General features: G+C 40.8%; 195 protein-coding genes, 1 tRNA gene, 1 pseudogene and 1 CRISPR repeat array (1 of these 198 cut by a window edge). Of the genes and pseudogenes, 106 read left to right on the forward strand and 91 right to left on the reverse strand.

The window, feature by feature from the left end:
• Positions 1–136 precede the first annotated feature (136 nt).
• Positions 137–2632 (reverse strand): sodium-translocating pyrophosphatase, encoded by a 2496-nt coding sequence (locus MSTHT_RS12355; protein WP_048168043.1) that lies wholly within the window; start codon positions 2630–2632, stop codon positions 137–139.
• Positions 2633–3517: 885 nt separating this feature from the next.
• Here MSTHT_RS12355 and MSTHT_RS12360 point away from each other — a divergent pair.
• On the forward strand, positions 3518–5551 hold the full coding sequence (locus MSTHT_RS12360; RefSeq protein WP_048168044.1) for a sodium-translocating pyrophosphatase: 2034 nt from the start codon (positions 3518–3520) through the stop codon (positions 5549–5551).
• Between the two features lie 287 nt (positions 5552–5838).
• Here MSTHT_RS12360 and MSTHT_RS12365 read toward each other — a convergent pair whose 3' ends face one another.
• The 3 genes from MSTHT_RS12365 to ftsZ all read right to left on the reverse strand — a co-directional run bounded on the left by MSTHT_RS12365 (position 5839) and on the right by ftsZ (position 9120).
• Positions 5839–6297, reverse strand: a complete 459-nt coding sequence (locus MSTHT_RS12365) for a hypothetical protein (protein WP_048168045.1) — start codon at positions 6295–6297, stop codon at positions 5839–5841.
• Positions 6298–6332: 35 nt separating this feature from the next.
• Positions 6333–7814 (reverse strand): dihydropteroate synthase-like protein, encoded by a 1482-nt coding sequence (locus tag MSTHT_RS12370; protein WP_048168046.1) that lies wholly within the window; start codon positions 7812–7814, stop codon positions 6333–6335.
• Positions 7815–7938: 124 nt separating this feature from the next.
• Positions 7939–9120 carry a cell division protein FtsZ gene (gene ftsZ / locus MSTHT_RS12375; RefSeq protein ID WP_048168583.1) on the reverse strand — a complete coding sequence of 394 codons (1182 nt, stop codon included), beginning with the start codon at positions 9118–9120 and terminating at the stop codon, positions 7939–7941.
• 1071 nt (positions 9121–10191) lie between these two features.
• On the opposite strand from ftsZ, the gene MSTHT_RS12380 reads away from it, so the two are divergent.
• A complete protein-coding gene (locus MSTHT_RS12380; RefSeq protein ID WP_048168047.1) occupies positions 10192–10854 on the forward strand; it encodes an HAD family hydrolase in 663 nt (220 codons plus the stop codon).
• Positions 10855–10922: 68 nt separating this feature from the next.
• Here MSTHT_RS12380 and MSTHT_RS12385 read toward each other — a convergent pair whose 3' ends face one another.
• The 12 genes from MSTHT_RS12385 to cdhA all read right to left on the reverse strand — a co-directional run bounded on the left by MSTHT_RS12385 (position 10923) and on the right by cdhA (position 26351).
• Complete coding sequence (locus tag MSTHT_RS12385; protein WP_048168048.1) at positions 10923–12836, reverse strand: beta-CASP ribonuclease aCPSF1; 1914 nt, start codon at positions 12834–12836, stop codon at positions 10923–10925.
• A gap of 113 nt (positions 12837–12949) precedes the next feature.
• On the reverse strand, positions 12950–13582 hold the full coding sequence (gene psmB / locus MSTHT_RS12390) for an archaeal proteasome endopeptidase complex subunit beta (protein WP_048168049.1): 633 nt from the start codon (positions 13580–13582) through the stop codon (positions 12950–12952).
• Positions 13583–13841: 259 nt separating this feature from the next.
• A complete protein-coding gene (locus MSTHT_RS12395; protein ID WP_048168584.1) occupies positions 13842–14354 on the reverse strand; it encodes an HDIG domain-containing metalloprotein in 513 nt (170 codons plus the stop codon).
• Between the two features lie 9 nt (positions 14355–14363).
• On the reverse strand, positions 14364–14858 hold the full coding sequence (locus tag MSTHT_RS12400) for a replication/maintenance protein RepL (protein ID WP_048168050.1): 495 nt from the start codon (positions 14856–14858) through the stop codon (positions 14364–14366).
• Between the two features lie 107 nt (positions 14859–14965).
• Entirely contained in the window at positions 14966–16171 is a 1206-nt protein-coding gene (locus MSTHT_RS12405; protein WP_048168051.1) for an ATP-grasp domain-containing protein, read from the reverse strand.
• A 20-nt stretch (positions 16172–16191) separates the two neighbouring features.
• A complete protein-coding gene (locus MSTHT_RS12410) occupies positions 16192–17256 on the reverse strand; it encodes a 60S ribosomal export protein NMD3 (RefSeq protein ID WP_048168052.1) in 1065 nt (354 codons plus the stop codon).
• A 903-nt stretch (positions 17257–18159) separates the two neighbouring features.
• Positions 18160–19569, reverse strand: a complete 1410-nt coding sequence (acsC, locus tag MSTHT_RS12415; RefSeq protein WP_048168053.1) for an acetyl-CoA decarbonylase/synthase complex subunit gamma — start codon at positions 19567–19569, stop codon at positions 18160–18162.
• Positions 19570–19572: 3 nt separating this feature from the next.
• The gene (gene cdhD / locus MSTHT_RS12420) at positions 19573–20886 is read right to left on the reverse strand and encodes a CO dehydrogenase/acetyl-CoA synthase subunit delta (protein WP_048168054.1); all 1314 of its coding nucleotides are present in this window, start codon (positions 20884–20886) and stop codon (positions 19573–19575) included.
• Positions 20887–21161: 275 nt separating this feature from the next.
• Complete coding sequence (locus MSTHT_RS12425) at positions 21162–21923, reverse strand: ATP-binding protein (protein WP_048168055.1); 762 nt, start codon at positions 21921–21923, stop codon at positions 21162–21164.
• 62 nt (positions 21924–21985) lie between these two features.
• Positions 21986–23404 carry a CO dehydrogenase/CO-methylating acetyl-CoA synthase complex subunit beta gene (gene cdhC, locus MSTHT_RS12430; RefSeq protein WP_048168056.1) on the reverse strand — a complete coding sequence of 473 codons (1419 nt, stop codon included), beginning with the start codon at positions 23402–23404 and terminating at the stop codon, positions 21986–21988.
• A 20-nt stretch (positions 23405–23424) separates the two neighbouring features.
• Positions 23425–23937, reverse strand: a complete 513-nt coding sequence (cdhB, locus tag MSTHT_RS12435) for a CO dehydrogenase/acetyl-CoA synthase complex subunit epsilon (RefSeq protein ID WP_048168057.1) — start codon at positions 23935–23937, stop codon at positions 23425–23427.
• Between the two features lie 2 nt (positions 23938–23939).
• Positions 23940–26351 (reverse strand): CO dehydrogenase/acetyl-CoA synthase complex subunit alpha, encoded by a 2412-nt coding sequence (cdhA, locus tag MSTHT_RS12440; RefSeq protein WP_048168058.1) that lies wholly within the window; start codon positions 26349–26351, stop codon positions 23940–23942.
• A 1502-nt stretch (positions 26352–27853) separates the two neighbouring features.
• Here cdhA and MSTHT_RS12445 point away from each other — a divergent pair.
• From MSTHT_RS12445 to MSTHT_RS12455, 3 genes are all read left to right on the forward strand, one after another.
• Positions 27854–28477 carry a rhomboid family intramembrane serine protease gene (locus MSTHT_RS12445; RefSeq protein ID WP_181952193.1) on the forward strand — a complete coding sequence of 208 codons (624 nt, stop codon included), beginning with the start codon at positions 27854–27856 and terminating at the stop codon, positions 28475–28477.
• On the forward strand, positions 28471–28893 hold the full coding sequence (locus MSTHT_RS12450; protein ID WP_048168059.1) for a hypothetical protein: 423 nt from the start codon (positions 28471–28473) through the stop codon (positions 28891–28893). The genes MSTHT_RS12445 and MSTHT_RS12450 overlap by 7 nt, the downstream gene beginning before the upstream one ends.
• A 436-nt stretch (positions 28894–29329) precedes the next feature.
• Entirely contained in the window at positions 29330–29929 is a 600-nt protein-coding gene (locus MSTHT_RS12455; protein WP_048168585.1) for a TIGR00288 family NYN domain-containing protein, read from the forward strand.
• 35 nt (positions 29930–29964) lie between these two features.
• Here MSTHT_RS12455 and MSTHT_RS12460 read toward each other — a convergent pair whose 3' ends face one another.
• The 6 genes from MSTHT_RS12460 to MSTHT_RS12485 form a co-directional block, all read right to left on the reverse strand.
• Positions 29965–30942, reverse strand: coding sequence for a methanogenesis marker 12 protein (locus MSTHT_RS12460; protein ID WP_048168060.1), 978 nt, complete (start codon positions 30940–30942; stop codon positions 29965–29967).
• 22 nt (positions 30943–30964) lie between these two features.
• Positions 30965–31318 carry a DUF2103 domain-containing protein gene (locus tag MSTHT_RS12465; RefSeq protein WP_048168061.1) on the reverse strand — a complete coding sequence of 118 codons (354 nt, stop codon included), beginning with the start codon at positions 31316–31318 and terminating at the stop codon, positions 30965–30967.
• A gap of 273 nt (positions 31319–31591) precedes the next feature.
• On the reverse strand, positions 31592–32029 hold the full coding sequence (locus MSTHT_RS12470) for an ACT domain-containing protein (protein ID WP_048168586.1): 438 nt from the start codon (positions 32027–32029) through the stop codon (positions 31592–31594).
• A gap of 303 nt (positions 32030–32332) precedes the next feature.
• Positions 32333–33637: a phenylacetate--CoA ligase family protein gene (locus MSTHT_RS12475; protein WP_048168062.1), complete on the reverse strand. Its 1305-nt coding sequence runs from the start codon at positions 33635–33637 to the stop codon at positions 32333–32335.
• Between the two features lie 691 nt (positions 33638–34328).
• Positions 34329–35336, reverse strand: a complete 1008-nt coding sequence (locus MSTHT_RS12480) for a DHH family phosphoesterase (protein ID WP_048168063.1) — start codon at positions 35334–35336, stop codon at positions 34329–34331.
• A gap of 130 nt (positions 35337–35466) precedes the next feature.
• A complete protein-coding gene (locus MSTHT_RS12485; protein WP_048168064.1) occupies positions 35467–35823 on the reverse strand; it encodes a prefoldin subunit beta in 357 nt (118 codons plus the stop codon).
• 586 nt (positions 35824–36409) lie between these two features.
• On the opposite strand from MSTHT_RS12485, the gene MSTHT_RS12490 reads away from it, so the two are divergent.
• The 8 genes from MSTHT_RS12490 (at position 36410) to MSTHT_RS12525 (ending at position 45290) form a co-directional block, all read left to right on the forward strand.
• Complete coding sequence (locus MSTHT_RS12490) at positions 36410–37483, forward strand: M42 family metallopeptidase (protein WP_048168065.1); 1074 nt, start codon at positions 36410–36412, stop codon at positions 37481–37483.
• Positions 37484–37855: 372 nt separating this feature from the next.
• The gene (locus tag MSTHT_RS12495) at positions 37856–39343 is read left to right on the forward strand and encodes a (R)-citramalate synthase (RefSeq protein ID WP_082086847.1); all 1488 of its coding nucleotides are present in this window, start codon (positions 37856–37858) and stop codon (positions 39341–39343) included.
• 278 nt (positions 39344–39621) lie between these two features.
• Positions 39622–41385: an acetolactate synthase large subunit gene (locus MSTHT_RS12500; RefSeq protein WP_048168067.1), complete on the forward strand. Its 1764-nt coding sequence runs from the start codon at positions 39622–39624 to the stop codon at positions 41383–41385.
• Complete coding sequence (ilvN, locus tag MSTHT_RS12505; protein ID WP_048168068.1) at positions 41385–41870, forward strand: acetolactate synthase small subunit; 486 nt, start codon at positions 41385–41387, stop codon at positions 41868–41870. Before MSTHT_RS12500 ends, ilvN begins: the two co-directional genes overlap by 1 nt.
• A gap of 280 nt (positions 41871–42150) precedes the next feature.
• Positions 42151–43158, forward strand: a complete 1008-nt coding sequence (gene ilvC, locus MSTHT_RS12510; protein WP_048168069.1) for a ketol-acid reductoisomerase — start codon at positions 42151–42153, stop codon at positions 43156–43158.
• Positions 43159–43250: 92 nt separating this feature from the next.
• Positions 43251–43793 (forward strand): nitroreductase family protein, encoded by a 543-nt coding sequence (locus tag MSTHT_RS12515; RefSeq protein ID WP_048168587.1) that lies wholly within the window; start codon positions 43251–43253, stop codon positions 43791–43793.
• A gap of 268 nt (positions 43794–44061) precedes the next feature.
• Positions 44062–44133, forward strand: a tRNA-Arg gene (locus MSTHT_RS12520).
• Between the two features lie 689 nt (positions 44134–44822).
• Positions 44823–45290, forward strand: coding sequence for a hypothetical protein (locus tag MSTHT_RS12525; RefSeq protein WP_149761641.1), 468 nt, complete (start codon positions 44823–44825; stop codon positions 45288–45290).
• Between the two features lie 428 nt (positions 45291–45718).
• On the opposite strand, the gene MSTHT_RS12530 is transcribed toward MSTHT_RS12525, so the two are convergent.
• The gene (locus tag MSTHT_RS12530) at positions 45719–46138 is read right to left on the reverse strand and encodes a hypothetical protein (RefSeq protein ID WP_048168070.1); all 420 of its coding nucleotides are present in this window, start codon (positions 46136–46138) and stop codon (positions 45719–45721) included.
• 296 nt (positions 46139–46434) lie between these two features.
• Between MSTHT_RS12530 and MSTHT_RS12535 the strand changes: the two genes are divergently transcribed.
• From MSTHT_RS12535 to MSTHT_RS12545, 3 genes are all read left to right on the forward strand, one after another.
• Positions 46435–46785 carry a hypothetical protein gene (locus MSTHT_RS12535; protein WP_048168071.1) on the forward strand — a complete coding sequence of 117 codons (351 nt, stop codon included), beginning with the start codon at positions 46435–46437 and terminating at the stop codon, positions 46783–46785.
• A 236-nt stretch (positions 46786–47021) separates the two neighbouring features.
• The gene (locus MSTHT_RS12540) at positions 47022–47681 is read left to right on the forward strand and encodes a hypothetical protein (RefSeq protein WP_048168072.1); all 660 of its coding nucleotides are present in this window, start codon (positions 47022–47024) and stop codon (positions 47679–47681) included.
• A 329-nt stretch (positions 47682–48010) separates the two neighbouring features.
• Positions 48011–48412: an NUDIX domain-containing protein gene (locus MSTHT_RS12545; protein ID WP_052721891.1), complete on the forward strand. Its 402-nt coding sequence runs from the start codon at positions 48011–48013 to the stop codon at positions 48410–48412.
• A 118-nt stretch (positions 48413–48530) separates the two neighbouring features.
• Here MSTHT_RS12545 and gltA read toward each other — a convergent pair whose 3' ends face one another.
• Together gltA and MSTHT_RS12555 are read right to left on the reverse strand one after the other, a co-directional pair.
• A complete protein-coding gene (gltA, locus tag MSTHT_RS12550; protein ID WP_048168073.1) occupies positions 48531–49940 on the reverse strand; it encodes an NADPH-dependent glutamate synthase in 1410 nt (469 codons plus the stop codon).
• A gap of 17 nt (positions 49941–49957) precedes the next feature.
• Complete coding sequence (locus tag MSTHT_RS12555) at positions 49958–50803, reverse strand: sulfide/dihydroorotate dehydrogenase-like FAD/NAD-binding protein (protein ID WP_048168074.1); 846 nt, start codon at positions 50801–50803, stop codon at positions 49958–49960.
• A 554-nt stretch (positions 50804–51357) separates the two neighbouring features.
• Here MSTHT_RS12555 and MSTHT_RS14630 point away from each other — a divergent pair.
• The 7 genes from MSTHT_RS14630 to MSTHT_RS12585 all read left to right on the forward strand — a co-directional run bounded on the left by MSTHT_RS14630 (position 51358) and on the right by MSTHT_RS12585 (position 60150).
• Complete coding sequence (locus MSTHT_RS14630; RefSeq protein ID WP_156149758.1) at positions 51358–51498, forward strand: hypothetical protein; 141 nt, start codon at positions 51358–51360, stop codon at positions 51496–51498.
• A gap of 647 nt (positions 51499–52145) precedes the next feature.
• Positions 52146–53522 carry a mannose-1-phosphate guanylyltransferase/mannose-6-phosphate isomerase gene (locus MSTHT_RS12560; RefSeq protein ID WP_048168075.1) on the forward strand — a complete coding sequence of 459 codons (1377 nt, stop codon included), beginning with the start codon at positions 52146–52148 and terminating at the stop codon, positions 53520–53522.
• Positions 53523–53860: 338 nt separating this feature from the next.
• Positions 53861–55312: a flippase gene (locus tag MSTHT_RS12565; RefSeq protein ID WP_231588097.1), complete on the forward strand. Its 1452-nt coding sequence runs from the start codon at positions 53861–53863 to the stop codon at positions 55310–55312.
• A gap of 336 nt (positions 55313–55648) precedes the next feature.
• On the forward strand, positions 55649–56449 hold the full coding sequence (locus tag MSTHT_RS12570; RefSeq protein WP_052721893.1) for a glycosyltransferase family 2 protein: 801 nt from the start codon (positions 55649–55651) through the stop codon (positions 56447–56449).
• Positions 56450–56521: 72 nt separating this feature from the next.
• Positions 56522–57673, forward strand: coding sequence for a glycosyltransferase family 4 protein (locus MSTHT_RS12575; RefSeq protein ID WP_048168077.1), 1152 nt, complete (start codon positions 56522–56524; stop codon positions 57671–57673).
• Positions 57674–57808: 135 nt separating this feature from the next.
• The gene (locus MSTHT_RS12580) at positions 57809–58711 is read left to right on the forward strand and encodes an IS5 family transposase (RefSeq protein WP_048168078.1); all 903 of its coding nucleotides are present in this window, start codon (positions 57809–57811) and stop codon (positions 58709–58711) included.
• A gap of 236 nt (positions 58712–58947) precedes the next feature.
• Positions 58948–60150 (forward strand): glycosyltransferase family 4 protein, encoded by a 1203-nt coding sequence (locus MSTHT_RS12585; RefSeq protein WP_052721894.1) that lies wholly within the window; start codon positions 58948–58950, stop codon positions 60148–60150.
• A gap of 23 nt (positions 60151–60173) precedes the next feature.
• Here MSTHT_RS12585 and MSTHT_RS13820 read toward each other — a convergent pair whose 3' ends face one another.
• The 3 genes from MSTHT_RS13820 to MSTHT_RS12600 form a co-directional block, all read right to left on the reverse strand.
• Positions 60174–61022, reverse strand: coding sequence for a glycosyltransferase family 2 protein (locus tag MSTHT_RS13820; protein ID WP_052721895.1), 849 nt, complete (start codon positions 61020–61022; stop codon positions 60174–60176).
• Between the two features lie 104 nt (positions 61023–61126).
• A complete protein-coding gene (locus tag MSTHT_RS12595; RefSeq protein WP_048168079.1) occupies positions 61127–62182 on the reverse strand; it encodes a glycosyltransferase family 4 protein in 1056 nt (351 codons plus the stop codon).
• Between the two features lie 132 nt (positions 62183–62314).
• On the reverse strand, positions 62315–63403 hold the full coding sequence (locus MSTHT_RS12600; protein WP_048168080.1) for a glycosyltransferase family 4 protein: 1089 nt from the start codon (positions 63401–63403) through the stop codon (positions 62315–62317).
• 80 nt (positions 63404–63483) lie between these two features.
• Here MSTHT_RS12600 and MSTHT_RS12605 point away from each other — a divergent pair, with 80 nt between their 5' ends.
• The 9 genes from MSTHT_RS12605 to MSTHT_RS12645 all read left to right on the forward strand — a co-directional run bounded on the left by MSTHT_RS12605 (position 63484) and on the right by MSTHT_RS12645 (position 75529).
• Positions 63484–64638 carry a glycosyltransferase family 4 protein gene (locus MSTHT_RS12605; protein WP_048168081.1) on the forward strand — a complete coding sequence of 385 codons (1155 nt, stop codon included), beginning with the start codon at positions 63484–63486 and terminating at the stop codon, positions 64636–64638.
• Positions 64639–64695: 57 nt separating this feature from the next.
• Positions 64696–67227 (forward strand): oligosaccharyl transferase, archaeosortase A system-associated, encoded by a 2532-nt coding sequence (locus MSTHT_RS12610; protein ID WP_048168082.1) that lies wholly within the window; start codon positions 64696–64698, stop codon positions 67225–67227.
• Between the two features lie 542 nt (positions 67228–67769).
• Positions 67770–70292: an oligosaccharyl transferase, archaeosortase A system-associated gene (locus MSTHT_RS12615; RefSeq protein ID WP_048168083.1), complete on the forward strand. Its 2523-nt coding sequence runs from the start codon at positions 67770–67772 to the stop codon at positions 70290–70292.
• A 169-nt stretch (positions 70293–70461) separates the two neighbouring features.
• The gene (gene hacB / locus MSTHT_RS12620; protein ID WP_269429857.1) at positions 70462–70962 is read left to right on the forward strand and encodes a homoaconitase small subunit; all 501 of its coding nucleotides are present in this window, start codon (positions 70462–70464) and stop codon (positions 70960–70962) included.
• 96 nt (positions 70963–71058) lie between these two features.
• Complete coding sequence (locus MSTHT_RS12625) at positions 71059–71937, forward strand: DUF7714 family protein (protein ID WP_048168085.1); 879 nt, start codon at positions 71059–71061, stop codon at positions 71935–71937.
• Between the two features lie 322 nt (positions 71938–72259).
• Positions 72260–72661, forward strand: coding sequence for a hypothetical protein (locus MSTHT_RS12630; RefSeq protein WP_048168086.1), 402 nt, complete (start codon positions 72260–72262; stop codon positions 72659–72661).
• Positions 72662–73131: 470 nt separating this feature from the next.
• Positions 73132–73686, forward strand: a complete 555-nt coding sequence (locus tag MSTHT_RS12635; protein WP_048168087.1) for a manganese efflux pump MntP — start codon at positions 73132–73134, stop codon at positions 73684–73686.
• Positions 73687–73754: 68 nt separating this feature from the next.
• Positions 73755–74747, forward strand: a complete 993-nt coding sequence (locus tag MSTHT_RS12640) for an isocitrate/isopropylmalate family dehydrogenase (RefSeq protein ID WP_048168088.1) — start codon at positions 73755–73757, stop codon at positions 74745–74747.
• Between the two features lie 146 nt (positions 74748–74893).
• A complete protein-coding gene (locus tag MSTHT_RS12645; protein WP_048168089.1) occupies positions 74894–75529 on the forward strand; it encodes a cyclase family protein in 636 nt (211 codons plus the stop codon).
• Positions 75530–75805: 276 nt separating this feature from the next.
• Here MSTHT_RS12645 and MSTHT_RS14635 read toward each other — a convergent pair whose 3' ends face one another.
• From MSTHT_RS14635 to MSTHT_RS12680, 8 genes are all read right to left on the reverse strand, one after another.
• A complete protein-coding gene (locus MSTHT_RS14635) occupies positions 75806–75949 on the reverse strand; it encodes a hypothetical protein (protein ID WP_156149759.1) in 144 nt (47 codons plus the stop codon).
• 376 nt (positions 75950–76325) lie between these two features.
• Entirely contained in the window at positions 76326–76466 is a 141-nt protein-coding gene (locus tag MSTHT_RS14640; protein WP_156149760.1) for a hypothetical protein, read from the reverse strand.
• 443 nt (positions 76467–76909) lie between these two features.
• On the reverse strand, positions 76910–77416 hold the full coding sequence (locus MSTHT_RS12655) for a ferritin family protein (protein WP_048168091.1): 507 nt from the start codon (positions 77414–77416) through the stop codon (positions 76910–76912).
• Positions 77417–77468: 52 nt separating this feature from the next.
• The gene (gene afpA / locus MSTHT_RS12660; RefSeq protein WP_048168092.1) at positions 77469–78116 is read right to left on the reverse strand and encodes an archaeoflavoprotein AfpA; all 648 of its coding nucleotides are present in this window, start codon (positions 78114–78116) and stop codon (positions 77469–77471) included.
• A gap of 96 nt (positions 78117–78212) precedes the next feature.
• The gene (locus MSTHT_RS12665) at positions 78213–78893 is read right to left on the reverse strand and encodes a flavodoxin family protein (protein WP_048168093.1); all 681 of its coding nucleotides are present in this window, start codon (positions 78891–78893) and stop codon (positions 78213–78215) included.
• Between the two features lie 268 nt (positions 78894–79161).
• A complete protein-coding gene (locus MSTHT_RS12670) occupies positions 79162–79383 on the reverse strand; it encodes a DUF2180 family protein (protein ID WP_048168094.1) in 222 nt (73 codons plus the stop codon).
• Between the two features lie 9 nt (positions 79384–79392).
• On the reverse strand, positions 79393–79623 hold the full coding sequence (locus MSTHT_RS12675; protein WP_048168095.1) for a DUF2180 family protein: 231 nt from the start codon (positions 79621–79623) through the stop codon (positions 79393–79395).
• 510 nt (positions 79624–80133) lie between these two features.
• Complete coding sequence (locus MSTHT_RS12680) at positions 80134–81039, reverse strand: right-handed parallel beta-helix repeat-containing protein (RefSeq protein WP_048168096.1); 906 nt, start codon at positions 81037–81039, stop codon at positions 80134–80136.
• 1491 nt (positions 81040–82530) lie between these two features.
• On the opposite strand from MSTHT_RS12680, the gene mer reads away from it, so the two are divergent.
• The 3 genes from mer to MSTHT_RS12700 all read left to right on the forward strand — a co-directional run bounded on the left by mer (position 82531) and on the right by MSTHT_RS12700 (position 85231).
• Positions 82531–83517 carry a 5,10-methylenetetrahydromethanopterin reductase gene (mer, locus tag MSTHT_RS12690; protein WP_048168098.1) on the forward strand — a complete coding sequence of 329 codons (987 nt, stop codon included), beginning with the start codon at positions 82531–82533 and terminating at the stop codon, positions 83515–83517.
• A 95-nt stretch (positions 83518–83612) separates the two neighbouring features.
• Positions 83613–84656: a F420H2 dehydrogenase subunit FpoF gene (gene fpoF / locus MSTHT_RS12695; RefSeq protein WP_048168099.1), complete on the forward strand. Its 1044-nt coding sequence runs from the start codon at positions 83613–83615 to the stop codon at positions 84654–84656.
• A 53-nt stretch (positions 84657–84709) separates the two neighbouring features.
• Positions 84710–85231 (forward strand): nicotinamide-nucleotide adenylyltransferase, encoded by a 522-nt coding sequence (locus tag MSTHT_RS12700; RefSeq protein ID WP_048168593.1) that lies wholly within the window; start codon positions 84710–84712, stop codon positions 85229–85231.
• A 1372-nt stretch (positions 85232–86603) separates the two neighbouring features.
• Here the strand turns inward: MSTHT_RS12700 and MSTHT_RS12710 are convergent.
• From MSTHT_RS12710 to MSTHT_RS12735, 6 genes are all read right to left on the reverse strand, one after another.
• A complete protein-coding gene (locus MSTHT_RS12710) occupies positions 86604–87152 on the reverse strand; it encodes an adenylate kinase family protein (RefSeq protein ID WP_048168101.1) in 549 nt (182 codons plus the stop codon).
• 274 nt (positions 87153–87426) lie between these two features.
• On the reverse strand, positions 87427–87657 hold the full coding sequence (locus MSTHT_RS12715; protein ID WP_048168102.1) for a cytochrome b5 domain-containing protein: 231 nt from the start codon (positions 87655–87657) through the stop codon (positions 87427–87429).
• 76 nt (positions 87658–87733) lie between these two features.
• Entirely contained in the window at positions 87734–89827 is a 2094-nt protein-coding gene (locus tag MSTHT_RS12720; RefSeq protein ID WP_048168594.1) for a thioredoxin domain-containing protein, read from the reverse strand.
• Positions 89802–90125: a rhodanese-like domain-containing protein gene (locus MSTHT_RS14845; protein WP_148704387.1), complete on the reverse strand. Its 324-nt coding sequence runs from the start codon at positions 90123–90125 to the stop codon at positions 89802–89804. Before MSTHT_RS14845 ends, MSTHT_RS12720 begins: the two co-directional genes overlap by 26 nt.
• 401 nt (positions 90126–90526) lie before the next feature.
• Positions 90527–91465 (reverse strand): polyprenyl diphosphate synthase, encoded by a 939-nt coding sequence (gene uppS / locus MSTHT_RS12725; RefSeq protein ID WP_048168103.1) that lies wholly within the window; start codon positions 91463–91465, stop codon positions 90527–90529.
• A gap of 1147 nt (positions 91466–92612) precedes the next feature.
• Positions 92613–92882: a DUF2551 domain-containing protein gene (locus MSTHT_RS12735; RefSeq protein ID WP_048168105.1), complete on the reverse strand. Its 270-nt coding sequence runs from the start codon at positions 92880–92882 to the stop codon at positions 92613–92615.
• Positions 92883–93382: 500 nt separating this feature from the next.
• Between MSTHT_RS12735 and MSTHT_RS12740 the strand changes: the two genes are divergently transcribed.
• The 9 genes and pseudogenes from MSTHT_RS12740 to MSTHT_RS12770 all read left to right on the forward strand — a co-directional run bounded on the left by MSTHT_RS12740 (position 93383) and on the right by MSTHT_RS12770 (position 100099).
• Positions 93383–94048, forward strand: coding sequence for a 4'-phosphopantetheinyl transferase family protein (locus tag MSTHT_RS12740; protein ID WP_231588098.1), 666 nt, complete (start codon positions 93383–93385; stop codon positions 94046–94048).
• A 241-nt stretch (positions 94049–94289) separates the two neighbouring features.
• Positions 94290–94535 carry an acyl carrier protein gene (locus MSTHT_RS12745; RefSeq protein ID WP_048168107.1) on the forward strand — a complete coding sequence of 82 codons (246 nt, stop codon included), beginning with the start codon at positions 94290–94292 and terminating at the stop codon, positions 94533–94535.
• A gap of 6 nt (positions 94536–94541) precedes the next feature.
• Positions 94542–95150 (forward strand): AMP-binding protein, encoded by a 609-nt coding sequence (locus tag MSTHT_RS15385; RefSeq protein ID WP_269429858.1) that lies wholly within the window; start codon positions 94542–94544, stop codon positions 95148–95150.
• Positions 95151–95157: 7 nt separating this feature from the next.
• A complete protein-coding gene (locus MSTHT_RS15390) occupies positions 95158–95895 on the forward strand; it encodes a class I adenylate-forming enzyme family protein (protein ID WP_269429868.1) in 738 nt (245 codons plus the stop codon).
• Positions 95810–96037: an AMP-binding enzyme gene (locus tag MSTHT_RS15540; protein ID WP_394297016.1), complete on the forward strand. Its 228-nt coding sequence runs from the start codon at positions 95810–95812 to the stop codon at positions 96035–96037. Before MSTHT_RS15390 ends, MSTHT_RS15540 begins: the two co-directional genes overlap by 86 nt.
• On the forward strand, positions 96003–97019 hold the full coding sequence (locus tag MSTHT_RS12755; RefSeq protein ID WP_048167051.1) for an adenine nucleotide alpha hydrolase family protein: 1017 nt from the start codon (positions 96003–96005) through the stop codon (positions 97017–97019). Before MSTHT_RS15540 ends, MSTHT_RS12755 begins: the two co-directional genes overlap by 35 nt.
• Positions 97020–97097: 78 nt before the next feature.
• A pseudogene (nadE, locus tag MSTHT_RS12760) lies at positions 97098–98090 on the forward strand (NAD(+) synthase).
• 179 nt (positions 98091–98269) lie between these two features.
• The gene (locus MSTHT_RS12765; RefSeq protein WP_048168108.1) at positions 98270–99403 is read left to right on the forward strand and encodes a DUF362 domain-containing protein; all 1134 of its coding nucleotides are present in this window, start codon (positions 98270–98272) and stop codon (positions 99401–99403) included.
• 162 nt (positions 99404–99565) lie between these two features.
• The gene (locus MSTHT_RS12770) at positions 99566–100099 is read left to right on the forward strand and encodes an acyltransferase (RefSeq protein WP_048168109.1); all 534 of its coding nucleotides are present in this window, start codon (positions 99566–99568) and stop codon (positions 100097–100099) included.
• A gap of 74 nt (positions 100100–100173) precedes the next feature.
• Here MSTHT_RS12770 and MSTHT_RS12775 read toward each other — a convergent pair whose 3' ends face one another.
• Positions 100174–100758 (reverse strand): metal-dependent hydrolase, encoded by a 585-nt coding sequence (locus tag MSTHT_RS12775; RefSeq protein WP_048168110.1) that lies wholly within the window; start codon positions 100756–100758, stop codon positions 100174–100176.
• 187 nt (positions 100759–100945) lie between these two features.
• On the reverse strand, positions 100946–102007 hold the full coding sequence (locus MSTHT_RS12780) for a radical SAM protein (RefSeq protein ID WP_048168111.1): 1062 nt from the start codon (positions 102005–102007) through the stop codon (positions 100946–100948).
• Between the two features lie 134 nt (positions 102008–102141).
• On the opposite strand from MSTHT_RS12780, the gene MSTHT_RS12785 reads away from it, so the two are divergent.
• Together MSTHT_RS12785 and MSTHT_RS12790 are read left to right on the forward strand one after the other, a co-directional pair.
• Complete coding sequence (locus MSTHT_RS12785) at positions 102142–102327, forward strand: DUF362 domain-containing protein (protein WP_048168112.1); 186 nt, start codon at positions 102142–102144, stop codon at positions 102325–102327.
• A gap of 9 nt (positions 102328–102336) precedes the next feature.
• Positions 102337–103119, forward strand: coding sequence for a cyclase family protein (locus MSTHT_RS12790; protein WP_082086848.1), 783 nt, complete (start codon positions 102337–102339; stop codon positions 103117–103119).
• 40 nt (positions 103120–103159) lie between these two features.
• On the opposite strand, the gene MSTHT_RS12795 is transcribed toward MSTHT_RS12790, so the two are convergent.
• Positions 103160–103345: an immunoglobulin domain-containing family protein gene (locus MSTHT_RS12795; RefSeq protein ID WP_048168113.1), complete on the reverse strand. Its 186-nt coding sequence runs from the start codon at positions 103343–103345 to the stop codon at positions 103160–103162.
• Positions 103346–103466: 121 nt separating this feature from the next.
• Here MSTHT_RS12795 and MSTHT_RS12800 point away from each other — a divergent pair, with 121 nt between their 5' ends.
• The gene (locus MSTHT_RS12800) at positions 103467–104393 is read left to right on the forward strand and encodes an IS5 family transposase (protein WP_048168114.1); all 927 of its coding nucleotides are present in this window, start codon (positions 103467–103469) and stop codon (positions 104391–104393) included.
• Here the strand turns inward: MSTHT_RS12800 and MSTHT_RS12805 are convergent.
• The gene (locus MSTHT_RS12805; RefSeq protein ID WP_197071751.1) at positions 104353–104775 is read right to left on the reverse strand and encodes a hypothetical protein; all 423 of its coding nucleotides are present in this window, start codon (positions 104773–104775) and stop codon (positions 104353–104355) included. The genes MSTHT_RS12800 and MSTHT_RS12805 overlap by 41 nt on opposite strands.
• Before the next feature lie 307 nt (positions 104776–105082).
• Between MSTHT_RS12805 and MSTHT_RS12810 the strand changes: the two genes are divergently transcribed.
• On the forward strand, positions 105083–105580 hold the full coding sequence (locus tag MSTHT_RS12810; protein WP_231588099.1) for a hypothetical protein: 498 nt from the start codon (positions 105083–105085) through the stop codon (positions 105578–105580).
• 157 nt (positions 105581–105737) lie between these two features.
• Here the strand turns inward: MSTHT_RS12810 and MSTHT_RS12815 are convergent, their stop codons facing one another.
• The 13 genes from MSTHT_RS12815 to MSTHT_RS12875 all read right to left on the reverse strand — a co-directional run bounded on the left by MSTHT_RS12815 (position 105738) and on the right by MSTHT_RS12875 (position 118538).
• Positions 105738–106313 (reverse strand): XTP/dITP diphosphatase, encoded by a 576-nt coding sequence (locus MSTHT_RS12815; protein ID WP_048168115.1) that lies wholly within the window; start codon positions 106311–106313, stop codon positions 105738–105740.
• Positions 106306–107943: a bifunctional N(6)-L-threonylcarbamoyladenine synthase/serine/threonine protein kinase gene (locus MSTHT_RS12820; protein WP_048168116.1), complete on the reverse strand. Its 1638-nt coding sequence runs from the start codon at positions 107941–107943 to the stop codon at positions 106306–106308. Before MSTHT_RS12820 ends, MSTHT_RS12815 begins: the two co-directional genes overlap by 8 nt.
• Before the next feature lie 122 nt (positions 107944–108065).
• Positions 108066–111101, reverse strand: coding sequence for a tetratricopeptide repeat protein (locus tag MSTHT_RS12825; RefSeq protein ID WP_048168117.1), 3036 nt, complete (start codon positions 111099–111101; stop codon positions 108066–108068).
• A 428-nt stretch (positions 111102–111529) separates the two neighbouring features.
• Entirely contained in the window at positions 111530–111679 is a 150-nt protein-coding gene (locus MSTHT_RS12830; RefSeq protein ID WP_048109017.1) for a 30S ribosomal protein S27ae, read from the reverse strand.
• Between the two features lie 15 nt (positions 111680–111694).
• Positions 111695–112000: a 30S ribosomal protein S24e gene (locus MSTHT_RS12835; RefSeq protein WP_048168118.1), complete on the reverse strand. Its 306-nt coding sequence runs from the start codon at positions 111998–112000 to the stop codon at positions 111695–111697.
• Positions 111981–112568 carry a GTP-dependent dephospho-CoA kinase family protein gene (locus MSTHT_RS12840; RefSeq protein WP_048168119.1) on the reverse strand — a complete coding sequence of 196 codons (588 nt, stop codon included), beginning with the start codon at positions 112566–112568 and terminating at the stop codon, positions 111981–111983. The genes MSTHT_RS12835 and MSTHT_RS12840 overlap by 20 nt, the downstream gene beginning before the upstream one ends.
• 1 nt (position 112569) lies before the next feature.
• A complete protein-coding gene (gene spt4 / locus MSTHT_RS12845; protein WP_048168120.1) occupies positions 112570–112755 on the reverse strand; it encodes a transcription elongation factor subunit Spt4 in 186 nt (61 codons plus the stop codon).
• Between the two features lie 18 nt (positions 112756–112773).
• Complete coding sequence (locus MSTHT_RS12850; protein WP_048168121.1) at positions 112774–113358, reverse strand: DNA-directed RNA polymerase; 585 nt, start codon at positions 113356–113358, stop codon at positions 112774–112776.
• Between the two features lie 58 nt (positions 113359–113416).
• On the reverse strand, positions 113417–113785 hold the full coding sequence (locus MSTHT_RS12855) for a PIN domain-containing protein (protein WP_048168122.1): 369 nt from the start codon (positions 113783–113785) through the stop codon (positions 113417–113419).
• On the reverse strand, positions 113782–115008 hold the full coding sequence (locus MSTHT_RS12860) for a translation initiation factor IF-2 subunit gamma (RefSeq protein WP_048168123.1): 1227 nt from the start codon (positions 115006–115008) through the stop codon (positions 113782–113784). Before MSTHT_RS12860 ends, MSTHT_RS12855 begins: the two co-directional genes overlap by 4 nt.
• A 342-nt stretch (positions 115009–115350) precedes the next feature.
• The gene (locus MSTHT_RS12865; RefSeq protein WP_048168124.1) at positions 115351–116514 is read right to left on the reverse strand and encodes a formate--phosphoribosylaminoimidazolecarboxamide ligase family protein; all 1164 of its coding nucleotides are present in this window, start codon (positions 116512–116514) and stop codon (positions 115351–115353) included.
• Between the two features lie 340 nt (positions 116515–116854).
• On the reverse strand, positions 116855–117589 hold the full coding sequence (locus tag MSTHT_RS12870; RefSeq protein ID WP_048168125.1) for a stage II sporulation protein M: 735 nt from the start codon (positions 117587–117589) through the stop codon (positions 116855–116857).
• A 91-nt stretch (positions 117590–117680) separates the two neighbouring features.
• A complete protein-coding gene (locus MSTHT_RS12875; RefSeq protein WP_048168126.1) occupies positions 117681–118538 on the reverse strand; it encodes a DUF63 family protein in 858 nt (285 codons plus the stop codon).
• Between the two features lie 710 nt (positions 118539–119248).
• Between MSTHT_RS12875 and MSTHT_RS12880 the strand changes: the two genes are divergently transcribed.
• From MSTHT_RS12880 to MSTHT_RS12890, 3 genes are all read left to right on the forward strand, one after another.
• Positions 119249–120313 carry an NAD(P)-dependent glycerol-1-phosphate dehydrogenase gene (locus MSTHT_RS12880; RefSeq protein ID WP_181952270.1) on the forward strand — a complete coding sequence of 355 codons (1065 nt, stop codon included), beginning with the start codon at positions 119249–119251 and terminating at the stop codon, positions 120311–120313.
• A gap of 333 nt (positions 120314–120646) precedes the next feature.
• Complete coding sequence (locus MSTHT_RS12885; RefSeq protein WP_048168599.1) at positions 120647–121096, forward strand: UPF0179 family protein; 450 nt, start codon at positions 120647–120649, stop codon at positions 121094–121096.
• A 74-nt stretch (positions 121097–121170) separates the two neighbouring features.
• Positions 121171–121806, forward strand: a complete 636-nt coding sequence (locus tag MSTHT_RS12890) for a DUF2150 family protein (RefSeq protein ID WP_048168127.1) — start codon at positions 121171–121173, stop codon at positions 121804–121806.
• A gap of 304 nt (positions 121807–122110) precedes the next feature.
• On the opposite strand, the gene MSTHT_RS12895 is transcribed toward MSTHT_RS12890, so the two are convergent.
• The 3 genes from MSTHT_RS12895 to MSTHT_RS12905 form a co-directional block, all read right to left on the reverse strand.
• Entirely contained in the window at positions 122111–123322 is a 1212-nt protein-coding gene (locus MSTHT_RS12895; protein ID WP_048168128.1) for a glycosyltransferase family 4 protein, read from the reverse strand.
• A gap of 399 nt (positions 123323–123721) precedes the next feature.
• Positions 123722–124726 carry a galactose-1-phosphate uridylyltransferase gene (locus MSTHT_RS12900; protein ID WP_048168129.1) on the reverse strand — a complete coding sequence of 335 codons (1005 nt, stop codon included), beginning with the start codon at positions 124724–124726 and terminating at the stop codon, positions 123722–123724.
• Between the two features lie 86 nt (positions 124727–124812).
• Positions 124813–126624, reverse strand: a complete 1812-nt coding sequence (locus tag MSTHT_RS12905) for a glycosyltransferase family 4 protein (RefSeq protein ID WP_148704382.1) — start codon at positions 126622–126624, stop codon at positions 124813–124815.
• A 413-nt stretch (positions 126625–127037) separates the two neighbouring features.
• Here MSTHT_RS12905 and MSTHT_RS12910 point away from each other — a divergent pair, with 413 nt between their 5' ends.
• Positions 127038–127865, forward strand: a complete 828-nt coding sequence (locus tag MSTHT_RS12910) for an ABC transporter ATP-binding protein (RefSeq protein WP_148704381.1) — start codon at positions 127038–127040, stop codon at positions 127863–127865.
• A gap of 238 nt (positions 127866–128103) precedes the next feature.
• Positions 128104–128460 (forward strand): hypothetical protein, encoded by a 357-nt coding sequence (locus MSTHT_RS12915; RefSeq protein WP_048168131.1) that lies wholly within the window; start codon positions 128104–128106, stop codon positions 128458–128460.
• Positions 128461–128534: 74 nt separating this feature from the next.
• On the opposite strand, the gene MSTHT_RS12920 is transcribed toward MSTHT_RS12915, so the two are convergent.
• Positions 128535–129029, reverse strand: coding sequence for a GNAT family N-acetyltransferase (locus MSTHT_RS12920; RefSeq protein WP_048168132.1), 495 nt, complete (start codon positions 129027–129029; stop codon positions 128535–128537).
• A gap of 147 nt (positions 129030–129176) precedes the next feature.
• On the opposite strand from MSTHT_RS12920, the gene MSTHT_RS12925 reads away from it, so the two are divergent.
• Positions 129177–129893 (forward strand): DNA alkylation repair protein, encoded by a 717-nt coding sequence (locus MSTHT_RS12925; protein ID WP_048168133.1) that lies wholly within the window; start codon positions 129177–129179, stop codon positions 129891–129893.
• Between the two features lie 231 nt (positions 129894–130124).
• Complete coding sequence (locus MSTHT_RS14850; RefSeq protein WP_187148757.1) at positions 130125–130361, forward strand: hypothetical protein; 237 nt, start codon at positions 130125–130127, stop codon at positions 130359–130361.
• Between the two features lie 308 nt (positions 130362–130669).
• Here the strand turns inward: MSTHT_RS14850 and MSTHT_RS12930 are convergent, their stop codons facing one another.
• Both MSTHT_RS12930 and MSTHT_RS12935 read right to left on the reverse strand, forming a co-directional pair.
• On the reverse strand, positions 130670–131344 hold the full coding sequence (locus tag MSTHT_RS12930) for a hypothetical protein (protein WP_048168134.1): 675 nt from the start codon (positions 131342–131344) through the stop codon (positions 130670–130672).
• Between the two features lie 450 nt (positions 131345–131794).
• Complete coding sequence (locus tag MSTHT_RS12935) at positions 131795–132193, reverse strand: cupin domain-containing protein (protein WP_048168135.1); 399 nt, start codon at positions 132191–132193, stop codon at positions 131795–131797.
• A gap of 655 nt (positions 132194–132848) precedes the next feature.
• Here MSTHT_RS12935 and MSTHT_RS12940 point away from each other — a divergent pair.
• From MSTHT_RS12940 to MSTHT_RS12950, 3 genes are all read left to right on the forward strand, one after another.
• Positions 132849–133205, forward strand: coding sequence for a hypothetical protein (locus MSTHT_RS12940; RefSeq protein WP_231588100.1), 357 nt, complete (start codon positions 132849–132851; stop codon positions 133203–133205).
• A gap of 1174 nt (positions 133206–134379) precedes the next feature.
• A complete protein-coding gene (locus MSTHT_RS12945) occupies positions 134380–134682 on the forward strand; it encodes a hypothetical protein (RefSeq protein WP_048168137.1) in 303 nt (100 codons plus the stop codon).
• Positions 134683–135118: 436 nt separating this feature from the next.
• Positions 135119–135457 carry a hypothetical protein gene (locus tag MSTHT_RS12950; protein ID WP_048168138.1) on the forward strand — a complete coding sequence of 113 codons (339 nt, stop codon included), beginning with the start codon at positions 135119–135121 and terminating at the stop codon, positions 135455–135457.
• Between the two features lie 273 nt (positions 135458–135730).
• Here the strand turns inward: MSTHT_RS12950 and MSTHT_RS14645 are convergent, their stop codons facing one another.
• Positions 135731–135904 carry a hypothetical protein gene (locus tag MSTHT_RS14645; RefSeq protein WP_156149761.1) on the reverse strand — a complete coding sequence of 58 codons (174 nt, stop codon included), beginning with the start codon at positions 135902–135904 and terminating at the stop codon, positions 135731–135733.
• 300 nt (positions 135905–136204) lie between these two features.
• A complete protein-coding gene (locus MSTHT_RS12955; protein WP_048168139.1) occupies positions 136205–136513 on the reverse strand; it encodes a hypothetical protein in 309 nt (102 codons plus the stop codon).
• A gap of 277 nt (positions 136514–136790) precedes the next feature.
• Between MSTHT_RS12955 and MSTHT_RS12960 the strand changes: the two genes are divergently transcribed.
• A complete protein-coding gene (locus tag MSTHT_RS12960; protein WP_048168140.1) occupies positions 136791–137078 on the forward strand; it encodes a hypothetical protein in 288 nt (95 codons plus the stop codon).
• A gap of 255 nt (positions 137079–137333) precedes the next feature.
• On the opposite strand, the gene MSTHT_RS12965 is transcribed toward MSTHT_RS12960, so the two are convergent.
• A complete protein-coding gene (locus MSTHT_RS12965) occupies positions 137334–137843 on the reverse strand; it encodes a DUF1772 domain-containing protein (RefSeq protein WP_048168141.1) in 510 nt (169 codons plus the stop codon).
• A gap of 392 nt (positions 137844–138235) precedes the next feature.
• On the opposite strand from MSTHT_RS12965, the gene MSTHT_RS12970 reads away from it, so the two are divergent.
• From MSTHT_RS12970 to MSTHT_RS13055, 18 genes are all read left to right on the forward strand, one after another.
• Entirely contained in the window at positions 138236–138466 is a 231-nt protein-coding gene (locus MSTHT_RS12970; RefSeq protein WP_048168142.1) for a ChaB family protein, read from the forward strand.
• A gap of 753 nt (positions 138467–139219) precedes the next feature.
• Positions 139220–140101 (forward strand): transglutaminase-like domain-containing protein, encoded by an 882-nt coding sequence (locus tag MSTHT_RS12975; protein WP_231588101.1) that lies wholly within the window; start codon positions 139220–139222, stop codon positions 140099–140101.
• Positions 140102–140336: 235 nt separating this feature from the next.
• Complete coding sequence (locus MSTHT_RS12980) at positions 140337–140816, forward strand: DUF2892 domain-containing protein (RefSeq protein ID WP_048168143.1); 480 nt, start codon at positions 140337–140339, stop codon at positions 140814–140816.
• Between the two features lie 279 nt (positions 140817–141095).
• Complete coding sequence (locus MSTHT_RS14160; protein ID WP_259274607.1) at positions 141096–141482, forward strand: DUF2267 domain-containing protein; 387 nt, start codon at positions 141096–141098, stop codon at positions 141480–141482.
• 216 nt (positions 141483–141698) lie between these two features.
• Complete coding sequence (gene cfbA / locus MSTHT_RS12990; RefSeq protein WP_259274606.1) at positions 141699–142112, forward strand: sirohydrochlorin nickelochelatase; 414 nt, start codon at positions 141699–141701, stop codon at positions 142110–142112.
• A gap of 26 nt (positions 142113–142138) precedes the next feature.
• Positions 142139–143593, forward strand: a complete 1455-nt coding sequence (cfbE, locus tag MSTHT_RS12995; protein WP_048168146.1) for a coenzyme F430 synthase — start codon at positions 142139–142141, stop codon at positions 143591–143593.
• Between the two features lie 213 nt (positions 143594–143806).
• Positions 143807–144919, forward strand: a complete 1113-nt coding sequence (gene cfbD / locus MSTHT_RS13000; RefSeq protein WP_048168147.1) for a Ni-sirohydrochlorin a,c-diamide reductive cyclase catalytic subunit — start codon at positions 143807–143809, stop codon at positions 144917–144919.
• Positions 144920–144956: 37 nt separating this feature from the next.
• Positions 144957–145754: a Ni-sirohydrochlorin a,c-diamide reductive cyclase ATP-dependent reductase subunit gene (gene cfbC, locus MSTHT_RS13005; protein WP_048168148.1), complete on the forward strand. Its 798-nt coding sequence runs from the start codon at positions 144957–144959 to the stop codon at positions 145752–145754.
• A 101-nt stretch (positions 145755–145855) separates the two neighbouring features.
• Positions 145856–147343 carry a Ni-sirohydrochlorin a,c-diamide synthase gene (gene cfbB / locus MSTHT_RS13010; RefSeq protein ID WP_048168149.1) on the forward strand — a complete coding sequence of 496 codons (1488 nt, stop codon included), beginning with the start codon at positions 145856–145858 and terminating at the stop codon, positions 147341–147343.
• Between the two features lie 378 nt (positions 147344–147721).
• The gene (gene endA / locus MSTHT_RS13015; protein ID WP_048168150.1) at positions 147722–148774 is read left to right on the forward strand and encodes a tRNA-intron lyase; all 1053 of its coding nucleotides are present in this window, start codon (positions 147722–147724) and stop codon (positions 148772–148774) included.
• Positions 148775–148918: 144 nt separating this feature from the next.
• On the forward strand, positions 148919–149314 hold the full coding sequence (locus MSTHT_RS13020) for a DUF2209 domain-containing protein (RefSeq protein WP_048168151.1): 396 nt from the start codon (positions 148919–148921) through the stop codon (positions 149312–149314).
• Complete coding sequence (gene hflX, locus MSTHT_RS13025) at positions 149311–150597, forward strand: GTPase HflX (protein ID WP_082086850.1); 1287 nt, start codon at positions 149311–149313, stop codon at positions 150595–150597. The genes MSTHT_RS13020 and hflX overlap by 4 nt, the downstream gene beginning before the upstream one ends.
• Before the next feature lie 667 nt (positions 150598–151264).
• Positions 151265–151939, forward strand: a complete 675-nt coding sequence (locus tag MSTHT_RS13030; protein WP_048168152.1) for a PHP domain-containing protein — start codon at positions 151265–151267, stop codon at positions 151937–151939.
• 537 nt (positions 151940–152476) lie between these two features.
• Complete coding sequence (locus tag MSTHT_RS13035; RefSeq protein ID WP_048168153.1) at positions 152477–156688, forward strand: DUF7286 family protein; 4212 nt, start codon at positions 152477–152479, stop codon at positions 156686–156688.
• Positions 156685–157296: a sarcinarray family MAST domain-containing protein gene (locus MSTHT_RS13040; protein WP_048168154.1), complete on the forward strand. Its 612-nt coding sequence runs from the start codon at positions 156685–156687 to the stop codon at positions 157294–157296. Before MSTHT_RS13035 ends, MSTHT_RS13040 begins: the two co-directional genes overlap by 4 nt.
• Before the next feature lie 193 nt (positions 157297–157489).
• Positions 157490–157855: a hypothetical protein gene (locus MSTHT_RS13045; protein WP_048168155.1), complete on the forward strand. Its 366-nt coding sequence runs from the start codon at positions 157490–157492 to the stop codon at positions 157853–157855.
• Positions 157856–158262: 407 nt separating this feature from the next.
• Positions 158263–160020: a metallophosphoesterase family protein gene (locus tag MSTHT_RS13050; RefSeq protein ID WP_048168156.1), complete on the forward strand. Its 1758-nt coding sequence runs from the start codon at positions 158263–158265 to the stop codon at positions 160018–160020.
• Positions 160017–163241: a DNA double-strand break repair ATPase Rad50 gene (locus tag MSTHT_RS13055; protein ID WP_048168157.1), complete on the forward strand. Its 3225-nt coding sequence runs from the start codon at positions 160017–160019 to the stop codon at positions 163239–163241. Before MSTHT_RS13050 ends, MSTHT_RS13055 begins: the two co-directional genes overlap by 4 nt.
• 125 nt (positions 163242–163366) lie before the next feature.
• Here the strand turns inward: MSTHT_RS13055 and MSTHT_RS13060 are convergent, their stop codons facing one another.
• The 6 genes from MSTHT_RS13060 to MSTHT_RS13085 all read right to left on the reverse strand — a co-directional run bounded on the left by MSTHT_RS13060 (position 163367) and on the right by MSTHT_RS13085 (position 169192).
• Positions 163367–164155, reverse strand: a complete 789-nt coding sequence (locus tag MSTHT_RS13060; RefSeq protein WP_048168158.1) for a C15orf41 family protein — start codon at positions 164153–164155, stop codon at positions 163367–163369.
• A 634-nt stretch (positions 164156–164789) separates the two neighbouring features.
• The gene (locus MSTHT_RS13065; RefSeq protein ID WP_048168159.1) at positions 164790–165503 is read right to left on the reverse strand and encodes a hypothetical protein; all 714 of its coding nucleotides are present in this window, start codon (positions 165501–165503) and stop codon (positions 164790–164792) included.
• A gap of 61 nt (positions 165504–165564) precedes the next feature.
• Positions 165565–166416: a ribose-phosphate diphosphokinase gene (locus MSTHT_RS13070; RefSeq protein WP_048168160.1), complete on the reverse strand. Its 852-nt coding sequence runs from the start codon at positions 166414–166416 to the stop codon at positions 165565–165567.
• 421 nt (positions 166417–166837) lie between these two features.
• Positions 166838–167305, reverse strand: coding sequence for a cyclic pyranopterin monophosphate synthase MoaC (gene moaC / locus MSTHT_RS13075; protein ID WP_048168161.1), 468 nt, complete (start codon positions 167303–167305; stop codon positions 166838–166840).
• A 28-nt stretch (positions 167306–167333) separates the two neighbouring features.
• Positions 167334–167519: a hypothetical protein gene (locus MSTHT_RS13080; RefSeq protein WP_048168162.1), complete on the reverse strand. Its 186-nt coding sequence runs from the start codon at positions 167517–167519 to the stop codon at positions 167334–167336.
• A 164-nt stretch (positions 167520–167683) separates the two neighbouring features.
• The gene (locus tag MSTHT_RS13085) at positions 167684–169192 is read right to left on the reverse strand and encodes a bifunctional ADP-dependent NAD(P)H-hydrate dehydratase/NAD(P)H-hydrate epimerase (RefSeq protein ID WP_048168163.1); all 1509 of its coding nucleotides are present in this window, start codon (positions 169190–169192) and stop codon (positions 167684–167686) included.
• Positions 169193–169691: 499 nt separating this feature from the next.
• On the opposite strand from MSTHT_RS13085, the gene MSTHT_RS13090 reads away from it, so the two are divergent.
• Positions 169692–171158, forward strand: coding sequence for a DHH family phosphoesterase (locus MSTHT_RS13090; RefSeq protein ID WP_048168164.1), 1467 nt, complete (start codon positions 169692–169694; stop codon positions 171156–171158).
• A gap of 472 nt (positions 171159–171630) precedes the next feature.
• Here MSTHT_RS13090 and MSTHT_RS13095 read toward each other — a convergent pair whose 3' ends face one another.
• On the reverse strand, positions 171631–174126 hold the full coding sequence (locus MSTHT_RS13095) for an oligosaccharyl transferase, archaeosortase A system-associated (RefSeq protein WP_048168165.1): 2496 nt from the start codon (positions 174124–174126) through the stop codon (positions 171631–171633).
• A gap of 741 nt (positions 174127–174867) precedes the next feature.
• Here MSTHT_RS13095 and MSTHT_RS13100 point away from each other — a divergent pair.
• From MSTHT_RS13100 to MSTHT_RS13125, 6 genes are read left to right on the forward strand one after another with little or no spacing between them, the layout of a single operon-like run.
• A complete protein-coding gene (locus MSTHT_RS13100) occupies positions 174868–175968 on the forward strand; it encodes a glycosyltransferase (RefSeq protein ID WP_048168166.1) in 1101 nt (366 codons plus the stop codon).
• Positions 175937–176716, forward strand: coding sequence for an ABC transporter permease (locus MSTHT_RS13105; RefSeq protein ID WP_048168167.1), 780 nt, complete (start codon positions 175937–175939; stop codon positions 176714–176716). The genes MSTHT_RS13100 and MSTHT_RS13105 overlap by 32 nt, the downstream gene beginning before the upstream one ends.
• Positions 176716–177966, forward strand: a complete 1251-nt coding sequence (locus tag MSTHT_RS13110) for an ABC transporter ATP-binding protein (RefSeq protein WP_048168168.1) — start codon at positions 176716–176718, stop codon at positions 177964–177966. Before MSTHT_RS13105 ends, MSTHT_RS13110 begins: the two co-directional genes overlap by 1 nt.
• A gap of 5 nt (positions 177967–177971) precedes the next feature.
• Positions 177972–179315: a class I SAM-dependent methyltransferase gene (locus tag MSTHT_RS13825; RefSeq protein WP_052721896.1), complete on the forward strand. Its 1344-nt coding sequence runs from the start codon at positions 177972–177974 to the stop codon at positions 179313–179315.
• An 8-nt stretch (positions 179316–179323) separates the two neighbouring features.
• Positions 179324–181648, forward strand: coding sequence for a glycosyltransferase family 4 protein (locus MSTHT_RS14650; protein WP_148704378.1), 2325 nt, complete (start codon positions 179324–179326; stop codon positions 181646–181648).
• Positions 181645–182685 carry a glycosyltransferase family 4 protein gene (locus tag MSTHT_RS13125; RefSeq protein ID WP_048168169.1) on the forward strand — a complete coding sequence of 347 codons (1041 nt, stop codon included), beginning with the start codon at positions 181645–181647 and terminating at the stop codon, positions 182683–182685. Before MSTHT_RS14650 ends, MSTHT_RS13125 begins: the two co-directional genes overlap by 4 nt.
• Before the next feature lie 56 nt (positions 182686–182741).
• Here the strand turns inward: MSTHT_RS13125 and MSTHT_RS13130 are convergent, their stop codons facing one another.
• The 6 genes from MSTHT_RS13130 to MSTHT_RS13155 all read right to left on the reverse strand — a co-directional run bounded on the left by MSTHT_RS13130 (position 182742) and on the right by MSTHT_RS13155 (position 190871).
• Positions 182742–184361, reverse strand: coding sequence for a hypothetical protein (locus tag MSTHT_RS13130; RefSeq protein WP_231588102.1), 1620 nt, complete (start codon positions 184359–184361; stop codon positions 182742–182744).
• Positions 184362–185148: 787 nt separating this feature from the next.
• Complete coding sequence (locus MSTHT_RS13135) at positions 185149–185757, reverse strand: class I SAM-dependent methyltransferase (RefSeq protein ID WP_231588103.1); 609 nt, start codon at positions 185755–185757, stop codon at positions 185149–185151.
• 313 nt (positions 185758–186070) lie between these two features.
• Positions 186071–186964: a lysylphosphatidylglycerol synthase transmembrane domain-containing protein gene (locus tag MSTHT_RS13140; protein ID WP_048168171.1), complete on the reverse strand. Its 894-nt coding sequence runs from the start codon at positions 186962–186964 to the stop codon at positions 186071–186073.
• A complete protein-coding gene (locus MSTHT_RS13145) occupies positions 186942–188036 on the reverse strand; it encodes a glycosyltransferase family 2 protein (protein ID WP_231588104.1) in 1095 nt (364 codons plus the stop codon). The genes MSTHT_RS13140 and MSTHT_RS13145 overlap by 23 nt, the downstream gene beginning before the upstream one ends.
• 520 nt (positions 188037–188556) lie before the next feature.
• Positions 188557–189732: a glycosyltransferase family 4 protein gene (locus MSTHT_RS13150; RefSeq protein ID WP_048168172.1), complete on the reverse strand. Its 1176-nt coding sequence runs from the start codon at positions 189730–189732 to the stop codon at positions 188557–188559.
• 8 nt (positions 189733–189740) lie between these two features.
• Complete coding sequence (locus tag MSTHT_RS13155; RefSeq protein ID WP_259274603.1) at positions 189741–190871, reverse strand: glycosyltransferase family 2 protein; 1131 nt, start codon at positions 190869–190871, stop codon at positions 189741–189743.
• Positions 190872–191206: 335 nt separating this feature from the next.
• On the opposite strand from MSTHT_RS13155, the gene wrbA reads away from it, so the two are divergent.
• Positions 191207–191836, forward strand: a complete 630-nt coding sequence (wrbA, locus tag MSTHT_RS13160; RefSeq protein WP_048168174.1) for an NAD(P)H:quinone oxidoreductase type IV — start codon at positions 191207–191209, stop codon at positions 191834–191836.
• A gap of 90 nt (positions 191837–191926) precedes the next feature.
• Here wrbA and MSTHT_RS14655 read toward each other — a convergent pair whose 3' ends face one another.
• Entirely contained in the window at positions 191927–192079 is a 153-nt protein-coding gene (locus MSTHT_RS14655; protein WP_181952271.1) for a hypothetical protein, read from the reverse strand.
• Positions 192080–192645: 566 nt separating this feature from the next.
• On the opposite strand from MSTHT_RS14655, the gene MSTHT_RS13165 reads away from it, so the two are divergent.
• Entirely contained in the window at positions 192646–194349 is a 1704-nt protein-coding gene (locus MSTHT_RS13165) for a glycoside hydrolase family 15 protein (RefSeq protein ID WP_231588105.1), read from the forward strand.
• A 273-nt stretch (positions 194350–194622) separates the two neighbouring features.
• Here the strand turns inward: MSTHT_RS13165 and csa3 are convergent, their stop codons facing one another.
• Positions 194623–194952 (reverse strand): CRISPR-associated CARF protein Csa3, encoded by a 330-nt coding sequence (gene csa3, locus MSTHT_RS15245; RefSeq protein WP_231588106.1) that lies wholly within the window; start codon positions 194950–194952, stop codon positions 194623–194625.
• Between the two features lie 8 nt (positions 194953–194960).
• Positions 194961–195224, reverse strand: coding sequence for a hypothetical protein (locus tag MSTHT_RS15250; protein ID WP_231588107.1), 264 nt, complete (start codon positions 195222–195224; stop codon positions 194961–194963).
• Positions 195225–195559: 335 nt separating this feature from the next.
• Between MSTHT_RS15250 and MSTHT_RS13175 the strand changes: the two genes are divergently transcribed.
• From MSTHT_RS13175 to MSTHT_RS13220, 9 genes are all read left to right on the forward strand, one after another.
• Entirely contained in the window at positions 195560–197245 is a 1686-nt protein-coding gene (locus MSTHT_RS13175) for a hypothetical protein (protein WP_048168175.1), read from the forward strand.
• 31 nt (positions 197246–197276) lie between these two features.
• Entirely contained in the window at positions 197277–198161 is an 885-nt protein-coding gene (gene cas7i, locus MSTHT_RS13180) for a type I-B CRISPR-associated protein Cas7/Cst2/DevR (protein WP_048168176.1), read from the forward strand.
• Between the two features lie 5 nt (positions 198162–198166).
• Positions 198167–198907, forward strand: coding sequence for a CRISPR-associated protein Cas5 (gene cas5 / locus MSTHT_RS13830; RefSeq protein ID WP_052721897.1), 741 nt, complete (start codon positions 198167–198169; stop codon positions 198905–198907).
• Entirely contained in the window at positions 198904–201138 is a 2235-nt protein-coding gene (locus MSTHT_RS13190; protein WP_048168177.1) for a CRISPR-associated helicase/endonuclease Cas3, read from the forward strand. Before cas5 ends, MSTHT_RS13190 begins: the two co-directional genes overlap by 4 nt.
• Positions 201135–201791, forward strand: coding sequence for a CRISPR-associated endonuclease Cas6 (locus MSTHT_RS13195; protein WP_048168178.1), 657 nt, complete (start codon positions 201135–201137; stop codon positions 201789–201791). Before MSTHT_RS13190 ends, MSTHT_RS13195 begins: the two co-directional genes overlap by 4 nt.
• Positions 201779–202750 carry a CRISPR-associated endonuclease Cas1 gene (gene cas1, locus MSTHT_RS13200; RefSeq protein ID WP_048168179.1) on the forward strand — a complete coding sequence of 324 codons (972 nt, stop codon included), beginning with the start codon at positions 201779–201781 and terminating at the stop codon, positions 202748–202750. The genes MSTHT_RS13195 and cas1 overlap by 13 nt, the downstream gene beginning before the upstream one ends.
• A 50-nt stretch (positions 202751–202800) precedes the next feature.
• Positions 202801–203118, forward strand: coding sequence for a CRISPR-associated endonuclease Cas2 (cas2, locus tag MSTHT_RS13205; protein ID WP_231588108.1), 318 nt, complete (start codon positions 202801–202803; stop codon positions 203116–203118).
• 38 nt (positions 203119–203156) lie between these two features.
• Entirely contained in the window at positions 203157–203846 is a 690-nt protein-coding gene (cas4, locus tag MSTHT_RS13210; RefSeq protein WP_226999614.1) for a CRISPR-associated protein Cas4, read from the forward strand.
• Between the two features lie 113 nt (positions 203847–203959).
• A CRISPR array of direct repeats spans positions 203960–207994; the repeat unit is 37 nt; unit sequence ATTCGAGAGCAAGATCCATTAAAACAAGGATTGAAAC.
• Positions 207995–209670: 1676 nt separating this feature from the next.
• Positions 209671–210213, forward strand: a complete 543-nt coding sequence (locus MSTHT_RS13220) for a hypothetical protein (protein ID WP_048168182.1) — start codon at positions 209671–209673, stop codon at positions 210211–210213.
• Between the two features lie 727 nt (positions 210214–210940).
• Here MSTHT_RS13220 and MSTHT_RS13225 read toward each other — a convergent pair.
• On the reverse strand, positions 210941–211165 hold the full coding sequence (locus MSTHT_RS13225; protein WP_048168183.1) for a hypothetical protein: 225 nt from the start codon (positions 211163–211165) through the stop codon (positions 210941–210943).
• 388 nt (positions 211166–211553) lie between these two features.
• Between MSTHT_RS13225 and MSTHT_RS13230 the strand changes: the two genes are divergently transcribed.
• The 3 genes from MSTHT_RS13230 to MSTHT_RS15255 all read left to right on the forward strand — a co-directional run bounded on the left by MSTHT_RS13230 (position 211554) and on the right by MSTHT_RS15255 (position 212945).
• Complete coding sequence (locus MSTHT_RS13230) at positions 211554–212006, forward strand: hypothetical protein (protein ID WP_156149763.1); 453 nt, start codon at positions 211554–211556, stop codon at positions 212004–212006.
• Between the two features lie 226 nt (positions 212007–212232).
• Complete coding sequence (locus MSTHT_RS13235) at positions 212233–212499, forward strand: hypothetical protein (RefSeq protein WP_048168185.1); 267 nt, start codon at positions 212233–212235, stop codon at positions 212497–212499.
• A gap of 125 nt (positions 212500–212624) precedes the next feature.
• On the forward strand, positions 212625–212945 hold the full coding sequence (locus MSTHT_RS15255) for a hypothetical protein (RefSeq protein WP_231588109.1): 321 nt from the start codon (positions 212625–212627) through the stop codon (positions 212943–212945).
• An 86-nt stretch (positions 212946–213031) separates the two neighbouring features.
• Here the strand turns inward: MSTHT_RS15255 and MSTHT_RS13245 are convergent, their stop codons facing one another.
• Positions 213032–213490, reverse strand: coding sequence for a GNAT family N-acetyltransferase (locus MSTHT_RS13245; protein WP_048168186.1), 459 nt, complete (start codon positions 213488–213490; stop codon positions 213032–213034).
• Positions 213491–213552: 62 nt separating this feature from the next.
• Positions 213553–214803: a M20 metallopeptidase family protein gene (locus tag MSTHT_RS13250; protein WP_048168187.1), complete on the reverse strand. Its 1251-nt coding sequence runs from the start codon at positions 214801–214803 to the stop codon at positions 213553–213555.
• Between the two features lie 447 nt (positions 214804–215250).
• Between MSTHT_RS13250 and MSTHT_RS13255 the strand changes: the two genes are divergently transcribed.
• Positions 215251–216192, forward strand: coding sequence for a nucleotidyltransferase domain-containing protein (locus MSTHT_RS13255; protein ID WP_048168188.1), 942 nt, complete (start codon positions 215251–215253; stop codon positions 216190–216192).
• 173 nt (positions 216193–216365) lie between these two features.
• On the opposite strand, the gene MSTHT_RS13260 is transcribed toward MSTHT_RS13255, so the two are convergent.
• Positions 216366–217700 carry a PGF-pre-PGF domain-containing protein gene (locus MSTHT_RS13260; RefSeq protein ID WP_048168189.1) on the reverse strand — a complete coding sequence of 445 codons (1335 nt, stop codon included), beginning with the start codon at positions 217698–217700 and terminating at the stop codon, positions 216366–216368.
• 287 nt (positions 217701–217987) lie between these two features.
• On the opposite strand from MSTHT_RS13260, the gene MSTHT_RS13265 reads away from it, so the two are divergent.
• Positions 217988–219508 (forward strand): DUF4139 domain-containing protein, encoded by a 1521-nt coding sequence (locus MSTHT_RS13265; RefSeq protein ID WP_048168190.1) that lies wholly within the window; start codon positions 217988–217990, stop codon positions 219506–219508.
• 118 nt (positions 219509–219626) lie between these two features.
• Here the strand turns inward: MSTHT_RS13265 and MSTHT_RS15395 are convergent, their stop codons facing one another.
• A complete protein-coding gene (locus tag MSTHT_RS15395) occupies positions 219627–219758 on the reverse strand; it encodes a hypothetical protein (RefSeq protein WP_269429859.1) in 132 nt (43 codons plus the stop codon).
• Positions 219759–219937: 179 nt separating this feature from the next.
• Between MSTHT_RS15395 and pheA the strand changes: the two genes are divergently transcribed.
• The 6 genes from pheA (at position 219938) to MSTHT_RS13295 (ending at position 228559) form a co-directional block, all read left to right on the forward strand.
• Positions 219938–220888 carry a prephenate dehydratase gene (gene pheA, locus MSTHT_RS13270; RefSeq protein ID WP_048168191.1) on the forward strand — a complete coding sequence of 317 codons (951 nt, stop codon included), beginning with the start codon at positions 219938–219940 and terminating at the stop codon, positions 220886–220888.
• 307 nt (positions 220889–221195) lie between these two features.
• Complete coding sequence (locus tag MSTHT_RS13275) at positions 221196–222068, forward strand: DUF7502 family protein (protein WP_449288748.1); 873 nt, start codon at positions 221196–221198, stop codon at positions 222066–222068.
• Positions 222069–222249: 181 nt separating this feature from the next.
• Positions 222250–223224, forward strand: coding sequence for an AAA family ATPase (locus tag MSTHT_RS13280; RefSeq protein WP_048168193.1), 975 nt, complete (start codon positions 222250–222252; stop codon positions 223222–223224).
• 120 nt (positions 223225–223344) lie between these two features.
• A complete protein-coding gene (locus MSTHT_RS13285; protein ID WP_048168194.1) occupies positions 223345–224226 on the forward strand; it encodes a DUF58 domain-containing protein in 882 nt (293 codons plus the stop codon).
• A gap of 2 nt (positions 224227–224228) precedes the next feature.
• Complete coding sequence (locus tag MSTHT_RS13290) at positions 224229–226109, forward strand: vWA domain-containing protein (protein ID WP_048168195.1); 1881 nt, start codon at positions 224229–224231, stop codon at positions 226107–226109.
• Complete coding sequence (locus MSTHT_RS13295) at positions 226106–228559, forward strand: vWA domain-containing protein (RefSeq protein ID WP_048168196.1); 2454 nt, start codon at positions 226106–226108, stop codon at positions 228557–228559. Before MSTHT_RS13290 ends, MSTHT_RS13295 begins: the two co-directional genes overlap by 4 nt.
• 200 nt (positions 228560–228759) lie before the next feature.
• Here MSTHT_RS13295 and MSTHT_RS13300 read toward each other — a convergent pair whose 3' ends face one another.
• Together MSTHT_RS13300 and MSTHT_RS13305 are read right to left on the reverse strand one after the other, a co-directional pair.
• Positions 228760–229356 carry a diacylglycerol/polyprenol kinase family protein gene (locus MSTHT_RS13300; RefSeq protein WP_048168197.1) on the reverse strand — a complete coding sequence of 199 codons (597 nt, stop codon included), beginning with the start codon at positions 229354–229356 and terminating at the stop codon, positions 228760–228762.
• A 168-nt stretch (positions 229357–229524) separates the two neighbouring features.
• Positions 229525–230686 carry the 3' portion of a nucleotidyltransferase family protein gene (locus tag MSTHT_RS13305; RefSeq protein WP_048168198.1) on the reverse strand. Its footprint extends 17 nt past the window's final position, so 1162 of the gene's 1179 nt are visible here — the last part of the coding sequence; its start codon lies off the right edge, out of view; the stop codon is at positions 229525–229527.

The raw sequence follows: 230686 nt of genomic DNA on the forward strand, positions 1-230686 counted from the left end.
ACGAGATTCTCAAACTTTTTTCACTTAAAAGAGACATTTGCTATCAGAAGCTTCCCGGGTGATACAATATTCTCAATCTGTATTTTTTTATGTAGAAAGCCTTACAACATCCGGTATTGTAAGGCTTTCTTCCGTATTATTCTTGATGATCAACAGCCGGTTCCTTCAATATTTCTCTGCTGGAACTCTCGCTCCGTAGAGGAATTCTCATTCCATAGAATGAGCGCCAGACAAAGATTAGCGCAACCACAAGGAACGCGCCGCCTACATAGAGAGCCATATTTCGGAATAACTCCGAGATAGCAATCTCCATTGCCAGCAGGCCAAACAGCGTAGTAAACTTGATAATCGGGTTCAGGGCTACTGACGAGGTATCTTTAAATGGATCACCTACAGTATCACCGACTACGGTTGCCGCATGCAAATCTGTGCCTTTTTCCTCAAGGTCTACTTCCACGACTTTTTTAGCATTATCCCAGCATCCACCAGCATTTGCCATGAATACGGCCTGGAACAGTCCGAACACAGCAATAGAGATCAGATATGAGACAAACAATGATACAGAGTCGTTCCCGGCTATGGGAGCAGAGAGGCAGGAAAACGCCAGAGTAAAGGAGAATATGGCAATGAATATATTGAACATACCCTGTTGTGCATACTGGGTGCAGATTTTTACCACTTCTTTTGATTTTTCCGTAGCTGCTTTCTGGCTGGCATTCTCATCAAGCTGTATATTACTCTTGATATATTCAACTGCCCTGTAAGCTCCGGTTGTAACGGCCTGGGATGATGCTCCGGTAAACCAGTAAATTACAGCACCGCCTGCTATTAATCCGAAGATGGTATAGGGATTGAGCAGGGTCAGGATTTCTTCAGGCTGTACTCCGAGCACGTCCCTAATAACGAGAATTAAAGAAAAGATCATGGTTGTGGCGCCAACTACGGCTGTGCCTATTAAGACCGGTTTGGCTGTGGCTTTAAACGTGTTTCCTGCTCCGTCGTTAGCTTCCAGATAGTGTTTTGCCCTATCGAAATCCGGCTTGAACCCGAATTCTCTCTGAATCTCCTCCTTTATTTTTGGAATGGTCTCTATGAGCGACAGTTCGTAAATGGATTGGGCGTTATCCGTTACCGGTCCGTAACTGTCAACTGCTATGTTAACGGGACCCATGCCCAGCATTCCGAAAGCCACCAGACCGAATGCAAATATTGAGGGATAGATCATTATCTCACTTAAGCCGTGCCCACTGGCATAATAGGCAACAAACATGAGTGCGAAGAATACCATGCCGATCCAGAATGAACTGAAATTACCTGCGACCAGTCCGGAGAGGATATTGAGAGATGGTCCACCTTCACGGGAAGCTTTGACGACCTCAGCTACGTGCCGGGAATTCGGGCTTGTGAATATCTTTGTAAACTCGGGAATTAAAGCTGCTCCCAGAGTCCCGCAGCTTATTATTATTGAAAGCACTAGCCAGAGATTCTGCAATTCGGCAGGTGTCTCGGCAGAACCCGGACCCAGCAAATAATAGCTTATGGCAAAGGTTACTGCAATGGAGAGAATGGAAGTGATCCATACCAGGCTTGTAAGGGGCTGTTCAAAATCAAAATCGTCTTTGTTGCCGAACCGTGCCTGGCTGAGAGCTCGATTGATGTAGAAAGAACATATGGATGTAAGTATCATAAGTATGCGCATGACAAAAATCCAGGTAAGCAGGATGCCTGTCAGATCGGGTTGTACAGCCAGGACAATGAAGGTAACAAGGGCTACACCGGTTACGCCATAGGTTTCAAATCCATCTGCGGTCGGACCTATGCTGTCACCTGCATTATCTCCTGTACAGTCGGCAATCACACCGGGATTGCGCGGGTCATCTTCTTTTATTCCAAAGACTATTTTCATCAGGTCGGAACCGATATCTGCGATCTTGGTGAATATTCCACCGGCAATACGTAAGGCGCTGGCTCCAAGGGATTCTCCTACTGCAAAACCTATAAAACTTGCTCCAGCCAGCTCCCTGGGAACAAACAGCAGTATAATCAGCATCATTATCAGTTCAACGCAGACAAGAAGCACGCCTATGCTCATTCCTGCATCAAGAGCAATGTTTAAGATCTTGAGGGGTTTCCCTTCCAGGGAAGCAAAAGCAGTTCTGCTGTTAGCGAGGGTATTCATACGGATTCCGTACCAGGCGACACTGTATGACCCAAGTATCCCGATTATGGTCCAGGCTAGGATGAGCAATACCCCGCTTGGAGGCATTCTCTGAAGGAAACCAAAATAAAAGGCTATGGACAAGCCGATGAAAATAAATAATATGCACAGTAGCTTACCCTGCTGAATAAGATAGGTTTTACAGGTTTCATAAATTGTATTAGCCACGTCCAGCATAGACTGGTGGGCTCTTATTCTTTTCACCTTTGTAAACTGATAAAACCCGAACAGCATACCTAATATACAGACTACGATACCCCAGAGCAGTAAATTATTCTGTCCCTGGCTCAAATTCGGAATTTTAAGATTCGCTTCACTGGCAGCTGCTATTGCTGGTGTTAGCGACAGTATGGTCAGGCTAAATAAGCCTTCAAGCGTCGCCTTGACCACCCTATCTTTCATTACAATCACCATTTTGCCGATCACTTCTCTAATACTATTTTTTAGAAGATATTTAGAATAATGACTAAAAAGCTTCTTTACAACGAAAACGTAAGCAATTATTTTTATAAGTTTATACAGTTTCGGGGATTCAAAATATTTTGAGCTAGATTTGAATAAATTAACTTTAAATTGTTAAAGCCCCATTTCAGCAAAAGCGTAAACATTCGTTTTATTAAGATTTTTTTACCCTTTTATCCGATACATAATCTCCATTTATTTTACGACAAACCCTCCTTTTTTATTATATATGTTTCCTGGCAAGAAACATAAACTAAGTACAAATTCATAGATCATTACTCAGGCAATATAATAAGCTGGAATTGTAATGATAAAAGGTTGTTAAGAAATTAACTCTGGAAATCTGATCTTTAATGTGGTTATTCTACTTTTTTTTCAGTTAAATCCCTCTAATTATAAAGATATCGGTAAAAATTCGATAGAAAAAGGAAATTCCAGTTGTAAAACGTGTTTTTTTAGCTATTTATATATAAATCAATAAGGTAATAAGTTTCCGGGTTCCTGGAAAGTGTTGTAGAAAAACGAAGTTTTTTATTCTGATTCTATAACAATAACTCTCTAAAGAGCATATTGGTAGAAAAAAGACTAAAGAAACGTTATTTATAAATTAGCTGCGTATTACTGTGAAAGTAGATTTATATATGATAACTATAACTACGTGTGTGCTCACATCGAAAAATGAGAGCCATTCAGAACTTGAAATGGGCGGTTTCTGTAGACTTCGATTAAAATATTAGTATGAATTTATAAAGACTAATCAACTATTATAAAAAAGTACTTCGAGTATCTGACATCAAAAATAATTTTTGTGATGTTTTCCGGAGGAAGGTTAAATTTATGGATGTGTTAATCTACCTTGCACCTATATGTGCCGTTATTGGTTTGATTTTTGCAGGAATATCCTATAAAAATGTCAAAAAAGAAGGCGAAGGTAACGATGTCATCAAAAAAATTGCTGCGGCAATTCATCATGGCGCCATGGTTTATCTTAACAGGCAATACCGTGCAATTGCTGTATTCGTCGTTTTATTTTCAATTCTAATTGCGTTAGTTCTTCCAAATGGGATTCTCACTGCAATATGCTTTGTCTTCGGCGCAGTGTTTTCTGCAGTAGCCGGGTATGTAGGGATGCTTACAGCTACTTTAGCTAACGGCAGAACAACAAATGCTGCTACAAGGGGCATTGGACCAGCATTCAAAGTTTCGTTTGCATCAGGCACAGTTATGGGAATGAGCGTTGTAGGTCTTGGTCTGCTCGGAATATCTACTTTATTTATAGTTTTTGCAACTTATTATGCAGATCTCGATTATACCACCATTATGAATATCGTTGCAGGCTTTTCACTCGGAGCTTCGTCCATTGCTCTATTTGCGCGCGTAGGCGGCGGAATATTTACCAAGGCTGCCGATGTCGGGGCTGACCTTGTAGGTAAGGTGGAAGCCGGAATTCCTGAAGACGATCCGAGAAATCCTGCTGTAATCGCAGACAATGTGGGCGACAACGTAGGAGACATTGCGGGCATGGGAGCTGATCTTTATGAGTCCTATGTCGGTTCGATCATAGCAACAATGCTCCTTGCAGCTTCAACCGCAGCAGCAACTTTTCCCGGCGTTCCAATTGAGAATGTAATCCTCGTTCCACTGCTGATTTCGGCTGCTGGAATTCTTGCATCAGTTGCAGGCACTTTTTTTGTACGCACTAGCAAGACCGAAGCGTCTGCAATTCATATGGCATTTAATATAGGACTGATTGCAGCAATCGTGCTTACCGTTATTGCCTCATATTTCGTGACATCTCAGCTTCTCGGAGATTACGGGCTAAAAGTCTTCTTTGCAAATGTTGCAGGGCTTGTTTCCGGGTTCCTTATCGGGCAGATTACTGAGTACTATACCTCGTATGAAAGAAAGCCTACCCGTGCCGTTGCAGATTCCTGCCTAACTGGTGCAGCTACAAATATTATAACAGGTTTTGCAAAAGGGATGGAATCGACCGTCTGGCCGGTTGTTATCATCAGCGCTACAATCTATGTTGCGTACATGCTTTCCGGCCTCTACGGTATAGCTGCTGCAGCCGTTGGAATGCTTGCCACTCTCGGGATTTCGCTGTCAGTTGATGCATACGGTCCTGTGGCTGATAACGCTGGCGGGATTGCTGAGATGTCTCACCAGAAAAAAGAGGTACGTGAGATTACCGATACACTTGATGCAGTAGGAAATACGACTGCAGCTATCGGCAAAGGCTTTGCTATAGGTTCAGCAGCTCTTACGGCACTTGCCCTCTTCTCATCGTACGGCATTGCAGTAAATCTCTCTGCTATCGATGTTATGAACCCTAACGTATTCATCGGGCTTACCATCGGTGCAATGCTGCCTTTCCTCTTCTCATCAATGACCATTCTGGCTGTAGGAAATGCGGCAGGAGAAGTCGTGATGGAAGTGAGGAGACAGTTTAGGGAGATTAAAGGCCTTATGGAAGGCAAAGCTGATCCTGACTACGGTAAATGTATTACAATCTCAACACACTCTGCCCTGAAAGAGATGATCGGGCCCGGCGTACTCGCAGTTATTTCACCCCTTGCTGTTGGACTTATACTCGGGCCTGGCGCACTTGGAGGATTGCTCGCAGGCTCTGTAGTCTCAGGCTTTATGCTTGCGATTACAATGTCTAACGCAGGCGGTGCGTGGGATAACGCAAAGAAATTTATTGAAACCGGACATTTCGGCGGAAAAGGTTCGGATGCTCATAAGGCAGGTGTAACAGGCGATACTGTTGGGGATCCTTTTAAGGATACAGCAGGTCCGTCAATCAATATTCTCATAAAACTCATGAGTATTGTGGCGGTTGTGTTTGCACCTCTGTTTATCGTCTGACACCCACTTTTCCTTTTTTTTCTATTTTTGATCTTTTTCTTTTTGATTTTCTCTTTCTTACTGGTTAAGTTAGTTCTTCAAAGTTAGCAGTGTTTAATCTATCAGATAAGTATTTAATCTACCTTATATTCAGCAGGAATACGCTTTCCTATTTGAAGGAAATTAATTAAAAACTTTTCGTTTTTAAGAAACCAGTAGCGAATGCTCAGGTCCGGTTAATTGAGAAAAACAGGAATAGTGAAATTAATAGAAATAAAAAAGCTAAAGCTTGAACAGGTCAGGAGGGTTCAGTTAACTCCCCTTACCTGCAGTAGCTGGAACTCAATTTCATCCGGGACTGTGGCGAGGAAAATAAAAGTATTGTATCCGAGTCTCTGAACTTCTTTAATCGCACTTGCCTGAGCTTCGGTTAACTCCCTCGAGTCGCTTACGATACAGAAAGATTTCCTGTTTCCTGTGTTGACAAGGAAATTAAAGGCAGTTCCATATGTATTCAGGAAGGTAACCAGATTTTTGAGTTCTTCCCAGGAATTGCACATGTGAATATTCTTGGAGCCCATGTTTTCCACATACCAGTCCCTGCTCACGTAAGAGTAGGAAGCATACTGCTCGTTCAGCTCATCGTAAGCTTTGAGGATTTTGTTAATATCTTTCCTCAGGTTTACCCATTTCCAGTTTTGCGTTGTGAAATATCGGGCTGCCACTATCTCAAAGATTGCCTGCTTATCATCATTCTCGAGTCTCATTTTTTCACGTCCCTATTTTTCCTACATTTCTTAGCTCAGAACACATCATCCTGTGCATAACTTCTATTAAACTGCAGGGCAAGTTCGGCTTTTTCCAGTTCCCTTCCAATATATGCGGCATGATCCAGGCGGGAGACCAGTTCAAGTTCAAGCAGGGTGTCCATAACTTCCCTGGCGCTTTTTCCCACTATTGAAGCTTTCTCGTGTTCGGCTACAATTAATCCGCCTCTTCCGCTTATGCTATCTGGTACTATACGGATGCGTATAGGGCCTGCAGGGTCTATACGCCAGCCTTTTGAAAGCCTAGCCCGGATCGCATTTTCAGGAAGCGGAAAATCAGGCCGTCGGCGTTTCTCTTTAATGCAGAGGAGGTCAATTCCCAGGTCTTTTGGAGAACTTTCCCTTATGCTGGAAAGCATCATCATCTCCGATGCCCTTTTCAATTCCCTTATAGAGCCCTGTGCTTTATCGCTGAACTCCGGGGTGAAAAGAATGCTTGCTCCGACTTCTGCTCCTATACCACAGAGCGTGGCATTGACTCCTATTGTATCCACATCCATAAGTTCAGTGACATTGCCGACTCCAAGAAACACGGGAATCTCAGGATACATCCGGTGAAATTTATAATAGCGTACAATTGATTCGGTTATGTTATGACCTACAGGATCAAGAACAGGATCGGCTATAATTTTCTCGATTCCAAGCCTGCGGGCAGTTTCCACATTCTTGATGAGGCTCTCAAGGCTCCTATCTTCATCCAGGATTATAACAGCTGCAATCCCTGCCCTGGCAACGATGGGTCCGGCTGTCTCAAGATTCGTACTGTTGAGGCTAAGGACAAGGTCTGCTCCTGCTTCTACTCCTTCTTTTATCAGTTCAGGGTCAAGGGTATCTATGCTTATTGGAGCTTCTGTAAAGGATTTTGCAATGGACACAGCTCTTTTAGCCTGCATTGGAGAGGTATTAAGTGTAGCCCCAAGATCGATTATGTCTGCTCCCCGGGCGATAAAAGCTTCGATTTTTGCCTGAAGCTCCGGAGCATCCATCTCCATAGCTCCTACAATCTCTCCCATCACCTTCATGCGAGCCTTCCCCCCGATTTTTACACCTCTAAGTGTAAGGGGCGAGAGGGCTTCTTCTTCGTTTTTCTTTATTAACTCAAGAGCCATCTCCTTTCGGACATCAGCAAGGAGTTCACAGGCAGGGACTTTTTCGGAAAACTCGATTTCTCCGACAAACTGGAGTACAAATCCAAGGTCATAGGCATGCTTTGGCCCAAGCCTGATTTTACACCCCAGTTCCTCAGAAGCTTTTGAAAAATCTCCTGCTACAAGCCCTGGAAGCAAGATAAGGTCATAATCTTTAGAAAGGCCAGCTTCCTGAAAGGCTTTAATCAGTTTTTTAGGGGTGATAAAGGCGGCAATATCAATATCAGCGACCAGAACGTCAGCTTTTTCGCCGACTGCTTTTCTGACGGTATTTTCCGCAAGCCGCCCAGTTGCAATCAAAACTTTCATGCTTTTAGATAGAAGCGCTAATAAAAAAGAGTATCTGTTTGAAACGCGTGGGTTAAAAATTATCAGGGAATGAAAAGCCCGAACTTTTCAGTTTTGAGAACCCGGGCTTTTATTTGAGCCTGACTTAATTTATAAAATCAATGATGGACTCATCATGCTTTTTTCTAAGAACTCCTGTGCCGTTCCTTAACCGGTCTCCAGGCGTCAGTTTTCCGAACCTTCTTTCTTGCATGATGTCGGCTTCGCTTCTAGTTTCAAGGATTCCGGCTCCCGCCTGAGGACCCAGGATCTGGGCTGACTGAACCCCTGTCATGATAGCCATTACCCTTACCTTACCTTCATAGTCCTCCCTGACCCTTGCGCCCCAGATGACATTGGCGCTTGGGGAGAGTTCGTAGGTAAGCATGGATGCGATTTCCTCAGCTTCCTTTAGGCTCAGGTCAGGTCCGCCAGTTACATGGACAAGGCTTCCGGTTGCGCCCTTGTAGTCAACATCAAGCAGGGGGTGGTTTAAAGCAGTCCGCACTACCTCAGTGCTTTTATCTTGGCTTTTTGACTCTCCTACAAGCATAACTGCAACGCCGCCACAGCTCATTATAGTTCTGATATCGGCGTAGTCAAGGTTTATCAGGGAGGGTACTGTGATTGTCTCTGTAATTCCCTTTACGGTCTCGGCAATCAGCTGATCCATTACGGAAAAAGCCTGGTCTATAGGAAGGTTTGGTACGTAATTGAGTAGCCTGTTATTGTCCAGAACAATTACGGTGTCAGCTGCCCTGCGGAGTTCCTCAAGACCTTCTTCGGCTTTGTAAATCCGGGCTCTCTCAACTCTGAAAGGACTGGATACCATTCCTACAACGATTGCTCCCTGTTCCTTTGCAACTTCGGCAACTACAGGGGCGACTCCTGTCCCGGTACCTCCGCCTAAACCTGCGGTGATGAATACAAGGTCAACGTCCTTTAAAACTTCTTCAAGGGTGCCCCTCGCAAGCTCCGCAGCTTTTTTTCCTGTCTCAGGGTAACCGCCTGCTCCCAGTCCTCGTGTAAGGGTTTTCCCAACGAGGATTTTCTTGTCAGCTCTTACATTATCAAGGTGCTGCTTATCGGTATTGATACAGACTGTTTCTGCGCCTTCTATTCCTATGTTATAGAGACGGTTTACTGTGTTATTCCCGGCACCTCCACATCCTACAATCATGATTCTTGGTTGCCCGAATTCTTCGAAGTCATCATCAGAAGATACATTCTTCCGATATTCCTTCTCTTTTTCGCTGAATTTCATTGCTTCCTGTACTATAGATTGCAATTCTATCCCCTCGACTGGATTTGTATCCAATGGTTACATTTGACTTCCCACCCTTTACACCAGGGGTCACATACCTTTCAATGCTCTGAGTGGAGTTATGAGATAACCTTTAAAACCTACTAAAGATTTTTTATACGTTATCTTTAATAAGTTGACACTCTAGTGAATTTAAATATTTCGGACATATTTAAACATCAATCTTAAATTGTTTATCAAGTTTAAATATATCACCCATAAATCTCATATATTCACTCTTTTACTTCTTTATAATTTAATTTTTAAAGATGAAGGGTGGGGGACCGCCAAAATGTTTATATATATCAACTTAATTTTTTATCGAAAGTTTTATTTCCTGCAGCAAAGCTCTCCTGATTATCCAAGTCAGGGCAATTTTTTAGCTCTTATCTTTATTCTTTTGATGCCACATTTTACTTCAGGCACTAAGACTGCAATCCTGTGATTTGTTTTTGATAAAACTTTCGATCTGGATTCTTACAATTTAATGAAACTGTTTATATTTATTACTTTTAAGTAGAATTCTCCTCTTAAAAACTGTTTCGGTATTATCCCGAGATTTCGGGGCTCTTGCTCGATTTTTGGATTAATGTTCTTTTAAATTAATATGAATGTCTCTACATTATAATTTGAATGCAATAAATAGCAGTGTGACTTTCTAATTTCATTTGTCTGAATTCATTCAAATTAATTTACCCAGTACGTTTGCCTTGAAGTCAAATATGTAACAAATATCACGCTAAAATTCTGAAAATGTATTATTTATAAAAATTACGCTAAATTAATGAGAGTTACAACGAGTCTATATAATCAGAACTAAAAAAACAGAACTAAAAAACAGAACTAAGAAAACAGAACTAAGAAAACAGAACTAAGCTATAATTCTACCCGGGTTTCCGAGAAAGCTTTAAGGCTTCAAAGCTATTTTTACCTTAATTGCCGGGATTTGAGTTACATTCCCGTGAATTCCAGTTAACTTAGTCTCCACGAATTTAGTTATCTTGAATTATGAACTTGAATTCAAAGTTATTCAGTTTTTAATCTGGAGTCAGAACAATGTTAAAAGCATTGATTTTCGATATGGATGGCGTTCTTGTGGATTCTATGCCCTTCCATGCCGCAGCCTGGAAAAAGGCTTTCTTTGAAATGGGTATGGAAATTCAGGATAGCGATATTTTTGCAATCGAAGGTTCAAATCCCAGAAACGGTCTTCCTCTGCTTATCCGAAAAGCCAGGAAAGAACCCGAAGCATTTGATTTCGAGGCTATTACCTCAATTTACAGGCAGGAATTCAAACGAGTCTTTGAGCCAAAAGCTTTCGAGGGAATGAAAGAATGCCTTGAAGTGCTTAAAAAGCGCTTCCTGCTTTCTGTAGTATCTGGCTCTGATCATGTTATTGTCCATAGTATAATTAACAGGCTTTTCCCCGGGATATTTGATATTGTAGTTACGGGAGACGACATTATAAACTCAAAACCCCATCCCGATCCCTTTCTTAAGGCTGTCGAGCTTCTGAATGTACGGCGGGAGGAATGTGTGGTAATAGAAAACGCCATCCTGGGTGTAGAAGCTGCGAAAAATGCTAGAATTTACTGCATAGGAGTTCCCACATATGTGGAGCCTTCACACCTTGATAAGGCAGACTTAGTAGTAGAAGATCATAGACAGTTAATGCAACATCTTCTAAGTCTTGAGCCTGCTAATGGGTTCAGGCAATAAAAATATTTATTTTTTCTTCAAAAAAAGAGCTGTGACCTCAGGGGTCACAGCAACGTTACTGCAAGGAGTTACAGCAACCTTACAGTTTCAAGATTTGTAAGAGCTCGGGTCTCAATTTTCAGTTTCTTGTAAATTGAGCTTGCCAGGTCAACACAGGCTTTCTCATCTCCATGCTCGGTAAAGACCCTTTCCGGACGGGGCTGCATCTTCTTGATATATTCCATAAGCTGTCTCCTATCGGAGTGACCTGAGAAACCGTCGACTACATGAACTTCCATGTTCAGCTTAATGATCTCAGTGCTGCCGTTTTTCCCTGCCATAGGGATTTCTTTCCAGCCTTTCTGGATCCTGCGTCCTATTGTCCCATCCGCCTGATACCCTACGAACACCAGAGAGTTGCGTGAGTCTTCGGCAAAGGCTTTGAAATAGTCCATAACTGGTCCTCCGTTCATCATACCTGATGTCGCGAGAATAACACAGGGGTGCGGATTCTCAATTATCTTCTGGCGCGCTTCGTGAGAGTCAACAGGCCTGAAGCACTCAGCCAGGAATGGATTCTGACCTTTCTGGAAGATTAGTTTCCTCAGGTCATTGTTCAAGTACTCGGGATGTGTAGCATGAATTGCGGTTGCTTCCCATATCATTCCGTCCAGATAGACCGGAATATCGGGAATCAGCCCTTTCCTTATAGACTCCTCAAGCACTATCATGACTTCCTGGCTTCGACCGACTGCAAAAGCCGGAATGAGGCAAATTCCTCCTCTTTCCACGGTATTTTTAACTACCATCTGGAGGTGTCTTTCAGCGTCTTTAAGTGAGGGCTGGAAAGCATTTGCGTTCCCATAAGTAGCTTCACTGACGACAGTTTCAACTCTTGGGAACTTATTGACAGCAGGATCAAAAAGCCGTGTTTTCTCATATTTGTAGTCTCCAGTAAAGACCACGTTATGGAGCCCGTCGCCTATATGGAAATGAGAAATTGCCGATCCCAGAATGTGACCTGCATTATGGAAAGTCAGTTTGATATCTGGAGCGATATCTGTTACTTCCTCATAATCCAGGGGAATTGTGTGTTTGAGGGTCTTTGCTACCATGCCTGATTCGTAGGGAATCTTCTTCCCTTCTTTTGCTGCCACATCAATGTAGTCGAGCTGGAGCAGAACCATCAGATCCCTTGTAGGCGGTGTACAGTACACAGGTCCATCATATCCGTACTTGAAAAGCAAGGGAACAAGCCCCTGATGATCCAGGTGAGCATGTGTAACTACCACCGCATCGATCTGATTTAAGGGAAAAACTTCAGGAACATACAGGTAAGGAGTCATGTTTTCGTCCGAACCTACATTGACACCACAATCGATCAAGACTCTGGACTCAGGAGTCGATAACAGGAAACAGCTCCTCCCTACTTCTTTGCACCCCCCAAGCGATGTAATCCTTATCCACTGGTCTTTTGAAGTACATTCTTTATGGATTTTTCTCCCCACTGCTCTTAGAATTTCTTTTCTTTCCTTCAGGTTGTTCCTCATAAACTCCCTTATATTTTTAACGGTACGGGATTTGATAGGGGGAGTCCGCGCAACCTTCGGAATCCAGCCGATTTGCTTTGTGATCTCACGGAGAGTGGCTCCATGTTTACCTATCACAAGGCCCGGCTTCTCAGCTTCAATGATTACTTCTCCAGAGTCAGGATCAAAATAGTAGCTTGTGATTACGGATTCTTTTGGGACAACTTCTTCGATTATAGAAATAGAGTCCTCAGGAGTAGCAAGTACCCTGGGATCGGGACGCATGGCAATCCGTGTCCTGAGCTCTTTTGCCAGGTTACGAATTATGTTCCCATCGTCTGCGAATTTGCGGGGCTCCTCAGTATATAATACAAGCTGAGGTCCCTCAAATTCCACGTCGGTAATTGTAACTCCTTCAGGTAGATTTTTCTCAATTTTCTGTTTGAGTTCTAATAACACGTCTTCAATAGGCATCAAGAATCTTCCTTTTTGTCAAAAAATGAAAAAATATGTAGGTGTTGAAAAAATAATAGTTTGAAAAAGATGTTAGTTTAGTGTCAAAATAAAAAAACCAACAATTTAAGTTATTAGGTTAATTTAGCTCTTATGGCTTTTACTTCCTCGGGGTCCAGCCTCCTGAACGCTTCTTTAGTAATGACCACTACATCGACATTTTCTCCGGACGCTGAGTCCCTTTTAGTTGCATTGTGGATTGCCCGAATAGCAAGCTCAAGGCCCTCTTTTACAGTCATGTCCTCCCTATACTGGTCTTCAAGTACTCCATATGCCATGGGAGAACCGGAACCTGTAGCTGAGATCCTTGTTTCTTCTATGCTCCCTCCAAGAGCGTCCAGAGAATAGATACTGGGTCCATTCTTGTCAACCCCTCCTATAAGGAGTTGAACCATCATGGGATAGTAGCGGTTGGCGTTTAAGAAGTTTGACATTAAGGTTGCAATACCCTTTATTGTCATTGATTCATTCCTGCGCATCTTGTAGAGCTGTGATTCTACATTTACGAGCCGGACAAGTTGCTGGGCATCCCCTACCGAACCTGCAATGGTCATTGCTACACGGTCATCTACCTGGTAAACCTTTTTTGCAGTTTTACTTGCGATGAAATTCCCCATTGTGGCTCTCTGTTCGCTTGCGAGCACGATACCATCGGTGCAAACTACTCCTACGGTAGTTGTGCCCTTTAAATATTTGTCATTATCCATAAACATACCCTCATAATAAGTTAAAAATGAGAAAATGTGGCTAAAAAAAATGCTTTAGTGAGGTGAGTATTTTTTAACTTAAATCGCAGGATTTAGCACTTCATTATCTCATTATTAATATCGTTATATATAAGTTTTCCTCCTCTTTTTTATTGAATGCGTCTAAATTTAAATTCGGAGGAAGATTTGGCAAAATAATTTCTTTTCTTTTTTCGTTACGGGATGTTCAGATCTCCAGATCCCCTGAAAAATCCTAAACTTAGCTGAAAAGTCCTTCTACCTCTTCAGCAAGTTTATTTACCCTTTGAATTACAATTTCAGGTACTTCTTGCTTGCGCATGAGCGCAATCCGCTCAGTTGTGGTTATTCTGCGCGTTCCCTTAACAAGGTTATCGGCATGGGCAACGATTTTTTCTTCCAGGCTTCGCGGGAAATAGTCATCTTCAGGAAGCCCTAATTTTCTTGCCTCTTCTTTTGAGATTCCTGCTCCTATATGTCTTTTTATTATTTCGGAAATCTCAGAATCTATTCCTATGTTCTTGGCTAGCCTGTACCCTTCTGCCGCATGATCGATTTTATGAGTTTTACATCTTCCAAAGTCATGCAATAGAGCCCCAATTTCTACCATTTCCAGGTTTACTTTATGTCCTGCTGCTATTGCCTTATTTGCCATCTCGACTGCAAGCGACGCAACTTCCTTACAGTGCTCGATAACGTTAGGAGCACATCCATTTTCTTCAAGTAGTTGTATTGCTTCGTCTCGCGTAATCAATATAATCACTCATACTGAACTAAGGGCATCTACGCGTTTCTTCAGGACCTTTATAAAGTGTGAATTGTCGTAGAAAACCAGGTCTTCTCCACACATAGGGCAGAGAAATTCGGTTTCCGTAGCTTCGTCAAAGAGGAGGCGAACACAGCCCTGAGGGCACGTATAGAAAACATTATTTTCTTCGAATTCAAGGCGAGTTTTCAGGTTTCGGAGCAATTTTTTCTTCTCCTTCATAAGCTGGTGCTCTATATCAGAAAAGTCCAGGTGCCAGAGGTATGTTAACCATCCGCTGTTTGAATCTCTCTCCCTGCGGCAGATTGCAAATTTATTCTCATGTAGTATGAAGAGCGTTCTCCTCACGGTGTTCAGCAGAATTCCGGTCTTTTCCGCTATTTCTTCATCTGTAACCTCTCCTTCGGGCATTTTTTCTATCATCTGCAGCCCTTCTTCCCCTACAAGGCTTATGAGATATCCTCTAATTACCTTGTCATTTAGATCGACCAATATATTCACCTCGTGAGTGCCAATATGAATTGGATATACCAGTATTAAAGTTTACATTACCCTTTTTATTCCGGAGACTTTCCTTAGCCTGAAAAAATTGAATTCCTTTAAGCCTGACTTACAACGTGCTTAGTAAATCCAGGTACTTTTCCTTCCGTCTGGTTTTTGATAAAAGCCTTTATTCTATCTGTCCCTCTTTTAAGCGACAGGACTGCTTCTTCTCTGGTAGAGGTGCACGCGAACAGGGAAGTAAGAGGTCCATCAGGCTCTACAACGGTTCCTTGGCATGGAATGTCAGCGCCTTTTTCCCTCAGAATGAGGTGCATGAGCTTTTCGTCTATAAAAAGCTCTCGATCTGAATAAATTACTCCTCTTGCAGCAAAACCTTTAGCTTTGGGTTTCTCAGGAAGATCTCCTCTGAAGCAGCCGACATGAGCCTCAAAAATGTTAATATTCATTGCTTTCTCGACAGTGTCAAGACTTCCCTGAAACCTCGGGTTTATCTCAAGTACTGAGGGTCCATTTTTCGAAACCAGGAAGTCCACACCGTTTGAGCCAAGGAGCCTGAATTCAAGCACCAATTCTTCAGCAAGGGCTTCCATTTCCTCAGCCTGATCGGTCTTGAATGGTGTTATGTTTCCACAATAAGCAAAAGGCAGCCTCGAAAGCCAGGGTACTCCTATTAACTGTTCGTTCACAGCTACCGAAAGAGCCTCGTTCTTTGTAGAGAGCAAGGAAACACTTGAAGGTATCCCTTCCAAAAATTCCTGAATAATAACCGTTTTTTCAGTAAGCTCGGAATTATGTTTGTGTAATTCTCCGAGACTACTTAAAAGCTCCTGTTTGTTTTGAGCAACCCGGTTGAAGATTCCTCCTCCGCCTGAAACGGGCTTGATCATGACCGGATATTCTATTGTATCCAGTTCCTCTGGAGAATAGCAGCGCGGGTGAGGGATTCCGAGGGCTTCAAGCCTTTTTGAAAGATACAGTTTGTCTGAAGCCTTCTGCATGGCATCCGGGCTGCTGGCAAGTACAGGGCATGGAATATCCTTATGGCCAAGCATCTCCAGTCCTGAACCCGGAACAATGGCATCAAATTCAATCCCGAATTCAGACATCTGGGCTTTTATCCGGGAAGTGTCGAGCTGGTGCAGTTCTTCTACGGTTCTGTACTCCAGAAGTGCAGATTTATATGCACATTCCTGCAGGTCAAGATCACGGAAAGCATCTATAGAGCAGACCGTATATCCAGCCCGCCTTGCGGAGCATACAACGTTCCTGGTGCTAAATCCGATCACAAGGATATTCTGCATATTTCCTCTTTCCGAACCTTTTATTTTGCCTGCGGAATCTCGGATTGTGTCAGTGCAAAGATCCCATATGAGGTTTTCAGGACAGGGATCTCGCTCCCTGCTTCGGCATTGAGAGACATCGGCTTCTTTATGGCAACGGTCTCATATGTTTCAGGATCAAGCACAAGAATGGCGCTGTCCTCGATTGAAACAAGCACTGTTAAAACCGCGTCCTTAATGTTACCGATTTTCTCTGCTCCTTTCAATTCTTCAGGGGTTGAGATAAATCGGGAGCCATTCTCAAGGGAAATCCCGTTAACTTTTTTTCCTGAGCTTTTGATCTGGATAATTTTTCCTCTGAACCTGATTACATCTCCTGGTCTGAATTCGGGAAGCCGCATTGAGAAAGTAATTCTGTAAAGATTTCTTCCATCTTTCATTCCCACAAGGGTAGGAGATTCGGAGAAGCTGCCCCCAAGTTCGGAGGTGATTAGCCTGCAGACCTGCCTGCTGGCATTCATGGAACCCATATACAGGTCAAGTCCCTCTTTTTGCTCCAGAGTCTCACTTATGAACGCCAGACGGTCACCCTTTTTTTTCATGCTCTCCATGGCTTCCCTGGCTATAGCCATGCAGCGGCTTTTCTCTCCTTCAGTAGGAAACCTGCCTGCCGCTCTGATCTGGATAATGGCTTCAAAGTATCTTCCGGATTCCCTGCTGCACATATCACAGGCTGTTCGCTGAATCCTTACCTCGGTCTCAGCTTCGGCATGCACAGGCTCTTCCCGGACTAAGGCATCGACTTCGGCTCTCACCCGGTAAATATAGGGTGTAATTTCTCTGGGCTCCATGTAGATCTCCACGTCTCCGGCTTCATTGTGGATGAAAAGGGCATTTTCTACAGCCTTCAGAACCACATCTTCAATGCTACCGATATTTTCCCAACGGCTTCTATGAAGGTGCGCTCCACAAGCTGGACATATCCTTGCATGGAGTACATGAGGCAATTCAATCAGTTTGAAAGTCTCAAAAAAACAGTCCCTGCAAACTGAGTCAAACAGCCTGTAACATTCTCTGCCGCATCTGGGGCATGTGATGAAATTCATCTTAAATCCTTACTTATAATCTTCTTGAAATTATTTATAATCTTCTTGAAATTATTTATAATCTTTCTGAAATTTACTTATATGCTTCTTGAAATAGTGATCCTTTCTTAAGTATTAATGGGCTTCTTGATAAATAATCTAAAATACTTATTTTTCGAGATCCTCAGGAAGAAAATCTCTGCAATATAATCTGAGCAATTCACCTGTTAAGCCTGCTCATTCTATTTAAAAATAGCTGGATTTGCGACTTTTACTTTTGAATATTCAGGCTTCCCTAATTCCCGGAAGCAAAACCAGCAAAATATATAGCAATATTAAAATGAATCAGTTATAGACAAATTTTAAAAAATATATAGTTTGAATCTCTATTAAATAGGTATTTTTTCTTATATAAATATTTTCCTCAATTTCCCATATCACCTGAGTCTCACAAGCCTTTTCAAATCTGTAAGTTTATGCTTTCTCCACCTTTAAAATCCGGAAATAGGGCAGCATAACTACCCTGATTCCATTCTTTCTGCCGATCATATCCTGTTTTCTTTGCTACTCTTGTTTTATTAGCAGTCTCTTTTACACGGTTACCTAATATCTGAAATCAAATATCAGCTTACACAACTTCAAAGTTTCATGTTCTCGATTTTGTATTTTAATACCCGTTGGGGCATTACATTCTATATTCTCTCGGCATTATCAGAGATATTCTATTTGAGCAGAAAAAAAAACAGTCACTTTTTACTAATTTGAGCAATAGAGTTGAGACTCTTAAAGCTGGATTTACCAAAAAGCTATAGCTAACCCAAAAGAGAAGCTAACTCAAAAGAGAAGTACTTAACCTTTAATAAAAAAAGAAGAAAATTCCGTGTCTTTTGACACGGATCTATATTTTCATATTCACGTTCGAATTTACTGTTTTGGAGGCCAGTTCTTCTCAAACCAGCCTGGGAGTCTTCCTGAGTCCATTGGACCGACCAGGACTCTTGCACCGAGTTTGTCCTCAAGGTCACCCTGGAGACGGGCAGCAAGACCCGGAATAATTACAGTGTTGTGGGTAACATCTTTCTTGAGGTCAAAGCCTGACTTTTCAAAGGCATCCTTTACTTTGTCAGCAGTCAGCTGACCGCCGGCAGCGGCTGCTTCTACACCAATACCATCGGTGTCAACTGCAAGCAGCCAGCAGGTGATGCCGTTTGAGGACAGGTCGCTCTCGACTGTGTAGTAAGTAAGAGCAAAGTTTGTTGTAAAGAGCACAGGGGAGTTCTCGTCCGGCTCTCCTACCTTGTACATCTTTGAGTCAACAGCTACAGGAGTCCTTGGGTCTGTGTAGATTGTCTCAGCAAGGTGCACTTCAGGCAGGGTGGCATATGGCTCCAGGCTGTGGAGAATCATAATGTCGCCGTACCTGATAGTGAAGATGGCAGCCATCGCGGTTTCCCAGTATGCGGCACTGACTGGGTCAGAAATCCCGGCCATCCAGGCGGTAATCGGCAGAGCCATGATCGGGTATGCGATCTCGGTGTCTCCCATAATGCCTGCTCTTCTTATCTTCAGGAAGTTGGTAAAGCTGTCTTTCAGACCCTGACCGCTTGGATAGGTTCCTGGGTCAAGGACAATATCTTTAATGCCTGCTTCTGCAAAGGTCTTTGCAAGAGTCTTGAGACCATCAAGATCATTGAAAGCTGAAACTACCACAGGCACATTGTACTCAAGGGCAAGTTCCCCTACTTCCTTCCAGTTGTCCTTGTTTGCAGCGTAAATCAGTGGATTCTTATCCTTTGCTACCTCAAGTCCAGCTTTAAGAACTGCAGGGTTGAAGGAACAGAGGATCATGGGTATGCCTACTTCTGAAACCTTCTTGACAGCTGCTGCAAACTTTTCAGGATCATTGGATACTGACCTGATTGCTACACCGTCAAGCAGCAGGTTTCGCCCGACATAAAACTTCCTGAAGTCAGCGACCTTCTTTGTCCTCTCGAGAAGTGCAGCCTCATCCATCGTGTCCGTCACATCGTAGAACATCTTCGTCTTGTTGAAGAAGGTCAGTTTGTGACGGTAAAGCACATCGTCGCCACCAATCTTGACCGCTCTGTCGCCGACACCGATTGTAATTTCGCGAATTTCAGGGGCGAGGAGCCTCTCAAGCTCTGCAAGCTTCTTGGCAAACTTCTTCTCTTTAACGAGAGGCGGGCACTGTGTTGGCTTGCCGGATCTGTCGATCAGTTTGGAAGCAAAAGCCATACAGGTTGCTTCACCACATTCTCCACAGTTGGTCTGCGGGAGGTACTTGTAAGCTTCTAATGGGCTGTTTATTTTCATGTTTTACACCTCCGCTCCAATCCAGTTAGCGATATCAACGGGCTCTGCCTCAATTGAGCCAAAGAGTGTCTGAGTCATGTGTTTCAGGACAGCAACTGAGGTTGGGTGCATCATCATGAAGAGGTCGTTTCCTGCAATTGCAAGGGACAGACCTGTAATGATTTCCCAGATTGGACCTCTGTATTCTCTGGGTCCCCAGTCAGAATCTTCCTTCAATGGTGAGCTAACCATCCAGGATTCACGTGCACCCCATGCGTTTGTAGTACCTGATGACATCGGGAAGGTCAGTTCATCGTCACCCATGAGGGCTGCAAGGCGGATACGCTCCATGTTGGTGTAAGCATAGTCCAGACCATAACCGAGGGCTGCAGTGGTTGGGTCCATTATAATTCTGTCTCTTGGCACGTTGCACTGCTTCATAAGTTTCCTGTTCAGTTCCTTCTGGGCGTTCATGTCCAGCTGAGTCCAGGAAAGGACATCGTGATCGTATTTTAATGCAGCCTCTGCGATTGCAGCGTAGTCCAGGTTCAGGCTTGCAGATGCAAGGAGGCAGCGCTCTCCTTCAGCGACTTCTGCTGCTTTTGCAAGAACCAGTGGGTCTTTCTGTGGGTTTCCTGATCCACCAATTGCTATTGGCACATCAACAGCCTGCAGAACCTCTTCGACTGTCTTAGCTGCATCTTTGGGGGATGTGTCCTTGATGAGCGGGTCGGTTGAAATCAGGTGAATAGTAATCATGTCAGCGTTGAATTTCTCAACGTTCTTCTTTGCCCATTCTCCAGGATTATCCATAACATCGTCATAGTTTTCCTTCACAGCCTTTGCAAGCCCAAGCCTCATGTCGAAAACGTCAATTGTGACCTGGTTCCTGTTTGGCATTGGAGCATCAGGGAAGAATGGAAGGGCTTTCTCACCACCGAGTAAAATTCTCTTTCCACGGCTTCCGCCGTCTGCAGAGGTGTTGCCTATTGGGACTTCCTCGACCTGGGTTGTCCATTCCTCTATGTTTGAGAATTCAAACTTGGCTGGAATGAGATCCTTAAGTTTGGGAGCTGCCAGAGCAGGGGAAACTGCAGCAGGAGCAGCTGCTGGGGCACCGACACTAACAGGGTATCCAAACATTCCTGCAATTCTTGCGAAATGCTGTGCAAGTACTGCACTCTCCTGCCCGAGGGCAGCAGCAAGCATTGGGTCAAAGCCGCCTAGTCCACCGAGATCAATCTCAATGTCCCCTTCTATAGTTACACCTTCGAGGGCTTCTACATTCATGCCCGCGAACATGTTTGTAATTTCGGATAACTTCATTTTCTTTGCCATGTAAACCTCACCGTTTCCCTAAGTTTTCCGTTTTTGCGAGTGACTGTATAATAAAGAATGTAACACAGGAGTTATTTCCTTACATTTCCCTGCAGGGATCGTGACATAAATTCCCTATATAGCAGGGTTTGCGATGGAAATGGCACCTGCTCCGTTATTATGGATTTGATATTTCTCAGGCTTTAAACAGGCAAAGAATCCTACTTTTTTTCCGGTATGATTTTTGCAGTCTAAAGATCCAAAAGAAAGGATAAAGATCCAAAAGAAAACTGGGATTAGAATCCCAGTTTTTTTACTATACTTTCAATTTCGACTGCAGCAATTGAATCATCCGGTATCTTAAAGAGAGGTATGCCCTTTATATCCATTTCCTCGATTTTAGGGTCGAGCGGGATCATACCTATCATATTAAGTTTCAGATCCTCTGCCAGTTTGATTAGCTCTTCTCGGTTAGCATCTGTAACCTTGTTTGCAATAACGTGAATTCTTCCAATATTTGAGTCCAGTTCTTCTACAAGCTCACGAATTCTTTCCGCAGTCCTGAACCCTCTTCTTGAGGCGTCAGTTACGACGATGAGATCATCGATATCCCTGATAATTTTTCGGCTGAAGTGCTCAAGTCCTGCTTCCGCATCAATGATAACCACATCATAGTTTGTGATCAGTTTATCCATTATGCCTCTTAGCAGATTGTTTACATAGCAGTAACACCCTGAGCCTTCTGGCCTACCCATAACCAGGAGATCATAACCAGGCATTTCTTCAATGATCTCATAGACCTTGCTCTTAAGTATCGATTCCTTATTCATATCGGGATTGTCAGGCTTTGGTTTTGTAATTTCAGCCTGTAAATACTCTTTTACCTCCCCGACAGTTTTTACATCCTCACATCCAAGGGTTTCAGGCAGGTTTGTATCTGCATCTGCATCTACTGCCAGCAGAAACTTCCCTTTTTTGGAAAGGTAGCGGATCAGAAGAGCCGCTACTGCTGTTTTACCAGTCCCACCTTTTCCCGTTATTGCAATTACTCTCGTCACAGAATACCCCGTTTATATTGTTTTTCTGTTTCAGGCTATTGCCTGTGCCTGTTGTCACTCAATTATTTCTTTTCCTTCTTTTCGCTGATGATCATCCTGTCGATCGTAATCTTTGCGTTCTTGAAGGTCAGTTTAATTCCACCGGCTCCTCCGGACATCATCGGCATTGCTGGCATTGCTGGCATCTGGAAGCCTGCTGCTGGCATCATCATTGGAGCTGCTTCAGCAGCTACTTCCTCTTCTTCCTCTTCCTCTTCTTCTTCCTCTTCTGCTTCAGCTGCCCAGTTTGCTACAACCGGGTGGTTCTTCTCCTTTAGGAAAGTTTTCAGGGACTCAATGTCCGTTACATCCTTTTCTGTTGCAATCTTATCCTTCATGTCATCAGGAATGGCTTCATCGATCTTTTCCTTGAGCATTGAAGGTAGCCATACAACTCTGTTCCATCCTCCATCAGCCTGGATGAACTTGGGGGAGTAGAAGTAGTTGATACCAATACCCAGGAATCCTACGATCTGCTTTCCGCCACCTGTCTGACCAGCCATTGTTGAGAAACCAAGACCGTTTGGAGCCATTCCCTGGTATTCTCTGTTAACCCAGCCTATACCGTCTACTTCAGGGATATAGAAGCCGACTACCTCGAAACATCCGCAGGATGTGTGAGGAGCATCGAAGAATGAGTGGAGTTTAATCTTGTCAAACTCGCCGCTTGAAAGCTTCTTGGCGACTTCGTTTACTCCTGAGTATTCACCGGTCTTGGCATCGAGGAGTTCACCCTTTTCAATTGCGAACTGTGGGCCTTCTGGGTCCACTTTTGCTGCTGCACGGCCGTCAAACCAGTTAATTGCACCGCAGAGAGAAACTCTGTCAGGGGAAACTACACAGACGTTTGTTGGAGCAAAGGACTGGCAGAGTGTACATCCGTAGAATACATCCACATCTTCGTCATGCAGGTCTTTCGTCCTGGCATCTCTTGCCTTGAAAATCTCCATTGCTTCTGCCATCTGTTTTTCGACTTCAGCCTGGTCAGTATAGAAGGTTACCTGCATCTTCTCGATGAAAGGCAGTTCTGTCTTGAAAAGCATCATAACAGCCTTTCCGAAAGGCTCGAATGAGTCCATCTTTGCAGCTGTGTCCTTGGAAATTCTCATCCAGACATCGTACCTCTGGTTCAGGTGCATAATGCCTTGGCAGTAGTTAATGAAGTCGTGTACACGCCTTTCGATGACAGACTCAAGGTCAGGCTCTACAAGTTCTCCGCCGACGTGGAAGATCATTGCCCAGGGGTAGGTCTTTCCCTCTTCCATATCCTTGAGGTCGGGACCGACAATCGTGACCTTGCCATCTTCGATCTCATCCATAGGCTTTGCACGGACAAGCTCAAGACCAAGTGACTTCGGGCCACCTAGTTCTACGAACATTCCTTCCTTTCTTACTCTTTCTCCTTCAAACATTGGGGAAATCTCAAATGGGAATTCTGACATTAATTTCGCCTCCTATAAATTTATAAAAGGTCAATTACCTCATCCAGTGCTGCAATATGATCTGCCTTGCTAAGGTTTCCGAAGGACATCGTTGCGTTCTGGATGTAGTTCCTGTCTATTGAAATTGATTTTACGTCACTGAAGTTCTTAACTGCTGATAGTACCTGGTTGATGTAATACTTCTTGTGGCCTAGGAGAATTATTGTATCATAGTTCCCGTTGCCATCAAGCCCTGGCCAGTCGGGGTCGGTCAGGTAGAAGCCAAGCTGGTGAAGATTGATGTACTTGGCATTGACATCCTTATCCACAAATCCTGGCATTGAGGATCCGGTTGCTGCAATTGGGATGTTCTTTGCTTTTGCAATCTTCACTGCGCGGTCAAGAAGTTCAGGGTCGAGAACTCCAGTGCCTACCACGAAAAGTGGTCTCTTTGCCTTTGAGATCAGCTTGGCGGCAACTTCCGTGGTTATAGCCTTTGAAGTCTTTACACCATAGCTGGTGAACAGTTTGGTGTTCTTAGTAGTGTCAACCATCTTCAGGCCTCCTTGCAAAGTCTCTTAAGGTTAGTTGGCTGCGAAGAGACATCGAATTTAATCTTCGGGCCGGAAATGATCTTCTTCTTCTTCCAGTCGATCTCCCATCCGTGCTCGGTTTCAAGCTTCTTCAGGAGCTCTTCACGCCTGGAGAGAGGCAGGTCAGCTTCGTGCCTGACGAACTTCCACCAGTCTTCCGGCAAAACACCAAGATACTTCTCGCTGAGTTCTATCCAGTGGGTGAGCTTGATGGACCTGCCCATGTTGTTGTCGGACGGGCGAATACAGTTCTTTGCCAACAATACACAGGCTTCCTGCCAAGTCTCTGCAGTTGTGATAAGGAACTCTGGAGATGGCGGAATATCCAGTTCAGAGCCGTTTCTGCTGTCGTAAACCTTCCACTTGTTCTCATCATAGGTCTTGGCGATGAGTGCTCTCCTGTACTTCCCACTGTGAGGTCCGAGCACTGCAGGAATACCATACATGTTGCATCCTGTACCGATAGCTGCTGCCTTCTGTGAGTAAGCACCCCATGCAAGTCCTACTGCACCTACACGGTTTAGTGTGTAGTCAGCGATCTCGGCGAGGTTGCCTGAAAGGTTTCTGCCTGCAAAGATTGCGGCGACCTTGTGGCATGTACCTGAGATGTGAGAGTTCGAGACACAGGAACCGGTGTTGAGGATGTTACCTCTCTCGAATCTGCCTGGGAATCTCTCGTAGAGAGTCTTGCCGTCAGCATCCTTGTACATACCGATGTCCATTGCGGAACATCCGGACACTGCAACGATATAGTTCCTGTTAAGGAATTCCTCTGCAATTCTGTATACATCCTTGGAGCCTGCAGGGTAGTTGGCACAGCCGATAATTGCGATAACACCTGGGGTGGTACCCATAACCAGGTTCAGACCTTCTGCACGAATCTCGGCGTCACTTACCTGACCTCTTCCTGCTCTTACCAGACCTTTCTCCTCGGCAATAGCCTTCTGAGCAGCCTTATCAATGACACTCAGGATCGGTATCTCCTTGTTACAGACCTGTTCACACCTGCGGCAGCCTACACAGAGATCGTGGAGGAAATCCAGAGCAGTAAAGTCTCCTTCCTTTGCAGCCTGGATAGCATCGGGGATGTCCAATTCTTCTGGGCATGCGAGTGCACATTCTCCACATGCTACACACTTGGCGACAAGGCTTGCCATTTCTTCGTCAGAGGGGATTGCTGAGATTCCTTCGCGGAGTGGAGCCATTTCCATGGCAAGTCTCGGTACGAGTTCTCCGAGCTTTTCATAGTCCAGCATTACACAGCCCGGTATCTTTCCAGTCTTAATGTCTTCAATGATTGCATCCACATCGTCATTTGTCCTGTCTGGCAAGCCATACATGACTTTCTCATTGGATGCGATAACTGGTATCTTAAGTTTCTTTCCTTCTTCTACAAGGTCAGCTCTTACACACTGTTCATCAATAACGATTACATCAGGTATTCCGGAGCGGACAACCTTGAGTTCCTTTGAAATGGTACCGACAATCTTTGCATATGGGGGTTTCCTGTCTTCTCTCTTGTACCTGGTCATGTCGAATGCGGTACAGCAGAGACCTCCAATTTCCATCTTGTCAGTCAGGTTGTTGTCTTCCATGTAGTCCATGATATAGGTGACACCTGCAACGTTGTGCCCAATAGCTATGATAACTGGCTTTGAGGCATCAAGCGTTCCCATACCTACTTCTACAAGAGGAGCTTCAGGGTCAGATTTCGGGAAGCCAAGTGCAGTAACCTGAGCAATATCGGAAACTTCCATTCCTACGTGGTCCAGGATTCCAGCAAGCATTGCCTTGTTATCGTAGTCGATTGCTGCTCCTTCCTGTCCTGCGTGTACAGTTGCAAGTAACTGACCCAGCTCTTCCTCTACATACTCCATTATTGGTTTGAGGTCTCCAAGGGTCTTTGGCTGCCTGCCCGTGATAAGCTGGATGTTGGGGGCAATCACATTTGAGGCACCCATGTTAATTGGCATGTCCTCCCCAAAGATACTAATAATGTGATCGAGCAGGTGGCGTCCGTGGGCACTGTGGCATGCACAACCTGTAATACAGCGCAGGAAGAACTCTCTTGCAGCCTGGCCTTTCATGTCCAGACCACAGGCACCTCTCCTGTTTCCTTCCAGGTTACACGGTCCAAATGTACAGTAGCAGCACTGGTCGCACATGGGGGTATACACTGGCTCATAGCGGTCAAACAGTGTAAAACTCCAGTCCCTTACTGTAGCAGCTGTGGGGAAGGGGGTCGGTCCCATTGGGCCAAGCTCTTCTTCTGCTTTTTCGGCGGCCTCCTTTGCTGCACCTACAATGTTATTAATAGTGATCTGAACGGATTCCAGATCTTCTATAGAAAAACTCCCGGTAGTTAGTTTGCTCATTTGAGCTTTACCTCCTAAATTTGTTTAAAGTCGACTTCACCAAGACGATTGCAATTTATATTATTCGGCTTATTCTTCATGATTATATATTATGTATCTGCCGTCTCCTTTATATGTTACAATCGTTTAAATAATACTTCTCTGATAAAATGCTTTTAACGAGTTCTTTCAATAATTAAGCATTTTATCAACGTTTTTTTCAAATAAACCGTTTTTAAGGGAATATTTTCCTTGTAAAGTCGTTTTTTAGGGCTTTAACGCTCTTCAATACCTTTTTTACGCCCTTTTTTCTCAAAAAAAACCGTTTTTACCAGCGATCGAGACCTCAATCCTAAGACAGGGTCGCTACCGATGGATAATAAACACTAATTAAATGTCTTAACGTACCAAATCTATATAACATTTTCTAATTTGTAGCATGCTATTTCGAGAAGGGTAAAATGGAATATTCGAAATCAGTAAACTCTAAAAACTTATTTTATCCTATTATACAAAAACTAGAATTGAGGCTCTGGATGCTGATTTTTTATTACGATTCCATGGAATGCTGATAATTTCTTTTTTTAGTGTTATTATTTCTTACTAATTAGTCTTTTTATTCACTTATGAAACAAAAAATTATATGAATATTTGCTACCGAATAGTAGTCTTATTCTTAGACAAAACTTATTGTTTAGAAGAAAATATAATTTTAAATTATATTTCAAATTTTATAATTTTACGAACAATAAATAAATGGAAAATTATTTATAGGCTTAGCAGTGCCATGCGGCTTTACACTGTGAACGCCGTAGACTATTTTTTGTTTTTTCAAGAAAAGGATAAATATAATCTTTTCATTTAAATATTAATTAATATATTTTCCGAATTGAATAATGTATACCTCAATTTAAATATGATTTATTACTTGAATGATCTTATATGAAGAGATCTGTTCTTAACTTGATCACTCTTGAATAAACCTTACATAGATATGTCCGCTTTTCCTGAAGAGGTCTGTTCCTGGAATAGTATAATATTTCTTCAAAAATTAAGTTTCTAATCCATCTTTAAGCTTTGGATTTATCTCATTGAAGGGTTTAAGTGAAGAAAAATCTGCCTGTTAAACGTAAAATCTCTTAAAATAGAATTCTATAATTAAGATGAGCATCTAAACCAGTGTATCCGAAATTCACAGGCTTCTTAGAGCCCTTGGGTTATAAGCTAGTAAATTCTGGTTCATAATCGGTTCTAATTAACATTTTACTCCACAAATAATAACATATTACATATTACAGTATTCAGTCAACTATCTCACCCTTCAAGAGTAAAATCAATTAAAATGAGACTACTGAATCTTAAATGACATAACTGAACCATTTTGAGCTGAGATCACTTTATCTGGGTTGCTGTTGAGGTACTCTTATTGCCTCATATTAACTCACTTTTATATTAACTAATCGGGAGAGAAATTGGAAATATGTTTGAACTTAATGCATTTTATATTCCTGGAGGTGGAAAGTGTGGAGGGTAAAAACTCTATTCTGGCAAGCCCAACGATGGTAATCATTATTCTCTGCACACTTTCATTCTTCCTGGAGATGATTCCGTATGTAGGCTACTTCTATGTTAGCGCTTTTCAATTTGACCCTAATTATCTCGTGACAAGACCCTGGACACTTGTCACATACATGTTTTTGCATACCAGCTTATTGCATCTTTTATTCAATATGCTTGTCCTGTACTTCTTCGGGACTGCACTCGAAACCCGAGCTGGAAACAGACAGCTTCTGGCAATCTTTTTCACCTCTGGGATTCTGTCAGCAATAGGGTACACCTTTTTAAGTGGGCCAATTTTCAATATCTCACCTGGTCCAATGATTGGTGCAAGTGGAGCGATCTACGGAGTCTTTGCAGCTCTTACAATGCTTGAGCCGGATGTTCACGTCTATGTCTACTTTATCCCAATGAAGTTAAAACATGCTCTTGTGCTTTTTGCTCTCTTTGACTTCCTCATGGCTGGCTCATCAGATATGATAGCCCATACAGCTCACCTTAGCGGCCTTTTTGTTGGTCTTTATATGGGACTTCGTATTAAGAAGATTCAAGAAAATACTGCAAGATCCAGATACATCGGCAGGTGGTAAATCTGGGAGAGGATAACCTTCCCGAAAATACATACTATTATCCAAGACCCGAGCCTGGAGAGAAAATCCCTATCCAGGTGTTAAATTTCAGGAGGCTATTTGCAGCCTGGTCTCCTGAGTTGAAAAGAACTTTATACTTCGAAAAACCGCCTGAGGATGAAAACCTTAAAAGGTTAAGGGAAATTGTTCTTCTCAAGGTCTATGACTGGCTTGCAGGTAGGGAAGGATTGATTGAGCTTAATGACGCAGAATTTGAACAGTTTATGCAGGTTTATGAGGCTTTTTTAGAGAAACTCGGAGAAATCCAGTACTTAAGGCGTAAAAAAGGACGGAAGACCGAAAATCTCTTTGAACTCAAAGAATCTCCGTATGTCATCCGGGAAGTAAAAAAGGGACCTTTCTCCGATAAATTATAATTCTATAAATTATATATCATGTTTTTATAAGTCGGAGCTTTGTCCTGACGGAACTTTCTTTCCGTTTTTTTCGCAGGAAAAGTCTCCAGTTTATCAGCCTATTGATTTGCATAAGAACAAAGTCACAAACTTTGTTTGTTTAATATGCAAATGTTTTACTCAGAATTTGGTTGCCTTAATATGCAAATGTTTTACTACAGAAAAGCAGATATTAGTATTAACTAATTATGCAAATTGCGGTACTAGAATTATTAATCTTAGAGATTCGGAACTTTGAACCCCAAAAGTAGTATTTGAGCCATTAACTCTCATCGGCGGATTGGAGGGCTGCTATAAATGTAGCTTTTCCCCCAAAACTGGCGATGTGCAGTCATATAGCGCAAACAAATAATGAGTGCAGGTTCCGTGAACTGCAAAATCACAGAGGACATTGATGATGAAACCTGTAAAAAGCGGAATTGATTCCATCTCAAAATACCTCCGCTCGAAAAAAGAAATTGGCAGGCGGAAAATAGGACTTCTAGTGGATGGTCCGAATATTCTCAGAAAAGAATTTGATGTAAATCTCGAGGAGATAAGGGACGTCCTCAAAGACTATGGAAATATCAAGATCGGGCGTGTTTTCCTAAACCAGTACGCCTCTGACAAGCTTGTGGAAGCTATCGAAAATCATGGGCTTGAGCCTATAATCTGTTCCAGCGATGTTGATGTGCGCCTTGCAGTAGAGGGCATGGAGTTAGTACATAACCCCAATATTGACACCCTTGCAATCGTGACCAGGGATGCGGATTTTAAGCCGCTGCTGAACAAGGCAAACGAACATGGCAAAGAGACTATTATCTTTGGGGTTGAGCCCGGTTTTTCCACAGCGCTCAAAAATTCTGCGGACTATGTTATCCTTATGAAGAAGGATAGAATGAGCAGTTATGATGACTCTGATGGGGTGAGCTCAGGTGAAGGAGAAATTGATGCAGCGGAATATCAGGACAGCATGTATGAAGGATCCGTAGATAAAACCTGTGTAGAAAAGACCTGATTTATACTGCCTTTTCTAAATTCCTTTTCTGCTTTTTATGGATAATTGACGTCTACGCCAAGGATATTTTTTTCTCCAGCAAAAACATCCCTTGCTATTTCAGCACAGCCTATTGCAGCATGCCACTTTCCGAGACACAGGCATTCCTGCCCCAGATGTGCACGGATTTTTTTCTGTACATATTCATATTCCCCTACTGATCCTGCAAGAAAGATCTCTCCGGTTACCTCATAGCACTTAAGAAGAAGCTGCATTGAGGTAATTTCCATAGCTGCAAACAGTGCAATTGTATCAAGGGCAAGAAGGGCGGGACCTTCTTTTTTTCTGGCTGCACTGAGTAATTCTTCCCTATCTTTGTACGGGGTCATTTTTAGAACTCCTGCTTCTATAAAAGCCTGGTTTGCAGTGCAGTATCCGCTATCCACATCCCTGATCGCTTGCAGATCAAGAGGGCCGTGATGGACGCCTGGGGCAAATATGCAGGCATCGATTGCACCAACTACCTTGCCATCGGCGACGGCAAGAGTAACAGTGTTTGAGCTTATGTCGGAAACTACGAAATTCTTATAGCCAAGGCGGAGGATATGGTAAGCAATTCCTAGTTTCTCCGGGCTTGTGAGGTGGGAAAATACCTTCATTCTGGGGTCTACCTTGCTCTCAGCATGAAGACCAGGGATTGCTATTGATGGAATTCCTGAGTTCCGGATGGCATCAAAAACTCTTGTACCTCCACCGGTTTTTTTTCCAGCTCCTTCTATGCTTTTGAGCCCTCTTCCTTCCAGGTTTCTTACATCCTTTATTGAGGAAAAACCGTCTCCCATTGAGTACGTTAGTGCAATCAGGTCAATTGCCTCACATCTGACTTTAAAATTCTTCTCGATAGAAGCCAGAATCTCATTTTCGGACATGGAAGCTGCCTCATTCCTCCCAAGCTCAAAGGTCAGAACCTTTTCCCCTTCTATCAGAGCAAAACGTATTGCAGTTGTGCCGTGATCAATCCCTATATACGCCAATATTTGTCTCTCCCTTAACGCCTCAGAGGGCAGCTCTTAAGATTTCATTGAGTTCGTTCATAATCCTATCTCCCTCCTCTGCGGTCCCAACTGTTGTTACCAGTCTTATTTCCTGGAAACTCCTGCCTTCAGAGAGCAATAGCCTCAAGTTCCCTCTTACATCCGCACGCAATACTTTTCCGGTCAGACTTCCTCCTGCAGCGCCTTTTACGGAAATCACGGATGGGATTACCTTTTTTATCTCAGGATGCTGGCTTACCAATTTTACAAGCTTTTTACCAGCCCTTCCCCCGATAATTGTCGTATGGGCTCCACCAAGCTTATTTCTTGAGGATTTTTGTGTGTTTTCTTGTAAATTATTTTTATTTTCCGCCATTATGGTCAAACCGGTAATCTATTCTCCTGGCAGCTTTTTTACATCTCTTACTTATTCTTTTATATTTATTCTGTGTATCCAGTCATTCGGTTAGAATCCCAAAAAGGTCTTTAGGGGCTATAGATTTCATATTAATTTTTGCCCTGATGCCAGGAGTTGTAAAAAGAGCTGTTCCAGAATCGTGAGAAATTTTATTTGATCCTGGATCATTCCGTTTTTTTGCTCCTTTAAAAAATTACTTTTTTCTCCGGAAAATCCGGTTACAAATTAAAATCAGATCTTTTCAAGCTCCTTCATGCTTATGAGCTTGATATTCTCCTTCTCAAGCGTTTCAATTGCTTTTTCGATGTCATTTACCCGGACTATTAAAAGGGCTTTCTGCTCTCTGGTAACAAAAGCATATGCATAGTCAATATTAATATTGGCTTTTCCGAATATTTCCGCAATACGGGACATGCTGCCGGGCACATCTTCCATTTCGATACCAAGCACGCTGGTTTCAGATACAGTAAACCCTGCATCACGGAGTACACTGTGCGCATAGTCGGACTTGTCCACAACCATGCGGATTATCCCGAAATCTCCGGATTCAGCAATGGTAAACGCCCTGATATTTATGCCAGCATTTTTTAATTTGCTTGCAACATTTGCAAGTCTGCCAGGCTTATTTTCCGCAAAAAGGGAAATCTGCTTTATAATTTTCTCTTCCATTCCAGCACCCATGTCCTTATATTACTTGTTCTTATTTTCTCTTACTTTCTTTTTTAATCTTTTTACTGGAGTATAATATAAGTCTTTATGCGTCTTTTAAGTTTGCACGCAGTTTCCATTTTTATAATTTGCTAATTTATTTCATATCTGGCAACTTTATCTCATACTCGGTAATTATTGCCGCAACTCTTTTTTATATCTGACGGGCTTCTATTAAAATTCTGAGATGCCTGAACCAAAAAGAAAAACCTGAAGAATATTATTATCCTCCCGGTATTGTTTTCATTCAATCTCTATAAACTCTCAAATCTTTCGTTTGTCAATAACTTTCTTTGATTTTCCTTCTGAACGAGGCAGCGAGCCATGTTCCACCAGCTCCACCTCAACCGCAAGATTGAGCACGTTTTTCAATGCACTTGAAATCTTCCCTTTAAGTTCCATCATGTCTGACATCTTATCGCTGAAAGCCGACTCATGCATTTCAATCTGAACCTTCATTGAGTCAAGGGGACCAATCCTGTCTACAATAATCATGAAATGGTTTCCGACTTCAGGAATCTTCATAAGGACCGATTCTACCTGTCCTGGGAACACATTGATTCCGCGCACGATAATCATGTCATCCGAACGCCCGCTTATGCGTGCAATTCTAGGATGGGTTCTTCCGCAGGGGCAGGGCTCTGAGAACTTTCTTGTAAGATCCCTTACCCTGTAGCGGATAAGAGGCATGGCTTCTTTAGTAAGAGTCGTGATCACAAGTTCTCCGGTTTCTCCGTCCGGGACAGGCTGTCCTGTCTCCGGGTCAAGGATCTCAATAAGGAATTTGTCTGCCCAGATATGAACTCCGCACTGTTCCGAGCATTCGGTAAAAAGAGGACCGCTCATTTCCGAAGTTCCGTAAATATCATACGCTTTTATTCCTGACTCGGATTCTATGCGTCTCTTGAGTTCCTCGGACCAGGGCTCAGCTCCGAAAAATCCCATTCTTAATTTCGTATCGCTTCTGAGATCGATATTTAATTTTTTTGCGGTCTCTATCATATAAAGGAAGTAAGAAGGCGTGCAGGCTATAGCAGTAACGTCAAGGTCTCTCATTAATTCAAGCTGACGTTCGGTATTTCCGGAACTTGTAGGCAGGACGGTTGCACCAAGCTTTTCACTTCCGTAATGGGCGCCGAGCCCACCTGTAAAAAGCCCATACCCGTAACTTACCTGAAGAATATCATTTTCCCCCAGTCCCACAGAAGTAAATCCTCTCGCAAGGGATTCAGCCCACTCTTCAATGTCATGCTGGGTATACCCCACCACTGTCGGTTTTCCTGTTGTACCCGATGAAGCATGGAAGCGGACTAGTTCTGTGTTCGGGACGCAAAACATACCTGTTGGATAGGTGTCTCTGAGATCCTGCTTAACTGTAAAGGGTAACTTTCTAATATCATCAAGAGTCTGGATGTCCTCCGGTTTAACACCATGTTCGTCAAACCTTTTTCTATAGAAAGGAGAGCGTTCATACACATAATGTACAAGTTGTTTCAACTTTTCTTCTTGCAACTTCTTTAAATCATCTATAGGCATTGTCTCGATTTCAGGATCCCAGTATTCTGGCATTCTTTCACACTCTGTATATCTTGTAATTGGGCTCTTAAGCTCATACCCAATATTTTCTTTGCTTTTCTCATATATATTTAATGTTCCTTCAAGGTCATGTTCAAGTCCATGTCCTCTCTTCTATCTTTTTCTTGCCTTCTTATTCCGGACTCTCAATATCTCAAGTGGATATATCTCCGGTAATATATATGAAGATCAAGCTGGACTGATTTGAAGATTATGCTAGATTCTATATAAATATTAGCTGTAAAGCTGAAAAAAATTTAAGCAAACCCTGAGGTTAATCGCATAAAAAGAAAAATTTTTACCGGCAAGACTTTTATGAGTCCTGAATGACACAATAAATTCATTCATGACATAGTAAATCCATCTATGAAATAGTAAATTCATTCATGCAGATAAATTCATTCATGCAGATAAATTCATTCACTGCAGACAAATTCATTCATTGCAGATAAATTCATTCATTGCAGGTAAATTGTAGAAATCAGAGGTTCTGATACTTTGAGGATGACCAGAAATTGGAGTTTGTTCTGGATTACAGCATTTAAAAATATATTCTTAAATGTAATTTTCTGGAGAACGTTCTGGAGTATAATGTCTTAAATTGCTTTTAAGCTAAGATTCGTTTACTTCTAAGATTCGTTTACTTCTAAGATTCGTTTACTTCTAAGATTCGTTTACTTAAAAGTCACTCATCTTCGAACTCGTCGAGTTCATCCTCACAAGATATTTCTCTTGCCTTTACTCCAAATGAGGCTTCAAGAATTTTCTTTGTTCTTTCCCTGCACTTATTCAGCACTTCTTTCATGTCTGCAATAACGTCAATTCCGGCAGCTCCTGAATGTCCGCCGCCTGTGCCGTTGTATTCGTTACTTATATCTTCCATTAGCTGGCCAAGGTTAACTCCGGCGTTTACAGCATCACGCTTCGCTCTTGCGCTCACTCTGACATTCTCACCTTTGGCTGTGCCAACGAAAGCAATATCTGCTCCGATATTAATTAGCATGGAAGATGCAGAACCCCCAAAAGAGCTGACATGGGAGGTTGCTATAATCATATCCTGTACTCTATCGAGCTCGACGCGGCTGGCGGCTTTCAGGATAGCTATCCGCATGGAGATATCCTGTGGAGTTGCAGCCATAAGGTCAAGCACCTCCCCATACTCGACGCCGCTGTCCTCAATAATTTTTGCCACTGTCCGGAATGTGTCTGCAGATGCATGTTTGAAGTGACCAGTATCAGTAACTATTCCTGTAAGCATCCCGATCCCCACACGCCGGTTAATCGGGGCTCCCATTGCTTTTAAGATATTGTAAACTATTTCTACGGTAGATGTACTGTTCCTGTGCAGGTAAAACTCGGCATTTTCTGTTAGAGCTGTGGTTGTGTGGTGATCAATTACGCAATATTTTGTAAGCTCCAGGTCGTTCAATTGCGCTTTTGTCGAAGTATCAACCACAACGACAAAACCGTAATCAGCAGGATTGGGTTTATCCACAACTTCAATCCCGAGTCTATCTATAAGCACAGAAGCTACGCGGTTGCATCCATCTACAAGTCCGATAGTACCTCCGATAGCTTCTGAAAGGGCAAAAGCGCTGCTAATCGCATCCGGATCTGCGTTCCGGTGGCACAGATACAAAATGTTTTGATAGTCAAGGAGCCGGTTGAAAAACTCCGCTTCATCAACTTCCATTGTCCACTCTGGCTATCGTTTTTATAGGCATTGATCTCCCTGGATTCAAGAACTTTGGGATTCCGTTGATTTCTATCTGAGTTAACAAAGCATTTTATTTCCTGTTCCATATGCGGGAACGAAAAATAAATTATTGTGCTCTTTTGGCACCCAATGCCTGCTGGACTTGCTCCTGAAGCTGTTTAAAGCGGGTTGTGAGCCTTTCTTCCTGCCTAGAGATGGACTGAAGCCTGAGTGAAAGCGTCTCTTCCCTGTCTTTCAGCTTTGTAATAGACTCCCCTTTGCTCGTTCTTATTACCAGCTCTCCCACATTACGATAGACTATCGCATCGTCAGTGAGCCTTTCTAGCTCCTCAAGAGCCATCTTGGCTTCTTTCTGCATAGCCTCAATCTGTGATTTTTGCATTGCTAGAGCCTGGATCTGCTGCTGGATCTGCTGAAGCTGTGCAATCTGGTTCTGAACTTGAGGGGGTAATTCTGTACTCATATTATATTCACCTGAGTCCTCAATAAACCTGAAGGGATTTTAATGTTTCTGTCCTTGCAGTTTCTGAAAAATCCCCTTTCGTCACCTGAAATTAATCTGGAGCCTCAATTGCTAATAACTAAACAACAGGTTAACCTTCGGACCGTATAATTATTTTTATATAGAAGATATTAATTTTAATCCGAGAATTTAATAAAAACTGCCCGGGAGAGAGTAATTATAAAATTCTCTGTAAATATATATTATAAAATTCTCTGTGATATTATAAAAATTCTCTTTAGAATTGTAATTCTCTGTAAATATGTATTATAATAACATTTACGAAATTCATTTAGCCAAAAAATACCTAAAAAAATTATTTAATAAAAGTGATTTATCAAAAAAGCGGTTTAATAAAAAATATTGTTTAATAAAAATCATTTGACAAAAAAATCATTTGACAAAAAAATCATCATAATAACTTATTTAACAGAAATTTATTAACAAAGGATGATCATGGGTAATTATAATATTTCCATTAAATTCAATTAACTCATTAAGGTTGATTTGAGCTTTAAAATGGCTGATATACAGGAGATATTAGATAATGGAAGAAGATGAAAATTTTAGAGATATAAAATCCCTGCTTGAGAAGTTCACAAACGCTCATGGAATCTCTGGTTTTGAGCATGATATCAGGGAACTCCTCAAAAAGGAACTTGAGCCCTATGTTGACAATATACGAAAAGACTGCATGGGAAACCTTATAGCTGTCAAAAATGGAAAAGGTCCCTCTATAATGCTAGCTGCCCATATGGACGAAATCGGGCTCATGGTCAGATATATTGATGATAACGGCTTTCTCAGATTTATCGGGATTGGGGGATGGTTTGACCAGACTCTTCTTAACCAGAGGGTTATGGTTCACGGGAAAAAGGGTTCGATTCCCGGAGTTATCGGCTCCAAACCTCCTCATGTAATGAAAGATGAAGACAGGAAAAAGCCTATTAAGCTTGATGATATGTTCATCGATATCGGGGCAAAAAACAGAGAGGATGCTGAAAATCTTGGAATCGAGATTGGCACAACAGCCTCAATCGATCGGGATTTTGTATCCCTGGCAAACGGAAAGGTAACTTCCAAAGCTTTTGACGATCGTGCAGGTCTCGCGATCCTTGTTGAAGTTATGAAGCGGCTTTCCAAACATAAAATTGAAGCGAATGTCTATGCCGTAGGTACTGTTCAGGAAGAAGTGGGGTTAAAGGGTGCAAAAACCTGCGCTTTTGGAGTTTGTCCGTCTATCGCACTTGCCCTTGATACAACTATTCCTGGAGACCATCCCGGAATTACTAAAACCGATTCTTCACTTGAACTCGGGAAAGGTCCTGTAATTACCGTAGCCGACGCGTCCGGAAGAGGTCTTTTAGTTCATCCACAGATACTTAAGTGGCTTAGAGAAACTGCTGCTGAAAATAATATTCCCTATCAGCTTGGAGTCGGATCAGGAGGTACGACCGATGCAACCTCAATACACCTCACAAAGGAAGGTATCCCAACAGGCACGGTCAGCATAGCCACCCGATACATCCATTCTCCTGTTGAAGTTCTGGATATGGCAGATGTTGAAGCATGTGTTTCTCTGATAGTAAAAGCAATTGAAAACGTAGGCAAGTATTTCTAAGCTTTTTCTTTCAAATTTTTCTCTTATTTTTCTATTTTTTTCTTTTATTCTAAATCTTTCTGAGTAATAATGAAAAAGGGAATACGTATTAGATAGACGATTTTTCTTCTTTTTTCAGGTTTAGTGTATTGTTAACTGGAAACTAAAAATACTATGGTCTGCTATTAAAGAAGAGTTTTCAGAGAGCTACGGCAAAAACTTGGGGATCTTCCTGAGGAAGCCGTGTTCCTGAGAATAAAATATATGTATTTGTATAATAAATAAAAACTGCAAAATAGGACATAATATTATAATATAATAAGTATATTATGCGAATATTATTTGCAGTATTGTTGACAAATCTATATTAATAAAACAAAGACTGAGGGGATTATATTATTCGAAAACATCCGCTTTCTGGACACTACTTTGAGAGATGGTGAACAAACACCTGGCGTTGCGCTGACGAAGGACAAAAAGCTCTTAATTGCCCGGGCTCTTGACGAAATGGGAGTCTCGATAATTGAAGCCGGTTCTGCAATCACTTCCGAAGGTGAAAGAGACTCCATCAAGGCTGTTGCAAACGCAGGGCTTAATGCTGAAATTTGCAGCTACTGCAGGATTGTAAAGTCCGATGTTGATCGTGCTCTTGAGTGCGATGTTGACTCTATCCATCTTGTAGCACCTGTTTCAGACCTTCATATAAAGACAAAAATCAAAAAGGACCGGGATGCAGTACGGCAGATCGCAGCTGAAGTAACGGAATATGCCAAGGATCACGGCCTGATAGTGGAACTGAGCGGAGAAGATGCTTCGCGTGCAGATCCCGAGTTTCTAAAGGCTATTTATGCCGACGGAGTAGATGCAGGTGCTGACAGATTATGCTTCTGCGATACTGTAGGTCTTCTGGTACCTGAAAGGACGACTGAGATTTTCCGGGATCTATCTTCGTCCCTGAAAGCCCCTATCAGTGTTCACTGCCACAACGATTTCGGGTTAGCGACTGCAAACACGATTGCTGCGCTTGCGGCGGGGGCAAAACAAGCCCATGTAACTATAAACGGGTTAGGGGAAAGAGCTGGGAATGCATCTCTAGAAGAAGTAATAATGAGCCTGGAATGGCTCTATAAGTATGATACCGGCATCAAACACGAGCTGATCTACAGGACTTCAAGGATTGTAAGCCGGCTTACAGGTATTCCAGTGTCACCCAATAAGGCTCTTGTAGGTGGGAACGCATTTACTCACGAAGCAGGTATCCACGTTCACGGTCTTCTGGCTGATAAGGCAACCTATGAGCCTATGAGTCCCGAATATATCGGAAGGCAGCGCCAGATCGTGTTAGGAAAACATGCAGGGCGGAGTTCGATTAACCTTGCCTTAAAGGAAATGGGGCTTGAGGCTGATGATGCCCAGACCGAGGAGATTTTCAACAGGGTTAAGCAGATGGGCGACCAGGGAAAATACGTAACCGATGCAGATCTGCAGGCTATCGCGGAAACCGTACTCGATATTTATAAAGAACCTCTCGTAAAACTGGAAGAGTTTACCATTGTATCAGGAAACCGGGTGACTCCAACGGCATCTGTAAAGCTCAATGTAAAAGACAAACCGATAGTACAGGCAGGGATCGGTAATGGGCCTGTAGACGCCGTGATCAACGCTATCAGGGGAGCGGTGAGTTCCTGTGCAGAAGATATCATTCTCGAAGAGTATCATGTTGACGCAATTACTGGCGGAACCGATGCCCTTGTTGAAGTTAGGGTAAAACTTTCCAAGGACGGAAAAGTAATTACCGCAAGCGGTGCAAGAACTGATATTATCATGGCTTCCGTAGAAGCTGTAATGAACGGTATGAATCGCCTTATACGGGTCGAATGACTCCAGAAAAATGAGCTTTAAGAATTTCCCAGGAGGACTCTTATGTCCTCTCTCTTTTTCCTGCTGTAGAAATTTTAAAATAGCATACCGCTGGCATTTCTGGAGTCAGGAGAAACCTTTATCCATATATAACATGATCGATAATGATGTATTTGGAAAATTCATAACGAAAGCATATCAGAGATAAGTATTTCTGATAGATGCACCCTTACTGGAAACGGACTCAAGATGAGCATCCAGTTAATCTACGTTTCAACTAGAGAAATAGGAGTTAAATTATGACAACCGGGTCAACAGAAAAAGTTAATGGCGCAAGGGCTCTGATAAAGTGCCTGGAAAAAGAAGGGGTTGACACCATCTTTGGATATCCAGGGGGGCAGATCATTCCCTTCTATAACGAACTTTACGATTCAGATCTGCGCCATATACTTGTGCGTCATGAACAGGCAGCAGCTCATGCTGCGGACGGGTACGCCCGTGCTACTGGAAAGACCGGGGTCTGTGTTTCTACTTCAGGTCCCGGAGCAACTAACCTGGTAACAGGCATTGCTACCGCATACATGGACTCAATACCTATTGTAGCCTTAACAGGTCAGGTTCCTACTTTCCTGATAGGTAACGATGCTTTCCAGGAAGCTGATATTACGGGAATTACCCAGCCCATTACCAAGCACAACTACCTCGTACAGGATGCAAAAGAACTCCCAAGAATTGTAAAAGAAGCTTTCCATATTGCTTCTACCGGAAGGCCTGGCCCGGTATTAATTGACCTTCCAAAGGACGTACAGAATGCAGAGATTGAATTCTACTATCCTGATAAGGTAGAACTTAGAGGATATAAACCGACTTACAAAGGCAATATCCAGCAGATCAAACGAGCCGCCGAAGAAATAGCAAACTCCAGTATGCCTATAATTTACGCAGGCGGCGGAGTGATAAGTTCTAATGCCAGCCCCGAGCTTATAGAACTTGCCGAGACAATCTGTGCTCCGGTTACCACCACTCTTATGGGAATTGGATCGATTCCGACAGAACATCCTCTGTACATCGGGATGCTCGGAATGCACGGGAGCAAATATGCAAACTATGCTGTCCAGGAATCCGATCTAATTATTGCTGTGGGCGCCAGGTTCGATGATCGTGTGACAGGGAAACTCGAGTCTTTTGCTCCCAATGCCAGGATTATTCATATTGATGTTGACCCTGCAGAGGTCTCCAAGAATGTAAAGGTTCATGTTCCAATTGTTGGAGATGCAAAGCAGATACTGAAATCTCTGAATAAATATGTTAAGCGTTGCAATTCCGAGGCATGGCTTGAAAAAATAGAACACTGGAAAAAAGAGTATCCTTTCACCTATAAACAGATGTCACCTGATGTTATAATGCCTCAGTTTGTTGTCGAGCAAATTTCAGAGGCATGTGGGGACGCAATTATAGTTACCGAAGTCGGGCAACATCAGATGTGGGCTGCCCAGTACTTTAAGTTTAAAAAGCCCCGCACTTTCATCTCTTCAGGCGGTCTTGGCACAATGGGCTACGGTTTCCCTGCAGCTATAGGCGCAAAGATCGGGAAGCCAGATAAAACCGTTATCAATATTGCAGGCGATGGATCTTTCCAGATGAATTCTCAAGAGCTTGCAACTGCAGTCCAGAACGACGTTCCGGTTGTTTCAGTGATCCTGAACAACGGTTATCTGGGTATGGTCAGGCAGTGGCAGGAACTGTTCTATGACAGGCGATATTCTCACACCTTTATCAAGGGCAGTGTAGATTTCGTGAAGCTTGCTGATGCCTACGGAGCTCTGGGTCTGCGCGCTGAAAGGCCGTCTGAAGTCAGACCTGCAATTGAAGAAGCTGTCAATTCGGGCAGGCCTGCTGTTGTTGAAGTCATTGTTGCGTGCGAGGCAAATGTTTATCCTATGGTGCCGGCAGGCGCTGCAATCAACGAGATAATTGATCCAGAAGAGCATGCAGACACTTCATGTGCCATGCCTGACCTGCGCACTACAACTGATAGGATTCTTGACCTGGAGGAACACTGATGAAACACACACTTGCAGTCCTTGTTGAAAATAAGTCTGGAGTCCTCTCTAGAGTGGCTTCGCTTTTCTCAAGGCGTGGATTCAACATAGACAGCTTGGCTGTAGGAGTTACCGAGGATCCGAGTATCTCTAGGATGACTATTGTGGTCCAGGGAGACGATCATGTGCTCGAACAGGTAACAAAACAGCTTAACAAGCTCGTGGATGTTATCAAGGTCTCGGATATTGGGGGCGATGATTCCGTAGAAAGAGAACTCGCCCTGATTAAGGTAGCTGCAGATGTAAACACACGAGCCGAGATAATTCAGATTGCTAATATTTTCAGGGCAAGGATAGTGGATGTGGCTTCAAAATCCATGACTATCGAGGTAACCGGGGATGATGCCAAAATCGAGGCAATCCAGAAACTTCTCAGGCAATTCGGGATTAAGGAAATGGTTCGGACAGGCAAGATTGCCCTGGTTCGCGGTCCAAAGAAGGTTTAAATATAAAGGGCAGGTAAAGAAAGGTAGCTGCTTAATTATTTTTCACAGATTGGGGCAGCCGGAGACGATTTAAAACCCCTAATGGTTCCCTCAAAGGGATGCCTGAAATCTCAGGCATTTCCTGAAACTTAAAATGCTACCCCTCTCCGAAGAAAGCAACTTTTTGAGAATGTACTTAAAGAAACTTAGTTCTCATGGCAGCGAGTTGATACCATAATGGTATACTTCTTGGGAAATATAAGGAGTTCAAAACTGAAGTAATTCATCAGGAGAATCAAGTATGGCAACAATAATCTATGATAATGAGACTACTTTTGATGCACTTAAGGACAGGACTATCGCAATAATGGGCTATGGAAGCCAGGGGCACGCTCACGCCCTGAACCTCCACGACTCAGGGCTTAATGTCATTGTTGGGCTCAGAAATGGAAGTCAAAGCTGGGCAAAAGCTGAGGCTGACGGCCTAAAAGTGATGACTGTGGCGGAAGCTGCGAAAGCTGCAGATGTTATCATGATCCTCCTTCCAGACGAGAAGCAGGCTGCGGTTTACTACTCTGAAATCGAGCCAAATCTGAAAGCTGGGGATGCTCTTGCTTTTGCACATGGCTTCAATATCCACTATAACCAGATTGTTCCTCCGAAGGACGTTGATGTTTTCATGGTAGCTCCCAAAGGTCCTGGTCATATCGTAAGAAGAACCTATATCGAAGGCATTGGAGTGCCAGGCTTGATTGCTGTCTATCAGGACGCAACTGGAAAAGCCAGGGATATCGCTCTTTCTTACGCCAAAGGTATCGGTGCAACGAGAGCAGGTGTTTATGAGACAACCTTCCGTGAGGAAACCGAAACCGACCTTTTCGGAGAACAGGTTGACCTCTGCGGAGGACTCTCAGCTCTTATCAAGACCGCTTTTGAGGTGCTTGTGGAGGCGGGATACCAGCCCGAAATGGCTTACTTCGAAACCTGCCACGAAGTCAAGCTTATTGTGGATCTTATCTATGAAGGTGGGCTTGAGAGGATGTGGCACTCTGTTTCCAATACCGCAGAGTACGGAGGCATGACTGTCGGTCCCAAGATCATTAACGAGCAGTCCCGCAAAGCCATGTATGAAGCTCTGGAAAGAATCCAGAATGGGGAATTTGCCAAGGAATTCATACTCGAAGGAATGGTCAACCACCCTGTACTCAAAGCAATGGAACGCAAGGAAAAGGAACACCAGCTTGAGATAGTTGGAAAGCAAATCCGCGCAAACATCCCCTGGCTCAATAAAAAGATTGATGACGACTGATTTTTTTGCAGATAGCTTCAGATAGAATGAAGATAGCTTCAGACAGAAAATTCATTAATCTGGAAGTAGAAAATGGAATCCGGAGGGAAATGATGGCAATAACAGGAGAATGCAAAGTCATTGATACTATCCTTAAAAGGCGGAGCGTCCGGGAGTTTACGGACAAACCCGTCAGCAAGGAGGATATTAACACAATCCTTAACGCAGGCCACTGGGCTCCTTCCGGATTGAATAACCAGCCCTGGCGTTTTATCGTTATTCAAGACCGAGAGACTATCAATAAGCTCTCGGAATGTACGCATTATTCCGGTATAGTTGCAGGGGCTCCTCTGCTTATTGCCGTTTTTCTGGATACCGAAAATTCGTACAACAGGACGAAAGATGTCCAGGCAATAGGAGCCGCAATCCAGAACATGCTTCTTGCCTCCTGCGATCTTGGTCTCGGCGGAGTCTGGCTTGGAGAAATTCTGAACCAGAACGAGAAAGTCAACTCAATTCTCGACTGCCCTTCAAAACTTGAGCTCATGGCAGTGCTCGCAATAGGGGACCCCGTCCCAAAAGAGAGAACTTCAACCCGCAAGCCTCTTTCCGAAATCGTATTTGATGAGAGGTATGGGCATAAATGGGAAGAATAATTATTCCTGCCGTAAAACTGAATAAAAACGGGAAATGAACTCTATTGCCTTACTCTAAAAAGCTGAAATTTTATTACGCAGGTTTCGGGAATTTCCGGCTTAATTTATCTCAAGACTCATTTTCATTGTCGGTCTGAGGATAATTATTCCATTATTGGGGATAAATTTATAAGCTATTTGGCACTATAAACAGCCAGTTGACTGATCACAGTTTTATCAGCCAGTTAACCAATTCAAATTTTTCCCAAATTCGAACATTTCCATATGAAGGTCTGTAGTGTAGAGGATATCACTGGAGCCTCCGGAGCTCCGAACCTGGGTTCGATTCCCAGCAGACCTGCTTACTTTTACCAGCCTATTTAATGGTCTGGTTTTACTTTTACTGTTTTTTGGACAAAATTTATAAAGTCTGAAATGAAATATAAAAACAGGACATCAGTTTTATAAGAAAACAGGATCTCAGTTTTAAAGGTGCTTATTAGTGACCAGGGGATGGAATCGCCGCTTTCTGCGTGCCGGAAGAAGAATATCTTTAGTTCAGTTAATTCTCATAGCTATAATACTGTATTTTTTGCTGCGGATTCTTTTGCCTCTGGTATGGACTTTTATTTTGGTTCTTGCTTTAATTATACTTTTGAAAGTAGTGCTGGAAAATCTCTAATTAATTTTGATGTATTTCAGCTATTTCTGAATATTCTCAGCGCTGTTTGTCTTTTAAAATATGTCCTTTACATCTTGTTTTAAAAACGTCTCAAAGCGGCCTAGAGTGGGAGACGTTTTTACTGTTACGTGAATAAAAAATGTAATGAGAAGAATTCCAGGAAAAATTCAAAAATGCAGTAGTTTTCCTGTAAACAAGTGTATAATGAACTGAGAATCCTGCAAAGGAAGGAATTAAAAGTCTGTAGAAAATTGAAAAAATAATAAAAAATTAATACACCAAGCCATAATTTTTTTGATATTAATTATAAATAACAGGGTTTGATCATGAAGAAATGTTTTTTTGCTTTGACTATAATGCTAGTGTCCATGCTGGCAATAGGTTGTACTGAAAATATTAACGAGAATAATTCTACTCAGGCAAGCTTACAGCAATCGAATGATGCGGAAAATCAAGATATGGAATGGATGAAACATATTGAGAAATATGGATCATTGATTCAGTCGGATATGGATAATGTAGGAATGGCTGCAAATATTTCAGATTATAACCTGCTGAAGTCATACGGGCAGGATCTTGTTAATGACACTCAGAGCGGTCTTGATGAAAACAGCAATTACACTTTATCTCCTAAATATCAAGAAGCTCAAAATGAATGGGTGCAGGCATTAACTGACCTCAATTCAGCAGGTAAATACATAGTTATGAGTGCAGATGAGTCTCTAGCCTACGGAGTGCCTGTGAGAAACTTGGATTATGAACAAAAAATTCAAAATTATGTAGTCTCAAGTACAGGGCATATGAATAGAGCTAGCGCTTTATTAGAAGGAACATAAGAAGACAAAAAAATGAAAAAATTATAATATTCCTCATTTTACTTTTTTGTAATGGTGGGAATCGGAGGGAATGAATCTGAAAGTAAGGGAACTAATTCTCAGACTCAGTTAGTCCTCTCACCATATTAAGTTGCAAACGTTTCCTTTATTCTCGCTGAGTTGAAGGTATGACCGTCTGCATGATAATGAGGCAGATATCACCGCCTTCGCCGTTTATTCTCAGAACAAAGAATAGTCCTACTGAAACCGAGGTTGCAGCTTAAGGCAAGATCACCCCTCATACCAGATTAATTGTGCCCACTCTGAGGTCTTATTGTTTTGTTTCCTTTCAACTTATGAATGAAAAGCAGGAACAACTGGTTACCAAACTCTCAGGACAGCAATTACAAAGGTAACAGCTACAAAGACTCTTATTTTCAATCCGATTTTCAGGCAGCTTCATACAACTCATCAAAGTCCTCATAAATATGTTTTAGATCAGTAAACAGCAGTTCTGTTACCTGCTCATAGGGATCCCCAGTATTATCCTGATGCTTGGGTTCGTCGGCTATCTCTACCATTTTCTTTGTACACTCCCATATGCGTTCACATAGGTGAATGTTCAACATATCAGCAGTATGGAATTTAACCGAAACTGTATTTAACATTTCAGCATACCGTTTAAGTTTTGCATCCGAATCTTTTGTCGAAGTAAAATAGCTTCGAGTTTTCCAATCAACACAGCACCCCAACAAAGCTTCTTTCATGGTTGATTTTACAAACGCTTTTTCTTTAGACTCATTGTTTACATAATCAACCAACTTATCTAATGTAGAAAGAGTGTACGAAATAAATACTTCAGGAATCATTTTTTAAAACACCGTTATTATTATTCATTTAATACAAATTAAACTTTATATCCCTGCTTTTTTATTTTCTATAATATTTATTGGCTGGATATTCCTGTATGTAAAGTAAATGGATGTATAATTTTTATTTATTTTGAGGAAAAAAGAAAAATTTAAAAAGCTTCTCGTCTCAACGTCTTCATATAAACGAAGGAGATGTTATTATTATAAAAACTTCAGCAGTTATCATAACTTTAATAGTTTGCACTATAGCGATATGTACACTTGGATATGCAGCTGTTGTCGGAGGAGGCGGTGTGATAATAACGGCTCAATATGATGCGTTTGCCCCTCAGCCTGAAAACGTTACGAAAGATGTACAGGAAAGGGCAGATAGGGTAGAAAATGCAGTGAATTATACACTAGCAGGTATGGTGGAAGCTGAGGATGTTGATCAAGCCATTCAGAGTGAAATAATACGGTCTGGGATGACCAGTATGTCATATTCAGAAGATGCCTTTGAGATCCATCAAAAATATAGAAACTATTTAAGTGAAGCAAGGGATGTAGTTTCTGCTGCAGAAGGTAATCTAACAAATCAAACGACCATCAATAAAATCGATAAAGAACTTGCTCAGATGAATGAAGCAAAGAAAAATTTATATTAATTTTCTTTTTTCTTCTTTTTTTCTGTACTTCTCTCTTCCAAGCTTTTCGTACATGTCGCAGGCATGATCACCTGTATGAAGCCTACAGGTAATCTCATTCCGCAGGGATTGCGTAGAAGGAAGACGAGATTGAAGTCTATATTATTTTTTGAAGCAAATCATAAAGAATTTATGGAAATGTTAACTAATAAGCATTCCACCCACGTTAAATCATTGACTTTCGGACAGTGTCCTCATTGGATGATGAATACGTATCTCAAAGAGAGATTGAGAAAGATTTAATAGAAAAATTCGATAACGGCTCAGAAAGAAGTTTATCGTTATTAAAATTTATATTTACAATAGCAGGTTTTTATATAGTTGCACTTGTCTACGTTTACGACAAACTTGATATCAATTTGATACTTAGCTCAGCCCTCCATCCTCCAGAATCCACTGTTTCTATAAAGTTATGTTTTATTACGCTCTTCTTAGCTTTTTTCTTCTCATTCAAACCTCTCACAGTAGTAAGATATAAATTTGTAGAAACAAAAAATTCAATTAAATACCGAGAAGGACACGAACTTGAGAAAAATAACCGCAGAATAGCCATAAACATAAGAAAACAAGATGTCTACAATATGCTGTCAACCTATTGCATAACATCATCATTTTTATTCTTCTTAGGGTATTTTTTTGGACAAAATTGGTTTATAGGAGCACTTGCCTTTGCGGGTGTTACCATAAAAAGTTTCATAATAGTATGGTTTGAGGCATACGATATTGAAATAAACGGACGCGAAGTACAGGATATAGATGAAAAGTATCGAGATGATTATAATTCCGGTAAAGGTATAATAACCACAATAGTAGAAAGATTTAAAGAAGTAAGAACAAAGAACAATAAAAATCAATGAGAAGAAACGAAATAACCTTTAATATCCTTCTGGGGTAACAACGAAAGCTACTGTTCCTGTATAGTTACCGTAATATCAATGGTAATATATTGACTCTATACCGATAGGTAGTGTACTGATTCTTCTGTAAATTTGCTTTTGAGTTTATCCATAAGTTTCATGGTAAAATCTATGGATATTCTAAAAGTTTCAGATTTCTGAAAAATTCTGCCTAAATAACAACAAGTATTTCTATGATTTCTTACGATTTTTATCAATCTAAATTTTCAAACCTCTGACGCCCTATTACTTATCTTTTGAATAATACCTCCTGTTGAGAAGTGTACTACATGCTAAAGATAAGGAAAAGAAGACGAAGCACCGCAATTATCGAAACTCCAAGGGGCATACTGGTAGTTGCTGGTAGGAGAGGACTGTATGTTCTCCCTGGGGGAGGGACGAATAAAGGAGAATCAATAACTCAAGCTGCTGTTAGAGAACTGAAAGAGGAAACCGGATTAATTGTGACTGATGTCAGATTTCTTTTCGAGCATGCAGGGCATGTGCAAAGAGGATATTCAGGTGTGTACTTTAAGGACTACCACACCGTATGTTTGATAAATGCAAGCGGTATTGCGCGACCACTCAATGAAGTAAAATACGTGGATTATTATTCTCCTGATTCGGAAATCAAACTTTCCAGAACAACAAAAGAAATAATCGATAGATTTTATGAGTTTAAAAGGATGTAGAACTGAGATGCATATGTAAATAGTTAGGTTTTACTCGACCTGATTCAAAAAAGTAGAATATTGCAGAACTTAGCAGCTTTCAAACTTAAAATTAAAAAGAAACCAGATTTCTCTGGTCTCACTTTTCTTTCAAATATTCGTCAATTGCTTTTGCAGCTTTCTTACCTGCTCCCATTGCACTGATCACGGTTGCTGAGCCTGTGACCACATCGCCGCCTGCAAAGACTCCGCACTTAGAAGTTGCGCCGGTTTCTTCATCGGCAACTACAGTACCTCTTTTGTTCTGCTCAAGACCTTCTGTGCCTTTGAAGATAATCGGGTTCGGGGAGGTACCGATTGCAATAACCACGACATCGGCAGGGATTGTGAATTCTGAGCCTTCTATTGGGATAGGTTTTCTCCTGCCGGACTGGTCTGGCTCGCCGAGTTCCATTTTTATGCACTCGACGGCTGTAACATTGAATTTCTCGTCTCCAAGGATGCGGACAGGATTTGTAAGCAGCCTGAAGATTATGCCTTCTTCTTTAGCGTGCTCGATTTCTTCCCTGCGGGCTGGCATCTCGTCTTCTCCACGGCGGTAGACTATACTGACCTCATCTGCTCCCAGGCGGAGGGCTGAACGGGCGGCGTCCATTGCCACATTTCCGCCTCCTACCACCACAACATGCTTTCCGACCCTGACTCTTGTATCGTATTCAGGGTCATAAGCTTTCATGAGGTTTACACGGGTCAAGAATTCATTTGCGGAGTATACACCGTTGAGGTTTTCTCCCGGAATTCCCATGAAACTTGGGAGACCTGCGCCCGTGCCTAGGAAGACCGCATCGAACTCGTCACAGAGCTCGTCCAGGGTTTTGATCCTGCCGATTACATAGTTGGTTTTGAACTCAACACCGAGCTGCTTGATGTAATCTACTTCCTGCTGCACAATTTCTTTTGGCAGCCTGAACTCGGGAATGCCGTAACTCAGCACACCGCCTGCTTTATGCAGGGATTCAAAAACTGTTACTTTGTGGCCGAGTTTTGCAAGATCTGCTGCGGCAGTAAGACCTGCGGGACCTGATCCAACAACAGCTACTTTCTTACCTGTTGGCTCTGGAATTTCGGGAACCTGCACCCCCTGCTGGCGTTCATAATCAGCGCAGAAACGTTCAAGCCTTCCGATAGCCACAGGCTGTCCTTTCTTTCCGAGTACGCAGAAAGCTTCGCACTGAGTTTCCTGGGGACAGACGCGACCGCAGATTGCAGGAAGGGCATTTGTATCTTTAATCTTTTCGATTGCCCCTGAGAAATCTTCTTCACAGATAAGCTTGATAAAACCCGGGATATCCACATTCACAGGGCAGCCTTCAACACACTTTGGCTCCTTGCAGGAGAGGCAGCGAGAAGCTTCGGCAAGAGCATCTTCTTTTGCGTAGCCGAGAGCCACTTCATTGAAGTTCTTTATGCGCTCTTCGGCAGGCTGTTCTGGCATTGGGGTCCTTTCTTTCTTTGATTTTCCTTCCTTTTCTCCATGTATTTCTTGCATTTTTCATCCCCTCCTTCTCAGTGCAGTCCGCACCTGCACTCTTCTTCATACTTTTCTACGGCTTTTATCTCTTCGTTGCGGTACATTGCAAGCCTGTTCATAAGTTCCACGAAATCAACCTTCCGTGCATCAAATTCAGGCCCGTCAACGCAGGTAAATTTCGTTTTACCATCAACTGTAACCCTGCAGCCGCCGCACATACCTGTTCCGTCCACCATAATGGAGTTAAGGCTGACCAGGATTTCAACATCATAAGGAGAAGCTATTTGGGCTCCTACTTTCATCATTATTGGGGGTCCGATGATCACGACTCTTGCAATCTTCTCTCCACTGTCCAGAATCCTTTTCATGATATCTGTCACAAACCCGTGATGTCCTTTTGAGCCATCATCAGTAGCAATATATAGTTCCGAGCTGGCGTTCCTCATTTCATCTTCAAGGATAAGAAGATCTTTGTTACGGGCTCCAATAATGGAAATTACCCTGTTGCCTGCTCTGGTATAAGCTTTTGCCTGAGGATAAATTGGGGCAACCCCTACACCTCCTCCTACAAGGATGACAGTGCCGAGTTTCCTGATATCGGAAGGGGTACCAAGAGGTCCTACAAAGTCTTCTAGAAATTCGCCTTCGGAAAGCTTTGCAAGCTGTTTTGTAGTCTTGCCCATCTCCTGGAATATTACAGTTACTTCTCCTTTGTCTTTTTCAAAATCGGCAATCGTGAGAGGAATCCTTTCCCCCTTCTCATCAATTCTGAGAATTATGAACTGTCCGGCTTTTGCAGCCTTTGCTACGTCAGGGGCATCTACTACCATCCTGTGCACCGACGGAGCAATTTCTTCTTTTTTAAGTATTCTATATGCCATGGGATCACATTTTCCTGAGTAAAAGCAATTTTTTGAGCAAATGAATAGATAAGTTTGTGATAGCGGATCTTCTCACGGGTTTCTTCAAACCCGCGCATTTCCACCTGGACGCCTTTCTTATACTGATTAATGGGATATATATTCTTCCAAATAATTTTAATTACATTGTCTGTCTGGATCATTTTTTATTGAGTTCTAAATGCTCGCCTTTTCAATACCATCCTTTTTTAAAAGAGTTTAAATGTCCATCAACTTTTTGACCATTCCTGCAATAATTTAATAAATCTAATGGATATAATAAATTAAGGGGTAATCCCTAGAAGGCTCAATCAGGAGGTGGATTGGCGTAGAGGAGGGATAGAGCAAACTTATAGACTAGCCATAAGTATGATCAAATTTTATGGCCGTATTTGAACCTGAGAGTTTAAATCTTTTACCTGACAGAGAAATTCTCCATTGCATTTGTTATAAAGACTGGAAGATTTTATTCTGGCAGGCGGATTAAGAGGAAAATGCAACTGAAATGAATTTGCAAATATATGGGGGTTAAACAAATGCCTGAAGAAAGAAGGGAAGGTACAAAAGGAGAAAAGTTAGAGAAAAAAGAAGGGGAAGAAGTAGCTGATGTCGATCCAATCCATCCTACCGAAGCACGGGGTGGCAGGAAGAGATCGCTCCTTGATACCTGCAAATAATTCCACTTACAATTCCACTCACTTTTTTCTTTTTTTGGTCACTATTAAATGAGATTTTTGATATTTAAGGAGTTACCGGAGGGTCATTTATAGAGCAGAAAACTGATATCGAGTCTCAGGACCCTATAAAGGACAAAGAATACAAAGGAAGGAAAAAGCCTCTCATAAGCTGCTATAAATATGATGAGGAAGAGCGAAAGATCCTTTTTGGAGAGAAAGAAGAGTCTTGATCAATTTCTCGGGGTAAGAATCGAATAACAGCAGGAAACAGCTTAATAAAGCTCTTGATTAAACCTTTTCGTTCTTTATTCCTTTTTAAGCATTTTTCTTGTTTCTTCATTTTCCTGGTTCTTCGTACTGATTCCATTTTGTGCCAGTTATATTTTTATAAAAATTCGGTTTTAATAGGAATAAATAATTAAATTTCTATTATTAGTAAATCATTCTTTTTTAAAAGAGTTTCTTGCCTGTATTTGTAGATATGATGGATTAAAGATTTTATCGGGCAAAGCTTATTTAATGACTTTTGTTATATATTGCTCTAATCGGGTATTTTTGGTGTATCGGTATTGTTCTTTATTTTTAAATAATGTATATACTTTCAATTTGATTATTAAGATTATATTCATTTTAACCAATTGAAGGAGATGACAGGTATAAAATCAATAATTCTTGCAGGTGGCTCAGGAACGCGGCTCTGGCCTCTTAGCCGGGAAATGTATCCAAAACAATTTTTAAAGTTTGGAGATACATCTCTTTTTCAGGAAACCGTCCTCCGGTGCCTTGAAATTTCCAACATTTCCGAGATTTTCGTTGTAACGAATGAAGCTCAGAAATTTTTTGTAATCGGGCAAATTATGGAAATGGGGTACACAATTCCGCCAGAAAACGTCCTAATCGAGCCTGAAGGCAAGAATACTCTTCCTGCAATCTTTTTTGGAATGAGAGAAATTGAGAAAAAATTTGGACGTTCTGTAGTTGGGGTCTTTTCTTCGGATCATGTCCTTGACAGAACTGCAATGCAGACGATCTCTTCGGCTGAAGGGCTTGCTTCGGACTATCTGGTTACCTTCGGGGTTGTCCCTTCTTTTCCTCATACTGGGTATGGTTATATCAAAACCTCAGAGATCTGCGGACCGGGTTACAGGGTTTCGGAATTTAGGGAAAAGCCGGATCTGGAAACCGCAAAGAAATACATTCAGGAAGGCTGCCTCTGGAACAGTGGAATGTTCCTTCTCGACACACAGCTTTTCTTTGAAGAAGTTAAAAAACACGCTCCTTCGGTTTTCGCCTGTTTTGAAAACGGAAAAGACATTAATGAGATTTATGCATGTGTGGACAACATTTCCATTGACTATGGAATAATGGAAAAATCCGACAGGGTCGCAGTTGTAAAACTGGAACAGAAATGGAGTGATCTCGGGAATTTTGCTGCAATTTATGACGAGCTTGAGAAGGATCCTGCAGGAAATGTGGTACTCGGATGTGATCCTCTCTTGCTCAGTTCCGATGGAAACCTCGTATATTCAAAGTGCGGCAAAATTGTTTCCCTCATAGATATTAAGGATATGGTCGTTGTCGATACCAGTGATGCTCTATTGATCTGTCCTAAATCAAGCAGCCAGAAGGTAAAAGATGTTGTCACCACACTTAAAGACAGGAAGGATGAAAGGGCAGAAATTGGGCAGACCGTCTACAGACCCTGGGGTTCATATACTGTACTTGAAGCTTCTGCAGGACATAAGATTAAAAATATCACAGTACTTCCTAACCATAAGTTAAGCCTCCAGCTGCATTATCATCGGAGCGAGCACTGGGTGGTTGTCAAAGGTATGGCTTGTGTGGAGGTTGGCGGGCAGCAATCTTTCCTGAGACCGGGAGAAAGTACCTTTATCAGAGCAGGAGAAAAGCACCGATTGTCAAACCCGGGGAAAGTCCCTCTTGAGATCATTGAAGTACAGTTAGGGGAACTTGTAGACGAAGAGGACATTGTCAGGTTTGATGATGTATATGGGAGGAAATGAATAAGCTGCAGTACTTAAGCTGCAGTACTGGATAGGAATCAGATTTATATATAAGCTGGAATTACGAGATAAGGTTCATGGGTAAAAATTGTGCTTCAAAATTCACATTTATTACAGTAAAAAAATGGCATCTGCGAAAAATACTAATTACTTGAGCAAATTTTTGAGACTTATGAAGTGAAAATAGTATTGATTTTGCTGCTAGAAATCTAAACTATTTTCACTCCAGAATTATACTATCAATAAGAAAAATCGTAAGCAACAACTCATGAAACCTAGCCTATAACAAACTGACCTTCTGGACCGTGTTTAACATAGTTGCTATTTTTTCGAATATCTTGAAAATCGATCCTATCCAGCGCCAGAGCATAGTATCATTTTTCTGGCAAATTGCATTGACAGCCATAGGCTTTTTAAGCACCATTTATTTCGCACGTACTGTAGGTGCTTCAATACTTGGATCGTATTACCTGTTCTTAGCATACTATGGTATTATCGGCATGGTTACTGATGGTGGATTTGGCGGAGCTGCAGTTAAACGCATCAGCGAAGGTGAAGAATCTAATGAGTATTTTAGCGCATATTTTGCATTGAGAATAGTATTCACGATAACTGGAATACTTCTTTTACTTGCCTTAAAGGACTATTTCGCAGATCTTACTGAGTCTGGCATGTTTGTCTGGTTACTGATAGCGTTATTCGTGTCAATGATTGCAGGTCCCATCTCCAGCGGAGTTGCCGGCAAGGGTAAAATGGGAATACGCAACACCTGTGAAGGCATAAACAATATCTTACGTGTCATATTCCAGGTCATGGCAGTATGCCTCGGATATGATACTGCAGGTCTGGCTGGGGGCATGGTAGCTGGTATTATCGGAGCAGCAATAATCGAATTCCGCTTCTTTGACCTGCATTTTGCGCGTTTCAAATGGGATCATATAAAAAGTCTATTCATATTTTCATTCTGGCTATTTTTGACATCTAGTGGAGTGCTTTTATTTTCACAGGCTGACACGATCTTTATCGGATATTTCATGAGTAATGAAGATGTAGGTATTTACAGAGTAGTATTCCAGTTCACAGCTATTGCCGCATTTAGTTCAACCGCAATAAGGATGACTCTCTGGCCCAGAGTCAGCCAGTGGAGCAAGACCAATGAGATCTATCTTATAGAGGAGTCACTGTCACGTGCAATTAGCTACTCACTGATACTGGCAATTCCAGTATTTGTGGGCGGTGTACTGCTGGGTGATCGTTTACTTGGTTCGTTCTATGGTGAAGACTTTGCCCGTGGTTATCATGCATTGATAATACTCCTTGCCGTACAGATAGTTAATGTATTCCAGTACTTTTTCACGATGTATCTGGATGCTCTCGATCATCCCCAGGAATCATTTAAAGTTACGGCAATCGGAGTTGGGGCAAACATTTTATTGAACATATTGCTAATTCCGCTCTTTGGAATAAATGGCGCAGCAATAGCGACGCTGGCAACAATGACATTAAATGCCTTACTCGCCTGGCGTGTTTTATCCAGATATATTACAATAAGACTGAAACATCAAAATCTGTCGAATATTATGATATCTTCGATTGTGATGGGAGTCCTTGTTGGTGGGTACCGTCTTTTCATACCGCTTAGTAATATCTGGGTTACGTTATTGGCGGTAGTTTTCGGCGGAATTATATACGGTTTTCTGATATTGAAGTTCGATAAAAAAGTGTACACTGAAATGAGAGATATAATAGAGAAAATTGGTATAGGTTTTGTTTGGCCAGGCTGGTTGTGAATCAATATTTGTATTTTATATGGCTGACACAAATTTTAGAAACTATGATTTAGAGGGGTTTTCTTTACTTCTATAAAAAATCTATATGATTTTATTCTGCCCCTTTACAATAACAGTGCTTTTGAAAAATCTTCCTGATTTAGAACTGTACGGTTGTTCCATCTCTTTTTTCACAACAGGATTTAGGGAGAAAGGCGAGTACGAACATAGTCTTTAATATCCTAAATTTTTCAAATTATATACTGTTCTTCTATATAATATGAAATTAATTATATATGGCTTATAAGACGTGCTTTGCAGAAACTGCTTGTAAGAACCATATAAATGTGAAAAATAATGGTTAAAATTAGTGTCATTATTCCAACCTGGAATAGAGCGGAAACACTGGGTAAAGCTATTTCAAGCGCCTTAAACCAGACCCTTTCTCCTTATGAAGTCATAGTGTGTGGGGTTGACGGTTCACCTGATCAAAAAGTTGTTAATTCGATAAAGGATCCTCGCGTGCGGTGGATAGAAGGCGGAAAAGATGGGTTTGCATCAATTCCTCGCAATAGAGGAATTAAAGCAAGCAAAGGTGAATGGTTAGCTTTTCTGGATAGTGATGATGAATGGCTGCCAGAAAAACTTGAAAAACAGTTCAAACGTGCTACAGAAACTGGGTGTGGTGCTTCATGTACTAATGCAATACGGTATATACCATCTCAGGAATATACAGGAGAATATGTAGATGACATTTTTGAGGATCAAATCTCTTTTCCTTTACTCCTTAAAGATAACTGCATTATCTGCAGTTCAGTTTTAGTTAAGAAAGAGCTTGTAGAGAAATCTAATTACTTTCCAGAAGATCACAAATTAAAAGTAGGAGAAGATTATGCTTTATGGCTGAGAATAGCTACGTTAACAAACTTTGCTTTTGTAAATGAACCTTTGTTAATATATAGGGATGATCCTCAAAATAGCATAAGAGCTTTCTGTCTTCCTTATTGGGACTTAAAAGCTAATGTTTTGAAATCTTTCATTTCATGGGCTGAAAATGAAAGTGTTGATAAAGTTAACAGAAAACATTTAGGCATGGCAAAAAAGTTGCTTCTCTATGTATATATAAAAAAGCTCTTAAACAATCTAATGGGAAGATAACCTGGATAAATATGCGAACTACTCCCTTATAAATGAGATGAAAAATATATAAATCTGGAGTATTGGATTTTGATGAGAAAAATTGATTTATACTGTGAAGGTGATTGCTGGGATCCAAAAGTATGGAGTGCAACTCCTTATGAACTTGCAACAACATTAAAAAAGTTGGGATTACTCCACAACACATGTAATGTCAATCCGATTGAAAATCAGAATTTTATCACCCAATATCTTTCCAAATTGCCTTATCTCTATTTTGACAAAAAAGGTGTTTATACCCTCCGGAATTCAATTCATCCAAGATGTTATAGAGCCTGTGAAAAAAAAGCCCTGGAATTTTATGAATCAAATCCAAAACCAGATTCGATAATTACAATTGGGCATCTTGCTATATTTCATAAAACTCCCTATTTTACTCTCCAGGATCTTGATACGAATACAGTTCTAAGATGGAGAAAAGAGAGAAAAACAACTTATATGCTTGATAGAATCCCAATATCTATACTGGAAGAAAATAAAAAAATTCAACAAGAAGTTTACGAAAACGCCGCAGGTATATTTGTTCCAAGTGAATGGATCAGGAAGAGTATCTGTTCATATATCAGTGAACCGCAAAAAGTTTTTACTACAGGAATAGGGCACAGATATTCTACAGTAAACCTTACCGAGGAAATTCTTAGGGAAAGATTCGAGAATCCTGTATTATTATTCGTAGGTAAAGATGGAATTAGAAAGGGAATTGATGCTGTTATAGAGGCTTTTCAACAGATAAAAGATGAATTCAAAAATATGAAATTAAGAATTGTAACGAATCAGGAGTCACTACCAAAACAGGTTAAAAAATCCATAAATCGCATTCCTGAGGTTGAATTTTATAGCAACATAAGTCCAGAAGAATTAAGTGACATGTATATGAGTTCTTCACTGTTTGTAATGCCTTCTAGATTTGAACCATTTGGGAAGGTGTTCTTTGAAGCAATGGCTTTTGGATTACCTGTTATAGGAGCAAATCACTGCGCAATGCCCGAATTTATAACTAATAACTACAATGGTTATACACCTTCAGTTAACTCTGAGGAAATTACAGAAAAAATAAAACAGGTTTTTAAGTCTTTTGAAACTTATAGAAAGCTCTCAAAGAATGCAATATCTGTAAGTGAAAAATATAGAGTGGAAAATGTGGTAGCAGAAATGCTTTCTATAATTGATAAATATTCGAATTAAGATATTTAAACATTAGAATTAAGGGCTCTGTAGAAATCCTCTAAATTCTGTTTTTACCCAAAAATTATAAAAATAAAATTGTAAAAATGCTCCTTAATTTTTTTGTCCACACAAAAAACAAAGGAGCAATTGCTATTGTCATCAAATAAGTATATTAAATTTATTGATCTCAGTCTTAAAACGGTTCAGTCTTCCAGACTGAACCTTTACTCCTGCAAATATTCCAAACGTGTTTATACTCAACATCAGCTTCTTGTTCTTGTTTTATTGAAGGAGTATATAAGTACAGACTACCGTGACTTTGTAGAACTTGTTGACCTCATGAACAGTATAAAGGAAAAACTTGACCTTGATAAGGTTCCTCATTACACTACTCTTCAAAAGTTTGTGTCCAGAATTCCCTCTTCATTGTTTAACCTAATTTTGTCAAAAACTCTAAAACTATTTTACTCACATGGAGAAAAAGTTCTCATTACGGCAATTGATGCAACAGGATTTACGAGTTCTTATGCAAGTCATTATTATTCTAAGAGAACAGGGAAGCTCCGAAGGAGCTTCCTTAAAACTTCAATATCAGTAGACACTATTAAAAAAGTAATATTAGGATGGAAAATTAGCCAAAAAACAGATCATGATGTCAAGCATGCAAAGACTCTGATAAGACAATCAAACAAGTCAAGAAAGTCTCAATGTTATGTGATGGATAAAGGATATGATTCCGAAGAAATTCATACTCTAATAAGAGAAGAGATAAAAGCAGATTCAATAGTACCTTTGAGAGAAAGAAAAAGAAAGAGAATAAACGGAAAATATAGAAAACAATTAAACAAAGACTTTGATAAGATCAAATACAATAGAAGGAATATAGTAGAGACAATAATATCTGTTGTAAAAAGAAAATTTGGAGAAACATTAAGAGCAAGAAAGGTTAGAAATCAAGTAAAAGAAGTAAAAGTTAAACTAATAGTCTATAATATAAACAAAAAAGTAATACAATTATTATGGATTAAATTAAGGATTTCTACAGAGCCGAATTAAGATATTCTAAATATTCAAATTAAGATATTTTAAACATTAGAATTAAGATATTCTAAATATTCAAATTAAGATATTTTAAACATGTGAATTAAAATACTAATTTATATATTTTGAAACAAAACTTAAAAATCAAAATTTATCGTAACGTAATGATTTATTGTTTGGAAGGGGCATTTTTGATTGATATATAAAAAGAATAAAATCTAATTTTGGTTAAAGAATTGGTGGCCTGCTCTTTGTCAAAAAATATTTTATATGTATATATGATGAGTATTCTGAAAAAAATATTTCCGTATGTAAAGAGAGTTCTTGAGAAACCTCTTATACTAGCTGGTAAATTTGCAGGCTCATTCTTTACTCCATTTTTTAGATCACAACTTTTTTTCCTTTTTCCTTTCTATCATATAGGAGGAGCAGAAAAAGTTCATTTAAAAATTACTGGCTGCCTTAAGGAGTATAACCCTGTTGTATTTTTTGCGGATAAATCAAAAAATTCTGCACTAAAAAAGCAATTTATGCAAAACGCTAAAATATTTAATCTTGGTTATTTGAACAATCCTCTCTTGATCTACTTCTGGGTTGGCGTATTATCTACAGTTTTCAATAGTAATAAAAATTGCACGGTTTTTGGATGTAATAATCTACTCTTTTACAGGCTGCTACCATATTTAGATCCCCAGATCCGCTGTATCGACCTCATACACGCTTTTGGGGGAGGAATTGAGAACTTCAGCCTTCCCTATGTTAATAGATTAGATAAAAGAATTGTCATTAATACACGGACATTGAATGATCTGAAGAACCAGTACCGTTCAAATGGTATTCCTGAGAAAATGAATGATAGGATTTTTTTAATCGAAAATTGTGTACAGATTCCAGAAAAACTAAGAAGAAAAAATAACGGAAATACACTGAGAATTCTGTATGTAGGCCGCGGTACCGAAGAGAAACGGGTGCATCTTATAGGAGAAATTTCTCAGATCTGCCATAAAAAAGGGATCTCAGTTGAATTTATCTTAGTAGGCGATATTATAAATTCGATTCCTAAAGAATATAGAAAGTATTGTAATTTTTTAGGGGAGATTGCAGATGAAAAAAGGATCTCAGAAATATACGATAATTCTGATATATTGCTGCTTGTATCGAGGTATGAAGGTTTTCCTTTAGTTATAATGGAAGCAATGGCTCATGGCGTCGTAACTATAAGCACCGATGTAGGGGGCATATCAGAGCATATTAGTAATGGATACAATGGTTTTCTTATAAAAAATGAAAGTGAAGATCTTATTGTAAAAAACGTATGTGATGTTATAAATGAACTTGCCTCAAACAGGCATTTAATGGAAAAGATTTCTACTGAAGCTTACAAATATGCAAAAATAAATTTTAACTGTGAGGATTTCTGTTCAAAATATAGAAATTTAGTTCTGGAAAAGTAACTGCTTCAGTTTTTCAAGTTATTTTAGAATGATTTTGAAAATAAATTATTAATTAATATTCTGCGGCTTAATACTATCAGGAAACAAGGTATCATATACGTTGATTTAATCCCGAAGTTCCTTAATAAAAAGATAATATGATTTCTTGCATAAAAATAGGTCTGTCTCAAGCTCCCGGATAGTCTGCAGCCACCTGTACTAACTTTGTTGTGATATGCTACTGCAGCCGGCTGAAAGTAAAATTTAAATCCTCTGTTAATTAGCCGCATGTTCAGGTCGCTTTCTTCACGGCAGTATGTGCCCTTATAGGCTTTTTCTTCATACCCACCTATAGACTGTAATTGTTTTGCTGGGTACAGGCAACAGGCGTGCCCCATCTCTACTTCTATAACATTTCCAGAATCCTGCCCATAATTATTAAAAATTTCACCAGTGAACTTATTTATATAAAATGGAACATTGCGTTTGACAGCTTCCTTATCTGGATTTGTGTTTTCTATCAATCTTGGAACAATAACGATATTAGTTGTATCAAAGGAATTGTAAGTGCTGACAAGTTTCTCTAAGCAGTTCTGGTGCAGAACCAGATCGTCTTCAATGAAGAACACCAGTTGACCTCTGGCTGCAAAGAGAGCTGTATTTCTATTGCGCGGGAGACCCAGATTGTGTTCATGTGACATACCAGTTATCTTGGAGTCACGGGTCATGTAATCTTTTATTACCTCGACAGTATTATCAGTTGAACAATCATCTGAAATCAAGAGCTCCCAATTGGTGTATGACTGGTTTAAGACGGATTCAATACAGACTCCAAGAACAGATGCTCTATTGTATGTCGGCAAAATTATTGATACCAGGGGGGTTTTATTCATAATATTCACCAGTTCTTTGCACCAGAGTCTGTATTTTCTTTTAATTTACTGTTATTTAAGTCTCCAATTTGTCTCCGTCTGCTCTTTCTAATCTTAAGGTGCTTTTATAACTCTTTATACACCCTCAAAGTTTTTCTTGCAGACTCATCCCAGCTAAACATTTTTGACCTTTTAAGCCCTTTCCTGATCATCTCTTTCTTGAGTCCATCATCAGTTAATAATTGATACATTTCTTCAACAAGTTTATCGGCATCATAAGGGTCTACAACTATGGCAGCATCTCCCACGACTTCCGGTAGAGAGGAGGTATTTGAGGTTATAACAGGAGTTCCGCAAGCCATTGCCTCTAAAGGTGGAATTCCGAATCCTTCATACAAAGACGGAAATACAAACAAATCCACAGCATTATATATTTCTGCCAGTTCTCTCTCTGACACATATCCCGTAAAGATGATATCTTTCTGTAAATTCAATGATTCTATTTGTTCCAGGAGTTTTTCTCTTACTCCCAGATAATTTGGTGTTCCAACCTTCAACAGTTTTACCTGTGGAATCTTATTTTTTAGTTTGCTGAATGAATTTATAAGTAACTGGATGTTTTTTCTCGGTTCTTCAGCCCCTACATAAAGGATTACCTTTTCAGTTTCTTCTATCCTGTACTTTTTTAAAGCTGCTCTGTTTCGGTTTGGGTAATACAAATTATGGTCTACAGCAGGAGGTATAATCTCTATCTGATCTTCCGGATACTTTATATACTTACTAATATCCTTTTTAGAAAATTCGGATACCGTAATTATTTTTTCTGCTTTTCTCAAACCTTTTGCATTAAGTTTCCAGATCGGATTTCGCGTGTTATAATATGCTATAGGTATGATATCGTGGCAGGTAACAATGGTTTTTTTTAAATCTACTAATTCCAGGAGAAATGCCAGATCCTGGCGGGTTATATGCTTAATGTTATCCCTAACTATTTTCTTTTTTACAATAAATGGGTACGCAAAACATTCGACAAGTTTATTAACCCCGGGTACTTTTGATATATTCGGATACTCTATTCTATTTAGTTTTACATTGTTTAACCTTCTATGGATTTCACTTTGATATTTTGACATTCCAAATATTTCATCTGTCTTCAGGCCATTTATATAATCAATTTCCATATTTCAGTTCCTTCAGGCCATTTGTTAACTAAACATAGCTAACTCTTTATTTTTATATTTCATTTAGAGAAAAAACGAGTACTTTAGCATCTCATCATAATATAACTCTATTTAATTACTAAAGCCCTATTTTTAATTCTGTATATATTGCTTCTCAATCCTGGCTGAGACCTCATTCCAATCCATTATGGTTTTATCTATCCTTGAATTTCCTTTTCTTTCCTCTTTCTCAAACTCTCTCAGTGCTTTTGCCACTTTTTCCTTTGTAACCGGATTCTCGATTCCAATACAGTTCTCCCCGTCCACAAACTCCTCAAGTGCGCTTCCTTTTGCCACAACACACGGAGTTCCTGCAGCCAGTGCTTCTGCAACCGTTATCCCATATGCTTCGTAAGAGGAAAGCATTAAAAATATATCTGCATCTGCATAGCACTTAAGTAATTCCTTTCTTGTGAGATCTTTTAACCATTCAACTCTTCCCTCAACCCCTAAATTTTTTGCCATGTTACGGAGTTCGGTCTCATATGGTCCTTTTCCGACAATTCTCAACTGGAAATTATGAAGTTCAGGCAAGCTCTGAATAATATACTGTACCCCTTTGTATTCTTCCAGGCGACCCACATAGAGAAGGTGTTTTTCTTTTCCGGTATTTCTGTTTAAGCTTTTTTCCGGTCGCCTCAAATTTTCAAATTCTTTTAGATTTATCCCATTCGGGATTTTCACGGTTTTCGCAGCAACCTTAAAATCTGATTCTACAAGCTTCTTTTCATACTCGGATACACATATCACGGAATCCGCTCTTGAGAAGATTAGCTTCCCAAGAAACCTGTACGGCTTATGCAATAAATTCCTGAATGCAGTATGACCGCGCCGGTGATAATGCGGCGTAAATATGAATTTTCCTCCATGTTTGCCCAGGGATGTGAAAAATGCGGGAAAAGCATGATAGCCGTGTGCGTGAATAACATCATACTTATGTTTTTTGAGATAACAGTAAATTTGAGGAGCAAAATAGTATGCATTTCCCGGGGCAAAAGACCTGAACCTTATTACCTTTACTCCGTTTATTGTCTCTCTTTTATTCAATCTTCCTGTGGGGTCCGTTGTTATAACCTCAACATCATGTCCTGCTTTAACCAGCCTCTCGCTAATTTCCTTGACGTGAGTTTCCACTCCACCTATATCAGGAAAGTAACGGGGACAGATCTGGGCTATTTTCAAGGCTGAACCTCTTTTACACTGGAATCTATACGGATTAATGCATTAGCTTAATATAAAGATAATGTGATAGTTTTAGGCAAATGAGATCTAACAAAAGCGTTTGCATAGTCGGACCTTCGAAACGTTTTTTGAGCGGTATCAGCTATTACACTATACGTCTTGCAAATGCCATGTCTGCGGAAAAAAATGTTTCAGTTGTCTGCTTTCGGCAATTGCTTCCAACTTCTCTTTTCCCAGGAAAATCCCATGTAGGGAAGAACATTTCCGACCTGAATTTCCTGCCGGGAATTCCTGTATTTGACGGCATGGATTATAACAATCCACTGACCTGGGTTCAAGCATACCAATTTCTTAAAGCCCAAAAGCCGGATATCATAATCTTGCAGTGGTGGACTTCTTCAGTTGCGCATATGCAGCTTCTGCTGAAGCTGTTTGCAGGTTTACTGCATAAACCGAAAATAATTATCGAATTTCACGAAGTGGTGGACCCTTTTGAAGAATCAATACTTCCTATCCGCATATACTCTAAAGCGGCAGGAAAATTGCTCCGCAAAAACCTTGACGCATATATTACTCATTCTGAATCCGATAAAGAGCTTATTGCAAAAAGATATTCTATTTCTCCTGAAAAAATCCATGTGATCCCACATGGGCTTTATGACCAGTATGGGGATCTGCTCGATATAAAAGAAGCAAGAAGAAGTCTCTCAATTAAGGACAATTTTGTTATACTTTCTTTCGGATTGATTCGAAGGTATAAAGGAATTCCCTACCTTATCAGGGCTTTTGAGCAGCTTCCTCCCGAGATTCTTGAGAAAAGCCGATTGCTTATTGTCGGGGAGATCTGGGAAGATCGCAAGGAATTACTTGACCAGATTAAAGCCTCTCCATCTTATAATCGTATTACACTGATAAACGAATACATTCCTGATGATAAAGTAAATCTGTATTTCAGTGCTGCAGATGTAGTTGTTCTGCCTTACCTGAGAGCTTCTCAGAGTGGAATTGCTCATATTGCCATGTCTTTTGGAAAACCTGTTATTGTTTCTGAAGTCGGCGGTTTGAAAGAATCTATGGCTAAGTATAAAGGAACTTTTTTTGTTCCTCCGGGAGATGTCGATTCTATCAGGAACGCTATTCTCAGCAAGTTCGGCAAAAGAGAACATTACGAAGCTCCCGATCAAAAATGGGATAAAATTATAAACTGTTACATTGAATTAATACAATCAGTTTAATTTTCTTTTTAGTACTTGTTCATTAATGTGTAAAGTTTACTTCTAAAAGGGATTATTATGAGTTCTCAGGATCATCCTGTATCATCATTGCAAGATAAAATAAGATCCAGCTTGCCTTATACCCTAGCAGTTGTGATAATTGGTTTTATATCTTTGTGGGTCAGAACCCTTCCTTCAGATGCTGTATTTTTACCTGGCGGGATTGTGAGATTCATGACCAACGATGCCTGGTATCATATGCGTACTTTATATGTCCTGCTTGAGAATTACCCCAACAGGATGTTTTACAATCCCATGACCAATTATCCTTACGGGAGTTACATCCATTTTGGACCATTATTCGACCAGATGATAGCTATTACTTCCTTTGTTCTCGGGATGGGTAATCCCAGTCCCCAGCTGGTTAATACCATAGCTGCGTATTTCCCTGCAGTGCTTGGAGCTCTTACTGTTATTCCGGTTTACTACATAGGAAAATACCTTGGCGGGCGTAAAACAGGGCTTCTAGCTGCGATACTGATTGCGCTTGCTCCCGGTCACTTTCTTCAACGCTCTCTCATTGGTTTTACAGACCATCATGTTGCCGAATCATTATTCAGTACTTTCTTTATGATGTTTTTCATGCTTGCTCTCATCTCGGCAAAGGAAAAAAAACTGCGTTTTGAAGATGTATTCAATAAGAACTTCCGTGTCCTGAAAGAGCCTTTACTGTACTCAGTTATTGCTGGTGTCATGTATTCCGCCTACCAGCTCTCCTGGCCAGGAGGTTCTCTTTTCCTCCTAATCACTCTCATTTACGCCATATTCCAGTATATCATTGACAATTTCCGCAATGAATCAAGCGATTATCTGGGATTTACGGGCATAGCCACATTTTTAGTAAGTGTTGTGCTCATCTTTCCTTTTGTGCATCCTGATATGGGTTTCTCGCTTTACTATTACTCCTGGTTCCATGTTGTCACTGCACTTGGGACACTGGCAGGTTTTGCAGCATTGAGTTTCCTTGAAAGGGAGTTTAAAAGAAAGCAAATAAAAGCTTATTACTTCCCTCTTCTCATCCTCGGAGCTGGAATTCTCGGGCTTGTAATTATCAAATTCGCGTCTCCCTCCCTTTATTCCCTGATTATACACGCCCCGACAACCATTTTCATGATCCAGAAGGGTGGACCCTCCACAATCGAGGAAGTTTCTTCAATATTTTACTATGACAAGGTCTTCACCCTGGAAAAAGTTTTTGGAAATTTCACGGCTACTGGTTTCTTTGCTTCTCTGCTGGGTATGCTTGTTCTGGCTGCAAACCTGTTCAGAAAACCAAAGCCTCAGGAAGTGCTGGTTCTTATCTGGAGCTTTCTTATTTTCCTTGCAATTTACGGGCAGAATCGGTTTGCATATTATTATTCTATAAACGTTTCAATCCTGAGTGCCTATCTGGGAGGACTATTGCTTGGTGCAGTAAAATGGGACATGCTCGAAGAAAGCCTCAGGACTAATATGAGATCACCTCAAGATATTCAGGGATTCCTCAAATCTATCAGGTTAGGGCATGTTCTTGCTATCTTTATCATAGTAGTCGTGTTAATTCTTCCAATGTACAGCACAGCTATGCTGTATACAAAAAGTGCAGGTAGTGTGCCTAATCCACCCTGGACGGAAGCTACCTTCTGGCTTCAGACAAATACCCCCGATCCCGGGATGGACTTCAACGCTATTTATGAAGCCCCGAAAGACGGGGAGCTTTTCGATTATCCTGATACTGCATACGGTGTTATGTCCTGGTGGGACTATGGGCACTATATCGAGTTTTTTGGTCACAGAATGCCCAATGCTAATCCTTTCCAGGCAGGTGTAGGAGGGCGCAGGGTGAGCATTGAGGAAGAAAACCAGCCAGGTGCTGCAAGCTTTTTTACAGCCCAGTCCGAAGAAGAGGGAAATGCTGTGCTTGAAGCTATAGATCCCAGACCTGACAAAGCAGGCGCACGTTACATAATGTCTGATGCCAGAATGGCCACGGACATATTTGGGGCAATGCCTGCCTGGACCCTTGATACTGAAGGGTATTATCAAACTATCTGGACAGGCAGAGGGTATGAGACTATACCTTCTACCCGATACTTCAATTCCATGGAAGCAAGGCTGCATATATTTGATGGAGATGGCTTGAAGCATTACCGTATGGTTCATGAGACCGAACCTTATCCTATAAGACCCGATGAAGTCTGGTACAAGCAGGTCTATAATCTTGTATTCGGAGGCAATATTCCGGTGATACATACGGGTTATGTCAAGATCTTCGAATATGTCAAAGGTGCAAACATAACAGGTACTGCATCCCCCAATGAAACCGTCAAAATAAGCGCTACAATCCTTACAGGACAGGGACGTACCTTTGAATACACGCAGTCAACAACTGCGGATTCTCAGGGCAGGTACGAGTTTACAGTACCCTATTCAACTGAGGGTCCGATTGAAGGCGAGACTCAATTCGATACTGCGCCTGTGGAACCCTACATTGTGAGTTACGGCAATACGACAAAAGAGGTTAGGGTAAGTGAAGAAGCTGTGTTAAACGGAGAAGAGATAAAGATCTAAAGAGAGATAAAAATCTAAATATTCCAGATATGCGGTCAGGACAACTCCTCACCATTTTTATTTTTCTCTGGCATTCATTATTTTTATTCTTCTCTGGCGTTCACCAGTACAAGATTCTTGCAGAATCTTGTAACCTTCAAGAATAATTCTTTCTTTTATAATTATGCGATTCGCTTTTGCATATACTTTTATATACTATTAATAAAGTTATTCCACATATATTAGGATGTCTCAGACTGAAATTGCCCTTGTGCCGCGTCTTTTATAGGGTGTCTTTTAGAAGACGCATTATTGTCCCATAGTAAATGGCTTGAGAGAGCCTGCCGATGGGACAGAGGAACAAGGATCTCATCGGAAATACTGGTATTTCCGATGATTTTCGTGACCGGCTTAGCAAAAACTGTCTAAAGTTCCCGAAAGTGAATTAGATAAAATTATAAATAAGCATATTGACTTTCTAAGTCAGACAATATTATTTATTTGATTTTCTTCCCCACAAATTATATATTTATGCAAAAATTTACCTCTTAAAAGGGATTATTATGAGTTCTCAGGATCATCCTGTATCATCATTGCAAGATAAAATAAGATCCAGCTTGCCTTATACCCTAGCAGTTGCGATAGTTGGTTTTATATCTTTGTGGGTCAGAACCCTTCCTTCAGATACCGTATTTTTACCTGGCGGGGTTGTGAAATTCGCGACCAACGATGCCTGGTATCATATGCGTACTTTATATGTCCTGCTTGAGAATTACCCCAACAGGATGTTTTACAATCCCATGACCAATTATCCTTACGGGAGTTACATCCATTTTGGACCATTATTCGACCAGATGATAGCTATTACTTCCTTTGTTCTCGGGATGGGTAATCCCAGTCCCCAGCTGGTTAATACCATAGCTGCGTATTTCCCTGCAGTGCTTGGAGCTCTTACTGTTATTCCGGTTTACTACATAGGAAAATACCTTGGCGGGCGTAAAACAGGGCTTCTAGCTGCGATACTGATTGCGTTTGCTCCCGGTCACTTTCTTCAACGCTCTCTCATTGGTTTTACAGACCACCATGTGGCTGAATCGCTATTCAGCACTTTCTTTATGATGTTTTTCATGCTTGCTCTCATCTCGGCAAAGGAAAAAAAACTGCGTTTTGAAGATGTATTCAATAAGAACTTCCGTGTCCTGAAAGAGCCTTTACTGTACTCAGTTATTGCTGGTGTCATGTATTCCGCCTACCAGCTCTCCTGGCCAGGAGGTTCTCTTTTCCTCCTAATCACTCTCATTTACGCCATATTCCAGTATATCATTGACAATTTCCGCAATGAATCAAGCGATTATCTGGGATTTACGGGCATAGCCACATTTTTAGTAAGTGTTGTGCTCATCTTTCCTTTTGTGCATCCTGATATGGGTTTCTCGCTTTACTATTACTCCTGGTTCCATGTTGTCACTGCACTTGGGACACTGGCAGGTTTTGCAGCATTGAGTTTCCTTGAAAGGGAGTTTAAAAGAAAGCAAATAAAAGCTTATTACTTCCCTCTTCTCATCCTCGGAGCTGGAATTCTCGGGCTTGTAATTATCAAATTCGCGTCTCCCTCCCTTTATTCCCTGATTATACACGCCCCTACAACCGTTTTCATGATCCAGAAGGGTGGACCTTCTACCATTGGTGAGGCTAGTTCCATGTTCTACCAGGGTGGCGTATTTACCCTGGAAAAAGCTTTTGCAAACTTCACTGTTACAGGTTTCTTTGCTTCTCTACTGGGTATGTTTGTTCTGGCTGCAAACCTGTTCAGAAAACCAAAGCCTCAGGAAGTGCTGGTTCTTATCTGGAGTTTTCTTATTCTCTTTGCAATTTACGGCCAGAACCGTTTTGCCTACTATTATTCCATAAATGTTTCACTCCTGGGTGCTTACCTGGGAGGCTTGCTACTTGACATTGTGAAGTGGAATGAACTTGATCAGAAGTTCAAAAATACTGTAAAATCGCCTGCCGATATTCCTGATGCTTTTAAATTTGTCAAAATACAGCAGGTGTTAGCAGTCTTGGCTATAGTAGTACTTCTGGTTTATCCGGCATACGGATCTGCAATGTTTCAGGCAAAAGGCTCAAACGACCCCAATGAACCCTGGCTGGAAGCGACCCTCTGGCTTCGGTCAAACACCCCCGATCCCGGGATGGACTTCAACGCTATTTATGAAGCCCCGAAAGACGGGGAGCTTTTCGATTATCCTGATACTGCATACGGTGTTATGTCCTGGTGGGACTATGGGCACTATATCGAGTTTTTTGGTCACAGAATGCCCAATGCTAATCCTTTCCAGGCAGGTGTAGGAGGGCGCAGGGTGAGCATTGAGGAAGAAAACCAGCCAGGTGCTGCAAGCTTTTTCACAGCCCAGTCCGAAGAAGAGGGAAATGCTGTGCTTGAAGCTATAGATCCCAGACCTGACAAAGCAGGCGCACGTTACATAATGTCTGATGCCAGAATGGCCACGGACATATTTGGAGCAATGCCTGCCTGGACCCTTGATACTGAAGGGTATTATCAAACTATCTGGACAGGCAGAGGGTATGAGACTATACCTTCTACCCGATACTTCAATTCCATGGAAGCAAGGCTGCACATTTTTGACGCAAACGGCATGAAGCATTACCGTATGGTTCATGAGACTGAGGCATATCAAACCAATGAGGTAGTGTATAAACAGGTCTATAATCTTGTATTCGGAGGCAATATTCCAGTGATACATACGGGTTATGTCAAGATCTTCGAATATGTCAAAGGTGCAAACATAACAGGTACTGCATCCCCCAATGAAACCGTCAAAATAAGCGCTACAATCCTTACAGGACAGGGACGTACCTTTGAATACACGCAGTCAACAACTGCGGATTCTCAGGGCAGGTACGAGTTTACAGTACCCTATTCAACTGAGGGTCCGATTGAAGGCGAGACTCAGTTCGATACTGCACCTGTGGGACCCTATGTAGTGAGTTACGGCAATACGACAAAAGAGGTTAGGGTAAGTGAAGAAGCTGTGTTAAACGGAGAAGAGATAAAGGTCTGAGGCAGTCGGAGTGTGCTATTGCTAACTCTACTGTCTCTCCTCCACTTTTCCTTATGCCTTTATTTTCTTGGTTCTATATTATCCGCCATGTTTTAAGTTAGACTTGCAAAATTTTGTCTCATTTTCGCTACCTAAATATACTATTAAAAAACTACCTGGCAGGTGAAGTATGATGGAAAATCCTATAATAGGTCGAGTCTGGAAATTTGGAGACGATATCGATACAGATGTGATTATTCCCGGAAAATACCTGCGAACCAAGGATATGCAGATATTTGCAGCTCATGCAATGGAAGGTATTGACCCGGAATTTGCAAAAAAGGTAAAACCAGGTGACATTATTGTGGCAGGCAAAAACTTCGGTTGTGGCTCCTCGCGAGAACAGGCTCCACTCGCTCTAAAACATGCGGGCATTGCCTGTGTAGTCGCAAAATCTTTTGCAAGGATCTTTTTCCGAAATGCAATCAACGTGGGTCTGCCCCTAATAGAAGCAGATATTGAATGTCAGGAAGGTGACGAGATTAAGGTTGACCTTTTAAAAGGCGAGGTTACAGTTCCAGGAAAAGGTACTTTCAAAGGAAACAAATTACCGGGTTTCCTGCTCCAGATACTTGCTGACGGAGGGCTTGTAGCTCACAGGAAAAAAGTCCAGAGTGAGCAAAAGGAATAACCTTATCTTATAAATATCGGAACCGAATCAAATTCGATTTTCACTCAGAGTAATCAACGATTCAGAAAAACAAATTATCCAAAACAATCGATACTTATGATTTTTCCTGATGAATATAAAAATGTGGGCGTGACAGAATCCTTCTGCCCGGGCACAGAAGAGCCAATCTATTTTCTGACTGACTATCTGATTGTCAAAAAAGGAGACCCCCTGACCGGCAACTCAGAGTATGCAATTTATCGTGTGAAAAAAAGCGGAGAGGGACTGCTCAGAAAGGTTGAAGCTCTTGAGACAATAGCCTCGGGAGAAGAAGTAGTGAAATATGATAGGGAGCTGAACATAAAAGACCGCGCACTCCTGATAGAAACTGCCGAGAAGCTCTGTACCGGCAAAGTGAACACGGTAATTTTCACAGGTGTAGATAAGCACGTTACTTTTGTCCATAAGCCTGACCTCTCAGGCATACTTGAACTCGAAATCCTTGATGTTGCTCCTCCTTATCCTTCCTGGCTTTCCCTGGTTATACGACGGCTTGAAGCCAGTGGAATCTTCGGGGATTTGCAGGTCAGGTTTACTGAAAAGGTGATTGATCTAAGGCAGTTTGAAGGGAAAAACACTGTTTTCCCATGCAGTGCATCTGGACTGGAAGGAAAATGCCTGGATTCGGATGTAATAACGGAGAACGGACATCTACTGGTAGGGTGCGAGATTTCAAAAACCCTTTTTGAGATGCGCTTTCCTGAACTTGAGTATTCCTTTGTAGATATCTGTCCTTTTAAATCTGAGATAGTTATGCCCTCAAAACCTTTCATTACGCGCTGCTGCAGGTCTGAGAACTCAGGGCTTGTAAAAATCTCGGGTTTTGATGGTGCTGTAGTCCACTGGGGAGCATCGGAGTACCAGGTTGCTGAGGCTGTTCGAAACCTTGTGAAGATGTTGAGGCAGGGTTCTGAGGACTTCAACCGCCAGCCTTGATTTGTTCACTGCGACTACAGCAAGGCTTATGCCCAATCTATTAGCTCTGCTTTTCCTTAGCACAATTAGTTTACAATAAATCCTCTCATTAATTAAAATAATCATCTGTTTTGATATAAATAATCCAAATTCAATATATATCTTCTAATATGAAAATATAATAGAAAACTCTATTATGTTTGAAAGCATAATTTCAGGGATTAATTTACTATGTTGCTCTTCGGTTAAGGGCTGTGGGGATGTTAAAGGTTTAAGATATTCACGTAGTCACAGACTACCGACTAATTAAAAGTAAAACCGAAGTTTTGGGGGGGTTGGTATTATGCTCTGGCTAATGCTTGCATGGCTTGCTGGGTTAATCATAGGAATTTTCTTGCTTAAGGTACTGCTTATAAAGGTTGCAGTGCAGGCTTCACTTGCTTATAATGCAATTCTTGGGCGTAATGTTCAGGCGAAGTATCAGCAGGTGGACACTATACCTGACTGGATTAAAACTCTCGCCGACGATAATATATACCAGCGTTATTCGATTAATCCTCCGCGCATTGTAGCACATCCAGCATTTTACAGAAGCGGTTTTAAGTTTTTTAATGGAGAAGACGGTAAGTATGCGGTTTCCTATGATGGCACCGGTAAATACACCGTCTACAGAAGGTTAAAGTCAGAGCCATCAGGTAATAGAGTAAAATCAGTGGTTGGGAGAAAGTCTAAAGCCAAAGTATGAGCCTGAGTTTTGGCTCAAGCACAAGTTGTGGCGCACTCGTTGCGCCCGTCGATAATGCCGAATAAGATTTTGGATAATGTTCTCAAACCCAAAATTTTGCCGTTTTTGCTCAGGCGAAACCATTGCGCTGAGTGACCACGCCATCACACCGATTTTTAATCAAACTTTTTTCAAAATGTTTGCGCTCAAGCATTTTTTGAAAAGGCTTGTGGGCAAGCTATTTTTTTGAAAAGACTTGCATTCAAGCAGTTTATTACAAAAGTTGCCTTTTTAAGAAAGGTTTTTACCTTTTCAGAAGACATAGCTTTAAATCTTATTGTAGATTTACGTGTCATCAAAAGGATGACAACTATACCACATGGACACTATAAAACTTTTGATTCTCAAACATCCTCAGCACATGAGAATTTTAGTGCCCTTAAATATCCATCTATACTATTTTTAAAACGAAACCGGAGTAAACACATTTTATGTCTTTCTTGACTAATTTTCTTCTTGGGCTTGGACTTGCAATGGATGCATTTGCAGTTTCCATGTCAAGCGGAACCACAATAAGACCCTTTCGGCTCAATGATGCGCTTAAGCTGGCTTTCTTTTTCGGGGGGTTTCAGGCTTTTATGCCTGTGTTGGGCTGGCTTGGAGGGAGTGCAGTAAGCGGCTTTGTCTCAGATTATGCTCCATGGATTGCTTTTGGGCTTCTTGCCTTTATTGGAGGCAAAATGATTTACGAGGCTCTTTACGGAGATCCCGATGGAAAGGTAAGTTCCCTTAATTACTCGATACTTTTTGTACTCGCAGTCGCTACAAGCATAGATGCCCTTGCTGTGGGGATAAGTTTCGCATTTCTAAATACGCCTATTCTTGAACCTGTAATTATAATAGGCTGTGTGACCTTTTTCATGTCTTTCTGCGGAGCAGTCCTTGGATACAGAATAGGTCATTTCTTTGAGCACGAAGTCGAGATTATAGGAGGTCTTATTCTTATCGGGCTCGGCATAAAAACCCTTGTCGAGCACATGTTTTGAATCTGAGATTTCCTAAATCTGAAAAACTTACGCCAGATTCATATACTCCAAATTACAGATGCAGTAGCATGAAACTGGCTGTAATCGAAGGTGATGGGATCGGCAGGGAAGTAATCCCTGCAGCTGTTAAAGTCCTTGACGCTTTCGGGCTTGAGCTTGAGAAAGTACCTCTGGAGCTAGGCTACACTCGATGGGAAAAAACAGGGACTGCAATGTCGAGTGACGATCTGGAGACTATAAAAGGATGCGATGCAGTTCTTTTTGGAGCCGTTACCACTGTGCCGGACCCAAGTTACAAAAGCATTCTCCTAACCATCCGAAAGGAACTTGATCTTTATGCCAATATTAGACCTATAAAACCTCTTCCCGGCATAACAGGGGTTACCGGGAGAAGCGACTTCGATTTTATTATTGTAAGGGAAAACGCTGAAGGGCTGTACTCTGGGATTGAGGAAATAGGACCTGAGTTTTCCTGGACAAAACGAATAATAACACGAAAGGGCTCCGAGCGAATTGCCGAATATGCCTGTAAACTTGCTAAGGGAAGGAAGAAAAGGCTGATAATTGTTCATAAATCCAATGTCCTGAAATCTGACAAACTTTTCCTTGATATCTGCAGGCAGACGGCAGCAGCTCGCGGAGTAGAGTATGAGGATATGCTGATTGACTCAATGGCTTACAGCCTTATGATGCATCCTGAAAGATATGACATTGTGGTTACAACTAACCTCTTTGGGGATATCCTGAGTGACATGTGTGCAGCTCTTGTAGGAAGTCTCGGCCTTGTCCCGAGCGCCAATATAGGAGATAAATATGCCTTCTTCGAACCTGTGCACGGAAGTGCACCTGATATTGCCGGAAAGGGCATTGCAAATCCGCTTGCTGCAATTCTCTGCGTAAAAATGCTACTGGAGTGGATGGGAGAAGCAAGATTTCAAATTATAGACGAGGCGATAGCCCATGTGCTTCAACAGAAAATTATCACTCCTGACCTCGGAGGAACAGCCAGCACAATGGAAGTCGGAAACGCGGTTGCGGAGTATGTGAGGAAAAATCTGTAAAAACTCAGTAGTAATACTGGATATGCCTCCTGCCGGAGGGGAATTTTTAATATTTTAAACCCTCTATTATTATGAAGAGCAGTTAGATTTCTATCAAAATAGACTATCAAAATAGCTGCGCTTAAATTCTGATATGTCACTAACGAATGAGTGGGGGTTTCATTCTGCGTCAGTTTTTCGATGTCTCATTGCTTATTACGGAAGAAATGGTTGTATACCCGGGAAAGCCGTCGCCATCTATTCAGAGGTATGCTTCTATCCCGAGAGATAATGTAAACGAATCTATTCTGACTCTGGGAAGCCATACAGGTACTCATGTAGAATCCAGACTGCATCTTCAGGATGGTAAAGAAAGTGTTGCTGACTTGCCTCTTGATCACTTTTATGGAAAATGCAAGGTTTTTGATCTTATCCATGTGGAGAACGAAATCCACAGCCAGGATCTTGAAACATTTGATATCCAGCCAGGAGACATAGTGCTTCTCAAGACCAGGAACTCAACCCTGGGGTACGTTAAGTTCCTTGAGAACTATGTGCACCTTAAAATGGACGCAGCTGAATACCTCGTCAATGCCGGAATTAAAACCCTAGGCTTTGACTACCTGAGCGTTAAAAAGCCTGACGGGGACGACGAAGTCCGTGAAATACTTATTAACAATACAACTTTGTTTTTAGGACTCAACCTTGCCGGTGTCCAGGAAGGGGAGTATACATTCTTAGGTTTGCCTCTACGTATAAACACGGACGGAGCTCCGGCTAGAGTAATACTTGTTAAAGAGTAATACTTGTTAAAGAGTAATACTTGTTAAAGAGTAATACTTGTTAAAGAGTAATACTTGTTAAAGAGTAATTTCTTTTATAGCAGGATAAAATCTTGAACGGTAAACAGTAAAGCAGACAAAAATGTTGAAAATATAAAAGCTTAAAAATCTATAAAATATTCAGGTACCAAAAGGGTCTAAAGCATATATCAAAAAAGTCAGAAGTACAATTCTTCTATTACGTGAAGCCCTTCAGGTTCATATTGTTTTTTCTCTTGTTTTAATTTGATACTTGAGTTATTTTTCAGGTTTCATATCCCTTTTTTTGGACTTGCTTTCCCCTGTTTGATTCCTCTGGAATGTTTGTTTATATTCCCTGAAAAGTTCGAACTGCTCATAATAATGAGTTCTCTCGATTATCTCTTCAAAAAATTCGTTCATGCGAATTCCCCCTAACCCACATAGATATTTTTCTTAACCCAAATAGATATTTCTCTCTAATACTTATAAATATTTGCCATTGACGCACTGGATGCTTCTAAAAATATTGTGAAGCGTTAACCTCAGAATTTACTATGGGACAGGGGAGGAACTTGCAGAAATGGAACCAGTTGAGAAGTGAGTCTCTCCGCCTTTAACTTCATTACTATTATCTCATACTTCTGATTTTTTTCTGAATTTCTTGAATTCTTCTAAAATTCCTTTTTCTTGAAACTTACTTCTCAACGTTCCATTTCTTTAGAGTCTTTGCAGCAAGCTCACAACTTTTTGTTATGTGAATCAAGTTACTCTCAGCTGGCAATCAATAAATTAAGCCTTACGTAATATTCATTGCTGGAGCTTTTAGTTTAAGTGTAGCCATATCTCCAAAATGTTCGGAGAGACCTGTGTTCCTGTAACTTTCAAACTGCTCATAGTACTGCGCACGTTCGACCAATCCTTTGAATATTTCCTCCATTGTATTCACCTCTATTCTCAAAAAGTACTTCAGTATTTATTAATCTCAGCCTAGCAGGGTGAAAGTATTTTTGGAGGATCTGCTGCAATGATTTCCAGGCTTTACGGCTACTGAAGCTGAAAGCCTTTTCTGGATATTTTCAAGAAATAGAGAACATAAAGAAAAAAAATTGTTAAAAGGAAATAGTAAAATTCTTATTATATTATTTTTGTAGCATCTGCAAGCTTTTCTCCAAGCTTTTTCCATCTTACAGGTTCCTTTCCTTATGGCTCGTACTTTTACCTGAAGTCCGGGCTCAAATATCTGGATTCCTGCCTTTTGAGATCCTGTTCTATGATTTTCACCGATTGTGCAGTAGTGATAATCCCTTTGCAGTAGTGATAATCCCTTTAAAGTCCCTGCAGTTCAGTCTAATACATATACTCATAGCCACTTCAGGCTTTTCAGGTTTGCATCCTGAATCTGGTAATCTCATCCAGGAAACTGTCAATTAGCTCGTAATGCCCTCTCTCATAACCTGCAAGCATTTGGAAGAAGTTTCTCAGGCTTTCGTCTTCAACCCTTTTTGCGACTTCAGTATAGAAATCTTCACTCTTTCTCTCGTGCCTCAGGGCTGCAATAAGGATGCCCGCATCTCCAAGCGTAACCTCTCCACCTTTTGTACGTCCCAAGTCAAACTCAGGGGTAAAAGATTGACCGCTTGGAATCTCCGTACTTACTACGGGCAATTCTTTCTTATCCCGGTATCTTTCAAGGTAACCAAGGTGTGTTACCTCTTGATTTGCCAGGTACTCATAAAGCTCCTTAAATTTAGGGTCTTCCATTAAAGCAGCTTTACTCAGGTAGAAGTCCCTTGCTTCTTTTTCTCTCTCAATCGCCAGAGCTACTGCTTCTTCAATTCCCTTGAGCTTTTTTACTTCCTCCACTACACTTTGATATGCGCTTTTCATATTTACTACCCCCTCCGATTCTTATTTTTCCAAATCTCCCCATTTTTAAGTCTTACGTCCCGGTTTCTTTCTTGGTTTCTTTCTTAGCTTTAGTTTTCTTTCGCTCTCTCACCTTCACAGTTATATCTTCAGTAGGCCGTTCGAGTCCAAAGATATCATAGATCTCAAATGGACTAGAGAGCACTGTAATATTTTCCATTTGTGCAAGTTTTTCCGAATTTGTAACATCTACTTCGCGCATTCTAAGCTCAAAGGCTTTGCCGCTAGGAGCAGCGGTTTTTACACTCCCCCTTTTCTGGTCTACTGGCAGGATGAAAATTGGTGTTTCTCCTTTTGCAGTCTGAGAAACTGCATTTGTAACAAGGGTGTCTGCAATCCCATGCACTATCTTTGCCACGGTATTGGCAGTTGCTGGGGCTACCAGCAGGAAATCGTAATATCCCATCTGCAGCGGGCCTGCAATAAATGGGGAGTTGGGACCTGCATCGACTTTGAAGTTAGGAAAATCGGTCTGGATTTTGTCCCAGAGATGATACCATTTCATTACGGTCTCGCCCTCTTTGGAGAGAAAAACCATCGTTTCAACCCCTGTTCGGTTCTTAATATCTACCAGAATACTGTAGGTCTCAATCATCTGGTCTCCCGAACCTGTTATTCCCCATGCTATTCGCTTAATTTCCTTATTTAAAGGCTCTACCAAGATAACTTCCTCCTTAACTGATTTGTCAAACTCTGAGTTTATTTCTTTTTATGATTAACCTGAATTCCGAAGACACCTATCTTTCCAGAGTTTACATTATTTGGCTGCTTTTTGCGGCATCTCAGATGACAGGGGTTCGGATTCTTCTGAAGAAGCTCTTCTTACAAGTTGGGTTGTCTGGATAAGCTTTTTCAGGGTTTTTCTGAGGCTTCTCATGCCTTCAGAATCCTCAGATACACCTTCTGCTCCTTTGTCCTTTGACCAGAACGTTCCCCCCAGGTTCGCTCCGAAAGAACCCCCTCCCACAGGTATCATTTCATTGATCACATAAAAGTTCAGGATAGTCTGGATTGCCGGCTCCTGTCCTCCCATCCTGTCTCCTCCGTCAGCTATGCCCATCCCTACTTTATTCAAAAAAATTTTGGGATTTTGGGCAAGTACGGCTCTGCATCTATCCATTATTGTTTTGGTTTGAGCACTCAATGTTCCCTGATAAACCGGAGTTCCAATAATCCAGGCGTCTGCCCAGATCATTTTGTCATAAAGTTCAGCTGAGATGTCATCCTTATGAACACAGCCTTCCTTTGTTCTTATACAGAAGTCGCAGTGGATGCAAAAGTTCAGCTTTTTTCCTCTGACAGAAAAGTAATAAGTTTCTGCTCCATATTTCTCCTCTGCAATCTTGAGCGCTTCCCGGACCAGAAAATCAGTCGCCATATTCCTGGGACTTCCGGATATTCCGAGAATCCTTATCGGTCTGGCTTCGGTTTCTTGCATGTCCCCTCCAAATTATATATCAGACATAACCGAATATACCTTGTATGCTGGTATGGCATTCGGACAAATAATTCTATGCCTGAACAGTTTTATTACATAATTTTCCAGTTTTTAACTTTGCAGGAAAACTGTTTGAATTTCATTTTAAGAGGCTGAATGCGGAAATGTATTCTGAATGTGGGCTTTTCATATACTTTTATAAATATATTCTGCTACTTCCTTAAGAAAGGTTACCTACAATTTAGACATTATGTTGAAACCTGTGGAATCATACGCACATATCTTCGCCAAAAACAGTGTCTATACATTCGCGGCACATCATCCTGGGAAGCCCTTTTTTTAGATTCAAATTAGGCAGCGGATATCCCCCTTTCATGGGAAACTCAACCTCTTTAATATGCTCCATACATAAACCTTTACCGCAAACAATGCATACACCAACGGCTTCGGTATCTTTACTCTTCTCAAAGCAATCGTAACATTTCAGCATATAATCACCTCAGCATACCTCGTTAAATAGACAGTTTTCCTTCAGGGCTTGATGACAGGGAACACATACAATCCTTTTAATATGCTCGAGGTCGGGTTTTAGCTTGATAGGATAATCCCCCTCCCAGGCAGGAGTTTCTTCATGAATAAGATGCTCTTTGCAGACTCCTCTTCCACAGACAATGCAAATTCCAACAGCATCAGTATCTTTACCTTCTCTTGCGCACTCATAACATTTCATTGTTCTTCCCTCTAAATCTAAAAATATTCTTACTCCATTTCAAATTTAAAAGCATTATAAACACTCTTGTGTTAGTTCAAAGGAAATTCTCACCTGTTTCTTTATATGAGTTATCTCCCCCTCTGCAGCAAACGAAATTCAGTTTCAATTCTTTTCTCGACAATTTCGCTACCGTTGATCTCACAAAGGGACCTTTACTCTTTAGCAAGCACGTCCCCTGACCAGTTCTCCTCTTCTTCTCAAAACTATTTTTATCTGGCAGTCTATTAACTGCTGATCTTTATCTCCAATATACACAATAACATTTCATTATTTATTATTATCTCAAAACTGTTACAGGAAAATTGCAACGAATATTCTAAAAAAAGCCAGGCAACGGTTAATATAAAATTGCAGAATGAAATCAACTACAAAGCAGGCAACTTTTAAGCCTGATCTCAGGATCTTTTTAAAATAAATGGGTTTGACTCTCAGGTAATGAGCTGAGAGTTTTCCAATAAATTAAGTTCCTTATCCACAGTTTTCAATTCTGTTGTCGTGGATATTTACATTAGTTTCTTTTGTGTTTATACGTACTACTGCAGGGAAAGGCAAATCATGGAAATAGTTACCAGAGGCTTCTATGTTCTTAAGAGTTCCCTGTAATTCCAAACCAGCGTATCCACCACCAGATGTAGTACACTCATTGTTTATCATTACACCATCGGTAACGGAATCGAACCTAACGGATGAATTAGTCCGGTTAATAAATTTAGAGTTCTTAACTGTAATGCCGTTTACATGATAAGCATACACACCATCGTGACCACACTTGTTTACAGTTACTGTGTCGATCATGACGTTGCTGGATTTTGAAATAAGCATGGCGTCGTTACACCCGTTCTGGAATGTCATGTCCTGAATTGTTAATCCATTAACGCCTATGAGTGTTGCCATATTGTAGGAGGAAGTTCCAAGCCTGACGTTAGGATAATGGTCTGATTGACTGCCATCAACAGTAAAGCCTCTAATTGTAATGTCGTTTGCAGAACTGCCTCTAATCATAAGCATGGCTTTCTTTTCTGCAATGCTGCTCTCGCGGCTGCCCCAGAGGGGTAGTCCTTTGGCAAGCTTAATTGTTACACTGGAGTCTCCTTCAAGGACTGTGCTGCTACCGATTCTGAGAGAATCACTTATATCGTATGTAAATGGACCTTTAAGGTAGACAGTTGTGCCAGGGTTATTTGCCGCAAATTCGAGAGCCTGGTTAATCTCGACGTCGTCGGCTTTCCCATCAACATTATAGTCTCCGCTTCCGTCTCCTGCAACAGTTATTACCTTTGAACTCTGTGTGCTCGCAGCGCCTAAAGAAGCTGGTACAGTTGTTAAAATAAAGCATGTTACCAGGAATAGGGTTCCTAGTTGTCTTTTAAGCATAATATCACCTTTGGGTTGGATTTTTATGGGGATTTAAGTGAAATTAAAACACGTACAGTAAGGTACTTTTTCCCAATTGTCTTTAAAAATTCATATTACGTGCTCGTAATACTTACTTTTCCGAACTAATCTAATCAGGTAGGGATTTTCGAATTCTTTAACAGAATTCCCTGATCAGGTCGGCTCTATACTGGTATGTTTCCTATTACGTCTGCGTAATATTTTCGAACCTATCCAATCCGGTTCATTTGATTTAGTGGGTTCTTTTGTTTTAGTGGGGCGTACACATTGCACACAGAGTCTCCACTCTCCAATCACTTATAGGGAGTAGTCACTGGAGGTGGCTGGAAACTAGAAGTTTTGGATTACAAATCAAAACTTGCTACTGACCACAGGACGCATCCTTCTGGTCAATACTTTCTGTTTACTTATAACGGTCTTTTGCCACAGGTCAACTCTACTTTTAAAAAGCTGTTATTCAGCATTGTCGAATTCCTGAGTTGACACACAGGCTTATGCAGTTCTATTATAAAATGTTTTTGGCACTTTGTAAAATAAGTTTTAACAGTATGTCGTTATTTTGGTATCCTATAATGTTTAAGATAATAATAAATTGAATTTTCACAATAGATCTCAAATCAGCTACATTATTAACTCCATAAGTGTAGGTTTTTATTCAAAAGAAAAAGGATACGATCATATATCCAGATCGTCTAAAAAATGGTCAAGAACGATTGTTAAATGTAAACTTATAATTGTACTAATTAATCTAAAAACGTATTCGGTAGACGTGCTGCCGCAAAAATAAATGTTCTGGGCATTATTCGGGAGTCTCTGAATCGGAGTTTATCTTACCTTAAGACAATTGTATATTTTCCAAAACTTTAATGGAGAGCTTTACAGAGTAAAAAGGTAGTTAATTGCTGGACAATTCGATCTTTTGGTTGGAATTTTCAGCAAAATATTTCTGTCGCTTAATTTTATAAAAGAGTCCTATCACTTTATTTTATAAAAGAGTCGATTAAAATTCAGAAAGGTATTGCTTGATAATAAGGATATTTTTGAGCATGTCATTGGGGATATCGGCACATGCCGTTTTCCAATATAAACCTTTTGCTAGCTTTGGTAAAAATAAATTCTTTTAAAAATGCCTTTTCCCGCTTTGTCTATCCAGGCATGTATGATTTGAAAGCGAGGCTACTAATGTGGTTTTTAGGAAAGATTTTTAAGGTTTGGTTAACTTTCTTTAATGGCTGGAGTTTGAAAAAACTCCAGTGTGAGGAAAAATGAGGAAGGTTTTTTATCATATAAGTTTTATATAATTCGTTTAATACAGTTAATTATATATAGATTCTTAAATACTGTTACTTGAATTCTTAAGATTCATAATTAATATCTATTGTTAATGGGTATTAATTATTTCAAAAGTGATATATTGGGGACAAAAACGAACCCATTATTTAAATAAACAGTACTCAGGAGTAACTTGAGATGAAGTTCGGAATTGAATTTGTGCCTAGCGATCCTGCCTTAAAGATCGCATATTACGCAAAGCTTTCAGAACAGCAGGGATTCGACTATGTCTGGATCACTGACCATTACAACAACCGTGATGTATACTCCACTCTCACCATTCTGGCTCTTAACACAAACAGTATAAAGATCGGCACTGGTGTTACAAATTCCTACACCAGAAATCCCGCAATTACAGCATCCAGCATTGCCTCGATTGCTGAAATTTCAGGTGGAAGGGCAGTCCTCGGTCTCGGTCCAGGAGACAAAGCAACCTTCGATGCCATGGGCATTGCATGGGAGAAACCTCTTGCAACCACCAAAGAAGCTATTCAGGCAATCAGAGCTTTCATCTCAGGCCAGAAAGTATCTATGGATGGGGAAATGGTTAAGTTTGCAGGTGCAAAGCTTGCCTTTAAAGTTGGAGAGGTTCCCATTTACATGGGTGCACAGGGTCCCAAGATGCTCGAACTTGCCGGTGAGATTGCAGATGGCGTCCTTATAAATGCATCCCACCCGAAGGACTTCGAAGTTGCTGTCGAGCAGATCAAGAAAGGAGCTGCAAAGGCAGGCCGTGACCCGAAAGAGGTCGATGTTGCAGCATACACCTGCTTCTCAATTGACAAAGACCCTGCAAAGGCAGTCAATGCCGCAAAAGTCGTTGTTGCATTCATTGTTGCAGGTTCTCCTGACCTTGTTCTTGAGCGCCATGGAATTCCAGTTGAAGCCAAGAGCCAGATAGGTGCAGCAATTGCCAAGGGAGACTTCGGAGCTCTCATGGGCGGACTTGTAACCCCCCAGATGATTGAGGCTTTCTCCATCTGCGGAACTCCTGAGGACTGCATGAAGAGAATCAAGGACCTGGAAGCAATCGGAGTTACCCAGGTTGTTGCCGGATCTCCGATCGGTCCTGACAAAGAAAAAGCAATAAAGCTTATAGGTAAAGAAATCATTGCAAAGATGTAATTTTTATTACATCCTTCACAATATTTTTTATTTTTTGTATTTTTTAAAAAACATTTGTCCTTAAGGCAAGCAAATTAAGGCACTGGAGGTAACTAATGCCACCACCAAAGATTGCAGAAGTCATTGAATATGACGTATGCGCAGCCTGCGGAGCATGCGAAGCCGTGTGTCCTATAGGGGCTGTAACTGTAAAGAAGGCGGCAGAAATTCGTGATCCGAATGATCTGAGTCTTTATGAGAAAGGAGCTGGATATCTGGTTTGTGAAGGTTGTTTAATCTGCAGTAGAATCTGTCCGGTAGTAGACGGTTTTATTGAGAATGAGCTTGCAAATGTACGCAAGTTTTTTGCTGCCAGATCTAAGGACAGTGCCGGTAGCCAGGATGGAGGAGTAACCAGCGGTATCCTGAAAACTCTTTTCAATAAGGGTGAGATAGATTGCGCCGTCGGAGTTACTCGAAACGAGAAATGGGAACCTGAAGTAGTTCTATTGACAAGTGCTGAAGACGTAGAGAGGACAAGAGGAACCAAATATACCTCTGACCCAGTCGTTGCAGCTCTTAGAGAAGCCTTCGAAAAATATGACCGGATTGCTGTTGTCGGTGTGCCCTGCCAGGTTCATTCTGCAAAACTTATCCGGGATAACGTAAGCGAAAAAATTGTACTTATTCTTGGATTACTCTGTATGGAAAGTTTTCATCAAGAGGCAATGCTTGGAAAGATAATTCCTGAGATCATGAAAGTAAAGATCGAGGATGTCACAAAGATGGAGTTTACCAAAGGTAAATTCTGGGTCTATACTAGTGACGGTGAGGTTCACACTGTACCTATCAAGGATGTGGCTAAATATGCACGGAACCCCTGCCATCACTGCTGTGACTATACTTCGGTCTTTGCCGATATTTCAATAGGTTCTGTCGGAGCTCCAGATGGGTGGAACTCGGTCTTTATAAGAACAGAGATCGGAGAGAAATACTTCGATATGGTTCTTGATGAGATGGAAATTATGGAAGACCCCAAGCCAGGTCTCGAACTTGTCGGAAAGCTTATTGATACGAAGCGCAAAAACAATGCTGAATATTTTGCGGAAATATGTAAGAAGTTCACCTTTGAGACAGGGATCCGTAACGAAGTGGTCTAAAACTGTGATATATGAAAAGATAGTCTGTGCATGGTAGGAGGTTGGAATCCGGGATGGTGCGAGCTTTTTATATTGGACGTTTTCAACCGTATCATTTCGGGCACCATGCTATAATTAAGCAGATTGCGGAAGAAGTTGACGAATTGGTCATAGGCATAGGAAGCGCCCAGAAAAGTCACGAACCCACTGATCCTTTTACGGCAGGGGAAAGAGTGTTGATGCTGTACAATGCGCTTGAAAATCTCCCTATCCGACACTATGTTCTCCCCATTGAAGACGTCAGATATAACTCTATCTGGGTTCATCACGTTGCATCCCGAACTCCAAATTTTCAAGTAGTGTACTCAAACAATCCACTTGTTATTCAACTCTTCCGAGAAGCCGGGTTTTGCGTAAAGGAATCCCCCCTTTATGTTCGGGAGAAATATTCTGGCACGGAGATCCGGAGGCGGATGGTTGCAGGGGAGAAATGGGAACACCTTGTTCCAAAACCTATTGTGGAAGTCATAAAGGAAATTGATGGAGTAACTCGCTTAAGAAATGTTTCTGCCAGTGATAGCACTTCTTCGCTATGAATGTACTCTGCATATCAGATTTTGCATTTAGTGACTTAACGCTGTTTATCAGTCTCTAAAAAAGTTTACAGCCTTTTCCTCCCTCTCAATGTAGCTAATTTTCACCTTTATTTTTTCTCTACAGCTTTCTTTACTTTTTTCATCTTTTCCTTACTCTTAGCTTTCTTTAATGAAAAACTCTTTTTCACTCTCATTTTAAATTTTTTAGATAAGTGTTAGATGTAAACAGTATGACTTATATCAAAGAGAAAATTTTTTATAAAAGAAAACCCTATCTCTACTTGTGAACTCTTGAAACTTTTTCACACAAATATAGGCTCAATTCCCATGTGTTCTGTTACAGTACGTTTCAACTTTTAACCTAAGTTTTAGATACTAGGTTAACTGCTGCAATCGATATTGTAACTCAACACATTGGTAAGTGACTATATTTCTGGAAAAGTTAAAGATGCATAAAATTTCAAAACTGACAATTTAAAATTAAACTGTTAGTTGAAATGTATTGAAAAACTATCACTCAATCATATGAAATATACTTCCCTGATAAATCGGGGGGTTTATCTGGAAAAGTATATTTTCATTGCCATTGAGAATCGGATTTAAAAACCAATCTCTTTGAAATTTTTTATGGTTGAGTGTATACTATGGAGGATGTATTATGAGAAGAACCATGTTTAAGACAATTTGTGTTATCACGCTGGTCTTCTTTGTCATGTCTATGACAGGAGCAGCCGCAGCGTGTTCTTCATGTAGCAAGTGTAAGGTAAAGACAGACGCAGTAAACGATAAATTTACAATTAATTGTAAATCTAAATCTTACTGTAATAACGTGCTGAAGAATGACAAAGGATGCAACCTTAAAGTTGTTAAACCTGGATGCTATGATACCAAACTGGGCGGTAAGATCTGTATTCAGAGTAATGGTAAATTCTGCTACACAAAGCCAGCAAAGTGCACTAAAGCTTGTACTGACAGTTTCAAATACTGTATAAAGGGTAAAGATGGAAGAACCGATTGTGCAACAATTACCTTTAATATCAACTGCGACAGCTGCTCAAAGTGCACTTCTGTCTGTGCAAAGAACCCCACTGGTTCAGCATGCAAAAGTTGCAAGTGCTAAGCACTTTTAAGGGAAAAGGAAGTTTTAATCTTCCGGGGTCTGATCCCCATATTCCTTACTACTTTTCTTTAAAATGAATTTTTTTAGGAAAAAAAGTTTTATCGAAAACTTTTCAGGAAAAAAGTTTTATCAAAAACTTTTTAGGAAAAAGTTTTTACCAAAAAAAGTTTTATCGAAAACTTTTCAGGAAAAAAGTTTTATCAAAAACTTTTTAGGAAAAAGTTTTTACCAAAAAGGCAATTTATGAAAAGATCAATCAACGAGGTCAATCCAGTCAATTGATCCAGGTTTATACTCTAATAGTTCTTCCTCACTGCCGCTTAAAATGTGTTCTATGATTTTTTCTATATCCTGTCCCGTTTCTTCAATGCTTTTGCCTGTCGTATTGATTTCAAAAACTTTTTCACACCATTCAAAGGCTTCAACTAAAATTACATCGAGAGCTTCAGCCTCAACATTCTCCTTTATCTTTTCTTCTGAATAACTTCGCGCTTTTAACCTTATTTTTAGTTCAGGAGGATATAACCTGAGTACAATTACAGTATCCGCAATGTAATGAGCAAGATGACTTTCAAGAATTATTACCTCATCTTCCTTTCCACTAATAATCTCTGCAAGACGCTGCCTGATAAGTTCCATATCTGCAATGACAGCGTCCCTCTCCTTATCAATCTCAGTGTAAAGATGCTCTTCTTTGATGAGGTCGTTAAGATGAATTACTTTCCAGTGCCTTTTTCTTTCAAGAAAATTGCTAACTGTGGTTTTTCCAGTGCCCGGTGTACCGGTGAGTCCTATTAACATAAAGAAAAAAATGGATTTATATCAATTATACTTAATGCAGCTCAGAAAACGAGAGCAATGTTAGTGATTATATCCGGACCTGCGGAATTTTTTGCTTCCTCAAGCCCTGAAATTTAAGTCCTAAAATTTAATGTGCCATCTTTTCAGGGTTCCTTAAAGTTTGGTAAAATATAAAAACGTTTTTTAAAAAGTTTTAAAATTCCTAAATCTTTGGATTAATTTGTTATAATCACCTGCCAGGGAACGAATTTAATTCCCTAACACCAGACCGGTTTCACTCTTTCAAAGTTCCTACAACAGGAAAGTCCTTAAATATTTCAGGCCCATGAGGCGCCTCATCCATTTCTTCAGTAAGGTCTCTTCCTGAGTCATGCAGTCCCTGGTGGACGCCACCTTCCCATAGATAACTGTCTGAAACATCATAGACTTGACCTTGATAGGCAACATACATCTTGCCGTTTTTGCCGTTGTACTCTGCAAGTTCTTCAAGTGTATATTCTTTCATTTCCATGCCTCCATTCTAATATTTAACAGTTAATTAATTTAACAGTTAATTGGCGGTAACCTCAATTATACTTTATTCATACATTTAGCATTTTTAACATCTCATTGACCTCAGTAGTAGGAAGCTGACATTCATAATTCTGGCAGACGTATACAGTGGCTTTTCCCTCTATAGGAGTCTGGTCTTTCGTATATGTTGCCAGATTTGTAATCTCTGGATCTTTTCCTTCAGGTCTGAAAACCAGCACTTTATTGGGGATAAAATAAGCCCTGAGTTCTTCGAGTATACGCTCCGTGTCCGCAGACTCACGCTTTCCTGCAATTACTACCTGATATGTAGGACCCAGCCCAAAATCAAACGCTGATAAAAACTGGGTGTACCCTGATGGCATTTTCTTTATGTGTTTTGAAAAAGCACGTCCCAGCTCCTGAGCTTTATCTTCTAACTCAGGATCTGCAGTCACTCTCGCAAGTCGAAGAAGGTTCAACATCTCAATGGAGTTACCTGATGGTATGGCTGCATCAGCAAATTCTTTTTTCCTGAAAATAAGTGATTCACTATCGTCTGCGGTAAAGAAGAACCCACCCTGAACAGGATCCCAGAAATGTTCAAGGAATTCCTTATTAAGGCAAAGGGCTGCTTTAAGATAGCGAAGTTCGAATCCTGCCTCGTAAAGATCCAGAAGTCCATTAATCAGAAATGCGTAGTCATCAGCAGTCCCGGGAATTCCGGCTTCCCCTTCTCTATATCGGTGAAGCAGTCGTTTATCGGGACTGTAGAGCCTGCTGAGAATAAAATCTGCAGCATTTGCGGCAGCTTTCAGATACTTTTCTTCCCCAAAGGCCTGGAAACCTTTTGCAAAAGCTGTAATCATAAGTCCAGTCCAATCTGTGAGAATTTTGTCATCTTTTGCAGGTCTTTTACGTTTATTCCGGGCTGCAAGAAGTTTTTCTTTAGCTACTTCTATCCGATTCTTAATCTCGTCTGAGGGAACTCCCATCTCGGCAGCAATGGTTTCCGGGGGGCGGGACAAATAAAGAATATTGGTCCCTGTCTTTTTACCTCTTATTTCCTCTTCAAAATTACCTTCTGGGCTGAGATTGAACACCTGTGTAATCAGCTCGGATTCTTCAGGACTAAGCACACTACTGATTTCCTCTAAATTCCAGAGATAATACTTTCCTTCCTCTCCATCTACGTCGGCATCTTCTCCACAGTAAAATCCACCTTCCGGAGATGTAAGATCTCTTAGCACATAGCCGAGAACTCCCTCTGCTGCTTCTTTATATAGGCTCTTTCCGGTAGCCTGATAGGCTTCTATATATGCGGTCGCAATAAGAGCCTGGTCGTACAGCATTTTTTCAAAGTGAGGAACAATCCACATATTATCTGTAGAGTAACGATGGAAACCCGAACCCAGATGGTCATGGATTCCTCCCCTGTACATGTTTTCCAGGGTGTATTCTACCATATGAAGAGCTTCAGGATTTCCGCTGCGTTTCCAGTAACGGAGCAAAAAGAATATTTTATGTGGTGTAGGAAATTTTGGGGCTCTCTGAAAACCACCGTATTCATTATCAAAAGAATTCAACAATTCTTCATAAGCTTCTTCTATTATAGTCTCCCCTATGCTCGCTCCCGCTGACTCTGTGATCATATTCTGGATAGAAGCCGTGATTTTTTCAGCCGAATCAAGTATTTCTTTATTTTGCCTTTTCCAGATCTCCTCTATCCTGGGCACGAGCTCAAGCATTCCTGTCTGGTTAAAACGGGACTTTTTAGGAATGTAGGTTCCGGCAAAAAAAGGTTTCATGCTTGGAGTCATGATAATATTAAGCGGCCAGCCCCCTCTTCCTAACATAATCTGGCAGACTGTCATATAGACATTGTCAATATCAGGTCGTTCTTCCCGGTCTACTTTTATGCAAACAAAAGCCTTATTCATGAGTCTTGCTACTTCTTCGTCCTCAAAAGACTCATGTGCCATCACATGGCACCAGTGGCAGGTGGAGTAACCAATTGACAGAAAAATAGGTTTATTTTCTTTTCTGGCTTTATCAAAAGCCTCTTCTCCCCATGGATACCAATCCACAGGATTATAGGCGTGCTGGAGAAGATAAGGGCTCTTTTCATTTATCAGGCGGTTAGGTTTTCTGTATTCTTTTCCCAGTAAAATCCCTCCGGCTTTTCTCAGGTTTCTTCTTCCCGCCAGTGAGTTTTCTGTCGTTAGAAATTTTGGTTCTCCCTGCACCTTCCCTGGTCAGTATTCTGGCAGCTATCATTGCCTGTACGCCTGAAGGGCATGTAACCACAATTTCTTTGTCTCCCACGTTTTCAGTTTTCAGTAATTTTAAATTATACTGAAGATGATCCTGAGCCGTAATTACAGGTGTTATACCATTTGATCCCTCATCCCTCTGAAAGTAAATCTTTAAGGGATGCGAATTTAACTCGCTAACAGTATCCATTCTAACTCCCCAGGTTTCTAATCTATCTCCAGATACCCTTCTAAACGAAATCCGGCTCTGGAATTAATTAGTCTATCCCTAATATTTATGATATTCTTTCCAAGGCATTTTGTAAGCCTGTAATCTGAAAAATTCGATACAGCTAAATTTCCCCACTTTAAATACTCATCTCCTCAATATCAATATATCGGTATTCAGGGAGATTATTCTTATAATATCTTAAAAAGTCTGGACGGCTGCTTTAAAAGTAATATAGACAGAAAAGATAGACAAAAAACTTCTCAAATGTATCATTCTTTTTATTTTGAAATTTCTGCATTCAAGTTCCTGAAAGAAATATATTTAACTGTAATAAGATTATTTCAAATTGCTTGCAATAAAATTATAATTTGTAGAATATTTCAGGAAATCCCCTGCCTTTTTACTGATTGGAGCTGTCCAATCTCTTCGAATTTTTCCCCACGGTTTCCTATTTTCAGAAAATTTACAACTTTTGAGGCTCTGTATGATTGTTCCAGTTTTCTTTCAGCTTTTCTGGCTTGATATACTCGAATAGAGCGTAGAAGATCGATTTTTCGAAACTCTGGCCAGAAAGGAGCACAGAAATAAGCGGCACATTCACTCCCGTTAGCCTGCCAGGGAAGGAAATTTGAAATCCTTTCATCTCCTCCAGTTCGGATAATGAGGTCAACGTTCGGAACAGAAACTCCCGGGGCAGGGTAAAGATGTTTTGAAATAAGATTTTCATCTACCTCCTCAAGGGAGAGTTTTCCATTGGAAATACAACTTGCAATATCACGGACTGCTTGAATTATATCCTGCCTGCCTCCATAGGCAATAGCAACGTTAAGGTGAAATTTCCTGTAGTTCTCCGTAGCTTTTTCTGTTTTTTCAATCGACTCATTAAGAAAAGCAGGTAGTTTTGACCTGTCTCCTATGACGCGGACCTGTATCTCCTGTTCATGTGTTCTTGGGTCAGAGTAGAGTTTCAGGAACTTCTCGTTGATAAGGTTGAAGAGACCGTCAACTTCCTCTTCTGAGCGTTGAAAATTTTCCGTAGAAAAGGCGTAAAGAGTAAGCTGCTTTATTCCTATCTCATAGCACCACTCAATTACCTTTTCAGTAACTTCTGCCCCCATTGCATGCCCGTAACTCCGAGTCTTTCCCAGCTGTCCCGCATACCTGCGGTTCCCATCCATAATCACAGCTACATGATGTGGAATTTCTGAGTTCAGAATGTCTATCTCGAGTCTTTTCTCATATTCACGATAAAATATACTGAAGACGCGGTCTTTCAAAAAACGAAGTCCCGCTCGCAAGATTCTGCTGTTCCAGGACATTTCTTTTAAAATTTTTATACGCTTTCCTCCTTAATATACGACGGATATGAGAAGTACCCGCGTAAACTTCTCTCCAATGGAACCTAATTACCTTCTCTTACTCAAGATATTAATATTTCTTTTGCTTAAGAAACCTCTTTATCGTAAATGTAGTTTCATATGCAGTCTTAGACAATTTAATCAAATTTAATAAGTCTCTACTTAATTCTTTCTTGAAAATCCTCTAAAATGACTATCAGAGTGAACCTTGGCAAAGAGAAATACTCTTTTATCCTCTATAAAATATGCAAAAAGTTTATTACTCAGATAATCTATCTATTAGTTGGGTAACGGGGTTAATTAGTGTAATGTTCACACCTCGATTTCATCCTTGATAAATTTCGTAAAGCTGCTTTTATCTCCGTTCTACTTATAATATTTTCATTCTTTATGATAACTAATTCTATGGCAAATATGGATTTTCCCATTTGTGGGAAAAGTTTCAATCAAAAACTGATCTGGATTGAATCTGAGATCAGCATGTGTGTAAAACTTAACGATTCGTATGGATATAATTTTGACAGATGCCCAGACAGTCAGTAATATATTCCAGACATACTTATCCAGAAACAGAGTCGGAGAGTATGCAGTTAGTCCTGAGGGGACTTTAGATTGGAAACGTATGGCAGACAGAATGTTAATCTGGAGAAAAATCAGTTTAGATCGGCCTATCAGAGTTCAATATGTTCCTAAACTGTTGCTTGGTCCTTCTTTCAAACACTCCCTCGATAACAACTATCATGCGATATATGATAGCGGATATGCAAGGATATACTTAGGAGTTAAAGCACTCTGAGTTTTAACATGCATATCCCGGAACAGGAAATCAAACTTCAAATGTAACCTGTTCTTGAGTATCTGACAGAACCACAACTAGCGTAATAGCAAAAATCAGCATTATCTGGAGTGATTGTGGTGTGCACAACTGGTCACATTGAAATAAATTCTGGAAGCCTCCAGATTTCTAATCTCTCAGTTTTTACTTCAGATTAAATATCCTTAAGCAAGATCGAAAACCTTCGGTCAGTCTATATATTTTCACTGTTTTAGCAGAACATGTAGGTAATTCGAAAATTCTCACTCAAAAACAGGTAACAATAAAAACGGCTCAGTAGTTTTCAAGCACGGAGCCGACAATGTTTTTGTAGTTTTCTTTAAGGGAATATACGTTGTGATCTCCGGAGACATTTATGCTCAGGATCCCGAGCCTTGTGTTCATAAGCCCGACCATAGCCGAGACTCCTCGGTAGCTTACCTCAAAATTCCCTTTATCCAGGTAATCGTAAACTTCACCGGTGGTGAACTTGCCTCCGGTCAGGAAGAGATTGAGCACAACCTTGCGTATCCCGCTTTCATCCCTACCGAGATACTTTATCAATCTCGCTCTTACCCTTTCTTCCGCAGTTTGCAGTTTCTGACACCTCAGTTAATGATTGAGTTATATTGATTTTGCATTATATTACTCACTATTCTTTTACTTATAAAAAATGTGCGACCTCCAAGTAGGGGCGCTAAGGAACGAATACCCTATATCCTTATCGTTTATATATTTTAGTATTGCTTTTTTCAATTATTTATATGAAGTATAAATTTAATATCAATATAAGAATTTCAACATACTGCTGACGGCGGTAAATAATCAAGGTTTTTTTTCAGATTTAAATTCCTCTATCTCAATGTTTAAGAAAGGGTGAGAATTGTAAAGTATGTTGAAGAAGTAAAAATTGTTTATACGATATTTACACTAAAATCTGGGCGTAAAGCACATATTTCTCGATCCCCACGCCCCTGTTCAGCAAACTCCCAGTAAAATTGATATGAGACAATATTCTTACTATAAGGATACAGGTGGACTGTGTGTTCAATGAGAATTTAACGTTGCCGTTCCTCGTTTCCCTCGATGAAATTCCCCACCTGTGGCAACATAGCGATGCTCTTATTTTTCTTGTTGACCTAAATGATTATGACACCCTCAATACAGGTTACCTCAGCAGTATAGAATTGGAATCCCTTGCGAGATTAAAGACCAGTTATTTTAAGAGAAGGTATATTATCTCCAGAACAGTTTTAAAACGAATTCTATGCAAGGTTACTGGTGAACGTTCTGCTTCAGGAATATCTACATATAAAGACAGGAATGGGAGAGTCTGCATCCTTAATAACAGTGAACTTTACATTTGTATCTCATACACCGAAAGTGTTGCAGTTCTTGCAGTCTCAAAAGTCGAGATAGGCATTGATATTGAGCTTGAGAAAAAACTGGCTCTTAAGAGTAATTTGAAAGATCTGAGCATGAAACTCTTATCTACGGACGAGCCCATAAGTGATACCGATCTTTTAAAAATATGGACTTTGAAAGAAGCTTATTCCAAGTTTTCGAATAATAAAATGCATCTTATTTTCAATAAAGAACTGGATCTCAGCAGTGTCAACTATCGGACCTTTATTTTAAATGAGAAATACATATTATCTGTTATAACAAGTTCAAAATCGCATACTATCAATATAAATCGCCTTCATAGAATCGATTTTAACTACGATTAAGCATTTTATAAAAATCAGGGCTTAAATTCTGCATCCTGTACTATCCTTTTCGACCTCATCCCTATACACATAAATTTGCGGATTATTTAGACAAAGGGCTTTTCTGCCAACATGAAGTTTTTCATATTCTTTATATATTTGTGTTACATAATTACCAGTGGGAATTCACGTTATTATAGACGCATTGAGTATTATTAACAATTGGCGGTCTGCTATAAGAAAAGAAAGAGGATACTCAAACATGGAACAAATTAAGGATGACATTGTCGATTATTTGAAGGCTAATTCTTTTATGGACAATAACAGCGTGCTGGGTGATAATGATTCTCTCACTCAAAATGGCATAATAGATTCAATTGGTTTGCTTGAACTTATGGATTATATCTGTGAGAAATATTCTATTGATATTCCTGAGGACATGCTCACCCCGGAAAATTTTGATACTCTGGAAGGAATTGCGAATATGATAATTAAGCTGTCGAAGTGACACAGTATGCGGATTGATGCGTATATCAGCGAGTACGCCAGAAAAACCCCTCAAAATATTGCTCTTGAAGAGGGCACAAATTCCATTTCCTATAGCTGCCTTGACACTGATATAAATGCTATTGCTTCACATTTGACAGATTTTAATCACTGTCGGTTTGCAATCCTGGCAGAGTCAAGCATGCGGTATATAAAGATGCTTATGGCAGTATACCGATCAGCTAACATTGCCATTCCTCTGCCAATAGAATTTCCCAGGTTCAGTCTTGAGAAGCTTCTTGACACAGCCCATATCAACAATATCCTCACAACCGATACCCAGTACTCAAGATTTGGAGAGGGATTTTTTGAGCGTTTTGGAACTGTAATAGTTCTTTCCAGGGATACTTCCGTAAACATTCTCCGCAAAAATATCGAGACTGAACGGAATAATCCTGAACTTCGGCTTGTTCTTTATACCTCAGGCACAACAGGTACTCCAAAAGGAGTCATGTTAAGTGACAGAAATCTTGTATCAAATGCAGAATCCATAATCAAGGTACTTCGGCTAACCTCCAGTGATAAAGGAGCGCTTGTAAATATCCCCTCATCATGCTTTTGGGAATTCCATAATTAACTCCCACCTGGCGTCTGGGGGTTCGGTCTGTGTTGGGAATATGAATTTCATTGCTTCAGTTTTCAACCTTATAGAATCAGATGTCTCAATATTTTATGGAGTACCCAGCACTTACCGTATACTTCTCAAATATCCTGATAGATTCAAACGATCCTTTGCAAAGGTCAGAACTGCTGCATCGGCAGGTGGAGGAATGGATAAAGCTATTGTGAAAGAAATGAAGGAGTTAGTTCCTGGTCTTGAAATCCTTCCTATGTACGGCCAGACTGAAGCGACTGCTAGACTTGCCTACCTGCCCGCAGAAGATGTGGATGAGTTTGTTGACACTATAGGAAAAGCAATTCCTGGTGTTACACTTGATGTTTTTGACTCCGATTGCAATCCCGCAGAGATTAACACAACAGGCGAACTGGTTGCTGCTGGAGATAATATTATGCTGGGTTATCTGGACGACGAGATTGCAACTGAAAAGAAAATTATCAATGGTTGGCTTCATACCGGCGATCTTGCACAGAAACTTCCCAATGGATATATCCGACTTCTCGGGCGCAAAGATGACCTTATAAAAATAGGTGACCATCGTGTTAATCCGCGAGAGATTGAAAGAAATATAGAAGAGAATACCGAGGTCTCCAAGGTTTTTGTCGTACCTGTGCCTCATGAGCTTATGGGAACTGCAATCAGTCTCCTTGTCATACCTTCAGAAAGGAACAGAAATCGAAAATCTGTTTTCGTTCTGCCGTAAAAACCTTCCAGGCTACCTGTGCCCAAGAGAAATCCTGTTCATTGATCATCTACCCTTGAGCGAAAACGGGAAAATATCCMATCGATCCATAATAGAGGAGTACAAACATGTCAAAGCTAATATGCAAAAAGTGTGTTCTTGATTCCGATATTCCCGGTATCCAGATTAACGAGGAAAGTGGTCTCTGCCATTTCTGTGAGACATATACTCCTCTTACTCTTCAGGAAAAGACTGATTATCTGACAAGAATAGAAAAACTTTTTGAACAATACGCAGGGACGGGAAACTACGATGTAATTTATGCACTTTCAGGGGGCAAAGACTCCTCATACACCCTTTATAAACTTAAAAAAGATTACCCCTTTTTGAAAGTTCTGGCTGTTCAGTTCAATAATGGTTTTACTTCCGAGGGTGCAATTAAAAACGCAAAAAAGATTTGTGAGATTACAGGCTGTGATTATTTCCAGTTGACAATGAAAGAGGAAATTCTGCTTGATACATTCCGAAAAGCTGCTGAATCTTATGACGCCTTTCCTAGATTTGCCAAATATCGAGCCAGTGATATCTGTAATGTTTGCATCAGTATCATTAAGCAAAAACTGATCGAAAAAGCCATCACTGAGAAGGCTCCTTTTATTGTATTTGCTTTTACAGCTGGTCAGTCTCCTAATCCTATAATCCCTCTCTCGGCAAATTTTCTCAAGTGGTCAAGAAACCTGTTTGAAACCCAGCTCCAAAAAATAGGGGTTGATGATAAGGATGAAGTTTTCCTCCTGAAAAAATCGGTTCTTGCAAATCTGGGTGAGAATGTTCCGAGTATCCTTCATCCTCTCTGCCTATGGGATTATAATGAAGATGTAATACTTGAGACCCTGCTTGAAATCGGCTGGGAATCCCCAGGAATCAACGACAGCAACTCAACTAACTGTATCTTGAATTCCTTTGCCTGTTACAACCACCTGAAGAAATATGGATTCCACTCATACACCTTTGATATTGCAGGGCTTGTTCGAAGCGGGGATATGTCGAGGGAAGAAGGGTTTGAGAAAATTACTCAGGAACTCTCTCAACCCCTGATAATGGAGGCTGCAAAGAAGCTTAATTTCGATTTAAATCGATTTTGAGACTTTTAACTAAGATTCAACATAAGTGGTACATAACTAAGATTCAACATAAATGGTATTCATTCCGAGGGTTAAGCTATGGAAGCAGCAGAAGGTAAAAATGTCCATATTCTGGAAGAACTTAATCGAGATATTGAAAATTTATCTTTAAATCTCAAGAAATTTATTAAAGAGCAAGTAAGTGTTTTTAAGAAAAGAGGGGTGGTCATAGGAGTATCTGGAGGAATAGACTCTGCAGTAGCATAAACCCTCTGTGTCCATGCACTTGGGAAGGAAAACGTGTACTGTCTTCTCCTTCCTGAAGACGAATCCTCTCCTTCCAGCGCAGCCCTTGGAGCTGAAATCTGTGAGAGCCTTGGAGTTCCATACGAGGAAGTGTCCATCTCCCCTATCCTCAGGTCGCTTAATATCTATGATAAAAAGGAACAGATTATAAAGCGAACCTGCCCTGATTACGACCCTGATCTCCATAAGACGTCGCTTGTTCTTCCTGATTTTCTTAACCAGGGACTTTTAAATGTTCCTTATATCCAGCTTGTTAAAGATGGGGTACCTGCTGGGAAGTACAGACTGAAAGCGAATGATTATCTTGAATTAATAGGACTTCAGAATGTCAAACAGAGATCTCGAATGCTTGTTCAGTATATGTATGCTGAGAAGTTGAACTATGCGGTTTGCGGGACAACGAATAAGACAGAACTGTTTCTTGGTCAGTTTGTGAAATACGGGGATGGAGGCTCAGATTTTGAACCTCTAGCTGACTGTTATAAGGTCCAGGTTTATGCCCTGGGTAGACTGCTTAATGTCAACGAAGCTATTATGAAACGTCCTCCAAGTGCTGATACCTGGAGCCATTTTACTAGTGATGAAGAATTTTACTGGCGTATGCCTCTTGAGATTCTGGATCAGCTTCTGTATGCTCAGGAGCACCAGTTGCCGACCGAGGTGATTGAGAAAAATACCGGACTATCAAGTGACACTATAGAAAAAGTCCTGAGACATATCAACAGGATTAGAGATAGTACGGAGTATGTACGAGCCGCGCCGCCTATCTGCTATATTAGCAGGTAAACTACGATAGTGTCTGGAAGCAGAATTATAATGGCTAAAATCCCGGCTAAAACCAGAATTCTCAGGACTTATTCCACGGAAAATCTGATTATACGCTGCTAGAAATTTTTCTGACAGGTTGCCGTCACATAATGTCACTGTAATAAAATAAATTTAAGCAATAATCCAGAAGTGCGAGTATGAATACCAAGGTCTCAATTGTTCGATGCCATGATTACTCAAACGTGAAAGATGCGGTTAAAGAGGCGCTGAACCTTATAGGCGGGCTTGAGAAAATTATAACTTCTGGCAACCGCGTACTTCTCAAACCCAATGTGCTTGCTATCCGACCGCCAGAGGATGCCGTCACAACCCATCCTGCAGTAGTAGCTGCAATGTGCGAGCTTGTCTCAGAAGTGGGAGGTATTCCAGTTATAGGGGATGGTTCAGGTATTGTAAAACCCGGTTCTACCTCTACTTCGCAGGCGCTTAAGGAGTCAGGCATTGAGAGGGTTGCCTCAGATTATGGGGTGGAACTTATCAATTTTGAGACATCAGGCTATGTTGAGGTTAATGTTCCGGGTGCCAAGGAGTTCTCACGACTGTATATCTCAAAAGCTATACTTGAAGCTGATGTAATTATCTCACTTCCAAAGCTCAAAACCCATGAACTCACACTATACACTGGGGCTGTAAAAAATTTCTTCGGCGCAGTACCTCAGAAAACTCGAAAACAAGCTCACTTTCTGGAGGATCGACGCCGTTTCGGGCAAGCAATTATCGACATATATTCTGTAGTCAAACCCCAACTTGCAGTTATGGACGGTGTGGTCGGAATGGAAGGAAATGGTCCGTCCAATGGTACGCCTATAAAAACAGGCGTAATTATGGCAAGTTATGATTGCGTAGCCCTGGATATTGTAGCTTCAGAGCTTATAGGAATCGATCCTTTGAAGGTTCCTACAAATAGGGCTGCTCTTGCAAGGGGATTTGGGACTGAACATCCTGAGATTGTAGGGACACCTCTTGAAAAGGTGAAGGTCGGGTTTAAAAGACCGGAAGGCGGAATCACTGCTTACATACCTTCTTTTCTCATGAAAATGCTTCGAAAGCAGTTAGCTGTAAAACCCATTATTAACACTTCAAATTGTGCCCTTTGCAGAGCCTGTGTTTCGAATTGTTCGGTTCATGCCATTGAAGAAACTGACAGTGTACTGAAAATTAACGACGAGAAATGCATTCAATGTTATTGCTGCCGCGAACTTTGTCCTAACGATGCGGTAGAAATAAAGAAATCACCGCTTCTTAAACTTGTAGCCCGGAGCAGAAGTTAAAAGAAACGTCATCCAGAAGTTAGTATGCTAAGTATACTGAAAATTATTGTATTCAATGGTTATCAGTATCAGGTTTAATTGAGCGTAAACTATAGGAATATATTTATTCATTAAAACCCATTGAGAAGTATAAATTATTAGATAAGTAGGGGGGGTATTAGCATGACTACTTTAGTATCCAATAGAGACAAAGTAACCTTTGGCGAAATAGCTGACCATTATCACAGCAATAAACTCCTTTTTGGAATTAAATATTTTAAAAATTGGATTCTGGAGCGGCTTGCTTCAAGCGCTCCTGTTCCTTCCTGGAGGGCAGCATTTCACAGGATGCGGGGTGTAAATCTAGGGCGGAATGTATATGTCGGCTATGACGTGGTTTTTGATAGGATTCACCCTGAGTTAATTACAGTAGGGGATTACTCTGAGATTGGCGACCGTTGCATACTGTCTGCTCATACAAGAGGCAGTTTGACTACAAGGCAGGCATACCCGAGAACTATGGCTCCCATAAAAATAGGAAGGGGAGTTTGTGTGAATCCAGGATGTATAATTACTCAGGGGGTTGAGATTGGGGATAACTCAATAATCGGTATCGGATCCGTAGTTAGTCGCAGTATTTCTCCAAATAGTCTTGCTCTTGGCTATCCTGCCAGGGTTGTGAAAAAACTCGAAGGTGTAGGTGAACTTAAGACCTGATTTGAACACCTTCGCTCTTTTATTTCTTCACTTTTCTCTTGATCTCTTTTTCGATTATCCAGGTCTTCATGTTTTTATTTTTCTGCTCTGTACTTTAGCTCAAAGCCATATTCACTCAGGGCAAAAAGTACCATCATTATTACGGAGCAAATTAGAAAGACCGATACAAAAGATGTCATCAGGTAATCGAGAAGTCCTGTTCTCATAAAACTTACATCAAGCATTGAGAACACGCTGATATCTTTCTCATATAACGGATAAAGGTACTCACAGCCTCCTTCACTGATGTCGTCCAGCAATAGGTGTGAAACAAAGGCAGCTTCTGCAAGAAGGCCGAGATGTATTGCTTTTCTAGGCTCCCTATATATAATGTACCCTGTGACTATCCCTAGCAGGACTGCAGGAAGACTGAATAGAAGTGAATGTGTTGGAATCGGGCCAGCCCAGCAATGTTCCATAGTACCATATACTAGAAGGCTGTGAACAATCATGATGTCTGGGAATAATGAGCATACGCTGCCTACGAATAGTAGCGGTAGTAAATGCTTTGAGCCTTTGAGAGAAAGCTCCCCTCGAAAAAATGATCTGACAGTAGCGTAGACTGCTACTGCGCTGACACAGAATACGAAGAATAAAACATGTACTACTGGATAAGGCATAAGCGAACACTTATTATTTCCTGTGAATAAAAAATTTTATGAACTTTAGACTAAATTTGCTTCCAAACTATTTAATATTTTTTATAGGATTTGTGAGAGAAAAAGTGTACATGTATAAAATAATATGAAGGGAATAGTGGTATTAAGAAATGGATTTTCCTGCCAGTCTATTTGCACGGAGAGTGCCTTAAAGAGGAATTAATTCTACAAGTAATCCGTCTTCGAATGGATATCTTTCAATAATCAGAAGCCTCGATCCCGAAGGTCCCAGTTCTTCTCTAAAGTTTTCTTTGAACTCTTCAAGTACCCACCAGGCTACCTCGATTTTTCCGTCTTTTATCTCAAAGAATTCTGAAGGGATTTCCATATCTTGCAGGGTTTTTTCTGCAAGTTTCTGGTCTCCCCCTTCGATTATCCCATATACAAGGGTACCATCCTCGGTGACTTCGTCAAATTCTCTTGCGGTATTCTTTGCAATCCGCTTAAACCTGTTGCGGAGCTGGACTGCGTCCTTGTAGATCGAGGAACAAAAATGAACTTTTCTGCATACAGGCATTGCCTTCTTGGCAAATTTACAGGACCCTGCAGCTGCGCTGGATGTGTCGGACTCTAGACAAAAGCCCTTTCTCAGAAGAGCATCGGAGTTGTTATCTGAGAATTCCAGTTCGTTCAGGTTAAGGAAAACTTCCATTTCTTCTGCAAAAGCTGCGACTTTTTCTGCTCCCTCAAGAGCAGGAATCTCGATTCCGGCTTCGATTCCGAGTTCTTTTGCATTCTGCAGGGCAGTTGCATACGGACTATTTCTAAGATCCTCCCAGCAGTCCTGTGGCGGATGTAAACGGATCTCATCAAGGTCTGCATCTGCGAGTTTTTCAAGAGTCTGTCTACTAGGAGCCAGGGAAGTATATAGATGGATGTGATGTTCTTTTCCGAAAGTAGCCTTGAGTAGTCGGATGTAGTGCAAAACTCTCCCGGTTTTCAGCAGGGGCTCTCCCCCTGTAATCCCTGTCCCGAGAGCGTTCATCAACTCCGCTTCTTTTAATAAATCTTCATCGTTTTTTATAGACCTCTCATTCGCAAAAACAAGGTCTTTTCCACGCCTTTCATGGGAAAGTGGGCAGTAGAAACAGCTCTTAGGGCAGAGGCCTGTTAAGAAGAGCACCATTTTGGCACCCTCCTGACAGAGTCTGCACCCATCTGAAAGATAACTATAAAAAGAGCCGGTTTTGTCTTCAATGATCTTTTCCATACCTGAACCTGCATATCCTTTTTTTCTATATAAGGCTTGTTTTTGACTCTCCAGTGTATCAGTATGAAAATAACTTCACTAAGAAGGGTTTAGCTGAGAAAATGATATATTTATAGGTTGCTAAAGGTCTGCAGATGTCAGAAAAAACTGGATACGTCGTAGTTTTCGGCTGTAAAAGGTGCGGAAAATGCAAGAATATCTGTCCTGTGGACGCAATTTACGAGGAGAACGAGCTTTCAAAGATTGATACTGAAAAATGCACCCTATGTATGAAATGCATAGACGAGTGCACTAACAGGGCTATCATTTATATGGAGTGAGATGTTAGTATGGAAAAAAGTCCGGCTGGCGCGAAAGGGGTTCCTATCAGTATTGAAGAAACACAGGTTGATCTTGAGAAAATATTCAATGGAAAAATTATAGACATTACAACCCCGATCTCTCCTTTAACGCGGATTTTCCCGGGGGACCCAGTAACTGCAATTGAGGAAATCTGTACGCTTGAAAATGAAGGTTGTGCCGTATCAAGGTTAAGTTTTGGAAGCCATACCGGTACTCATGTCGACGCCCCTTCTCACATCCTGGAAAACGGCCTGACTGTTGACAAACTGGAACTCAAAAATCTCATGGGTACGGCGCTTATTCTTGATTTTTCTTCAGTAACAGGTGCACTAACTGCTGAGATTCTTGAAAAAGATTTCAGTAATACAGCTGCTCCTGAGAATATTTCCGTTCTTCTTTTGAAAACTGGAAATTTTTCCAGAAAACAAATAAATGAAGGTGAGGTCAATCTGCATAATGCAGAGTCAGGGTCTCAGGATGCAGAATCCCGGAAAGAAAAATTTGGTTCTGCATACCTTGATGAAAGCGGAGCAGCTTGGATTGTGGAAAAAGGGTTCAGGACTATCGGAATCGATAGCCTTTCCGTAGACAGCCTTTCTGCGGAAACCCTACCTGCCCATCATATCCTTCTTTCAGGTAACGTGAATATAGTAGAATGCCTTGAACTCAGCTTCGTTGAGGCTGGGATCTATTTCTTCCTCTGCCTTCCCTTGAGAATTGAGAACTGCGACGGAGCGCCCGCAAGAGCCATATTACTTCCTTACTCTTGATCTCTATTCTGGTTTATTGTTTCTGACTTCCTGATGCCCTTTAAAAATGAGACATGGTATACCTTACTCCATTCTGCATGACCAGTTCGAAGGGGAAATCTCCTGAAACTGGGTACTCGATTACTACCCCCATCTTTTCATGGGTTATCGGTATCTGGGTGCTTTTCTGGCTTCCTGAAAGCATCCAGTTCCCCTGGGAGTCTATTTCGCCTTTTATAAAATTCACCGTTTTTCCGGCTCTGTAGAAATCCTCTAAATTCTGTTTTTACCCAAAAATTATAAAAATAAAATTGTAAAAATGCTCCTTAATTTTTTTGTCCACACAAAAAACAAAGGAGCAATTGCTATTGTCATCAAATAAGTATATTAAATTTATTGATCTCAGTCTTAAAACGGTTCAGTCTTCCAGACTGAACCTTTACTCCTGCAAATATTCCAAACGTGTTTATACTCAACATCAGCTTCTTGTTCTTGTTTTATTGAAGGAGTATATAAGTACAGACTACCGTGACTTTGTAGAACTTGTTGACCTCATGAACAGTATAAAGGAAAAACTTGACCTTGATAAGGTTCCTCATTACACTACTCTTCAAAAGTTTGTGTCCAGAATTCCCTCTTCATTGTTTAACCTAATTTTGTCAAAAACTCTAAAACTATTTTACTCACATGGAGAAAAAGTTCTCATTACGGCAATTGATGCAACAGGATTTACGAGTTCTTATGCAAGTCATTATTATTCTAAGAGAACAGGGAAGCTCCGAAGGAGCTTCCTTAAAACTTCAATATCAGTAGACACTATTAAAAAAGTAATATTAGGATGGAAAATTAGCCAAAAAACAGATCATGATGTCAAGCATGCAAAGACTCTGATAAGACAATCAAACAAGTCAAGAAAGTCTCAATGTTATGTGATGGATAAAGGATATGATTCCGAAGAAATTCATACTCTAATAAGAGAAGAGATAAAAGCAGATTCAATAGTACCTTTGAGAGAAAGAAAAAGAAAGAGAATAAACGGAAAATATAGAAAACAATTAAACAAAGACTTTGATAAGATCAAATACAATAGAAGGAATATAGTAGAGACAATAATATCTGTTGTAAAAAGAAAATTTGGAGAAACATTAAGAGCAAGAAAGGTTAGAAATCAAGTAAAAGAAGTAAAAGTTAAACTAATAGTCTATAATATAAACAAAAAAGTAATACAATTATTATGGATTAAATTAAGGATTTCTACAGAGCCGTTTTTCCTTCAAGAAATAATCTTTTTTTAACCCCATTTTTATACTGGTAAATAATAGTGTTGTTTTCAGGAATCCATTCCGAGTCACCTAGCTGCCCATTACAATCGGGATCTGGATCCACTCCAAAGCTGATGTACCTGACTGAATCTGGAAGGGTAAACTTGAGGGTACACATTGTTCCCTCAGGACTATGACTCTCAGCAGTGTTCCGGGCATACCCATCCTGAATTGAAAGAATGGCAAGGGAAGCGGCTTCAACCTGGGCTTTAATTCGTGCTTCTTCCAGAGCAGGATTAGCGGTGTTCCAGGATTGGATTAGCAGAATTAGCACCGCTGCAAGCAATCCGAGATATAAGATTAATTTCATCGGGATAGTGTCTGCAGCTGTGGTATCTGAAGCAAGACTCCTCATATAAGATTAACATGCTATACGTAATAAAAAATTTTACTTTATCTTTTAACGGGTAGCCTTTGATTGATGGATTTAGCCTTTGATTGATGGGTTATTTCGACAATCGAGGGTAAAAGGAAAACTTGAAGGATAAGAATAGATTAAAACATAACAATAGAAGATATAAAGAATAGATAATTGAAGGATAAAATAAGAAGTTACTGAAGGAAATACAAAAAAATAACTCACGGATAAAGCAAAAAATCAAGTTGAAGGAAAGGTAAAATAGAAGTCGAATTAAAGTAAGAAGCCAGAAGACCAGAAATCAATGGAAATATATGGAGGGTTTGGGATAGAAGAACAGTGTGATGAAAACCTGCTCTGTATACCTTTTTCAGAGGAGGAGCTTGCCGAAATAAAAAAGTATGCCGACATAAGTGGTATGGAAGTTGAAGAATTTATAAAGAACGTTTGCATTTCCCATTGTTTCCAGCAAATGGAATGTCTTTACGGGGAGAAGCCAGAGGAGTTTGAAAGCGCAGGAACCGCAGAAAAACCGGAAAATGGGATGGAGACAAGACCACGGAAAGTTGAGTTTAAAGCTCAAAAGCTAGAACCTGATTCAAAAGAACCGTCTGTGAAGACGTCAAAGGACCTGCTTGAGGGACCGCTCGTTCTAGATCAGCAGTGCATAATGGATTTATTTGCAATCAAGAGAGAGTTCAGAGACATTTCGAATAACGAGGTCATCACTATTGCCCTGAAACTGGGTCTTAATCAGCTCAATATGGCTCTCGGGTTAATTAAAAATAGACTGAAAGAATGAAAAGCGCAAGAAAAAGAGGAAGGATTTTATATAACAATCCTTTCTGTAATACTTTCTAAAGTTATAGACCTGTGCTCTGTGCTCAATTCTTACTATAGGTTTTGCATAAGATAAACCGTCAAAGGCTGCTGTCCAGTTTTACGATCAAAACTTACTGTCAATTCTTACTTTCAGGATTTTCAAGTTTATCCTTAAACCATTCCAGAAAGCTGTCAATAGCCCTGCGACGGTGGGAAACCTTATTCTTTTCGGCGTCTCCGAGTTCCCCGAAAGTTACGCCCTGGTACTCGAAAATAGGGTCGTATCCAAAACCGCCTGTGCCTCTTTCCTCATAAGCGATTTTCCCTTCAACTACACCCGGAAAAACAAGAGGCTCTTTTCCCGGCTCGCAGTACCCGATAACAGTTTTAAAATAAGCTGTCCTGTCGGTTTCTCCTTCCATGAGCTTGAGCACTTTCGAGTTCCCAAGCTTGTCCTCTACAAAACGAGAGTAAGGGCCTGGAAAACCGTTTAAGGCTTTTATGAAAATTCCGGAATCATCTACCATTGCAGGCATTTTCAGCTTATTTGCAGCGTACTGCGCGCCATAGGCTGCTATGGGCTCAAGCTCATCCTCCTGAAGTTCTGGGTAACCGTTTTTATCCTGGATTACTTCAATCCCGAAAGGCTTAAGGATGTCCCTTACCTCGGCAAACTTGCCTTCATTTCCTGTAACAAACACGACCTTATGCATAACGAGCCCTCTTTTTTATCTCTTCAACACGCTTGAGTACATCTTCTGAATCTATAAAAGTACTCCGGTATCCTTTTTTGAAAGCTTCGGTAAGGGCACGGTGGTTGTGGTGTGTACTCTCAAAAGTCTGGAAAAGCACATGGACATCTACCCCTCTTGCCTCGAGACTTTTATCGAAATATGCAAGCCCGAAGTCAAGGAGATAGAGCCTATCGCCCGCAAGCAGAAGATTTGAGGTTGTAAGATCCCCATGTACTATACCTGCACTATGGAGTTTTCCTACAAGCTCTCCCACCTTTTCGGAAAGCTCAGGAGTGATCAGATATTTTATGGGAACTCCATCAATGTACTGCATCTTCAGCTTAAAATCTTCCACATCATAGATAATCGGTGTAGGAACCCCATTGCGCCTGGCTTCAGATATCAGGCGGGCTTCTGTCCGGTTCCTTTCGGTTCTTATCCTCTCATCGATCTCTTTATGCCTGTAAGCCTTCGGAATTCTTTCCTTAATAAGTACCTGCTTCCCTTCATATCCCTCTTCCAGGTAAACAACAGCTTCGGCTCCGTTATCTAGCATTTCCCCGATCTTTAGTGAGGTTTCAGGGGAGACCTCAGGGATCTTTTTCATCTCTTCTTCCTTTATCCACGTTACTTCCACATCGTCAGTCCGGAAATTAGGGTTTACACGCGACTCTTCAAGGGACAGAGTGATGCCCGATTTGTACATCAGGAGCCCGGTATATGCGATCATTGTCCCGTTATCGCCCATGAAACGCTTCTCGGGTACATAGAACTTTGCGCCTCTGGCTTCGCACATCTCGTTTAGCATCTCCCGAAGCCTTGCATTTGCTCCGACTCCTCCTGCCAGCAGAATCTCCTTTTTTCCAGTATGGGCAAGGGCTCGCTCTGCAACCTCAACGACCATTGCAAAAGCTGTTTCCTGGTAAGAGTAGCAGACATCTTCAAGAGGAGCTTTTTTCAAGGCTTCGCTAGCTGCCGTGGAAAGTCCGGAAAAGGAAAGATCCATGCCTTTTATCACATAGGGGAGCGGGATGTACTTGGTTGCGTTCTTTGCATATGCCTCGATCTTTGGCCCGCCGGGATGCGGCAGTCCAGCTTTCCGTGCAAATTTATCAAGGGCATTTCCAAGTCCTATATCTAAGGTTTCCCCAAAGACTCTGTACCGACCTCCCATGTAGGAGATAACCTGAGAATTGGCTCCACTTACGTAAAGCACAACAGGGTCTTTTGCAGGTGTTCTCCAGATACCGACTTCGATATGGGCGATGCAGTGGTTGACTCCTATAAGGGGCACACCCAGGGATATTGAAAGCATTCTGGCTGCCGTTGCGACCGTTCTCAGGCACGGTCCAAGCCCTGGACCCTGGGAAAAAGCTATTCCGTCAATCTCGGAAGGCTGAACTCCTTTTTTTTTTGCCTCAGCAAGCAGTCTTTTTATAACGCTGGCTGCGTATTTTGCATGGTGCTGAGCAGCTTCCCTGGGGTGGATCCCTCCGGTTTCTGGTTTGTAGGTCTCTGTGACCTCGGCAATAACTTCGGTCTCGGTCACGATTGCAGCACTGAGGTTCCATGCAGTGCCTTCGATTCCAAGGATGAACGTGTTTTTCAAGGCTTATGGTCTCCTTCCAGTCCTTTTTGCTGTCACTGCCTCCGATAATACAGAAGAAAGTTTATATACATTTGCTTTTCCGGGACATCTACCTGTATTTCAAACTTTTCTTTCTCCAGGTATCAAATGTTCCCGAGTTTTCGCACGCTTTCTTCCATTGGTTCAGGAGAGAACAGGTTTTTCTCAAGTCTTTCACCAAACTCCTCAAGTATGGATTCGGGAATATCAAGATTCGGAGGCGGAGGAGTAAGAGTTTCGAACTCAGGTTCTTCTGGTCTGCCCTGTCTGAGTCCGGGCAGAAGCAGAATAGAAACCAGAAACAGGATAAAGATTATGTACTCTATGCTGTAAATCGGCCAGGAGATATAACCTTTGAGCGAAAAAATGTAATTTACATATGAAGCCAGCCAGGAGATGATAGGAAGGGTTGAGGCTGCCGGATGGGACAGCAGAAGACCGGCTATAAAAAGGGAAATGAGCCCAAAACTCATCTTTTTAAGCAGGCTATTCGTTTTCGCATTAAGCCACCATTCCCACCAGGCAGGTTTCAGAGGACCAGTTTGAATATTTTTAAGAAGCAGGGATGCACACTTTTTCACCTCTGCCGGAGCTTCCAGCCTCAGACATTCTTCAAGCCTCTCTACAGCTTTCTGGTAGTAGTGTGCCCGGTAGTAAAAAAGGCCAAGGAAGTAAAATGCATAAGCTTTCAGCTCATTATCTTCGGGTCTCTGCCAGATTGCTCCTTTTTCAAGCTTTCCCGCAGCTGCAAGGAGCATATATCTGAAACGCGCACTATTTTCTTCAAGAAAAGCCTCAGCATACATATACCTCGCATATGCGTCCCAGAGCAGCAATCTTCGGTTGTCTGTATCCAGGGCAAGAGCCCTCCTGAAAGATTCAAGCGCTTCCTCATAGGCCTGTTCCTCAAGTTCTACTCTTCCTTTCAGGTTTCTTGAGAATGCATTCTCAGGAGCTTCCGAAATCGAGGCTTCAAGCTCTTTTAGTGCGCCTCTGCTATTCCCCAACCTGAAGTAAAGCTCTGCAAGCCCGTTTCTGGCATGGAAGTTTTTCGGGTTTGCAATAGTTGCTTTCCTGTAAGATTCGAGGGCTCTTTCAAAATCTTCCAGCTTGAAGCAGGCAAAGCCCAGCAGGCAGGCTGGTAAATCCGAGCTTGTGTCGTCTATTATTATCTTTTCGAGAACTGCAACAGCTTTTTCAAACTTCTGGAGCCTTATGAGGGCAAAAGCTTTCATAACCGAAGCCTGGGTATTTTGAGGATCTAAGGTAAGGATTTTATCAAAAACTCTCAGGGCTTTTTCCCATTCTCCGCAATGCGCAAAAACAAGACCTTCTTCACAACATGCAATTTTTTCGTCTTCAGCAAGCTTCCTTGCGCTCTCGAAAGCATTTAATGCATCTTCATACCTGCCAAGGGAATCCAGAGCAAGCCCTTTAGCAATCTTGAGAATTACCAGCCTGGATTTAGTTCCAGGAAGATTTAAAACCCTGAGAGCTTTGTTTTCATCATTATTAGTAGATTTTTCTATCTGTGAAGCTGCATAAATAGCTTCTTCTGCGTTTTCCAGAGTTTTCAGGGCTTCATCATATTTTTTCAGGCATATGAGAGTAACTCCTTTCCAGATCTGTGGAAAAGGATTTTCAGGATTCGTGGCATTGTCAAAAGCTTTGAGAGCTTCATTATATTCTCCAAGCTCGGCAAAAACAAATCCCCGATATTTCCAGTTTTCACTTCCAATTTCTCTTTCAGGAAATTCCCCTGACAGTTCCAGGTACTTTTTAAAGGCTTTCTGAAGCTGACTCTCAAGAATCTCTTCAGAGCTTTTTTCTTTACGTTTAAGCAGGGAAAGGGCAACCCCCCGGTTATAACGTGCCGGCAAACTTTCGTAGTCAAGCTCGAGAAGCGTCTCATAAGCTTCCAGGGCTTCCCTGTATTTCCCAAGTTTACAGAGCGCGTTTCCCTTTCCATTCCACGCAAAAAGGTTCTCAGGCTCAAGCTTGAGAGCTTTCTCAAAATTTGCGAGGGCGCTGGAATATTTTTCAAGCTTATAATATACCTCTCCAAGCCCGCTAAAAATTCCGCTACTTTCAGCTCCTGAGGAAAGGGCTTTTTTATAAGCCTGCAGAGCTTCATAAAGCCTGCCCAGTGCCAGTAAACAGTTGCCTGCCCCTTCCCATCCCTCAGGGTTCGAAGGATCAATTTCAAGAGTTTTCTCGAAAGCGTTAAGGGATTCTTTGTATCTGCCAAGAGCCAGCAAGGCTTTTCCTTTGCCAATTTTCGCTTCTATGAGAGAGTTATCCAGCTCAAGTGCACTCTCAAATGCTCCAAGTGCTTCCCGGCACCTTCCCAACCTTCCGAGAAGCTTGCCTCTCTCAAGCCTGTTTTTTGCGTTATTGGGCTCAATTATAAGGCTTTTTTCGAAAGCTGATAGAGCCTCCTCCTTCCTTCCCATGCCTTCGAGAACTCTGCCCTGGATTTCCCAGGCAGCAGCAGATGCAGGTTCGAGCTCTAGAGCTTTTTCACATGCTCTCAAAGCTTCTCTTCTTCTTCCCAGGGCAAGGTATGCTTTTGCTTCACCTTCCCATGCCCCCGAATGTGAAGGTTCCAGCATAAGTGTTTTTCCGTAGGCTTCAAGTGACTCTTCATTCCTACCGAGTGCAGATAGGGTTAGCCCCAGATAATACCAGGCTTTGAAATTCTCGGGATTAAGCTCGGCAGCTCTTGTGAAAGCCTCAAGAGCTTCTTCGTTTCGTGAGAGCTGTCTTAAAGCAAGCCCGCTGTAGTACAATGCTCCTGCGTGCTGCTCATCTCTTTTAAGCACGCCTTCAAAAGCCTCAAGTGCCTTTTCAGGCATATTAAGATACCCGAAGGTAAGCCCCTTTTGGTAACGGGCAGGTATATTATCCGGGTCAAAATAAAGAGCTTTGTCATAAGCCTGTAAAGCTTCTTCCGGTCGGTCAAGATAACGAAGTATATTTCCCCTGTATTGCCAGGCAATACTATCATCAGGGTTTACTTTAAGTACGTCATCGAAAGCCTTAAGTGCCCTTTCAAAATTTTCCTCTGACCCAATCTGATTTTTCAGGTTCAAAAGAGCAAGGGCTTTACTGTACCAAGCTTTGGCATAAAGAGAATTCATAGGCCCTCGGAGTCTTTGAGTAAAATTTGGTTAATTAAAATTTCATTTAATTATATACTATGCCTATTATAAATACGGACACAGAAGATAGTTACTGATTTTGCTCTCATTAATTTGCAGGCTCATTGAACTAAAGCACCGGCAGTCTATGACAGAAAAGAAATTCAACGGGAAGATAAGAGAAAAATAGAAAAAGAAATTCAACGGGAAAATAAGAGAAAACAAAAAATTATAGTAATGTAAAAAACAATTAGAGAGTAGATAGAAGTAGAAAATTGAGAGCAAGCAGGAAATTAAGAGCAAACTTCTTGCTCAAGCCTTTTTTAAAGAGACTTGTAAAAGGCTTACAGAATTCGGGTGAGTGAAAAAACCACAGGAAACTTCCTGTGGTTCGAGTTGAAAAAGAGTCAAATTACTCTTGAGTCAGGTTATTTCTTGAATTCGGTATATCCGCATTTTCCGCAGGCGAGGCGGTTTTTGTGGTCCGCGAGGAATGTACCTGGTCCGCACCTGGGGCAGAACTGTTTTATTCTAGTTACGGAGTCGCCCTGGACTTTATAGTAATCTTTTACTGCCATGTATATGCACCTCGCTTAAGCCTCTTCTCCCTCAGTCTCCGTGCCCGGGGCAGCATTTCTTTTCAGGACATAGTCCAGTTCTACCTGTTTCATACGGTCGGCATCTTCATAGAGTTTGGCATAGCCCTTGCCTTCCTGCATACCATATTCAGTTTTGATTCTCTGGATTACCAGCAGTTCAGCAGGGGCGTTTAACATTGCAGCGAGTTTATTCTTGATTTCACTTCTGGAAGGAGTCGAACCTTCATATTTCACAACGAAATCCAGTTCCCTTCGATTTAAAAGTACATTATTCTTGTCTTTAAGAATTCTTATGTCCATCTAAAATTCTCCGTATTTTATCCAATTCGTAATTCTGATTTTTGCTGATGAGTTTTTCAAAGAGAGTTCTTATCTCCTCTTTTTTCTCTTCAGTGACTTTTACAAAGACCACACCCTCATCAGGTTGACCATAAAGGACTACAGCGCCAAGAGGTGCCAGAAGGATTACAGGAAGGGTTGCCAGGTCCTCTTCTCCTCTTACAAGGATTCTCAGAGGCTTTTCCGAAGCAAAAGCTTCACAAAGGGTTTTAATCAACTCGTCGGTAATTATTCCTGCAGGATTGTCCACGGACATCTCGTCGTAAATTTTGTCCATGGTCCGGGCTGACACGTCACTGGAGACTGGTTTCCTTTTGGTGCGGTTGTCCACAATACAGATATCAGGGATAATTCCGGCTTCAAGCAGGTGGAAGGTAGTAACATCCCCTACGGATATAAGTTTTGTGGGGCTTCCAAGCTCTCCTGCAAATTTGTCTATAGTGTCCCTGCCTTTACCCCTGTAAAGCGTGCCCAGGGGTTTTTTCATAAGCGGGCGAAGTTCTCTTGGAAGCTCGATATGAACACTCAAATCAGCGCACCTTCAGAGCGAATTTATCCGGAATGTCAACTCCAAGCTTTTTTGCTATTTCCGAGCGTTCAGGGTCCAGGATAATTACAAGCCCGCTCCATTCCTCTGCAAGGTCCGAAGTTCCGCAGACTACGCAGGTTTGCCCATCCAGGACCCTCATGCAGTGTCGACATACTTTTTCTGCCATTATAAATCCTCTCCCTTTTCAGGCAGTTCCTTCAGGAGCAGCTTCACTTGGCTGTTTTCTTTTACGGGCTTCTTCAAGCCATTGCAATTTTCCTAAAGCAGTTTGACGCATCGTAAGCCCGATTTTACTCTCTTTTGGTTCCCTCTCATTTATACTTACCGCGACAATTCTGGCTCTTACATGATCACCTTCGGCAATGGACTTGTTCCCGTTCCTTGTCACGAGTCTTGCATTCTTGGCGTCGTATGAAATGAAGTCATCCGTAATCTGGCTGACGTGGAGCAGTCCATCCATTGGTCCAATACCTACGAAAACTCCGAAACTAACGGCTTCAACAACCTCACCCTCAATAATCTCCTGGAGCTCAGGCACAAACATTATTGCTTCGAATGTTACATCATAATATACTGCTCCATCTCCTACGAGGATGTGCCCTTCTCCTATCTCGACAATTTTATGAATCGCGACGAGACAGCCAAGTTTTTTGTCAACCTGCCCCTCCAGTTTTTCTCTTAACGCGTTTTTAACAGTAGGCTCCACCTCTTCTCCTAATAAGGTAGGGGGGATACGAACCGTATCAACGAGTTTCATCATTTTATACATCTGCTAATCACCTGTAATACAAACAATTCAATGCTGCCCTGTAAAATAATATGACCTTTCAGACAAAGTCCAGTTTGTTTTTCTGGCGCAGGGAGATGGTCTGGATTCCTTCTTTAGCAAGCCTGCGCTTTAATTCTATATCGTTTGTCAGAACGGCTGCTCCCATTTCTTTTGCCAGCCTGAGAATTACGTCATCCGCAGGCCCTGTAGCATCAGTTATACGCTCGCACCTGTCCATCATGGATCTGGCGACTTTTGCAGCTGCCCTGTTCGAACCTCTTTCCCGTTTTATGAGTTTTTCTATTTCAAATACTACAGCCTCAGGCACAAAAAATTCGTTAAATCCCAGTCTTTTTAGTTCTTCGAAGATGTCCACTCCGAACTGAACCGGGATCATAAATCCATTAGTATCGATTATTACTTTCAACTCTTAATTACTCCTACTCCGATGAGCCGCCAGCGAGAGTCGATTCTCCTGCTGATAGCAACCCTTGACCCGATGGCTGCGCTAACCGGACGCTTAAGGGCTACCTGCGCTTCGTTTTTCCGTGCGCTTGTAACCACTCCTACTGTGGTTGCAGTTCCTATGTTAAGCATGAGAGGTTCACTGGTCTTGATCTCGTTGATTTTTTCTTCTCTTGTAACTCCCACTACCCTATCGAGCAAGTGTAATTCCATAACGAACTGGTGCCTGGTATCAGGAAGGGTGCCGGGTTTGCCAGCGATCTGTCCTGTTAAAGAGTCACCTTTTGTTAGTGTGGGGTCAAGATATGTTCCTACAGCCAGAAGACCTCCTGGGGTTGCTTCTTCTACCTTTGTAGAGCCTGCAAAGATTGACGAAACCGTTGTCATAATTGGAACCCATTTTGTAGTGCCTTCGGTGGTAACCTTAATTCCGGGTCTTATTTCCAGTTCATCTCCGGGGCGAAGGACTCCTTCGGTCAAAGTGCCTCCAATAACTCCTCCCTGGATCTCGTCGATTGAAGCTCCTGGTTTGTTAACATCAAAAGAACGCGCAATCAGCATGCTGGCAGGTCTGTCAATTTTGTGGACAGGGGTAGGAATCTCGGTCTCCAGAGCCTCAATAAGGACATCTATATTGATATTCTGCTGAGCTGAAATCGGGATTATAGGTGCGTTTTCCGCGACAGTGCCTTTAACAAACTTTTTTATTTGTTGATAATTCTCGATAATGCGCTCTCTGGGTACAAGGTCAATCTTATTTTGTACAATTACAATATTTTTAATCCCTATTATGTCCAGTGCCATAAGGTGTTCTTTTGTCTGGGGTTGAGGGCAGTCTTCATTTGCGGCAATTACCAGGACTGCCCCGTCCATAATTGCGGCACCTGAAAGCATAGTAGCCATCAAGGTTTCGTGACCCGGGGCGTCTACAAAGGACACAGTCCTATGCTCTTCCGTCTGCTCTCCGCAGTTAGGGCAGGTCTCTTCAACGGTGTAACACTGGGGAGAAGGGCATTTGGGACATCTCATGAACGAGGCGTCTGCATACCCCAGTCTAATAGAAATCCCTCGTTTTACTTCCTCACTATGTGTATCTGTCCAGATGCCTGATAAGGCTCTAACAAGCGTAGTTTTTCCATGGTCGACATGGCCTACCATGCCGATATTAACACAAGGCTGACTCAAGTTGTAATTTCCTCCAGTAAAATGAAGTGATATGATATAAAGAGGTCTTTATCCTGAACCTGTACAATAAAAGCTTTGAATTCCCTTTTCCGGTATGTCTAAGGATTCCAATCCTGAACTCACTTGATTTGTAATTTAAACTTGTAAATTAAAGCAAGATTCTCAGGCCGGAATGTTTTCCCGGCCCAATCCATGTTCCAAACCCCTGAAAATAGAGATCCCGAACAAGTCTGCCATTAATTCTTCTCTCGCAGTCTAAAGCTTGCAGATTAAGGTGATATTTTTAAAGTTTACGATATCCTGCACAAATCATATTACTAATGCTGGAAAGCCTTAATAAATTTATGTGACGATAGCGTCAAGTTTCTCCATTTCCAGGGCGCGCCTGATCTCAAAGGCTAGCCTTCTCCCTGTGCTCATAGGTCTTCTCCAGAGAGAGTTACCGTAAGAATGCCCTACCGACATATGTACATTGGTCCCGCCGCCTACTCTTGGGGCGACATCATAAATATAGAAATTAAGATCCTTATCCACACAGGTTTGCAGGCAGAAAGGACCTATAATTCCGGGAGCGTAGTGTTCCTGTGTAGCTTTTATGTATTTCTCCCCCATTTCGAATACTTTCTCGAGCAGAGACTCGCGCAGGGTTGCGGAGTTATGCCCGCAAATCGTGTATTCGGGAGTGAGCTGGTGTTCGGCCAGGGTCAATTGTTGCGGGGCAGGAAGCCTTACATGCCCGTCAAGGCTGGTCTCAAAGCGCCAGTCAATTCCAAGAAGTTCCAGCTTGCTCATTTTCGGTTCGATAGGGGAGTAAAACATGTCAAGATTGAATACAGGACCTATGATATAACGCTCTATCCTTGCCTTCTCAAGGGCTTCCTTTGTAATAACTCCCTGTTTTATGAGAGCTTCGGATTTTTCCAGGTATTCTTTGTAACTCGAGGCTGTAAAGAATCCCCTTTCGAGCTTTTTTACTGCGTGTGGAAGTTTGACCATTACAAGTTCGTTGATATCCTCTGGAGACTCGATTTTTTCCGGGAAAGGAAGACCAGCTTTTTCCAGAATCCAATAATAACTCTGCTGCTCACTGCGTTCCTCGCTCCGAAGCAGATTCCGGCTTCCTACAAGAGGCACTCTGAAATCTTCTTCTATATCATCTATACTGCAGTAGGAGGTAAAGGAACGGTTAGGGATAAAAAGTACATTTTCATTAACCAGTTTTTGCTGGTTTTCGGGCAGGAGAATCTCGTTATATTTTTTGAAAACAATGGTCTCGTCGACAATTCCTCGTTTTACTTTTCCGTAAGGGTCTCTCTGCGCCTTGAAGTACTCACTGTATGTTTTTTCCCTGCCAGCCTGGCAGACAGCAAGAGTCCTGAATCCCTCCTCAACTGCACCATCACAGATATCGAGTCCTGAATGAGAGGCTATTGTTCCTATTTTTATCTTATCAGCGTGAGCATAGTAGCCTTCAACGATTTCCTTAATTTCTTTCCTGTCAATCATATCTGATGTTCCTTGGCTTTGGAAATAATTCCTTTTATGAAAGGTGATAAGTATGACTTCTCAAACCTGCTGCTTGATTTGAGTTTTTTGTAATGTAGATCTGGAGTTATTTGCCGCGTATTATGAAATAGAGATTCTGATAGGTTTCCCCCATTAACGGCTTTACCTATTAAAACCCTTTCTAATATAAGTAATCATTTATGATGAGAATCAAGTCGAAAAAAGATAACAAGAAATGGTATGCTGTGAAGATTTAAAACCGAAGAGTATAGGGTGGAAAAGATATTTGAACCTTTTCTGGGTTTCGGGATTTTAGCTTTTCTTAGTTTTCGATGCTTTCTTAAATGAAACTCAGGATAAGAGGCGTAATGAAGGTTTCAATTACGGCTGCAACGAAAAGAAGAGGCAGAATCCAGCGGAAATAAAACAGTAGCCCTTCTTTAAACTCCTTTTTGATTTGTGTAGGCTTGCCTATAAGGGCAGAGAATACCTGGTACCCGAGTCGTAGCCCTATGCCCGCAGCCAGGAAGACCATAGGCAGTTCCAGTATTCCATGTGGGAGAAGGGCGAGTAAAATAAAAAGCGTGCCTCTTTCTTGAGCTGTCAGATAGGCGATTACTCCCACAAGATATCCATTGAAGGCGATAAACATCACTGGAAGAACTCCCAGAGCCAGCCCGAGTACCAGGAAAAGCAGGCTTACAAAGGCATTGTTAAGAAAGATCGCAAACATTATGGAAAAAGGGTTCATAGTCAGAAGTGACTCGAAACGAGAAGTGAAACTTTCCCTGAGAGCATCAGCCATAGATGGGAAATTTGCAGCTGAGATATAACCTGTAACCAGAGCCCCGAAAAACACAATTGCCATGATTGCCGCATAAGGCCAGATAAAGCGCACATATCCTGTAAATCCCTTTTTCGGATCTTTTCGGTCATCGTGCCAGGTTTCTGCGGTTACGCTCCCTGGAATAAAGGCTTTTTCCTCTGCAACATATTCCCGTTCTATCTTTCCTAGAGGAGTTTTTCTCTGTTCATCTGTTTTTCTTTCTTCTGAATTATAATCTTCTTTTTCCATACCTATCCCCACCAGTAGTTTTCAGCCTGTTTAATCCGGTCAAATATGTAAGCTTGCCTATTAGCAGTTATTGTCACGGTCCTAAGCATTCTCAGATTCCCAGCATCATCCGGACCGTGTTCCGGGTTGCAGGGGAAAGCCCAAGAATCAAGATGACCAGTTTAATTAGCACTTTCAGGTTCGAGGAACGTTCGTCATCCTCAAACTGAGTATCAAGTACGTAAAGAACCCCTATAAAGATAATAAGCTTCAATGGATACATAACCAATGCGGTGCCTGTCAGGTCGATAAGATAGGCAGGCACAACATGCTTCTCAAAGTATCCGAGTTTATCCACTCCTATATAGGTTGAAGAAGCATCCATTAAATGAGCCATCAGGATTGAAAGGTTCAGGGGATCGGTAAATATCGAGGATTTGAAATGGTTAGCAATCAGGTAGAAGGTAAAGGTCAGCCCTATTCCTGCTCCGAGCACAAATAACGGAACGTAAGAGGCTACCACATTCTCAAAATACAGGAGGGTAATGAGATTTACGGAAAACCATGCGAGTCCGAAACTTGCGAAGATTAGATGAAAATCCTTTATCAATCCTGCTTTCTGAAGCCGGATGGAAATCCATAGGCAGCCTACGGTTATTGCAAAAACCAAAAAGTAAATGTTGGGGGTTATTAGAAGGTAGCTAAATGGTGGGTGGAAGATACCTGCAGGGGAATCCTCAATTACACGAAGGGAAGAACCTGCAAGTACGAAAGGCAGGAGAGATATGATAAATTTAGGGGTGATTTTCACCTCAAGCTTCTCGAGCAGCCTGTAAATCCCGAATATACAAATGCCCAGTACTACTGCCCAGGTAAAAGTATTTACTATATTATATCCCTCATCACCTCGTATGGGGTCAAGATAATAGGTATTAATAAACTGTGATATTGTATCTATTGAAAAACTCATCTTATCACTCATTCAAAATGACAATGTCCTAAATGATTTTGTGTATAAGGCGAACTTACTTTTTTAATCAAGAAGATAATATTCTTTTTCGGTGCGCGTTGTTCGTTCTAATGATAGATATGCCTTCCAGAGGGATTTACCTTCAACAGAGGATAACGTTGTTACAATGATTATATTCAGTATATTACAATTTTTATAATAATATGTGCTATTACAGTCTTATACAATATAATGATGTGGATATGGAATATAGTGATGTGAACATATAAATTATAATGATATAAACATGGAAATGACCTTAAATAAGTTTGGAGTAAAAAATTGCGTTAACCAGTTCTGAAACGAGGTTAACTTTGGGATAAGCCGATGCTTGAGCAATCAGCTCTGAACACATGCTGTACTGGGTTTAATAAAAAGTTAAACTAATGAATTGAAGTAAATGAATTAGGCAAATAAATTAAGTTAACATTAAAATAACATATTAAAGTAACATATTAAAGTAACATATTAAAGCGGCATATTAAAATAACATATTAAAACAACACATTAAAGTAACATATTAAGTTAATTAAGTTGACATAAAATAACATATTAAATTATGTTACCAAATATTGCAGTCTGCTGATATCTAAAATCTGTGACTTCATATATACCGGGCTTATAAGAGCCAATTCAACATCTATCGTGATTGAATATTATGCAGGTATGAAATGATCAGCGACAAAAATAGCGCAAAATGGATGCAGCTTCCTAGAGATGTGCTCGTCGGGCATGGTGTGCTTGAGGAAGTCGGAGATGTTTGCAATGACCTAAAACTGAAAGGAAATGCGCTGATAGTAACCGGAAGTACTACAAGGGATATTGTAGGCAAGAGAGTCTGTAACATTCTTGAGTCTGCCGGAATTAGTGCGGAGACTGTTATAACGTACAAAGCTACTACTGAGGAGGTTGAGAAGGTTATGGAGAAGGCTCTTGAAGTAGAGGCAAGCTTCCTTCTCGGTGTTGGAAGCGGCAGGTCAATTGACCTTGCAAAACTTGCATCGACCCGGCTTAAGCTTCCTTTTATCAGCGTGCCAACTGCAGCTTCTCATGATGGCATTGCATCCTCCCGTGCCTCAATTGTGGATAACGGGAGAAGTACGTCTGTACAGGCTCAGTCTCCGATTGCTGTTATTGCAGACACCGAGGTTATCTCAGCAGCTCCTTTCCGGCTCCTTGCAGCTGGTTGCGGAGACATAATTTCCAATTACACGGCAGTACTTGACTGGGAACTTGCAAGCAGGCTAAGGAATGAATACTTCGGGGAGTATGCTGCAGCACTCTCCCGTATGGCTGCTCAAGTCATTATAGACTGTGCAGATTCAATCAAACCCGAGCATGAGACTTCAGCAAGGCTTGTGGTAAAGGCTCTTGTATCGAACGGGGTTGCAATGAGTATAGCAGGCTCTTCCAGACCTGCTTCAGGCTCAGAGCATATGTTTAGCCACGCTCTTGACAGGATAGCTCCAAAACCCGCCCTTCACGGTGAACAGTGTGGGGTCGGTACAATTATGATGATGTACCTTCATGGTGGAAACTGGCAGGAAATCAGGGACGCCTTAAAAAAGATAGGAGCTCCGGTAACTGCTGAAGAACTGGGCATAGAAGATAAATATATAATCGAAGCCCTGTTACAGGCACACACCATTCGACCTGAACGTTATACAATTCTCGGGAGTGGTCTTACTCCTTCGGCTGCTGAGAAAGTCGCAAGGATCACAAAGGTCATAAGTTGAAAAGTTATTCTTATTCAAGTCAAAACCGAGAATAATTATTGTTCAAAGTACCGGAACTTGAGGTCAGAGCTTCATTCCGGAATTACTGGCTCAAAACTGATTAATTTAACATAAGCCTGGTTAGAAGAATGCGGTTAATTCTAACCTCTTAATTTCCGACCAGTACCAAATTAACTTCCCGTCAAAGTAGTCACTTAATCTCCAACTAAACCGTCACCTGACCCCCAATTAAAGAGTTGTCTCATAGAACTCAATGTCGAATTTCAAATTATCTCAGATAAGTTCCAGATGCCCATGAGAAATGGGCAAGAAAATGAATATGGAAGAATTATTATGACAGAAAGCGATACCAAAATAACACTTATCGGATCACGGCTTGCAAGGGAAGGGCTGGAATTCATATTTAAAGGTGAAATGCCCGAATGCAAGAAATGCCGGCTGAAGAACACCTGCCTTAACCTTGAGCCCGGACGCAGGTACAGGATCGAGAGGATCAGAAGCAAGGATCTCCATGAGTGCTTCCTGCATGACAGCGGCGTACTTGCTGTAGATGTCAGCAGGGCTCCTATCCTTACCACAATGGAATCAAGAAAGGCAGTGGACGGAGCAAAAATCATGTATGAGCCTCCAAAATGCGGAAAGAGAGAATGCGAGGTGTATGATATCTGCCACCCAGAAGGGCTCTTAAAAGGCGATAAATGCAAAATTGTAGAGGTTTTCGAGAACCTTGATTCCAGATGTTTAGCCAACTACTCCCTGAAAAAGGTAAAGTTATCTTGGTGAGTCTAAACGAACATATTTTAGTAATAGTAAGTTCGATTATTAATTAATGAAAAAGGTTAGAAGCGGTGTTATAAGTGCCTGAACAGGAAATGAACCAGGTCCCCCCTTATGAATTTTATACCCAAAAGCGCTGGGGAAACTGGCTAGAACGGGCAAAAGAGAGCGGATTCCAGATAAAAGAATCGGAAGAGGAAGCTGGAAAAGAAAGTGCCGTATTCGTGAATATGGTTGATGATGTTATCCTTGCCTGTCTGAAAGTGACCGCGCGCTTTGAAAAAGGTATGCTCTCCAGAGAAAAAGCTCTGGAAATTCTGGCTGAGATCCGGGACATTGTGCTAGCCGAGGTCGAACCAATTTCCGAAGATATCGACCTTATGATCGAGTCAGTACAAACCTCCCTTATGGGGGCTCTTGTCGCCTTCGAATCCTACATTATGGGCGACTATGATGAGGAAGCCAACATTGAAGAGCTTATAAAATTAGCAATTGAGGCTGAAGCCTCGGACAACCTTGAACTTGCCCTTGACTATACTGCACAATGCGGTGCATTAGTGCTAAAAGGAAAAAGCCTGCCCGAAGAGGTTATGGCTGACCTTCCCTATGGCATTGTCGCAGAATGGCTTGATGGAATAGATTCCATTTCAGCTGCAATGGTAGGTAGCGATAGTTACAAAGAATTTGAAGAAGGGGACGAAGAGGATATCATCTAAACATTTCCCCTGCAAACAAAGGATTCCCTTTCCAATTTTCAGGATTGTGGAAGTCCTTTGAAAATTTATAAAAAAATAAAAACAGACCCAGAGCCGAATACGGCTCAAAAGTCAGTTAAAATAGAATTGTTTTCGAACCGATAAGTTAAAAAAATAAATATTAATAAAAGTTTGATATATTAATAAAAGCTTGGATATATTAATAGAAATCTGTCCAAAATCCAGATTTCTACCATGATCATCCTGGGTCCAGTTTTTAACCAGGCATTCCAAGCCTTTACTAAGCAGTTCGAAATTTTTAATGTTACTTAACTCTTACTTCGCAGTTTTCAACTGACTTTTCTTGCTGCAGACTCATGCTTTCAATAACTTTTGCATACACCTCAAGAGTCTTTTTAGCTATAATTTTCCAGTTGTACCGCTCTTTTAAGAGATCGTAACCTTTTTCTCCCATATTGTTGCGACCAAGTCCTTCAAGGACGTAATTGAGTCCCCATGCGATAGAAGAAGGTTCTTTATGAGCAATAACGCCTGTTCTGAAATTCTCCACAAGGGTGACAGCATCGCTTGCAACTACAGGTTTTCTAGCATCCCAGGCTTCAAGCACTACAATCCCGAAAGGCTCATTCCGGCTGGGCACGCACACTAGGTCGCAGGCGTTGAACCAGTCTATTACGGTTTCATCCGGGGCATATCCAAGGAAATTACATGAATTACCTATGCCAAGCTTCCGAGCCCTATTCTCGCAGTGGGCGCGCATGTCTCCTTCTCCTATAAGCACAAACTGTGCATTCCTTTTTCTCAGAACTTTAGCCGCAGCTTCTACCAGCAGGTCAGGTCCTTTCTGATATGACATTCTTCCTGTGAAAAGCACAACCGGGAGACATGGATGAATGCCGTAATGCCTCTTCACATCTCCTGGATCAATTTGCCTTTTTATTTTTCCCACATTTATGCCGTTAGGGATTTCCCAGAGCTTGTAATCGGGAATATTGTATATATGTTTAATTTCTTCTTTCAATACGGTCGAGGTTGCAATAATTTCCGAAGACTCGTAGCCTCCGAGCCACTCTCTGTGTGAGATTTCCTTCGCTTCCCACCAGTCTCCATGGCGGTTTCCATTGCGTCCCCATTCCGTACTATGGAACGTCAACACAAAAGGCAGTCCGAATTGAGTTTTTATCCTGCACAGAACATTTACAGGATGCCAGTCATGGCCATGAAGCACATCAAATTCTCCTGCACTTTCTCTCACTTCAATGAACCGGCAGTACATACCATCGCACATCCGGTCCATCTGTTCTACAATTCCCCCGCTCTGGTCACAGGCAATCTTATGGTAATAGACTCCGTTGATTAATTCATCTTTATTTTCACGGTTTCGTGTAAACAGGTGGACCTCATGTCCCTCAGCTGCAAGCGCTTCAGACAGTTCGGATACATGAGGTGAGATCCCTCCTACACGTATTGAATACAGACTTTCCCAACTAAACATTCCTATTCGAAACTTTTTCATAGGCTCACTTATCCCTTTTTGTCAAAATGGGAGTTAAGATGTAAAGAAAAATACAGGCTGCCCCTTACCTTCTTAATTTTACATTCTTCAGCTTGCAGAATTCAGCTCTTATCGATCACCTTATAATCTCAGGTTAACTGAATTTTGGTCGCTACAGTTTTTTCTATAATTTTGTACCCCCCTTAAGCCTCTAAATGCTCATAAAAAGGTAAAAAGGGGCATGACTCTGATTTCCATAACCCAAAGATAATTTTTCGCATTGAGAGTACGGTTTCTCTACTTTCTTAAGTTTATTCCTTATTAATGATAGATAAACGTATCTGCCAATTTTTTTCTTATTTGTTTGATAGGAGTGATGAAAGTACTTTCATGCTTCTTTTTTTTAAATTTACTTTATATTTATCCTCCAAGGCGTATGTCTTCTCTTAAATAAGAGGCTGCTCTCTCTGGAGAAATTGTATTGATATATGTTCCAGTATTCAGTTCAAACCCCGCATTAATGGAAAGTCTCGGGAGCAAACGAAGGTTCATGTGATATTCAGGGGATTCGGAAAGCTGGTAGAACATATAATTGAAAGGTGGGTCTCCAAGGATTCTTCCATAACTTTTAATAATATCTCTCAGAATTTCCCCTAGAGCAAAAAGCATTTTATTGTTACAATCTCCAAGATAACTGACATGCTTCCCGGGAAGAATCCACACTTCAAATGGTCCTATTGAGGAATAAGGAGTAAAGGCTATCCATTCGCTGTTCTCAAGTATAGTACGTGAAGAAGCTTTCTCCATCTCGAACATTGTGCAATAAGGGCATCTCTCTTTCTTCCTGATAACCTCAAGCTCCCTTGTTAGAGGAGGGGGGCAAAACGGCAGAGCAAGGAGCTGGCTGTGGAGGTGATTAATCGAAGCCCCGGCTTCTTTCCCGAAGTTTTTGAACAGGGAAACATAACGTATTTTTTCGCGGGTAATATAGCTGCATGTACGGTCTCTATACACCCGCATGAGTTCTGAGATCTCAGAGTCAGAAAAGTCCTCAAGCTTACTCCCATGCAAAGGTGATTCTACAATGACTTCATGAAAACCATATCCAGGTTCCTTCTGAAGGCTATCTTTCCGATATGTCTGCAAATACGGAGCAGGCGAAAGAGCAGGATAAAGATTCGGAAAGCAGCGGAAGTCCCAGTTGCGTACCCTTTTCTCAGGGGTATCGGAGTAAATTTTTCCATCTTTATATACTGCAGTAGCAAGAGGAGTATTTTCCTCAGCTCCCCCGCAGAAAAAGCAATTTTCAGGGCTATCTTTTCCGGTATCTTCATCTGAATGTGCAAAATCCGAGGGTCTTTTAGCCCTTTCTTCGGCAATTATACAGTACTCGGAAAGAAAGTAGTGCTTTCTGATCTCTGACATTTCAGAAAAACCTCATTATATTTTTTTCTTTTCCCTTTTTATTATCTTTTCTTCCTTTTCATCCTCCCCGATACATTAATTCTCTTTTATCTCCTGTCAGCAGCATTTTCCTGCTTGCAGAAGCGAGCGCCGCTTATAAGTTCATAATACTGTTCAGTAGGAGCTCTCCAGTCCATATCTTTTGCAAGAAGAAAAGCTTCTCTGCAGAGAAGTTTATACTTTACCCTATCATCTATGAAATTCTTAATAAAGTAGCTGACTGCCAGGGCATAGTCAAGAACTGCTTCGTAATAGGGAAGATCGATGTTGTCTACAACTATTACTCCCCCAAGAACTTCTTTAAGGGATTCTATTGTCTTTATGGCGTCACTGAAGCCGCAAACCCGGCTGACCACGCATGGGGTTCCTTCTTTTCCAGCCTCAAGCCCTGTGAGCAGGAAGGGATCGTAGCGAGAGGGAAAAATGCCTGCGCAACAGCCTGCCATAAACTCCCCTACTTCCATACCCAGCCCTCCGTCCGAGCTAGAAAGGATCTGGGGATAGAGAAGCGCTGCAACCGAGCGCTTTCCCATGACCATTTTCGAAAAATCCAGTCCTCTTTCCTCGATCATCTGCTGAATCCTCAGCTCGTTTCCTACAAGTATCTCTTTTGGCAGGTTCACAGGAAATCCTAAAGGAAGGTTTGTCTTTTGTCCTTCTGCTGTAACAAGTAAACAGATTACCTTTATTCCTTCCTCCATATGCCCTTCGAGAATGCTGTTCTTTATTATATGCTCAAGAGCGACAAGAGAGTCAAGAAGATCAGGGTAACCCTTATTTTCTACTTCCAGACGGGAGATCGTGAAAATCGGGATTATCTTTTCAGGGTTTATCCTTTCCCCTCCGTGATATTTGTACAGGTTTTCGGAAAGAAACTTCCTGATGCGTTCAAGGGAGCTTTCTTTTCTATCCCAGTCTATCTTATCGGTTTCTATGGTTATCCCGTTTCGTATCACAATACTGTTAATTCCGTAAAAAAGCCTGAGTTCCTGCCTGGTTGACTCCCCAACTGCAGTAACTGTATCGGCGTATGGTGCAAGAGCTTCAAGGGCAGACAGGTTTTCAGGCACGCCTGAAGGCCATGTGCTGTCATTATTCCTTCTTTTCTGTATGGATTTATACCCAGCAGTCCTTCCGGGCAGGGTCGCATGCAGGGTTGCAACCGTATTTACCGGGACTCCGAGCCTTTTCAGCCTGGCTAGCGCATAGAACACTCCGAATTCATGGCAGTGCAGGGACACCCCAGGGCAGGGAATAAAACCCTGAGCTGAAACTGTGTTGGAGACTTTGTAATTTTCTGAAGTTGTACTTATAAGAAGCCTGACAAACTCGGAAATCGCATAGGAAAGACAAAGATAATGAGTATATTCAGGCCCGTTTGGCATGCTCTCATATCTCAGGGAATTGAGCCCGAAGTAATTGTAGGCTTCAGCTTTAACCTTGCTTTCAAGTGTCATTTCATTTCCCATATACATTGAGCGCATTTTCCCAAAGTCTGAGGTTTGGAATTGCAAATAGCCTATCTTCGTATCTCCTACCAATTTGCTTCCTGTAAACACTTTGATGCCTGAGTTCTCAAGAGCTTCAAGGGTTTTCTGGAGTTCTTCGTGAGGATTGAGAGGGTCAAGTTCCTTCATATTTGTAATCCGATTTAGTCCCCGATTCCAATCTGCACCCCTGTGCCCGTAATAAGGTCCCGCAATAAGTATTTCTTTGTCATCCTTTGTATCCAGTTTATCGGAACTTAAAAGAGTTGCCAGAGTTTGTGCTTCCCCATTTATAACATTCCAGATTCCACCCATCTTATTTGATTTTGGGCCGGCTTCTTCCCCGGCAATTATGATAAAGTGCTTCTCCAAATCCTGACCCCCAGGCTTTTGCAATTCTGTTCCGTATTTATATTTTAATTCCCCTGTAAATATTAATATTTATCAATCAAAAAATAAACCTGTAATGTGAGATCTATGAACGGCTGAGATTATAGCCTGTGACCTGCTGCAGGTGGTTAAAAAAGGAAGAATGCAGCTATCTAGCCTGTTGAGGATCCTGCAGCCCAGAACCCTGAAATCGTCTTCAATTTTCTTGAGCACATTTCTGCAAAGTTCCTGAAAAGTAGGATTCCATCCGAATGGGGAGCCAATGTGAAGTTCAGTGCAATGTACCTTTCAGGAGTGATTATAAATATCCTTATACCAGTGATATTAGCTTACTAGCTTACTACAATAAAAAGGTTTAAATTCTAAAACAATTTGCTTGATTAGCTCCAGAATAGATGATAATAATGGCTCAAAATATAGACCTCCAAGGGAAGACCAATTCTCCTTTCCTGCTGGAGATGAAAAATGTGACTGTTGTTAAAAGTGGGAAAAAAATCCTTGATTCTCTGTCCCTTTCTATTGAGCAAGGAGAGCATGTTGCAATTATAGGACCTAACGGCTCCGGCAAATCTTCCCTCATCAAGACCTTTACAAAGGAATATTATCCCCTTGCATCAGCTGATGGATTAGTTCTGAATATCATGGGTAAAGGAACCTGGAATGTCTTTGAGCTAAGGAAGTTACTGGGAATTGTCTCCGGTGACCTGCAGCAGACCTACTGCCGCGAAGTCAGTGTGCTGGACGTTGTACTCTCAGGATTTTTCAGCAGCATAGGCATTTACTACAACCATGAAGTTACCCCTGAGATGAAATCCCGGGCATGGGAGGTGCTTAAGTTCCTTGAGATTTCCCACCTTGCAGACAGGATGATGTCTGAACTTTCATCAGGAGAAGCCAGGAGAGCACTTATAGGCAGAGCCCTTGTGCACGACCCGCAAGCCCTTATTTTAGACGAGCCTGCAAATAGTCTTGATCTTAAAGCTCTCCATAGTTTCCGCGAATGTATTCGAAAGATAGCCGGTTTGGGAAAAAGTGTAATTCTAGTCACTCACAACCTTGAGGATATTATTCCTGAAATTAATCGGGTGGTGCTCATAAAAGACGGAAAAATCTTCAGGGACGGAAAAAAAGAAGAAATTCTGACAGATGAGAATCTCTCAGAACTTTTTTCCCTCCCTGTTGAAGTCCTGAAGATAAATGGTTACTATACGGCTGTGGTCTGACAAGAGTCGTTGATATATAACAAATGCAGATAACTGTAAAATATATTTTATATATTTTTCAAATCTCTATTTTTTACTTCTCAGAACTTTTTCATGCCCAGTCTTGTTAAATCTTTTTAAAAACCTCCCTAAAAATTGTTAATCTCTACTTTAGTTACTTGTGTTTGTTTCTTGCGTTTATATAACCTTAAAAATAGTTTGCTTCTATTGAGAAGTGGGGGATTCTGGGGGTTGTTTGTTGGAAGTCTGCAATACTCGCGGTTCGTTCAGTTCCTACCTTTATGAGATACGTTTTATCATTCTTTTTTATGTGATCGGAGATTGGGCCTCTACTGTTTATGCCCTGCCTCGGGGTATAGAATATAATCCTGTTCCTGCTATGATCCTGGAAAACTACGGAATTTATCACCTATTACTCATTAAAATAGGCTTTATTTTCTTGCTTTTCTATGTAGCGCCTATGATAAAAACGTCAGCAGGAAGATGGGCTCTTACAAAGCATATTATTGAATTTGTAGGCATTTTTGTAACTGTAAATAATCTTATGGTTGTCTGTTATGGGAACAGTCTTATACAGGCGCTCGGGCTTGTATGATTTCTAAGGTCAATACAACTGCTTATTTTTTCTCTTTTTTACACCCATATCTGAGTGAATCTTTCCTGCCTTCCTTATCTGGTTTTAGCATACAGGAAACAGTCGTAATAGTCTTCCCCTACCCTATGGATTTTTCTCATAACGCATTCTTTCTGGTACCCACATTTCTGGGCTACGCGCTCACTTGCACGATTTCGGGTGTCTATGAGGATGACAATTCTCTGTAAATCCAGTTTCTCAAATCCGATCTTCTCGAGCTGTTTTACAGCCTCAGTAGCAATACCCCTTCCCTGATAGTCTCTATCAATGAAATACCCAATTTCTCCTATCCAGGGTCTATGCTGGTCGATCCTGATTCCACAGGCTCCTACAAGTTTTCCGTAATAGAGAATAGAGTAATTGTGCTCAAAGTTAGCCCTTCTTTTAGCTTCATTAAGCTGTAGAAAGTCTCTCTCTTCTTCAAGTGTTTTTATAGGAAACTCCATGAACTCAAGATTTGTATGTGAGATTATCTCAAAGAAACGTTCGGCATCAAAGAGTTCCTGAGGGCGAATTTTTACTTCGGGCATAAACAGAGATTGAATCTCCTTTATGAAAAACATTTTCAGGCTCGGTTTTTATTTTATCTTAATTTTTATTCTTCTGGAAGATTCACTAAAAATAAAATAGAGGTAGTATAAATAAAGTATAAGTATACCTCTATTTAAATAAGAACTGTGGAACCCAATATTATAGCCAGGATAAGAGAGGATCTGGCACTTAATGCGGATGAGAGAACAAAAGCCAGTAGTTTTCGCTTTTTTAAAGAAAAAGTTCATTGCTACGGAGTAAGATCTGCGCTTGTTGGAAGAATCGCGAAAGATTATTTTAGCGAAATCGAGTTCGAAGACAAGAAAACAATCTTTGCCATGTGTGAAGAACTTTTTCGGTCGGATTACAACGAGGAAGCCTTTATCGCAGCTGAATGGGCTTACTGGGTAAGAGAAGCTTACACTGAGGACGATTTCTTCACTTTTGAGCGCTGGATTGAAAACTACATCAACAACTGGGCAAAATGCGACACCCTGTGCAACCACGCAGTAGGCTCTTTTATTGAGAAATTTCCAGCTTATGTAGCAAACCTCAAAGCCTGGGCTCTGTCGGATAACAGGTGGGTTCGGCGGGCGGCGGCAGTAACCCTGATCCTGCCTGCCCGAAAAGGCAATTTCCTGAATGAGGTTTTTGAAATATCCGATCTTCTGCTCAAAGACCGGGACGATCTGGTGCAGAAAGGTTATGGCTGGTTGCTCAAAGAAGCCAGTAAAGCCCACCAGCAGGAAGTCTTCGACTACGTTATGAGAAATAAAAAAGAAATGCCCAGAACCGCTCTGCGTTACGCGATCGAGAAAATGCCACCAGATCTGAGATCCAGAGCCATGGAAAAAAACTGGTAAATCCTGAACCAGGTGCAGGAAAGCGGAAAAAGAGGGCGCAGGAAAGCGGAAAAAGGAAAGGAACAATGAGAAAATATTGTAAAGATATTAAAAAACTAGAATTAGAAGAGAGAATTAGAAGGGATATGAGAAGTGAGAATAGTTGGGAGTAAGGAACTTCCCCGACACAGTACCCCCATACAATATCTTCGTTCCTTACTCCCGGATGTTCCCTTTTAATTCCTGTATCTATTGCCTGCAACTGACTTCTGCAGGGACTTTGTCTCAATTACATATTTTTCCCTAGGTTACAATTACAAAGATCTTTTCACAAGTATTTTGTTCTATTTACCCAGCTATGATACTGAATTAACATTTAGAAAACTTTTGATAACACCATCTCCTGTGTCTGGTTTTTTAAAACCCCTTTCTGCAAGGCAGGATGTTCAGCATTCTTATTTTCCATTAAATGAGATAAAATGTGAATGAAAAGAGAAAGGTAAGAGAACAGGTTATTGAGAGTTTTATCTGGTCAAGAAAGTGTTCACTGGTTAATATTAGTAATCAGGTTAAGATCATGGAAAATACAGAAGATCTGGCGAAAGGGAGCATACAACAGTTTTCTCGCAGTTTTCGAGTCTTTGTAGCTAGCAAGATTCATTAAAACAAGAATTGAGACAAAATTATGTTAAAGTTAGAAAATGTCAATATATCAACGTGAACAAGGCAAATAAAAGTAATAAAAATAAAATTAATTTTATTACCTATTTTTTTTAAAAAGTGATGTGATGATATTATCACCAATATATCAATAAATTAGCCAAAGTACAGCCCATCTGAACCGTGCCACTCCTGAATAGATATTTCCCAGTAAGCGGCTGTCCGACCTCAACATTGAGTTGCTTATCCTGGAGAGTTGCACCGCCAGGCACGCCAGTACAATCTATATAAACTGTTCCCTTATCTGTGGTCTGGAAAACATTGAATGCGTGATTGCAACTCCTCGAGCCGATCCATCCGGCTCTAATGCCATTCTTCTCCGCATTATCATGGAGAGTTTTGGCGAAATCGCTGCATACATAGGTAGAAGTATAAGGCCTCTCATCGGTCTTATCAGCTTTTAAAAACTCTATAAGCTGATCGTACGTAGGATCTACCGCGTTATTGTAGTTTGTCAATGTAATGACCTCGCCATTTCCTCCTACCGTACAAACATTATTCGAGCAGAGCTTCACTGTTGTAGTACCTGCCGCATCAGTTGGAACCACGGGTTGGACTTCATCAGGCGGTACTGCAGCATCTTCAGCCTCATCAGCCGTAGCAGTTTCCCTGCAACTTTCACAGGGTTCATATCTATAATGATTCGGGAAATGTCTATGACATTTCCCTTCTCCGGAACAATATGCAGCTGAAGCTGCCGAAGCGGTCAAAAATAAAATAATAAAAATAGAAAATATTTTTAATAGTCTCATTCCTAATATCCCTCTAAAGTACAACGAAGTAACAATATAAATATTTTTCCAAAAACGTAGGATATATTGAAAAAATTTTATTAATTAACTCAAGCTATTTAAGATCATATTTATGCAGCTCTATATATTTTCAGACTTAACCAAAAAATATTCATAAAAAATGTAAGATTTTTTACAGGCTTTTTCAAAAAAGAGTTTGACCGCAAGCCTTTTAAAAAAATTTTGAGCGAGAACTTTTTAAGAAAAGGTTTTATCGAAAACTTTTTAGAAAAAAGTTTGGATTACAAGCCTTTTCAAAAAAGGCTTGAGTGAAAGCCCCGTGAAACGGGTACACTTTAAAAAATAGAAACAGATCGTTTTTACTTGCACTTCACTGTTTAATCGGTTTACTGTTATAAATTGTAACCGTTTTTCAACTTGAAATCAGTCCCTGCTCTGGTTTATCAGACTTTATTCTGTAGTGACCCCGTCGAATTCAGCTTCATTTGCTTCGGCTTCTTCTTTCGTGGCACGCACGATTCCATCCTTGTGGTGTGCCGGCGAATAGATTGTATAAAGTTTTAGATCCTCTGTGTCCGAAGTGTTGATAACATTATGCTGCGCTCCGGCTGGCACAACCACTGCAACTCCGTCCTTGAGCTCGTATTCGTTGCCGTCGATTATACACTTTCCCTGCCCAGATTCAAAACGGAAAAACTGGTCGTTTTCCTCATGCACTTCCATTCCGATTTCTTCCCTGGGCTTTAGGCTCATTAATACTAACTGGCTGTACTTTGAGGTGTAGAGCACCTTACGGAAATTGTTATTTTCCAGAGTGGCCTCCTCTATATTAATACTAAACCCTTTCATACGTTTTAATACATGATTGCTAGTATATATAATTACTTGGCAATGTGATTAACTGGAACAAATATTAAAAAAGTAAAACATCTATACAACACTTTGACAAAAAAATAAATATATTATACAATTATAAAAGCATTTGGACTAATTAAAGAAGAGAAATATCTATACCATATTTTGGTACAAAATAAGATCTTACACAATTATAAAAGTATTTAGACCAATTGAGTTAAAAATTGGAACTAAAGTATGCCATTAGCGTGTCTGCGATTATGATTTACTTCGATACGTTCCCAGAAATGTGATGAGGTTAATGCTTATGTCCCTGAGTTAAAGAATCATGGGTTTTACATTTCGTACTATAAATTCAATTTTAATATCAACAAAAATGAAAATGCTGTCTGGAGATTTAATTGCCTTAATTTTTTCACAGTAAGTTTAATATACTTGTAAGTGCTATTATTATTTATATTAAGTTATTTTAATGCCTTGCTTTTTTTACATGGGAAATATGAATATAGCCCGATCCAAATTTTTTATTAAAACTTATATCATATCTCTAGCTTAATGCTTATACATATTTGATACTCTGGAGACTCGGCATCTTCAGTTTAAAAACAAATCTCAAAAATAAAGGTTAATTAAAAAGGAAGCGAGGACATTGGATTCACAAAAAATGAAAAATCTGGTTCGAAAATTCAATACCTGTATTGATATGAATAAAGACTATCAGGCATATTCAGATTTTAAGGAAGGAGTTAATAAAGGTCTGGATATCGCCAAATATGCTTTCGAGGAGAATCTGGAAAAACTCTCCTTATCCTGCTCCGATGAGGATAGGATTGAAAGGATAAGGTTATTGGAAAACGATTTTAACGCGCTCTTAGACGCCATTACCCTGCCAAAAACGCCGAATTGCTCGGAGGAGCGGCTAGTTGGAGTACAAACCGGATTCGAAAAATCGAAAAAGATCTTTAAGGAATTCATAAAGGAATCATTCCCCCTGGAGAATACATAAAAAATTTAGAATTTTTTGAGCTCAAAGGCTTTATTCTTTTTTACTTAGCTTAAGAGCTCTACTTTTATAGTTCCAATTTTATCAAACTTAAAACCCTACTTTTATAGTCATAATTTTATTAAACTTAAAACCCTACTTTAGGGAGCTAAAAACTTTTACTCTTTCTTACTGAGTCTACTCGCTCTATTTTTTCTATTGGCCTAAGACCTCTATTTTTTAATCAAACCAATAAAAGGCAATTATGTTCATTGTTTTTCTCTTTCACTCCTGTTCTCTTACCTTAAAAAAGGAAGAGATGAAATATATAAGCAAACTTGCAGATATAAGAGGTGGCAAACTCATCTTGTCGTGCTTCTAGCTGAAAGGGAAAAAGCTAAAGCTAAGGTTTTCTGAAAAATGGAACCCACGAAAAAAGCAGTTCCGCCAGAGATGAGAATGATCCGAGAGCAGTGAATAATCACCAGAAGAACCAGAACCTGAGCTGAAATAATTTTCTTTCGAATCCACCCTGCAAGTCATAGAGACATAAAATCGGTTTATTGTACTCTATAATTGAACCTATCGAAAATGTTAAAAAGGATGTTATATTATCATGTTCTCGATAATACTATATGAGGTAAAAAGGAGCAAGTAAAACGTCAACGACCGAAATGCAGATCTCAGTATGTGCATTGTTTTTTTTGGCTATATGTTTCACAATTTTGTTTTTTAGCTGTAAGTTTTTTTTATGGAGATGTTCAAAATATAACAAAGAGTAAGAGTATAACAAAGAATAAGAAGGAGCAGGTAGATTCTTTAGCTGGATAAAACCGAATTTAATTTTTTATAATTTTTAGTTTTTATCCTTTTACATTTTTGCATCTTCTCTAATTTTTTCCTTTAACTATATCTTATATATTTTCTATATTCCTTTAAGATTTTATTACTCAGTTCAAAGAGCGTTAGATTATAGTTAGACATATATTCACAGATAAAATTCATTAAGAATAAAAATTCGATTATTCTGGCAGGAAAATTTAATACACTACCTAAGTATTCGGTTTGAAAACAATTAAAAAAAAGATTGAAAGCTGAACAAAACAGATATATAAAATGGAACATATAATCTCTTACGTATATAGATAAAAGTATACATAGATAAATTAGAATTTTTTCAGTTATATGGGGGTAAATTATGGAAGAGAAAGAACAGAAAGCAATATTTGGAGTCTGTCCAAATTGTGGAAAGCCGTTCAGGATAGAACCAACAGGTGGCGGGGAAGATTGGCGCTTCTGCTCAGATGTCTGCTTAAATCCTGCAGCAATACCAACAGGGGCAAGGCTGATGCCCGATCAGGCTACTCTACGCTTTGTAGATGGAAACATGAATGAGTATCTGCGAGATGAATATATCAAAGTTCACGGTATCGATCCTCTGCCCATCTGGAAAGCTATGGAGAAATGGCGTGAAGAACAAATGAAAAAATGGAAGATGTAACTCGAGGTATATACTTTCTGAATTATTTCACCTTTTTACTTATTCTCTTATTTTGCTTTTTTTCAGTTTTATTTCTTAGTTCTTATTTCTCTAGTTTTAATTTTACCTTTACCCTCCTAGCTTTTATCTTTACTCTCTCCCGATTGTATTCCATATTATGTTTTATTTTTGCTTCTGTCATCTTCCCCCTTTTTTAATTTTTAATTTTATTCCCCTCATTATTCTCTCAGGCATATCGAATAATACAGGTGAAGATGCAATAATGCTTAATATTAAAATGAGATTACAATTCTCGATAGATTAAATTGACCGAATTTCGAGATAAGATATAAATAATATATCCTTAATTTCTGGAAGCGAGATTAATTTAGTCGGGAATTAAAATTTCTTTCTACTGGCGTGGATACTTTCTGTTTTTAAGATTTGGAGGGGTTGATTGGAGAAGCAAAAAGTTAAAGATGCGGTTAGAGCATTTAGTGAGCTAATTGAGAGGAATAAGGATAGACAACCTTATTCAGATTATAAAGAAGGAATAAATCATGGACTCGAAATAGCCAAAGATACATTTGAGGAAAATGCGGAGAAATTTATTTATTCCAATTCAACTGAAGAGCGGGATGCAAAGATAAAAAACTTACAGGATAAATTTAACCTTCTTTTAGACACGATAGTTGTCGAAAAACCCCGTTATACCGGAGACCATTTGAAAGGGATAGATAAAGGTTTCGAGAAATCTAAAAAGCTATTTGGGGAATTTATAAAGAATTTCGTATAATTGAATTAAAGCTTAGAATCTCCAATTTTTCATTATCCTCTCTTCATTTTCATTATTTGTTGATTCTCTTTTATAGAAAGTAATTTTTATTTCTTTATCGTAGGATCGGGGATTACTGCAGCAACTGAAATACTATCTTGTTTTCCGTACATACGCCTGTGTTGGTAGAATATACAGTCAGAGACTATATGTTCATCAGCTAAGCTTCAATCTAATTTGCAGGTAAAATACACATTTACTGGCAGAAATAGTCTTTTTTGTCGATTAAATGTCTCATCCATTATCGTTTAAAGCTATTCCTCGTATTTCCAATAATTCAGATAACCTGTTCAATGCGTATTTTTTTTCATTTATCATAACTTCTAATTTGTTTACTTCCGCCTCTAACTGTGCAATTTCTATTTTTAACTGTAATATCTGCTCCTTAATGAGATCATTACTTTGCATCGTATCCGTCCGGTAACTTTGTATTAACCCCTTAAATCAATGATATTGCATATGTATAAATCAATTCGTTCTCACTTTTTAGATATTCACTTACTTATTATTCTGTCACTATTGTGATCTCTGACAAATAGATATATGTATTATTTGAAAACAAACCCACTACAACGTGATTAAAATGATTTAATCAAACAACGTGATTAAAATGATTTAATCAAGAGTGGGCTGCCTTATCTATTTAAATAATTAAAAATAAAGTTCAGCTTAAAAATATTGAAGTCGTCCAACTAAAAAAACATAAAGTCACACTGCAGGAGAAAACCACTTCTCAAAGTCGTTTCCATTCAAAAGGCGATCCATTGCGATAGGGACTAAAGTTTTCCACTGTTTTCCCGGCATATGGGATTGAGTTGTGCGTTCTATACAGTCAAAGTAAGATTTGTCTGAAGACCTAAAAAAGGAAGGATTTACCGATTTGAATGTTTTATAATGGCGGGATAGAATGGCAGCAGTTGAAACGACTGAAAGGTTAGGACGTAGCCTTGGCTTTTTCTCGACTTTTGCAATCAGTACAGGTACAATTATTGGGGAGGGATATTCATTATAGACCACAAATCCTGAAAATCAGGGGACTGAGTATTAAGCCTGTTGAAATGAGGATTAAAATCTTAAATTTATAAATTGTCCCTCAATGAGCCTTTTTTCGTCCATTCCTTCTTTTCCAAAAATTTGTGTTTTTATTTGGAAAGTCGAGGTATATATGTTATAAGATTAATATAACATTATAGGAAAAAGCTTATAAAAATAATTAAACATGATTATTAATGAGCTTTTATTTTTTTAAGTGAGCGTCCATATGGATAATTTCACATTTGAGAGGGGGAATTTTATGTCAGTTAAGATAGAGTGGCAAATTTTTACAGCCGAAACACGGAACGACGGTACATGGAGTTCAAACAGTCCCGCGCTTGCGGAATTGCTCAATGCCATAGCGGGTCCGGAAAAAATTAAGGAGCCTACTCAGGATATCGAGGTTGCAATGGCTCATCTGGCGATTAAAGGACTGCCGTATTTCAAAATAATCGAGGAAAATTCCGGAAATAATGGGGGGAATAACAGCACCAAGAACTATTCTGAAACCCTCGGTTTAAACAAATCTTCCGGTAAATCAGGTTAAAAAATAGTTCATTAGTGTTAAATAATATTACTATTTGAGAAAAATGTATTATCTTAGTTATCTTTGTGAACTAATAGTAGTAACGTATGAATAAAACTTTTAATTTTTATTTTAATAATACTATTTTTTCTTAACAAATTTCTGTATCTTATTTAAATTTAAAAGATTAATAAGTATCCGGGAACACTGAGCTAAATAAATATATTAAGTCTGTCAATGAACTGAATACCGATCTTTTATCTTTCGGGTTTGGGGTTACGTGGCTGTCTCAAATTTGTTCTCGCCGCAATTTGAGAGTGACAAAGCTTTAAGAGCTGCTAGCCACCCACATGCTCCAATTATCATACGCACGTAGTTTAGACGCACCCACCAGAAAACTGTGGACTCAACCTCAGAAGCAGGCAATGTTTCGGCTTGCCACAACCAGATCATTTTAGGGACAAAATAAGTGTAAGTAAAAATTCTGTAGATCACCATTATAATTGAGGCTGCTAGCCACCATTTGCGTCTCCTTCCCGTGGTACGCCAGGCTACAACTGCATTTGCAAGTGCAAGCAAAGCAACGGGAGGGGATACGAATGCCCAGAATTTAAGCGCTGAGCTTTCCTGGCCCGAGCGAGAAAGTGCGTCGCCAACTTCTTCTGGAGGCACATTACTCCACTGGGGAACGACAATTTGTTTCTCATAAAGGCCAGCTCCGAACTGAATACCAACCCAGATGACAAAAAGCCATAATAGAACTTCTCCTGCCTGGTGCTTATTCACAGATCAGTCCTCCAAAGTTTGATATAATTTCTTTAAGTCATTTGTAGAGAGACGACAGGACTGACAATAAGATGACCAAAATAAAACTATAGCTACTGGCCAAATTCCCCCATCAGCTCCTCACCATTTCTCGATATTGATATTCAAAATTTTGCAGATATAATTATAAATATTGTTTTATAACTAATACCCTATAAATACTATCTTTTTTAGCTTTCTGCTTCTTTGAGTGAAAGGCAGGGATTGGATTAAGATGTACATATTCCCTATGAAATCACTTTAATTTAGCTAATAAACACTATTGGATACTGATAATTAGAACGAAATATTTTCTCTATTTTTACGCAAAATTCTTTTAAAAATAATCTTCTATACTTAAATGGGGGAAGTAAATGCCATATAAAAGCAATTCCGAACTGCCGGAAACAGTTAAGGAAAACCTGCCGGAACACGGACAGGATATCTACAGGGAAGCTTTCAATAGCGCCTGGGAAGAGTATAAAGAACCTTCCGATCGACGGGGAGGAGCTTCAAGAGAGGAGACCGCACATAAGGTTGCTTGGAGTGCAGTCAAGCGAGTATACAAAAAAGATTCAAGGGGAAAATGGGTAAAAAAGGACTGAAATTGTGATTTGTGAAGTCCTGCTGTCTCCTTCTGTATTCTTTCCATGTAATCTGCGATCTGAGTTTAATTCTTCTTCGGACTCTATTTTAAACTCTGTTTTAGGTTCTCTTTTGTCTCTACTCTCAACTCTACTTTAAATTCTATTTTGTCAATCTTTTAATCTTTTATTCATCTGTAATAAAAGAGGGTTTTTGCGGAGTGTTTAAGATAAAACCAGGGTGTTAAGACAGTACAGGTGAAACCATAAAAGATAGCAAAGTACAACAGAGCCTCTTGTAACAATAAAGACGGCAAAGTACAACAGAACATTTTATATATATAGAGAAAGTATACCTATATGTGGGAAGTCAGAACATTTTACACATATCGGGAAAGTATTACTAAATGTGGGAAGGTAACAAGAGTGGGTATATTATCCTTTATAATACGGCATGGATGTAAATACCGCACATCGTGTTCGCATTTCCAAAAGGGAGGTAAATACTGCGAAGGAATAGATTACTGTAAGTGCGGGTTGTTTTTGAAAAAGCAACGGGGAATATAAGCTTTTTTACTTCTCGTTCCAGGACTATTGTCTCTCTGCTAGTTCTCCGGTAATTTTAAGATTTTTATGCTTGAAAGGGTTGTAATTACAGGGTATAGCTTGAGAAATGTACTTTATCGGTTAGTCTTTAAAAGTTTATCTAGATGTTCAGACTTTATCTATTCACGTTAAGTTTTTAAACTTATACCATGTTTTTGGAGGGGTAGTGTGACAAAGATAAAGTCTTTAAATCCATTAAGCCTGTCTCTTTTCTTGCTTCTCCTGTATGGATTTACAGCGGGCTGTATAGATTCTGCGGATAATGGGGAAAATTCTGTTTCAGATTCGGTTCCTGAAACTCCGGTAACGGATATAAAGGACTTAATCCCTGACAGGATGAACACCTTTTTGACTGATGAGGAAGGTTCAGGAGAACGAAATAGCGTAGATAGGAATAAGAGTGCTTTAAATTCCGAAGGTTCTGTATCTTCTGATATCCCGAATGTTCCGACTTATCCCGAAGAGAAATCAGATATCGTTTATCCCAGGGAGTACAGGCGGCTATCTCTAAATTTTCAGAGAGGCATAGGTTCAGAAGATGAAAGAATTGCATCTGAGGTCTTCAATATTACCGGGAAGACATCGGGATACAATATTAAAGATGCATGTGATATTTTTGATTATGTGAACCGGCACTGGAAGTATCGGTATGACGGGAATGCCGAGTTCTTCTTTGGGGCTGCTCAAACTATAAATGAGGGCTATGTGGGAGACTGCGATGACTACTCCATAGTCATATCTGCCCTTTTAAGGAATATGGGATTCAATACAAGGGTTGTTACTTCAATAAATGGGAGCTATGGACATGCCTATCCTGAGCTTTACATAGGGAACGATACAGAAACTGCATATGAGATTCTAGGGTATGTAAAGGGCAGATATTCTTATGCCGAGAGTATCTGGTATTCAATCAGAGAACTTGAAGGGGGGGAGCTCCAGTACTGGCTGAACTTCGATTGGAGTGGTTCAAACGGGTACATGCATCCAGGAGGCAAATATTTTGAAGGCTCACAGGTAATTTATTATCCTAATGGACTAATCGAGTTCTGAATTAACCTGTGAGCTGAAATCCTCCTTTCTTACGAAAAAGCATATTTTTTCACATAAAATCCCAAAAAAGAAAAAAATAAGAGAAAAATAAGTTTAACCCTTTTTCCCTTTCTAAAATAAAGTTTTCAAATTAAATTTCTATGATTAACTTTATATGGGCATACTTCTACCCTCTTTTGGTAAAAGGAAGTCTCGGCTGGACTAAATTTTTTAAAAAGGCGTAAAGGGGCGTTTTATGACAATAAATGACTATAGCGAACTCATTCGGGGAGACAGGGTGCGGGCTAATACGTCTCCTGAAATTAACCAGGCAATCGATACTGAAATAGCTGCATCAGTTCGATTCTATGCGAGCAAAACCAATTATGAGATAACCAAAAGAATAAAAGAGCTGGATCTTGAATGGGATATCGAGCGATATCTTGAGGCTAATGCAGCTATATTTACTGCAATCGGATCCTCAATGGGTTTTAAAAAAAGCAGGTTCTGGCTTATTCTGCCACTAACAGTCTCCATTTTCCTGCTTCAACATGCAGTACAGGGCTGGTGCCCTCCAGTGTCCGTGTTCCGACGGCTTGGCATACGTACAAGACGGGAAATCGAGGTGGAAAAATACGCGCTTAAAGCTTTGCGTGGGGATTTTGACGAAGTTTCAGATCAGGAAATCAGCATAAATCGTGCAAAAAAGGCTGTAACTGAGAGTAGAAGTGTTTAATATCCTCAATAATCTTAATTTTCTTATATATCTCTTTTGGGATTTTGCCCTGCTTTTTTTGTTAAGCCTGAGTTCTTCTCTCAGCCTCCTGATCTCGATATCCTGTAGTATTCCGAATCTTTCCTCTTCGAATTTTATTTTTAGATATTATTAAATAAATACAGACCATAATTTCATTCTGCCGAACGATATTTATTTTTTCAAACTTAAGGGGGAGTTAGAACGTCAGAAACAGGAATAGGTAATCTTGATAAAAGTATTGATCTGACCAATGTATGGATAAGGGACATTCTGAGCCAGCTGAGGTGGCAAAGCAAGGAAAGTGGATACCAGGCACTCAGGGGCACGCTTCACGCACTCAGGGATAGGCTCCCACCAGAGGAAGCGGTCGATCTCGCAGCACAGTTGCCCCTTATAGTTAAAGGGATATATTATGACGGCTGGACTCTCAGGGATAAGCCTGAGAAATTCAAAAAAGAGGAATTTGCAAGAAGGGTGCACGCACAGTTTGGGTTCGATGAGAATGTAAATCCGGCTGAAGTTATTCGGGCTGTCCTGCGGGTAATGTACAACCATATGGGCGAAGGGGAGCTTTGGGATGTCAGATCCAATATGCCGAAAGAAATCCAGGAATGGTTCCCTGAGGAGGTCGCCCCAAAGGGATAAAAAACGTGCTCTTACATAGAAATCTTTTTTGGGAACCTTTTTTAATCCTGCTGTCCATCTGGGTTTCTCATCTTTCTCTTTCTTGCGGAGATTTCTTTTCTCCATTTCCTTCGAAACTTTCTCCCGCTGTTCCTTTCTCAAAAGAATTATATCATATAAATCCTAACTATGTTAATCTCTCAATGTTACAAATCCAAATAATTGTGTTAAGCCCGCATAAAAAATGAGGTTTTAAAAATGACAGAGAAAATTGGAATTTTGGCCATAGGTCACGGGAGCAAGCTGCCTTACAACAAGGAAGTAGTTACTCAGATCGCAGATTACATTGCAAAGAAGCATTCCGATGTCGTTGTACGAGCCGGCTTTATGGAGAATGATGAACCAACACTTGAGGAAGCAATTGAAGGCTTTTCAGGTACCGGGGTCACAAAAATTGCAGCAGTACCGGTTTTCCTGGCTTCGGGAGTTCATATAACAAAGGATATCCCTAAAATCCTGAGCCTGGATGAAAATGGCTGCGGTACCCTGGAAATCGACGGAAAAACAGTTCCAGTGTGCTACGCAAAGCCCCTCGGAGCTGATGAACTTATCGCTGACCTTGTGTTCAAAAGGGCTCAGGAAGCCCTTTAAATTCTTATACGGGGTCCGATCTTATCATGGGCCTGCATCAGAGGAAGCTCGCCGTGCTCGACCTGACTCATGGCGGCATTCCAATTGCTAAAAGCCTCGCAGCTGCTGGAAACGAAGTAACCGGTATAGATGTTTATGGGACAGTTGAACCTGGTGCTTTGCTTGAGCTTGAAGAAAAATACGGGATCCGCTGCTCAAAAATTCCTTTTCCTTCTGCCAAATTCGATCTTCTGGTCGCGCCCGTACATCTGGATCCTGCCTATCCCATGCTAGTAGAAGCCAGATCACAGGGAAAAACTGTCCTTTCGCATCACCAGATCGTCGGAGAAATCCTCAAAAGTGATTCAAGACTCTCAGGCATAAAAACTGTTGAGGTTACAGGCGTAAAAGCAAAAACAAGCACTGCATCTCTTCTTGCTGATATGCTTTCTAGGAGGTTTGAAGTAGCGCTGCATACCTCACGGGGGCTCGAATACTGGAAAGCGGGATCTTCTTCTCTTATCCATAAAGGTCTCAGCATAACTCCCGGAAGCATTCTTGTTGCAGTTGATAAAGTTTTTGAATCAGGTTTAATGCCGGATTTTTTTATCTTCGAAATCTCGATAGGAGGTACAGGCACCGCTGATTTTGGGATCCTTACAACCCTTTTGCCGGACTATGGGATTGCAAACAATACCGCCCTCGCAAGCGAGGCGAAACTCCAGCTCGTAAGACATGCAAAACCTGAAGGTGTTCTTCTAATTAATTCTGGAGCTGAAAAAGCACTCGAAGCTGCAAAAAAAAGTCAGGCAAAGGTTTTAACCTTTAAAGATCCCTTCATTATTGAGTCTCCTCAAATCCCGGATCAGATAGCCGACTTCGTGCTGGAATCCAAATGCGGATCTGCATCATCAATCTCAAAGTCCTCAACATCTTCCGAATTATCAGGCTCTTTCATTCGCTTTATGCACAGGGGAAAAGAAATTTTTTCAGTTTCCCCGCGTCCAGGGTATAATTTCCTGGCTTACAGGACTGCCTTTGTTGCAGCATCAGCAGCTGCCCTCGAACTTGGAATTGGACATGAGGCTATTTCTTCGGTAATTGAGAAGTTCGAAGGACTCTCGGGCAGGATGCAGGAAAAGGTGATGAATGGCATCTGCCTTATAGACAATTCCAATTCAGGCATGGATATCCTCTCAGCCGAAAAAGCCCTTGAATATGCTCTCCTAAAAAAAAAGGACGAAAGGAAGGGAAATATAATCCTTGTGCTGGGAGAAGAAGCCTCTCAGGTTTGTGAAGGACTGCCCCCCGAATCCGTGCAGCGTTTTGTAGAAAAATTCGGTACAAAATGCAGCCAGGTTATCCTGGTAGGGGAACGGATGAGGACTATAAGTGGGAAAAACATATCTTACGCAGGGAATCTTCATGAGGGACTCTTAAAAGCCTCAAAATTTGCAGGAGGGGTAGATATAATACTCTCTTCAGTAAAATGCTTTCGCTAAACTTCTTTCCGGAGTTGTTTCCAGAATTATTATGATACAATTTTATACAGGCTCTTCCAATCTGTATCCGTTTCCATTACCTGTTAAATTCCACTGCCCGTGTTTCCTGCACTATCTTACGGTACAGCCAAGTTCTCCGGGATACAGGAATTCTGAAGGAAACACATTATCATCCCGATAATCATCTCGATTAGTTGAATAAGAGGACTTATCATGACTGGAAAAGAGATTTCAATCATCCATCCCCGCCCCAGTTCCATAGTTGCGGCTCTTTACACTCTCAGAGACTTAAATGTTGATGTCGCTATTCTGCATGGACCTCCTGGCTGCTCATTTAAACATGCAAGGTTGCTCGAAGAAGACGGCATACATGTAGTTACCACTGCTCTTGATGAGAATGGCTTTGTTTTCGGAGGTCACGACCGACTTGTAGAATTAATAAACAAATCTGTGGAACTTTTTAATCCCAAAATTATAGGGGTTGTAGGCACCTGCGCCAGTATGATTATCGGGGAAGAAATGCATGAAGCTGTGCTTGAGGCTAATCCGGATGTCCCTGTAATCGAAGTTGAGGTGCATGCAGGCTACCACAATAACACAAAAGGAGTACTCTTTGCCCTGGAATCCGCACTCGATGTCGGGATCATCGACCGTAAAGAATTCGAGCGCCAGGAATACCTCCTTACAAAAGCTACAGAAGTGGAAAGGAGGTTTGGGGCTGCAAGCAGGGAATACCTTGCCCCCTCTCGCGGGGATGTCAAATATAAGGTTGCAAAGCGTGTAATTGAACTGCTTAAAGAAGGTAAGAAGGGCCTGGTCATCATGAATGCTAAAAAAGAGACCGGCTACATGTTTGCGGACATCACCCTTGCGGTCAATGAGGTTGCAGCACTTCTTGGGAAAAAAGAAAACATTATCAATATGGCAAATATCGACCCGAAACTCGGGCTTCCAAGGGTAAGGCAGCATGCTGAATATATATTGAGAGATTTCAACGCACATAATGTTGAGGTGCATGAGATTATTGGCGGTATGGACGAGTATCCGATTGCAGGGGAAAAGGTCAGCGAATTGATAAAGGAAAAATACAGCGATTTCGATTTTGCGATAATTACGGGCGTTCCGCACGCAATCCCTATGGAGCACATAAGAGGTATGGAGCTAATTTCAGTCACTAACGGACCGAGACAGGTTTTGCCCTTAAAAGAAATGGGGCACGAATATGTACTGGTTGAAATCGATCTTCACCCGAAAACACTCGGAGTCAGTGGAATCGTGGAATCAGAGTTTGGAGCTACCTTAAGGGAAGTTGCAAAGGAAGCCTGAGCAAGAAAAACCAGAATAACATCAGGAGGAAGATCCTTTGAAAAAACAAAAGATCATAGCGATCTACGGAAAGGGCGGAATAGGCAAATCGAGCACGGCTTCAAACGTTGCTGCCGCCTGTGCCGAGGCAGGAAAGAAAGTAATGATCATAGGCTGCGATCCTAAAAGTGACTCATCAATCACCCTGCTTGGAGGCAGGAGAATTCCAACCATTCTCGACCTCCTGCGCGAAGGTGTGGATGTAAAAGAAGAAGATGTAGTTTTTGAAGGATATGCAGGAGTCAAATGTGTGGAAGCAGGCGGTCCTGAACCTGGCATAGGGTGTGCAGGTCGGGGAATTATTGTTGCCATCCAGAAATTGAAAAGCATCTCAGGAGATCTCCTGAAAGAACAGGACCTCATAATTTATGATGTGCCCGGAGACATTGTCTGCGGCGGCTTTGTTGCCCCTGTCAGGAAAGGGTTCGTAAATGAGGCTTATGTCCTGACCTCAGGCGAATACATGCCCCTTTATGCAGCAAATAACATCTGCAAGGGTCTTTCCAAAATAGGAATGCCGCTTAGCGGGGTAATCTGCAATTCCAGAAACGTAAGCAGGGAAGAGGAAATTGTTACGAAATTCGCTGAGGAGATCGGCAGCCAGCTTATGGCTTTTATCCCGAAACGACAGGTAGTCCAGGACTGTGAAAGGGAAGGTTATTCTGTAATGGAAAAAGCGCCCGAATCCGATATTGCAGATATTTACCGCAAGCTTGGAAAAGCAATCCTTGAAAACGAAAAAAGAGTTACATCAAATCCCCTGAGTGACGAGCGGTTGAGGGAACTGACTAAGTGAACTGGAGCACAGATTAATTTACGACTTAAGCTGCAAGGACAATAGACTATAAACATATATTTACCGTACAATGCCGTGCAAAACAAATCAGGGGTATAAAAATGCTTAGTGACAGCCAACCCGTAGCAGGGAATATTCCCAGGATTCTCATCTCTGCAGACCGTTCCTCTTCAGGCAAAACCACAATCTCAATGGGACTGATGGCTGCCCTCGTTTCAAGAGGATACAAAGTCCAGCCCTTCAAGGTTGCTCTGGATTATATCGATCCGAGCTATCACACTGAAATAACAGGAAGGTTCTGCAGAAACCTTGACGGTTACCTTATGGATGAGAATGACATTCTGGATGTTTATACCCATGCCTGTGAAGTCGGAGATAGGGCTGATATTGCGATTATTGAAGGGGTTCGAGGGCTTTACGAAGGTTTTGAGAGTTTGAGCGACCTTGGAAGCACTGCCCAGATTGCAAAAATCCTCAAATGCCCTGTAATTCTCGTAATTAATGCCCGGAGCATTACCCGTTCAAGTGCTGCTCTTGTCAATGGATATAAGAACTTCGATCCTGATGTGGAAATTGCGGGCGTTATCCTCAATAACATAGGAAGCCGCCGCCATGCTGAGAAAGCTAGAGAGGCAATCGAGTATTATACAGGTGTCCCAGTTATAGGGATCGTTCCGAGAGATCCTTCCATGCAAATTTCCATGCGCCACCTGGGGCTTATACCAGCTCTTGAGGGTCGAAAACGGTTTGGAGATGGAAACTTTGGTGCACGCCTTCGTAGTATTGAGGAAATCATCAATACAGGAATTGACGTGGACCGCTTTCTGGATATCGCAAAAAGTGTAAAACCCCTGAAAAGCCCTGAGAATAGCGTTTTTACGCCGGCTCCCAATTCTGGAATGTCCAGGCCAAAAATAGGTGTTGCCCTTGATGAAGCTTTCAATTTTTACTATCGTGATAACCTCGATCTTTTAGAGCTTGCAGGTGCAGAAATCGTTTACTTCAGCCCTATCAAAGACACCTCGCTTCCTGAGGTTGATGGACTCTATATTGGGGGCGGTTATCCCGAGCTCTTTGCAGCCGAACTTGAAGCTAATGAGTCCATGCGCCAGGACATTAAAAGAGCTTCTGCTGCAGGAATGCCAATTTATGCCGAGTGCGGGGGGCTTATGTACCTTACGGAGAGAATCAGTACAGGTGTCCCCGGAAAAGGCACATATCACGATGCTTCAATGCCGGAATCCACATATTCAATGGTCGGGGCGCTTCCAGGGCATACTATCATGGGGCAAACAAGAGTTGTCAGTTATAACATCGGAACCCTTAGTAAGGATTGTATTCTCGGGAAAAAAGGCAACAGCTTCAAGGGGCACGAATTCCATCATTCTGAAATAGAAGGAATTCCTGAGGATGCCGAATTTGCAATAACCCTGTCGAGGGGGGCAGGCATAAAAGACTACAGGGATGGGCTTATCTCTGGAAATACCCTTGGTTCTTATGCTCATCTGCATGGAGTTGCGTACAGGGATCTTGCAGATTCACTTGTGGAGGCTGCAAGGAAGTTTCGGGAATCCAGAGCTCTTTCGTGATGTGAGCAGGCTTTTCTGTTAACACGTGCAGGTTTCCTTAAAGCGAACTTTCTCGTAATCTGTGAAAATATTCAAACGAAGTGCGCCTGTAAACAAAACAGCTAATCCATGTGAGATCACTGGACTTCAGGCTTAAACCCTGAAGGTCTGAATCTTTGCAGGTCGAAAAAGCTTATATTTTATATTAAATCAGATTATAGCAGGTTAGATTACAATAAACTAGATTACAATTAATCATTTTATGAGAACCCAGATCAGGATAAAACACGCTATAGTAATATTAGATTATAGCAGGAAAGACTATAGCAGGTTAGACTACAGCAAGCTAACCTGTTGAAGAGACTTATTTTCATTTCATTTTCTTTTAAGGTGAATCTATTGAGAACACAACTTAAAGGAGACCGAGTCCTTGCCGGAAAGGAAGCGGTAACCGAGCTTTACAAAACTGGTTATTTCGGACGCCTCAAAGGTGATGGGCTCGAACTCTCACTTGTAGAAGCTGCTTTCCTTCTGTCCAGAGGAAAGCTAGAAATCGAACTCGAGGGTACATTGCTTGATTTCAGAACCTTTTTTGAGCAAGCTTCTTTAAGGCAGCCGAATTTTGAGCTGAAATATATCGTTTATAAGGATCTCAAAGAGAGGGGGTACTACGTCCAGCCGTCAGCTGTGGATTTCCGGGTGTATCCAAGAGGCAGCCATCCGGGTAAGAGTGCGGCAAAAATCTTTGTCCACGTTCAATCGGAAAGACAACTCCTTCCTGTGAAACTTCTACAGGACTCGGTTGCCTCGGCAGAGAATGTACACAAGCAGTTTATCCTGGCTGTAGTGGATGAGGAAAGTGATCTTACATTCTATGAGGTTAAAACTAAAGTCCCTGAAGGAGAGATGCCTGAGCCATATCCTGCGGTCAAAACCGATGCTACTTTCCTGGAAGACAGGGTGATAGTCTGGGATGCCCGAATTTCGGAGATTCTCTATTCAAAGGGCTTCTACGGGAAAATGCTGGATTCTGAAAGGCTGCAGCTCTCCCTGGTAGAGTCCCTTTATCTCTTTTCCAGAGGCGTGATAACGATTCGGGACAGGAAAGGTAAAGTGCTTTCATTCGACGAGTTTACTGAGAAAGCCTCGAAGATTGAGAGTTCTTTCATGAGAAAGTACAGTGTATATAAGAACCTCAGGGACTCTGGGCATGTGGTCAAAACCGGATTTAAGTTCGGGACGAATTTCAGGGTATACCGAAAAGTCGAATCAGTAGAAAAAATCCCACATTCCGAATACCTTGTAAATGTCATCCCTGCAGATTTCGAGTTTAAGCTTCCTGTCATGTCGGGAGCGGTCAGGCTTGCAAATAGTGTAAGGAAGACAATGCTTTTTGCGATCGAGAAAGGAGAGGAAGTTAAATATCTGGATATCAGCCGAACGAAAATGTGATTATCTAAATCAATACTCTAGATCAATGCTTTAGACCAATGCTCTAGATCAATGCTCCAGCTGATATTCAAGAGTATTCTCCCTATTATTAACATCGTTTAGAATCTCATAAAAACCGAATCTTCAGCCGAGGGTGAGATATAAATGTGGGACATAATTGCAGTAGATATTTCCGGCAGGCACAGGATTAAAGGAGGTTATTACATGGTATGTGCAGCAGCAGCGCTTACGGTCTCAGCCAACTATATTGAGAAGGTTAAGCAGGTCAAAATCCTGCCCCTCTGGCTAAAAAGAGCTCCAAGTTTGCTGGATGTCGTGCAGCTAATTGAAGATACTGCTGACCAGCTATCTTTCGAGGGCACGATTGTGGCAGAAAAAGGGGACATGTATAATAAACCCAGATGGGTGACCGAAAGTATGTTTTCCAGGGCTTTTAAGTATCAGGAATCAATTGCCGAGAGGCGGTCGATAGAACTCGTGCATCATATTTCCCAGAGCGCCCGCAATCTATTGATAAAAGAACTTCAAATCGAGACATGAAAATTTCAGCAGAACAAAAACTCGGTAACGGAAACAGGGTAATTCTAGTTAAAAGGGCCACTCCTAATTCCGACTCTGAACGTGAGGAATACCTCTTCCAGGAACTCAGAGAACTTGCAAAAGCAGCAGGTTACCTGCCGGTTGGTGAGCTTAAGCAAACCAGGTATCCTGATTCAAAGTATCAGCTAGGCAAGGGGAAAATCGAAGAACTTGCCGAACTTGTGAGAAGCATTGGTGCAGATAAAGTAATTTTCTATAACAGACTTTCCACGACACAGCTCTTCAACATCTCGGAAATCTGTAAATGCCAGGTTATAGATAAGTTCCAGCTCATCCTTGAGATCTTTGCAAAGAGGGCAACCACCCACCGCTCAAAACTCCAGGTAGAACTGGCAAGACTGAGATACGAGATACCCAGGGCAAGAGCCGTTGTTTCTCTCGCTAAGAAAGAGGAGAGAGCAGGCTTTATGGGACTTGGAGATTACGAGGATTCTTATGAACAGGATCTGAAGAAGAGGATCGCAAGGATTGAGAGTGAGCTTGAATCGGCAGAAAAAGATGACGAGTCTCTGCGGGCTTTAAGGCACAAGAAGGGGTTTTCTTTAATTTCCCTTGCAGGATATACAAATGCTGGAAAAAGCACGCTTTTCAACGCTATTGTCAGTGAAAGTGTCGATGTGAGGAATATGCTTTTTACAACGCTTGTGCCTACCACCCGAGCTCTGGACCTTGGAGGACGAAAAGCTCTTTTAACCGATACCGTGGGATTTATAGAAGATCTTCCTCACTGGCTGGTTGATGCTTTCAAATCTACCCTCAACGAGATTTTTCTATCGGATCTTATACTCCTGGTCGTGGATGCAAACGAAAAACCTGAAATGATTCTGCTAAAGCTTGCTACATCCCATGACACCCTCTGGGACCGTATTCAGGGAGTTCCTATTATAACTGTGCTTAACAAGGTAGATCTTGTTGACGAATCCAGACTTGATAGTATTATGGAACAGATAGGTTATATGGCTCCTAATCCTGTTTTCGTTTCTGCAAAAAAAGGCATCGGTATGGATGTACTAAAAGCCGAAATAGTCAAGCATCTGCCTCCCTGGTGTTTTTGCTCCCTTTCCCTACCGAATTCGGAAGAAGGAATGTCGATTCTTTCCTGGCTATATGATGAAGGAATTGTACACAGAGTTGAGTTTGGAGAACAAATCCATGTGGATTATGAAGCCAGGACCGAGATAGTTAACAAAGCACATGCCCTCCTCGGACCGAAGGAAGTTTAACTATCATTTCGATAAAACCTTTTCTCAAAGGTTTTCGCTCAAGCCTTTTTTGAAAAGGCTTGTGATCAAGCTTTTTCTTCAAAAGTTTGGGATGTTATTTATATTAAATTGTAATTTGTAACTAAGTATCTTAAACTATGCATAACTATCTACACTCTTAATGAAATATACACAATCATCAAAAATTGATAATTTCCATGTTTATTGATATTTTTTAAAAAAGTTTATGTCAGCATAATCTTCAGACCTTCCATAAGAATAGAAAAATATTCTAAATTTATAAAATTCTTTGAAATATTAATAAATCCATTTCTAATATGTTTTCCTTAGGGAATTTTTTGCACAGGTGGAATAATGTTCGTATAAATACGAAAGGTATTTATATTCAGAAATCGTTTGTATATATGCGAACGGGCGTCTACTGTAGACATCAGACCCTCCTTATATCCTAAACTATACCCTTAGAACCAGATTTTTGCTATGTTTCTGCCCGTTCGCAATTCCTCCTTGTTTTGTCTTTATTTTTAAGACATCATTTGTTCGTATTAAAACGAAGGTTTGTTAAGTCTCTATGAAGTCTCTATGTAATCATAATTGTCTTTTTCTTTTTCAATTTTGCTCCCGTTTTCAAAATTTATATAAATTCATTTCTCATTCTCCTGTTAGCATGAAATTCGATCTGCACGTACATTCCGAGTATTCAAAGGATAGCAAATCGAGCCATGACGCCATTCTTGAGTCTGCGCGCAAAAAAGGACTTGATGGATTTGCTATCTGTGATCATGATACTGTGGAAGGTGGGCTTGCCTGTGAAAAACGAGCCATGGAACTTGGCTTTGAGCTTACAGTCATTCCCGGAGTCGAGGTTACCTGTTCTAAAGGGCATATCCTGGTGCTAGGAGTCAAACAGAACATTGAGCCTTTCCTTAGCCCGGAAGAAACGATCATAAGAGCCCGGAAACTTGGAGGCACGGTTATCATCCCTCATCCTTTCAAGCGAAGTTCCCACGGAATAGGAAGCTTCGAAGGGCTTGATATTGATGCAGTTGAGGTTTTCAATTCCCGCTGCCTATTCAATAACGCCAACAGGAAAGCTGCAATCGAGGCAAAGAGGCTTGGAATTCCCGGGGTTGCAGGAAGCGATTCCCACATTCCCGAAATGGTCGGCCAAGCCTATACCGAGATCGACGCGCCTGAAAACACCCTCACCGCCGTGCTTGCGGCCATCCGAGAAGGAAAGGTAGCTCCTGCGGGAAAAAATACGCCCAAATCAATTATTCTTAAGCAGATGTCAGGCAGTGCAAAGCGAAAAATCAAGAGAAAACTGTTTCATAAAATCTAAAACTTCAAGATTAATTCTAGCAGACTTGACGTTTAAGAGGGATTAAAATCTACACTCTACTTATTTTTTACGATCAATGCCACTTTTATTTATGGTGTAATTTTTCATAATTTGATAATGAATTGTAAGCGTTAACTGTTCTATCTCCCATTACTACATACTACTTTCTCTATGAACTCATTCCAAGACCGATCTTATTCACACATCAGTAATAGTTCTTCAGAACAAATCTCATAATTGGAAGATCCATCGACCATTTAAAATTAGACATTTAAAAATGTAATTCTGAGTTTTGGGATTTATTCTATCTTTTTCTTATTTATAACAGTAGAAAAAATTTTATAACAATCAGCTCGATTAAGCGATTTTTAATAATCTTTTTCTTTTTAAGTTTGCCTTCATTTTTCTACTTTAATTTTTTATATTGGATTTTTGATTATAATTGAATTTTCTTTCAGAAGTAAAGTATTTATTCGTAGAAACTCAATTAATTTTTTGATTCAGTTGTGTTTATTTTCTATCTTAAGGAAGGGTTTGATGGCCAGGAAACCTGACAATTTTTCATTCTTCATTGAGGATACCTGTGCCTACATTCCCTATGCCGTAATCGGGATTTTCATCCTGCTTGTATCAACCTTCACCTCAGTTTACCTTCTAAAGATCGACAGTGAAGTCGCAGAAACCATTTACACCACCGAGAATGTTAACCCTGAGAAAAGTGCCATCAATCTTGCCTCATTCGACCTTGCCCGCTGCCTGAACTACGCAGGAATGGAAGCTCTGGAATGGCAAGGAGAACATCCTGTAATTCTGCCTGAAGGCAGTGCAGTTGACAGGTTTTCTGAAGACGGTTTTATGGTGATCCCGAAAAACCAGAACCTTGAGAAAGGAGATTTGCTCCAGCTTTCCATAAACCTGCCTTCAGATATCTGGGGTAAAATAGAAGCTCTTTGGAAAAACCGCGACATTAAACTGATTGTCAACGACTCTTCAGGTAACGAAATAAAAAACATAAACTACGGCCAGGCAACCGGTTTTTTCCAGAAAGTCTCATTCCAGGAAACCGTGGAAATTCCGGACTCTGCAGCCTCAGGATATGCCTCAATTGAACTTTATTACGGCGACGGATTAAAAGCCTCGGACTGGTTCGTAATTGAGGTAAGCCCGGTAAAAGACATAACAGCAGACGCTTTTAACAGGCTGCTTTCTGCAAATTACCAGGGAAACAGCCACACGTTCAGGGAATACGCAATCAATGTCGAACCTGACATAAAACCCGAGCAAATAAAAATCAGAAAAGTAACCGGAACTTTGCAAAGGGAGATCTCATCTGGTGGCAAACATAAGAATTATGCTGACGCAAACCCTGCTTTTGATACAGGTTACAACACTCATTCCAGCAAAAATTATACTATTTATTACGTTTTCGAGATTCCTGCCCTCAATTATACTCTTGTTAACCTGGAGACCGGAGAAAGCTCTAACCGCAGCATGAAACTTTCTACCCTGATAACCTCACGGGAACCTCTTCTTGAAGAGCTTGTCCGGGAATACGAAACCGAACTTGGAAACACTTCAAGTCTTGATTCAACATCTAACCTTGTGCTCGGAGCAACAAACCTGAGAACTTTCGTTTACGGTCCCTGGCAGCATTATGCAAACGGTCCTCTGAATATCCTGACCAATCCTGCCCTCTCAAGTTCAATTAACGGAGCCACACTCTACACTCAGAAAAAAATTTTTGATTCGGTTGACCCCCTGTCTCTAACATACACAACCTATTATAATGAAAAAGTTCTTTATGAAGATGTTTCTTCTTCAAGCAGCGTTTCAGACCGAAATAAAGCACCTTCGGGTTCTAATAGTATCTCGAATACTTCAATTTCTAGTTATGAGCGAGATAAAGGCGTAAACCTGACAACTACTTACGATTCTCTTGCGCAGAATAAATCTTTCTCTTTTGATGTCGAAAAAAGCATAAAAGAATCCCTGAGAGAGACAAATACTTCCTTTGAAGAGCTCTCTGAGTATTCGAAAATTGAAGTTTCAGCTTCTAATTATACAAATGGAGTTATTGACGGCTGGGTCTTTAATGATCACGTATGGATAGAAGAGAATCCTGATCTCATTCATGCGGTTACGGACAGCGTTTACACAGCATCGGTTCAGGGGCAAATCCTGAGAGATGGTTTCGCTTTTCCTGATCCGATTTCCTCTCAAATTACTGCAAATTTTGATTCGGATTCGGTTTCGTTTACCAGTCAAACTGTTAGCTGGGACTCGAACTATTTAGCATCAGGAGCGCATAAAGGCTCTCTTGTGCCTTCTTACTCATGGAGAGACTCAACCAGAAAATCCTATTCCGAATCCTTAGATCCTTCAATTGAACCTCCGGAAGGAAGTGTATCCAGATGGTCAATTTCAGCGGCAGATGTCAGCCTGATTTCTGCCGACATAGTCGATGTAAAGATTGAACCTCATTTTTCCTATGCAGGTAATGATACCCTGACGTTTGAAAACCGGAGTGAAGGCTACCTGAACCGCGAAGAGCATGTCTTTGACTGGCGAGTCAGGTACGATATTTCTTACAAAATCGTAACAAACTGGAAAATAGACTATAGTTACGATTACACTTACAAATGGAAAACCAGAGAGCAGTTGCCTGATGGAAATTATACCACGGTCACGCATTCCGATACATCAAGTGGTTTAGCCTCAAAAACTGTAAGCAAAGTCAATCTCGCATCGCTTTCTCATGCAGAAACCGAAGCCGAAAAACTGACAATAGTTTACCACAAACGACCTCCTGCAGGCGGTTACATCGGCTTGTCAACCTATTCTGATCCCATAGAGCGAGAATACAGGGAAACAACCCTTTATCTGGACAATAAAGGCGGTACAGGCATTCTGAACGAAATAGATAGTTTAGATAGTGACACAAATAAAATCGAAAGATTCGACCCATGCTGTTCTGATGCTGCCGACAAATACAGGGACGAATATGTGGATTTAAGGGCAATAGAGAGCATGTTTTGGGCTTACCCTGACGGGCAATATCTACCCAAACATGCTGTAAATTGCGATATTCCACCATGGCTGCACAGAATTATGGCAGAAGAAGTTCTGGAAATGCTCAATTCTGTAGAAAAGGATAATCCTACCTTTAATTATTCTCTTATGGATTCCCCTGGGCAGGATCCTACAGATTTGCAGGTACAAACTGCCGAAAAACTCATTCTGAAACTGGAAAAAGGCAGGGAAGCTTACGTAAACAAAGAAAAGTATCTTACACCGTCAGGAAAAATATATGCTTCAAGCGATTCTGCCCGGTACATTGCTAAAAACGAGGCTTACAACAGGTTGATAGAAGATATCGACAGGAAAAACCGTAAACTGGATTCTGATATCAATTCCTACATTCTTAAAGCTCTTGAGAAAAAAAGCATTGATACCAGTTCGTTTGACAGCGTTACCTCAGTCAAAATGACTCTTTTTAACAATCCGGCAGTGGAAAGGGCTGCTTCAGTTCTGGGCGAAGATATGGGTATAATCTCCACTATGACTGTTACCGGTCAACCGGAAAGCAAATACAATTGGACAGAAAATCTGACTTTGATCGTTGATCAGAAACCTAACTATCTTTATCACGATCCGGATTTTGACCTGAGAGAGGAGTATGAATGGACTGATGCCGCGACTGGAAGAACAATTTACCCCCTTGGTGTACGTAATACCTGCATTTTTACAACAGGTATCTCCGAGGAAATAGCAGACAGTATTTCTTCAAGCAATGAATACGTAAAAACTGAAATAGCACAGCAAATAAGCCAGAGTATCTCAAGCCTGAACACTGAAGTTCTATTATTTGAACAAGATCTGAGCGAGCAGAATATCTCTCTGGATACAACTCGTCTTAACAAAGAAGTTTACAATTTGAAGCATACTTATGCGCAGGAAATGAGATCTCAAATAACTGAAAATGTAGTCAAAGAGATAACTTCGAATCCAGTAATTTCAGACTGGATCAAAGAAGAAAAAGTTAGGGCGATTACAGCAAGCTGTCTGAATAACTTTTCCGATGACCAGGTAATCCAGAAATCTACTACTGATGAACTCGCAGTTGAACTCTCTGCTATTATAAAATCTGAAATTCGAAACTCAAATCTATCGATTGGGCATGATGAACTTGAAGCTACTCTAAATAGAGTAGATACTGACATCAGAATAGGGGTTGCAAATGGAATCTGTGCAGTTACAGTAAACAAAGGCCAAACCCTCGATGCTGGCTTCGAGAGAATTGATAAAGAGTTGAAAAATCTAGCTAATGAAACTGTTGACACATATTCCGGTGAAGCAGGAGATAAGATAAGAAGAAGGCTGGATAGGACGATGACAACTATTCCGTGTGGATTGCCTGTGTTGCCACCACATTGGGTTTTTACAATTAATATTTGGACGTATGATGTAATGGCAGAGTACAAAGAATTCACTATAATCGATAATGATAATGAAGTTATTCCCAAGCCTTATTTTGGGCATAAAGGACAGAAGTATGTTAGACAAGATGACGCAATCGTTTTGAACGACGAATATCTTGGTGAAAACATACCTATAACTTTTAAGTTCAGTGGGTATGCAACTTCAATAGTAGGTTCAGGCCCAAAGGGTGTTGGGGATAAACTGGGAAAAAGTACTGAAGAATCAATAGGATATGAATATCTTTTATCAAGAGTTGGAGGAAGTAAATGAGAGCAGGAATTATGTTTTTAGGATTAATTTTATTGTTACTTATCGATACTGTTTCTGCATCTTCTCCTTACTGTTCAATAGATGTATACTATAACGATAAGATGCTACCTGGGGATGAAGTAGCAAAACCAATTCTGAAAATTGATGAGCTTTTCAAAATCAAAATCACTATGACATTAAATCAAACATCTAGACTATTTATTGAAATTGACAGTATTGGATCTGAATCTCCTTATGAGGTGATTGAGGGTCCTTCTAAGTTTTCTGAGAAAAAGCATTTTGAGTCCTTAGATCCAGGAGTATATAATTTTGAATGGCTTTTGAGACCTACTGAAGAATGGGCAGATTGGTCTATGCCCGTAAATTTCTGGTACCAAATACACGAAAAAGGGAAAGATGAGCCTGCTGTAAAAGGAGAATTCACAGTTGCATACCCTTATATCTCCAACGAATACTACGAAGGCGAAGTTCCATCTTCGGAAACTCAACCCACCCAACAGTCAACCTCAGAAAACTCATCTTCCCCAACAGCATCTACACCAGCTTTCAGTTTAGCAACTGCTATTCTGGCGCTTGTGATTTTATTCTTCAAATTTTCCCGCCAGTAGAAACACTCCTTTTAGGACTATTCCTAAAATATCTTTCGAGAAATTGTAACTTTATAGAACGCAAAGAAATGAACTTCTGGCGCTGATTTTCTCGAAAGAAAAGGACTTATCGCTTACGGTCATATCCTCTCTATTAGCTCAAAAATACAAGCTCAAAATCTGTTAAACCGAATATAGCTTTAGGGGATAAACAATGGCAGAAGCAACCGAGCAAAAAAATAAGCCCATGATCTGGAAAGAACTCGTATTGGGATTTGCTGTAGTCGAATCTTGCATATATCACTCGATCCGTACAATACCTATTGTGACCGCGAGCAATGCCGAAGAAGTGCTTTTTACGGACAATTTAACCAGACTTACGAAACTGGAAAGTGACGAGACTGTAAAAGGAGTCCTTCCGGTACCATTTCCAACCTATGAGGTAACTGGAGCCATGCCGACTGAGGGTGAAGAATTCAGTGAGGTAATACTTTTAGGGTATGAGTATCCCGGCATGGAGGCTCCGGACTGGATGGAAATTCTTAAAAGAGAGGTCGAAAATCCGAGAAGATGTGTGTAAATTTGGCTGTATAATAACAATTTCTATTTTTATAAAAATGATTTACAGGAAAACTCATTCTTTTTCATCTTTTCTGTGCATTGGGATTTCAAAACTTTTAACTTGTCACTTGGTTTCAAGTTATTAATCAGATTTTTTTAATATCCAGCTGGCTCCAGCCGTGCACCTGCGCAGGATAGAGATAACCGAAAATGCTATTCCGATCCCCCTGAACTGATATCAATGTTTTAACTTCTGACCATCGGAAACCTGTTTTTGAATCTTATGTCAGATTTATGTCAATTCACCTCTTTTCCAGCGTGAAAGTTGCTAACTTCCTTATTTAGTTAGAATCTGCTTTCTGTCTAAATGAGTTAATTACTAATATAGAAAGCCTTATAGGGTAAAAATTAGAGACTGATGGAAGCATGGCCAGGGAAATAAGGATACTCCATACTGCTGACACGCATCTGGGATACAGGCAGTACCACAGTGAGAACCGGAGAAAGGATTTTTTTGCAGCTTTCGAGCTTGTCGTAAACGATGCGGTTGAGATGCAGGTCGATGCCGTAGTGCATGCGGGAGACCTTTTTGATTCGAGGAACCCGACCCTTGAAGATCTCCTTGAGACAATGAATATCCTGGCACGGCTCAAGGAGGCTGGCATACCTTTTCTCGGGATTGTCGGGAACCATGAGAGCAAGCAGAATATCCAGTGGCTTGACCTTTTCGAGGAAATGGGGCTTGCGGTAAGGCTTGGGAAAAAACCATTTATGGTAGGCAATGCAGCTATTTACGGGATTGATAGCGTCCCGAAATCAAAAATTCCCATATTCGATTACTCAGGCTTTGAGGCGCCGGATTCCAGCCTTTCTACCTTATCTAATCCTTCTACTCCAGAAGAAAACTTCTGGAAACTGCTTGTAATGCACCAGATCGTGAATCCTTTTCCATATGCGGAGTGGGACTGTGATGAGGTGCTTGAAAACCTGCCTTTCAAGGTTGATGCAATTCTTCTTGGCGATTACCATGAACATGCAATAATTAAAAACAAAACAGGCGAGACATGGATCACTTACTCCGGAAGCACGGAGCGGAATGCAGTTTCCGAAAAGGAAGCCCGTTCCTATAATATCATCACGCTTTCCGAAAAAGGACTTGAGATCAGCAGGCGCACGATCCCGACCAGGAATTTTCTTTCCATCCAGGTAGAGTTAAATGGGGAAGATAATCCATATGAGCAGATTTTCTCTAAAGTAAACGAGCATTTAGAAGAAATTCCGGGTTCCGTGGTCTTTCTGGAAATTATCGGGGATTCTGGTCCAGTCCTGTCACAGAGCGAGCTTGAGGAATACCTGATTAATAAAAAGGCTATTGTGGCAAACGTTAAAGACTGGAGAACAAAAGAATCCTTCCCTGAGGAAGCCCTAAAGATCACCTTCTCCGATCCTGATCATGCAGTTGCAAGTGAAATCAGAAAAATGAGCTTAAACGACGGTGGGCTGATTATTAACGAAGTTGTCCGGAGCCCGGATATCTCAAAGTCAAGAGTGGACGAAGAAACCGAAAGCCGGCTTTCGAAGCTCATTGAGGCTAAAGCTGAGGAATTCAAAAGCCCTGATTTTAGAATAGAAGTGCCTGCCAGCCCTATTTCCCCTGCCAGTTCAACATCCGATTCTGGATTTTCGGGACTTGAAGAATTAAAACCCAGCGGAGAGAGCGAACCGGATAAAAATTTTAGATCAGCTATGGAAATTGGTTTTGCTGGGAAAGCTGAATTCTCAGGAGAGACTGGACTTTCAGGGAAAACCAGGCCTATAGAGGTAATTGCCGGAAAGCTTGAAATTACTGAACTATCAGGCGTCCTCAGGACTTCAGACCTAGATGAGAAAACTAAAATGAAATCTGTAAGTCAGCCTGTAAGTCAACTTCATGAAACTAAACTTGCAAGCAAACCTGAAAGTGAACTTCCTGATAACGAGCCTGGGAAAGAGGCTCAAAAGCCGTCTGAGTTCGCGGTTAATAGCAAATCTCAAGAGGAGACATCAGGCAAATCCGAGAAGCTGACTGAAGAAAAACCTGCAAGGGCTACGGGATTAACCAGAAAAGCGGGAAAGGCAGGGCAGAAAAAAGGAAAAAGCAAGTCTGCCGTACCACGACAGTATAACCTTGGTGATTACCTTTGAAGCTCAAAAACCTGTATATCGAAAACATCCGGAGTTATAAGAAACTGAATTTTACATTTGAAGACGGAGTTACAGTCATTTCCGGAGTTAATGGGAGCGGGAAGTCCAGCCTGCTTGAAGCCTGTTTTATGGGACTTTTTGGGAGCAAAATTCTTTCAAAGGATTTCGTGCTTGCAGATGTAATCTTTAAAGGGGCTGAAAATGCGAAAATAAGCCTGGGTTTTGAGCATTTAGGGCAGGATTATCTTATCGAACAGGCTTTCAGGTATTCGCCTAAGAGTGAAAATGCTTCGAGCTCAAAATGCGTACTCTATGCCAACGGAGAATGTATTGTCGATCAGGCTACACGGACTTACGAAGAGGTCTGTTCCCTTTTAAATATGGATGAAGAGGCATACAGGAACTGTGCTTACATCCGGCAGGGCGAAATTGATGTACTCATTAATGCAAAGCCAAAAGACAGGCAGCGTATGATTGATGACCTTTTACAGCTTGGAAAACTTGAAGAGTACAGGGAAAGAGCAGGGAGTGCAAAAACAGCTGTCAGAAGGCTTCAAAGGGATGTAGGTAACAACCTTTCAGCCATAAAAGCCGAAATCGAGAAAATTGAAAGTACAGAACCGCATGCAGTGCTGAGGGGGCTCAAGCAGAAGATAAAGGAATGCGATGCAGCATTAGAAAAATGTAATAAGGATAAAGAGGTTGCAGCAGCCCAAAAAGAAAAACTCGATATGATGGCTGCAGAGTACAGGGAGCGACTTCAAGAAATAAACACTCTGAAACAGGCTCTACTTAAATCCCAGGAGGGTAAAGCTAGCTGCATCAGAGAAAGAGAAACCCTCTCAGGAGAAGCCCGTGAGCAAAGGCAGGTTTTGCTCGAACTGGGAAGGGAAAATAATTCTATCCGGGAGGAATGCGGCTTTGGAGACCTTGATATTGAGACACTGAGCTTGCAACAGGAAAAAGAAGAGTTCCTTGCCAGGGAAAAGATGAATGGAATCTCAAAAGAACTAGCTCTCCTTCTAAGGGAAGAGGAAGTCCACACTCAGGCTTTAAGTGACCTTGAGAAAGAGAAGGTTGAGGTTGAACAGATTTTTGTGCAGTGCAGGGCTGATATAGAAGCTGCAAATGAGGAAATCGAAAGAAACAGGAAGAGTATCCTGAAAATCGAGGAAGAAAATGAAAGACTTAAGGAAACTGCGAAAGATACTATAAATTTCTCCGAAACCTATGAGATTTCCTTATTTATAAAGGAACTGGAAGAAAAAGAAAACTTATTGCGTGAAAGGAGAAACGAAGCCTCTACAAAGCTTGCTCTTGCCTTCAAAGAAAAAGAAACTGGAGATATAAATCTTCTCACGCTCGATAAGGAACTTCAAAATCTCAAAGCTGCAGTTCGTAGGGGCAAAACCGAAATTGAGATCCTTGAAGAAAGGCTCCGGGAGAATGCAAGGGCAGTTCAGGAAGTCCAGGAACAGAAGTCTGAAGCTTCCACAGGGTTAAAGGGGCTTGGGTTCACCGAAGAACAGCTAGAGGATCTGGAATATCTGAGTGAACTGCTTCTGGAGAGTAAAAACAGGCTGCATGGGCGGGAAAAAGAGCTAGAGGCGACCATCAGGGAGCTTGATAAGGTACTCCGTAAAAACCAGCAATTGCTTGCCGAAGGAAAATGTCCAACCTGTGGGCAGGAGCTTAAAGGCTCAGAGATTGCCTGCATGACAGAGGAATCTGAACAGAAGAAAGAAAAGCTTACAGCAGAACTTCTTGATATAAAGCTCCAGCAGGCTGAGATTGAGAAAAAGCTCAACCGATTAAAGGATGCAAAAAAACTGGAGAAAATAATCTCGGATTATGATCTGGAAATCGAAAAACTCAGGAATAAGGCAAAAGAGCTTCAAGAAAGGATAACGATCCACAAAACCCGGACTGAAGAAGATTCTCTTAAACTTGAGGGACTTATCAGGCAAAAGCAGGAACTTGAAACTAAAATGGGTCAGCTCCTACCCGATATAAAAGCCCTTCAGGGCTGGGAGGAGGCAGCCAGGAAAGCCCACAGTGAGAGTGAAAAAACGCTTCGAGAGGCAAGAGCCTTTGAGAAAAAGCTTGCTGAAAACGCGTCAGAGATTGATGCCCTGAATGGAAAAATAAGGACATCTCTTGCACTGATTGAAAACTACGGACAAAGGCTAGGAGAGCTCAATGAAAAATTGATAAGCCTTGCCGAACGTGAGAATCTGGAAAAGGAGAAACTCAAGGCTCTGGGAGTTGAGCTTGAGGCATTGAGGACGAAAGAAGACCTGGCAAAAAAAGCCCATCAGAAAAGTGAGAATCTCCTCCAGCAAGTAAAAAAGCTCAGAGCGAATCTGCTCCGCATGGATGTCATAAAGCACAAAATTTCCGAGCTCGAAGCTTCCATAAAGAACCTGACGGAAAAGATCGATTTCTTTGACCAGGAGATCTTTGAGAGAAGCGAGCGGGTGAAACAGCTTGAGAGAAAGCTACAGGGATACAGGTTTGAAGATCTCCAGAATAAACGTGCCCAGCTTGAAGCATATCAGGCAAACATTTCCGAGAAAATCCGACAAATTACGGCTTCAAAAGATGCATTTTTAAAGGACGCCGGTATGGTCGAGAACAGCTTAAAACGCCGCAATGAGCTGAAAGAAGAACTCAGGGCTCTTGAAAACAGACAGCTATATCTTGAAGCCGTGTACAGTAATGCTGAGGATCTTGAGAACATGTATATGCGTGTTCGGGCTGATATGCGGGCAAGAAACATAGAGGCCCTTTCTACCCTGCTGAATGAAATGTTTAGCTTCATGTACACGAACAATGCATATTCCCATATAGAACTTGACTCGGAGTATAACCTTACGGTTTACAGAAAAGACGGTACGCCTCTTCAGCCCAAACTCCTCAGCGGGGGAGAACGTGCCATTTTTAATCTTGCCCTGCGCTGTGCTATCTACAGACTTCTTGCTCTCGGTTTTGGCGGTGACAGGGCAGATGGGCTTCCGCCAATGATTCTAGACGAGCCCACGGTTTTCCTGGACCGCGGACATATAAACCAGCTTTTGAAACTCATAGACCTGATGCGCAGCATAGGGGTAGGTCAGATTATTGTAGTCTCTCATGATGAAACCCTGATAGATTCCGCAGACCACGTCTTCCTGGTAGAAAAAGACCCTCTTACCAATATGTCGTCTATTGTAAAAATCTAAACTGTTGGGCTGAAACCCTTTTACGAAAAGGCTTGACCGAAACCATTGCGTTGCAGCTCTTTTACGAAAAGACTTGATCGAAACAGTTGCGCTGGTCGATCACGCTGACTGCGCATACCGGCTGTTTACCAGTATACCAGATAATTAAAAAGCTCATCAATTTCTTCTTTATATTCCTCAAAAAAGCTGTAGTTCTTTACGAGGTAACCCTCTGCAGGGAGGTCTTCGAGATACCCGTACCAGTAAACAACCATACCTTCCCCGAAGATTTCGGCATATTCTCTAAACTGCTTCTTCGAATAATGCTCGTGTTCGAAGTCATCCCCAAATAAGGCTTTGCTTTCAATCCAGTTGACCATGAGGTTGTCTATGCATACAGGGTCTGAAAGCACAAAATCTGGGGTCTTGCCTTCTCCTTTAGCCCGAATCTCTGCTTCGGTGCAATACGGAATTCCCCTATCATCGAGCCATTTCTGGATGAGTGCTTCTCCCATCTCGCCTTTTTTACACTGCATCTCATGAGCATGAGGGGAAAAGAAATGATCGGCTTCCAGGGCTCTTTTGACTTCCCTTCTAAGGCGACGATTTTCGATTAAATCTACATGTTTAAAAAACCGGTTTATATTTTTCTTGGAAATTTCACATTTTTTCATAATAAGCGAGGCCATGAGGGTCGGAGGAAAGCCTGTGTATTCTGCGAGATCAAGAATGGTACGTCCCTGTTTCCATTTTAAAAAAAGCTCATTTTCTCTGGAATAAATTTTCCTGTGTTTGAATCTCGTCTTTTTCACAACTTTCTGGTTGAGAATTGTTGCAATCACTCCAACAGGTTTAGAGTATTCTTCCGAAAGGCGGAAAACATCTTTAAAGTCATGCAGTGAATTGTATATTTCCTTATATGTCTGGCGGTCCATCCTGAATCATCAAATCTCTTTTTGTTTTTCCCGTGCAGGTAAAATTAAAATAAGCACATAAAAGATGAAAATCTTACGATATCAAAAGTCTCTCAGGCGCTCAGTTGATTTTCCTCATATATTCTTTCTATGCTCATAGTTTATAATCATAATCAATGCCTTAAAACCCTGAACAGTCGATGACTTGACAAAATAATGCCAACTTATTTCGTATGCCAGAATGAAGAGGATAAGAAGATGTCTCTTCTTCGCGGGTAAATTCCTTTTTCCAGAATTTCTGCCTGTATGTCCGGGGTTATTTTTCCGGCTGGAGTATAGTTAACTAAACAAATCTTTTATAAGCTTTTTTACAACCTTTTTGCAAAAAAAAGCTTAACCGCAAACTTTTTCAGAAAAAGTTTGATCACAAGCCTTTTGAAAAAAGGCTTGAGCGAAAACCCCGAGCAAAGGCGTGGTCAAGCGACGCAACGGCTTCGGTTAAACATTCTCATAAAAGGATTGCGGCGCAATCGCTAGTGATAAACCGGTGCAAGGGTATCAGTGCGGAGGTTTTTGAAAAACCTTGCGTTGTCCCATTTGATAATGCTGGTTGAGTCAATCCTTTTTTCAAAAGGTTTATGGCTAGTGTTTTTGTTTAACTCCAGAAATCCTCCTCGTAAGTGTCAGGAAGGTCTATTTCTATCACTTTATCAAGCTTCTTACGTTTTTCCCTGTTCTCAGGGGGCTTTTTTGCTTCTTCTCTCCTTGGCAGGTAAGAGTTATCTTTTTTATCGGTATCAAAGGGTGTAAAGATTGTTGTGTGCTTATCCCTTGAGATGACTTTTTCCGGGATTCTCGGTTTTTCCTGGATTCTTGGCTGTGTTCTTGCACAGATGATAGGGTTCTGTTCTGCCGGCTCTTCTCTCAATCTGGAGGATTCCAGCCTGGAGGTTTTTTCGATTTCACTGGCATTATATCTTTCTCTAAGTCTTTCATCGTGGGTTTTCTTGGATCCCTCAGGAATTTTTGTAATAATCTCTTGGAACTCCTGGCTCTGAGTAAGGCTTGCTTCTTTTCTCTCTGCAGGTCTTTTTGCAGGTTCCTCTGCAAGCCTTCTGGGGATCCAATCCCCTTTTTCAGAGACATTCTTTCTTCTTTTAGAAAGGGGCTGCCTTCCTAATTTGCGGAAAGTATCTTCAGCATAGGTATCCCTGTTGCGGTCTACTTTCCCGGATTTAATTTTACTTGTTGTGCCGTAACCTATAAGGCAGTTGGGTTCTCTCGTTCTCCATTCAAGACAGAAGAGATGGCACTCCCGCCCTTTACATGTCTGGGTTTCATCAAGAGGGCAAACTTCTGGAAGGGTCATACTACTAACAATAGCAGAATATAAAAAATAGTTAACGATAATAAAAATTGAAGTATCTTTATCAGAGCCCTTTGAGGGCGTCTGCAATCAGGGGGGCAACACTCAACCTGCTCTCGGCTCTCTCAAGGGTATCGGTTCCGATTATATCCTTTACTCCTGCATTGAAGAGCCTTAAAGCTGCATTCCTTGCAAGTACGGGATGTATGCAAGCAATATAAACATCTTCTGCTCCCTGATTTTTGAGCATTTTGATGGATTCTGCCATTGTTCCGCCTGTTGCAATCATATCATCTACAAGGACAACACGCCTGCCTGTGACATCGAGATTCTTTGTCTTGATTACAACCGTATCCCCGCTTAGCCTTGTTTTCTCAAGATGGTCATACTCAAAGCCCAGCCCTGAAGAGACATTCTTTATAAGTCCTTCGGCTCCGGAATCAGGAGCGAGCAGAAGAGGATTTTCCAGGCCAAGCCCTGCAATATACTCCCCTACCAGTTTAGCTGCATCAAGGTTTTCCGCAGGGCTGGGGAAGTGTTTAAGCACGCTTTTTTCATGGATATTTATGGTAAAAATTCGGTCAGCGTTGATGCAGCGGGCGACTGCGCGAGCACTGATCGGCTCTCCGGGTTTGAATCTCTTATCCTGTCTGGCGTATCCCATGTAAGGAATTACAACATTGAGTTCACTTGCGCCTTCACAGGCATCAATAAGCTGGAGCAGGGAAACAAGATCCGAGTCGGTGGGCGTGCTCTGGATAAGGGTCACGCGCTCGTTTTCGGTTTCTTCTGCGATTCGGAGGTAAAGTTCCCCATCAGGGAAGCGATTAAACTCGCAGAGCACAGGCTCTGTCCCTAAAGCTCGGGCAGTGCGGCTGGCTAGTAATTGTGATGCTGGTCCACCTATGATCTTCAAGATAATACCTCAGTCTGCCGTCTTGATATATCCTATCCTTTAAAAAGCTTATTTTTTATGGGCTTACCCTGGCATTTACAATTAAGTCTATAATTAAGGATTGTTCATAATAGCTCTTAAAAAATTAAGAATAACTGGTTGTAAGCTAAGGTCAAATATATCAACGCAATATTCTCAGCTATAATACTAATTATAATTATTATTGTAAAATTGTAAATTACTAGCAATCTAAGTTAAGAATTTGCCATTTAACTGTTTTTATAAGCGAATTTTGAAGAAGCAACAAAAGAATTTGGAATAGCTCTGGATCAGATTCGGGCTGTTGCAAATGCAATTATCAAAAATTGAGAATTTTGACAGTAAGCCTGAAAATATCAGTATCAGTTGATTCATCTTCAGTAGGCTTAGCAGTTACAAAAGTTCACCCTTTAAGCTTTTCGAGCACCCGAATATTCTGTATTGAAGTATTGGGGTAATTCCCACTTTCATCTTTTTCCGCCGATTTCACCATGTCCCATATAGTCAGCAAAGCTGCCGAAACCCCTGTAAGAGCTTCCATCTCAACCCCTGTTTTCCCGACAGTCCTGACCTCAACTACAGCCGAAATTATTTCTTCCCCGATTTCAAAATCCACATCTATGGCTGTGATTGGAATCTGGTGGCACATTGGGATTATCTCTGGTGTCTTTTTAACCGCAAGCACAGCTGCAACTCGAGCAGTTGCAAGCACATTGCCCTTTTCCACCGTTCCGGTTTTTATCTTCTCTATGGTTCCCCTGGAAAGCATAATTTCCCCAGCAGCTCGAGCCAGTCTTGGAATTTCGCGCTTTTCGCTAATGTCTACCATACGCGCTCTGCCGAATTCAATGTGAGTAAACTGCTTTTCCACCTAATCACCGTGTTTTTATAATCCTGGATCAGTCAATTCTGATCTGTTTTCTCTTTGAATAGTCTTCGATTAATTTTTCCAGCTTATTTACAAGTTCTCTGGCTTCTTCAAGGTTAAGTTTTATGACCTGTTCATCTTCTCCATGAAAAATATTAATTCTTATCCGGTTTCTTTCAATTTCCAGCTCGATTTTTCTTCCAATTTCCTGAACCATGCAAAAACGCCTCCCTATCCCACGTACATTAGAATATTTTAATTGGATTTTTAAATCTCAGTGTTAAATTAATTCTACCTTTAGATAATCTGCAGCGATAAATTGATTGTAATACAGCATTTTCAGTATCAGAATGATATCTTTAAAGCTTGTTTTTAATCTTTTTATCCAATATCAGCTTCTTTAATTATTTCGGGGATTTTTTCCAGAATATCTGTTGCAAGCAGCCCATTGCCTGCTTTCTCAAAAGCAAGATCCCCGGCTGCTCCATTAATGTACGCTGCGCAGGCAGCCGCAAGAAACGCGGGATTTCTGGAAAATAGTGATCCTGTGAGCCCTGCCAGGACATCACCTGTGCCTCCAACTGTCATGCCTGTATTTCCTGTCCTGTTCAGCAGGGTCTGTTTCCCATCCGAAATTATGTCGATTTTTCCTTTTAGAAGTGTTACAACCCCTTTTTTCTCCGAGAATTCCCTGACAGCTTTAATGCGGGAATCCTGATTTTCAGGGGTTTTCATATCCCTCAAGAGGGCAAACTCTCCTGCGTGCGGGGTTATTATCAAATCACAGTTGCCTGCAAGGCTTTCAAAGACAGTGTCTGATAGGGCTGCAAGAGCATCAGCATCCAGGACTGCTTTCCTGCAAAAGGGAAGGATTTTCCGGACGGTTTCCAGGGTTTCAGGTGCTCTTCCTAATCCCATCCCCATCACGACTACATTATGGGAATTTATGAGGTCCAGGAGGATTGAGACATCCTCAGGGCAGAGAATATTCGAAGAAAGTTTTCGGACAATCAGGTTCGGAGAATAAGATGCCACGATTTCTGCTACATTTGCTGGGACTGCTGCGGTTACAAGATCTGCCCCAGCTTTAAGGGCTGCAAGAGCCGCAAGTGCAGGAGCGCCCGAGTACGGACCGCCTCCAATAACAAGGATTCTTCCGGAATCACCTTTATGCCCTGAGGATTCCCGCCTGCGGAGTGTCATCAGATCCCCTGGACCAACATATTGTTCGGCGTCGGCAGAAATTCCTATCTCGGCAACCCTTATAATTCCAGTGTACTCTTTTGCCTTCTCGCTCATGAGCCCTGTTTTCATACGGTGAAAAGTGACTGTAAGTCCTGCATGCACGGCTTTCTCAAAGCTTCCACCGTCAGGGTCAAGTCCTGAGGGTATATCAATCGAGATTATTTTTTTTCCGGCTCTTCCTTCCCGGTTTATATAATCAATAGCAGTGGATTCGGGTTCTTTTATCTTTCCTTTTATCCCGGTTCCGAATATAGCGTCTACAAGCAGGTCAGCCTCTGAGTACCAGTCCGAAGCCTCTGCTTCAAACTGGCTCGAATCCGTTATTTCAATCACTTCTACGCGGCTGAACTTCAGCAGGGAGAAGTTGTGAAAAGCTTCTTTTGTTCCGATATCTCTGGCTTTTCCCAGCAGGATTAACTTTACTATATAACCTGAAGAGCCTGCGAGATGCCTGGCGGCAACAAAAGCGTCCCCTCCGTTGTTACCCCTACCTGCGATAAAAAGTACCCTGCCGCTTCCAAGCTTTTCCCGGACACTCTGTGCAATAGCGGCACCTGCATTCTCCATTAACTGTATAGGTAGAAGTCCAAGATACTCACAATTTCTGTCTATTGCTTTCATTCTCAGAGAACTGATGCACTTCATAGTAGTTACCTGCCTGCTTATTTAATCAGGTATCCTGTTACCTGTTAACCTTCTGAGGATTTCCGCAAGCCTTAATTCCTGGCTTATATACTGCCATAGAAATTATTATATATCTCTAGAATAATTTAGGTAATTTACTTTGTATTTTTAGACCAAGGAAACCTATCTGATATCATCAGCTATATACATTACATCCCGTTATTACATAATATGAAATTACTTAGTTTTCCGTAAAAAACGTTATTAATTTCTTATGAGTATGATTCATTGAGTATAATCTGTGTAAGAATAATTTATAAAAACATATAAGAATGATTCATAAAGAGATGATTTGTAAACTAAACTTTGTAAGAGTAATTCCCATCAGGAAATGGTCTGAAACTACAGCTACTCTTAGAGTTAATTAACTGTAATAAAACGTGAACAGGCAAGATTCTGATCAAATGTTTGCTTTCCTTTGCACGTGTCTGGACTTATATAAAAGCATGGAGGACTATTTTTGCCTAATTTTTCAAAGGATGCGGATAGCAATCTTAAAAATACAGTCAAGCCCAGATACCTTGTTCTGGGCAGTGGAAGTGTTGGTTTTGCGCTTGCGAAAGAGCTTAGGGAAAGCAATAAGCTCGTAATCATCGTTGATAAAGACGAAGCTAAGGTTGAAACTCTCAGGGAGGAAGGCTTTGAGGCTATTGTAGGCGATATCTCTGATCCTGAGCTCGTCGATAAGATTGATCTTAAGAACGTTGTTGCTATACTTTTCCTGACTTCCAATAATGAGGCGAACAGGAAGGGCATCGAAAATTTCAAAATGGTAGTTAGCCCCGACGTTCAGCTTTTTTCCAGAGCTTCGGACATTATTAACAAAGAAAAAATGGAAGATCTCGGGGCAGATTATGTCTTTATGCCTTCCAAGCTTGTTGCGACTTCCCTTTCCCGTACCCTCGAGAGAGCCGAGTCGGTTCACAGGGGCAACAGGCTTGCACGGTGGCTAAAAGGGATAAGGGATAAAAAACTTGCCATTGTTATTCATGATAATCCCGATCCGGATGCTATTTCAAGTGGACTTGCCCTGAAAGAGATTGCAAAGACTCTCGGGGTCGAAGCAAGCATCCTCTACCACGGCAGGATTGGGCATCAGGAAAACAAAGCCTTTTTAAATCTGCTCGGGATTGACCTCGGTAAGATGGAAGAGTACGACCTGAAAGACTTCGATGAGATCGCCCTGATAGACTGCTCGGTTCCCGGCGTTAATAATATGGTTCCCCCAAATACCTATGTGGGCGTTGTTATTGACCATCACCCACCCGGGGATGCCGAGATAAAAGCTGAGTATATAGATATCCGGCCGAATTTCGGGGCAACTGCTACTATAATGACAAAGTACTTGCAGCAGCTCAATATCAATATTTCCAAAACCCTTGCAACAGCCCTGCTCTATGGGATTCGGACTGACACCCAGGATTTCAAGCGGAAGACCGACCCTGCAGACCTTTCAGCTGCTTCGTACCTTTACCCCCTTTCGAATCACGGAATTCTGGACCAGCTTGAGCAGCCCTCAATGTCTATCGAAACCCTTGATGTGCTTGGAGAAGCCATCAGGAACCGGCAGGTGTTGGGAAGTTATCTTCTTTCAAATGTCGGCAATATACGGGATAGGGATACCCTCCCACAGGCTGCAGATTACCTTTTGAGCCTTGAGGGAATTTCTACAACTGTAGTTTTCGGGGTCACTGAAGACCGTATCTATATTTCCGGGCGCAGTAATGATATCAGGATTAATCTGGGTGAAGTCATGCGCCAGGCTTTCGGTGAAGATGCAGGTGGGCACGCAAACGCAGCGGGAGCCCAGATTCCCCTTGGGGTTTTCAGTGCTACGAAAGACCGGCAGACCTTACTGAGGCTGGTTAATGAAGCCGTTGTCAAAAGGTTCCTGAGTGCAGTTGGAGTCGAAAGTACGGGAGAGTAAGGTTTTCAAGATTTTAATAGATGGATCACAATTGAAATCATCCTCTCAAGACATTGAAATCCCCTTCAGAAGGAAACAATAAGAAAAAGATAGAATACAATAGTAAAGGAAGAAACGATAAGAAAAGATAGAAAAAAGGATAGTAAAGGAAGAAATGATAGAAAATAAAGAATACAGGATAGTAAAGGAAGAAGCGAAAAGAAGAATAAATACAAGACAGTAAGAATAAAAATAAAGAATAAAAGAGATCGGAGAATGGGGAAAATAGCTTCTTCCTCCATTCATTTTTTAGTGCTTTTAATACTTCTAATTTCTTTAAGTTTCCTAACTTTTTTAAGTCTCTTTATTCTTTTAAATACCCAACTTTTTTGAATTTCCGATCTTTTGTAAATTTTCTAATTTTCTAAAGCACCAGTGTTTGTAAACTTTTTATCTCCCTGATTTCAGACTTAAAAGTCAGGTTCAGGGGATGTCAATTCATCTCCAGGTTTTTCACTTCTACTTGGTTCCCGTTCAGGACATCCTCTTCCGTTACCTGGATTCCTGAGACTGTGGCATTTCCTCCTGCACTCACGGAATAAGCCGATACAGCCCTAACTCCATGTGCTGTATTTTCGGTTGAGTAAGGTACGGTTATTTCAAATAAACCGTTTTTATCTGACACTGCTGTGTTCTGATAAGTGAATTCCCTGCCTGTGTTCGAGTTGAGCATAAGGGTGGCAGTAACGTTCTGTCCCGGGCTTGCAGTACCTGAGAGCTTAGCTCCTGGGACGAATTCGAATATCTTTACATCATTCTTCTTGCCGCCCTTTTCCTCAGGGATAGAACTTTCATGGATAAGCCTCAGGTTTCCAAGATTTGATCCGTCGAGTTCATGAAGTTTGTATATTTCGGTATTCTTGAATTCATCTTTAGCTGTTGCAACGGTCTCAAGACCAGTTTTCCCTTTGATAGTCTCAATTTTAAAGTATTGTTCAATATCCTTGCCTGCAAGCTCAACAATAGCTCCAAACTTGCCGCTCGCCATCTGTTTGTCGGTTATTACGTACTTTACATTGAGCTTTTCCATAATTGCCTTTGCTTCTTCTTCGGAGTCGGTTGTGAAGAAATGCGCTGAGTCCTGTATGCCGGTTTGGAAATTGTTTGAAACGACAGGTCTTTTTGCCAGGTAAACAATCCAGTTTCCATAGTCCCACCAGCTCAAAACACTGTACTCGGGAGTTTCAGAAGGCTCAAGGTAATTAGAAGTCTCAGGGCTTGAGGCTTCAAGCCAGGTGAGAGCTTCTTTCCACTCGGGATCAACCGATCCTCCTTCTTTTGCAAAAGCAAACCCTGCCCATATACAGGGTACAAATACAAGCCCTATCAGTGCCACTGATGAGACAATTTTGAAGTAATCGGGCTGCTGGTCCTTTTTCGAGCCTGATGTATTGCTTATTTTCTGTTTTGATTTTTTCTTTGACTTTGTTTCTTTCTCCACTTTAAGCGCAGACGTGGAGTTCTTTGAGGTTATTGGTCCTGATTTGATCAGTTTCCTTAGTTCAGCCTCAAAGTCAAAGGACTCGAGTAATACCCAGAGGAAGTACGCGGTAAGAATTGAAACGTTTATTGCGAACAGATAGGTAAAGCGCCTCTGGGAGATTGCTAAATATGCAAAGAAAATTGACCATAAGAGGAAAAATATCCCTTCAGGCTTTGATTTCTCTCCTCTCCACTCAAGGCAAAGCAGGAAAAATCCTCCCAGAGCTGCAAGGAAGCAAAGTCCCAGGCTTGATAGTACTGGTGAAAAGGTAAGCTTTCCCTGTGCGGTTAAAAATAATGGCACAGCTTCAACAATCGTGCTTATGTATTCACCTTTTCCTAGGAAGAACCTCATCCCCTCAATTATGAAAGCATAGTATTCGGCAGAAAGAATCCTGAGGGAGAGAAGCCCTAACCCTGAGATCAGTATCAAGACGGCTGGATAATATTTCCAGTCCAGATCCTTTTTCGAGATATATGAGGAAAAACCCCAGAGGATTAGGGTTCCTGCCACTAGGCTCAATACATAGAGTACCTGGAACCAGGAAAGGTACATTGCGCTCATCTCAAGGCCCGGGCGCACAGACCCTGCTACAAGAGGAATGGTAAAGAGAAGTGTTGCAAGAAGGCTTGTAATGGTGCAGATAAGAAGATAATCGGAACTTTTCCCAACTCTTAGGTCGAGTGTGGTTTGTATGAATGCATAAAGCACAATAAAACTCACAAAAACCGGAGCTCCTATCCATGTGAAAATCAGTAGTGCTAAGAAAAGCCCGGATGCTGCTGCGGAAGCCAGCGTTTTAATATGTTTCTTATCGGAAGAGATGTTTTTAAGAGATGTCAGGGAGAGAGGTCCTTCACCTGCCCGTTTTAAGGCAAATATGAAGAATGCATAAGCTGAAGTAGATAGAAGCGTCTCCGCTACATGATGGTCAACCGCTCCAAAGCGTGATATGTATACATGTGCTGGAAGCACTGCAAAAATGAAAGCTGCGAGAAGCGCGGTTCTTCTGTCAAATACCGAGCTAGTTACAAAATATAAAGGAATTATTGTCAGAATTCCCAGAAGTAAGGGCAGCAGGGCTCCTGCGAATTCGATGGTATACAAATCCGGCTGTCCCCCTCCAAGGATAATTGCAAGCAGAGCGCCTAACAGGTCAAAAAGAGGCGGCCACCCAACCTCAAAGCCCTGAGGGTAATTTATGTAAGAATCGAAATTAAGGGAATGGGGAAAATTGGAAGCTGTATATAAAATGCGCCGCATATGGTAGAAGTCATCATATCCATTGAAAGTTATGCTTCCATTTGCAGTGACTGAGGTGTATGACAGCATGCGCATGAGAAAAGCAACTATCACAACTGCAGTCAGAGCAATAATACTGAATTTTAAATTATTCGCTGGCCGTTTTACCGCCGGACATCTCATGCCTTTGTTCGTTGTAACCATCTCTCTTAATTTTTATCAGTTTGCGTTATTGTACTTTTAAGTGAATTAATCTTTGATAGTACTGAATTAATATAATAACTTTAAGGTTGTCTAACCTAGATGAAGAGGTGAGTACTCCTGATTTACAGCTTCATCTGGCAAGTGTTATATATACCTCTCATAATGTTGATATGAAATTTTCAATATACTTATAACCGTTGAGCTTAATGAATTTCTGAGACCGCGAAAATATCCGTTATTACTCTTGGAAGATCTAGTGTTATTACTGGTGGAATATCTGAATTACTGGTGGAAGACCTGATAATATGTGGAAAATCTGTATTTGACAGGAATTAATGCTACCAGTAAACATTGTAGTATTACTAATAAAAGCTCTGATATTAATAATAACAGATTTGATACTATTATAAAAATCTCTGATACGATCAATAAAAAGATCTGAATCAATCTGTACCACAAATAGAAGGATTTAAAACCAGATATCACAAGTAAAAAGCTCAACTACTAACAGCTAACACACTAATAGATAGCGTACTAACAGCTAGCATACTAACAACTAACAGAAGAGTCTGGTATCACTTACTGAAGCCCCTGATACTACTGGTTAATGGATAAAATCGGAACCCTGCACGTTAGAAAAACCAGATACTTATGTTTTTCCACTGCGCTGGAATTTGCATCTAGATTCGATAACCGGCAGCCTCTTAACCTGTCTAAAACCCTGAAACAAGTGAGAAAACGATGAGAGTAGCCATATTTCATGATTATTTCGGAGCAATTGGTGGTGGAGAGAAACTGGTGCTCATGCTGGCAAAATCTCTCAATGCCGATGTTATCACTACTGACCTAAACATGGAATCCGTAAAAAAGATGGGCTACTCTGATGTGCGCATAATCAGCCTGGGAGAGACCCCAAAAGTGCCCCCTCTGAAGCAAATCTCCGCATCTTTTTATTTTGCAACCTGTGACTTTTCAAAAGAATATGATTTCTTCATCTTTTCAGGCAACTGGGCACACTTTGCAGCAAAAAAACATAAGCCTAACCTGTACTACTGCCACACTCCTACAAGGGCTTTCTATGATCTCTACGATACCTTTCTCAGCAGACAGTCCCTATTAATTTCGATCTTTTTCCGGATCTGGGTCTGGCTTCACAGACCAATTTCGGAATATTACCTTTCTTACGTTTGTAAAATTGTGACTAACTCAAAGAATACGTCAAAAAGAATCAAAAAATACTTTAAGAGGGACTCTCTGGTTATTTATCCTCCAGTGGACGTCTCAAAGTTCACCTGCAAAGAATATGGAGATTTCTGGCTATCAGTAAACCGCCTTTACCCTGAGAAAAGAGTGGAAATTCAGATTGAGGCATTCAGAAAAATGCCAGATGAAAAACTGATAATAGTTGGAGGTTACTCTAAAGGCGATCATGCAAAAAGTTATGCGGAAAATATAGTCAAGAATTTACCACAGAATGTAAAAGTTCTGGGTGAGATTTCGGAGGCTGAACTGCTTGATGCTTACTCCCGCTGTAAAGGCATTATCTGCACTGCTATGGATGAGGATTTCGGGATGACACCTGTGGAGGCTATGGCAAGCGGAAAACCCGTAATAGCCGTAAACGAAGGGGGATTCAAGGAAACAGTAACCGAAAGAACAGGGATCTTTATAAACGCAGATGTACACAGTGTCATAGAAGCTGTTAAATTCATATCTCGCAGCCCTAACTCATATCAGGATGCATGTTTCAACAGAGCGAAAGAATTTGATATTTCCATTTTTACTAAAAAAATAAAAAATGTGATTTGTGATGATCCTGAAACATTTAAGCGAGTTGTATAAATATCGGGAGTTAATCTGGAAATTATCCTGGGGAGAATTCAAACTCCGATATAAAAACTCCATACTGGGGTACTTCTGGTCCCTTCTTGAACCTCTTTTAATGCTAACAGTGATGTACTTTGTATTTTCCAATCTCATGAAAGTTCAGGTAGAGTATTATCAGCTATTTCTGTTAATGGGCATAATCTTATGGAACTTCCTGAGCAGGTCTACAAATATCGGATTGTTTTCTATAGTGGGGAGACCGGATATGGTTAAAAAAATCTATTTCCCAAGAGATATTTTTGTAATCTCCTCCTGCATCACAGCTCTACTTATGAGTATCTTTGAATCCTTTGTGTTTTTCATATTTATGGCGTTTTTCAGGGTTCCTTTATCTCTTAATATATTATATGCACCTTTGATCCTAATTTCCCTTTTCACTCTTGCTCTGGGAGTTTCCTTGGCACTCTCAGCGCTCAATGTTTACTATAGAGACGTTCAGTTTATCTGGGATGTACTTATGCAGGCAGGCTTCTTTGCAACCCCTATCCTGTATAGCCTGGACTTCCTGCCCGAAACTATGCAAAAAATTGTTCTTCTTAACCCGATGTCACGGATAATAATATCTGCACGGAATACTGTAATCTATTCCACACCGGCACGTTTTGAAGACCTCCTGTTTATGTTCGCCTCATCAATATTATTCCTCATAATAGGTTATGTCGTCTTTTCCAAACTGGAACCAGGCTTTGCGGAGGAAATTTGATGCATGTGATTGAAGTCGAGCATCTTCACAAAATTTTTAAAATACCTCATGAAAAAAGAAATACTGTATTTGAGTCTCTTGTAGGGGCTTTTAGACCTCCGCAATACGAGACTTTCCATGCTCTAAACGACATCAACTTTACGGTAGATGAAGGGGAAGCTCTTGGAATTATCGGAGAAAATGGCAGTGGTAAGAGTACCCTGTTGAAAATCATAGCAAACATTTTACGTCCTACACGAGGGCGCGTAAAGGTGCATAAGAAAATCACTCCTTTCCTTGAACTGGGGGTAGGTTTTCAGCCAAATTTTACGGCATCTGAAAATGTAAGGACTTATGCAACCATCATGGGGATCTCAAAGCGAGAAATTGAAAGTAAACTTGATGATGTGCTTGAGTTTGCAGGGCTTGAGAAGTTTAGGGATACCAAACTGAAAAATTTCTCTTCAGGCATGCAAGTTAGATTAGCTTTTTCCACAGCGATTCAGACTGACCCTGAAGTGCTTTTGATGGACGAGGTGCTGGCTGTAGGAGATATGGAATTCCAGCAGAAATGTCTCGATGTGCTTAATCAGTATAGAAAAGAAGGAGTGACAATAGTTTTCGTTTCCCATGACCTGGGTGCTGTAAGAAGGTTCTGTGACAAAACTCTCCTTCTCCATAAAGGAATGCAGGTAGCTCTAGGGGACACAGGAGATGTTATTGACAAATACGTATATGGTGGTAGCAAAAAGGAAAGTGAAGAGGCGGTTGAAGCATCTCAGGTTCCATTAGCCGAAACTGAAACAGATCTTTCTGAAGAAGGGGAAAACAATAAATCAAATCGCTGGGGCAGCCGGAAGGTTGAAATTACTTCCGTAGAGTTTTACGACAAATTCGGCAATAAGAACACTCGTTTTAACTCCTTTGATCCAATGATAATCAGGATACATTACAAAGCCAATCAGAGAATAGCAGATCCTGTGTTCGGAATTGCTCTGTATTCGGAAAAGGGTGACCATCTTTTCGGTACAAATACCGAACTTAAAAACCTAACTATTGATTACATTGAGGGTTCAGGGTATCTTGATCTGCAAATTGAAAGGATCCCCATGCTCAGTGGAAGATTCTTGCTGACAGTAGCCGTGCATACAAGGGATCAGAAACCTTATGACTGGCTGGATAAGCAATATTCTTTTGATGTTATTCCTGTAAGCAGGAATGCCGGAATTTTCGAGGTAGATTGTAACTGGAGATATGAACTTAAGGTGTGAGACCTATGGATACATCTGAAATCTATGAAGAAGAGATAAATGTTGAGGAAATAATGGAGAAAATCCAGAATGATATCCGCAGCAGAAAGAAAAGTGCTGCAGGCAAAACTACAGATAGAGATTACTTTCCTTCTATCCCCGAAACTCTAGATTCAGATAGTATTCACAGGAAGCTTGAATATATTAAGTCAAGCTGGAATATCGAGAACAATAGCTATTTTATAACTTCTCATCGCCCCATTTCAGGCAAGTTCCTTATTAAAGGAAGGGAACTGGTTCACGGAGAGGTCAGGCGTTATGTCGACCCCACGATACGAAAGCAAAATGAATTCAACGAAAGCCTTGCTCACTTACTGGAAAGCCTCATCAACAGGATTATTTCGCTCGATGAGAAAGTTGCGCAGCTCTCTGCGGAGTTAGATAATGAAATTTACTCCGAAAATTCAAAACTAAAGTCTGAAATCTCCAGAGAATTCAAAAGTGAAATTCTGAATGTTAAGTCTGACGTTTATGAAAAAATTAACAGAGAAATAACTTCAATTGTTTCCTCTATAAACCTTGATATTGAAAACAAGGCGTGGCTGAACAGGTTACTGACAGAGAAAATAGAGAATAATAACAGGTTCGCGGACAAAAAAGCTGCTACCTCTGAATCTGAAGGACTCTCATTAAATTATTTTCTCTTTGAAGAAAAGTTCCGTGGATCAAGAGATGATATCAAGCAGAGACAAAGTCAATTCCTTGAATATTTCCGGGGTTGTTCAAACGTTCTGGACATAGGATGTGGTAGAGGGGAATTTTTAGAACTGCTAAACGGTGAGGGAATTGGAGTAAAAGGTATTGATATCGACGATGATATGGTCGGTTATTGTCTATCAAGAGGGTTTGATGTTCAAAAAGTTGATGCGGTCTCATATCTTGAGCAGCTTCCAGATAAGTCTCTTGATGGTATTTTTATTGACCAGGTTGTTGAACATCTTGACCCCGCCTATCTTGTAAAACTATTGAGGTTATGCTACCAGAAATTAAACTATGGGTATTATCTCTTTGCCGAAACCGTAAATCCCCTGTCACTCTACTCTTTTGCTAACTTTTACATAGACCTTACACATATAAAACCCGTACACCCTGAGACACTTAAGTTTCTGTTTGAATCTTCAGGTTTTAGAGATGTTAAAACTGAGTTTATCTCACCTGTAACGGACGAATTGAGGTTAAAGAAAATTCAAACTTCGGACGATATGAATGAAAGGGAAAAGGCAGCAGTTGAAGTTTACAACCACAATATCGATCTTCTTAATTACAGGCTGTATGGTCCGCAAGACTATGCGGTTATAGGCAAAAAATAGGTGAAGAGATGAAGATCGCGGTTGTAACTCCCCGGAATGTTACAGGAGAAAAAGGTGGAGCTGAGAACTTTTATGAAGGTCTGGTAGGGGCTCTCAAAAATGAAGGGCACTCGGTCGCCCATATAGCGGTTCCTGTAGATGAGTCCTGTTTTGAGGGAATTCTTGAAGCATACTCTAATTGTTTTTATCTGAACCTTGATGCTTATGATCTTGTTATCTCAACAAAGGCACCCACATACATGGTCAGACACAGAAATCATGTCTCATACCTCCTGCATACGATCCGTGTTTTTTATGATATGTTTGATGTGGAGTTCAGCTCTTCGGATAGGGAAAAGAAAAAACAGAGACGGCTTATCCATGAATTTGATAAATACGGGCTGTCTCCGTCTAGGATAAAAAAACATTTTGTCAATGGAGCTCCGGTATACGAAAGAATGATCGCAGTGGACGATTTCTGGAAAACTGTTAATTTTGAGGTACTTCATCATCCTCCAAAGATTGAGAATTTTAAAGAGCCGGAAGAAGGCAAGTTCATTTTCTTTCCGACACGCTTGCACCGGTGGAAGCGGCCAGATCTTATAATCAATGCAATGAAGTATGTAAAAAGTAACATCAGGCTGATAATTTCGGGCAGGGGAGAAGATGAAGCTTACTACAGGCAACTGGCAAAACATGATAAGAGAATCTCTTTTATCGGCTGGATTAATGATGATCAGCTGGTTGACCTGTATTCGAAGTCTCTTGTCGTTCCTTTTGTTCCAGTTAACGAAGATTATGGGCTGATAACCATTGAGGCTTTCCAGAGCAAAAAACCTGTAATTACCTGTTCAGATTCCGGGGAACCTGCAAGAATTGTCATTGACGGGTTAAGTGGGTTTGTTGTTGAGCCTGACCCCCGGGAAATTGCAATGAAGATAAACTATTTAGTTGAAAACCCGTCTCATGCCCGGAAAATGGGTGAGGAAGGTTATAAGCTTGTTCAGGAGATCACCTGGCAGAATGTTATTAACAGGCTCCTCTCTTCAGAAGACAAAACTGATGCTGTTGAGCCTTTGGAGAAGAACGAGTTTTTTTTTCATGAGACCTCAAAAAAAGTAAAAGTTGTCGTTACGGATAACCAGATTTTAGATCCACCCATCGGCGGAGGTAGAGTCAGGATCTATCAACTCTATAAGAACTTTGATCCTGATCGTTTTGACATTACTTACCTTGGTACATTTGACTGGCTGGGACCTGAAGAAAGGGAACAGAAACTTGCCGACAATTTTACTGAGACACTTGTGCCAATGACCGTTCCCCACATAGCAATCGATAAAATCTTCAGCAGGCTTTGCGGCAGAAAAACGACTTTAGATGTTACAATTCCCCTTTTAATGAAGTTCACTCCCAGATACCAGCAGAAACTATCAGAACTCTGCAGGGAAGCAGACGTTGTTATAGTATCACATCCCTGGGTATATCCTTATGTGAAAGAAGAAATTAAAATCCTGGACAAGAAACCGCTGCTCATTTACGATTCCCACAATCTGGAATATAATATTAAGAAAGAAATCCTGAATTCCACGATTGTCGGCAGATATCTGGTAAATAATGTGTACAGGGTTGAAAAAGAGCTTGTGCATGACTCTGACCTGATTTTTGTCTGTTCAGACGAAGATCTCAGAGCTTTTTCCGAAATCTATGGAATAGATAGCAAGAAAATCCTTCTGGTTCCGAATGGAGCATCGGTGGACAGCGTGGCTCCTATCAGTTCTGATGAAAAAGAAGCTTTAAAAGCTCATTATGGTTTTGAAGGAAAAGTAACGGCTGTTTTTCTTGCCAGTGGGGGTTATAAACCCAATGATGATGCAGCCGAATATATCTGTAAACAGCTCGCTCCTTCCCTCAAAAACATAACCTTCATTCTTGTCGGAAGTGTGTGTGATAATCTCAAAAGCGAAATTAAAAACTCACTGGGAGAAAACGTAGTCCTGATGGGTGTTGTTAGTTCTGAAGATAAATCAAAAATCTTATTATCTTCCGACATTGCCCTGAATCCTGTGACCCAGGGCTCTGGGACTAACATCAAGGTATTCGATTACCTGGCTGCCGGCTTAAATGTAATAACCACTCCTGTAGGCTCAAGAGGAATAAGTTTTACCAACCTTGAAAATGGTGTTATTGCTGAATTGAATGACTTTCAGGCTTCGATTGAAATGTTACTTAATGATCCCCTTCTGCGGGAAAAAATCTCTAAAAACGCAAGGTTACTCGCCGAAAAGTATAACTGGAGTGATATTTCAAGGACAGCAGGTGAGAAAATAGTTAACCTGATGGAGAATTCAAAATGAAATATTTGATGGTTTCGACATACCCGCCTAAAAAATGTGGAATCGGGACTTATGCCTATCAGATGGTAAAGTTCTTAAGAAACGGTGGCAACGTTGTCGATGTTATTTCTCTTGAAGGCAATGGAGGGGACTTTACACTTAATTTGAAGGGGGGAGCAAACCTTCTCAAAATTCTAAAGTATGCAATCTTTTATGACAAGGTAATAATTCAATATCATGAATCCTTTTATTACGAAGAGTATAATCGAAAAAACCTTTTTAGGATTTTATGCACTCATCTTTCGTTTTACCTTACCTTTCTGCTCCTGAGAAAAAAGCTTGAGGTTATAGTACACGAATTTCCAAGAACACACAGTCACTCTACAGCCCGGTTTTTAGAAACGATTAAGTGGCGATTATGCCCCAAACTCGTTTTCCATACTCAAAAAGAGGTTGATGACTTCAAGCAATATTATTTTGATTTAACAGGAAAAAATTACGAAATAAGAGCTCCAAATGCATATTTTTACAAATTCAGAGATATTCCGCAGTCTCAGGCAAGACAAGAACTTGGAATTCCTTCCAATGCTGTAGTTTTCCTGTGTATTGGATTTATTCAGCCACACAAAGGGTATGATAGGGCTGTTAGGGAGTTCCAGAATATTAACAATAGGAGAATGCATCTTTACGTAGTAGGTTCAATCAGGATCGAGTGGGACGCATATACTTCCTACCTTCAAGAACTGAAACGTATGGCAGCTAATAACCCTCAGATCCACATTGAGGAAAAATTCCTGTCAGATGAGGATTTTGATACCTGGATCACTGCCAGTGATGTAATACTTATTCCTTACAGGGAGATCTGGAGCTCTGGAGTGCTGGGCAGAGCCAAACTGTTTAACAAAAGAGTCATTGCTTCCAATGTTGGAGGATTGGCTGAACAACTTGAAGACAATGATATTCTATTCAATACTGACGAAGAATTAAGGAAGATTTTTGAGGCATTCTCAAAAAAATTAAGTGCCTCAGAGGTTATAAAAACTCCTGAGATATCCTAAAATTCTAATTTACTTCTGGATAACTCTTAAAATCTTTATTTTTTCCTATTAAAGACTTAGAAGAGCTCTATTTTCTGGACTATTATGCTCAATTCCCTGGTGTCATTACTGTTCAGTTCAGGGATATCACAGGGTCTTTCCGAACCTTCCCGTACATTGAAATGAATGGTATTTTCTCCTTTCCTGAGGGATACTGGTGCTGATACTGCAACATAATCAGGGTTTATAGTCTGTGTGTGCAGGAGCTCTTCTCCGCTATATATCTCCAGTGTTCTTGGACGATGGAAACTGTAGGTCTGGAATTTCAATGTAGCGTTTTTATCTTCAGCCGAATATATTGACAGCGTTGCATTATCTGACATCCAGCGGGTAGGCGTACCTCCCCAGTCCTCCAGGGAATACCAGCCATCTTTTAAAGCGATTGAAGGAAACTGTTTCTCCTCCTCCTCTTTCTGGACACGATAAACTACAAGCCCGTCTTCTGGGTATACTTCAGGCTCGGTATTAAGTGTTTTTTTCAGTAAATTATTTGCAGAATCCATTTGCTCTCTAGATAACTGATCCTGGTGAAGAATAACATATCTTATATTATACTTGTTAAGGATAGAAGCCCCTTTTTCTGCAAGGTCTTCCCGTACAATGTCATTGTGGTACCGACCGCCATATGTCAGTTCTCTGATAAAAGGAGTATTTTGCTGGAAACTATTTACGTTTTCAGGGTATCTAGCAGCATAACCGCCTACCAATGGCTTTTTATGAACAGTCTGGTAATATAGATAAGCAAAATTCATATATCCGCCATTTGTATTTGCAGGAAGCTCAAGTAAAGCGTAGTTTTCATTATCATTCCCAATGGTGCGATAAAACTCTGGAATATCCGCTGAAGAGGTTGGATATGGGATACAGAGGTATTCAAGAATTATAAGGCAGCTTATCACCGTAAAAAGGAGTGATTTTTTTCTGGTTTTATGTTTTAGCAGTTCAGAGAGGCTATACCCTACAAGCACAGCGAATCCAAGGGTTGCAATTACGAAAAATCTGCCAACTGTTCGACAATTATCCAGAAATGGAACAGTTTGATACAATATCTGGTGAGGGAGGGGCAGATTTATACCCTGATTGATGAGCAGCGGCTCTCCATTAAACATCAGAACTGGTCCCAGACTGACTACTGAGAAGAAAAGGGTGGAAAATAGCCAGAATTTAACATCAGGATTTTTTTTTAATTTTATAACAGCAAATATGGAAAGTCCAAGCACGACATAACCTATGAAATTTACTTTTTCAGGGAGCCAGCTAGGCAATTTTGAATAAAAATTTAGAGTAAAATCACCCAGGAAAGGATGTAAATGGGAGGGGGTAAAGAAACTCATAAAATCATTTGACAGCTTCAGAATTTCGCTGTAATGCGGCTTCAAAAAATTCTGGCTTGAGAGTGAGATCCGGATTTCATTGAACGTTAAAGGCAATATTCCTGAAAAGCTGACTATCCCGAAAGCGGCATACTTTTTTGTTATTTCTCCTGTTGAGCGAAAAAACTCCTTATTCAGATCCAGATTCCAGTAGAAATCATATAAAAGTACGAGTCCTGCAAATATTCCCATAAATACCATATACTGCAGGTCGCTCATTGCTACGAGAATGAAAAATACACCTGCAATAACAGGGTTTTTCATTCCTCCCTCTTTAACTGTTTTTATAAGATACAGAGCGCAAAAGGGGATCCACTGGATTGTAGTTGCGCCAAAAAAATATAGGCCTCTTGAAAAATGATAAGGAGAGAACGCAAAAACAATCCCTGCAATAAAGGCAGCGTATTTGTTTCCTGTAAGGTATTTTACAAGCAGGTAACACCCGAATGCTCCTATAATAAATGTTAGCAGCCAGAGAATGGTATAAATGACATGAAGCTCTAAAAAGGGAGATAGCAATAAGTACATTATTTGATTAAATGCTGAAGGGAAGGGCATTGATTCTATGCCATTCGGGTAAAAAAGCAAATTGTCGTGTGTTAAAGTTGTTAAGTTTGTTTCGAATATAGCTATTTTTGTATACCATAATATTCTCATCCACTGAAAAGAGTCCCCAGCCATTCCCGGAATATCGGTTTTTATCCTAAATGCAACAGGGTAGGTAAATATAACTGTTAGAAAAACATATAATGCTAAAACCGAACCATAATCATGTAACCTGTTAAGATTTTTATAATTTAATTTTCTGGGCTCAATAAATTTCTTAATTTCTATAGTATATCCCCCCTGTTTTCTGAGTTTTGTTATGTTTTTGCTCATGAAATTAAGCTCGAATTAAGATAATTTCTAAGGTAGTTCTTTTCAATTAGTTCTAATTAAGATAATTTCTAAAGTAACTTCTTTTCAATTAGCTCATTAAGATAATTTTCTTTTCAATTCCAACTTCATAATGTCCAGCTCACAGGTTTCCTGCCAGTGTGCTCGTTGGTTTTTATTTCTTGCACAGCACCATTGTCCAGGGGAAGGGTTTTCGGACCTCTAAAATTTTAAAATACTTTCTTAGTAATTCCACAAACTCTTTCGAACTCCAGTTCTGAACGTGTTCGATATCATTCCCAAACCGCGTTAGATTCTTCCCTCTTAAGAAGTTCATTATGCGGAAATACGGCTCATTAGGTACGCTGAATACACAGTAATTTCTTGAAACCCTCCTGATTTCCTGAATAGCTCTTTCCGGTTCTTCGAGATGTTCAAGAACCTCGGTTGCTATAGCAAGGTCAAAACTGTCGTTTTTGAATGAAAGTTCGTACACGCTTCCTGCACACAAATTAAAATTCCGGTTTTTATCCCTTGCAAGCTTAAGTGCGCTTTTAGAGATATCCACGCCTGTAATATCAGAAAAGTCAAGGCAGTTAATGATAAATCCTTCCCCACAGCCGATATCAATGATTCTGTTTATATTCTCAAGTGGAGTTACAGTAGCTTTTAAATTTTCAATAAAATTTGATATAACCATCCCCATCAGTGGATTTTTGGAATTGTACTTTTTGTAATTTCCACTTTGAAAATTCTCGTTGATCGGTATCTCCGCCTGATCCACTTTATCTCCCTCAGAATTCAATCTGACCCTACCTGGACTATAATATCAGTTTCTTTACTTTGTTTTCTTTCAGCAAATTATAAATTATTTTTAGGTAGTACTTTGTTACATTACTTTAATAGTTATTTCTAGATCCTGTTTTATTTCCCGATTTTGTTTTATTTCCAGATCCTGTTTTATTTCCCGATTTTGTTTTATTTCCAGATCCTGTTTTATTTCCCGATTTTGTTTTATTCCCAGATCCTGTTTTAATAATTCTTAATGATTCACCTGAAGTAAGTTTTTTATTTTTATAATTAATGGATACGGATTTTCAGTATCGCTTTTTTAGAGTGAGCAAGAATCCAAAAAGTGCCGGGGACAGGGATGTTAAAAAATAAAGAATTACAGGACAGGAAAATCCGTATGCTAAGTTTTCGCCCAGCAGATTGAAGATTGTGACACTTACAAATTCTCGAATTCCAAATCCGGATATTGATATAGGGAAATTGCCTAGAACTACGATTATTGGCAGCGAAAAAGTAAGAATATTATTTAAAGCCGGACTTAATGATTTTATTACTATCCAGTATACAACCAGGTTTACCAGATAATATCCTAAAGTTAATAAGAAAACCTTGGAAAGAACTCTTTTGTTTTCAGTGATTTCCCTCATTGTTTTTATATAATTTTCCTTGTGTTCTTTATTCTTAAAAAAAATCCTAAAAAACAGAGTAACTGCTTTTTCATTTGTAATAATGACTATTCCGACAACGGAAAGCGACATGATAAATGTCATGAGATAGATTAAATTCCTATCATTAAAAAAGAAAGCTATTGCAAGCACACTTAAAAACATCAGGCAGATAACGTCTATTATCCGGTCCATTATTATGGTTGGTATGCTTCTTGATTTCTCAGAGTCCAGATAAAAAGCCCTTGAGACTTCACCTGTCCTGCCCGGAGTAAGAGCTCCGTAAAATGTGCCTATTAGAATGATTTCAAGAGATCGGAGAATCGGAATCCTGATATCTATGCAGTTAAGCAAAGTTTGCCACTTTCTGGCTTTCATTAAGTACATGAGAACTATAAGAGGCAGGGAAAAGGAAAGCAAAACCAGATTCATTTCAGTAAAAACTTCATAAATGGCTTTTACGTCTAGTTTACTTAAAAGATACCATAGCAGCCCCAGGCTAACTATGAATTTACCTGCCGTTTTCCAGTTCATGGCTATCAAACTTTATAATATAGTCATCATTGTTTCTGGAGTTTGTAATCAGTTCTCCGATCAATCCAAGGGAGATAAATTGTGCTCCTATTACTGTAAGCAGTATCCCCAGCATAAGAAGAGGTCTATCCCCTATCCTTGTACCTGTGACCCATAGCGAGAAGAGGTATAGAGAAATAATTATCCCTGAAAAACCCAGTAGCATGCCTATGCCGCCGAACATATGCAGAGGCCTTTTTTTATACAGCATTAAAAAAGTGACTGTTATCAGGTCAAGAAATCCTTTAAATAGTCTTTCGGCTCCGTACTTCGATTTTCCGTGGATTCTAGGATGATGCTCGACTTCTATTTCCCCTACAGTATAACCTTTCCAGTGAGCTAGAGCTGGAATATAACGATGAAACTCTCCATATAAATTTATATTTTTTACAACCTCTCTTCGGTATCCTTTGTATCCGCAGTTAAAATCATTAATTTTTACTCCTGTGATAAATCGGGTTAATTTATTGAAGCATTTTGAGGGAAGAGTTTTTGATAAGGGGTCCTGTCTTTTGACTTTCCAGCCGGAAACCATATCAAATTCTTTTAATTTCTCAAGGAATCTTGGAATTTCTTTGGGGTCATCCTGCAGGTCTCCATCCATAGTAATAACATACTCTCCTCTCGATTTATTAAACCCACAAGAGAGAGCTGCAGCTTTTCCGTAGTTCCGCTGAAACCTCAGAATTCTTATATTACTGTCCTGAATCGATTTTATTGTCTCGAATGTATTGTCAGTCGAGCCATCATCTACAAAAATTATCTCATATCTTTTGTCCAGTACCGAAAGAACACAGCACAATTTTTCGTAAAGTTCAAGTATGTTTTCTTCTTCATTGTAAACCGGGATTATTATCGAGAGATCAAGTTTGTTCGATATGTAATCATTCTGGATGGAATAAGCGTCTGGAAAATAAGCTGGATATCCTATTGTATAGATCCCTCGATTCTCTAATTGACCTCTCGAACCGTACGTAACATTTCCTCCACATACTTGAAAAGTATCGATGATATAATTGCTCCCAACTGGCATCTGAAATATGATAGGTTTTTAATAGTCCAGACTGCCATAATAACCTGAGACAGCCATCTAGCTTACTGACACATGGGATATTCGTTTTAATCCTTTGTAACATTTCCTCCACATACTTGAAAAGTATCAGTGATATAATTGCTCCAAAGTGGCATCTGAAATATGATAGGCTTTTAATTGTCCAAACTGCTGTAAATAACCTGAAACAGCCGTCTAGCTTACTGACACATGGGATATTATTTAATACTTTTCTATACTCCCCACTAAATAATATGATTATTATTTAACCGTTTTTCCATACCCCACTAAATAATAGGAGTAGAGATTTAATTACTTTTCTTATAAAAGTTAGATTTTATTTATTTTTTTATAGAAGTATAATAAATTAAATTACTAAATAAGTAAAATCAGATTACTAAATAAGTAAAATTAGTTTACTTCGGTATTGATTGTCTCTCCTCGGAACAGCGAACTTCTTACAGCTTTCCTGAGATTCCTTATCCTTTTGAAAAAAAGACTCTTATTTTAGGGGTTTTTCCATATAACCTTGATAAACTAAACAAATTTCCTTAATTATTTTCTCCCAATCATAATTTTCAGCTTTTCGAAGTGCAGCTTCTGAAATCTTTCTATAGTCTTGGTTTTTCCCGATTATTTTATGCAAAGCCTTCGCAATTTCTCCCTCTGTAGGCTCCACAACAAATCCATCAACTCCATTTTCAACCAGCCCCTGCGCAGCATTGTACTTCGCTTTTACCGTCACTACTGGCACTCCGCAGGCAAAAGCCTCGATAACTACCATCCCAAACCCCTCCCGGCTTGAAGGCAGCACAAGTATCTTTGAAGCCCTGATTTTCCCTATCAACGCCCCGTACTCCTGAAAACCTGCAAACTCTACATTTCTGTAAATTCCAGTTATCTTTGCAAGCTCTACAAGTGCTGTCTTCTCTGGTCCATCGCCTACAATACAGCACCTGATCTCTGGAAAATCGGTTTTAAGAAGTGCGACCGCTTTAATAAGCAGGTCGACATTTTTTTCCTTTATAAGGCGGCCTGCAAAAATAACATCATATTTTTTGCTTTCAAAACCTGAGTGAACTTTTCCACCTTCGGGCTCAATCTTGGAAACTCTTTTAAGGTCGATCCCGTTGGGAATTACTGTAATTTTCTCTCGCGGAACTCCCAGTGCTTCAAGCCTGTCCTTAGTCCAGCCTGAAACTGCAATATTATTTTCAGATAATTTTGAGGTCATTTTTTCGACTAAGCATCCGAAAAAACCTGCCTTCCCCAGGTACTCGTACCAGTAATCATCCCATACCTCATGCCAGGTAAGCACTAATCGGGCTTTTTTCAGGACTGAGACTGCTTTTGCAGTGAAACAGGAAAAATAGGGAAAGACACTCACATCTATAAGGTCAAAGTTTTCTTTCCTGAGTTCTGGGAACAGTTTAGCAGCAAAGATTATTGCCTCAGAAATTGAACGCCTGCCGTTTACATACAGATCTCGGGCTTTACAGACTCCGTGAAGGATCATGCCTTCATATTCAAAGGTATCTTCGCCTTCCCACCATTTAATCCCGTAAATATGTACTTCGTGCCCTCTGTCCAGGAGCCGCTTCCCCAGCTCATGAATACGCATTTCTGCGCCGCCTTTGACCCATGGATAGACAGCATCGTACACAAAGGCAATTCTCATTTCACCACTTACCAGTCCGTGTCCACTTCAAGGAGCATTACGCTCAGGACAATTGCCGAGAAGATCATCTGCAGACCGATAAAAGCAAAAACCATTGAAATCACTGCACTTCTCACTTCCGAGAGGGACCCATACCCTGAGCTGATCCAGGTGTATACTACTTTCAGTCCTAACAGTATGCCTGCCCCAAGAATAAGAGAACCTGCAAGCAGTTCCTTTTCAAGGGAATGGTAATTCAACCAGTTTGGAGTACCGCCTTTATTCTTAGGGTATACGCCGCGGACAATGCCGTACATTTTCATATAGCCGCCAGTAGACAGTGTCTGTCCTCCGAAGATCAGAAGCATACAACCCAGAATAAAAGAATGCAGCCTGTTCTCTGCCGCATCTCCGCTAAGCAGGAGGGAACCGGTTATCAGGACTCCGAGCGCAAAAACCACGGCTCCAGGCAGAAAGAGAAATGGCAGGGGGCGGTACAGCATCATAAATCTCACATGCCTCCATCCATCCTGAAATGAACGCAGTTTGGAAGGAGCCCGGCGGGGGTAATAGGTTATGGGGACTTCTTTAATCCTCAACCCGCATTTTGCAGCTTCGATCACCATTTCGGATGCAAGTTCCATGCCACGTGTCTTAAGATTCATTTTCTCAAGCGCTTCTTTTGTAAAAGCTCGCATTCCACAGTGAGCGTCCGAAATTTTCGTCCCGAACAGGAAATTCAGCATTGCTGTCAGGAGGGGATTGCCTATATACTGGTGCAGCCAGGGCATAGCTCCTTTTTTGATATCGCCTTTAAGCCGCGTGCCTATTATAAAATCCGCTTCTCCTGCCATAAGAGGATCAAGGAATCTATCAAGCTCAAGCAGGTCATATGTATTGTCGGCATCTGCAATCGCAATATAATCCCCCTTAGCTTCAGCCAGCCCTTTAAGGTAAGCATTTCCATATCCTTTTATTGGACCTATTACCTTTGCACCCATTGAAGCTGCAATCTCTGCGGTTCTGTCGGAAGAGTTGTCAGCAACTATTATCTCCCCTTCTATGCCATATTTTTTGAATATAGACTGGGCTTTCTCTATACAGATACGGATGGTTTCTTCTTCATTCATAGAAGGCATTACGACAGAAAGAGAGGGCATGTCCAGCCTATACAGCATATATCCTAATAACTATTTTGATACGTATTATTTATCAGGAATTTGTACTCTGAAATTTATTTTTTAAATTGCCTTCGGGCATGGTAATAAAGTAAAGCAGGAATAGATAACCAAAAATCAGGGATACGAATTAGATATCAGGATATGGACTAAGGAAACAAAGCTAGGAATAGAAAGTTAACTTTTGCCAACAAGCTATATAAGGCATCAGAATATATTTTTAAGAAGGGATTCAGGTTTTCCGCGGATTATCAACTGACTTCACTATAGTTGAGACCGCTTTATCTGTATTTCAATCAGTTTAATGGGGGACTTGAATGGTTAAGGTAAGCGTGGTATTCCATAGTATTTATGGTCATATTTACAAAATGGCAGAAGCTGTAGCTGAAGGAGCAAGAGAGGTTGAAGGAGCCGAAGTAGAGATTTATCAGGTGCCTGAAACTCTACCTTATGAGGTTCTGGAAAAGATGGGGGCAATTGAAACGAAAAATCTTTTTGCCCATATTCCTGTACTGACCAGAAGCATGTACGAAGACGTACTTGCAGGTGCAGATGCCATTATTTTTGGGGCGCCAACACGTTACGGGAATATGACTGCTCAGATGCGTACGGTTTTTGATGGTCTTGGAGGGTTATGGGCTAAAAATGCTTTTGTTGGAAAGGTAGGGAGCGTCTTTACTTCGAGTCAGACGCAGCATGGAGGTCAGGAATCCACACTCCTCACTGCTTATGTAACTCTGTTCCATCTAGGAATGGTCATTGTCGGGCTTCCCTATTCTGAAACCCGGCAGATGAGAATGGATGAAATTACAGGCGGCAGCCCATACGGAGCTACAACGATTGCAGGAGAAAATAACACTCGCCAGCCTTCAGAAAATGAGCTTGCGATGGCTCGCTATCAGGGCAGGCTTGTAACCGAGACAGCAAAAAAACTGGCTGGAAAATAAATAAATCCTGGAAAATAAATAGATCCTGGAAAATAAAAAGTTTGGAAAACATTCCCCTTTGCAGGATGTTCTCCATATTTTTAATCTCTTTTACAAATGATCGACAAAACCCGGGAAGGTCACACCTCTGGACTCAATATCCTGAGCTCTTGTCAGGCACGCCAGAGTACAATAAGTCGCCTTTTCCTCAGCTTTTCTAAGAACAAAAAATTCTTTCCCACAAACGGGACATGCTTTTTTCACGTAAGACATCATAAACACGCATTCTATGTATGTGAGTACCTTTAATATTCGTTTTTATAAATCACCTAGTAAGATAACGCAATAAAATATAAACTTTCTTATTAAATTTGTATATATACTTAATAAGAAATTAAATTGATTTTGCGGGAAAATCTAATTTCATTTTAAAAAAAATGTTATATAAAACGCATGTCTCCCCCTGGGTTCAATTGAGCTGATAATAATTATAAATATTATATCAACAGTTAAAATTATTTCTAGCTAACATTTTGATAAATCTGACAGGGATAAAATTCAGTTCCCCCTGGAATTCCGTATACTAAACTATTTGTGGTAATACATTCATCTCTCGTGAAGGGTTATATTTAAAAAATGATTCAACGTTGGAGTCATTTATTTTTGAATTTCTGTTGAAGCTTAAATGCTTTGACAGGCTATTAATTGAGGGTCAAGAATTTAAAGGATAGTAGGAGGCATCCTGAATTAGGCCGTTAATTTTTGGAAATGGGAGAATCCTGATTTGTGAGGACGAAAAGGGGACGATAAGGGATATTTATTTCCCATATGTGGGGCTTGAGAATCATGGGAACAGGATAAAGGCTGGGATATGTGACCTTGACTCTCTTTATTGTAGCTGGCTTGAAAACTGGAAGATTCAACAGAGGTATAAGTCCGAGTTTAAGGAAGATTTCTGTGAGCGTATTATTGAGATCTCTGGAAAAAGCAAGGAAGTAGTAGGGAAAACTGATATTGAGATCGTTAGTGAGGAAGTTCCTGAGGTTTGCAGGGGAATTATCTCAAATATAGGGGAAACAATATTCGAAAATCCTGAATTAGGGCTGAAAATTACAGTCTGGGAAGCTGTCCACCCTTCGGTAAACATTTTCTACAGGACTTTTGAGATAAGGAATACCTCAAATTTGGTCAAACGCCTGCGTTTTTTCTCAAACCAGAACTACAAAATTCTTGAGACCAAAATCGGAGAAACTGCTGTAATTGATAAAAATACGCTTATCCATTACAAACGCGACCGCTATTTTCTGCACGCGAGTGACCCTCCATTTGACCAGTACGCGGTTGGAACTGCAGAGTGGAAAGGGCTTGAAGGTACCTGGAGAGATATGGAAAGTGATGCTTCCCTGAGCGGAAACCCTGTAGCGCATGGTTCAGTGGACTCCACGCTTGGCTGGACTCTTCCTGAGTTGAAACCAGGGGAGGCGACAAGGCTGCACTACTGGATAGCGCTTGGAAAGAAATACCGAAGCGTGCTTCAAATTCATAAACGGGTAGCGGAAGCCGGAAGAAAAGCCCTATTCCATCACAACTTCAATTTCTGGAATTCATTTATTGAGCAGGTATCAGTTCTTCCGGAATCTGCCAGGATGTCTCAATTGCCTCAGCGTGTCTCAAAGTGCTTTTACAGAAGCTTGCTTGCAGTTGTCGCCCATATGGACATTAATGGCTCGATAATTGCATCCTGCGATTCGGATATAAAACAGTTCGGAGCGGATCTTTACAGCTACTGCTGGCCCAGGGATGCAGCATGGGTATGCCTTGCGCTTGATCGGGCACGGTACCATCACCTGACTGCTGAGACGTTTGAGTTTTTCGCAAAAACTATCACGCCCAGAGGCAACTTCCTTCACAAATACACGCCTGCCGGAGACTTCGGGAGCACCTGGCATCCTGTGCCTATGATCCAGATCGATGAGACAGGGCTTCCTCTTTATGCCCTCTATAATAACTGGAAGATTGAAAAGAGTGTCTGGACAACAGGCAGGTACTACAGAAGGCTTGTACTCCCCACAGCTAATTATCTCGTAAAGGCAATTGACAGGGAAACAGACCTTCCGATTTCGAGCTTCGATCTCTGGGAGGAACGAAAAGGCGTGCATACCTACAGTGCATGTACGGTCTACGCCGGGCTTAACGGAGCTTATGAACTCTCCCGCTCGCTTGGGGATTATGACAATGCAAATATCTGGAAAGAAGCTGCCGAGCGCGTCCGAAAGTCTATTCTGGAGAAGCTTTATGATGAAAGACTGAGGCGCTTCCGCCGTGGACTTAATGATGCTACTCTTGATTCTTCGGTCTTTGCCGTCTGGTACCTCGGAATTCTTCCTCCCGACGATATCAGGGTAGTCCAGACTATGGAGGCGATAGAACAGGAGCTTAAACGCCCTTCAGGCGGGATTGCTAGGTATCTTCACGACACCTACTTTGGCTATATGAACAGCTGGATTATCTGCACGCTCTGGCTGTCCCAGTGACACTCCGCAGTCGGCAACCTTGACCGGGCTCTCGAACTCCTTGAATGGTGCGCAGCTCACGCCCATCCCACTGGCCTTTTCTCGGAACAGATCGACGACGGAGGCAGACCTCTCTCGGTTCTCCCCCTTGCCTGGTCCCACTCTACATATGTCCTTGCTGTCCTGGAATACCTACAAGCCCTTGAGAAAAAAGAAAGTGGCTCCTGTGACTATCCTGAGTAATGGATGAATTATAGACCCTTGGAAAGTGGGAGCGAGTGGGGTATTCCTAAATCAGATCGAAGCGATCCTTCCGGCATCGGTTATAATGTATCCGCTTTCCCCATCGGCTATGTAACCCATTGCTTTGAGTTTCCGAAGGTGGTTGTAAGTCATGCCCTTCGAGATTCCGGCAGTTGCAGCTATCTTGGTAACCGAGGATACTCCTTTCTGGATCTCTTCGAGTATCAATTTTTTTGTTTCCGACAGATTGAAACTCAGCACCGGAAAATCAATCATAAAACTATCCTCTTCGGTCACATATACAACTCTCTGCACCATATCATTCCTTGCATACGCCCCGAAAAGTGCTCCAAAAGCCTGCGGCTTCCGCCCGCCTGACACGTTGACAATTACCTGGTTGCCTCAGCATGTTCCTGCTCAATCAGCTCAGCAACATCTTTTGCCACGCGCACAGTATCATAAACAGATGTGTACTTTTTCTCAACCACAAGTGCGTTTTTAAACGTTTTTTCAATCATTTCCTCAGACTGCACCTTCTTATCAGGCGCCCCTTCCTCTGACAGCAATATTATTTTTGAAGGGGATAGCCGTGTTATACAGATGATGACAGGTTCAAGGGAATAGATTGTGGAGATAAGTGTAAGCTTTGACATTAGATGCTTATTATTGCGGGGGTGGGTTAAATGTTTTACTTATGGATTAGATATTTACATTTCACTTCGTATCTAAACTACTTAACTCTAAACTGAAAAAGAATATATATTATATGAATAGTACATGTTTATGGTTAACACGTATAAGACAATTCTCAAATGAACATGATATAATGGATAAATTAGTTCTGAGGTTTAGATTTTAGAAAGATATAAGTAGTTAGGAACTTTAAAAAGTAATATACTGTTAAAATGTATAAAATTTGTGTCATATCAATAACTGTGTTTATCTAAAGAGTGCGCACAAAAGCAAAATTGACTTGAAGGTAATGTCCATGACAAATCAAAAAAATAAAGATGATTTTTTAGAAATTATTTTTCCTAAACTTAGTCATTTCTGGATGGATTCGGGATTACTTGGTTTATATAAAATAGCAGAAAAAGAGGATCCTTCAAAATTGGATGTAGAAATGCGACTCACTGACGAAGGACTTACCTTTAAGGGAAATGAAGATAATCTAACTGCACTATTTAATAAATCCTATAAGTCACTTTTAGATCAATACTACAATAAATCAACTGAGAAGCAAAAGCAGAAGAAAGAAGGATTTTATTATGATTCAAAAGAAGACAAATTTGTACGTTTCCCAAAAGTAAAAGCCATGGGTATTGCTGGATTAATTTTTAATAAACCACCAAGAATGACTGCAAAACAGGTCAAATATGATGTTATTGAAGTGAATGAAGCAGGGAAAAAGATTAAGAAAAAAGTACTTCCTCCTGAATATTCACATTTACAAGATAGATTTGACAGTTTTCTTTCTGAAACGGGGCTAAAGATTTCTTCAAATAACTTATTGATCGATGGGCCAAATGCAATTCGGCCTCAAGTTGATATCAAAGTAAAGAAGGGAAAAGAAAAAGGGAGATGTTTCATTTGTGGGGAAGCTTCTCATTCATTATCTGAAATTGGGGGTACTGTATATCCCATGATTACCGGTTCTTCCGGTGTATTATCCTTTAATTCCAACGGTGGAAGTCCTGAAAAAGTTTGTTGGAAATGTGATTTCTTAGGGAAATTTGTGCCAGTAAATGGTTTTTACGTGTACAATAATGACAGTTACAATATTTATTTCCCCTATTCTTCAAGTCCTATTAAAATGAGTGAGGTGTATGATTCTTTTCAAGCAGAAAAAATCGAGGATCCAAACCTATTAATAAATTTTAAAAATAATCTTGGATTTTTTTTCCAACATCCGTTTGAGCAATTTTTCTCTTTTTTGTATTCTTTATATTTAACATTTTTACGCAAGACGCCGACTGATGGAAGTGAATTTGAACTTGATTTAGAAAAACTTTTTGATGTATTTATTTTGAAAGCTCCTCTTGAGTTCTATATAATAAATACTAGGGCTTTAGGGGACACTCAAATGGGAAAAATGATTTGGCCGTTCAACGATTCTGTTTATTTGTTCCGATTATTCGATAAAATAGAGAAGAAAAAAATCAACTTAAAAGAAGTAATGGAAAATCTTATCGATTATGACCAAAAGAAAAATGACAATAAGACTCTGATAAGAAACAAAGTCTGTGAGCGTATTCTTAAGAAAAATAGCATACTTGAACTCATCGAGCAGTACGCATTTCATATCAACAAGTCAAAAAAACGATACATAAAGCCTATACATGATTTTGTTATTGAATATGAGAAAATATTGAAAGAGGGTAATGATAAAGTGGATCAGGAAATTATTGATACGGCGGTTAGTTTGGGAAAAACAATCGGGTTTAGTGTTGCTACTGCTGGTCGCAAAGGGAAAGGTGATCTTTTCAGGTTAAGAAGAACGAGAAAGCCAGAAGATTTCTTGAATGAAATCAATCGAATTCAGATCAAATATGGAGCTTTAGTTACTGCTGACTTGTATGGAAAGGGGCAAGAATTTGAGAATAACTTCCAAGAATTTAAACAGTTTTGTATGATTGCTGCACTCAATACATTTAATGCTAAAAGTCAAAATTAATTTCACATGTATAATGGAGGAATAAAGAGGAATGAAATCTGCAAAAGCATTAACTTTGACGTATTTAACGTCAGTATCATTTGCTTCACTGAACGGATCGGACAAAGAAGCAGATAATATGTCTAATATCAAAAAAATATCTGTAGGCGTTGAAGAATATCCTTACGTATCTTCTCAAGCTATTAGAAGGGCATTGAGAAATCAGCTTGAGGTATTAGGCAGAGAATTATCGGAAGGAGTTGCTGCATCTCAAGCAAAGGGAGCTGCTACTACTCGACAAGAGCCTGATAAATTCATTGATGACGATCTTTTCGGATATATGGGAACCGAGAGTGGAGATGGAAATACTAAGGGAGGATCTACTAAGAGAACTTCTGTAGTGAGAGTTTCGCCTTTAATAGCACTGAATCCATATCAAGGGGATTTAGATTTCGGTACAAACTACATGGGCGTAAAAGCTGGAGGAGACCCTAATATCTTTGAGACAGAGATTCATTCCGGTCTTTATAGGGGAACTATACTAATTGAACTTGACAGAGTTGGAAAGGATGAATCTAGGGAGTACATTGACAACCAGGAGAAAGCGGCAAGGGTTAAAGATTTACTTAAAGCTATCAAAAATTTGTGGGCTTCTGGCAGACAAAGTAGGTTCCTTGCGGATATTGCTCCTAAGTTTGTGATTGCTGCTATGTTAAGTACTAAAAACCCTATTTTTCTTGAGAGTGTAAAACTTGAAGGAAATACAATTAATGTTCCGATCATAGAGGAAACTCTGAAAGATTATGAACCTGAAATAATATCTTCGGTTATTGGCATGAGAAAAGGATTTTTTGCTAATGATATCGTGAACGCAAAATCTATAGGGGAAGCATTTGAAGAGATGGCAAGATGGATCGATGAATATTATAAGCAGTGATAACTATGTTTATCTTTTCAGTGGAAGGGGTATCATTAACTGCTTCTTTTCGATCTCCAGAAAATCATACATTTCACAAAACACTCCCATTACCCCCTAAAACAACAATAATTGGGATGATGGGTGCAGCTCTGGGATTGTCCTTAGAGTCAGTTCATAAATTTGTAGAAGAAAATGAGATTCTAATAGGAGTCTATGGCTTTAATAAAGGTTTAATGCGAGACCTATGGAATTATAGGAAACTTACGGGTAAAGAGAAGAACTACACTAAGGACGATATTAAAAATCGTAGACATTATAGTGTTTTGGTTCGAGAATATTTATATGACAACTTGTTTACATTTTATTTCGGATGCAATGAGCTTGGAAAATTAGAGCATTTAAGATCTGCATTTCTATCGCCTGTATATCCTTTAACTGTTGGAAACAGTGATGATTTATTTAAAACATGCAAGATTGGAGAGATTATTGAAGAGAAAAAATGTAAACTAAAAAAGTTTGAGTATACAATTCTACCTGGAGATCTCTCAAATCTCTACAAGAACGACATAGACTTTAGCCAACTCCCAATAATTAAAACAGTAAACACGCCTCAAGTATTTCTTTTGCCTACAAGATTCATTTTTGAAGGGGATGAAAGAAGAGTAGGTGAACGTCAAAAATTCACTTTTGTAAGTACTCCTGTTATATTGAAAACAGAAATCGATGGATATACTGTAAATGGAAGAAATGTTGTGTTGTTATGAATTGCGTTATTTGGGCTAAACCTGACCAACTATATGACGAACATATTAATGCTTCTTATAGAGCCTGGAAACAGACAGTTGAGGCAAAAAAGAAACAGATTCAAAGGTTTAGTCAGGAATTTGATTTTGATGAAAGTCGCTTTTTGAAGAGTTCTCTTTTAAGTGTAGTTCTACATGACATTGGAAAATGTACAGATATATTTCAGCAAATGATGGCTGCAAAACAAAAAGGCAATCATTTTAACTATAGTGAAAATTACAGGCATGAGCTTGTATCTTTCATATATGCTGTCTATGGTAGTGCTGCTTTAATGCAAAAGGAAGGGTTATTGATTGGAAAACTTCCAATTGAAGCTCTTGCTGTTTTAGGTCACCATAAAGCAATCAATCCAAATATGTCTTTTTTTGAAAAAGAAAGAACAAATGAGATACCATCTGTAATTGATGATGGAGCAAACCAGGCATTGCTTTTGGCAAAACAAATTTTTGAAAAAGAAGGCTATGATTTCCCAGATTCTCTTTTTAAATTGAGCATGAAGAATATAGATCCATACAAAACTGCAAGTAAATTTTTGAATAATTTTGTTGCCAAAATTTTCCAAGAAGAAAGTAGTCGTGAGGCAATTAGGCCAACTTACCTGCTTTTAAAAGCTATCTTGCACTATTCAGATTGGTATGGTTCTTCAGATTCAGATGTCAATTATAGTTTGCAAACTAAATCTATAGAACTGGTTTCTGAAATTGAAAAAAGGTGTAAACTGAAGAACATCAATTTCACCGGTTTGACAGAATTTCAAAAAGAGTGTGCCAGCACATTAGGTCACGTAATTGCAATTGCACCTACTGGCAGTGGGAAAACTGAAGCATCGCTCTTATGGGCATTAAATAATTTAGAGGATATGGGCGGGGGTAAATTAATCTATTTGTTGCCAACAATGGTTACAGCAAATAGTATTTTTTTACGTCTTGAAGATTATTTTGGAAAGGGAAATGTAGGGCTAACACATTCTACAGCTTCTTTTATGTTCCAGGAAGAAGAGGATAATCCAATAGAAAGAAGTGTACTGTTTGATAAATCCTTTATAAAGCCTGTGACTGTAGCTACAATTGATCAATTGCTGGTAACAGGATTCAATCATGGAAAATGGACACTCATTGAAGCGAATGCAGCTAACGCCGTTATAATAATTGATGAAATACATTCATACGACTCTTGGACATTGGGTCTCGTTATAAAATCGATTGAACATTTTTCGAGGCTCGGAGCTAGATTCATGCTCATGAGTGCAACTATGCCTGCCTATCTTACAAATCTTTTATCAAAGGCATTTCCTTCTGTAGAAGTGATAAAAGACAATTTTTTGTTAAATTCATGCAGAAATAAGTATACTACATATGACAAGTATATTGACGATGCAATTTCAGATATCGAACAATCAGTGTATGATGGTAAAAAAACACTGGTAGTTGTTAATAATGTTGCAAAATGCCAGGAATTGTATGAGAAATTAAGTTATTTAAATCCTGTTTGTTACCACTCTAAATTTACATTGGAAGATAGAATAAAAAAAGAAAGCTTCATTGAAGAGAGTAAACTCCTAATTGCTACACAAGTTGTTGAAGTGTCGTTAGATATAGATTTTGATGTCATGTTCTGTGAATGTGCCCCTCCGGATGCAATTGTCCAAAGAGCTGGAAGAGTGAATAGAAGACGAAAAAAAACAGATACCCACATATTCATTTTTAAAGCATCAGACGTCTCAAAAAGGATTTACGATCCAGATTCAACTGGACTATTGACAAGCTCTTTTCAATCTTTTGAAAGCTCCCCTGAGAATTTAACAGAGGCTGATCTTATACGAATAGTTGATAATGTTTACTCTAAGATTAAAATTGAAGATTCAAAGAACTTTATTGATTCTAGTACACAATATGAAAAAACACAAGAGAGACTATCTGGAGTCTTCGATAATCCAAACAGAGAAGATAATAATGAAGTTACAAGAAAAATGGATTACCTACAGATTCCTGTAATTCCACTTGTTTTCAGAGATGAAGCCCTGAGACTTCCCCCCTCAAAGCGCCGTTTGTTCGAAATCAAGGTGCCTTACTGGTACGTATTAAAAAACAAACAAGAAATTAGGGGAATTACTTTTTGTGAAATTGATTATGATTTCGAAATCGGTGCGCAATTTAAAAATGATAATGAAATTTCGAGTTTGATAATATGAATCTTCTCGTTTTCACTTTAACACTCACTTCCACTTGTCCCATAAAGGAATCTGGCGCTCAGCTCAGGGGATTTTTTGCTAATAGATTCAATGAATATAATCTCCTACACCAGCACGACACTGATAAACTCATTTATCGGTATCCAATGGTCCAGTACAAAATGATAGATGGGAAGCCTATTATTGTTGGAATTAATGAGGGTGCAGAGGTATTGAAGGAAATATATGATGAATATGAAAAGATCAACCTCAATGGTAATGAATATGAGATAGTTGAACGAGGGATTACTTACAAAAAGGAAGATTTCGGCATCTCAGAGAAGCTCATCAAATATGAGTTTATAACGCCATGGTTTGCACTTAATCAGGAAAATTTTAGGAAATATCTTTCCTTTGATAAAGAACAGAGAGCAGAATTGCTAAATAAAAATTTGATTGGAAATATCCTCTCCATGTCCAAATCCCTCGGTTATCAAGTGCCTGAAAAGATCAAGTGCCATACTGAGCTTAAATCTTGCCGTTCAAACCTTAAAGGAAATGAAATTATTGTATTTAAAGGCTCTTTTATCACGAATTTCCTCATTCCAGACTATTTTGGCCTTGGAAAATCTGTTTCCCGCGGTTTCGGGACGGTGAAAAGATGCAGCTTGTAATCAATTCTCACGGCTCTTTCTTGAAAAAGCAGAATAACTGTTTCCTTGTCAAAAACGAAGACAAAGTCTTTGAAGTCTCAGAAAAGAAAGTGGATAGCATCCTCATTACAACTTCTGCAACCATTACCACTGATGCCATCAAATTTGCAGTGGAAAATAATATCGATATCGTTTTTCTGGATAACTTCGGGAACCCTTACGGGCGGGTTTGGCATTCAAAGCTGGGAAGCACAACCTTTATAAGGAGAAGACAGCTTGAGATTTCGGAAGGGCAGGAAGGGTTCAGGCTTGCAAAAGGGTGGGTTGAGCAGAAAATCGAGAACCAGATTCTTTTCTTGAAAGACCTAAAAAAGAACAGACCCGAGCAGAAAGATGAACTCGATGATTATATTGCTGCAATGATAGAAACGAAGGCACAGCTTGAAGCGCTTGAAGGAACTCTTGATGAGATGCGCGGGAAAATTATGGGGCTTGAAGGGATGGCTTCCAGAAATTATTTTGCGGCTTTGAGTTTCCTTTTGCCTGACAAATGGAAATTCAATGGCAGAAGCCGGAACCCTGCAAAGGATGAGTTTAACTGCCTTTTGAATTACGGGTATGGGATTCTGTATTCGAAAGTGGAAAAAGCGTGCATTATAGCAGGGCTTGATCCTTATATCGGTTTTAACCACACAGACGACTATAATAAGAAGTCTTTTGTATTTGACCTGATCGAGATGTACCGCATCCATATAGATAGGACTGTTTTCAACCTTTTCTCAAAGAAACAGGTAATGGACAGCTTTTTTGATACTATTCCAAATGGGTTAACCCTTAATAAAGAAGGAAAAGCTGTCCTGATCCAAGCTGTCAATGAAACCTTCGATAAAGAAATAAGTTACGGGGGCAGGAACATAAAAATCGGAAATACGATCCAGTTCGACTGCCACAGGATTGCAAACAGCTTGATTGGAAAATGATACAGTAAGACAATTAGTCATGCTATTGACTCTAAAATATAATATAAAATATGGGAATTATACAGAGGGGATTGGGTTTGCTTGTCTGGGTAATATATGACATTACGGATAACAGAACTCGCCAGAAAGTAAGCGACTGTTGTAAGAGTTATGGACTTTACAGGGTTCAGAAAAGCGTGTTCCTGGGAGATCTGAACACAAATGATAGGGAGTCTCTTGGGCTTGAATGTGAAGAGCTGATCGATACGGAAAAAGACTCAGTGTACATATTTCCTATGGATGAGCAATCTTTTAAAAAAGTCCAGCTTATTGGGCAGGCTTTTGATAAGGATCTTGTCAGTGACGAAGTGATAACCAAGTTTTTCTGAATTTTTCCGAATTTCTCTAAGTTTTCCAGAGGGAAGATATGACAAAATCTGAGCCCATAATAGTTGAGGATGGTCTGAGAGCAGGCACTCAAATAGATGTTGAAAGCGACATCGGAGGCGATGACAGTATATATGCTGAAACGGATTTCGGAACAATAATCAGAATTTCAGACGTGCTTGAGTATTTGTTTTGTTCTCGTTTCATTTATTATATGTACTGTCTTGATATTCCGCAGCACGAAGAAAAAAGGTTTAAAGTCTTGAAAGGTCGCGAAGTTCATGAGACCAGAAAGCTTACAAACAGGGACTACCTCCGGAGAAGTCTGGATTGCATCAGGAAAGAAAGCAATGTTTTTATTGCCTCAAAAAAACGCCATATAAAAGGAATTGTTGATGAAGTCCTGTTTCTGGAAGACGGAACCGCCGCTCCCCTTGAATACAAATTTGCCGAATACAAAGAGAAGGTCTTTAAAACCTATAAGTTTCAACTCGTCTTGCAGGCGCTTCTGATCCGGGAAAACTACAATATTGAAGTTAATCGCGCATATATTTGTTTTACACGCAGCAACAGCCTTGTCAAAGAAATAGAAATCACAACCTCTGATTTCAAAAAAGCCGAAAAGATTATACAGGAAATCCTTGATATAATTCAAAAAGGCTTATATCCAAAGACCTCTAGATCTTCTAGAAAGTGCGTAGATTGCTGTTACCGTAATATCTGCGTATGAAGAGGTTTTTCTTGTATTTATAAAGGGTTTGATAATATCCCAACAAGAAATTTAGTTTTAATATAGGGCTAATCTCAGGCTTTTTCTAGCCAAATAACGGAAAATTTTGCCCTATTCGAGAGCAAGATCCATTAAAACAAGGATTGAAACTGGGGTTGCCACTTGCTGGACCTGCTCCCTGCGCGAGAAATTCGAGAGCAAGATCCATTAAAACAAGGATTGAAACCCTGGTCCTCTTCCTGGCTCCCACCCACGCTTGTGTTTATTCGAGAGCAAGATCCATTAAAACAAGGATTGAAACGATAGTGAGCTTGTAAACGATCTCCACGAACTTGAAATTCGAGAGCAAGATCCATTAAAACAAGGATTGAAACTGGATTGAAAGCCCGGAAGCCGCTTGAGTATAAGTATTATTCGAGAGCAAGATCCATTAAAACAAGGATTGAAACCATCGTACCAGAGTTTGGCCGCCATCAATTCCCTTGCATTCGAGAGCAAGATCCATTAAAACAAGGATTGAAACAATCTCTGCCGTCTGCTGTCATGCCTGGACGGTATGATTCGAGAGCAAGATCCATTAAAACAAGGATTGAAACCTCAAACCTTACTAATCTAACACATGAAATCGTAACAATTCGAGAGCAAGATCCATTAAAACAAGGATTGAAACTTGTTATAGCTGTCTGCATAGACTCAGGCATATTTATTCGAGAGCAAGATCCATTAAAACAAGGATTGAAACTGATTCAAGTGTTTCACGGCTTTCTGTCCTCCGAAATTCGAGAGCAAGATCCATTAAAACAAGGATTGAAACATCGCAGCAGCCGACGGGATGGTCTCAAAGGCAGCATATTCGAGAGCAAGATCCATTAAAACAAGGATTGAAACATTGTATCAGTAAGATGTGTACTAAGAGCAATGCAAATTCGAGAGCAAGATCCATTAAAACAAGGATTGAAACCCCCCGTATATGCTTTCTCAAAAAGAGAGAGCGTAGATTCGAGAGCAAGATCCATTAAAACAAGGATTGAAACATATCGGCATTGCAGGCACGGATAAAGATCTTCTATTCGAGAGCAAGATCCATTAAAACAAGGATTGAAACTAATAAGCAGTTTCAAAAATATACTAAATAAAAAATTCGAGAGCAAGATCCATTAAAACAAGGATTGAAACCTGATCCAACGCTTGATATGAACTTTGAACGAGTATTCGAGAGCAAGATCCATTAAAACAAGGATTGAAACTTAGAGTACGAAGGTCTTGATCTTGAGACTATAAATTCGAGAGCAAGATCCATTAAAACAAGGATTGAAACCTGTAAATGTTGCGCCTGTTCCATTAAAACAAGGATTGAAACTTAGGGGAGTTGTTACAGGGGATTAATGATATTCCTGATTCGAGAGCAAGATCCATTAAAACAAGGATTGAAACTTCGATTTCCGAAACTGATAAACTCATCTCAAAAGATTCGAGAGCAAGATCCATTAAAACAAGGATTGAAACTCATAGGGACTCCCCATTCTGCAGCTTCCGGGCTAATGATTCGAGAGCAAGATCCATTAAAACAAGGATTGAAACAACCTAGTGGGTTTGTATGTAAACAGATAAAAATCATTCGAGAGCAAGATCCATTAAAACAAGGATTGAAACTTTGTGATGTCTTTGTGTGTGTTATTTAGTATCTCAAATTCGAGAGCAAGATCCATTAAAACAAGGATTGAAACAGAGTTGGTATAAAGCAAAGAGAGTCAGGCAGATTTATTCGAGAGCAAGATCCATTAAAACAAGGATTGAAACTCCCATGTTTCTTTTGTAATGTCTTCGACGTGATACGTATTCGAGAGCAAGATCCATTAAAACAAGGATTGAAACGTCCAGGGTGGTTCTATTCGTCGCTTGTAGGGGCTCATTCGAGAGCAAGATCCATTAAAACAAGGATTGAAACTCATCCAGTACCCATTCAGCTTTGGTTCCTTTTTTATTCGAGAGCAAGATCCATTAAAACAAGGATTGAAACCGACAGCCTCACGCGAAATGAACGTGTGATATCCCTAATTCGAGAGCAAGATCCATTAAAACAAGGATTGAAACCTTTCATGCTCAGTTCCTCCAAAAAGGTATTAGGCGTATTCGAGAGCAAGATCCATTAAAACAAGGATTGAAACTTGAAGATAATGCAGATGAAATAGAAGAACTAACCATTCGAGAGCAAGATCCATTAAAACAAGGATTGAAACAGGGTATTCCAGGTTGTTGAGAATATCTTTGTTTTATTCGAGAGCAAGATCCATTAAAACAAGGATTGAAACATAGTGACACGGTGGATACCGTAAAGGGAAATGACAGATTCGAGAGCAAGATCCATTAAAACAAGGATTGAAACTTCTAAGGCTTTTTGAGCGCATTTCTCGACAAGTATTCGAGAGCAAGATCCATTAAAACAAGGATTGAAACACCCCTGAGAGCTGCACGGTCCTGAGCATAAACGAGGATTCGAGAGCAAGATCCATTAAAACAAGGATTGAAACTAGTCGTAGGTGCGTTTGATTCTGTCAAAATTAATAATTCGAGAGCAAGATCCATTAAAACAAGGATTGAAACACAGGTTCTCCATCGGCTCAGCCATCGTATTAATTACGATTCGAGAGCAAGATCCATTAAAACAAGGATTGAAACATGATTGCGGTCTTGCCACACCCCGGGCCGCCGAATTCGAGAGCAAGATCCATTAAAACAAGGATTGAAACTTCTGGGATAAAATTAAACAGTGGTCACTGGTAAGATTCGAGAGCAAGATCCATTAAAACAAGGATTGAAACTCTCAATTTCTTCGAAATTTGCAGCCCGCATCGCTGGATTCGAGAGCAAGATCCATTAAAACAAGGATTGAAACTGCTTAGTCATGCACTCATCTATAATGTCAATAAGATATTCGAGAGCAAGATCCATTAAAACAAGGATTGAAACTTTGTGAAGTGTATGTTATGGATTCGCCCTACTTGGATTCGAGAGCAAGATCCATTAAAACAAGGATTGAAACGGCTGGATTACCCACCACTCACCGCCGCCGTATATATATTCGAGAGCAAGATCCATTAAAACAAGGATTGAAACTCAACCCGTCCGCAATCCATACCGGGAACTTTCCAGATTCGAGAGCAAGATCCATTAAAACAAGGATTGAAACTTGTCATTCCGAAAGAGCAAACGATGCAGGGTCTAAATTCGAGAGCAAGATCCATTAAAACAAGGATTGAAACCCGTTCCATTCACGGCAACGCATACGGCAACTGACGGATTCGAGAGCAAGATCCATTAAAACAAGGATTGAAACCTCAGAAAAGAAGCATTCCTAGCCGACCCCATGATAAGCATTCGAGAGCAAGATCCATTAAAACAAGGATTGAAACCTCCTGATTTCAGAATAACTGGAGATGTAAGTACGTATTCGAGAGCAAGATCCATTAAAACAAGGATTGAAACTACTGCTTGCCTATCATATCCTCTTCGAGAAACTCAGATTCGAGAGCAAGATCCATTAAAACAAGGATTGAAACCACTTTCCTCCATACACTTTCCTCCATAACGAAAAAATTCGAGAGCAAGATCCATTAAAACAAGGATTGAAACAAATTTCGTTCTGGACCTTCAGAGCCTGGATAAGTATTCGAGAGCAAGATCCATTAAAACAAGGATTGAAACCTCCGTTTGCTCAGAACTACCCGATATATCAGCCTATTCGAGAGCAAGATCCATTAAAACAAGGATTGAAACCTTATTTCCACATATTCAAAACTTTTTCAGTAGCATCATTCGAGAGCAAGATCCATTAAAACAAGGATTGAAACCGATTTCATGTTTTAAATTGGTAAAAAATGCGTATTATTCGAGAGCAAGATCCATTAAAACAAGGATTGAAACTCGAACTATACCCCTCCGGGTATTCTGGTAAGTTTAACAATTCGAGAGCAAGATCCATTAAAACAAGGATTGAAACCTGTCCTGCGGTACTCATCATTGACATAAAACTCGAATTCGAGAGCAAGATCCATTAAAACAAGGATTGAAACTTCCAGTCTCCTCTTACTATGGGAAAGGCAGCAGGTACATTCGAGAGCAAGATCCATTAAAACAAGGATTGAAACCTAAGTAGGTTATTGATATTTGTTTTATTGTCATTACTTGCCGCAGAATATTCAAAAAAACAAAACCGTTAGGAATCATATTATCAAAACTTATACCATGTCTTCTTTTTTCATTTTTCGGCGGTATGCTTCCTTACATGCTCCAGAGCAATAGTTAAAATCAGACCTTAGAGGGATTGAAACTTGGGTCTATTTAGCTGAAGAAGGAACATATGTAAGGAAATAAAAATAGCAAATAATATATTAAAATAAAAATAATATCAATAATAATAACAAATCATGGGGGGTCTCGATTATAAGCACAGCAGAACTTATACTGGTCATATTAGTAATTCTTCTTTTTATTCTTATAATGACGCGGATATACAAGCTTATCAAACATCAGAAAGAATAAGTAAAACCGATAAATTATTTAGGAATGAAGAAAATATAGATTTCAAGAGTTCCACAGGCTCTATAGGAAACACACCTTTACAAAATCCTCTAAATTCTTCCTGCAATTGCCTGTCAAAAATAAACTTTCATTTTCACAAAAATAGTATGAAATCTTAAACAATTGGTAATACTATACTTATATACATGTCTGGTTTTAACCTCTATTTCCTGTAAAAAACTGAAATTTAGGGCACCTTTCAAAAATGATAAATTAAACCTGAAAAATTTAGTGATTTGTTCACTCAACGAAAATAAACGCTATCGGTTAAACGTACCTATGTGTTTTGTTCACAAGTCATTCCAAAGACTATAGACACACTTTTAGAAATCGTTAGCTAGAGCCTTGATATTTCGACCTTGATATTTTACCTGCCGATAAGGTATACGTTAACAGAAAAAACTATGAGAAACACACAGGCAATATTTAGAGAATTATAGCTTATATCCCCATAATTGAGAGCTCAGATTGAAGAGCTTCAAGTGTTACTCGAAGAGAAGGATAAGAGAACAGAAGATCTGAGAAGGGAAGGAAAAAAAGGTTCATGAAAAATGATTGAAGATGTCAGGCAGTATTGAAAATACATCGATTTATATAATATAAGATGTGTGTTAGTATTGTTAGACGCTTTTTTTCGCTTGGAATTTAGGTATACCAGGTTTATACACATCATGGAAACATCATGGTGTTATAGTGTTTGACTTTTGGTATATGATGGTCCCACAAAAAATATCCGATTTAGTTTTTAATGACCTTACTAGTTTCATCTCTAAAACATATTCTCGAGATCTTCCAAATTCCTTAATAATTGCTCAAGCATTTATTTTGAAATATCCAGATCATGGAAAAGAATTTGGTCTTTCTGAAATAAATTCTATTATAGAAGATGGAATTAAACGCGGTCTTTTTAAACTACGCTGAGAGTTGCACACACGAAGCCGAGCTCCATATTCTGTGTTCCTTGATGGACTCCTTGAGGAAGTGCGGTTCCTAGTTGACCTGCAAGTCTGGAATATCATTTTAATGCTCTATTCCTGAGCAGAGTTCTCTGCTTGAGTCCAGCAAAGACTGATAAAAACATTATCAGTAATAGTTTTCATTCTTTTTAAAAAACAGCTTTATTTTCAGGCTCTAGAGTTCAGGCCAGATCTTTGATGGATTCTTTGAGGAAGTGCATTACTAAAAAAATAAAAAGGTTTTTAATTACTTATCTTCTTTCTTTTTGCTAAAGGAAGGAAGAACAATGAATAAAACTCAGAAAACTTTAGCAATTCTTCTTCTTATTGCTGCTGTGATCTTTGTTGCTGGATGTTCTAGTCAATCATCAACCCAAAAGACAACGGACAACACAGGCAGCCCTGCAGAGGAGCACACAGACCAGAGCAAGGAATGGATGCAGAAAACAAGCTCGGATGCAGAGAATGTATCCAGTGCTGCAAACGAACTTGCAACTGTTCTAAGTAATCCAGAAGATCTATCGCAAATAACAGCTCTTACAGCATACATTATCACGGAATCAAACAAATCAAGCTATGAGAGCGCATTTTATTATTATGATGATGACCTGGAACCAGCAGTACAGAAATATGCTGATATGATGGGCTCTTATGGAGCTTTTGCAAAGCGTATAGACATATCTCTCGAACATATTAACGCAGGAAACACAGCATTAGCAGAAGTCACAATAGAAGACGCGGCAGAATCTCTGATAAGAGGAAACGAATACTATGCAGAGTATAAAACAATGATAGAAGACTTTAAGAAAAAGCATCCTGAAATGGCTTAATATCTCTAAGGCCTACAGACAAGCTCATTATAATGGGATCAGAAAGGAAAGGTACTTTCACCTTACCCATTGGAAAGGAGCTTCCGACAGGCTTTTTTAAAAACGAAAAACTCTCCCTTTTATTTTTTTGTTTTTTGTAACCGTCAGGGGAAGACCCTCAGACGATCAAAGTTAACTTAAATTTTTTATAATATTTCAAAAGCCAGGATTACAAAAGATCAGAGGCCAACACAGAAGAGGTCAAGCCAGAAGTCCAGGCAAAAGAAGATAGGCCAGCTCGGGAGCCAGAAAAAGCGCATACAGGGAAAAAAGATCCGAGACTATTAGAATTAGTATATAGAGATATCGAGAACCTGCAAAAACAATATGCTATGGAAAAACAGCTATTAGCAGAGGAGTAGTTAAGAAAGAAACTTGCGCCAAAGTTGCAAGCAAGCGATTTATAAAAATAAGGAAAATCCTGTATAAAAAGGAAAGGCAAAAATTACTTTTTTCTCAGGTCTGCTTTCTTCCTTCTCAATAACAGCCCGAAAACAGCCATAACCACAATAACAGCAGCCCAAAATATAGCAGAGAATGGCTTTATAGGGGTTTTAAGCAAGTTAATTTTACTCTTCGTCATCTATGAGCCCCACGAAACCTGCACTTAATTGAATCAGCTATTTCCTTATTCATTTGCTTTTTTGCCTTTTCTTCGTCGATTTTTGAAATATCCATAACAGGTTCTTCAAACATCCTTAACTTCCTCCTTCTTCCATAAATTTCTTACTTTTGTGGGTTTTGAAAGCTTATAATCAGTTACAAGAGGCTTATACGCATCTTCACGCCTGCCCTGGTAGCCTTTGATGTATTTCTCTACCTTTCCCCGGAATTTATATCCGGTTCTGACAAATCCCCCGGTGTAGAAGTTTCTTTCTCCTTCGTTTTGCCCTAAAGCTTTTCTTTCTGGCATTTGTTAACCTCGTTGGGTATCCACACAGGCAACTCTAAGCCCCTATGAATTGTTTTCTATATATTTTTTCAGCTTTAACCATCTACCAGACTTCTCATTGCAGTAAGGACAGATGATATCGCAATAACGCTGTATTGTGGTGACGGATTTATACGGATGGCTACTCGTCACGGATAGCCAGTATAGAATATTAATATTGGCGAGGATTATTACTATAAAACTGTGGATTATCCCAATGGGAGGTATAAGGTCAGTGTGCGTGAGGTTTAACCCCATATCTTTTTTTTGAAGTGATAATATGACCAACAAGAAAAGACCAATCAAAAGAAAATCTAACCGCCTCCAACACTTCTGTTGGAAAGCGTTTTTCACTAAAAATGAGGTAAAAATGGATTCATATGAGCTAATAATGGGATTAATGGTAGTCTTGGCAGTTGTTGGTATAATAGTTTTGGCACTAATGGCAGTTTCGGCACTAATAGCCGATGCGAAACCTCCAATCAATATAGACGCTAACGATGTCGGAAATCACATAAACCAAAAAGTAAGTGTAACTCTCATAATTCAAGAACATATAGATGAAGGTACTAAGCTTAGTTTTATGATGCCTATATTCATTCCATATACAACATCTTCAGGAACAACAACTACAACATACACGAATGTTACTTATGTTCCGATTTTTGAAAATTATAAAGTATATTCCGCAAAAGAAGGTGTTTATCTAGCCTTGAATAACGATATTGATTTTTCAAGTGGTAAAGCTGTAACAGTAATTGGATATGTGAGAAAAGAAGAAAAGAGTAACAGATATGTTATAGAAGTGAGTGAAATTAAATGAGTCTTAGAGAAGATGGCAGCATGAGTGATGAATTACTAAATGAAATATTTCGAATTGCTAACAATGCAAAGTCGGATAAAGTGAAAAAACAAAAGCAAGAGACGGGTTAAAATCAAGCCTTAGAGGGAGTGAAACACTTGCTCAGATTTGGAAGAATGTAAAATAAAACAGTTAAAATCAGGCCTTAGAGGGATTGAAACCTGGACTGTAGAAGAGGAATAAAAACATGACTGAAGACATGGATAGAATAGCATTGGAAGGTCAGATAAAAAACATTCAAACGTTGATCGAGCTTGATGAAGAAGACATTAAAGGCTATACAGAGGATCTAGCTACCCAAAATATAACAGAAGGACCTCATTATGACGAAACAATGGAAATCATAAGAGAGAAAAAAATCCATTTGGGAGAATTATATAAAAAACTTGAAATTTTGAAAGATGAAACCCTCTCGTCTAAAGAACGGATACTACGTTCCTTAAGGGTATGTTAATTACCCTCAGATTACTAAAAATCAATGAAGCATTCTCAGGATGCACATAATAGAAATTGAACTGCCATGTCTCTCGAGTATGCTGATATTGTTTGAGCCCGTAAAACTACAGGAGTTGATACCGGATGATTTATGAAACCGGATTGAATGGCAGAAGGAACCAGGCTGTAAAAGAAATACTCGGGGAGATACTATCCAGTGAGCCTGAACGTGAATATTACTTCAACGTTGCTGATGGTACAATGACAATGAACATAAACAGAACCGGCTATCCGAAAAAAGTAAACATTAGCTGGTATACAATGGACCCATTGCATTACCCTGTGTTCAGTGAAAATGATGAATATCTCGGTGCAGTTCTCAGCCAGCATGGTTTCCTGAGCATGGAACGGCTGGCAGAAGCTGTGAGAAAGGCAAAAGCAAAGATGGCTAGATATCCGTGGTGATTGACATGCATCAGGAGGGGCATTAACGCTCAGTGAAAAAATTACTCGTCCTGAATATTCACAAATAAAATCCATAAAAAATTTGATCACACGATTTTTGGTTTTTGATCAAACTTTTTTTCGAAATACAGGTATCCTGTTTCTTCTTTCTGGAAAGTGAAGCCGTGTTTGAGATACATATCAATTGCTTTCGTGAGGGTTGAGTCGGTTTTAAGGACTACAGCCGAGCAGTTTTTTTCAGCAAAATCGAGAGCAGCCCTGAAGAGTTTTTTTCCATTGCCTTTGCTCCGGAAGGCTTTTTTAAGGTAGATACGGCGGATTTCGCACCAATTTTCATCGAGTTTTCGGACGCCTGCCGTACCTATAACTTTGTCATCGACGATTCCTACGAAAAACATGCCACCGCTTCCGAAGTAATAGCCGTTTATGTCGTTAAGGTCAGCATCTTTTAGCCTGTCGGGTTCAAAACCATGCTCCTGCAAAACTTCAAGAACAACCTCACGGACTTCTTCCTTTCTGGAGTCTTCATATCTCTGGATTATCATTTATTTCCTCCGCAAACAGGGCAGTCCCGTTATTTCTCACTTATCGGTTTTCAGGCTTTTTCTTAACGGCTCGGGGTTGAAGTAGTTACGGGATTGAGATATTTTCCCGGGTTATTGAGGAAATCCAGCGAAATAGTATAAAATATCTCCGTGCCCGTAATAAGTATCGTCTCATCAATATCGAATGTGCATGAGTGGTTGATTTCCACAATATTTTTTTCCGGATTGCGGGTACCCAGGGAAAGGAAAATTCCTGGAACTTTCTGCAGGTAACTTGCAAAATCTTCGGCAGCAAAGGTTTTTTCGATCTCAGGATAGATTGTGAGCTCCGGGAAATTCTCCTGAAGCTTTGAGTTTACCGCGTCTGCAAACACCGGGTCATTGACAAGGACAGGATAACCGTGCAGTATATCAAGCTTGTAGTCAGGGAAGCCTGAAAATTCTTCTCCAGGCTTTACATACCTTTTTACCACTTTTTCCAGGCATTCCTCTATTGTCCTGTCGATGATATCTGTAGTCTCCCGGTCAAAGGTCCGATAACTTCCAAGGATCTCTACAGCATCGGGAATTCGATTGAACTGGGCTCCCCCTCTAATTCTTCCCACTCCAATGATATACCTGTCCGGTTCAAGCTGCTTTTCCAGAGCAGAATAAAGGCTGTTTATGAAATCCACTGACATTCGAACCGGATCGATGCATTTTTGAGGTAGTGAGATATGGCCCCCTTTTCCTCTAAGGATCACTTCAAATCGATTGGTGCTTGCCATGAAAGGTCCTGGACGGAGACCCACGCTTCCTGATTCGTGATTGGTAAAGATGTGCATCCCCATAATCGCATCCACACCCTCAAGCCCTCCTTCTGCAATTACCCTTTCAGCGCCTCCCGGAGGGATCTCTTCAGCAGGCTGGAAGATAAGGCGGACTTCTCCTGGAAAATCCCGTTTTTCCTGAAATAGCTTCGCAGTTCCAAAAAGCATTGCCATATGCCCGTCATGCCCGCAGGCGTGCATTACTCCCTTATTTCTGGATATGTATTCGCTATTCTTTTCAGTTAATTCTTCCTGCACCTGCAACCCATCTATATCAGATCGAAGTGCAATACAGGGACCGGGTGAAGTTCCTTTGATGCTTGCAAGTACGCCTGTATCTGCAATTTTTCTGGCTTCTATTCCCATTTCCTCAAGTATTTTCAGGATTCTTTTCTGGGTCTCGTACTCCTCAAAACTGAGTTCAGGGTATCTATGAAACTCGCGCCTGAGCTGTATAATCCAGGTTTCAAGCGCTTCTGCACTGGGGTTCTCTCTCAAAAGCATTACCTCGGATGTTCTGCACCTGCAGTCTATTCCGTTTCTGGTCTGTACATTTATCTCTGGTTACATTTACTGTCCGTAATATTCACTGTTTGTGATCTTAATAATCTTTTAATTTGCAATGCACTATTTTAATATTCTTTATTTGTGTTTTATTTTATTCCTGAGTATATCCCCCTTAAATATTTGTAAGTTCAGGTATATTACTCCGACTTATTATCTACCTGACTTTCCGACTTATTATCTACCTGACTTTATCACACTATCTGGTTCAGTACTTTTCGCTAAAGCCTTTTTTTGAAAGGTTTTGTTAAAAACCTGATAGTTATATATGAATTGTACAATACATTTCCTTGCGTTTATTATAAATTCTTATAAAGCCCGACTGTTGAAATTCCATAAAATCCGGGTACTTTCTGGTACTCTTGTAAGCTACAGGGATGATATAAAATGCTCAAAACACGTCTGAGGGATTTCCTTGTTACGAAAGATAACTGGCTCTTTGCAGTTTCTGATTATTTCCGCTCCGATGGAATCCGGGCTACACTCCGTTACGTGCCCGATAAAAACGGGGAGAGGGAGTTAAACGGATTACGATACAAAAAATATGACTTTGGTCCGGCTTTCGAATTCATGAAGGAGCACAAGCCTGAGTGGGTGCAGGATGTTCATGTAGTCCCAGTATCCGAGGTAAAACAGGTGCTTCGTCCTTCCGATGTGATTCCCAAACTTGTTAATTCTGACCGCCGCGTAAGGTCAATTGTAAAGACACTCGATCAGGCAGGTATTCCAAGGACAAGCATGGGAGTTACAGGCTCAATGCTTGCAGGTCTCCAGAATGAAAGCTCGGACATTGACTTTGTTGTATACGGTCCTATGTGGTTCAGAGCAAGAGATGCAATAAGCGCTGCAAAACAACAGGAAGGACCCATTGAAGAAATCGATGAGGAGATGTGGCAGAGAATCTACAGGAAGAGAATCCCAGACATCTCATTTGACGAATTCATGCTTCATGAGTCCAGAAAAGGCAATCGGGGCATGGTTGAGGGCACTTATTTTGACCTTCTCTTTGTGAGGGAATGGGACCAGATAAAAGAACCTCTCCTGCGCGGAAAGGATACCGTAAATATGAAAATTGAAGCCAGGGTCACGAATGCCGATTTCGCTTTTGACAGCCCCGCCTACTACAAAGTCGAACACGATGAAATCGACCATGTGCTCTCATATACCCATACCTATGCAGGTCAAGCCCTTCCCGGGGAGCTTATAGAAGTCCGCGGTATTGTCGAAGAAGTAGGAGACATCAAGCGGCTTGTTGTGGGCACCTCCAGGGAGCCAAAAGGGGAATGGATAAGATCTCTCACCTGGCTTGAGAAGTGCGGGTATCTCTGAAGAGCAGAACATCAATTAAAGGGATTTAAACTTTTATAAAGGGATTTGAACTTTTATCTCGTGTATTCCGGGTAAGAAAACGATCCAGATGACAAATGAATCCAAAAAAGTGTCTTCCTAAAAGAGACCTTTGATAACTTAATTTTTGCCCTGTTTGTCTCTCCTTTCTTGGATTACATCCTTTTCTTCAATATCCCATACAAAATCAGTAATTCAGCCACTACAAAGGTTGCCCCAGGCCCGGGAGAGCTTTTCTTTTCTTTTTTTTCTATATCTGAAGCAGTGACTCCCTGTTTTTCCTTATCAGAGTTTGTCTTATCATCAGAGATGTCTTCTTTGCTCAGGGTCCGATTTTCTCCTGTTCTGGCTGGTGAAATCTCAACCGATTGGGTCTTCTCTTCAATCCCTGAGATTGCAAAAGGAGAAAAGCCTGGGGTTTCTGCGGTAAAATAGAAGTAATTTTCATCTTCTCCATTGATGGATGTGGGCGGTGGATTCCATGAGTCCTTATCGTACCGGTACAGATTCACAGTATTTTCTCTAACTCGGTGATCGGCAATCCAGGCTTTACTCACTCTGAAATTTATTCTGGCGTTTTCAAAATTCTCAGGGCTTGAAAAACCGCTGTTTCCGATCCAGATGTTTATGTTTCTGTAAACCGTTCCCGGTGCAGGTTCCTTAACGATTGAAGATGTGTTTTTCAGTATCTCTACAATGGCAGTTATCTTTCCGAAGTTCTTTTTTGGGTCGAATTCTACAGTAGCTATATCATTTATCTCGTTTTTAAAAGTAAAGCATGTGTGAGTACCTTTGAAAACCTGTTCACTCGAAACTTCCTTTAATTCAATATTCCTGGTTGATTCCGGAGAGCCTGCACCTCCTCCGCCTCCACTTCCCCCTCTACTTCCTCCGCTTCCGCTGTTTTCTTCTTCTCTACCTTCGTCTCCGCTACTTCCTCCTTCACTTCCTTCGCCTCCACTACTTACAGAGAAATCAACCTCCGAAGGAGGATAAGTAATTGTTACTTCTGAAAAACCTTCTACAGGGACATCAGGAACGGAGTAAGCGGAGACTTTGCCCGAAATTGAAAAGTTACCAAGCTGGGAATTTAAAGGCACGGTCACATTATACATAACTGTCTTTTCTTCTCCGGCAGAGAGCTTCTCAATCCAGATCCATTCCAGAGTGGATGCTTTAAAAAAATTGGTTTCCGGAAATATAGTCCCACTATTCTCCGAATAGTTCTCTGAATAGTTTACATGCCACCCGTCAGGAAGATTCTCATCAAGTACCAGGGCTTCAACCTCGTGGTCTGCCTTTATATGTACAGTTACTACAAAACTCTCGCCTGGATAAACTGTTTCGGAAGAGATTTCTCTGCTTGCTTCTATCTCTGCGGCTGAGGCGGGGAGAACCACCCAGACAAGCAGAATAATCAAAGTAAAACCTGATACAAAGCCAGGCAATTTAATCCTGCTTTTAGTCCTGAGAACTCTGATAATATTCATAGGAATGAATCCACAATTATTTTTAATGTCCTTTATGTTCTAAAACATATTAAAATTATTAATTACGTATTGGAGTATATTATTATAACTGTTCCTATTTTTTATACCGATTTTCGAATAAAAATCTCAAGTCACAGTATTTCCAAAAAGCAGGAACAGGATGAGGAATCTGATAGAATGTTACACAGGAAGCTCTATAGAAAATCGAGGAGAATATCTGGTGGATAACTTCAATTATATTTGCAGTCAAAGCCAAATATAAATAAGACAGTTACTATTATACTCTTATGAAAAGACAAAAAAGTTATCTCTGGTTTATTCTGGCATTAAGCTTTTTTTTAACCGCAATTGCAGCTTTCATATATCCCGGTTTTGCCTTGCATCCTGATTTTACGGAAGACAGGGATCAGGCATATAGATCTGAAACTGCAGTTAATGGGATTAAATCCAGTTCAAGCATTGTTACTGAGGTCGAATATCCAAATCCTCTGGTTATTTTTAAAGCAGATGCCGCGACAATAGGTTCAGGCACTGAGGTTACTGTTTACAACAATAACCTTGCCCTTGTAAAGGAAAGAAGAGAGCTTGAGCTCAATTCCGGGGTCAACACGGTCAAATATACCGATGTTGCTGCTCTTATTGATCCTACATCAGTAATGTTTGAGGACACAAGGAATAAGGACACTGCCGTGCTGGAACAGAACTACGAATACGATCTTGTAAGCGGGCAGAAGCTTCTACAGAAATTTCTGGACAAGGAAATCACCGTAACCGAAAAAGAAGGGGACACATATGCAGGCACACTATTGAGTTACGACGGTGGGGTAGTACTCAGGTTGAGTGACGGTAAAGTTGTAACGATTTCCGAAGTCTCGAAAGTTGAATTCCCAGATTCGGCGAACCTGCTTACAAAACCCACCTTAGTCTGGCAGGTCTATTCGCCTTCGGCAGGTAAGCGAGATGTCCTTACTTCCTATCTTACGGGCGGTATGAGCTGGAAAGCTGATTATATCGTAAAAACAAATGCAGACGATACGAAAGCCGACATCCAGGGTTGGGTCAGCATAGATAATTCTGCAGGCACAACCTATGAGAATGCCAGGCTGAAACTTGTTGCAGGGGAAGTTCACCGCGTAGTCACGCCCACATATCCCCTATATGAGGATGAAGCTGCGGTAGAAGTCGCAGAAGAATCTTTAGGGGCAAAGGATAGTTTTGTTGAGGAGTCCCTTTTTGAATACCATCTCTATACTCTTGAAAGGCCAGCCACCCTCAAAAACAACCAGGTAAAACAGCTTTCCCTGCTCTCTGCTGATGCCGTGCCTGTAAAAAAGGAACTCGTGTTTGATGTCACAAAAAGCAACGATGTCCGGGCAGTCCTTACTCTGAACAATTCAAAAGAAAGAGGTCTTGGAATGCCTCTCCCTGCCGGAACTATAAGGGTTTATAAAGCTGATTCTCAGGGACAGCTCCAGTTCCTCGGGGAAGACCGGATAGAGCATACCCCAAAAGATGAAGAGGTAGAGGTTTTTGTCGGAAACGCTTTTGATGTAACAGGCAAAAGAACCCGGACCAACTACGACAGACTGACCAAATACGCTTGGAAAGAGAGTTATGAGACCGAAATCAAAAACCATAAATCTCAGCCCCAGAAAGTGAAGGTTCTGGAGCATTTCTACGGCGAATGGAAAATCACAAACACCTCTGACCCATACGTGAAAAAAGATGCCTATACCGCCGAATGGGAAGTAACCGTCCCCGCGGACAGCTCAAAGAAAATCACCTACACCGTAGAACTCAGCTATTAAAACAAAAATAACATCAAACTGCCAAATAGAGACTCTACGCCCAGGTGACCACATAAAACCAACAAGGATACGAAAAAATAGAAAAACAGCAAAACAGAAAAACAGTAATAAATATTTTTTATTTAGCCCACTTGACCAAAGCCGTTGCGCCGTTTGACCACGCCGTTGCTCGGAGTTTTCGCTCAAGCCTTTTTTCAAAAGGCTTGTGATCAAACTTTTTCAGAAAAAGTTTGCGTTCAAGTTTTTTCAAAAAAGGCTTGTGATCGTATCTTTCTTAAAAGTCTGCGGGACTGAGCAAAAACACGTAAAATTTCTATCCCTAAATAAGCCCTCTTGAGCGAACGAAGTGAGCGAAAAGGGCACCGTCCTCCCGAGACAGGACTCGGGCGCAAAAACTTATTATTATCATGCCGGCAATTAACCCTTGAGATGATTATAGGTGTAATGGGTCCCGAGGGCTCGTACTCGGAAAAAGCTGCAAAATTATGGATTCAGAAAAAAATGCTCGATGACGCCGAAATCCGTTATTTTGCAGATATAGAGGATGCGTTTCAGGCAGTTGTAGAGGGAAAATCCGATTTCTCAGTAATTCCGATAGAAAACTCTATTGAAGGCTCGGTAGGGGTTACTCTCGATCTGCTTCTTGAGAGCGGGGCTGAGATAATCGGAGAAATTGTTGTCAAAATCGAACACTGCCTGCTCTCGAAAGGCGAGCCTGAGAAAATCAGGGTTATACTTTCGCACCCACAGGGGCTTGCCCAGTGCAGACACTTCCTGAAAACTAACTTCCCTGAGGCAGAACTCAGGAGTACAGGCAGCACTTCCCACGCAGCAAGGCTTGCATGCGAGTTTGAAGAGATGGCAGCGATAGCCTCCCCTGAGGCTGCCGAATGCTATGGGTTAAAAGTGCTTCTCTCAAACATTCAGGACCGGAAGGAGAATTACACCCGTTTCATTGTTTTGCGAGCCTCAGAGAAAAATCGGGTTCAGCAAGTTTCCTTTACTGCAGAAAATGAGTCAGATGAAGTAAAATCATATTCCAGCCCTGAACAAGAATCGGAGCGCGAGTTTTATCCTGAAAGTAAAACCGAGCCTGAGCACTCCAGCCTTTCGGCTTCCAAAACCTCCATTATAGTATATCTTGAGAAAGACAGACCTGGTGCATTATACGAAATTCTCGGAGCATTTGCAAAAAACAGTATCAACCTCACAAGGATCGAATCCAGACCCTCGAAAAAGGAACTCGGAGACTATTATTTCTACATTGATTTTGAAGGGAGAGCCAGCGATCCAGTTGTAAAAGAGGCGTTAAAAGAAATAGAGAACAAAATTCATACCCTGAAAATACTGGGTTCATATCCTGCTTTTAAAAAGCTGTAATTACTCAGATTTAGAATTCCACACTATTTATGTTATTATTTACAGAAAGCGGTAATAAGATGTCTGCATGTTAGAAAGCATAAATCTAAAGACAGAGTTTTCTAAATATCGGTTTAGTGCACGGATTTGAAAAATGCATGTTCCAGAACGTGTACTTTTATATACTATCTTTCTATACTATCTTTCTAGAAGATCTTCTTATAGTATATTTGCATGTTTCATGCACAGGTCTTACTCATGATTATTCATTATCACAGCCGTTTTCCAGGCTGCAAAAAGGAGCGAGGTTGCTCTGAGTATTGAAGAAATAGTAAAAAGACACGAATCAGCCCTAAAAAAATATAGATTACTCTATGCTTTTGCAGACCTGTTTGCAAGCTTTCTTGTAATTTATGTCCTTTTCGTGCTTTTCAATATGCAAGATTTATTTCTAATGTTTAGCACTTTCGAACCTTATACCGGTGCAAGATACAATATTCTGGGCTTCAATGCTCTTTTTGAAACGCTGGGGCTTATTTCCCTGGCTTTTATCCTCTCTCTTATCCTAACAGCCGTCAGGCACTATAGGGCTGAAAAGAAAGATGCGATTGCCCTCATAGAGGAAACACACCCTGTACTCAGGGAAAGATTGAGGACTGCATACGATAACCGCAATATTGACAATATTATTGTCCGGGACCTTATAGGCGGGGTAATAATCGATTCGAAATCCGTGAAGTCCTCTTCCTTTCTTAATCGGAAAAAGCTTGCAAGAGACCTGGTTGTAATAGTATTTGCATTTACCGTTCTTGCATACGTTGCAGGAACTGGATACCAGACAACGCTCAGCCCCACTGACCTTAATGGAGTGATTGAAAATATTCCCTTTGTCTCGAATTCGAATAGCGAGCTTTACCCTGTAGAGGAGAACGGTGGGACCTCGAATAATGAGAGCCAGGAAGACATTTTCGGAGAGCCTGCCGTTATCGTTGTGGAAGGCAAGGAAGTTGACCTGAAAATCCCTCCAGGTGCGGGGCAGGGTTTTACAAGCCAGGAAACAGGAGAACAGATTAACGGATCATTTATCCAGTCAGGCACGGTAAACCCTGAAGCGGTTGCCTCCCAGTCTTATTATGAGAATTTGCCGGAAGGATATCGAAATGTTATCCAGAGTTACTTTGAAGAACTTGCAGAAGAATAATTTGGAAAAATCTATCTAAAATCGGATTTACCTGCACTCAGTTTTCTCGAAGATTGTCTGAAAGCAGTTTTTGAATAACAAGCAGTATGTATTTTGGAGGCACATTGTTGCAAAAGCAGGTAAAGTTCGGAAAAGCTGGCTTTAAGCCTCTAAAAACAGAAACCTAAAGGGTGAAGCAGATATGAGTGAGAATATTACCGTCTCCGGGCAGGCTGCCACGACCTATCAGAACGCAGGCAGGATTTTCAAAAGTTTTTTTGAAGAGATCGGAAATGTTATTGTGGGCCAGAACAGAGTGGTGGAGCAGATAGTAATTGCTATACTCTGTGAAGGGCACGCCCTTGTTGAGAGCAATCCAGGACTTGGAAAAACACTTATGATTTCCACAGTTTCAAAGGCAATGAACCTGAAATTCAGCAGGATTCAGTGTACTCCTGACCTCATGCCTTCTGACATTACAGGGACAAACGTCATTGAAGAGACGGACCACAAAAAGGAATTCAGGTTCCAGCCAGGCCCAATTTTCTCAAACGTAGTACTTGCTGATGAGATTAACAGGGCATCCCCCAAGACCCAGTCAGCTCTGCTGGAAGCGATGCAGGAAAAACAGGTAACAGTCGGAAATGATACCTTCCTGCTGGACAGCCCCTTCTTCATCCTTGCCACCCAGAATCCCATAGAAATGGAAGGCACGTATCCTCTGCCTGAAGCTCAACTCGACCGTTTTCTTTTAAAGATTCTCGTAGATTATCCCTCCTATGAGGAAGAAATGGAAATAATAAACCGGTATACGAAATCCGAAGTTCCGAAAATTTCCAGAGCCCTGGATAAAACCACACTTCTGGATTTGCAGAAACTCACACGGCAGGTTCCGATCTCCGAGGAACTCAAACAGCGCGTCCTTAATATTGTTGGTATGACAAGAAAAGACAAAGAACGTATCGAGTATGGAGCTTCTCCGAGAGCGTCAATAGGTCTCATTCTTGCTGCAAAAGCCAGAGCCCTTATAGAGGGCAGGAACTTCGTAAGCAAAGAGGATATCGATTACATGGCATACCCTGTCCTCCGCCATAGGCTTATCCTGACCTTCGAAGCCGAAAGAAGCGGAATAACCCCTGACCAGGTTATTGAGGATATTATTAAGAAAGTAAAGTAAAACCTGAACTTTGACTGATCTCTGGTCAGGAAAAGGAACTGCAAATAAGTTAAATAAGTTAATAACCCAGAAGGTTTTACCCGAGTCCAGGGCAAACCGAGCTTTTATTGACGATCCAGAATGACTCGCACAAAACAAAATATTGAAACGGACTTCTTCAGGCAGCTTGACCGCTTTACATTTTCTGTCCGGAAGAGGGTATCGACTGTTTACGCCGGAAACCGCCCATCTACCCGGAGCGGGCATGGCATTGATACCATCGGGTTCAGGGAATATGACCTTAATGACAGCCTGAAAGATATTGACTGGAAAGCCTATGCGAGGACTGAAAAACTTTATGTGCGTCAGTTTGAGGAAGAGAAAACCCTTACGACCCATATCCTTCTGGATGCCAGTAAAAGTATGGATTACCCTGAAAAAGGAACTTCAAAGTTCGAGTACGCTGCCATGCTTGCTGCAGGCTATGCCTACATGGTAACAAAATATAATGATAGGTTTGCGATCTCGACATTTACACAGGAAGTCGACATAAATAAGCCAAGACGTGGGCGAAAAAATCTTCTCCAGGCAATAGACAGGCTTGGAGAGCTCGAACTGTCAGGAGGAACCTCTATAGGGGAAGCTGTTATAAAGTACAGCCAGGAGATCAAATCCAGGTCCCTTGTAATCCTTATCTCGGACTTTCTTCAGGAACCCGAGGCAATAGAAACTGCAGTTTCCAGGCTATCGAGCCATGACCTGATTCTTATCCAGGTGCTCGACCCCACGGAAAAAGTGCTCCCTCTTCAGGGTAACAGCAAGCTTATAGACCTTGAAACCGGAGAAGAGATCCGAACGTACGTCAGTGAGAGATTCAAAGAGAAATATCTTGAAAAGCTTGAAGACCATGGCGCAAGAATTAAAAAAGCCTGTATGAGAGCAGGGGCTGAGTTTTACAGTTTTACAACCGATACCCCTATCTTTGATGCTTTCTACCATACCATCAGGAGAAGGAGACGTTAAAAATGCCTTTTGAGAACCCTTTTGCTCTTGTCGCTCTCCTGAGTGTCATCCCGCTTATAATTATCTACATGCTCCGCCCGAAGCCGACGGTACTTGCAATTCCCACACTCATGTTTGTCCTTAAGCTTGAGAGGGAAAGAAAACGGGTTTATGCTTCGCTAACCAAGATCGTACAGGACCCACTTTTCCTGGTTCAGCTTCTAGTGCTTATCCTGCTCTCCATTGCGGCAGCAGGCTATTATTACAACTCGGAAGAGCCTCTGAGCGGAGAGCATACCGTACTTATCCTCGATACTTCTGCAAGCATGCAGGTCGATTCCCGTTTTGAGGATGCTGTCGGTATTGCTGACGGTTATGTAAGCAAGAAGAACAGCATAATTCTTGCTTCGGATATGCCTTTGACTGTCCTTGAAGGAGGAAGCGCTTCAGCCGCCCATGATATTCTCAATAAGGTCAGACCGAGTGCAGGCACTGCCGACCTGTCTGCAGCAATTACCACAGGCATGCGAGCTCTTTCCACGGAAGGCGGAAGAATTATCGTTATTTCAGACTTCACGAACTCAAAAGGCGATGATCCAGTTGCTTCCAAGAACCTTGCCGAGTCCTACGGGATTAAGGTGAATTTCATAAAAGTAGGGAATCCTGCCGACAATATTGGAATTATCAACGGCTGGATTGAAGCTACGGATGGCAATTACAGCTATACCGGTGTGGTCAAGAACTACAAGAACAGCAACCAGAAAATTGAGATTGAGACCGGGAGAGGTATTTCAGGGAATGCATCAACGTCCTTTACCCTTGATGTCCCTGCAAGCGGAACAAACCAGTTCACTCTCGGAAATATCGGACCAGGTCTTACGACGGTCCGGCTTAATATCGAAGACAGCCTGCCTGTTGACAATAAAGCCTATATTTCCATTCCAGAGACCTCAAGCCAGCGTATACTCTATGTTACTGATAATGGAAAGCTGCCTTCGAAAACTGCACTCTCCCTGCTTCCAAACAGTAACATGACCATTTCGAAATCCGTGCCTGCCGAGCTTGATAATTACACACTTGTCGTGCTTGCGCAGAAAGATACCCCTATAGGGAATAGCTCGGTAGATAGAATAGAAAGCTATGTCAGGAACGGAGGTAATGCGGTATTTATTGTGAGTGGAGCCCTGGTTCCTGAGAAAACAGAGGTCGACCTTATTAAGATCCTGCCTGTGAAACCTCTACGGCTTGAGGATGCCGAAAACGGACTTGGGGTTGAAGAAGTCCTGAAGAGCAGCATTACGAAAGATATAAGAAGTAACGAAATCTCGGTACGCAGATACTTGAATGCAACTGAGAGAACAGGCTCGACAACCCTGGTAGCACTGAAAGAAAACAATGTTCCTGTACTTAGTTACTGGCAGGTAGGCAGGGGAACGGTTTTCTATATGGGGCTGAGCGATGAGCTCGGGGAAAATTCCTGGAACAATTTCCATAACCTGCCTGAATACCCCGTTTTCTGGATAAAACTTGTCCAGTGGCTTGGAGGAGCAGGCGATATCTCGGAATACAACCTGAAAACCGGTTCACTGACCTCACTTTCGAGAACTGAGGAAATCCGTACGCCTACAAAGACCTTCACCTCAAACCGCATTCTTTTTGACGAAGCCGGAATCTATGAAATTGCAGGTAAAAGAATTGCAGTCAATCTGTACAATGACAGGGAATCGAATACTACGGTTGACGCCTCGGAATTAATGAAAAGGGCTGTTTCGGACGATGAGCCCAAACTTGTGAGAGCTGATACTTACACTGCCAAAAATGACATTACCAACTACCTGATAGGAGTTATATTCCTGCTAATACTGCTTGAAATCCTAATTGTGCGCCAGCGAGGTGAACTATGAACCTCTCGCTTGAACATCCAGAGATGCTCTTCCTGATAATCCCTGTGATTATTGTTGGATTTTATCTTCTGCGGAAGACAAAAACGAAACTTGTAGAATGGAGAATGCTTGTAGCTTTCCTGCTTGTGCTTGCCCTTGCTTCTCCCTATACCACAATTACGCAGACCATAAGCGAAGAAGACCCCTCGCTTGTGCTGATTCAGGACCAGACATCAAGCATGGGTATTTTTTCTGAAGAAGCAGGCAGCGAACTATATAAAGCCCTTGTAGCCAATACCCCGACAACTTTAGTCCAGCTAACCGGAGATAAAACCTCGCTTGGGGATACAATTACGCAGTACGCAGGCAGCGGCAACCAGATAGTCCTGGTCAGCGATGGAAACAATAACGCTGGCAAGGATCTCTCTGAAGCTCTGGAGTTTGCAAAAGAGACCAGTACGCCTGTCTATCTTGTCGAGCCCGAACTCACGACAAATGATCTCAGTGTCGAGATAGTCGGGGACAAGACTGTTGTTGTGGATAATCGAAACGAGTTCGGGATAGTTGTCCGTCAGGCTTCAAATCAGAGTGTCAGCTATTTCCTTGAGGTATTTGTGGATGGGCAGCTTTCTCAGAGCAGGGATTTTATCCTGGAGGGCAGGAACAACAGCGATAATCCAATCCCAATTAATCAGGCTTTTACCACCCTGGGCGCCCATAATCTCAGGGTAAGAATCACTCCGCACGGAGAGGACCGCAATGCAGTTAACAATGAGTTCTTCAAGTCCGTGTATGTTATTCCAAAGCCCAGGCTTACCCTTGTTACTAATGAGCCGGACTCACCTCTAGGCAGGATTCTGGATAACCTTTACAATGTCTCAGCATTCAGCACCTATCCCGGAGCAGCGGCTCTTGAAAGCAGCAAGGTTCTTGTGCTTGATAACCAGATAATGGGTTCCTTTTCCGAAGCCCAGATTAAAGAAATCAAGAATTATGTCAGCAACGGAGGCGGGCTTGTTGTTGTGGGAGGAGAGCAGGCTTACAATTATGGGAATTATCTTAATTCCTCGCTTGAAGAAATCCTCCCTGTTCTCTCAAAGCCTTCCGAATATAAAGGTGGAAGAAACCTCGTCCTCATACTTGATGTTTCTCCAAGTACTGCTGCCCATGGAACCCAGGCAGATATCCTGGCAAATGCTATCTATATTATTCAGAATGAAAACCTGAGAGATGCAAACGCAGGAGTTATAGCATTCGGAAGTGAAGGATACGATGTTTCAGGAGGATTCGTGTTCCTGGGACTTTCCCAGAACCGGGAAATTCTGGAAGACAAGATTTCGAGGCTGACTCCTGACGAGCAGAGTAAGACTTCCTTAAACGAAGGGCTTAATGTCACAAAAACTATGCTTTCAGGCAGCGATGGAGAACTTGATGCTATTATTATTTCAGATGGAGCAATTGAGGACTCCTATGCCCCTAGCCTTCGGGCTGCAAGAGAACTTCAGGAAATGGGTGTAAATCTGTACTTTATCCATATCCACTCGGTAGCTCCTTCCCAGACTGATAAAGCCAGAAACTATTACGCTGAGAACCTGATGAAAGAGCTCGGGCTTGAAAATAACTATTTCCACATTAATAAGGGAGAAAGGGCAAATATAGGCTTTGAGCCGCCGGCAGAGCCTCCTGAGGAGGGAGAAGAAGAGGAAGTCGAGCTTGATGCTTACCCCCTGCTTGAGTACTCTCCAGACCACTTCATTACAAAGAATGTGAATCTTTCAAATGCCACTATTACAGGATATAACGACGTTACTCCGAAAGCTGGAGCTGAACGACTTGTTATCACGGTCACCGGAAAGCCTGTACTTACCACCTGGCGCTTCGGGCTTGGCAGAGTTGCAGCCTTTACCACAGACAATGGAGAAGGCGCCGGTTCCCGCTGGGCATCTGCCCTATATAACGGCTCAAGTGCGAGACTTATTTCAGGCATGACGAACTGGGCAATAGGAAACCCGAGAGCTGAAGAAGGAGCCTCGCTGGATAGTCCGGATACCTGGCTCGGCACGCCTTCCGACCTGACTCTTACAATGTACGATGAGGGAATTCCTGAGCTTAAAATGGATGGAAGCCCTATCGATCTTGCTTTAACCGGAAGGAATACCTATGAGGCAAGTGTAAACCCAGAGACCATTGGAATACATGATATCTCAGGATATCCACTTTCGGTAAATTACCAGCTTGAGTACCGGGATGTAGGGGTTAATGAGGATATAAAGTCTCTTATCCTTGCAACCGGTGGGAAGATATATACCGAAAAGGATGCAAGAGCCCTTCTCCTTAAAGATGCGCGGCAGAACTCTGAAAGGCAGTCAGACGAGCCAGTGAGCTTGAAGATGCCTGTGCTCCTTGCAGCGCTTGTGCTTTACCTGGGTGAAATCCTTGCAAGGCGCATAAAGGAGATGAGAAAGCTTTAAAATGTGCAGTTTGAGGCAGAAATATGAACATAAGAGCCCCTAATGGGCTCTTTAAATGTTGAGACTCTTTAGATGTTCAGAAATTTCTTTCACGGAATACCCATCGGAAAAAAATTCTTCAAGCCATGGTGTACTTCTATAGCACCTTCTGAAACATCCTTCAAATTAAGGATACTCTCTTATAATCTTTTTTAAATTTATTACAAACATGCCAGAAGAGCTAGGGTTACTTGTCCGAAAAAACCGGAGAAAACCGGCACTATAAGGTTATCATCAATTTTGTTGACTGCAGTTTCCATAAGGGTTGCAAAGAAAGCCATTACCAGGGAGACTATGAGGTTTCCGACTATAAGCATCCCGATAAGGAAATCAATAATGAATTCTGAGGCTGAGCCTTCAATTGATTTATCGTTTTTAAATATTTTTTGAAAAACCCGTCTTTTCCCGTAGAATTTCCCTATCAGAGCCGCAGACAGGTCCCCGAAGGTCGTCATAAGGATAGCAGCATAAGCGATTTCCCGGCTGAAAAGCGAGATTACAGAAATAGCTCCGAGCGCAAAAAAGATGTGACCTCCAAAGCGGTCGGCTTCAGTTTTTCTGTACATGATATAGAAAAGAGGTATTCGAATATTATGTTCAATCCGGAGATAGTCAAGCGCAAGAACAGTTACAAGAAATAGCATGAGCACCCACAGCACGGCTTCCTTTCCGAAAAATTCGTAGATGAGCACGATAAGGATTGAGACCAGATGCACACTTTTTCTCAGAAGTTCCAGGATAAATTCTCTGGACGGCATGGTAAAAGAATCCGTGAGGGTTAGTATAATTTATATGTGTTTCTTTATTTTCTTCCTTGCTGTATATCTTTTCCAGTGGATATTCCCAATATTAAATAAAAAGAAAAAGCAGGATAAGGAATCCGGCTAATTTATCCGTACAGGATTCCATCCTTTGAAACTGAAATCTTACGAGCCATCATGTGCGGTATCATAATCGGGGTTAATTACGATATCCTTTATGTTTGAGTTTTCTCCTATAGTGACTTCAGGCCAAACCTTAACCCCTGAGTGTATTGTTGAATTGTTTCCAATGATTACTTTATGCCCAATAACAGTTCCGTTTTCAAGGAAACAGTGGTCTCCAATTACGGTTTCGTCTGCTACCACCCCGCCTGAAATATTGGAATCCTTTCCTATGGACACATTATCGAATAGATATGATGAGAGAATCTTTGCGTTATCCTCTATAATACAATTTGAGCCTATAACACTGTAAGGTCCAATGAGAACATTGTCGCCTATAATTGTATTTTCCCCTATGACTATTGGTCCCACAAGGGAAGAATTCGAACCTATGCACACGTTGTTTCCTATGGAGAGAGGACCTCTTATTCTTGCGTTCCGGGTCGTGAAATGCCCTTCGATTGTCGTTCCGGGAAGGGCATCGAGCATCCAGCGCTGTGCCTGCCTGTAAGCTGCTGAACTTCCGACATCAGTCCATTGCCCCCGCACAAGCACGCCGTTGATTTTCTTGCCGGCTTCAAGCATCCAGGGAAAGAGGTCTTTTGCGAAGTCGAATTTTCTGTGTCTGGGGATCCATTCAAAAATCAAAGGATCACAAACGTATATTCCTGTACTCGCAAGGTTGCTGAATATCTGACCTGCTTTTGGTTTTTCCAGGAAACGACGAATCCGATTATTTATATCCATATCCGCAATTCCGAATTCTCTCGGATCGTCTATCGAAATAAGCCCTATAGTTACCGGAGCATCGTTCGATTCATGAAAACGGTACATCTCTCTTAGGTTAAGGTTGAGAACATGATCTCCCCCAAGTACAATAAATGGTTCATCTTTCAGGTATGCTTCGGCATTTTTTACTCCCCCTGCTGTTCCGAGCTTTTCCCTCTCGTACACATAATCGATATGTACGCCAAACATATGCCCGTCCCCGAGTTGCTCTTCTATGAGTTCTCCCATATATCCCAGGGTTATAACTATTTCATTGAACCCTTCTCTTGAAAGATGCTCTATCAGATGCAGGACTGACGGCTTATTAAGGATTGGTATGCTCGGTTTAGGGTGCTTGAATGTCAATGGCCTGAGTCTTGTCCCTGCCCCGCCGCAC

This window comes from Methanosarcina thermophila TM-1 (assembly GCF_000969885.1).
In the GTDB taxonomy this organism is placed as follows: Archaea; Halobacteriota; Methanosarcinia; order Methanosarcinales; family Methanosarcinaceae; genus Methanosarcina; species Methanosarcina thermophila.

Coding starts and splice junctions, on each gene's coding strand:
- MSTHT_RS12635 (WP_048168087.1), top strand. CDS start 73,132: ATGTCTTTCTTGACTAATTTTCTTCTTGGGCTTGGACTTGCAATGGAT.
- MSTHT_RS13260 (WP_048168189.1), bottom strand. CDS start 217,700: ATGAATATTATCAGAGTTCTCAGGACTAAAAGCAGGATTAAATTGCCT.
- MSTHT_RS13245 (WP_048168186.1), bottom strand. CDS start 213,490: ATGATAATCCAGAGATATGAAGACTCCAGAAAGGAAGAAGTCCGTGAG.
- MSTHT_RS13085 (WP_048168163.1), bottom strand. CDS start 169,192: ATGAAGTGCATCAGTTCTCTGAGAATGAAAGCAATAGACAGAAATTGT.
- MSTHT_RS15250 (WP_231588107.1), bottom strand. CDS start 195,224: ATGTCAAAGCTTACACTTATCTCCACAATCTATTCCCTTGAACCTGTC.
- MSTHT_RS13045 (WP_048168155.1), top strand. CDS start 157,490: ATGGCAGAAGCAACCGAGCAAAAAAATAAGCCCATGATCTGGAAAGAA.
- MSTHT_RS12670 (WP_048168094.1), bottom strand. CDS start 79,383: ATGCTGAAATGTTACGATTGCTTTGAGAAGAGTAAAGATACCGAAGCC.
- cas5 (WP_052721897.1), top strand. CDS start 198,167: ATGTTTATCTTTTCAGTGGAAGGGGTATCATTAACTGCTTCTTTTCGA.
- MSTHT_RS12920 (WP_048168132.1), bottom strand. CDS start 129,029: ATGCCCGAAGTAAAAATTCGCCCTCAGGAACTCTTTGATGCCGAACGT.
- MSTHT_RS12625 (WP_048168085.1), top strand. CDS start 71,059: ATGATTTTTCCTGATGAATATAAAAATGTGGGCGTGACAGAATCCTTC.
- MSTHT_RS13040 (WP_048168154.1), top strand. CDS start 156,685: ATGAGAGCAGGAATTATGTTTTTAGGATTAATTTTATTGTTACTTATC.
- MSTHT_RS15255 (WP_231588109.1), top strand. CDS start 212,625: ATGATTTATGAAACCGGATTGAATGGCAGAAGGAACCAGGCTGTAAAA.
- MSTHT_RS14650 (WP_148704378.1), top strand. CDS start 179,324: ATGAAGATCGCGGTTGTAACTCCCCGGAATGTTACAGGAGAAAAAGGT.
- cdhA (WP_048168058.1), bottom strand. CDS start 26,351: ATGAGCAAACTAACTACCGGGAGTTTTTCTATAGAAGATCTGGAATCC.
- MSTHT_RS13100 (WP_048168166.1), top strand. CDS start 174,868: ATGAGAGTAGCCATATTTCATGATTATTTCGGAGCAATTGGTGGTGGA.
- MSTHT_RS12360 (WP_048168044.1), top strand. CDS start 3,518: ATGGATGTGTTAATCTACCTTGCACCTATATGTGCCGTTATTGGTTTG.
- cdhB (WP_048168057.1), bottom strand. CDS start 23,937: ATGGTTGACACTACTAAGAACACCAAACTGTTCACCAGCTATGGTGTA.
- cdhD (WP_048168054.1), bottom strand. CDS start 20,886: ATGGCAAAGAAAATGAAGTTATCCGAAATTACAAACATGTTCGCGGGC.
- MSTHT_RS12680 (WP_048168096.1), bottom strand. CDS start 81,039: ATGCTTAAAAGACAACTAGGAACCCTATTCCTGGTAACATGCTTTATT.
- MSTHT_RS12980 (WP_048168143.1), top strand. CDS start 140,337: ATGACAATAAATGACTATAGCGAACTCATTCGGGGAGACAGGGTGCGG.
- MSTHT_RS12785 (WP_048168112.1), top strand. CDS start 102,142: ATGTCAGAAAAAACTGGATACGTCGTAGTTTTCGGCTGTAAAAGGTGC.
- MSTHT_RS12930 (WP_048168134.1), bottom strand. CDS start 131,344: ATGAGACTATTAAAAATATTTTCTATTTTTATTATTTTATTTTTGACC.
- MSTHT_RS13230 (WP_156149763.1), top strand. CDS start 211,554: ATGGATTCATATGAGCTAATAATGGGATTAATGGTAGTCTTGGCAGTT.
- MSTHT_RS12880 (WP_181952270.1), top strand. CDS start 119,249: ATGATCAGCGACAAAAATAGCGCAAAATGGATGCAGCTTCCTAGAGAT.
- MSTHT_RS13020 (WP_048168151.1), top strand. CDS start 148,919: ATGTGGGACATAATTGCAGTAGATATTTCCGGCAGGCACAGGATTAAA.
- MSTHT_RS12475 (WP_048168062.1), bottom strand. CDS start 33,637: ATGCCAGAATACTGGGATCCTGAAATCGAGACAATGCCTATAGATGAT.
- MSTHT_RS12885 (WP_048168599.1), top strand. CDS start 120,647: ATGACAGAAAGCGATACCAAAATAACACTTATCGGATCACGGCTTGCA.
- MSTHT_RS12655 (WP_048168091.1), bottom strand. CDS start 77,416: ATGAAAAGCGCATATCAAAGTGTAGTGGAGGAAGTAAAAAAGCTCAAG.
- MSTHT_RS15385 (WP_269429858.1), top strand. CDS start 94,542: ATGCGGATTGATGCGTATATCAGCGAGTACGCCAGAAAAACCCCTCAA.
- MSTHT_RS13110 (WP_048168168.1), top strand. CDS start 176,716: ATGCATGTGATTGAAGTCGAGCATCTTCACAAAATTTTTAAAATACCT.
- MSTHT_RS12560 (WP_048168075.1), top strand. CDS start 52,146: ATGACAGGTATAAAATCAATAATTCTTGCAGGTGGCTCAGGAACGCGG.
- MSTHT_RS13290 (WP_048168195.1), top strand. CDS start 224,229: ATGCCTTTTGAGAACCCTTTTGCTCTTGTCGCTCTCCTGAGTGTCATC.
- MSTHT_RS12910 (WP_148704381.1), top strand. CDS start 127,038: ATGATAATAATGGCTCAAAATATAGACCTCCAAGGGAAGACCAATTCT.
- MSTHT_RS12355 (WP_048168043.1), bottom strand. CDS start 2,632: ATGGTGATTGTAATGAAAGATAGGGTGGTCAAGGCGACGCTTGAAGGC.
- MSTHT_RS12835 (WP_048168118.1), bottom strand. CDS start 112,000: ATGGACATAAGAATTCTTAAAGACAAGAATAATGTACTTTTAAATCGA.
- MSTHT_RS12500 (WP_048168067.1), top strand. CDS start 39,622: ATGACAACCGGGTCAACAGAAAAAGTTAATGGCGCAAGGGCTCTGATA.
- cfbB (WP_048168149.1), top strand. CDS start 145,856: ATGCTTAGTGACAGCCAACCCGTAGCAGGGAATATTCCCAGGATTCTC.
- MSTHT_RS12630 (WP_048168086.1), top strand. CDS start 72,260: ATGCTCTGGCTAATGCTTGCATGGCTTGCTGGGTTAATCATAGGAATT.
- MSTHT_RS13195 (WP_048168178.1), top strand. CDS start 201,135: ATGAATCTTCTCGTTTTCACTTTAACACTCACTTCCACTTGTCCCATA.
- MSTHT_RS13140 (WP_048168171.1), bottom strand. CDS start 186,964: ATGAACTGGAAAACGGCAGGTAAATTCATAGTTAGCCTGGGGCTGCTA.
- MSTHT_RS13255 (WP_048168188.1), top strand. CDS start 215,251: ATGCTCAAAACACGTCTGAGGGATTTCCTTGTTACGAAAGATAACTGG.
- ilvC (WP_048168069.1), top strand. CDS start 42,151: ATGGCAACAATAATCTATGATAATGAGACTACTTTTGATGCACTTAAG.
- cfbD (WP_048168147.1), top strand. CDS start 143,807: ATGACTGGAAAAGAGATTTCAATCATCCATCCCCGCCCCAGTTCCATA.
- MSTHT_RS13150 (WP_048168172.1), bottom strand. CDS start 189,732: ATGAGAATTGCCTTTGTGTACGATGCTGTCTATCCATGGGTCAAAGGC.
- MSTHT_RS12385 (WP_048168048.1), bottom strand. CDS start 12,836: ATGCCTATTGAAGACGTGTTATTAGAACTCAAACAGAAAATTGAGAAA.
- MSTHT_RS12895 (WP_048168128.1), bottom strand. CDS start 123,322: ATGAAAAAGTTTCGAATAGGAATGTTTAGTTGGGAAAGTCTGTATTCA.
- cdhC (WP_048168056.1), bottom strand. CDS start 23,404: ATGTCAGAATTCCCATTTGAGATTTCCCCAATGTTTGAAGGAGAAAGA.
- MSTHT_RS13265 (WP_048168190.1), top strand. CDS start 217,988: ATGAAAAGACAAAAAAGTTATCTCTGGTTTATTCTGGCATTAAGCTTT.
- MSTHT_RS12710 (WP_048168101.1), bottom strand. CDS start 87,152: ATGTTAATAGGACTCACCGGTACACCGGGCACTGGAAAAACCACAGTT.
- MSTHT_RS14645 (WP_156149761.1), bottom strand. CDS start 135,904: ATGCAAAGTAATGATCTCATTAAGGAGCAGATATTACAGTTAAAAATA.
- MSTHT_RS12605 (WP_048168081.1), top strand. CDS start 63,484: ATGAGATCTAACAAAAGCGTTTGCATAGTCGGACCTTCGAAACGTTTT.
- MSTHT_RS12640 (WP_048168088.1), top strand. CDS start 73,755: ATGAAACTGGCTGTAATCGAAGGTGATGGGATCGGCAGGGAAGTAATC.
- MSTHT_RS13095 (WP_048168165.1), bottom strand. CDS start 174,126: ATGGTTACAACGAACAAAGGCATGAGATGTCCGGCGGTAAAACGGCCA.
- MSTHT_RS12780 (WP_048168111.1), bottom strand. CDS start 102,007: ATGGAAAAGATCATTGAAGACAAAACCGGCTCTTTTTATAGTTATCTT.
- MSTHT_RS12480 (WP_048168063.1), bottom strand. CDS start 35,336: ATGGAAGTTGATGAAGCGGAGTTTTTCAACCGGCTCCTTGACTATCAA.
- MSTHT_RS13225 (WP_048168183.1), bottom strand. CDS start 211,165: ATGCCAGAAAGAAAAGCTTTAGGGCAAAACGAAGGAGAAAGAAACTTC.
- MSTHT_RS12790 (WP_082086848.1), top strand. CDS start 102,337: ATGGAAAAAAGTCCGGCTGGCGCGAAAGGGGTTCCTATCAGTATTGAA.
- MSTHT_RS12455 (WP_048168585.1), top strand. CDS start 29,330: ATGAAACCTGTAAAAAGCGGAATTGATTCCATCTCAAAATACCTCCGC.
- cas1 (WP_048168179.1), top strand. CDS start 201,779: ATGCAGCTTGTAATCAATTCTCACGGCTCTTTCTTGAAAAAGCAGAAT.
- MSTHT_RS12525 (WP_149761641.1), top strand. CDS start 44,823: ATGCTGGCAATAGGTTGTACTGAAAATATTAACGAGAATAATTCTACT.
- acsC (WP_048168053.1), bottom strand. CDS start 19,569: ATGAAAATAAACAGCCCATTAGAAGCTTACAAGTACCTCCCGCAGACC.
- MSTHT_RS13250 (WP_048168187.1), bottom strand. CDS start 214,803: ATGCTTTTGAGAGAGAACCCCAGTGCAGAAGCGCTTGAAACCTGGATT.
- cas4 (WP_226999614.1), top strand. CDS start 203,157: ATGACAAAATCTGAGCCCATAATAGTTGAGGATGGTCTGAGAGCAGGC.
- psmB (WP_048168049.1), bottom strand. CDS start 13,582: ATGGATAATGACAAATATTTAAAGGGCACAACTACCGTAGGAGTAGTT.
- MSTHT_RS13190 (WP_048168177.1), top strand. CDS start 198,904: ATGAATTGCGTTATTTGGGCTAAACCTGACCAACTATATGACGAACAT.
- MSTHT_RS13155 (WP_259274603.1), bottom strand. CDS start 190,871: ATGCCCTCTCTTTCTGTCGTAATGCCTTCTATGAATGAAGAAGAAACC.
- MSTHT_RS12850 (WP_048168121.1), bottom strand. CDS start 113,358: ATGTATAAAATGATGAAACTCGTTGATACGGTTCGTATCCCCCCTACC.
- MSTHT_RS12405 (WP_048168051.1), bottom strand. CDS start 16,171: ATGCAGAATATCCTTGTGATCGGATTTAGCACCAGGAACGTTGTATGC.
- MSTHT_RS12755 (WP_048167051.1), top strand. CDS start 96,003: ATGTCAAAGCTAATATGCAAAAAGTGTGTTCTTGATTCCGATATTCCC.
- MSTHT_RS12665 (WP_048168093.1), bottom strand. CDS start 78,893: ATGCAAGAAACCGAAGCCAGACCGATAAGGATTCTCGGAATATCCGGA.
- ilvN (WP_048168068.1), top strand. CDS start 41,385: ATGAAACACACACTTGCAGTCCTTGTTGAAAATAAGTCTGGAGTCCTC.
- MSTHT_RS12935 (WP_048168135.1), bottom strand. CDS start 132,193: ATGAAAGGGTTTAGTATTAATATAGAGGAGGCCACTCTGGAAAATAAC.
- hflX (WP_082086850.1), top strand. CDS start 149,311: ATGAAAATTTCAGCAGAACAAAAACTCGGTAACGGAAACAGGGTAATT.
- MSTHT_RS12490 (WP_048168065.1), top strand. CDS start 36,410: ATGGAAGAAGATGAAAATTTTAGAGATATAAAATCCCTGCTTGAGAAG.
- cfbE (WP_048168146.1), top strand. CDS start 142,139: ATGGGCCTGCATCAGAGGAAGCTCGCCGTGCTCGACCTGACTCATGGC.
- MSTHT_RS13300 (WP_048168197.1), bottom strand. CDS start 229,356: ATGCCGTCCAGAGAATTTATCCTGGAACTTCTGAGAAAAAGTGTGCAT.
- MSTHT_RS13295 (WP_048168196.1), top strand. CDS start 226,106: ATGAACCTCTCGCTTGAACATCCAGAGATGCTCTTCCTGATAATCCCT.
- MSTHT_RS12470 (WP_048168586.1), bottom strand. CDS start 32,029: ATGGAAGAGAAAATTATAAAGCAGATTTCCCTTTTTGCGGAAAATAAG.
- MSTHT_RS13065 (WP_048168159.1), bottom strand. CDS start 165,503: ATGACCCTTCCAGAAGTTTGCCCTCTTGATGAAACCCAGACATGTAAA.
- MSTHT_RS12555 (WP_048168074.1), bottom strand. CDS start 50,803: ATGGCATATAGAATACTTAAAAAAGAAGAAATTGCTCCGTCGGTGCAC.
- MSTHT_RS12775 (WP_048168110.1), bottom strand. CDS start 100,758: ATGCCTTATCCAGTAGTACATGTTTTATTCTTCGTATTCTGTGTCAGC.
- MSTHT_RS13280 (WP_048168193.1), top strand. CDS start 222,250: ATGAGTGAGAATATTACCGTCTCCGGGCAGGCTGCCACGACCTATCAG.
- MSTHT_RS13175 (WP_048168175.1), top strand. CDS start 195,560: ATGACAAATCAAAAAAATAAAGATGATTTTTTAGAAATTATTTTTCCT.
- MSTHT_RS12870 (WP_048168125.1), bottom strand. CDS start 117,589: ATGGAAAAAGAAGATTATAATTCAGAAGAAAGAAAAACAGATGAACAG.
- MSTHT_RS13060 (WP_048168158.1), bottom strand. CDS start 164,155: ATGGACCGCCAGACATATAAGGAAATATACAATTCACTGCATGACTTT.
- MSTHT_RS12960 (WP_048168140.1), top strand. CDS start 136,791: ATGTCAGTTAAGATAGAGTGGCAAATTTTTACAGCCGAAACACGGAAC.
- MSTHT_RS14640 (WP_156149760.1), bottom strand. CDS start 76,466: ATGGAGGAAATATTCAAAGGATTGGTCGAACGTGCGCAGTACTATGAG.
- MSTHT_RS12465 (WP_048168061.1), bottom strand. CDS start 31,318: ATGGCGGAAAATAAAAATAATTTACAAGAAAACACACAAAAATCCTCA.
- MSTHT_RS12900 (WP_048168129.1), bottom strand. CDS start 124,726: ATGTCAGAGATCAGAAAGCACTACTTTCTTTCCGAGTACTGTATAATT.
- MSTHT_RS12545 (WP_052721891.1), top strand. CDS start 48,011: ATGCTAAAGATAAGGAAAAGAAGACGAAGCACCGCAATTATCGAAACT.
- MSTHT_RS12815 (WP_048168115.1), bottom strand. CDS start 106,313: ATGCATAAGGTCGTGTTTGTTACAGGAAATGAAGGCAAGTTTGCCGAG.
- MSTHT_RS12485 (WP_048168064.1), bottom strand. CDS start 35,823: ATGAGTACAGAATTACCCCCTCAAGTTCAGAACCAGATTGCACAGCTT.
- MSTHT_RS12380 (WP_048168047.1), top strand. CDS start 10,192: ATGTTAAAAGCATTGATTTTCGATATGGATGGCGTTCTTGTGGATTCT.
- MSTHT_RS12575 (WP_048168077.1), top strand. CDS start 56,522: ATGAGAAAAATTGATTTATACTGTGAAGGTGATTGCTGGGATCCAAAA.
- MSTHT_RS13285 (WP_048168194.1), top strand. CDS start 223,345: ATGACTCGCACAAAACAAAATATTGAAACGGACTTCTTCAGGCAGCTT.
- MSTHT_RS12365 (WP_048168045.1), bottom strand. CDS start 6,297: ATGAGACTCGAGAATGATGATAAGCAGGCAATCTTTGAGATAGTGGCA.
- MSTHT_RS13080 (WP_048168162.1), bottom strand. CDS start 167,519: ATGGTTCAGGAAATTGGAAGAAAAATCGAGCTGGAAATTGAAAGAAAC.
- hacB (WP_269429857.1), top strand. CDS start 70,462: ATGATGGAAAATCCTATAATAGGTCGAGTCTGGAAATTTGGAGACGAT.
- MSTHT_RS12675 (WP_048168095.1), bottom strand. CDS start 79,623: ATGAAATGTTATGAGTGCGCAAGAGAAGGTAAAGATACTGATGCTGTT.
- mer (WP_048168098.1), top strand. CDS start 82,531: ATGAAGTTCGGAATTGAATTTGTGCCTAGCGATCCTGCCTTAAAGATC.
- MSTHT_RS12825 (WP_048168117.1), bottom strand. CDS start 111,101: ATGAATTCTCTTTATGCCAAAGCTTGGTACAGTAAAGCCCTTGCTCTT.
- MSTHT_RS12645 (WP_048168089.1), top strand. CDS start 74,894: ATGAGTGGGGGTTTCATTCTGCGTCAGTTTTTCGATGTCTCATTGCTT.
- MSTHT_RS12410 (WP_048168052.1), bottom strand. CDS start 17,256: ATGAATTTCATCACATGCCCCAGATGCGGCAGAGAATGTTACAGGCTG.
- wrbA (WP_048168174.1), top strand. CDS start 191,207: ATGGTTAAGGTAAGCGTGGTATTCCATAGTATTTATGGTCATATTTAC.
- gltA (WP_048168073.1), bottom strand. CDS start 49,940: ATGCAAGAAATACATGGAGAAAAGGAAGGAAAATCAAAGAAAGAAAGG.
- MSTHT_RS13145 (WP_231588104.1), bottom strand. CDS start 188,036: ATGCCAGTTGGGAGCAATTATATCATCGATACTTTTCAAGTATGTGGA.
- MSTHT_RS12530 (WP_048168070.1), bottom strand. CDS start 46,138: ATGATTCCTGAAGTATTTATTTCGTACACTCTTTCTACATTAGATAAG.
- MSTHT_RS13820 (WP_052721895.1), bottom strand. CDS start 61,022: ATGAATAAAACCCCCCTGGTATCAATAATTTTGCCGACATACAATAGA.
- MSTHT_RS12770 (WP_048168109.1), top strand. CDS start 99,566: ATGACTACTTTAGTATCCAATAGAGACAAAGTAACCTTTGGCGAAATA.
- MSTHT_RS14635 (WP_156149759.1), bottom strand. CDS start 75,949: ATGAACGAATTTTTTGAAGAGATAATCGAGAGAACTCATTATTATGAG.
- MSTHT_RS12715 (WP_048168102.1), bottom strand. CDS start 87,657: ATGAAAGAATATACACTTGAAGAACTTGCAGAGTACAACGGCAAAAAC.
- uppS (WP_048168103.1), bottom strand. CDS start 91,465: ATGTCCTGGAACAGCAGAATCTTGCGAGCGGGACTTCGTTTTTTGAAA.
- MSTHT_RS12700 (WP_048168593.1), top strand. CDS start 84,710: ATGGTGCGAGCTTTTTATATTGGACGTTTTCAACCGTATCATTTCGGG.
- MSTHT_RS12615 (WP_048168083.1), top strand. CDS start 67,770: ATGAGTTCTCAGGATCATCCTGTATCATCATTGCAAGATAAAATAAGA.
- spt4 (WP_048168120.1), bottom strand. CDS start 112,755: ATGGCAGAAAAAGTATGTCGACACTGCATGAGGGTCCTGGATGGGCAA.
- MSTHT_RS12370 (WP_048168046.1), bottom strand. CDS start 7,814: ATGAAAGTTTTGATTGCAACTGGGCGGCTTGCGGAAAATACCGTCAGA.
- cas7i (WP_048168176.1), top strand. CDS start 197,277: ATGAAATCTGCAAAAGCATTAACTTTGACGTATTTAACGTCAGTATCA.
- MSTHT_RS12765 (WP_048168108.1), top strand. CDS start 98,270: ATGAATACCAAGGTCTCAATTGTTCGATGCCATGATTACTCAAACGTG.
- MSTHT_RS12830 (WP_048109017.1), bottom strand. CDS start 111,679: ATGGCAGTAAAAGATTACTATAAAGTCCAGGGCGACTCCGTAACTAGA.
- MSTHT_RS12610 (WP_048168082.1), top strand. CDS start 64,696: ATGAGTTCTCAGGATCATCCTGTATCATCATTGCAAGATAAAATAAGA.
- MSTHT_RS14845 (WP_148704387.1), bottom strand. CDS start 90,125: ATGGATACTGTTAGCGAGTTAAATTCGCATCCCTTAAAGATTTACTTT.
- MSTHT_RS13050 (WP_048168156.1), top strand. CDS start 158,263: ATGGCCAGGGAAATAAGGATACTCCATACTGCTGACACGCATCTGGGA.
- MSTHT_RS14630 (WP_156149758.1), top strand. CDS start 51,358: ATGCCTGAAGAAAGAAGGGAAGGTACAAAAGGAGAAAAGTTAGAGAAA.
- MSTHT_RS13130 (WP_231588102.1), bottom strand. CDS start 184,361: ATGAAAAACCCTGTTATTGCAGGTGTATTTTTCATTCTCGTAGCAATG.
- MSTHT_RS12970 (WP_048168142.1), top strand. CDS start 138,236: ATGCCATATAAAAGCAATTCCGAACTGCCGGAAACAGTTAAGGAAAAC.
- MSTHT_RS13035 (WP_048168153.1), top strand. CDS start 152,477: ATGGCCAGGAAACCTGACAATTTTTCATTCTTCATTGAGGATACCTGT.
- MSTHT_RS12945 (WP_048168137.1), top strand. CDS start 134,380: ATGGAAGAGAAAGAACAGAAAGCAATATTTGGAGTCTGTCCAAATTGT.
- MSTHT_RS13105 (WP_048168167.1), top strand. CDS start 175,937: ATGATCCTGAAACATTTAAGCGAGTTGTATAAATATCGGGAGTTAATC.
- MSTHT_RS12865 (WP_048168124.1), bottom strand. CDS start 116,514: ATGATTGACAGGAAAGAAATTAAGGAAATCGTTGAAGGCTACTATGCT.
- MSTHT_RS13825 (WP_052721896.1), top strand. CDS start 177,972: ATGGATACATCTGAAATCTATGAAGAAGAGATAAATGTTGAGGAAATA.
- MSTHT_RS13125 (WP_048168169.1), top strand. CDS start 181,645: ATGAAATATTTGATGGTTTCGACATACCCGCCTAAAAAATGTGGAATC.
- MSTHT_RS13220 (WP_048168182.1), top strand. CDS start 209,671: ATGAATAAAACTCAGAAAACTTTAGCAATTCTTCTTCTTATTGCTGCT.
- MSTHT_RS12745 (WP_048168107.1), top strand. CDS start 94,290: ATGGAACAAATTAAGGATGACATTGTCGATTATTTGAAGGCTAATTCT.
- fpoF (WP_048168099.1), top strand. CDS start 83,613: ATGCCACCACCAAAGATTGCAGAAGTCATTGAATATGACGTATGCGCA.
- MSTHT_RS13030 (WP_048168152.1), top strand. CDS start 151,265: ATGAAATTCGATCTGCACGTACATTCCGAGTATTCAAAGGATAGCAAA.
- cas2 (WP_231588108.1), top strand. CDS start 202,801: ATGGGAATTATACAGAGGGGATTGGGTTTGCTTGTCTGGGTAATATAT.
- MSTHT_RS12810 (WP_231588099.1), top strand. CDS start 105,083: ATGGAAATATATGGAGGGTTTGGGATAGAAGAACAGTGTGATGAAAAC.
- MSTHT_RS12570 (WP_052721893.1), top strand. CDS start 55,649: ATGGTTAAAATTAGTGTCATTATTCCAACCTGGAATAGAGCGGAAACA.
- MSTHT_RS12515 (WP_048168587.1), top strand. CDS start 43,251: ATGGCAATAACAGGAGAATGCAAAGTCATTGATACTATCCTTAAAAGG.
- MSTHT_RS12595 (WP_048168079.1), bottom strand. CDS start 62,182: ATGGAAATTGATTATATAAATGGCCTGAAGACAGATGAAATATTTGGA.
- MSTHT_RS13235 (WP_048168185.1), top strand. CDS start 212,233: ATGACTGAAGACATGGATAGAATAGCATTGGAAGGTCAGATAAAAAAC.
- pheA (WP_048168191.1), top strand. CDS start 219,938: ATGATTATAGGTGTAATGGGTCCCGAGGGCTCGTACTCGGAAAAAGCT.
- MSTHT_RS12805 (WP_197071751.1), bottom strand. CDS start 104,775: ATGAGGAGTCTTGCTTCAGATACCACAGCTGCAGACACTATCCCGATG.
- MSTHT_RS12875 (WP_048168126.1), bottom strand. CDS start 118,538: ATGAGTTTTTCAATAGATACAATATCACAGTTTATTAATACCTATTAT.